The organism is Flavobacterium supellecticarium (assembly GCF_004801375.1).
Taxonomy (GTDB): domain Bacteria; phylum Bacteroidota; class Bacteroidia; order Flavobacteriales; family Flavobacteriaceae; genus Flavobacterium; species Flavobacterium supellecticarium.
On record NZ_SSNZ01000002.1, the window covers coordinates 807399 to 974477 of the forward strand.

The 167079-nt window shown below is 39.1% G+C and carries 161 protein-coding genes, 1 tRNA gene and 1 pseudogene (1 of these 163 cut by a window edge); 52 read left to right on the forward strand and 111 right to left on the reverse strand.

Annotation, left to right across the window (positions count from 1 at the left end; translation table 11 throughout):
• The 5 genes from E6C50_RS08395 to E6C50_RS08415 all read left to right on the forward strand — a co-directional run.
• On the forward strand, window positions 1-83 hold the 3' portion of the coding sequence (locus tag E6C50_RS08395; protein ID WP_136402752.1) for a hypothetical protein. Its footprint begins 424 nt before the window's first position; 83 of the gene's 507 nt are visible here — the last part of the coding sequence; its start codon lies beyond the left edge, outside the window; its stop codon occupies window positions 81-83.
• A gap of 70 nt (window positions 84-153) precedes the next feature.
• Window positions 154-1890 carry a tetratricopeptide repeat-containing sensor histidine kinase gene (locus E6C50_RS08400; protein ID WP_230978980.1) on the forward strand — a complete coding sequence of 579 codons (1737 nt, stop codon included), beginning with the start codon at window positions 154-156 and terminating at the stop codon, window positions 1888-1890.
• The gene (locus E6C50_RS08405; protein WP_136402753.1) at window positions 1883-2629 is read left to right on the forward strand and encodes a LytR/AlgR family response regulator transcription factor; all 747 of its coding nucleotides are present in this window, start codon (window positions 1883-1885) and stop codon (window positions 2627-2629) included. The genes E6C50_RS08400 and E6C50_RS08405 overlap by 8 nt, the downstream gene beginning before the upstream one ends.
• A 192-nt stretch (window positions 2630-2821) precedes the next feature.
• Window positions 2822-4150: a beta-1,3-glucanase family protein gene (locus E6C50_RS08410; protein ID WP_136402754.1), complete on the forward strand. Its 1329-nt coding sequence runs from the start codon at window positions 2822-2824 to the stop codon at window positions 4148-4150.
• Window positions 4151-4269: 119 nt separating this feature from the next.
• Window positions 4270-4470, forward strand: a complete 201-nt coding sequence (locus E6C50_RS08415; RefSeq protein WP_230978981.1) for a RidA family protein — start codon at window positions 4270-4272, stop codon at window positions 4468-4470.
• A 72-nt stretch (window positions 4471-4542) separates the two neighbouring features.
• Here the strand turns inward: E6C50_RS08415 and E6C50_RS08420 are convergent, their stop codons facing one another.
• Window positions 4543-5373 (reverse strand): hypothetical protein, encoded by an 831-nt coding sequence (locus tag E6C50_RS08420; RefSeq protein ID WP_136402755.1) that lies wholly within the window; start codon window positions 5371-5373, stop codon window positions 4543-4545.
• Window positions 5374-5670: 297 nt separating this feature from the next.
• Between E6C50_RS08420 and E6C50_RS08425 the strand changes: the two genes are divergently transcribed.
• The 11 genes from E6C50_RS08425 to E6C50_RS08475 all read left to right on the forward strand — a co-directional run bounded on the left by E6C50_RS08425 (window position 5671) and on the right by E6C50_RS08475 (window position 24096).
• A complete protein-coding gene (locus E6C50_RS08425; protein WP_136402756.1) occupies window positions 5671-6408 on the forward strand; it encodes a tail fiber protein in 738 nt (245 codons plus the stop codon).
• A 23-nt stretch (window positions 6409-6431) separates the two neighbouring features.
• A complete protein-coding gene (locus E6C50_RS08430; protein ID WP_136402757.1) occupies window positions 6432-7130 on the forward strand; it encodes a hypothetical protein in 699 nt (232 codons plus the stop codon).
• A gap of 139 nt (window positions 7131-7269) precedes the next feature.
• Complete coding sequence (locus E6C50_RS08435; RefSeq protein WP_136402758.1) at window positions 7270-10536, forward strand: DUF6603 domain-containing protein; 3267 nt, start codon at window positions 7270-7272, stop codon at window positions 10534-10536.
• Between the two features lie 22 nt (window positions 10537-10558).
• Window positions 10559-12757: a hypothetical protein gene (locus E6C50_RS08440; RefSeq protein WP_136402759.1), complete on the forward strand. Its 2199-nt coding sequence runs from the start codon at window positions 10559-10561 to the stop codon at window positions 12755-12757.
• Window positions 12758-12785: 28 nt separating this feature from the next.
• A complete protein-coding gene (locus E6C50_RS08445) occupies window positions 12786-16301 on the forward strand; it encodes a hypothetical protein (RefSeq protein ID WP_136402760.1) in 3516 nt (1171 codons plus the stop codon).
• A gap of 12 nt (window positions 16302-16313) precedes the next feature.
• On the forward strand, window positions 16314-18110 hold the full coding sequence (locus E6C50_RS08450) for a hypothetical protein (RefSeq protein WP_136402761.1): 1797 nt from the start codon (window positions 16314-16316) through the stop codon (window positions 18108-18110).
• 23 nt (window positions 18111-18133) lie between these two features.
• The gene (locus E6C50_RS08455) at window positions 18134-20176 is read left to right on the forward strand and encodes a hypothetical protein (protein ID WP_136402762.1); all 2043 of its coding nucleotides are present in this window, start codon (window positions 18134-18136) and stop codon (window positions 20174-20176) included.
• Between the two features lie 27 nt (window positions 20177-20203).
• Complete coding sequence (locus E6C50_RS08460; RefSeq protein WP_168732774.1) at window positions 20204-21094, forward strand: tail fiber domain-containing protein; 891 nt, start codon at window positions 20204-20206, stop codon at window positions 21092-21094.
• A 47-nt stretch (window positions 21095-21141) separates the two neighbouring features.
• Complete coding sequence (locus E6C50_RS08465; protein ID WP_136402764.1) at window positions 21142-21666, forward strand: phage tail protein; 525 nt, start codon at window positions 21142-21144, stop codon at window positions 21664-21666.
• 213 nt (window positions 21667-21879) lie between these two features.
• Window positions 21880-22866, forward strand: coding sequence for an SH3 domain-containing protein (locus E6C50_RS08470; RefSeq protein ID WP_136402765.1), 987 nt, complete (start codon window positions 21880-21882; stop codon window positions 22864-22866).
• A 12-nt stretch (window positions 22867-22878) separates the two neighbouring features.
• Window positions 22879-24096: a hypothetical protein gene (locus E6C50_RS08475; RefSeq protein WP_136402766.1), complete on the forward strand. Its 1218-nt coding sequence runs from the start codon at window positions 22879-22881 to the stop codon at window positions 24094-24096.
• A 139-nt stretch (window positions 24097-24235) separates the two neighbouring features.
• Here the strand turns inward: E6C50_RS08475 and E6C50_RS08480 are convergent, their stop codons facing one another.
• The 9 genes from E6C50_RS08480 to E6C50_RS08520 all read right to left on the reverse strand — a co-directional run bounded on the left by E6C50_RS08480 (window position 24236) and on the right by E6C50_RS08520 (window position 31621).
• Complete coding sequence (locus E6C50_RS08480) at window positions 24236-24898, reverse strand: immunity protein Imm33 domain-containing protein (protein ID WP_136402767.1); 663 nt, start codon at window positions 24896-24898, stop codon at window positions 24236-24238.
• A gap of 32 nt (window positions 24899-24930) precedes the next feature.
• Complete coding sequence (locus tag E6C50_RS08485; protein WP_136402768.1) at window positions 24931-25635, reverse strand: hypothetical protein; 705 nt, start codon at window positions 25633-25635, stop codon at window positions 24931-24933.
• Window positions 25636-25717: 82 nt separating this feature from the next.
• Window positions 25718-26032: an aminoacyl-tRNA hydrolase gene (locus tag E6C50_RS08490; protein WP_136402769.1), complete on the reverse strand. Its 315-nt coding sequence runs from the start codon at window positions 26030-26032 to the stop codon at window positions 25718-25720.
• Window positions 26033-26498: 466 nt separating this feature from the next.
• Window positions 26499-26666, reverse strand: a complete 168-nt coding sequence (locus E6C50_RS17975; protein ID WP_230978982.1) for a hypothetical protein — start codon at window positions 26664-26666, stop codon at window positions 26499-26501.
• Between the two features lie 224 nt (window positions 26667-26890).
• Window positions 26891-27538 (reverse strand): JAB domain-containing protein, encoded by a 648-nt coding sequence (locus E6C50_RS08500; protein ID WP_136402770.1) that lies wholly within the window; start codon window positions 27536-27538, stop codon window positions 26891-26893.
• A gap of 180 nt (window positions 27539-27718) precedes the next feature.
• Window positions 27719-28600 (reverse strand): hypothetical protein, encoded by an 882-nt coding sequence (locus tag E6C50_RS08505; RefSeq protein ID WP_136402771.1) that lies wholly within the window; start codon window positions 28598-28600, stop codon window positions 27719-27721.
• 179 nt (window positions 28601-28779) lie between these two features.
• Complete coding sequence (locus E6C50_RS08510) at window positions 28780-30207, reverse strand: DUF4041 domain-containing protein (protein WP_136402772.1); 1428 nt, start codon at window positions 30205-30207, stop codon at window positions 28780-28782.
• Between the two features lie 415 nt (window positions 30208-30622).
• Window positions 30623-31123, reverse strand: a complete 501-nt coding sequence (locus E6C50_RS08515) for a hypothetical protein (RefSeq protein ID WP_136402773.1) — start codon at window positions 31121-31123, stop codon at window positions 30623-30625.
• 237 nt (window positions 31124-31360) lie between these two features.
• The gene (locus E6C50_RS08520; RefSeq protein WP_136402774.1) at window positions 31361-31621 is read right to left on the reverse strand and encodes a hypothetical protein; all 261 of its coding nucleotides are present in this window, start codon (window positions 31619-31621) and stop codon (window positions 31361-31363) included.
• Between the two features lie 361 nt (window positions 31622-31982).
• Between E6C50_RS08520 and E6C50_RS08525 the strand changes: the two genes are divergently transcribed.
• From E6C50_RS08525 to gwsS, 6 genes are all read left to right on the forward strand, one after another.
• On the forward strand, window positions 31983-33002 hold the full coding sequence (locus E6C50_RS08525; protein ID WP_136402775.1) for an RNA ligase family protein: 1020 nt from the start codon (window positions 31983-31985) through the stop codon (window positions 33000-33002).
• A 338-nt stretch (window positions 33003-33340) separates the two neighbouring features.
• A complete protein-coding gene (locus E6C50_RS08530; RefSeq protein ID WP_136402776.1) occupies window positions 33341-33544 on the forward strand; it encodes a hypothetical protein in 204 nt (67 codons plus the stop codon).
• A gap of 57 nt (window positions 33545-33601) precedes the next feature.
• Window positions 33602-34615, forward strand: coding sequence for a hypothetical protein (locus E6C50_RS08535; protein WP_136402777.1), 1014 nt, complete (start codon window positions 33602-33604; stop codon window positions 34613-34615).
• Between the two features lie 7 nt (window positions 34616-34622).
• Window positions 34623-35615 carry a grasp-with-spasm system ATP-grasp peptide maturase gene (gene gwsG / locus E6C50_RS08540; protein WP_136402778.1) on the forward strand — a complete coding sequence of 331 codons (993 nt, stop codon included), beginning with the start codon at window positions 34623-34625 and terminating at the stop codon, window positions 35613-35615.
• Window positions 35584-35820 carry a hypothetical protein gene (locus E6C50_RS08545; RefSeq protein ID WP_136402779.1) on the forward strand — a complete coding sequence of 79 codons (237 nt, stop codon included), beginning with the start codon at window positions 35584-35586 and terminating at the stop codon, window positions 35818-35820. The genes gwsG and E6C50_RS08545 overlap by 32 nt, the downstream gene beginning before the upstream one ends.
• Window positions 35801-36901, forward strand: a complete 1101-nt coding sequence (gene gwsS, locus E6C50_RS08550) for a grasp-with-spasm system SPASM domain peptide maturase (protein ID WP_136402780.1) — start codon at window positions 35801-35803, stop codon at window positions 36899-36901. Before E6C50_RS08545 ends, gwsS begins: the two co-directional genes overlap by 20 nt.
• A gap of 9 nt (window positions 36902-36910) precedes the next feature.
• Here the strand turns inward: gwsS and E6C50_RS08555 are convergent, their stop codons facing one another.
• The 8 genes from E6C50_RS08555 to E6C50_RS08590 all read right to left on the reverse strand — a co-directional run bounded on the left by E6C50_RS08555 (window position 36911) and on the right by E6C50_RS08590 (window position 43063).
• The gene (locus tag E6C50_RS08555; protein WP_136402781.1) at window positions 36911-37381 is read right to left on the reverse strand and encodes a hypothetical protein; all 471 of its coding nucleotides are present in this window, start codon (window positions 37379-37381) and stop codon (window positions 36911-36913) included.
• Window positions 37382-37431: 50 nt separating this feature from the next.
• The gene (locus E6C50_RS08560) at window positions 37432-37791 is read right to left on the reverse strand and encodes a hypothetical protein (RefSeq protein WP_136402782.1); all 360 of its coding nucleotides are present in this window, start codon (window positions 37789-37791) and stop codon (window positions 37432-37434) included.
• 40 nt (window positions 37792-37831) lie between these two features.
• Window positions 37832-39445 (reverse strand): ankyrin repeat domain-containing protein, encoded by a 1614-nt coding sequence (locus E6C50_RS08565; protein ID WP_136402783.1) that lies wholly within the window; start codon window positions 39443-39445, stop codon window positions 37832-37834.
• A gap of 99 nt (window positions 39446-39544) precedes the next feature.
• The gene (locus tag E6C50_RS08570) at window positions 39545-40435 is read right to left on the reverse strand and encodes a hypothetical protein (protein WP_136402784.1); all 891 of its coding nucleotides are present in this window, start codon (window positions 40433-40435) and stop codon (window positions 39545-39547) included.
• 29 nt (window positions 40436-40464) lie between these two features.
• Complete coding sequence (locus E6C50_RS08575) at window positions 40465-41034, reverse strand: hypothetical protein (protein ID WP_136402785.1); 570 nt, start codon at window positions 41032-41034, stop codon at window positions 40465-40467.
• A gap of 54 nt (window positions 41035-41088) precedes the next feature.
• Window positions 41089-41499: a hypothetical protein gene (locus E6C50_RS08580; RefSeq protein WP_136402786.1), complete on the reverse strand. Its 411-nt coding sequence runs from the start codon at window positions 41497-41499 to the stop codon at window positions 41089-41091.
• 51 nt (window positions 41500-41550) lie between these two features.
• Window positions 41551-42360 (reverse strand): tetratricopeptide repeat protein, encoded by an 810-nt coding sequence (locus E6C50_RS08585; protein ID WP_136402787.1) that lies wholly within the window; start codon window positions 42358-42360, stop codon window positions 41551-41553.
• 100 nt (window positions 42361-42460) lie between these two features.
• A complete protein-coding gene (locus tag E6C50_RS08590) occupies window positions 42461-43063 on the reverse strand; it encodes a hypothetical protein (protein ID WP_136402788.1) in 603 nt (200 codons plus the stop codon).
• A 308-nt stretch (window positions 43064-43371) separates the two neighbouring features.
• Here E6C50_RS08590 and E6C50_RS08595 point away from each other — a divergent pair, with 308 nt between their 5' ends.
• A complete protein-coding gene (locus tag E6C50_RS08595; protein ID WP_136402789.1) occupies window positions 43372-44499 on the forward strand; it encodes a WG repeat-containing protein in 1128 nt (375 codons plus the stop codon).
• Here E6C50_RS08595 and E6C50_RS08600 read toward each other — a convergent pair.
• The 13 genes from E6C50_RS08600 to E6C50_RS08660 all read right to left on the reverse strand — a co-directional run bounded on the left by E6C50_RS08600 (window position 44491) and on the right by E6C50_RS08660 (window position 53869).
• Window positions 44491-45003 carry a hypothetical protein gene (locus E6C50_RS08600; RefSeq protein WP_136402790.1) on the reverse strand — a complete coding sequence of 171 codons (513 nt, stop codon included), beginning with the start codon at window positions 45001-45003 and terminating at the stop codon, window positions 44491-44493. The two genes, E6C50_RS08595 and E6C50_RS08600, sit on opposite strands and share 9 nt — an antisense overlap.
• A 91-nt stretch (window positions 45004-45094) precedes the next feature.
• Window positions 45095-45571: a hypothetical protein gene (locus E6C50_RS08605; protein ID WP_136402791.1), complete on the reverse strand. Its 477-nt coding sequence runs from the start codon at window positions 45569-45571 to the stop codon at window positions 45095-45097.
• 26 nt (window positions 45572-45597) lie between these two features.
• Window positions 45598-45870, reverse strand: coding sequence for a DUF6966 domain-containing protein (locus E6C50_RS08610; protein ID WP_136402792.1), 273 nt, complete (start codon window positions 45868-45870; stop codon window positions 45598-45600).
• Between the two features lie 16 nt (window positions 45871-45886).
• Window positions 45887-46507: a hypothetical protein gene (locus E6C50_RS08615; protein ID WP_136402793.1), complete on the reverse strand. Its 621-nt coding sequence runs from the start codon at window positions 46505-46507 to the stop codon at window positions 45887-45889.
• A gap of 2 nt (window positions 46508-46509) precedes the next feature.
• Window positions 46510-47229, reverse strand: coding sequence for a hypothetical protein (locus E6C50_RS08620; protein WP_136402794.1), 720 nt, complete (start codon window positions 47227-47229; stop codon window positions 46510-46512).
• Between the two features lie 92 nt (window positions 47230-47321).
• Window positions 47322-47951 carry an imm11 family protein gene (locus E6C50_RS08625; RefSeq protein ID WP_136402795.1) on the reverse strand — a complete coding sequence of 210 codons (630 nt, stop codon included), beginning with the start codon at window positions 47949-47951 and terminating at the stop codon, window positions 47322-47324.
• Window positions 47952-48121: 170 nt separating this feature from the next.
• Window positions 48122-48745: a hypothetical protein gene (locus tag E6C50_RS08630; protein ID WP_136402796.1), complete on the reverse strand. Its 624-nt coding sequence runs from the start codon at window positions 48743-48745 to the stop codon at window positions 48122-48124.
• Between the two features lie 45 nt (window positions 48746-48790).
• Window positions 48791-49303, reverse strand: coding sequence for a hypothetical protein (locus E6C50_RS08635; protein ID WP_136402797.1), 513 nt, complete (start codon window positions 49301-49303; stop codon window positions 48791-48793).
• A 134-nt stretch (window positions 49304-49437) separates the two neighbouring features.
• Entirely contained in the window at window positions 49438-50280 is an 843-nt protein-coding gene (locus E6C50_RS08640) for a leucine-rich repeat domain-containing protein (RefSeq protein WP_136402798.1), read from the reverse strand.
• Window positions 50281-50670: 390 nt separating this feature from the next.
• A complete protein-coding gene (locus tag E6C50_RS08645; RefSeq protein ID WP_136402799.1) occupies window positions 50671-51117 on the reverse strand; it encodes a hypothetical protein in 447 nt (148 codons plus the stop codon).
• A 30-nt stretch (window positions 51118-51147) separates the two neighbouring features.
• Entirely contained in the window at window positions 51148-51723 is a 576-nt protein-coding gene (locus E6C50_RS08650) for an AidA/PixA family protein (protein WP_136402800.1), read from the reverse strand.
• 708 nt (window positions 51724-52431) lie between these two features.
• Window positions 52432-52782, reverse strand: coding sequence for an ABC transporter (locus tag E6C50_RS08655; protein WP_136402801.1), 351 nt, complete (start codon window positions 52780-52782; stop codon window positions 52432-52434).
• A 241-nt stretch (window positions 52783-53023) separates the two neighbouring features.
• Window positions 53024-53869, reverse strand: a complete 846-nt coding sequence (locus E6C50_RS08660; RefSeq protein WP_136402802.1) for a hypothetical protein — start codon at window positions 53867-53869, stop codon at window positions 53024-53026.
• A gap of 593 nt (window positions 53870-54462) precedes the next feature.
• Here E6C50_RS08660 and E6C50_RS08665 point away from each other — a divergent pair.
• Window positions 54463-54738, forward strand: coding sequence for a hypothetical protein (locus E6C50_RS08665; protein WP_136402803.1), 276 nt, complete (start codon window positions 54463-54465; stop codon window positions 54736-54738).
• Window positions 54739-55153: 415 nt separating this feature from the next.
• On the opposite strand, the gene E6C50_RS08670 is transcribed toward E6C50_RS08665, so the two are convergent.
• From E6C50_RS08670 to tpx, 10 genes are all read right to left on the reverse strand, one after another.
• Window positions 55154-56101 carry a PD-(D/E)XK nuclease domain-containing protein gene (locus E6C50_RS08670; protein ID WP_136402804.1) on the reverse strand — a complete coding sequence of 316 codons (948 nt, stop codon included), beginning with the start codon at window positions 56099-56101 and terminating at the stop codon, window positions 55154-55156.
• A 163-nt stretch (window positions 56102-56264) separates the two neighbouring features.
• Window positions 56265-56831 (reverse strand): hypothetical protein, encoded by a 567-nt coding sequence (locus E6C50_RS08675; RefSeq protein WP_136402805.1) that lies wholly within the window; start codon window positions 56829-56831, stop codon window positions 56265-56267.
• Between the two features lie 129 nt (window positions 56832-56960).
• The gene (locus E6C50_RS08680; RefSeq protein ID WP_136402806.1) at window positions 56961-58007 is read right to left on the reverse strand and encodes a CBS domain-containing protein; all 1047 of its coding nucleotides are present in this window, start codon (window positions 58005-58007) and stop codon (window positions 56961-56963) included.
• Window positions 58008-58295: 288 nt separating this feature from the next.
• Window positions 58296-58380 (reverse strand) — tRNA-Ser (locus E6C50_RS08685).
• Window positions 58381-58526: 146 nt separating this feature from the next.
• A complete protein-coding gene (ribB, locus tag E6C50_RS08690) occupies window positions 58527-59663 on the reverse strand; it encodes a 3,4-dihydroxy-2-butanone-4-phosphate synthase (RefSeq protein ID WP_136402807.1) in 1137 nt (378 codons plus the stop codon).
• The gene (locus E6C50_RS08695) at window positions 59653-61101 is read right to left on the reverse strand and encodes an LptF/LptG family permease (protein WP_136402808.1); all 1449 of its coding nucleotides are present in this window, start codon (window positions 61099-61101) and stop codon (window positions 59653-59655) included. Before E6C50_RS08695 ends, ribB begins: the two co-directional genes overlap by 11 nt.
• A 7-nt stretch (window positions 61102-61108) precedes the next feature.
• A complete protein-coding gene (locus E6C50_RS08700; RefSeq protein WP_230978983.1) occupies window positions 61109-61753 on the reverse strand; it encodes a LolA family protein in 645 nt (214 codons plus the stop codon).
• Window position 61754: 1 nt separating this feature from the next.
• The gene (locus E6C50_RS08705; RefSeq protein ID WP_136402810.1) at window positions 61755-64271 is read right to left on the reverse strand and encodes a DNA translocase FtsK; all 2517 of its coding nucleotides are present in this window, start codon (window positions 64269-64271) and stop codon (window positions 61755-61757) included.
• Between the two features lie 46 nt (window positions 64272-64317).
• On the reverse strand, window positions 64318-64686 hold the full coding sequence (locus E6C50_RS08710) for a diacylglycerol kinase family protein (RefSeq protein WP_136402811.1): 369 nt from the start codon (window positions 64684-64686) through the stop codon (window positions 64318-64320).
• An 8-nt stretch (window positions 64687-64694) separates the two neighbouring features.
• Window positions 64695-65192 carry a thiol peroxidase gene (gene tpx / locus E6C50_RS08715; protein ID WP_136402812.1) on the reverse strand — a complete coding sequence of 166 codons (498 nt, stop codon included), beginning with the start codon at window positions 65190-65192 and terminating at the stop codon, window positions 64695-64697.
• Between the two features lie 162 nt (window positions 65193-65354).
• Here tpx and E6C50_RS08720 point away from each other — a divergent pair, with 162 nt between their 5' ends.
• Together E6C50_RS08720 and E6C50_RS08725 are read left to right on the forward strand one after the other, a co-directional pair.
• On the forward strand, window positions 65355-65810 hold the full coding sequence (locus tag E6C50_RS08720) for a Panacea domain-containing protein (RefSeq protein ID WP_136402813.1): 456 nt from the start codon (window positions 65355-65357) through the stop codon (window positions 65808-65810).
• Complete coding sequence (locus E6C50_RS08725) at window positions 65811-66212, forward strand: hypothetical protein (protein ID WP_136402814.1); 402 nt, start codon at window positions 65811-65813, stop codon at window positions 66210-66212.
• A 41-nt stretch (window positions 66213-66253) separates the two neighbouring features.
• Here E6C50_RS08725 and E6C50_RS08730 read toward each other — a convergent pair whose 3' ends face one another.
• The 6 genes from E6C50_RS08730 to E6C50_RS08755 all read right to left on the reverse strand — a co-directional run bounded on the left by E6C50_RS08730 (window position 66254) and on the right by E6C50_RS08755 (window position 72348).
• Window positions 66254-66712: a GyrI-like domain-containing protein gene (locus E6C50_RS08730; RefSeq protein WP_136402815.1), complete on the reverse strand. Its 459-nt coding sequence runs from the start codon at window positions 66710-66712 to the stop codon at window positions 66254-66256.
• 62 nt (window positions 66713-66774) lie between these two features.
• A complete protein-coding gene (locus tag E6C50_RS08735) occupies window positions 66775-67404 on the reverse strand; it encodes a hypothetical protein (protein WP_136402816.1) in 630 nt (209 codons plus the stop codon).
• A 79-nt stretch (window positions 67405-67483) separates the two neighbouring features.
• The gene (locus tag E6C50_RS08740) at window positions 67484-68353 is read right to left on the reverse strand and encodes a cation diffusion facilitator family transporter (RefSeq protein WP_136402817.1); all 870 of its coding nucleotides are present in this window, start codon (window positions 68351-68353) and stop codon (window positions 67484-67486) included.
• Window positions 68354-68431: 78 nt separating this feature from the next.
• Window positions 68432-70942, reverse strand: coding sequence for a cation-translocating P-type ATPase (locus E6C50_RS08745; protein ID WP_136402818.1), 2511 nt, complete (start codon window positions 70940-70942; stop codon window positions 68432-68434).
• Between the two features lie 19 nt (window positions 70943-70961).
• A complete protein-coding gene (locus tag E6C50_RS08750) occupies window positions 70962-71771 on the reverse strand; it encodes an alpha/beta hydrolase family protein (protein ID WP_136402819.1) in 810 nt (269 codons plus the stop codon).
• A gap of 55 nt (window positions 71772-71826) precedes the next feature.
• Window positions 71827-72348, reverse strand: a complete 522-nt coding sequence (locus E6C50_RS08755) for a DUF2867 domain-containing protein (protein WP_136402820.1) — start codon at window positions 72346-72348, stop codon at window positions 71827-71829.
• 79 nt (window positions 72349-72427) lie between these two features.
• Between E6C50_RS08755 and E6C50_RS08760 the strand changes: the two genes are divergently transcribed.
• Window positions 72428-73054 (forward strand): TetR/AcrR family transcriptional regulator, encoded by a 627-nt coding sequence (locus tag E6C50_RS08760; RefSeq protein WP_136402821.1) that lies wholly within the window; start codon window positions 72428-72430, stop codon window positions 73052-73054.
• 24 nt (window positions 73055-73078) lie between these two features.
• Here the strand turns inward: E6C50_RS08760 and E6C50_RS08765 are convergent, their stop codons facing one another.
• The 8 genes from E6C50_RS08765 to E6C50_RS08800 all read right to left on the reverse strand — a co-directional run bounded on the left by E6C50_RS08765 (window position 73079) and on the right by E6C50_RS08800 (window position 82557).
• Window positions 73079-73522, reverse strand: a complete 444-nt coding sequence (locus E6C50_RS08765; RefSeq protein WP_136402822.1) for an SRPBCC domain-containing protein — start codon at window positions 73520-73522, stop codon at window positions 73079-73081.
• A 58-nt stretch (window positions 73523-73580) separates the two neighbouring features.
• Window positions 73581-74027 (reverse strand): SRPBCC family protein, encoded by a 447-nt coding sequence (locus E6C50_RS08770; RefSeq protein ID WP_136402823.1) that lies wholly within the window; start codon window positions 74025-74027, stop codon window positions 73581-73583.
• Between the two features lie 11 nt (window positions 74028-74038).
• Window positions 74039-74524 (reverse strand): VOC family protein, encoded by a 486-nt coding sequence (locus tag E6C50_RS08775; protein ID WP_211089525.1) that lies wholly within the window; start codon window positions 74522-74524, stop codon window positions 74039-74041.
• Window positions 74525-74715: 191 nt separating this feature from the next.
• Entirely contained in the window at window positions 74716-75213 is a 498-nt protein-coding gene (locus E6C50_RS08780; RefSeq protein WP_211089526.1) for a VOC family protein, read from the reverse strand.
• 73 nt (window positions 75214-75286) lie between these two features.
• Entirely contained in the window at window positions 75287-76234 is a 948-nt protein-coding gene (locus E6C50_RS08785) for an AraC family transcriptional regulator (protein ID WP_211089527.1), read from the reverse strand.
• A 183-nt stretch (window positions 76235-76417) separates the two neighbouring features.
• A complete protein-coding gene (locus tag E6C50_RS08790; protein ID WP_136402825.1) occupies window positions 76418-76981 on the reverse strand; it encodes an AAA family ATPase in 564 nt (187 codons plus the stop codon).
• A gap of 136 nt (window positions 76982-77117) precedes the next feature.
• A complete protein-coding gene (locus tag E6C50_RS08795; RefSeq protein WP_136402826.1) occupies window positions 77118-79523 on the reverse strand; it encodes an alpha-ketoacid dehydrogenase subunit alpha/beta in 2406 nt (801 codons plus the stop codon).
• 205 nt (window positions 79524-79728) lie between these two features.
• The gene (locus E6C50_RS08800; RefSeq protein WP_317128618.1) at window positions 79729-82557 is read right to left on the reverse strand and encodes a gluzincin family metallopeptidase; all 2829 of its coding nucleotides are present in this window, start codon (window positions 82555-82557) and stop codon (window positions 79729-79731) included.
• 261 nt (window positions 82558-82818) lie between these two features.
• On the opposite strand from E6C50_RS08800, the gene E6C50_RS08805 reads away from it, so the two are divergent.
• Complete coding sequence (locus tag E6C50_RS08805; protein WP_136402827.1) at window positions 82819-84783, forward strand: endonuclease; 1965 nt, start codon at window positions 82819-82821, stop codon at window positions 84781-84783.
• A gap of 245 nt (window positions 84784-85028) precedes the next feature.
• Here E6C50_RS08805 and E6C50_RS17625 read toward each other — a convergent pair whose 3' ends face one another.
• Complete coding sequence (locus tag E6C50_RS17625; protein ID WP_168732775.1) at window positions 85029-85181, reverse strand: hypothetical protein; 153 nt, start codon at window positions 85179-85181, stop codon at window positions 85029-85031.
• A 204-nt stretch (window positions 85182-85385) separates the two neighbouring features.
• Between E6C50_RS17625 and E6C50_RS08810 the strand changes: the two genes are divergently transcribed.
• Window positions 85386-86879, forward strand: a complete 1494-nt coding sequence (locus E6C50_RS08810; RefSeq protein WP_136402828.1) for a hypothetical protein — start codon at window positions 85386-85388, stop codon at window positions 86877-86879.
• A gap of 32 nt (window positions 86880-86911) precedes the next feature.
• On the forward strand, window positions 86912-87559 hold the full coding sequence (locus tag E6C50_RS08815; protein ID WP_136402829.1) for a DUF6705 family protein: 648 nt from the start codon (window positions 86912-86914) through the stop codon (window positions 87557-87559).
• Between the two features lie 77 nt (window positions 87560-87636).
• Here E6C50_RS08815 and E6C50_RS08820 read toward each other — a convergent pair whose 3' ends face one another.
• On the reverse strand, window positions 87637-90114 hold the full coding sequence (locus E6C50_RS08820; RefSeq protein ID WP_136402830.1) for an outer membrane beta-barrel family protein: 2478 nt from the start codon (window positions 90112-90114) through the stop codon (window positions 87637-87639).
• 96 nt (window positions 90115-90210) lie between these two features.
• Complete coding sequence (gene arsC, locus E6C50_RS08825) at window positions 90211-90552, reverse strand: arsenate reductase (glutaredoxin) (RefSeq protein ID WP_136402831.1); 342 nt, start codon at window positions 90550-90552, stop codon at window positions 90211-90213.
• 115 nt (window positions 90553-90667) lie between these two features.
• On the opposite strand from arsC, the gene E6C50_RS08830 reads away from it, so the two are divergent.
• Complete coding sequence (locus E6C50_RS08830) at window positions 90668-91573, forward strand: CPBP family intramembrane glutamic endopeptidase (RefSeq protein WP_136402832.1); 906 nt, start codon at window positions 90668-90670, stop codon at window positions 91571-91573.
• A complete protein-coding gene (locus tag E6C50_RS08835) occupies window positions 91570-92613 on the forward strand; it encodes an AMP-binding protein (RefSeq protein WP_317128619.1) in 1044 nt (347 codons plus the stop codon). The genes E6C50_RS08830 and E6C50_RS08835 overlap by 4 nt, the downstream gene beginning before the upstream one ends.
• Before the next feature lie 100 nt (window positions 92614-92713).
• Here the strand turns inward: E6C50_RS08835 and E6C50_RS08840 are convergent, their stop codons facing one another.
• From E6C50_RS08840 to E6C50_RS08850, 3 genes are all read right to left on the reverse strand, one after another.
• Window positions 92714-93139 carry a DoxX family protein gene (locus E6C50_RS08840; protein ID WP_136402833.1) on the reverse strand — a complete coding sequence of 142 codons (426 nt, stop codon included), beginning with the start codon at window positions 93137-93139 and terminating at the stop codon, window positions 92714-92716.
• 118 nt (window positions 93140-93257) lie between these two features.
• Entirely contained in the window at window positions 93258-94889 is a 1632-nt protein-coding gene (locus tag E6C50_RS08845; RefSeq protein WP_136402834.1) for a M1 family metallopeptidase, read from the reverse strand.
• Window positions 94890-94993: 104 nt separating this feature from the next.
• Window positions 94994-96622 (reverse strand): acyl-CoA carboxylase subunit beta, encoded by a 1629-nt coding sequence (locus E6C50_RS08850; RefSeq protein ID WP_136402835.1) that lies wholly within the window; start codon window positions 96620-96622, stop codon window positions 94994-94996.
• 177 nt (window positions 96623-96799) lie between these two features.
• Here E6C50_RS08850 and E6C50_RS08855 point away from each other — a divergent pair, with 177 nt between their 5' ends.
• Together E6C50_RS08855 and E6C50_RS08860 are read left to right on the forward strand one after the other, a co-directional pair.
• Window positions 96800-97444 (forward strand): DUF47 domain-containing protein, encoded by a 645-nt coding sequence (locus E6C50_RS08855; RefSeq protein ID WP_136402937.1) that lies wholly within the window; start codon window positions 96800-96802, stop codon window positions 97442-97444.
• Between the two features lie 30 nt (window positions 97445-97474).
• The gene (locus tag E6C50_RS08860) at window positions 97475-98542 is read left to right on the forward strand and encodes an inorganic phosphate transporter (protein WP_136402836.1); all 1068 of its coding nucleotides are present in this window, start codon (window positions 97475-97477) and stop codon (window positions 98540-98542) included.
• Between the two features lie 52 nt (window positions 98543-98594).
• Here the strand turns inward: E6C50_RS08860 and E6C50_RS08865 are convergent, their stop codons facing one another.
• On the reverse strand, window positions 98595-99014 hold the full coding sequence (locus E6C50_RS08865; protein ID WP_136402837.1) for a hypothetical protein: 420 nt from the start codon (window positions 99012-99014) through the stop codon (window positions 98595-98597).
• A 138-nt stretch (window positions 99015-99152) separates the two neighbouring features.
• On the opposite strand from E6C50_RS08865, the gene E6C50_RS08870 reads away from it, so the two are divergent.
• Genes E6C50_RS08870 through E6C50_RS08880 form a run of 3 tightly spaced genes read left to right on the forward strand, consistent with a single transcriptional unit; the run spans window position 99153 to window position 101902 of the window.
• Window positions 99153-100169: a DHH family phosphoesterase gene (locus E6C50_RS08870; RefSeq protein ID WP_136402838.1), complete on the forward strand. Its 1017-nt coding sequence runs from the start codon at window positions 99153-99155 to the stop codon at window positions 100167-100169.
• Window positions 100170-100172: 3 nt separating this feature from the next.
• The gene (gene gldI / locus E6C50_RS08875; RefSeq protein WP_136402839.1) at window positions 100173-100781 is read left to right on the forward strand and encodes a gliding motility-associated peptidyl-prolyl isomerase GldI; all 609 of its coding nucleotides are present in this window, start codon (window positions 100173-100175) and stop codon (window positions 100779-100781) included.
• Window positions 100782-100810: 29 nt separating this feature from the next.
• Window positions 100811-101902 (forward strand): peptidylprolyl isomerase, encoded by a 1092-nt coding sequence (locus E6C50_RS08880; protein ID WP_136402840.1) that lies wholly within the window; start codon window positions 100811-100813, stop codon window positions 101900-101902.
• Window positions 101903-101944: 42 nt separating this feature from the next.
• On the opposite strand, the gene creD is transcribed toward E6C50_RS08880, so the two are convergent.
• Genes creD through E6C50_RS08900 form a run of 4 tightly spaced genes read right to left on the reverse strand, consistent with a single transcriptional unit; the run spans window position 101945 to window position 104704 of the window.
• Window positions 101945-103273, reverse strand: coding sequence for a cell envelope integrity protein CreD (creD, locus tag E6C50_RS08885; RefSeq protein WP_136402841.1), 1329 nt, complete (start codon window positions 103271-103273; stop codon window positions 101945-101947).
• Between the two features lie 17 nt (window positions 103274-103290).
• Window positions 103291-103746, reverse strand: a complete 456-nt coding sequence (locus E6C50_RS08890) for a hypothetical protein (protein ID WP_136402842.1) — start codon at window positions 103744-103746, stop codon at window positions 103291-103293.
• Window positions 103747-103793: 47 nt separating this feature from the next.
• Window positions 103794-104090, reverse strand: coding sequence for a winged helix-turn-helix domain-containing protein (locus E6C50_RS08895; protein ID WP_136402843.1), 297 nt, complete (start codon window positions 104088-104090; stop codon window positions 103794-103796).
• A 5-nt stretch (window positions 104091-104095) separates the two neighbouring features.
• Window positions 104096-104704 (reverse strand): hypothetical protein, encoded by a 609-nt coding sequence (locus E6C50_RS08900; RefSeq protein WP_136402844.1) that lies wholly within the window; start codon window positions 104702-104704, stop codon window positions 104096-104098.
• A gap of 133 nt (window positions 104705-104837) precedes the next feature.
• Between E6C50_RS08900 and E6C50_RS08905 the strand changes: the two genes are divergently transcribed.
• On the forward strand, window positions 104838-105104 hold the full coding sequence (locus tag E6C50_RS08905; protein ID WP_136402845.1) for a hypothetical protein: 267 nt from the start codon (window positions 104838-104840) through the stop codon (window positions 105102-105104).
• Between the two features lie 2 nt (window positions 105105-105106).
• On the forward strand, window positions 105107-105460 hold the full coding sequence (locus E6C50_RS08910) for a DUF1801 domain-containing protein (RefSeq protein ID WP_136402846.1): 354 nt from the start codon (window positions 105107-105109) through the stop codon (window positions 105458-105460).
• A gap of 64 nt (window positions 105461-105524) precedes the next feature.
• Here E6C50_RS08910 and E6C50_RS08915 read toward each other — a convergent pair whose 3' ends face one another.
• The 4 genes from E6C50_RS08915 to E6C50_RS08930 all read right to left on the reverse strand — a co-directional run bounded on the left by E6C50_RS08915 (window position 105525) and on the right by E6C50_RS08930 (window position 108251).
• Window positions 105525-106370 (reverse strand): hypothetical protein, encoded by an 846-nt coding sequence (locus tag E6C50_RS08915; protein WP_136402847.1) that lies wholly within the window; start codon window positions 106368-106370, stop codon window positions 105525-105527.
• 15 nt (window positions 106371-106385) lie between these two features.
• Window positions 106386-107204, reverse strand: a complete 819-nt coding sequence (gene kdsA, locus E6C50_RS08920; RefSeq protein WP_136402848.1) for a 3-deoxy-8-phosphooctulonate synthase — start codon at window positions 107202-107204, stop codon at window positions 106386-106388.
• A gap of 91 nt (window positions 107205-107295) precedes the next feature.
• Window positions 107296-107763: a 2-dehydro-3-deoxyphosphooctonate aldolase gene (locus E6C50_RS08925; protein WP_136402849.1), complete on the reverse strand. Its 468-nt coding sequence runs from the start codon at window positions 107761-107763 to the stop codon at window positions 107296-107298.
• A gap of 2 nt (window positions 107764-107765) precedes the next feature.
• Complete coding sequence (locus tag E6C50_RS08930; RefSeq protein WP_136402850.1) at window positions 107766-108251, reverse strand: DUF4199 domain-containing protein; 486 nt, start codon at window positions 108249-108251, stop codon at window positions 107766-107768.
• A gap of 117 nt (window positions 108252-108368) precedes the next feature.
• On the opposite strand from E6C50_RS08930, the gene E6C50_RS08935 reads away from it, so the two are divergent.
• Both E6C50_RS08935 and E6C50_RS08940 read left to right on the forward strand, forming a co-directional pair.
• A complete protein-coding gene (locus E6C50_RS08935; protein WP_136402851.1) occupies window positions 108369-108929 on the forward strand; it encodes a YeeE/YedE family protein in 561 nt (186 codons plus the stop codon).
• A gap of 1 nt (window position 108930) precedes the next feature.
• Window positions 108931-109344: a DUF6691 family protein gene (locus E6C50_RS08940; protein ID WP_136402852.1), complete on the forward strand. Its 414-nt coding sequence runs from the start codon at window positions 108931-108933 to the stop codon at window positions 109342-109344.
• A gap of 43 nt (window positions 109345-109387) precedes the next feature.
• Here E6C50_RS08940 and E6C50_RS08945 read toward each other — a convergent pair whose 3' ends face one another.
• The gene (locus E6C50_RS08945) at window positions 109388-109663 is read right to left on the reverse strand and encodes an ATP-dependent Clp protease adaptor ClpS (RefSeq protein ID WP_136402853.1); all 276 of its coding nucleotides are present in this window, start codon (window positions 109661-109663) and stop codon (window positions 109388-109390) included.
• Window positions 109664-109689: 26 nt separating this feature from the next.
• Window positions 109690-110523, reverse strand: a complete 834-nt coding sequence (prmA, locus tag E6C50_RS08950; protein ID WP_136402854.1) for a 50S ribosomal protein L11 methyltransferase — start codon at window positions 110521-110523, stop codon at window positions 109690-109692.
• An 89-nt stretch (window positions 110524-110612) separates the two neighbouring features.
• Here prmA and E6C50_RS08955 point away from each other — a divergent pair, with 89 nt between their 5' ends.
• Window positions 110613-111830, forward strand: coding sequence for a porin (locus E6C50_RS08955; protein ID WP_136402855.1), 1218 nt, complete (start codon window positions 110613-110615; stop codon window positions 111828-111830).
• A gap of 105 nt (window positions 111831-111935) precedes the next feature.
• Here the strand turns inward: E6C50_RS08955 and E6C50_RS08960 are convergent, their stop codons facing one another.
• Together E6C50_RS08960 and E6C50_RS08965 are read right to left on the reverse strand one after the other, a co-directional pair.
• A complete protein-coding gene (locus E6C50_RS08960; protein WP_136402856.1) occupies window positions 111936-112997 on the reverse strand; it encodes an NAD(P)H-dependent flavin oxidoreductase in 1062 nt (353 codons plus the stop codon).
• A gap of 130 nt (window positions 112998-113127) precedes the next feature.
• The gene (locus E6C50_RS08965) at window positions 113128-116193 is read right to left on the reverse strand and encodes a choice-of-anchor I family protein (protein WP_168732776.1); all 3066 of its coding nucleotides are present in this window, start codon (window positions 116191-116193) and stop codon (window positions 113128-113130) included.
• A 300-nt stretch (window positions 116194-116493) separates the two neighbouring features.
• On the opposite strand from E6C50_RS08965, the gene ccsA reads away from it, so the two are divergent.
• Both ccsA and E6C50_RS08975 read left to right on the forward strand, forming a co-directional pair.
• On the forward strand, window positions 116494-119634 hold the full coding sequence (ccsA, locus tag E6C50_RS08970; protein WP_136402857.1) for a cytochrome c biogenesis protein: 3141 nt from the start codon (window positions 116494-116496) through the stop codon (window positions 119632-119634).
• A 138-nt stretch (window positions 119635-119772) separates the two neighbouring features.
• Window positions 119773-120006: a hypothetical protein gene (locus E6C50_RS08975; RefSeq protein WP_136402858.1), complete on the forward strand. Its 234-nt coding sequence runs from the start codon at window positions 119773-119775 to the stop codon at window positions 120004-120006.
• Between the two features lie 31 nt (window positions 120007-120037).
• Here E6C50_RS08975 and E6C50_RS08980 read toward each other — a convergent pair whose 3' ends face one another.
• Entirely contained in the window at window positions 120038-121267 is a 1230-nt protein-coding gene (locus E6C50_RS08980) for an MFS transporter (RefSeq protein WP_136402859.1), read from the reverse strand.
• Window positions 121268-121623: 356 nt separating this feature from the next.
• Here E6C50_RS08980 and E6C50_RS08985 point away from each other — a divergent pair, with 356 nt between their 5' ends.
• Window positions 121624-122139: a hypothetical protein gene (locus E6C50_RS08985; RefSeq protein WP_136402860.1), complete on the forward strand. Its 516-nt coding sequence runs from the start codon at window positions 121624-121626 to the stop codon at window positions 122137-122139.
• A 111-nt stretch (window positions 122140-122250) separates the two neighbouring features.
• On the opposite strand, the gene E6C50_RS08990 is transcribed toward E6C50_RS08985, so the two are convergent.
• Entirely contained in the window at window positions 122251-123444 is a 1194-nt protein-coding gene (locus tag E6C50_RS08990) for a thioredoxin domain-containing protein (RefSeq protein ID WP_136402861.1), read from the reverse strand.
• 356 nt (window positions 123445-123800) lie between these two features.
• Between E6C50_RS08990 and E6C50_RS08995 the strand changes: the two genes are divergently transcribed.
• Window positions 123801-124538, forward strand: coding sequence for a beta/alpha barrel domain-containing protein (locus tag E6C50_RS08995; RefSeq protein ID WP_136402862.1), 738 nt, complete (start codon window positions 123801-123803; stop codon window positions 124536-124538).
• 9 nt (window positions 124539-124547) lie between these two features.
• On the opposite strand, the gene E6C50_RS17630 is transcribed toward E6C50_RS08995, so the two are convergent.
• From E6C50_RS17630 to clpB, 4 genes are all read right to left on the reverse strand, one after another.
• Entirely contained in the window at window positions 124548-124721 is a 174-nt protein-coding gene (locus tag E6C50_RS17630) for a hypothetical protein (protein WP_168732777.1), read from the reverse strand.
• A gap of 62 nt (window positions 124722-124783) precedes the next feature.
• Entirely contained in the window at window positions 124784-125377 is a 594-nt protein-coding gene (locus E6C50_RS09000) for a hypothetical protein (protein ID WP_136402863.1), read from the reverse strand.
• Between the two features lie 18 nt (window positions 125378-125395).
• Window positions 125396-126073, reverse strand: coding sequence for a hypothetical protein (locus E6C50_RS09005; RefSeq protein WP_136402864.1), 678 nt, complete (start codon window positions 126071-126073; stop codon window positions 125396-125398).
• A gap of 155 nt (window positions 126074-126228) precedes the next feature.
• On the reverse strand, window positions 126229-128835 hold the full coding sequence (clpB, locus tag E6C50_RS09010; protein WP_136402865.1) for an ATP-dependent chaperone ClpB: 2607 nt from the start codon (window positions 128833-128835) through the stop codon (window positions 126229-126231).
• Between the two features lie 155 nt (window positions 128836-128990).
• Between clpB and ytxJ the strand changes: the two genes are divergently transcribed.
• The gene (ytxJ, locus tag E6C50_RS09015; RefSeq protein WP_136402866.1) at window positions 128991-129374 is read left to right on the forward strand and encodes a bacillithiol system redox-active protein YtxJ; all 384 of its coding nucleotides are present in this window, start codon (window positions 128991-128993) and stop codon (window positions 129372-129374) included.
• 31 nt (window positions 129375-129405) lie between these two features.
• Here ytxJ and argH read toward each other — a convergent pair whose 3' ends face one another.
• The 12 genes from argH to fahA all read right to left on the reverse strand — a co-directional run bounded on the left by argH (window position 129406) and on the right by fahA (window position 142993).
• Window positions 129406-130686 carry an argininosuccinate lyase gene (gene argH, locus E6C50_RS09020; RefSeq protein WP_136402867.1) on the reverse strand — a complete coding sequence of 427 codons (1281 nt, stop codon included), beginning with the start codon at window positions 130684-130686 and terminating at the stop codon, window positions 129406-129408.
• 1 nt (window position 130687) lies between these two features.
• Entirely contained in the window at window positions 130688-131767 is a 1080-nt protein-coding gene (locus E6C50_RS09025) for a M20 family metallo-hydrolase (RefSeq protein WP_136402868.1), read from the reverse strand.
• 2 nt (window positions 131768-131769) lie between these two features.
• Window positions 131770-132558 carry an acetylglutamate kinase gene (argB, locus tag E6C50_RS09030; protein ID WP_136402869.1) on the reverse strand — a complete coding sequence of 263 codons (789 nt, stop codon included), beginning with the start codon at window positions 132556-132558 and terminating at the stop codon, window positions 131770-131772.
• Complete coding sequence (locus E6C50_RS09035) at window positions 132545-133498, reverse strand: N-acetylornithine carbamoyltransferase (RefSeq protein WP_136402870.1); 954 nt, start codon at window positions 133496-133498, stop codon at window positions 132545-132547. The genes argB and E6C50_RS09035 overlap by 14 nt, the downstream gene beginning before the upstream one ends.
• Window positions 133499-133504: 6 nt before the next feature.
• Window positions 133505-134641, reverse strand: a complete 1137-nt coding sequence (locus E6C50_RS09040) for an aspartate aminotransferase family protein (protein WP_136402871.1) — start codon at window positions 134639-134641, stop codon at window positions 133505-133507.
• A 19-nt stretch (window positions 134642-134660) separates the two neighbouring features.
• Window positions 134661-135626: an N-acetyl-gamma-glutamyl-phosphate reductase gene (gene argC, locus E6C50_RS09045; protein ID WP_136402872.1), complete on the reverse strand. Its 966-nt coding sequence runs from the start codon at window positions 135624-135626 to the stop codon at window positions 134661-134663.
• Window positions 135619-136809, reverse strand: a complete 1191-nt coding sequence (locus E6C50_RS09050) for an argininosuccinate synthase (protein ID WP_136402939.1) — start codon at window positions 136807-136809, stop codon at window positions 135619-135621. The genes argC and E6C50_RS09050 overlap by 8 nt, the downstream gene beginning before the upstream one ends.
• 32 nt (window positions 136810-136841) lie before the next feature.
• Entirely contained in the window at window positions 136842-137459 is a 618-nt protein-coding gene (locus E6C50_RS09055; RefSeq protein WP_136402873.1) for a GNAT family N-acetyltransferase, read from the reverse strand.
• 471 nt (window positions 137460-137930) lie between these two features.
• A complete protein-coding gene (locus E6C50_RS09060) occupies window positions 137931-139400 on the reverse strand; it encodes an N-acetylmuramoyl-L-alanine amidase (RefSeq protein ID WP_136402874.1) in 1470 nt (489 codons plus the stop codon).
• Window positions 139401-139404: 4 nt separating this feature from the next.
• On the reverse strand, window positions 139405-140253 hold the full coding sequence (locus E6C50_RS09065; protein ID WP_136402875.1) for a TolB family protein: 849 nt from the start codon (window positions 140251-140253) through the stop codon (window positions 139405-139407).
• 163 nt (window positions 140254-140416) lie between these two features.
• A complete protein-coding gene (locus E6C50_RS09070; protein WP_136402876.1) occupies window positions 140417-141601 on the reverse strand; it encodes a hypothetical protein in 1185 nt (394 codons plus the stop codon).
• A gap of 108 nt (window positions 141602-141709) precedes the next feature.
• Complete coding sequence (fahA, locus tag E6C50_RS09075; protein ID WP_136402877.1) at window positions 141710-142993, reverse strand: fumarylacetoacetase; 1284 nt, start codon at window positions 142991-142993, stop codon at window positions 141710-141712.
• Window positions 142994-143104: 111 nt separating this feature from the next.
• Here fahA and glyA point away from each other — a divergent pair, with 111 nt between their 5' ends.
• On the forward strand, window positions 143105-144379 hold the full coding sequence (glyA, locus tag E6C50_RS09080) for a serine hydroxymethyltransferase (RefSeq protein ID WP_136402878.1): 1275 nt from the start codon (window positions 143105-143107) through the stop codon (window positions 144377-144379).
• Window positions 144380-144708: 329 nt separating this feature from the next.
• Here glyA and E6C50_RS09085 read toward each other — a convergent pair whose 3' ends face one another.
• On the reverse strand, window positions 144709-145113 hold the full coding sequence (locus tag E6C50_RS09085) for a VOC family protein (protein WP_136402879.1): 405 nt from the start codon (window positions 145111-145113) through the stop codon (window positions 144709-144711).
• Window positions 145114-145287: 174 nt separating this feature from the next.
• On the opposite strand from E6C50_RS09085, the gene E6C50_RS09090 reads away from it, so the two are divergent.
• Complete coding sequence (locus E6C50_RS09090) at window positions 145288-145977, forward strand: hypothetical protein (protein ID WP_136402880.1); 690 nt, start codon at window positions 145288-145290, stop codon at window positions 145975-145977.
• Between the two features lie 103 nt (window positions 145978-146080).
• Here the strand turns inward: E6C50_RS09090 and E6C50_RS09095 are convergent, their stop codons facing one another.
• From E6C50_RS09095 to truA, 9 genes are all read right to left on the reverse strand, one after another.
• Window positions 146081-146524 (reverse strand): carboxymuconolactone decarboxylase family protein, encoded by a 444-nt coding sequence (locus E6C50_RS09095; protein ID WP_136402881.1) that lies wholly within the window; start codon window positions 146522-146524, stop codon window positions 146081-146083.
• A gap of 76 nt (window positions 146525-146600) precedes the next feature.
• Complete coding sequence (locus E6C50_RS09100; RefSeq protein ID WP_136402882.1) at window positions 146601-147170, reverse strand: Crp/Fnr family transcriptional regulator; 570 nt, start codon at window positions 147168-147170, stop codon at window positions 146601-146603.
• Between the two features lies 1 nt (window position 147171).
• Window positions 147172-147561 (reverse strand): VOC family protein, encoded by a 390-nt coding sequence (locus E6C50_RS09105; protein ID WP_136402883.1) that lies wholly within the window; start codon window positions 147559-147561, stop codon window positions 147172-147174.
• Between the two features lie 73 nt (window positions 147562-147634).
• Complete coding sequence (locus E6C50_RS09110) at window positions 147635-148096, reverse strand: GNAT family N-acetyltransferase (RefSeq protein ID WP_136402884.1); 462 nt, start codon at window positions 148094-148096, stop codon at window positions 147635-147637.
• 5 nt (window positions 148097-148101) lie between these two features.
• Window positions 148102-149286, reverse strand: coding sequence for a retropepsin-like aspartic protease (locus tag E6C50_RS09115; RefSeq protein WP_136402885.1), 1185 nt, complete (start codon window positions 149284-149286; stop codon window positions 148102-148104).
• A gap of 168 nt (window positions 149287-149454) precedes the next feature.
• The gene (locus tag E6C50_RS09120) at window positions 149455-150090 is read right to left on the reverse strand and encodes a DUF4377 domain-containing protein (protein WP_230978984.1); all 636 of its coding nucleotides are present in this window, start codon (window positions 150088-150090) and stop codon (window positions 149455-149457) included.
• 202 nt (window positions 150091-150292) lie between these two features.
• Window positions 150293-151681: a dihydrolipoyl dehydrogenase gene (lpdA, locus tag E6C50_RS09125; RefSeq protein WP_136402886.1), complete on the reverse strand. Its 1389-nt coding sequence runs from the start codon at window positions 151679-151681 to the stop codon at window positions 150293-150295.
• A gap of 188 nt (window positions 151682-151869) precedes the next feature.
• A complete protein-coding gene (locus E6C50_RS09130) occupies window positions 151870-153618 on the reverse strand; it encodes an ABC transporter ATP-binding protein (protein WP_136402887.1) in 1749 nt (582 codons plus the stop codon).
• Entirely contained in the window at window positions 153615-154367 is a 753-nt protein-coding gene (truA, locus tag E6C50_RS09135) for a tRNA pseudouridine(38-40) synthase TruA (RefSeq protein ID WP_136402888.1), read from the reverse strand. The genes E6C50_RS09130 and truA overlap by 4 nt, the downstream gene beginning before the upstream one ends.
• 156 nt (window positions 154368-154523) lie before the next feature.
• Here truA and E6C50_RS09140 point away from each other — a divergent pair, with 156 nt between their 5' ends.
• The gene (locus E6C50_RS09140) at window positions 154524-155021 is read left to right on the forward strand and encodes a metallophosphoesterase family protein (RefSeq protein ID WP_136402889.1); all 498 of its coding nucleotides are present in this window, start codon (window positions 154524-154526) and stop codon (window positions 155019-155021) included.
• 1 nt (window position 155022) lies between these two features.
• Here the strand turns inward: E6C50_RS09140 and E6C50_RS09145 are convergent, their stop codons facing one another.
• The 4 genes from E6C50_RS09145 to E6C50_RS09160 all read right to left on the reverse strand — a co-directional run bounded on the left by E6C50_RS09145 (window position 155023) and on the right by E6C50_RS09160 (window position 158336).
• Entirely contained in the window at window positions 155023-156777 is a 1755-nt protein-coding gene (locus tag E6C50_RS09145; protein WP_136402890.1) for a tetratricopeptide repeat-containing sensor histidine kinase, read from the reverse strand.
• 2 nt (window positions 156778-156779) lie between these two features.
• Window positions 156780-157058: a hypothetical protein gene (locus E6C50_RS09150; protein WP_136402891.1), complete on the reverse strand. Its 279-nt coding sequence runs from the start codon at window positions 157056-157058 to the stop codon at window positions 156780-156782.
• 12 nt (window positions 157059-157070) lie between these two features.
• On the reverse strand, window positions 157071-157733 hold the full coding sequence (locus E6C50_RS09155; RefSeq protein ID WP_136402892.1) for a response regulator: 663 nt from the start codon (window positions 157731-157733) through the stop codon (window positions 157071-157073).
• 192 nt (window positions 157734-157925) lie between these two features.
• A complete protein-coding gene (locus tag E6C50_RS09160) occupies window positions 157926-158336 on the reverse strand; it encodes a DUF4293 domain-containing protein (protein WP_136402941.1) in 411 nt (136 codons plus the stop codon).
• 185 nt (window positions 158337-158521) lie between these two features.
• On the opposite strand from E6C50_RS09160, the gene rho reads away from it, so the two are divergent.
• A complete protein-coding gene (gene rho / locus E6C50_RS09165) occupies window positions 158522-160270 on the forward strand; it encodes a transcription termination factor Rho (RefSeq protein ID WP_136402893.1) in 1749 nt (582 codons plus the stop codon).
• A 100-nt stretch (window positions 160271-160370) separates the two neighbouring features.
• On the opposite strand, the gene lgt is transcribed toward rho, so the two are convergent.
• The 5 genes from lgt to E6C50_RS09190 all read right to left on the reverse strand — a co-directional run bounded on the left by lgt (window position 160371) and on the right by E6C50_RS09190 (window position 164479).
• The gene (gene lgt, locus E6C50_RS09170) at window positions 160371-161300 is read right to left on the reverse strand and encodes a prolipoprotein diacylglyceryl transferase (RefSeq protein ID WP_136402942.1); all 930 of its coding nucleotides are present in this window, start codon (window positions 161298-161300) and stop codon (window positions 160371-160373) included.
• Window positions 161301-161385: 85 nt separating this feature from the next.
• Window positions 161386-161613, reverse strand: coding sequence for a membrane protein insertion efficiency factor YidD (gene yidD, locus E6C50_RS09175; RefSeq protein ID WP_168732778.1), 228 nt, complete (start codon window positions 161611-161613; stop codon window positions 161386-161388).
• Window positions 161614-161669: 56 nt separating this feature from the next.
• The gene (gene cysS, locus E6C50_RS09180; RefSeq protein WP_136402894.1) at window positions 161670-163151 is read right to left on the reverse strand and encodes a cysteine--tRNA ligase; all 1482 of its coding nucleotides are present in this window, start codon (window positions 163149-163151) and stop codon (window positions 161670-161672) included.
• A gap of 47 nt (window positions 163152-163198) precedes the next feature.
• Window positions 163199-163870, reverse strand: coding sequence for a GTP cyclohydrolase I FolE (gene folE / locus E6C50_RS09185; protein ID WP_136402895.1), 672 nt, complete (start codon window positions 163868-163870; stop codon window positions 163199-163201).
• Between the two features lie 168 nt (window positions 163871-164038).
• Window positions 164039-164479: a hypothetical protein gene (locus E6C50_RS09190; RefSeq protein WP_136402896.1), complete on the reverse strand. Its 441-nt coding sequence runs from the start codon at window positions 164477-164479 to the stop codon at window positions 164039-164041.
• Window positions 164480-164690: 211 nt separating this feature from the next.
• Between E6C50_RS09190 and E6C50_RS09195 the strand changes: the two are divergent.
• Window positions 164691-167079 (forward strand): annotated as a pseudogene (locus E6C50_RS09195) (hypothetical protein); the annotation flags it as partial.

Consider the following 167079-nt stretch of genomic DNA (forward strand, 5'->3'; position numbering starts at 1 on the left):
TACAAGAAATCGTTACTTTTTTATGGGACGAAGATCCTGTGGGTTCCAGAGGTACGGTTACAACGGTACAATCGGGTGTATAATTCCAAGTGATTAAAAAACAGCGTCATTTTGACGCTGTTTTTTTAACTAAATTGCGGTAAAAATCAGTAGATGAAAGCCGTTTTTAGAATCGTAATTTTTAGTTTTTTGCTTTATTCCCAATCAAACTCAGCGCAACAAAACTATACCCCTTTTGAAAAGGAAATTATAGCCAAAAGCAAAACGATTGTTGGGAATCCCGATTTTACAAAAGCACAGCATTTTTTTTTACAAAAAGAATGGGACTCCTGCTTTGTTTACACGATGAAACAGTTAAGTGTCGGCAAGCAACCCGAAAAAATTCAAAACTTTTGTCACTTTTTTAGAGGTTTCGGCTTTAAAGAGAAAAAACTATTTAAAGAAAGTAAAAAAGAGTTTCAACTCATTACAACCGACTTTCAATTCCACAATCATATTCAAATGTTTCTAGGCGAAATTGCTTTAGAAGAAAAAAGATTTAATGAGGCCGTCAACTACTTTACCGAAATTGAACAACTCCATCCCAATTTGCTTTTGGGGATCAAAAAAAGCAGTGTAAAACACAACCTGGGTTTGTGCTATTTGCATTTGGAAAAATACGATACCGCTGAGCGCTATTTACGGGAAGGATTACAATTGGAAGAAGCGCAAAACGATACTGTTGCTTTAGTCGGAACTTATGGCGACATGGCCACATTGTATTATGATCAATATAAAGACAAACTGGCGATACCTTATTTTGAAAAAGCCTATCAGCTCTCGAAAAAAGTAAAAAATTACCAGCTAAAACAAAATGCAGCCTTAAATATGGCTGTGGTCGAAGAAAATCGTAACGATTATGCCAAAGCGCTAACCTATAGAAAAGAATACGAACAGTGGAAAGATTCGTTAAACGATCAGAATAAAGTGTGGGAAGTTGCCGAACTCGAAAAGCAATTTACCGTAAAGCAAAAACAAAAGGAGGTAAGTCTGCTAAAGGCGGAAAATAAAATTAAAATAGCCGAGCGAAACGGACTGTTATACTCCGCGATAGTATTATTCGTGTTATTGGGAACAGCGGTTTATTTCTACAGGGAAAAGACAAAAAAGAACAAAATCATATCGGCTCAAAAAGAAGCGCTTTCCGAGCTCAATGCCACAAAAGATAAACTATTTTCTATAGTGAGTCATGACCTGCGTTCTGCTGTGAATGCTATGAAAATCAGTAATGCCAGATTACTGGAAAATGTAGCCGCCAAAAACCTGGATGAACTGGATTCGTTGTTACAACGCAATAGTGCCATTGCAAATAGTACATACAATTTATTAGATAATTTATTGCATTGGGCGTTATTGCAAACCAAGCAATCGTATTTTGAAATAACCACTATCCGATTGTATCATTGTGTCGAACAAATGGTTTATAATTACCGGCCGTTACTGTTTGAAAAAAATCTTGTTTTTGAAAATACAATTTCCAGGAATGACATTGTTTGCGCCGATCAGGAATCGTTAAAAATAATACTTCGGAATTTTATCGACAACGCTATCAAGTTTTCAAAAGAAAACGGAATCATCAAAATGTATACCCAAAATACCGATGAAAAGTATTGTACTTTGCTAATCGAAGATAACGGAATTGGCATGAGTACGGCCTTACAAACTGCCCTTTTACAAGAAACAAGACTGTTGTCGAAAACCGATAATGAAGCCATAAGCGGTACGGGTCTGGGAATGCAATTGTGTAAATCATTAATTCAAAAAAACGGAGGGAAATTAGACCTGAAAAGCGAAGTTGGAAAAGGAACCAAAATCATTGTATCTTTGATTAAAAAGCAACCCAATGGATAATGTAAACATCCTCATTATTGAAGATACACCCGCTGAGAGTGAGGCGTTGATCAAGGTATTAAAAGCCCACAATTATACCATCACCGGCGTGGCAACCAGTCATAAAGAGGCTTTGACGCTTTTTTACAATACTAAAGTGGATATCGTTATCATCGATATTTTTTTAAATGGTTTGCCAGACGGACTCGCTTTTGCCGAAAATATCAGTGTTGTTCCCAATGCTGCGAAGCCTTTTGTTTTTTTGACGAGCTCGACCGACCGCCAAATATTTGAACGGGCAAAACTGACCAATCCATTCAGTTATCTGATAAAACCGTTTAATGAACTGGAACTTTTATATGCTCTTGAACTGGCAGTTGAAAAATTCTACAATCAACACGAGGTGTTTCTTGGGGAAGAAGAAAACACAGTTGTCAGTCAGGATTATTTATTTATAAAAAAAGGAAAATCGCTTAAAAAAGTGGAAATCAGTGATATTATCTATATTGAAGTTGAAGAAAAATATTGCAGCATTATAACCGAAACCGAAAAATTTGTCATTCTGATCTCCTTAACCAAAATTTTGGAGTTGTTCGACAGCCATATTTTTTGCAGAACGCATCGCAATTTTATCGTGAATACTAAAAAGATAACCGAGATCATTCCGATAGACAATTTGGTGCTGTTAAAAGGCGACCATAAAGTAATTCTCAGCGATAAATACAAAGACAGTATTATGCAACGCTATATTTTAAAGTAATTTTCAGACTTATTCCACCGATTTATTCCTTAGCTTTTTTGCCTGTTGTAAAAGCGTTATAATTAATACTACGCATTAGGAATCTTATGCCCAAAAAATACTGTTTCGTTCCATTTTTTTAAATCACAAAAGCAGATACAGCTACTTTTATAAAACAAAGAACACCGTTTATCAATTTAAAAAAGTAATACTATGGCAACATTAACAGTAAAATTTAAGAACAACAGTGGGTTATCGGATAACCTGGTGTCCATCGGATTTGTATCCGGAAGTACTACCGCTCCATTTAGCATCAGTTACCCGTCTCCTTTTAATGCAGAACCATTGGAACTGCAAATACAACCTTTAAATCAAACAAAAGGCACTGGAAATTGGTATCCTTTAACGGATTTAAGTAATGGCATCACCATTTCAAATTTCAGTGGCCGGATTTATGTCGCTTATGGTCAGACGTGGTCCGTTTTGAAAGCCGGATATGAACCCGCTCAAAATAGTACCGATGCCAATTTCTTTCTGCGCTATGATAAAATGGAATTGACCTTTAATGGTAATCCGGCAGATGTAGCCGATTTAACCAGTATTGATTATTGGAGCATTCCGATGCAGTTAGAAACTTTCCTAAACGGAACCTGCGTTCAGGTGGATAATGGAGTCAAAACCGGAAAAACGGCCGAAATGATATATTCGCAATTAAGCGCGATTACCACACCGCCACAATCAGGGTTAAAAAATGCGATTGCTGCGGTTGTTCCGGGAAGCTTTCAACAAGGACCTACGCAACCCGGAACCGGTTTTGCACGTATTATAGGGCCATCTTCTTATCCGCCCATTGGAGGTGTTCCGATTATGCCATATGATCTTTTTGAAAATTATATCGACTATTTAATCCAGAATTTTGGACCGGGTACGACTTTAGGAAACGTTATCCCCGGATTAGGAAACGGAACAATTGCTACAATTGGAGGTTATTTTAACGGGGTAGGACCTGTTGTACCGACAAGCGGGCCGCAAAGTGCTCAAAGTTATAATTTTACGGCATCAATAGATAATTCGGGAGCTGTTACGTTAACCGGAACTGTAGGTAGTGTTAGCGGAACGACGACTATCGTGTATAAAAAAAGTGATTTAATCAGTCCAAGTGGTATTTATGGTGCCAATGCTTCCTTTTCGATTAATGGCGGAGCGGCTCAAAATCCGGCAAACGATGTTTATGGATGGATAACCGGCGATTTGTTAGCCGGATTTAATATTGGCGCCATTGCTTCGGAAACAACAATAAACACTGTACAAGTGGGGACGATGGAGAGCTCCAAATGGTTTACACTACCGGATACGTCTTTATTTGGTAATTTACAAAGCAACTCATCATATTACAATCAATATGCAGCTACGTTACAACCGTTGTCGGACGCCTATAATTTTGCCTATTCCGATCGCTTTTCACCGGTATTGGTATCGTTAAATCCGGCTACGGTGGATACTTTACAGATTTCGGTGTTTGATGTTGCTACAAACAGTTAAAAAAGTATGACTAAAATGTACCAATTCCAGACAATTGGTACATTTTAACGATACATTTCGGGCGCTGTAGCAACCGAGGTAACTCCGGAGGGTATTATAAAGCCTTAAAAGCGTCGTTGTTGAGTTATGGCGCCACATTTGAAAATGTAGTCAAAGAAAATTTATATACCACCGATATAGAAGCCATGAAAAAATACAACTACATTAGAAAAGAATTCTATAAAGGCGACTTTCCGGCAGCGACATGGGTACAAATACAAAGACTGTATATGCCGACAGCAAAATTAGAGGTCGAACTAATCGCCCATTTGCCGAAGTAAACGGAGTAGGGTATTTTATTTTAATGTCAAGCGGAGTGCCACAGCGTAAAAACATAGTAGTCCTGATTCTTTTTAATTGATTTTTGCAGAGAAATAGGCATAGGTTTTTACCTCATATCCTGAATCTTCATCAAGGGAAGATCTATACGCTTTTATAAATAGTGTCGAATCGCCTTTCCATCTTATTTCTTCAATCGATAATCCGTTTTCGATAAAACAGCTTGCGTATTCTTTCAGGAAAAATTTTGGATTCTGTTTATCATTAATTTTTAAAACGGCGATACTTAACGGTCCTGATCCAACTTCTGGATTTTGATAATATACCATGAATTTGTTGTTTTCGGAAGCAACAGGCAATGAAACACTCCAATCTCCCAAGGATTCAATTATATATTGATAATTTGTTGTTCCGTCAATCAGAATCATTTCCGCAAAACCTAAAAGGTCTATGGTAACAGACTCATCACGTAAAGCATATAAATTCAGTTTTGAATTATAGCCTAAATATTCATGTCCGCTAAGCTCTTCACGACCTAATTTTGCAGCATATGTAATAGAATCGGCTACTTTTTCAAAACTCATTTTTTGGTTAGCGGTTTGGATATAAAATTTTTTTGAATCCTGCTGAATTCTATTTTCACTAAATGTTTGAGTTGATTTTATTTTATTAAAATCTTTTTCTTCTATAGAATCAAGTTTAAAACTTTTGAGTGATTTATAAGTATCATAATATCCAATTCGAATTACAGGGTACTTACTTTTTGAATTTTCAGGGTTATTGGCCTCGATTTTAGTAGTGTCCACTTTGTTTTCGTTTGTTTCATCCGCGTCATTTTTATAGGAATTTGAAAAATTGCAAGAGGTGAGTAACACGATTAAAAAAAATAGAGTGTAATTTTTCATATGTATTTTTTAGAAAACGTTTCGATAGACTGTTGTATAAAATTGTTTGGCTAATTTATTGAAAAATGTAAGTTAAAACTTTAAAATAAATAAAAAATACTGGATAACGAAATGATGAAAAGAAATATTGGCAATTGACAAAAATTGCAAAACATTGATTGGACGTTCAACAACATTTGTTTGCCTAAAAAGGAGTGCTAAAATAACATTCGCAGGTGGAATAGGTATTTTTACCTGTAAGAAATCTACGAAAAAGTTATAGGTTCGGCCTTTGAAAATGGAACGATTTTAAAGCGTATGAAAACAGCTAAAAGACAGCAGATTACTACAAAAGACATTATCTTGTTTCTTCTTTTTTTAATAGCCAATGCTTCGGTGTTGTTTGCTCAAAATGATGCTTTAAAAATACTTCCGAATGGAAATGTTGGCGTAGGAGCAACCAATCCGAACGAAAAACTTCAGGTCGCCGGAAACATTAAATCGGAAGGACGGATCAAAGACAAAACCGGAAACGTAGTACCGGTAGGTTCTATTATGGCGTTCGCCGGCGCACAGGCACCGGATGGCTGGTTGTTGTGCGATGGAAAATCCTATCCGGTATCAGGCGACAAAAATGACCTTTTTAATGTAATCAGTACGACTTATGGAGGCGGTAACGGTCAGTTTAATGTACCCGATTTACGACAAACGTTTGTGATGGGCGCCAATCCGGCAAACGGAAACGAACAATTGGGTAAAAAAGGAGAAGCCGACCGGCATACACACAGTATCAATCCTCCGGGCCAGTCATTTAAGACATCGGATGACGGGGCGCATTACCATAGATTCAATCCCAACTGGTATAAAAGAAATTTTGGATCAGGAGGTTACTCCGGCATCGATACAGACGGGACAGATATTAAAAACCAGACGACAGAAAGTGTTCCAAATCATTCACATTCCGTTTATGTTGCGTTACCGGCTTTTACAAGTGGTGAATATACGGGACAAAATCGCCCGAAATGGATGGCTCTAAATTATATCATAAAATATTAACCTAACATTAAAATCTAATAATTATGGCAGTAACAATCTCCGAAATTCAAAACCTTACGACTTCAGATGTATTAAGTAATGAGGATATAGCAAAATTCAATAATGCGACAGCCTATGCCGCAACTATTGAAGCAAAAGACGTGACTTCAACCTGGAAAGCTTCGGATAATATCCAGGTAACCTGGTCCAATGGTAATAAAGTAGTAACAAGAGCCGTTAACGGAACGATAGCAGTTGCAGATGGTAAATGTACGATAAGCGGATTAGTCGATGTGTCCAAATACAGTGTAGGTTTAAACGGACAAATTGGAATTGGTCCGAAAACAAACCCGGAAGCCGTTTTAGTGAGCGTACGAATTGGAAATATCCCAACCGCCAACAATCCGAAAGCCGACTGGATTATCGATTTTAGCGACAAACAGGAAAGTGCACCGGGTACCAGTATCAAGTTAAACGAGCTTGTGGAGTGGATTCAGGGCAAATCGAACGATACTACAACTGTTAGTTTTCCTCCAGTTAAAGCCGGTGAAAAAGAGATAAAAGATTATACCATCGAGTTTAAAGATTTTTATTATAACGCTACGCAAAATACATTCGATTTTAATGTACAGTCAAAAGATGGCGATACCATACAATTTGGCAATTTTACCATTAAGAAAGCAGGTTTTCGGGTAACCAATACGCCGCAAACCGTTGCTACAAAAGCTATCGAAAAAGCATAGTTTCCAGAGCAAACGATTTTAAAATAAAACTACCATTCAAAAGGGATCCGGTTTAGCTAATAAATTAAGGATCCCCTTTGTATGAACAAACCTGTCGTTTTCAGATAGGTTGATCATAGTACAATAATTACCGTTTAGTATGGCAGCAAATAACTCCTTTTTAGTAGAAATCACGGGGCAGACAGCATTCCATTTGGGAAATCCGTCTGCTCCGCTTGCTGTAGACATTGCGGTCGGTTACAGAAGCAGGATTGTAGAAAACGACCAAAGAGAACGTTTTTTATATGCCACGTTGACCTCAGAAAATAAAAACGGGATCAGCATACAGGATATCATCAATTGTTGTACGAACCAACCCGCAGTAATACCGGATCTCCTAAATGCGGTTACGTTAAAACAGTTTTCGGTAACCTATGGTTCCGGCGGTATGGATGCGACGGATTTTAAAATTGAATTCAACTGTAAACTTCATATCAACGACAGGTATTTTGATGCCGTTATTACGATCGATTACCAAAAAAACGGTTCGCAAACGACCTTCGCTTTTGGAGGAATTTTATCGGTAGAGGAACATCGTTTTGCCTTACATTTTGTTCAGGAAAAAGAAGCGGGTTATCTGTATGCCGCCTATCAGAACTTTGGGAAAACAACCATCGATTTACGCGCCTTAGCCACAAAATTCTTTGGCGAAAGTGCGACCAACAAAATGCCGGCACTTTCCTTTACACTCGAAACTTTTAAAGCCTTTTTGCTGTATAAAAAAGAAAAAGACACCTCCGGTTTGTGTTTTGGAATGGGCGCGGGACTTGAACTCGATTTAAACGATCTTCCTTTGGCCGGACCGGTGTTAACGCAGGGGCGTGCCTTTGCTTTTAAAGAAGTACTGGCTTTATATAGCAACGGAACTTTTGAAAAAGAGGTCTTACAACGCTTTGAGGCCTTACCACCGGTAGCAATTGGTTCCGGATTTAATATCACGACACAACTCGAGATTAATGGCGAAGCCGAATACTATGCTTTAAACGACGGAACGGATCAGGAGTTTACCAAACCAGAACAGCCACAGCAAACAAGTGTTACTGCGGTTGCACCGCTAGGCGACGGTATCATTGCTAAGGCGAAATGGAAAAAAATAGATAAAAAAATAGGCCCGGTAACTTTACAACGATTGGGGTTTGCCTATCAGGATAGTAAGGTCGTATTACTGCTCGATGCCACCATGGAAATGAAAGGCATGGGCATGCAACTCATGGGATTTGGTCTCGGCTTTAAGTTACAATGGCCACCCGGAATACCGGATTTCTATCTGGAAGGACTCGGACTTTCGTATACAGCACCACCAATCGAAATATCAGGTGCCTTTTTGCATACAACAGCTTCTTACAACGGAAAAACGATTGATGTATATAATGGCGGGGCGATTATAAAAGTAAGTCGTTTTACGATCTCGGCCATCGGATCGTATGCCAAAGTAGCCGATGAAGCATCCTTGTTTATTTATGGCGTATTCGACGGTCCTATAGGTGGTCCGGCTTTCTTTTTTGTAACGGGAATTGCCGCCGGATTTGGTTATAATCGTAAAATAAATGTGCCTTCGATAAACGAGGTAGCACTATTTCCATTGGTAGCATTGGCCATGCGACCGGAAGAGGATCAGGGATTGTTACCCTTGTTGGCTTCATTGGAAACCCCTATGAAAAACGGTAAAAAACCGATAGAGATTTCTATTGGGGATTACTGGTTGGCAGTTGGAATTAAATTTACTTCCTTTAAACTGATCGAGTCGTTTGTACTGCTAACGGTCAATTTTGGAACCCAGCTGGAATTTGCAATTCTAGGACTTTCCCGACTGAGTTGGCCGGAAAAATCGATGGCTCCGCAACCGATCGTGTATGTGGAACTTGCGATTTTGGCGCATTTCGGACCGGGTAGTGATGTGATCGCTGTAGAAGCCGTTGTGACGCCAAATTCCTATGTCCTTTCCAGAGATTGTAAGCTATCGGGAGGATTTGCTTTTTACACCTGGATCAAAGGACCTTATGAAGGGGATTTTGTGATTACATTGGGAGGTTATCATCCGAAGTTTATAAAACCGGCGCATTATCCTAGCGTACCGCGACTGGCCTTAAGCTGGAAAATTAGCAGTCTGGTGTCGATTAAAGGAGAACTGTACTACGCGCTTACCGCTTCGGCAATTATGGCAGGTGGTAAATGGGAAGTACTTTTTAAAACCTCAATTATCAAAGCGTCGATTGTGATTTGGGCCGATATGCTCATTGCCTGGGCACCGTTCCACTATTATATCGATATGGGGATTACGGTTAAAATCGAGGCCGATATTAAAATACTATTTATCCGGATTCATTTCAGTTTCGAAATGGGAGCGGAACTACATATATGGGGACCTCCGTTTGCCGGAGAAGCCTACGTGGACTGGACGATATTCTCGTTCACCATTCCTTTCGGCGATCATTCCAAAAAAGAACCGAAAAAGCTGCAATGGACAGAATTTGCAAGCGGTTTTATACCACAGAAGAAAAATACCGTATCGACCAACGCCCGACTAAAAGAAGGCGAAGCAGCCGGTATTTCCAATCCGGATCCAACCAATATTACCATTAGTAATGGATTGATTGAAGTAAAGGGAGTCGACAAATTCCCGGTCATCAATCCGCACCAGCTGGCCATTACAATTGACTCTTTTATTCCGGTATCTCAATTAAAAATTAATGAAAAGGAAGTATCCGGAAGTACCGTGATGAAATCGGAAACGGGTGATACTATTTATGCCAACCGCGAACAAAACATCGGAATCCGTCCGTGTGGTTTTACCACAGGAACCGTAGCATTCCAGATGAATGTCGATGTGGTGTTAAACGGGACTAAAATGCCGATGACGGTTTCCGGTATTGCAAAAGGAGTCGCAGAAGCCTTATGGAGTGGCGAAGCATCGAAAAGCACGAATGCGAACCCGGGAACCACGAAAATACTAACGAATGTACTGAGTGGTGTGATGCTTCAACCACCAGCGATCCCGCAGGTTGCGCAGATTCGCACCTTCGATTTTTCAACCTTATTTGACGCTTCCAAAACCGAATTTGACTGGATATTTACGTTAGCCAAAACCGGAGAAGCCTATCATGCGATTGAAGTGTTGGGCTATTACGATGAGGTGAACCATATCAAAGTAACGGGTATTCTGGAAAGTACATACGAAGAAAATAATGTAAAAACGAAACGGGAAAAAATAGTAGCGCTCCTTAAAGCGGGATTTGACGAAAGTTTCCCGGATATCGATGAGGACGCCATAAACAGAAATATGTCTAATGAAGACGATTACTTTACCGGTATTCCGGTGATTTGCGAAATAGGACAGTTGCCACAATACAGTACCGATGTGAAATAAACAGGGGTAAAACGTAACAAAAATGAGTGAGAATACAAAAATAGTACAATGCTTTTTACCTGCCATGGTTGCCGGAAAATATACAACGGTCGTCCATCAGCAGGTAATTAAAGACAAGTCAAGCCTTCAGGATTTGAATAAAACATTCGATTTTGGAGTCGATGCGGCTCGGTTTACGCTAAATCCGAATGATATTTATTCGGTTTATCCTCCCGCTAACCAGTCGGGAAACTATTCGGAATCCTTGCCTCATTTGGTATTTACCCGACGCACCTTGCCGTGGGAACGTACGTTAGACGGAAAACTTCCGGTTTTCCAACGCGACACAACTCCGGAAAACCTGCGTAACCCACAGGATTCGCCGCCCGTTCCCTGGATGGCCTTACTGCTTTTTGACGAGGAGGAAATGAAAGGGCTACCGATTACTAAAAATACCATTGCCGGAGTGATCCAACCGAATCTTTCCGATGGTATTATCCGACCGGATATTTTTGAAGCGAAGTCGACCGACAAAGGAACTTTAAAACTGATGGAATGGGAGAAAACAACGGATGGCTGTTTTACCATTGACCTGACCAAAGAACAATTTGAAAATTATATTCCGTCCCAAAAAAGTCTCTCCCTGTTGGCACATGCCAAAGAGGTGCGTATCGATAATAAAGACAAAGACGGAATTACCGATATCAATGCCGATGGAGCCGGTGTTTTTGCCGTGATCGTCGGAAATCGCCTGCCGGCCAAAGGAAAGCAACATACCGCTATTCTGGTATCACTGGAAGGCTATACCGACTATTTAAAAGACGCGGATCCTAAAAAAAACATCCCGGACGATCATAAAGTCCGACTGGTGGTACTGGCGAGTTGGAATTTTATCGATTCGGGAAAAGCCAGTTTTTCGCAATTAGTTGACGGACTCGAACTAAAAAGTATCAAAATTCAACGGGGAGTGGAAGCACCGGAACTGACCACCTATTTTGATTCGGGGTATGTCCCGTTGGAACATCTCACGCGAACCGGAGCGAATACCATCAGCTGGTATCATGGGCCGCTGGTACCGAAATTATTTCCGACAACGTCAAAGGGTATTTCTTTTAGTTCGGCCGATGCAGCATTGCGCTATGATAAAACCACCGGTTTTTTTGATATTTCCTTTGCGGCAGCATGGCAATTGGGACGTATACTGGCTTTGCAGAACCAGGAGTTTTCGAAGGCCATTTTAAACTGGCGTCTGGCGCAAAATCAACTCGAAGCCGAAAAGTCAAAAAACAATACGCTAAATGCCATTTTGGAGGACGACAGTGCGATCAACATAAAAGATAAGGTAATCCGTTATCTGGGCGATTTGCACGCGGTTACTACAGTCGTTCCAGAAGAAACAACAACCGATTTGCCAACAACCGTCCCGAATGAAGTGAAACACTTTTTAGGAAATTTGTACAAATTAAACGGAATTCCGTTTTCCTATATTGTTCCGCATGAATGGTTACTGCAGAAGGAACACCTTAAAAATAATAAAAACTACACCGGTACCTTATCACTGTTTTATGTCGATCCGAATTGGATAGAAGCTTTGTTGGACGGTGCGCTTAGTATTGGCAGAACCAATAAAAATGAAGCTTTACTGGAGCAGGCGGTGAACGGTAATTTTATAGACGGATATCAGACGCAGTCGATGGAAATCAGTGGTGGAACCATCGAAAAAAAAGGAAGACGACTCAATACGACCGGATTCCTGCTTCGGTCGGATCTGGTATCGGGTTGGCGCGGACTCGAAATCACGGCTTTTGATGCCGATAATCAGTTGCTTCCTGCTTTGCGTTTTGAGCGTATTGATTCGGATATTTTCCTGGGAATTTTCGACGGTAACATTGCCAGTATTTCGATCAAACAACCTTACGAGGGTTTGCATTTTGGGATCAAAAACAATAATGCCTATATCAAAAATCTAAAAAATGAAGACGGTACCAATCAGGAAATAGCCGATGGAACCGCCGATGTGAATGCCGAATTAAACGATGGACTAATTAAAAACAACGTTATCGATATCGCCGGATTAGCCCGTGTGATGCAAGAAAAACTAACCGCTAAAAACTGGATGGAAATCACAGACGAAAGCAAAGGAATCCACTTTACATCCGCCGAATTTGCCTACCAGATGGTCGACAGTCCGGTAAAAAAGAATATTGCGATTAACATCCTAAATACCGATAGCCATGTGTAATACTTCCAGACTTTTTGTGCCCCTGTATATGGAAGCCCTGGCCCTGGGGAGCGATAAAAACGATTGCATGGATTTGGGGCCGCAATTACAACAATACAACCAAAGTATTCTGGGGAATGTCCTACAACCCGATACCGACAAAACAGTAGCACTCCAAAAAGGAATTCACCTGCACTGGACTTTACCCAAAGCTTTAAAACACGCTTTTATAAACGAAGGGGAAGAAGTCCAATTTCCGTATGCGCCCAACCGGTGGATGGTGATCCGAATCCGGACGGACAAAGGAATCAAAAACATGGAATCCCGGATGTGGATCGTTAAAAGTGATGAAAAAAATAGCATCAAAAATAATAAACCCACACCCAATTGGGTAACACTACACGACGACAAACTGGATTTCAACAACCTCGGAAAAGTGGTCGAATGGTCGGCGGCCTATGAAGAGACTACCACACCGCCTGTTTTAACCGGTGTAGGTGCTGTAAACCCGTATTTTGCGTCGTTATACCAAAGTAGTAAAAATGTATTTGGTTTCCACGATGATATGGCCGACATTGATTCGGATTGTACGGTTGCCTACGTTGTTACCGGTTGGTACAATGATCCCGCTATGGATCCGTTGGCACCTTTCGATTTTAACGAAGCAACGGCAACAAACGAACAGATTCGTCAGAAAAGAACACAGGATTGGTTTAAACAACAATGGAAATGCGATTCGGAAGCTTATCCGGAATCCAGTTTACTGCATGCGGCCATCCATAGTATTCAATGGAACAGCGAATTAAAAAGCGGCGTTCCGGACGGTGCGATACAAGTCTATGTGGGCAATACCGCCATCGAATCGTTAAGTGCTCAGATTATCAAAAGCAGTGCGATTGAAAAACCGGGTGTGGAAACCCTGTTAAATGCCTTGCAATATCAGTTTCTGGAAGATAGTAAAAACGAACCGGGACTGAAATCGATTCAGACTGAAATTCATAAAAGAGGCTTTACACCTAAAAACAGAGGCTCGATCTGGGAAATCACCCGGGTAGAAGCGACCGATAAAGCCTTGGAAGACAAACAGGACGACCGACCGCATTTCCCGGAAAACAGCGCGATTCTAAGCGAGCTGAATGACTTAAATAAAACGCAGATCAGCTGTAACCAAATTAAACAGGAAATCCTACGACTACAACAGGAATATTACTTTCTGTGGTACAAACAAGCCTATAAAACCGTAAATGATTATACGGTTCCAAACTTTGATTACACGACCTCCAGAACCAACCTGTTGGATCAGTTGGTGAGTAAAAAAGTAGAAGCCGATGTATTGGATCGGGAAATCCAGCAACGTACATTTAACTTGCGACAATATCAGGAATTAGCAGGGGAAAATCCGGAGTTTGAACTAAAAGAAACCCTTGAAGATCGTTTTTGGGAACCTAATGATCCGGTTTTGTTGCTTTGCGGATCGGGCATTGGAACTACCGAAAAACCGGCTTTTCAGGCCATGGATAAAGAAATAAACTGCCGACAGGAAGCGCAGTTGCTCACAAAGCTCTATCTCGATGTTCCGTATAACGACACCAGCATTCCGGTGGTTATTCCGGCTACTAAAATTAGCGTTCCGGATGTAGCGGCCTTACAACATCCGAAATTACCTTTTACAGCAATACAAGCACTAGTATCCGAAACACTGTTATTGGATCACTCGCTTGCTGTGGATATCGCGTTACAAGCCTATATCGAAGCGCAACTGGGAGAAGGAAAAGACAAAACCAGTGCTGTTATCAAAGCCTTTGGTCAAAAAGTGATCGAAGTACAATCGAAACCGGAATACCGGGAAACCGAAAAAGCGCACGAAAGTTTTGCCATTACCCAATGGGAACAGGCCTGGACACCACTGTTTATGGTCTGGGATATGGAATATAGATCCAATAATCCGGATATCAATAATCTGGATCTTATGGAAGATACGGCAAACTGGAAACTGGAAGAAGGGCTGTATTTTAAAAAGCAAACAACAAAAGAACAGGGAGCGCCTATTGGCATTAGCGGCATAAGTCCGTTTACAAATTCGGTATTTGCCAACCTGAAAAAAATGGTTCCGGAGGCAATCGTCAATAAATACGGGGAACTCAACCTGATTGCACAGGCTTTAAGTGGTTTGCATAAAAATTTACTGATGCAGCGCACCGATATTCAATTGCCTCCTTTTCACTATAACAGTGACCCTGATTATAATTTTGAAACGGAATATCAGATTGACCGGAACGAGCTCAACATAATCGGGGAAGATGGCTATAAACTGGGATGTGATCCCGGAAATACCAACGGCGCGGATGCTACGGCTTTTAATCCGTTGCGCTCGGGGGCTATGGTCATCAAAAAACTTTCGATTGTTGATGCCTTTGGTCAGGTTAAAAAAGTAATAGTCGAAAACGATAATGCTAATTCAGATATTGGCTGTGCGGTTACGTTGCAAGGCGATGATCAGTCGGGTAGAAGCATTCCGTTACCGCCACGAATCATTCAGCCTTCCCGTTTGCAATTTCATTGGTTAAATGCCAGCGACACTATTCTGTATCAGGACACGGGAAAAATGGATAATCCTGTTTTAGGATGGCTGGTTCCCAATTATTTAGATAATACTATTTTAGTGTATGACGGAGACGGAAATGAAATATGCCTATTGCAAATAACCTCGGATCTAACCCAAAATAAAGGCTCAAAGCTAATCCGGCAAGCCTTTCCGGGCGGTAATGCAATTCCGGAAGCGATACATCCGCAGTTGGAAAAGCTACTCAAAACACTCAATAGCGGAAGCAGGGCTACGGGGATTATGGACCTGGCCTATAAAGTGAGTGTAAATGCCACGGGGAATGCGGCTTTACAAAATACAACCTCGGCCTTGCTATATGGGCAACCCTTAGCTTTAGTGCGTTGCTCGTTAGGACTGGAAACGTTGGGACTTCCGTATTATGATCAACGATGGAGTCAATCCGGTAAAAGGGATACGGGACATATCGAAACGGTTAAATTTCCGCTTACGATTGGCGATTATGATATGGATAAAAATGGCCTAATCGGCTATTTTACCGATACCGATACGGATGTATTTCATACAATCGCCAATGCACCGGAGTTTTCGTTTAGTGATTCGGATTCCTTTTTTGCGAAGCATACGGTATTAAAACTAAACCTGAATCAGGAGCCGGTTAAAGCCACCTTATTGATGCTACCTTCGGCCGGAGTACATTTCGCAACCGGGATTCTGCCCACAAAGTATGTGGAATTATTCAACCATAATTCGGGGCGTTTGTTGTCGCAACTGGATATTGGGTTTCGGGTAGCGCCTTTTATAGCCGAAAAAGTGGCCCCTGATATTCCGATACCAACGGGGATTAATGCCAATTGGAAATGGACCCATAAGTCGGATGTTACAACCTGGCAGAGCGATGCGGCTTTGGCCGAAGGAAAAAGCAAACAGATTTCCGGGTTTACCAAACAGCAGGTTTACGAAGGATGGTTACGGCTAAGCAATTTAAAAACGAACAATTAAAAGGATAATAATATGGGATATGTAACTACCGGCAGCAGTAATTCGGTTACGAATGGAGAAACACTGGCGTTGGATATAATGATCGCTCAGGACGAAAAAAAGGCCATCTTACTGATGGGGATTTTTACGATTGAAAATTTAGATACTCTGGTAGCGGCAGCCGATTTAAAAAAACTAAGCTGTGAGCTTTGGGCTAAAACGGACGACGTAAACAAAACAACGACTTTTCCTGTGAAAATCTGTGAATTTTCATACGATAACAACAACCCGGGAAAACGAATATATAATTTTCCGAAAGGCTATGATGATGGCTATACCTATCTGATTGTAAAAATCAGAGCGGCAAAATGTACGGTTACGACACCATCGACTACCTTACAACTAAGCTTTAAAGATAAAAACGATCCAACCGATCCAAAACCGTTGGTATCGCTTCCTTTTACTGTCATCGCCGAAGAGGCCAAACCGGAAATCAAGCTGTTTGAATCGGATAAAACAGTAGTGCAGCGCAATGCTCCGGTTACGCTATCCTGGGACGTTAAAGGAACCCGGTATATTGTAAGAGAAGGACTGGAAGAACTCAAAAGTGGTACAGACGGAGCAGGAAGTTATACGATAGCCAATATCGCCAATGGAGATCACTCGTATACCTTAGAAGTACAAATGGGTACGGTTTCGGTAACCAAAACAATATTGGTCCGCGCTTTAGGAGAATCGAAATTATATTCGAATGCAAATCCGACCGGAGCGTATGCGGCTTATAAGATTGGTAATTTTTGCGCCGGACAAGATGCCGCTTATCTATATAGCTTAATGCTAAAAACGGAAAATAATAAAACTCAGATTGATCATATAGGATATACCAATACCAACGAAGGCTTTTCGGATAATTGGCATCGCATAACACTTTCTGAAACCGAAAAAAACAAGCTAAAACCTTTTGCAACCGCACCGTTATTGCATATGAAAAGTGCGGGAGAGTTGCACGGGCGCCTGTTTTTTATAGGAGGTAGCTATGTCAAACCGATGGAATCTGCTAATGCGGTGGCGATTGTTACTCTGGATGCCGAAAGCGAATCCAGAGTAACCGTTATCGATAATTTACCATGGGATTCCCGTATGGGACATTCGTGTGCGATTTTTCCGCATGGCGATCAGGATAAAATCTGGATGATGGGTGGTGTAAATGAATGGGGCGCGGCTTTAAATGATATTTGGGTATCGGGCGATGGTAAAGTATGGGATAATATTGGTTTAAACGGAAGCGTAAATCCGGACAAAACCAATCCTGTAAAAATGCCGTGGAAAGTAAGATGCTTAAATGGAATTGCAACCGAATTGGATGCCAACGGAAGTAAAACGGCTTTATGGTTGGGCGGTGGTTTCTCGGAAATAGGCGGAACCGAAATCTCGGATATCTGGAAATGGGATAAAAATAACTGGACTACCATTACACCGTTGATCATCAATAACAATTCGTATTTATCGTCCGGATTGTCCTTTTTGGGAAAAGACACGATCGACAGTACGGGTATTTTTTTACTGGGCGGCTATCAGGAACAGGAAAACAAGAAGAAATATTTTTACAGAGTAACGTTAAATAACGGTAAATATGGTAGCAATCAGATGGATACGTCAGCCGGTGTAGACAGCTTTGCAACTACAAAAGATTCCAAGATCGTCACAGCCTTTTTTAAAGGTTGCTTATGGTATATGGTATTCACCAACGAAGGAGATTTGGGAATAACCTATTCTGATTTGTTTTACTGGGTACCGGTAGCCACAGGTCGGACTTTAATTTTAACCTAGTGTACCAATTTAAAATAAAGATTATGAAAAAAATAAGGTATAGCTATATTCTTGCAGTATTATTACTGCTCACAAAACCGCAGACACTGTTGGCGCAATCAAAATATACCGTTGTATTGCCGCAAATCGACATGGCATTACAGTCGGATGGTAGTGGCGATTTACGGGTTGCGGCCGATGATAAAGGAAACGAAACCTATAAGTCTTTTTTTAAATTTGACTGTAACAATTTGCCGGCCAATGCCAAGGTTATGACCCTGAATTTGAAATTGTACAACATGCCCAATGATAAGATGTCTGAATTTTCGGTTCAGACGATAACGGCTTTAAAAGGAACCAATGGATGGACCGGAAGTGAAACGAGTTTAAATGATCCGAAACTAAGCTGGGCCATTTTGAGTAATAATACGGAAGGTCCTGTAGGTCGGGCGGAGATACGGAAGAGCACGACATCGATCGCGATGAAACTCAAGTTCCCGGGTTCGCTAAAACCGGTTGCCGATTTTCTGCCGGACGGTATTTTATCTCTGGCGGCACGATCACCGGAAAAAGGACAGGATACTCGTTTTTTCTCTTCTAAAACCGCAGAATCGTCTTCCAATTTTACCAAAAAGCCAAAATTACTGGTGAACTACGAAATCGATCCGTATCCGTTTCGGGAAGATTGGGCGCAGTCGTTTGGAAACATGCAGCACAATAGCCTGCTAAACTGGAAAAGCAATACGTATGTTCAGGAAGCCCAAACCCGTATACTTCCCTATGGTGGCGGGTACCTGCAGGAAGTCGGTTCTACGGGTGCCCTTGCGATTTATAAAAATTTACCCCTAGTATTTACGCAGGAAACTACCGGAACACCGACTGTTTTTAATGTAAAACAATTGGATTCGAAAGGAAACGTTTTGTGGAAACAAGGAGTAGACGATGTCGCCAAATCATGGCCGTTAATCGATGAGCAGGGTCGTTTGTATTATATCTCCAAATCCGGAAAACTGAGTATCTTGGATTTAAACAATTCCGGAAATATTCTATTTAACAAACTGTTGTCGGAGATTACAAATCAACAGCTGACAACCCTTAACAATACGGCAACTATCGGATATGACGGAACGCTTTACCTGCCCTCCGATACGGGAATTGTTGCGCTGTCGGCTTATCCGCAATTAAAAATACGTTGGAAATACACACCGAAAACAAATGAACTTTGTGGCCCGGTTTCGTTAAGTCCGGACGAAAGCAAATCCTTCTTTATTGTGGTCGATACCCAACAAAAAAAGAGCCGACTGGTGGTATTGGATAATTTAGACGGAAGCATACTGGCCACATCCGATACGGTTTTAGATGGCTATCAGAACGATATTAATTTTTATATTCCGGCACCGGTGGTTCAGGACAATACCCGTGTTTTTGTGTTGAATGGCTTCGACAACAGTAACCAGCTTTTTGTATTTGATACCGATGATAAAGGAGCGATTGTCCGAACTCAGTTTATAACTTCCGGAAATTCGGAGAATACCGGCATTTCGCAACCGGTGATCAATGCCGAATCCAATGTGTTTTTGGTATTCCAATCGAAATTAGCAAAGTATAATGAGAAACTGAATAAAGCTGAGGTCTTCGAAAAATCGGCAACTTTGAATACGGCCTCGATAGTACTCACCGATGCGTCATCGCGTATTTATGCTACCGATCCGTACAGTACACCCAAAATGATACTGGGCTTTCAAAACGATATTGACAATCCGAATGCCTTTGCAATGGCTATCAATCCGACTATCGGGTATACCAGAAAAAATATGGTTTTGGCTCCGGATGGAACATTATATACGGCTACGGCTACGAATCTGATAGCGGTTACGGCTACTAAAGTTGCCCAAAACGATGCGGTTATCAATCAGGCGAATTTAAAAACGAATACCGTTTACCGTGCGACAAATAGCATTACGGTCGAAGGGATTACCGTGGCACCATCTGTAAATGTGATTCTTAATTCCGGTGGAAGCATTTCTTTTAAACCGGGATTTACCGTAACCAAAGGCGCACAACTCAATTGTAAAACAGCAAATTAATACAACGCTTATTAAATGATACCTACCATGAAAAAAAACTATTGGTTATTGGGAACCCTACTTGTTATCCTTTCGAATCCGATCCAGGCGCAAACAGAGGCGATGAAAATTCTTCCGAATGGCAATGTGGGAATTGGCACGTCTACACCTACACAAGCCAAATTGGTTGTTTCCGGAGAACAAAGCACTAACGCGAACGGCATGTTTATGTACGGTTACAGATCCTCTAAAATTCTCGACTCGGGAACGGTAAAAAATTCGATCTATGCAACCGATGGTGTCACGGCACAACAATTTAATGTGGTATCGGATGCGCGTATTAAAAAGATATTGGGCGTAAGTAATACTGCCCGTGACCTGGATATTCTTTCCAGAATTGAGATAACGGATTATAAAATGATCGATTCGGTTCAACGAGGCAATCAGGTTTATAAAAAAGTCATTGCCCAACAGGTGGAACAAGTCTATCCATTGGCAGTAAATACGAAACAAACCGAAGTTATTCCGAATATTTATCAGCTAAGTACCCTTAAGAATGGCTGGATATCGGTACCGACAAAAGACCTTGCTGTTGGCGACAAAATCAAATTGGTTTTTAGTAGCGAAACAATGCTCACGGATATACAGGCGATCAGCAAAGAGGGGATTCGGGTGAATTGCCCAAAAGAAGGAAGCGTTTTTGTGTACGGAAAAGAAGTACACGATTTTCATTCCGTGGATTACGAAGCGATAGCGATGCTGAATGTCAGCGCGACTCAGGCCTTGTTAAAACGCATTGAAATGTTGGAAGCCAAAAATACAAACCTGGTTCAGGCGGTAGGCAAACTGGAAAAAGAACAGCAAACCACAAACGATCGCCTAAAGGCAATAGAGAAATTAGTACTACCGGTGGTCGCCGAAAACGATGCTGTAAAATAATAAAAAGAAGAAAGAAGAAAGACTATTAATGATCAAAATAAGATACTATGAAAGTTAATGATTTTACGACGGTTCCGTTGGGAACCATATTGCCTTTTGCGCTTGATGTGACTTGTATACCGGACGGCTGGTTACTATGTGATGGTAAGGAAATACCAACAAAGTATAAAACATTACGGGAATCATTTAAGATTTATAATACTCCTAATTTAATCGGGAGAACATTAATTGGTTCTGGAATGATTAAGGACAGCATCAGCGCACAATCAGATGGGAAAAGTCCAAATTTTGGAGGGCCTGCAAGTTTGACGCTGGGTTATACAGGGGGAGAGTACCAACATCAATTAACGATTAACGAAATGCCAAGACACTGGCATAAAATCAATGGTGGTAATTTTGGATTACATCATCGAAGTTTTAGTGGTAGTGGTGACTCCGATATTCCTTTTAAAACCAATGCCGAAGCTGCCAGAGTTTTGACCGGAACCGATTATGAAGGCGGTGACGCTTACCATAACACCATGCAGCCCTATTATGTGATCAATTATATTATTTATGCCGGAAGTGAATAAAATCGGTTAAAAAGTGGAATACTGATAAAATGGGGTTTTATGCCCCATTTTTGATTTCTTTTTGTTACAATAACGATTAAAAAGAGTGCGTTATGAGCCATGTCGTAAAAAGGCTACACGATTCGAGTACTTAAAATTACGTATTTTTCCGTATTGACAAGTAAGTGCTAAGATGTTAATTTAGACTGCTTTAACTTTTTAAATAACGACACCATGGAAACAAAATACGGATTTACCAAAATGACCGTTCCAGAATTTGAAACCTGGATTTCAAATCTCAGAGTGGGACGGACGATTTTAAAAGTGCAACAACACCATACCTATATTCCCAGTTATGTCCACTTTACGGGGAACAATCATTTTGACCGACAATTGGCCATGAAAAACTTCCATGTCAATCAAAATGGATGGCAGGATATCGGGCAACATTTTACCATTTTTCCGGACGGAACGGTTTTGACCGGTAGAAGTCTGGAAAACTCACCGGCCTGTATACTCAATCAAAATGCATATGCCATTTGCATCGAAAATTTCGGCAATTTTGATCAGAATGCCGATGTGATGACAAATGTCCAAAAGGATGCCATTATAGCCATTACCGCGGCTTTATGCAAGCGGTTTAATTTACCGGTTAACTCCAATTCGATCGTTTACCACCATTGGTTCCGTTTGGATAACGGCGTACGGAATAATGGAAGCGGAAACAATAAATCCTGCCCGGGAACCAACTTTTTTGGCGGTAACAAAGTGCCCGATTTTGACACTAATTTTGCCCCTTTAGTCCGCGCAAAACTCGGCAGTCATCCGATAAAAACCGACACCAGTGCGATTACTAAATATGTATGTGTAACCGCCAACAGTCTTAATGTCCGCACCGAACCGGATGGCGGAAGTCCAAAAGCGACCGATCGTCCTGCCATTCCATTGGGCGCTATTTTGCGGGTGTATGAAGAAAAGGACGGCTGGTTAAAAATATCCAATACCCAATCCAACTGGGTGGCGGCGCGCTATACCGTTGATGTAAAAAGAGCTACCGTAAACGCTACGATTTTAAATGTAAGAACCGGTCCCGGTACCAATTTCCCTAAAGTGGATCGGGTTGAAAAAGACGAAGAAGTTTTTGTTTTTGAAACACAGAACGGCTGGTGTAAAATTGACCTCGGAGACAAGTGGGTGACGCAATCGTATTTAAACTTTTAAAACGACAACCCAATGGAAAAAGTAGGGGTTTATATTTCGGGTTTAGGGCAATCGTTTCAACAGGAATCGTTTGAAAAATATGCCATCCGTCTTAAAAACGAGTTCTGTTTTACTGATAACGGAAGTGAGTTTGAACTAAAAACGGAGAAGATTGTTTATACAGAGGAAAGAGACAGCACAGTAGTAAGTATTTTTAAATACAAAAAAGACAATCCGGATAATGCCGAACTGGTGTATAAATTATACGATTTTAAATACCATGAGATTTTAACGGAGCGCTTTAAAAAGCAAAATCTACTGCTTAAAAACCTGATTCTACTAGGATTAATACTCAAAAAACTACCACAGCTTTTTTTGCGAATTTTTAGCAGGGGTAGTTTTAGCCGACCATATCTTACGTTTTACGCTTTTTTAGTTTTGCTGGTCATTTCACTGGCGATCATTTTCCTGATACCGGCCAGTATCGATATTGTGACGCAATATGGTGCACAGAAAGAAATAAAGACTCTTATTGAAAGCTGTCATCTTGATTTTGAAAAAATTACCGGCTTTTTGTCGGGCCTCTCGCAAAAAACAAAATGGTTTGTTCCGATTACCACCTTTATACTGCTGGTTATTCCGGAATCGAAAACCTTGTTAACCTCATTGGCGACCGAGTTTGTTTGTGTGGATCAATATATCGAAAATGGAGATCAGAGTCAGCTGGTGCTTGGAAATCTGGATTTACTGATCGAATATATTGCCGAAAACGATCCGAAGGCACAGATACACTATCACAGCTATAGTTTTGGAACGATTATCGCGATGGATTTATTGTTTCCGATAGGTAATGTTCCGTCGGCCAATACCAAAGACAGGAGTGAATTGCTGATTACAATAGGAACGCCATATGAATTTATAAATGCTTATTATCCGAAGTTTTTTAACAACAGAAGCGCTCAAATGGAAACAAAGTTGACGTGGATGAATGTCTATTCTATTGCCGATGCCCTGGCGACCAATTTTAGAAAAGACACCAACCGGGGCCCGGCTTTATTTGGGATCGATGGGTTTTCGCTTTTGCCAATCAACATCAATTATGAAGTGACGTCCGACAAAAGCATGACACTATTCAATTTTATTACGATGTATGCGATCCGAATGCATAAATGCTATTGGGATGCGTCGCCTAACGGACAGAGTTGTATCCGGGTGTTATGTAACGAAATGAAAGCACGCGGCTTTATCTAAAGCGGCTATTTTATACGGTATCTCTTTAGCCCGGTGGAAATAAATTGCGATTCCCGCCGGGCTACTTTTTTATAAAGTTAGACGCATTATTCTAAATCAGATATTCCTTGTTGCTTTCTTTGTTTATCTATCTTATCGTTTAGGCTTCCATCAGATTGTTGTCGAATGCAATTTTGGCATCATTTCCGTCCCAAATGACTTTAAAACCATAGGGAAGTGCCATAAATTTAACCGTTTCCGGACGGTAGGTCATAAGTTGTCCGACGGTTATTTCTTCGAACGCCATAGTTTCTTCATCAAAGTTATCGGTCATCACCATCCAACCCGAATCGGGAGTCGCTCTGTTCCAACGAAACAAATGCGCCGGTAATCCGCTTCGGATTAACGGATCGATCATAACGATATGATCAAAATCAGGGAAAACAGGCTCTACTTTTAATTGATCACAAACAAAAAGTTGTTGCTCCAATACATGAAGCGTGTGATTAAGACCACTTGCAAACCCTCCTTTTTCCGGAACGATTTCCAGAATTTCGAAATAATCACCTTCTTCATGCGCTAAAATAAGCCAGGAGAAACAGGTTAATTTATTACCGCTTTTAATATCCGGTTTTTCATCCTGAATGAATTCGACCAGATAGTGTAGAATAGGGTTTAATTCCTCCAGAGTAAGGCCGTATTTTTTGATTTTTATTTCCTTTTGAATCGATGTCGCTAAACCTTTGGAATAAAAATAATCTCCATCGGCGAAAAAGGCGATATCTCTCACTTTTAATGCTTTTATTTTGTTGAATAATCCCATGGATATTGGTTTGTTTTTAAAAAGATCAGGTTTTATTTGCCTAATATGTTTTTTATAAAAAGACTTATTTTGGATTCTTTCTTCTGATAGCTGTAATAAGGAGCCGGAATATTAATATCAGTGGTGTCCTTTGTTAGTTTTATGAGATGACTATGTAAATGCTCTCCGATGGAATTTGGAATTGGCGTTACTTTGGTTAAGGGATAAAATCGGTTATAGCCATCCATTCCAACCGGGAAGTTGGTTCTTTCCACCCAAAATGGCTCCAATAAATCGGCTAATGGCTCCTGGTGTATTCGGGTATCAAAACTTTGTCGCGCCTTTTGAATAATATCCTCATCCAAATTCGAGCTGACATTATCAAAATAGTGTAAGCCTTTTGCCGGTATGTGTAGCAAAAATATTTGGGTTTTATCTCCAATTTTATAAATATCAAGCACTTTAAAATAACTGTTGATATTGATACAGCAATGCCCAAATCGTTCATTATCCGGGTTTATTTCATATAATTTTGCTGCTTTTGAGGAGGCGATTAAAAAACGGGTATTAAATTTAAGACCACCGCCACGACAACTAACATCCAGAAAATAACCATTTCGGATGAGTTTGTATTTTGTAAATTTTTCGGCTATGGAAGGGGTTAAATCACAATCTTTATAATATAATACGGCACCGGGATAGGTCCAGTTTAAGATTGCTTCGGAGTTTTCAAAAACACCATTTTCTATTGCAGTCATATCGTTTGTTTTTTAGGCTCTGCCCGTTTTTTGGGAGTGGTGAGCGGTTGTCCCTTTTTTTTATTTCGTAATAAACATCATTCTAGCTGTTTTGTGGCGTCCACATTTTTAGAAACTGAAACTTTTTGTGGTATTCCTCCCTTGGACAAAAGGCCAAGCAGACTTCTTTGCCATCCAGCGCCGATTCAGTTAGCAATACAAAATCCGATTCGTTTTTAAGCGCTTCAAATTCCGTTTCATTTGCCAGACAAACCACTTTTTTGAATATTCCGTTGATCCATTGGATCATACGTTCATTTTCCTCAAATTTTTTGTAGCAGGCTAAGGAAGCATGTGCCGTGATGACCGGAACCAGCTTGTCGGGTATGTTGTTTTTTACGATAATATACATTTTCATATGGCGTGGTCGATTGCTTCTTACAATTGTTTATTTCGTGAAATCGGGACTAATTTACTTAAATTAATGTAAGTTAAATCTTAAAATGAATAAAAAAGTGTCGGATAACGAAATCCTAACAAAACGATCCAAATATAAAGTAAAATTAGATTCCGGTTTGCGTAAATCGACAAACGTTGCTTTTGCCGATATAAGCGTCGTAAAAGCGCGGATATTCGTTTGGTCTGCTAGTCTCGAGATCCTAGCTACTGCTTCTAACAAACACAACACTTACCATTAAAACGAATATACAAAAAAGTCACAGCGTTGAGAAAAAAATAGACTTTGGATTTTTCGCGGAGAAAAAAGCGTGATGGAAAAGGAGGATTAAAATAAGAGCGTTTGCTCCAACTCGTGCTAAAAAAAGACAAAATTTGATCAACTAATTGTTTTAACGGAAAGAACCATGAACTAATTTTTGCGGTGATTACGGATGCCTTTTTAAGGCAGTCGTAACCTGGCAAATTGGATCATTCTTTTTTCCAGACTTTAACCTTTCCAGCTGCTTTTTAGGATCAAAATTTTCAGCACATCCACTATCAATTCCTTTTTGAATGGCATTTCTTAAAACAGTAATCCTGTTTTCTTCTTTCAAAGCCTTACGTTCGGCTCGCAACTTGATTTCCGTTACTAATGCGCCCTTTTGAAACGGTTACTATACTACAACGTTCGAAATCTATTACTATAGTTCTGTTTCGTACCATGGTGCTTTCTTTTAGAAAATTATCCAATTGGGGAGTCGTACTTTTAACGTTGCGTTGTAGATAAATCCGATGGTGCAAATACGAATTATTTCCGCTTAAAAATAGCGGAGTGCTTTTATTCCATCTTCTTTTTTAGGTTTTCGACCACTCTTACAGTAAGCCCGGTTAGTTGGGCGATAAATTTAATTTCTAATCCTTGTTCCAGACATGTTGTGGCCATTTCTTTTGCTTTTTCATTTCGACCAGTTTTTAAGCCGACAGTTATTCCGAGTTCTTTTGCTTCTTTGTGTATCTGTTCTTCCAGTTTATACCTTGGAACATATTTGGTACTTCTTCGTAGCTCGTCCATAAGACCAATATCGGTAAAGCTTAGATAGCTTTTTTCTGAAATGATTAAATGATCGATGACTTCGGTTTGAACGATTATCCCCACTTGTATGAGTCGGTCGGTAATATCTTTATCGGCATCCGAGGGTTTGAGTTCGCCACTCGGGTGATTATGGCACAAAATGATTTTAACGGCTCGTTTTTGTAACGCAAAACTGAACACTTCCATGGGATGGACAAGCGTTTTGTTTACGGTTCCCAAGCTGATGAGTTCAATAAAAAGAACCAGATTATTATTAGCTAATCCGATCACCCAGAAATGCTCCCGATCGAGATCAATTTTATTTTCCCGAAGCAATACCTGTTGCATGATGACATAGATGTCATCGGAATTTAGAATTTTGATTTTTTGTGTCTCTGTTAGTTTTACATTCATTGATACAATAATTAGGTTTTACAATTTTTGAAGTATCGTTTCAGCCTAATGTGGGTTTGTTTATTTTGCGCAATTAGCGTCATTTTTAAAGGTAAAACTTTTTCGGGAAGTAAAATGTGTTGGGGCGGAATTGGGAGTGGGATGGGGGGATTTGGCTTTGCTGATGCTTGTATGTAGTTATTAATCTAGGTTATATTCAACATTATCGATTGAGCAACTTAAGACTTTGGTTACATAGTATTTAGTTATTTTTATTCTACCTGTTTCATCAATTTTTCTAGAATGACTTAATTTTACATTGAGTTTTACTTTGTTATTATGCTTGATATCTCCTTGAAATACACGTTGTTTAAAATTTTCATCTAGCATTTCAAAATCAATGATTTGTGAATTTAAAAAACCTTTCCATTTGAATTTTCCTTGTTTTAGAGCTGAAGAAATCAAATCAATGCTAACAATTTGGTCTGTTATATCTGGTATGTTTTCATCAAACAAGATAAATTGCTCAAAATCACCTAATCTTAACGTTTCTGGTTGAGAAGATGGCTTGTAGTCTAAAAGCTTGTTTGTACTTATTTTGTTAATTCTCTTGTATTGGGTTATTTTTTTGAAAAAATTAGAGCGTCTCCAAATAATTTTATAGTTTTTAACTAAAAAGGAGATGACTTTGGCGATCAACTTTTCATCGATATGATCAATATTATTTATTCCTAATTTTTTTAATTCTTCTCTTTTTAACTGATTATCTAATTCGAGATTTTCAATTTGTAACTTGGTGAGTTTCCTATTTTGAACAGGAACCCTTGACATAATAAGTGTAAAAATAGTAACTAATAAGGTTATGGTTTCCTTATTTGTTCCAATGAACTCCCATATTTCAATGAAGCCTCCATTTTGAGGAGGCTTAGCCTCAATTAATATTTTTATTTCAAGATCATTACAAGCTTCTTCAAATAACTTTAATAATTCTTTTTCACATTCGTTTCGTACAATTGCATCAAAGCCATGAGAATCATCTTGGAAGTAGTAATGTAATTCAAATTGATTGTAGAATTCAGTCATGTTGTTTTTGATTTTTTTAAATGTACGAATTATATACTATATTAGATATAATGGATTACTACTATGCATAGTAACAACAAGTTATTGAAAATGTTAAAAAACAGATTTTAATGAAGTGAGAATTTTCTAAGAAAGACAAAATTAACTATTGAGCAAAACTACGGTTGTACGCTGTTTTTTTATTCATCGTCAGCATTTAAACACATCGGGAATTCTTCTGTTATTAATTCTTCAATTGTCTTTAGATTTTCGCCATTTTTTAATTTTTCTAAAATCGCAAGTGTTTCTCTGTATTCCATAGCTTCGGGTAGTCTAACAAATTCAGCTTCAAATCCCAATAGTTTTATTGTGTCTTCTATTTCTTCAAGAGTAACATTAAAAAACTCTTTTCGGTGATTTATCATGTTCACTTTTTTATGTGTAAAAGCTTTATGTAATTCATATTCTAGTGTTCTTGCTTCATCACTGTATATCATAGCATGTACATCAAATTGAAATGGGACAGATGCATCACCAAGTTCTTTAACGCGATCAAGAGGTTCGAGCCTTCTTGTCATACCAATTTTATACATGTTTTCACCAAACGCTCCAATGTTTGAAATAATGTAAACGTGTCCTCGTTTGGTTTGTTGCGCCATTGAAAGTGCTCTTTCCTTTTTATCGTGCGCATCTTGCAGTTCTTGCTCAAGCTTAGCAATTTGTTCCTGTAGTTTTTCTGCTTTCACTCCATTGGCCTGTTCAAATTCTTTACGAACTTTGTCTAAGGCCTTTTCGAACATTGTTTCTTGTTTTTCTGCTTCTCTTTGAGCTTTCTCATAATCCCTTCTAGCTTTTTCTTCTTCTCTTATTTCATCTTGAATTGCTTTCATTTCCTCTTTTTCCTTTTGCTTTTTAGCTTGGAACTCATATTCAAGTATTAATTCTTGCTCTTTCAATTTAAAATACTCCATATTAATAGAAACACGGAATCCTTCTCCTAATTTATTTATAGCACTGAATGTCTTTGACATCCTTTCTTTCATTTGATTAATGTTATTCCATTTCACTTTAGCAATCATTACATCACATTCACCATTGAAAGCTCTAAGCATCAATTTCTTATAGACTTTTACAACAGCTTTTCCTTTCGCTTCACTTCCTTCAACTGTCCATTTTGTACTGCATAAAGCAGCAGTATCATCTTGGATCATCTGTTTTTGATCCGCAATAACTTCATTTTGAGCTTGTCGGAAGTCATCGGATTTGTCAAAATCATAAATTGGTTCGTAAATTCCAAATTCAATTAAGTCAAGTTTATTCTCAAAAAGGCCAACTTCTTTTCTTAATTTCTTATATGTTTCTAAGGAGTCTTGATAATTTTCATTTAGCTTCTTAAATTCATTTTGTTGTGAATTTATTTGAAGCTGTTTTTCAGAAATAATATTCTCTAATTCCTGTTTTTTGTTTTGGACTTCATTTTCAATACTGATTAAAGCGCTATATCTTTCCAGTTGCTTATTTAGATTCTCTATCTTGCTATTGCAATTAGATTTGTGTATTTCTAAATCTCTTTTGAGTTGATTAATTTCTTCAAATTCTTTTTTCTTTAAAAAGTCAAATAGTCCCATAGATTACTGATTTTGTTTTTTGGTTTGTGTTTAGAGTAATATTACTATAATGATTTCTGCTATTAGTATTGATTGGTTTAGTACTAAACTTTATAAGTATGTACATAAAAGAATTCTGTTTGAGTTCGCAAAAGTAACCGGACATGCAATTATTGTTAGCTGTAGTTTTTTAGGAGTAACCCATTCAAAATCTATTGATTGGGCTAAATTATTGATTTACTAATGAATTAAATTACGGAAAGCCATATAGTTAGTGTGATTCAATTTAGGTTGTAGTTAATGTTTTACGTCCATGTAATTGTTGTGAGTAAAGCGATTGGGATTTTATCAATCGAAGATTATGCCTTTTGGGACTTATAAATTTCAAGCTAATAAAACACCTCTAAATTGTGCAAAATGGTTGTTAGGATCAGGTTTACGGATTCTGAGATTCGTAAATTAATTTCTGGCCATATGACTCTAATGATCCTTTACCTCGCTGAAAACATTCACAAAGTAAATCGAGATCATTTGTATATTTCAATGCCTGATTAAAAAGTTCAATTTCAGGATTTAACCAAGGCTCATATGCTCTTGGATAGTTAATTCTGGCGCTGATTATGTATTCTGAAAGATTTTCTGTTTTAGAAATACCAATTGCTTTAACCTGCTTTTTTAGATGATCAATTATTTCATCTGTCATTTGATTAAATTTTTCCCGACGAAAAAAATCAACCTGCTTGTGCAGATTTTTCTTTTCATCATTATCTGTAACTTTCTTAGGTTTTTTCTTTTTTAATTCGTTAATCGCTACATGCAATGCTCTAACAACATCGGGCTCATTTATTACACTATTTTCATCAACTATTTCACCCGTTTTAGGAGAACAACCTGCTGCTAATGCTTCTAATATTTCTATCGTTTTATTTAATTCCATATTTTCTAAAATTATAGTCAATGTCACGGCGACTTTATGAAGTTGGGATTTTTACTCCCAAACCATTCAGTTAGTACTGAAAGTAAAATATGCAAAAAGCTCATCCTATTAAATACCAAACAATAATTTCTCAGAACCGCTGCTAACGGTATTTTTTATTGAACTCATGATAAAGTTGTCAATGATTTTTATTTAGCCATTAATTTTGTAATCTTCTTTTTTGATTATGTTTTGAATTTATAAGATATTAATTTTTCCTTTTATTTGGTTCAGTAAATTACTCATATTACTGCCAAAAAAACTTGGGCGTTTAAAATCATCATAAAATATTGCTCGGTCATAATCGGAAATATCAGGACCTCCGGTAAAAAGTTCATAAACTGCCCAATTATTTACAACATGATAATCTGCTAACTCAATCGCGTGATCTATATTTTTTTCTGCCTCAACTCTAATTTTTTTATTTTTCCCATTTTTATAAATTGGATAATTCTTCAAAAATTCAGAATTAAGTCGATTTAAAATTTCTTATAACGTTTGCCATTCTTGTTTTGTCATGATGATATTGTGTTAGAATTGTCTCTAAAATTGTTTCTCACGAAACCATCAATCTATTTATTCGTGAAAAATATGTAAACCTGCAAGAAACCAATTTCCTCCTAACAAATCAATACGTATTTTTACTTAATTTGCTTCCTGTAGAATTTTAAAGTATTGTATTACAAGTCATAAAGATGAACAAAGCAATCGAATGATATACTCCGATTTTTCGTTTAACTATTTCCGATATATTTGCAAACAGCCGCGCTATAGTGGCGTAACGGTATTACTTTGCAACGTATTAGCAAAAAGATAAAAGATGCGTGAATTTTCGGGCTATGAAAAGATGCCCAATAGTCTAAAAAAACTCGGTTTAAGTGAAAAGGATTTTTCCGAAATGGAAAAATTAAAATGGGTCGTGACTGAAAAAGTCCACGGGGCGAATTTTAGTTTTAGCTATGAAAACGGTACGCTTCGGTTTGCGAAACGAAAAGACTACCTCCAATGGAATGACGATTTTTTTGGGTTTCAACTGGTCGTAAGCAAACTCGAAAACAACATACTGCGCCTGTTTGAACAGCTTAGCAACGACCGCCACGGCGAAAAATATATGATGTACGGCGAATTGTTTGGCGGTTACTATCCGCATCCGGAAGTCGATCCTATAGCCGGTTTACAGGCCATTCAGACCGGAGTGTATTATACGCCTGACATTGCATTTTGTGCTTTTGATATTGCGATTGAAAACGAATCCGGATCGAAATATTACCTGGATTATGAAACTGCCGTGGGCTATTTTGAGCAGTTTGGGATCTTTTATGCCAAACCCTTACTGATCGGAAAATTTGCCGAAGCGATGAACTTTACTATCCGGATAAACTCGACGATTCCGAAAGCCTTGCAACTTCCGGAACTACAAGATAATCTAATCGAAGGTGTGGTGATCAAACCGTATAACCAAGTGGATCAAAACAGACGTCCTATCGTAAAATTAAAGAATCCTGAATTTGACGAGGAAGAGAAATTCCATGAGGCCGAAAAATGGTCGTTCGTACCCAATGTTTCCTCGCGGACAGAAGATTTATCGTTTATCGTCGCGGAATTGCGGCACTATATTACACAAAACCGATTGCAAAGTGCGATTTCTAAAATCGGTACCTTGGATCGGACTAATGCGCTTCGGGTGGCCGACATTAAAGCCGAGTTTTTAGAAGATGTGCTGGTCGATTTTAACGAAAACAACAACCATCTTTTAAACGAGTTAGCACCCGACGAAAAAGAATGGATTGTGGAAAGAGTCCGTTTTGAGATCCATAAAATGATCCTTGCAAATGGGTAATCCTTTAGTATAAAAAAGCCTTGAACGTTTCTAATTCAAGGCTTTTTCGTTTTTTATTCTTCTCGGATCTATTTCAAATTTTTATAGTTGATCAAGAATCATCTAACTAGTTATTATGTCATAATAATTTCATTTTATAGGTAAATTCATAATCGAAAAATCTTCAAATTCTTTTTTAGGATAAAAATCATAAAGCTGTCCTTTTGGCTCAACGATACTATTTCCGACTTATAATTTTTATAAATTCTGCTAATGAAATTCTTAATAGGCTATTACACTACCTGATGCGTTGGGTAAAAGACTATTAAGTTATGTGTTTAATTTAATAAAATAGATTTATGGAGCTAGAAAGTTTAAAAAAAGACAAATTTGAGGCGTTCAAAGAAAATGAAATTTTAAACATAGTCGGTATTGTTGGTGGCAGGATAGAACCCGTTGCAACGTGCCTTAATGGTCATAATGACTACCGCGACTATGAGACTCAAACGGCAGGACAAACAGACGGTGGAGGAACCGCCTGGGATTTTAGAGTATTAGATTAGGAGTTACAATTATTTATGGAGCTGCAATCAGCTCCATCTTTTTAAGATTAATCGATTATGAACAGCATATTTTCTTTAGTACTTCTGTTACCGCTATTCGCATATTCTCAGAAAAAAGATTACCGGGACTATCATTTGAATATAAATAAGGCTGAGGAACTTTTTTTTATGCAACAAAAAGTGGATAGCTGCTTATACTATTATGATAACGTTTTTTCGAATTATGATTTCATTTTTGTAAAAGATCTGGTCAATGCGGCACAAATTGCGCTATTTTCGAAGAAACCGTATAAAAAATATATTGAACAAGCTTTTACACAAGGATTGAAATTGGAAACTATTGAAAAGTATCCATTATTCAAAAAAGTTATTCCAACGTTAAAGAAAGACAAAAGACTAATTAAAAAATACAAGATTGCCCGATCCAATTACATTAAAAAAATAGATTTTGAATACCTCGACTGGCTTTACAAAAATGCAATTCAGGACCAAAAAGATAAAAGATTAAAGTGGTTTAAATATATGAATCTTGTATATAAAACATCGAATAGGATGATGGACTTAACCCAGAAGAAAGGGTTTCCGGGGGACAAAATAATTGGACTGGGCGATAGTTTAATTTTTAAAGAAATAAACAAACCCTGGTTGGATTTATATCAGCAACGAAAACATGATTCGCGCTTGTTTTATATGAACACGAACGACAAAGGTTTGAGTGCTACAGAATATAGTCTGGTTATTATGGTACACAATCCATGTTCCTATTTTTTATACAAAAATATTCTTATTAAAGAAATGATAAAAGGGAATATCCATCCCAGAGATATTGGTTTAATTTATGATAACACCTACAGATTTAGAGGCTATTTTCCGTATTACTGTAATGTAAAACTAAAGGGGGTTTATAGATTAAATCTTTACACGGATTATAGGACTCATAATGATATAGAAGAAACGAATGCGATGCGAAAAAAATTATATATCGTTTCGACTCATGTTGACGATCAAAAAAAGGAATATGAAATAGAATATGGTTTTAAATTGTTTTCCGGATTTTGGAATTGTAGATAAATAAGTGATGAAAGAAATTTTTATTCAGTCAGAGCGTAATGATTTAAGTACTGATGATGTAATCGCATGGATTTATTATTTAAAAAAAGATATTAAAATAAATACTTTTTTAGATGATTATTTGATAGACAGCTTAAGTATTGAAATGTCCAATAACAAAAAAGTTGAAGTTCGGATAAATAATAAGAAATTAAATAGCATCTCTAACGTATGGTACAGGAGAGGTGAATGGATTGGTTTCGACAAAAATAATGTAAGGAATAAAGAAATTCACAGAAAGATAAACACGGAAGCAATTACACCTGCTCTGGAATTTTTAAATAGTGGTTTTTCTATCAATCAGATCAATAAATTTGACGACAATCAGGCTAATAAGTTGAAAATGTTGCGGACAGCTTTGTCACTAGGAATTAAAATACCAGATGTTTTACTAACCGGAAGCAATTTAGAATTACATCAATTTATAAAGAAGCACAAAAAAGTGATTACAAAACCCGTTGAAAATCCATACACCAATTTCAAGTTTAAGAATCATTCGATAAAATTTTCAACGAGTTCAAAGCTAATAACAGAAGATGATGTAGAAGAAAACGAATCGTTTTTTTTACCTTCTTTTTTTCAGAAATACATTGAGAAAAAGTACGAAATAAGGAGTTTTTATATTGATGGTTTGTTTAAAAGTATGGCAATTTTTAGTCAGCAAAACGAAAAGACAAAAATCGATTTTAGAAATTATGATCGGATTAGACCAAATAGATGTGTCCCTTATCTATTACCTAAAGCATTAGAACGAAAATTACATAAGCTAATGATTCAAATGGAATTGAATTGTGGTTCCTTTGATATTATTGTAACGCCCCAAAATCAATATTACTTTTTGGAAGTAAACCCAATAGGTCAATTCCAATGGGTTAGCCTTAATTGTAATTATTATATTGAAAAATTAATAGCAAAAAGATTGACTAAAAATGGAAACCAAAGCGATACAAAAAGCTGTTAAAATGGATATGATGGAAAATCCAACAGCCTATCCTTTTATTGCTAAATATTGGGATGTTGAAGTATTCACAAATGACGGAGATTTAAAACCTAAGGAAGTCTATTTTGGACATTATGAGACAAAATCATCTGTTTTAATACCTTTTTACAAGCCCATTTCAAAGATCATAGATCTATCACAATTTTATGAAACCGCAACTATTTAAACTTTTTTCAAATTGTCAGATTGTAATTGGAAAAAACAGATCAACCATCTGTGATTTACAACGAAATAAATATATTTTGATACCGAATAGTTTGGCAAATTTATTTGATAAAAATGGAATTATAGATGTTTCCGAAATATCAAAAAAACTGGATGCAACGAATCATCTGATATTTGAGGAGTATTTAGAATTGTTGCATAAAAACGAAGTGATCTTTCCTTGTACGAAAAGTGAAATTGCCCGATTTCCAGTTATGGATTTAGAATTTGATTATCCAGCTATAGTATCGAATATGATTATTGATTTTTCTAAAAATTCCGATCATGATTTTGGTTTACTACTTACAAAATTTATTAAACCTCTTAATTGTCGACATATACAAGTCCGGTTTTTTGATGCGACTAGTTTTAATCGGATCAATGAAATTGTTCAAAAAGTAAATAACAGTTTTATGCGAACAATTGATTTCGTTATCAAAAGAGATTTTGAAATTTCGTCTACATTTCTACACTGGGTTTCAGAGAATAAGAAAATTAGAAGTATTACTATTCATTCGTGTGATAAAACTAAAATAATTAGTGAAGGAAAAGATGGTTTTGGAGTTGTGATTTGTACAAAGCAAAAAATAGATTCCTCGATCCATTGTGGGATAATTAGCCCCAATCTATTTAATATAACAATTGAAACTTTTTCAGAATCACAAAACTACAATACTTGTTTGAATAGAAAATTGGCGATAGCGAGTAATGGTACTATTAAAAATTGTCCCTCTATGAAGGAAGCATTTGGTAATAGTAAGACCACCAAATTGGAAGAAATTATTGGAAACAAGGAATTTAAAAAATATTGGAATATAACTAAAGACCAAATAGAAGTTTGTAAAGATTGTGAATTCAGGCACATCTGTACTGATTGCAGGGCATATGTAGAGAATCCCCAAAATAGATACTCTAAACCTTTAAAATGCGGCTATAACCCATATACGGCTACTTGGGAGGAATGGAGTCATAACCCTTTAAAAAAAAATGCCATCGCCTTTTATGAAATGTCATCAGAATGGCATCAAAACCAAAGGTTTTAGACCAGTTTATTATTCCGGTCTAAGGTCTTTTATATTCCCGTTTTCAATTTCCGAAAAGTCAAAGTCATTTTCGATGACAAATGTTGCTTTAATATGTTTGGGTTCTCCAATTGGATCCAGTCGGAGCAAATCGTCGTCGTCGTTTAGTTGGGTTAAAAATTCGGATTCCGAATTGGCCGTACCCAAAATAACCCACGGCCATCCGGATTTGGTTTCCATATAGTAGACGTCTAATTCCAGATTTCCGTTATCAAGATACAAGACTTCGCCAATGGGATAATCCTGATGCTCGCCGATACGCTCAAAATTGGTTCCAAGTTGCGCGAGCATATAGCTACGTTTCTGTTGTTCGATTTTATAGGCCATATCTTCCTGCGTTTGATACGCATTGGAAAAACTAGGACGTTCCGTTCGCAGTAGGAAGTATTTGTCCTCATTTTGGGTTTTATAAATCGTATAGATGGTTAATTCGCTTGCCATAAGTGAGTTGTTTTAGTAATGAGTGGATACTAATAATATAAAATTAAATGTTAGATGTGCGAACTAAAATCGTATTGAATATCAAACTGTTTGCAGTAATCCCGAAGGTTACGGCAACCGTCTAAACCGCTAAAATTTTCGGATAATACGGCTTTGTTATCCAATTCCGGATTTTGTTCGGACAATTTGGTAAAAAGGAGTTTGGTATTTTCGACATCAAAAGCATACCAGTATTCGTAATCGCTATCGGAAAAATGCTCCTGAACAACATCGCCCAAATCCTGACCGGAGATTAAAAGACATTCCTTACGGATTTCCGCCCATACATTTACCGAAAGTCGGGTACCGTCCCGGTATTCACAGAGTGAAAATTTTGCTATATCCTGGATGGTAGTATTGTTTAATTCCATATTCTATTTCGTATTTTTTTACCGCACTATCTGTCTGTTATTACCAATTGTGTTCTTTTATTTGTATTAGTTGGAGTTCTTTTTCGGTAGAAACAAACAGATGCTCACCGTCTTTGTCGACGTATACGTTTTTGATTTCAGCTACTACATCCAAGGGGAGTTCGGCTGTGATTCGTTTCTGCTCCGTATCGATGATCAATAGTGTTTTTCCTTTTCCAACCACCAGAGTAGTAGCGTTTATACAGGCCAGATAGCTGGCATTGTATTTCGAGGTATACTCCGACAGGTCCATTTCCCACAGTTTGTTTGGTTTTCCGTTTTCAAAAGTATAATATTCTAATTCATAAGGAAAAGAAACCGCAAATTGATTTTGTTGAAAGCTAAAACCACTTGATGTATTATCCCAGTCTTTGAAAAAAGTGCGAATCAATGTAATGTTATAATCCTTATCGATTTGGTACAGATTGTAATACGTATCCTGATCGTAGCTTAAAAACGCAATCAAACGTTCATCCGGACTTATTTTAGGAACCATCGTTCCGTCTTCTGTTTCGAATTTACGAATCACTTTGTAAGTATCAGTGAGTAATACAAGCTCCCAATTGGAAGCACTTCCCAGAAATATATTTTTGGAAGGCAGGTATTCGATCTGATCGAATGCTAAGTCGCTATCAAGTGTAATAATCTGTAGTAATTGAAATGTGTTCGGTTCCAGTACCAGTAATTGACTATCGGCTGTTGGAATGAGAATATTTCCATTTTGATCAAAGCAGAAATTTCGGATCATCGGAATAGCAATTGCCGCTATTTGATCGATGATCAATTCTCGATTCACCACGACATACTTTACGAGTTTTAGGTTTTGGGTTAACCCAATAAAACACTCCGATTGCGTTGGACTTTGTCTTAGAAAAAAGACGCTCTCAAAGGCATACGTATGGGTTGGTATATTTTCGACCTTATAGGAAATTAATTCGGGATATTGCTCTTTAAAATGCTTTAAAATAGTTGTTCTTTGTCCTTGTTTTGCCAGATCGTAAGGCGTTCGGCCACTACCGTCTTTTTCCCATGGACAACCATTGTTGTAGGCAAAGTCAAAAACTTCCGGAAGGTCGAGCCAGGATAACTGATGCAACAGATTACTATTTCGGTTATCGCGCCCATCTATTTTGATATTGTGTTTCAGATATATATGTAAGCACCCGATACTTTTGCCTTCCAGATATTGTGGCGCGATAGGATCGATTTTGGCACCTTTCAATAACAATAAGTCCACAATAGCAACTTTATCCCGACTGGTGGCTAAATACAATTCTTTATCATCCATGGTGGCGCCATGATCAAGAAGATAACGTGCGATTTCAAAACTGTCCGCCCAACAGAGTGGTGTCGTATAGAGCCCGCTTCTTTCGGCATTTACGTTTGCGCCGTTTTCGATCAGAAATTGCACCATTTCGAAGTTTCCACTTAACGCTGCGATATGCAAAGGTGTATCGTCCATCCAGCCTTTAAGGGCTATTTCAGATGGATTTTGCTGTAAATGTCGTTTTGCCGCTTCGTTCTTATGCGCTGTGATCAGCGTAAAGATTTCCGGCGTTTTGGTGTGATCGGTCTGATAAATATTCATATGACGTCGTTTTGAAATCGGATTCATAATTCTTAGGTTTTACCATTGAGTAGGAATCGGAGTACAAGTTATCGATTATTCGTACAGGTTGTGTCGTATAAGATGCTTTATTGTTTTTTGCTGTTATTATTCGTTATCGTCCCAGGTTTTCATTGGTAATGGCGTAGGGATTGAAACCGGTTGTAAGGCATTCAGATCGTGTAGCATTTCCAAATTCGGATACGCCACGGAACCGTCGGTCGCTATTCTGGAAGCGTATAATTTCCCTTCTTTGGTGGCAATGACACGGTTGCGATTGTCAATATCTGCCCAGCTAACGTCATGCAATTTGACTTTCGATTCCTTTCTGCCAAGATAAAACCAATCGACATTTTTTCGCTGTTCGGAATTATAAAAGCTAATCCAATACAAAGCCGCACTATTGGTAATCGGTTTTTTCCAAAGTTTCGGAACGATAGGAGCGAGGCTTTCGATATTTATTTCCTGTTGTATAAAAGCGGGATCATTCTGCTCCGTCCATCCGTTTATTTCCTGTCGGTATTCGTGTAATAGATTCACATGTCCTTTCGATAGCGAATATTCTTTTTGGGTTTGAAAGGTAGCAACATTTAAGTGAGTTGGCACAGGATAGTGTTCAAGTGCCTGTGTGGATTTCAAATTTAGCAACACCGTTTTTTCGTCCGCGAATACGCCACCTCCGGTATCAAAAAGCAGATCGCCATGTTCCCAAACGGTAAGCCCTGTCCAGAATGGCGGCTTACAAATGACCGTTCTGCTGTTTCCGTTTTCAAAATTATCGACCGCATAAATCAGGTATTTCCCGGAAGGAGAACTATCGCAATTTCGCATCGGAACCTTTTTGTTAATCCATTGTCCGGGTTCCAAGGTGTCGTTATCCAAATTCCAGATACTCATCTGAATCCAGTCGGTAGGGCCACGTCTAAAAACAATGGCGCTATTCGTTATTCTTGATTTCAGAAAGAAAATCCGTGCGGTGGTCGTATTGGGCTGTTTCAATGTAACGTGATTTTTGTTTTATCGGTTTTTCATACATTTCCCTTCTGATACCACAATCGGGGATGCGTCGCTTCAAGCATTCCTTTCTTGATCAATTGTGCCACTTCTGCTTCGCTCCATTCGTATGGGTAATCCACACCTTTTGCAATACCAATAACGTCCATCGTATCTAAAAGGGTTGCGATAATGCCATCATAAACCGTTGTATGGGCGTTATATAGAGCACTTCTTGTTGCAATGGCGATCGATTCGATAGTCTGATTATCGAGTGAACGAAACTCTACACGAACATCATACGGAGCCGATTCTTCAAATTCTTCTGTAATACTTCTATAATTGACTATTCCTCCGGTTCTGTGGGTGCTAAGTCTTTCAATGACGGCATCTCTTTCCTGTTTTGACTCCGGATTGATCCATTTCGATTCAAACACATAATCGCTGCCATCATCCGTTTCAATATCAGCGAGGTAAACCGAATCGAACGGTTCCTCTTCAAATTCGAAATTATTTTGGACTAAAACAGCATGCATACGATCAAAAACGCTTTTCATCTCGGAAGGAGGTACTACTATTATGATAACCTGATATAAATAAGACATTTTTGAGTTTCAATTTTTGGTTTTAATCTATTTGGACGTATTGTAGCTTACAATTTATTTGGAATCATCGAAAGCGCGTATGTATTTTTCCAGAACCGGATCTTGTATTTGTTCACAAACATATTCAAAAATAGTTTTCAGCAGCTCCGATTCATTTGTATGAGCATGATAGCTATCTTTTAGTAGGAGATGAATGGCAACGGTATCTTCCAGACTTATTTTTCTAAAGGTCCCATCATTGATCGTGATCCCTTTCGGGATGGATGGATTCGTATGACAGGCTTTTATCAGGCTAACGATTTTTAGTATCGTTTGATCATCGTCAATTTTGGCATGCCAGGCTTTACCATCTTCCTGAAAGTAGTCCGATTTCGACATGATAACGAGCAAGTTATAGTGCTTGTCAGTTTGTTTGATTTCGATGTCCAATTCGCCTGCCAGAGATGCTATATTTATTTTGATCATAATGAGTTTATAATAATCAGCCACTATCTTTCTACCCGTTTTATAAGTCGTCTAAAATTTTAATAATTCGGCTACTTCTTTAGGGATTTCTGCTTTATTATCAATTTTGTCATACATTTTAACTGCTTTCTGTTTCATTTTTGCGTCATTTTTGAGTTCGGAAACTTTTAATAAACACAATGCATAATGAATTTTAAAGTTATCTTCTTTTTTATAGGAAGAATAACTTTTTTCTAAATTTTCAAGCCCCTCCTCATACCTTTTATTTAGTGCAAGTAAGATTCCTTTTATGAATACTACATCATCTTTTAGCGGAATATTTTTTTGATTATATTTTTCGATTGCAAGGTCTATATTTTCCAAGCCTTGTTCCACATCGCCATATATAGGGGACGTTATTGCGAATCCGAAGTATCCTTCCGGGCTTTCAGGAAAGTATTTAATAATTTCATTATATTTTCTCCTTGCAATTTTGGTTGAAATCTCGTTACCATATCTTAAAGCTTCTCCAGCTAAATTAATTTTAAATTCAAGGGATCTGTTGTTCGCTAAACTATCGGCTAAATAATAACAAGCTAATGCATTTTCATCATTCAGTAAGCGTAGCGTATACCCCGTAAAAAATAAGGCATCACAAAAAGTGGAATCCATTTTATAAGCGCCAAAAAAAGCCTCTGAGGTCATTTTTAAATACTTTTTATCTAATGTTTTATTTAAGTATAGCGTTTCAATTCCTGTATTAAATAATTGTATAGCTTTTGGATTTTCGGATTTACAATACAATGTTTTGCCTTCAAAATAGCTTTGTGAAAAGGCTACATTTATAGTAAGAACAAAAAAAATAAGAATTAATTTTTGCATAATTTATGTAGTTGTTTTTGGGTTTTAATTTTTGTAAATTATTTTATTTCAATATTTTGTTTTAGGTTGGTTGTCGTTATAGTGGATTCCACAGTCGTTTTTAGCGCCATGACGTTACCTTATAATTCGTATAATTCACATCCATATCTTTTAATCTGTCGTTTAGACTTTCTATCCCGTCTTTTAAATAGCGTTCCTGCTCTTCTTTTGATAATTGATGGTACACATCGATTCCAACACCTATAGTTTTACTAATTAAAAGACCATAGGTTAAGTCGGGATTTTTATACATAATGTAATCCATGCCTTTGTAATCAATTATAATTTGATGTTTGGGTGTAAGGCTCTCCAGATCAATTAACACTTTTCGAACCACCCGGTATCTTTTTTGTGGACCATGGCCGCCTAATTCTACGTAATAGAAAAAAACCGTATGGCATTTTTGGCATTGATAAAGGTCACAACCGTAATACGGATAGCAGTCGAATCGGATTTTCGCATCTTGTCCCCAATAGGGAGCCTCCCATTGTTTTTCGCCAGGCTGTATTGCAATTTGTCCAATCTTAGTCAGGTTCGTTTTTAAGGCTTCCGTTTCGTTATGCCATTCCCAAAAATCGGTATGACCACCACAAGCGTCGTTCACCTTTATGGATGCCAGAAAATGTAAAAGTTTTTGTTCGTCAATATCAAATGTGGTTTCCATAAGATTGTAAATACTGTTTGTTAGCACTAAGACTAAGCGGATCACAAACGAAAATAGTAATTATTTTCTTATGTGTGTGAAATTTTAGTAAACTATTTTTCTTAAAAAAACAGTTATCTTTCGCTAGAATTAACCGTGTTTTTGATTATTTAAAAAGGATAAAAACAGTATTGTTAGTATTTTAAATTGAATTTTTGTCAAAAAAGCAAAACCAATACGACTCCCTATACTAAAATAATAGCTGCGGATTACAGCTGGGAACGTTCCGTTTCCGAATCAAGAATAACAAAAAACCAATTTGATACTCTATGAATACGCGCAATACTATAAAAGTATTTTTGACTGTTATACTACTTTTTAATGGGATTCTGAGCCATTCTCAGGAATACAAAACCGAAAAACCGTTGGCGGGCTATAGTGGATTCTATCCGTATGAAAAGGGATATGCCACAGTGGGAATCAATAAAAAATACGGATTTATAGATAAAAAAGGGCGCAATGTGGTACCCTGTAAGTATAATTTTGTATTCAGCTTCCACAAAGGTCTGGTAGCGGTTGAATTGGGCGAAAAATACGGGCTTGTAGATACCACAGGTCGGGAAGTGGTGCCTTTTAAATATGATTTTATTGGCGGCTTTGAGGATAGCAACCGATCGATTGTAAAATTAGATGAAAAATGGGGTTTTATTGACAAAACGGGAAAAGAGATCATCCCTGTTATTTATGAGGATGCGGGTTATTTTTATGAAGAAGTCACTACCGTTAAAGAAAACGACAAATGGTATATCATCGATACGCTGAACAATCGAAAACCGGTTCGGAATGATTTTGAGGATCTTACTTCTTTTCGCGAAGGACTGGCGGCTGTAAAAATCCGCGGAAAATCCGGGTGGGGCTTTATCAATAAGCAGGGAAAAATAGTCATTCCGCCAAAATACGATAAGCCCTCTTTTTTTCAGAATGGTCTGGCATGCGTAGCGTACAATGGTAAATCCGGTTTTATCAACAAAAAAGGCGAGGTGGTAGTGCCTTTGCTTTATGAAGGTTTCGCTCATTTTAGCGATGGTATGGCGGCAGTGACTCTAAATGACAAATATGGCTTTGTGAACACAAAAGGAACGCTGGTTATACCTGCAAAATACCCGAATGTCTATAGTTTTTATGACGGTATGGCCATCATCCCGATATCCGGAAAATACGGTTGCATTAACAAAAAAGGAGAAACAGTGATTCCGTTTGTCTATGATGAGATGTATTCGGGCGAAGGTGTTTTTGCAGTGGTGAAAGACGGAAAAGGCTATTTTATAGATGCGAAGCAAAACGTACTGTTTCCGGAAGAGTACCAGAGTGTAGACGCCTTTAAAGACGGAGCAGCTTTGGTGAAACAAAACGGAATCTGGTTTTTTATTGACAAAAAAGGAAAGCGGTTATTTTAAACGGTAGTCTTTTATAATGGCTATGGCTAAATCTTCTTTATTTAAAATGTTGGAATACCAGAAGCCTTTTCCCCAGGTTCCTTTGCCGACATAGGTTTCCGGATATTCAAAACTAAGAAGTGTTGCGGTTCGACTTTTTAATCGGCCAATTTTTTGAGCGAGTACCGCGGCATCTGAAAGCACCAGCATTTCGACTTTTGAGGGATCAATTCTAAGCATTTTGATTTTCAAACCATCGATAATCCGGTCTTTGTTGTCCTGGCAAAGATTCTCAATGTCGGATTTTAATTGAGCTATTGCTTTTTCACTGAGTAAAGTAGGTTCTTGCTGCGAATGCCTGTTTGTATATTCCGGATGTAATGTTTTGTATGGATGATAGCTGATATGATGCTTTTCCAATTCGGCATAGGTAGCAGACAGTTTTTGCCAATTTCCCCTTTTGTCCCATACGGGATATGCATTAAAAACAGTCCAAATAATATGAAATAACTGGTGGTTTGCCATGGTTTGTAATTGTCGTAAAAAAGGTTTTTTGTGAAATATAAGTGTCAAACTATAGAGTAGGGTTCGATTTTTTTTATAAATCGGGCTTAATTTAATCGATATTTTCCCACTCGTAAAAATTCTCCAAATCCCATTTGTAAAAATTGCTGATTACATCAAAAAAATCTTGTCTGGTTGGATTTTCGGGTAGTATTTCTTTTGGGAAGATCCGATTTAAAAACAGTCTATAGTCGTCGACTTGTTCTTTAAAGTCCTCATCGCTTAAATTTTCGATAGCAGCAACACTATCGGGGAAAGCCCGGCTTGCTATTGTATCCCGTAAATTTCGACGGTCTGTTCCGTTCCAGTTATCGCCATTGGTTTCCCAAATCGTAATAATTCCCAATAATTGCAGCGGATCTTCGGCAATAAAATCCCGATGCTCTTGTATCGCCCAATAATGACCGTAAAAAGCATCACTTTCGCTTGGATATAAAAATATTTTATAGCCTTTGGATTGTATAATCCGCAATGCCGCATTATGCATATTTGCTTCTGCCGAAACTCTAAAACTTTTATTTACTTCCATAACGATTTTCTTACTATGTTGTCGCTCTAATGCCACGCTTTTCCAATTGTCTTATAAAGACCTTCTCTTAATTCGGATAGTGCTTCGTTTTCTTTTTGACAAAGTGTCCCGTTATGATACAGTACGAAATCGTTAAAAGAACCCATTCCGCCATATATGGAAAGGATTTTTCTAAAAACGGTATTGTTTTCGGCGGCTTCTAATTCTGAAATAAAATTGCGGAAACATTTGGCCCAATGCAATTCTCCAACTTCCACTAGAATTTTATGAATTTCAATACAATAGTCCTTTACAGTCATTTATTAGCGGTTTTGTTTATTGTATGTCGTAATACTCGTATGAATTTTTCAGGTTGTATTTTTGTTTTATTTCCGTTTTCCAGGCTAAATATTCATCGATAAACCCATTAACGTCACTGGGTATTCCTTTTGTCCAATACATTTCTCCGTGAACGAGTAGCATTGCCCAATGAAATTCCAGTTCATGTGTGATATATTCCACGTCTTTAATGGTCCGGGGCTCTTTTATCAGATAGGAATCATTTAGCTTTTCGGTTGCTGCATCGTAGTCAACCTTTCCATAATGGACCATGATGTGTTTTAGCATTTCACAGAATGAAAAATGATTAAATACAACGCCTGTTTCGTCATCCTCCAATTGAAGTCCATCGGTTAGTTGGACTGGTTTTTGCTTGTCCCAAACTTTTATTTCGGGCTTACACCAACCCGTAATGATGTCCAGTATATCGTAGGCGCTGTCTCGTAACGTTTCATCATTTGAAAAATCAACCGCCACTTGTTCGATAAGTTTCCGGGCCGTTTCCTGTTGTCCGCCGGAATGTTTATAGTCCAATAAAATCTGCTGTACGGACGTATTGAGACAGTCGCCTTGCGCTATTTTTTCTTTTACGATTTTTTGTAGTTCGTTGTCGGTCATTCTTAGTAGTAGGTATATTCTTTGTTCAAGACATGTTTCACTTTTTGCTTGTTTTTGTCGTCATAGCCATAAAGGACAGTTGGATTGCCTTGGCTGTCATATTTCTGGACGACTTGAATGCGATACGACACGCTCTTTTTTCCATCGGTGTTTTCAATCTCCTTATTTATAATTTCCTGTATTTTATCGTTTTTGTAAACCGTTTCAATTTCTTCCTCTGATTCGATAATATCTCCCCTCTTGAAAATACTTTTGACCATGCGGTAATTTTTATCTAAGGTAATAATGTTTGCATAAGAACTGTCTTTCTCCGAACGAATATTGTAACTGTAATCGTCTAACCAAATGTATTTATAGCTATTTTCGGTATGTTCTCCATCGTAAAGATGTGCTGTTTCTTTATACGACAAGGCTTTTCCTGTGCCGGAAAAAACGCTCAAAAATTCCGATTTGCCGATACCTTTAATATCCCATACCTTATTCAGGGTAATGACATTTCCCATATTATCGAACGTCATCGTAATTTTCCCAATGGGTTTGGCTGTATTTGCGGGTATTTTTCCGTCTTCAACGGAATGTATATACGTGATTACTTCTTTTACAGGGCCTTTAAGTCCGTATTCCAGTTTCTGGGTGTAGGTCGTTTCGGTTGTTTTGTTTCCTTGTCCGTTGCAAGAAAGGAATAGTGGAAGAAGTAAAAGTAAGAATACTGTTTTTTTCATTTGTTATTTCGTTTTTATCAGATAGCGCGGATTTATAATCCGCGCTTATAAAATGCTACATTATATTCATCTTGGTTATTACATTCCCTCTTTTAATCTAAATTTTCATGGCCCCACTTTGCCAATGTCGGGTCGTTTGGATCAGCATCTACAACCTGCGTTAAATCTTGTGTCCGTACTAAAGTCACTTTTAATTTTTGTTCTAAAATAATACCCTCCAGATGCTTACTGATAAAAATATAGGTCGGAAAATCAAGTACTCTAAAAATATTCCTGCCATTTGTTTTTTCATCAATCATTTCCACTCTTGTAATAGCATCAGGCCAAAATTCATTCGGATTTATATATTTTGTTTCTTTTATATATTCGCTTTTTTCCCAGTCAAAACAATCCACTAATTCAAGGATATTCATGATCCAGAATTCTTCTTTTTGTTTTGCATAATTCGATTTACATTGAATAAACTGAATGTACTTACTATCCGGAAGCGAACTTATTATGTCTTTGAACCGGGTTGAAACAATCGGAAAGCGCCCGATTCCCATTATATAATCGGTTACTTTTGCATTTTTATTTCGGAATTTAAGGGTCGGATCTCCGATATTATCAATAGCTACCCCGCTGAATACTAATTTTTCAGCATCGTTATCGATGTTCTCGATATCGGTATAATATAAATGACCGTTTGTATGATAACTCTGTATTCTGATAAAGTTTGACATCGTATTTTTTATATTTTATTTTTTGATAGTAGCGACACAATAGTCGCTTTAAAAGCTTTTTTTAACGCTTCCAATGATTTTATCTAAAAATAGTTTTTCGATTTAGCTTTGCTCAATCGTGCTAAACTTCCTGTTTTGTTATTTTCTTTTAGTTGTAATATCGCATCATTTTAAATCCATTCTGCAGGGATAATAATCCCCTCAGGACAATTAAAATCTTTAATAACATCGAGAAATTTTTGGGTCACACCAATTTCTCCGTGATCGGTAAAGTCAAAGATATCGGCACCTTCATACGTATCCGAAAAAACCTGTAGCGGAATCGGATTTTCAGTTGTTTTCCGTATAATCAATTTCGATTTTTCCTCATTGTATTTATTGAGCGTCAGATTACATCCGTCGCAAATTCCGGTATAATCGCAAGCAATAGGAATATTTTTAATAGCAGGAGCTAAAATGGCTAAATAAACAAAATCAGGTATTGTTTTAACATCAATGTCGGCATATTTATAGGGTACCTTTTTCACTTTTAGAGGCGCAAATCCTTTAATTCCTGCCAACATCAGCGCTTCATAAAGCCTATGAGAAACCATTAGTATACCGGAAGCGCTTGCCCAATCTTCTCCGTTATATCGGTCGACCTCCAATTCTACTTTCGAATATTCGATTTCTTCTTTTAATGCTCTGTTGCATTTTTCGCATTTGGGTTGTTGTACTTTACTACTCTTTTTGCTCAGACTTCCCATCCAGCTTCTGCAATTGAGGGTGTATATTTTGGGATTGTTATGATCCATTTTTTTGACTTGTTATTTTGTTTATATAAGCATTAGCGTAATTTTTTACTTTGTGATTTCATTCTCTAAACACGCCACTATTTTATCATCAATTGGCATTCTTTTCAGATTTAGCATGCCACATTTTATAAATTCCAGAATTTTTAATCCGTTGGTTTTCCCTTTAACGATTGATGTTTTTAGTTTTCCACCGACTTTAAAGAACATTTTTTGTGACGTACCGATAAATGATTTTCGATCTTCATCTTCCAAAAATAAAGCGATCTCATTTTCTTTTGGTTCATAAAGTTCGGCATCATCCATTATGCTTGCTCCATCCGATTGTGTTTGTATCCGAATCACAATCGATTTTAAATCGCTATCCTTGGAATTGAAAAAGGCACTTTTAAAATTCTTTTTCATTACGGTTAAGTTCTCATAACCACCTCCGGAACTGTATTCGTCATAATATTCTTTTGGGTTGTCTACTTTATGGATATGCTCACAGTTGAGTTGGTGACTTTGCGCTTGGCACATTGTAACAATAAAAAGGGCTATTAGGGTTGTCTTTTTTTTCATAAAGTGGTTTAGGTTTGCTGCTAATGTTTTGATAATTAGGGGTAAGTATATAAAAGCCATGATTTAGTGTACCACAAGGCAGTATGCTGGTAGTACTTGTTTGTGGCACGGTCTTTTGTACTTCGAAGAAGCAGTTATTGGTGCAGCGATAAGCCCGGCCTTTTCGATAACGCCTCCGGTATCGTTAAAAGCGGATTGCCTTTCAGGTGCAGTTGATCGATCCGGTAGCCGCCCTGACCTAAGGTTCCCAGTGATTCCAGTTCATTGTTATCAAGATAGATGTCTTCAAAGACTACCTTGTGCAAGGTGTTGGGCAGTGTTTTTAAGCGGTTACTACTAATATTAAAATAGACTACCGTTTCTTTTAAGTTTCCTAAAGATTCCGGCAAATGGATAAGTTGATTGTGATTTAGGTTTAGTACTTGGATCTGTGTCATGTTTCCGAATAGTTCCGGAAGCTGGGTCAACTGGTTATTTGCCGCATTGAAACTACGTACACGCGTCACGGAACAGATGCTATCGGGCAGTGTTTTTAGTTGGTTGTTATCCAGATCGATATTAGTAAGCCTGGTCAACTTTCCAATTGCGTCCGGCAGACTTGTGAGCTGGTTGCTTTTTAGGTCGATATAGGTAAGTGTGCTAAGATTTCCGATCGTGTTCGGCAAGCTTGTCAGTTGGTTGTTTCTTAGGGTTAGTAAGTCCAATTGGGGTAAGTCACCAATGGCATCCGGCAGGCTTGTCAGCTGATTGTTGTCCAGATAGAGCTGTCTCAGATTTTTAAATTGTCCGATGGTTTCCGGCAATTCCTTTAGGTTCTGGTGGCTTAGGTCGAGTGCGGTGTGTTTTAACGGGTTTTTTAAGGCTTTTTCAAGCGTCAACGGCTTCTTTTTAAAGAGCTGCCCGATCGTACTAAAGATACTTTTTTTAGGAGATTTTTTTAAAAGATCTCCAATGCTCATGTCGTCGTGGTTTGCCATTTTTGTTTGCTATTTTGTTTTAAAGTATTCCAGATTCAATATAAGGTTCGGGGAAGATAACCAAAAAATTGTTTGATCAATTCTCATGGTTGTGAAATTTGCCAACAAAATAAAAAAAGTTCAGTCGTTTTCAAGAGGTCTGAACTTTTATCAAATGTATATAATCAAAAAATAGTCAACCTATTTTAGGACGACTCAATAAAAAAAATGATATTAGTATTGGGAATAAATAGTTTTTTAGAGAAAGCCGTCTGAATATACCAATAAAAAATTCAGTCTAAATTTAGTTTTGACTGAGTTTAGACTGAATTTTAATGCTAATAAAAATGTAAAAAAGGCGAAATGTATTAAAAATCAGATTGGTATCAATAATATGAATTATTGACCTTGCTATTTTGGATTTAATACCCCTGCCGTAACGGTATAGATTAACCCATCGGCTCCCTCTTGTGCAAAACCAAAAATACCATATTTTCCTCCCTGGTAAATTTGGTTGTTTCTTTCATTGTAAGGTATAGCGGCCCATTTTTGAACATCAGAAGCTTTAACTGTGATTTTGGTAGTCGGATAGCTTGAATCTGATGGACATGAGATTTCCAGAGTGAAAGAAGTGTCCAGAATATTATCGTCCGGCACTAAAAACCAGGTAGGTGTAGGGCCAAAACCATTTTGTCCGGGAGGTGTTGGCAAGGCTATCATTTCGTTAATTGAAAAAGATCCGGTTCTTACATTTCCATTAGTAATTTTTGTTACTTCACAGAATAGTTGACTTCCGTCTGCTGCTCCTGCATCGTTTTGACTTAGAGCAGATAATTGAAAAACTGTATTTTTTGTCATGTTTTCTTATGTTTTAAATAGGTTGTTTTTTTAAACTACTGCCTCCTGTTTTTTCAGGTAAGCTTTACGTTCTCTTAGATAATCTTCTGTATTCATCACCTTTACGAAAGGATCCCAAAAATAATAACCCAGGCTGTTTCCCAGATTATCCATTATTTGAAAAGAAATTGAATACTGGGTAGTTCCTGTAGCCAATACATTAGAACAATAATCGGTTTGTTTAACTATTTGATAACCCGGTAAACCTGCCGTGTCATAAATATTTCTGTAAGTCACAACCGGAACCGGAGTAGAAATGGAGGGTGGATTAGGTTCAGAGCCCGGATTTACACCTGCAATTATGGCATCATGCTGCAAACCGGATCCGGGACACGTTAATTCCCATTGAATAGTATCACCTGCATTAGCATCAATTACCAATTCGGAATCCGCTCTGTTTTTATCAGCACTGTCTATATAGCCTCGGCTCGTAATCATATACACATATATATCGGATGTGCCATATGATCCCAGAGATGTTGGATTTGTTGCTGTTCCTGCTGGAATTTTGTTTGCAAGAATCGTTTCAACATCTATTACACTAAGAATGTTTATTGTTTTAGCCATGATTTCTAAAATTTATTGATTATTCCTACTCATAAGGCTTTTCGGATTTCTCCCCGTTTTTATAGTGGTTTCTGAACTCCACTTTTAAATAAATGAGCGAAACTAAACCTAGCTAGCATTTTAATCTCTTTAGTAAAAGTATGGTGTTGTAATCGTGTACGTTGAGAAAAAACCATAAACATTCGTTTTTTATCCATAAGAATGCAAAATTCCGGAACAAGATTTTTGGTGTAAATATTTTATACTACTAAATGAAGCAGGTTTCGCGTGTTAATGACAACAAACAAAATAAGCGCAACAATTGTCGACCCCATTGTATTCAAGGATAGCCTATTAATTGGTTGACTTCCGCAACATTGCTATGAAATTCGCAATGTATCAGCAAGGCTTGAAGGGGAGTAGCGAAAATAAGTATAATAAAAAATCCCTGATAATTTTTATCAGGGCTTTTGTAAAGTCGCGGGCTGAAAGGTATCACAATCGAACACCTGATGCTGTTTTTGTTGTATTTTGATAGGGTGGGGTGATGTTATATATGACTGTATTGTTTAGTGTTTTTTTGGCTTAATTATTTAAACGTCCTGTAACTTTTCGTCCGTTGCGGAAATTGAAACTGAGTTCGCTCGGCTGAACAAAACGAACTTTTACAAGAAAAGTAGCTATGGCGCAAAACAGCTGTTGTAAGCAGGTTTTATTGATTTGAGTATATCAATTTCTACAATCAATCATAACTGTTCCGGCTTGACAGATATAAACATCATTTACTTTTGTATTACATTTATAATGGGCTTTCAAATCTTGTTTGAGTTCTTCGTATTCTCTGTTTTCTACAACTTTTTGAATTTTAATATTGATTAATCTTCCAACTGGCGTGATAGTATATAATCCATCACTTGTTGTTTTTGCATATTCTGAGCCACCAAGGATTCCATAACTTTCATAAGTTGTCTGTAATGATTCTACAAAAGAATCAGTTTCTCTAAACAATTCACTTTTATTAGGAGAACACCCGATTATAAAGAATAAATAAAAGGATAGAAATAGGATTTTAGTTTTCATGATTTCACTTTTAAAATTTTAGAAATTTACAATTAAAGGGTTCTTTTTAAATACGGTTTTCCGTAACAATTAAAATAAAAAGTTCTAAAAGTTCGTTTGAAACCTGCTTACAACGTTCCGCGGCTTTGAGCCGTAGTGGTACGTTAAGGATAAATCTAATAAGAAATTGTAAGGTTCAGCATATTTTGAAAGAAAGATAAAACGAGCTATAGCGCAAAACCGCTGTTATAGGCAGGTTTTATTATTTAATAATCTTTCTCAAACTTTTCTTTATTCCATGTTTTTCTATTGAGTACCAATTTAATCCTGTACTAATTTTATGAAGCTTGTTCAAATTTAATTTAGCAAACAGGAAAATATTTTTTTTCAATTTTTTTCTTCTCTTTTCCTTTTTCAATAGATAAGGAATACGGATAAGAAGCATTTCATAACTCATATATAGAGCTACAAAATAAAGAAATGGAATTAAAAATAATGTATACACAAATGGGAGTAATAAACTTTTAATATTTTGAATAGTTAAAAGTTGGTCATAGTATTTGTAAGTTTTATAACTGACATATATGAAGATTAAAATTCCAGTAATGGATAGGAATCTTTTCAAGCAACTTGCGACTTTCAAATGTTCTGAATTTGTTTTAGATGAATGCTCCGCAAAGATTTGAAGAACTCCAATGAAAGTCATAATTGGTATAACAATCATTTCTGTAGTGAAACTAAAAGTGTAAAAATTTGTAATGAATTCGAAAACTACGGTAGCTTTTAGGTTTTCTAAAACCATAGGTTTGAAATAAGTGAAATCTTTTACTTTACTGATGTTGAAAAGTAAAATTGTTGCCGAAGTGATCGACCATATAATTGTATCTTTTAGCAATGTTAGATCCCAAGTTCTTAAGTAATACAAACAAATCGTTACGACTGCTATATAAATGAATGTACTCCAAAGAAGGGTTTGAATTTTATAGTTAAAGAATGATTTTAGAAGAGGTAAAATTCCCTTAAATTTTAGAATAATTAGTGCTCCAACAATAAATATTGATGACCAGATTATAATTGCAACTTCTCTTGTGGAAAATATCTCAAACATGATTTTTAAGTAGATGTTGTATAAACTTGCTGATAACGTTCCATGGCTTTGCGCAGTGGCGGAACATTAATAATTTATAAGAAAGATAAGTAAAATTTGAATTAGCGGATTGTTTTCCAAGAAAGATAAACTACCCATTACGCAAAGCTGCTGTTACCAGCCGTTTTTCTTAAACTCTTTGTACTCTCTCATATGCTAGATTCCCGTGTTCATAGTATTCAATTTGACAGCTTCTTTCTGCAATATTTACAATAACATAAACCCCCGATAGCGCGGATTTACTTTGTCAGTTCGGCTAAAGCCTCGGGTGTGATACGTGCCTAAAACTAGAGAAAAATCTTATTTTAAATTAGGGATTTTGTAAAATAGCAGAGAAAGAGAGATTCGCCCCGAACCTGTTACAGTCAACAGTTTTCAAAACTACCTTAATCGAACCTTTGCCATTTCTCCAATAGATCCTAACCGCTTATCGATTTTTATAAAGTTTTGGAATAGTACCGCAAATATGTAAATTGCACTATCTCAAATAGGGTTCTATAGGCCGTCTAATAAAAGATCCACAAAAGCAATACAACTTTAAATTATAGGTAATTATGTTTTTTAAAAAGGAAGTTAAAATATCTAAAAACTTTGGAGAAGAATATATTGAAAAGGTAATATCATTTCTAATGCCTGAATTTACAATTTCTTTTAAAAGAACAAATGTGATTGAAATGGATTTGATTTTTTATGATTATATAATTGATGGAAATGAGGTTACTTTTCTTTCTGAAACAATGGTAGGCACATCTATTCTAGGTAAAAAGAAAATAATTGACAGAATCAAAAAGAAAATGAAGGAAGATAATACAGGATTTTTTGATATCTAAATGGCAAATGTAAATTCAAAAAATAGTCAGCCTATTTTAAGGATAGTCGAAAAAATAAAAGGGTTGCAAAATTTACTTCAGATAGCGCGGATTGCAAATCCGCGCTATCTGGGTCTTTAATAAAGTGGCGGGTTGTGAGAGGTATCACAATCGAACACCTGATGCCGCTTTGTTGTATTATAATAAGGTTGGATGAGGTAATAATTATTAGATTCTTTTAGTATTGACAATATGGTTTATTATTTATAATCCCTCGAAGTTTAGCGAAGTGATTCTATTAGAAGTGAAACACTCACCATAGATAATATTTGACAGAAGCATCACAATTTAATCACTTTACTTTGCGCGCTAAGCTCTTGTGAGCAAAAGCCCTATTGTTCGTATGAAGCGATATTGCTTCATTTTTTGGACATAGTCATTTATAGGATTGCATTTGCCAATTAAGGATATTTCGTTCGTTTTTATCCACTCCAACACCAACTAAAATTATTTTCTTTTTAGTAGTAAAATATTTTTGATAATATTTTTTCTGTTTAATCTGCTCAATCGCAATTGAACTGTCGTTTTGTTTGAACTCTATAATATGAATATAGTTGTCGGTTTCAATAACGGAATCAATTCGTCCTATGTTGGTTTCCAGTTCAGATTCAATTTTAAAGTCAAGCAGTGTCAACAATAGATGAATATGGCTATGGAAATAACCTTCAGTAATTTTCATGCCGTAGGACATGCTTGCAAAAACACTTTGGATTAATTTGAAAAATTTGTTCAAGTCGTTGACCGAAAGCGCTTTCTTTAAATTCGTGAGTTTTTCAAATTTAATTGGAAGTAAATTATTTCCGTTAATCTCTGATGAACCATCAATTTCAATATACTTCAACTTGAGTTGAGCTATTAAATCAACAATTGCTCTTTGTCTTGCGAGTTCTTTAGCAATTCCTTTTTCAGTCGTTAAACTTTCAAAAGGAGAACCTGTACGCATGTTTCTTTTAATATTGATTTGCCTGATGCCGTATGGAATACCTAATATTTTTTTGAACTTAATAGATATATCGTTTTTATGATTAGTATTCCACTCATCCACTCTCACTTTATTTTGCTCTATCAAACTTGGAATTACACGAATTGTGTCTACAACTGTACATCCAAGTTTATAACAATGATCGTAGTTCTTCATGATTTTTTTTTCAAGTTCTGATGAATTTCTAAATGCAAACAAAAATCCAATAATACCCAATCCCATTTCAATTGCATACTTTTTGTCCCGAGCGTTGTCGTAAAAAGTGTTAGCAATTTGAAAATGCTTATCAAACTCTTCTTTATAAGTTGTCTCGTAGATATTTATAAGTTCTTGATCATTCATTTCTTACCGTTAGTTTATAATTACTGCGCCATTATGGGTTGCTGCTAATATCCCTCATATTGACGTTTAAGAAAATATTGTTATGAAACCGAAAGTTGAAACTACTGAGGATTTCAGTAAAAAATAAATGAATTATTATACAAAATCTATGCTATATACTGGTTTACAATTGCAATATTAATTTCCCTGAGTTAACTCCATGTACAAAGTTTAAACTTAATTGCCCGAACTTTTTATTGTCAAATATTTCATTTGGGTTATCAATATACTTATGGCTAAGCTCTCTGTAATCCAGAGAATATTCTTTATAACTAAAAGGTTCTACAAATAGTGTCGGAGAAATATTTCTATCTATTCCTTGAACTTGCAAGACATAATTCCCATCTGTTGTTTTTGGACGGTCCATTTTCGGAAAACTATCATTTACAAATTTCATAAGCATCAATGAACGAAGTTTTGTTTCGAAAGATGTCTTGTCGTATTCTTCTATATAATATCCCGGTTTTACATATGCTTGATAAAGATATAAAGGTTGGCTAGATTGATTTTTTATCCCTAAAATAAATGTATTATTATCTGTATCAAAATACGGTAACAAATCTGCTCCATCTATGCTTGACTTTATTTTACTTTTTAAAGCTTTATTTATTATAGTAAATATCCCTATACCGAAAAGGATATCAATGAATCCATATTTGGAAAGCCATTCTAATATGTTTAATATAACCATTTTATTTTTTAATGTTAGTTATGAAGGTAAGCTTAATATTCAAAAGTTTAGCATCTCTAGTGCAATTCAAGAAAGATCATTAAGTATTGAGAGTTAATGTTAGTCGAGTGCTATTAGCTAGAGCCTTTTTTAAAATACTTTTAAATTTCTTAGAGTTTGTAAGAGCCTAACAAAATTTCTAAGTGTTTCTGTGCTTTTAGCCTCTAAACCATCTGGATCAAAATGCATAATGTTATTCCTAATTACTCTAATTTTATCTAATTCAAAGCAAAATATTTTTCTATCAATCGAAAGTTTTAACTTTTCCCAAATTTCCGGAACTTCACAAATTCTTTGATATTCGCCAAATGTTAAATCTGCGACCGATTCTATTTTTCTGTTTTCATCTTTAGAATCTTTTCCTTTTTCAAGTTCTTCTTTGTTAACAGTAACAAGAATTTGTCTTACGTGATTTTCAATTTCAGCTACTAATAAAAAAGGTTCTGTCAATTGTTTAAATTGTAAGCTTAGATCACTTGCCGTTACTATTCCACAAATTTCATCCGCCTTGTTTTTTACCAAAATATAATCATGCTCAATAATTATCGGTAAAGCCTTGAAAAGGGATGTTTCTTCTGAGATCAGTTGAAAATTGGGTTCCATTAATTCCCTAACTATAGAGGAAGAATTTTTGACGGATAGTTTTTGGCCTATTGACCTCCAACTAATTACACCTTTTAGTCCTCTATTAGGCTGTTGCATAACTGGAAGCTGAGAATAATCATGGGTCATCATTAAAGTTATAGCTTCAGAAAGCTCACTATCCGGTTTTACGAAAATTAATTCTTTATTCGCGGCTTCTAATCTTGAAATTCTATAGGTTGGATCATCAAAGTTCAGTACATCGTCAGTAGATTTCTCTGCAATATTTTCAGGCTGATTTTCATCCTTATTTTTTTCATTTTTTGCAGGTACAACTTTTCTAAACTCAATCAATGAATCAATATATACACTATTAAAATCTGGGTAAGTTTCTAATCCATTGATTTTTAAATTGTATCTAATGGCTGATACAACTCCCCAGCCTCTTCTTTGTGATCCCCAAAACCAATAAAGGAAATTTCGTACACTAATTGATTCAACTTTTTCTCCTTTATCTAGTTTTTCTTTAATTTCTTTTAATTTCTCACTATACATAAATTATAATAGCTTGGTTGAGATTTTCCTTAGGATTCTTTTTTCACGAAACCTTACATATCTATATTTAGTAGAAGAGCGAGATCACAAGATTTGTAAAACCCGAAAGAAACTAATTTATACCCAATAAAACAATACGTATTTTTACCTAATTTACAAGATAAAGCATTGAATTATAAATCATAATAAAAATAGACGAGAGTTTTATTTACCAGAGAAGAAAATCACAAAGTATAGCAAACAAAAAAGCCCTGATCATAAATCAGGGCTTTTGTAAGAAAATTCTCGCGGAGAAAGAGGGATTCGAACCCCCGGACCTGTTACAGTCAACAGTTTTCAAGACTGCCGCAATCGACCACTCTGCCATTTCTCCAATAAGACGCAACCGCTTTAGGATTGCGGTTGCAAATATAGTGTGTTTTCCGGGTTTTACAAGTCTTTTGTGCTATAAAATCACCAAAAAAAGTGATTGGTTTTGTAACTAATTTATAGTGACCGACTTATAAAGTAAGGGTTTGATTAAAAACCTACGTATTCAGTGATTTCCAAACCGTATCCAATCATCCCCACACGTTTGGTTTGCTCGGAATTGGATAACAAACGGATTTTGCAGATATCCAAATCGTGTAGCATTTGGGCTCCGATTCCGAAATCTTTGGTGTCGATCTTGATCTGAGGTGCTTTGTTTACGCCTTGTGCCTGTAAATTTTTCAGTTCTGACAAACGGTTTAGCATATCAGATGACTGGATTTCTTGGTTGATAAACAATATCGCGCCACGGCCTTCCTCGTTGATACGACGGAACATATCATCCAAACGTTTGTCGGCATCATTCGTAAGCGTTCCTAAAATGTCGTTATTCACATGCGTGGAATTGATACGCGTCAGGATCGATTCGCCAGAGCTCCAGCTTCCTTTGGTAAGCGCAATATGCACTTGTTTGTTGGTGATTTGTAGATAAGCACGAAGGCGGAACGTTCCGAAACGGGTTTCAATCTCGAAATCTTCTTTTTTCTGAATCAAGCTGTCGTGTTGCATTCTGTAGGCTACCAATGCCTCAATCGATACGATTTTAAGATCGAATCGTTTGGCTACTTCCATCAATTGTGGTAAACGTGCCATCGATCCGTCTTCGTTTAAGATTTCAACAAGGATTCCGGCTGGTTTTAAGCCTGCCAGACGCGCTAAATCGATTGCGGCTTCCGTATGACCGGTACGACGCAATACACCGCCTTGTTTGGCGCGTAATGGGAAAATATGTCCTGGTCGACCAAGGTCTTCCGGTTTGGTGTTGTCATCTACTAATGAAAGGATCGTTTTGGCTCTGTCGTGAACCGAAATACCTGTGGTACAACCATGCCCTTTTAAGTCGACCGAAACGGTAAACTGAGTTTCATGAAGTACGGTATTGTTGGTTACCATCAGGTTTAAATCAAGTTCCTTACATCTGGCTTCCGTTAAAGGAGCACAAATCAAACCACGACCATGGGTAGCCATAAAGTTGATCATCTCAGGAGTCACTTTTTCAGCGGCTGCGATAAAGTCGCCTTCATTTTCGCGATCTTCGTCATCTACAACAATAATAATTTTACCTTGTCGGATGTCTTCAATAGCTTCTTCTATAGTGTGGAGTTGTATGTTAGTGTTAGTTGCCATTTTGGTTGTTATTATTTTTAAATAGTTTTTCGGAAAGTTTTTGGAACGGTAATGTGATCCAGTCAAAATTGATCATAACGCCAATATCGTTGGTTGCACGATAGGTTAGGAATATCGCCAATGGTGTTAATACAATGGATGCCATCCAGGTTCCTAAAAAAGGAGGAATACCATTTTCCTGTGCTACTTTTTTACCGAAGGTATTGATGAAGTGGTAAATAATAAAGATAAGTACCGCAAATACGATTGGTAATCCCAGTCCTCCTTTTCGGATGATAGCTCCTAATGGCGCTCCGATAAAGAACATTAGCAGACAGGAAAAAGCGACTACAAATTTTTCGTGGAGTACAATCCAGTGTACGTTGATGTTTTTTTGTTTTTCAAGTAAATCGGCACTATTACTGTCGATAGAATAGTTTAGACTCGTGATATTGTTTTTGGCGATTTCCAGAACTTTGTATTGCATATCCGGCGCCATCAGTGACAATAGGTCTTTGGCTTTGTACGGGTCACCGCCAGCAGTATTATGTCTGGGCTTCAACGCATAATCGGTTCCTTGTATGATGTTATCGGCAAAAGAAAGTTTATCCTTTTTTAGATTGGTTTCGAGTGAGTCGATTGTAAAATTCAACTCATTCAGGGTAAGCATGGTATTCGTATTGGTGATTTTTTCGTTTTCGTCTACCGGATTTAAAACCGTCAGATCAATATTCACGCGGTATTTTTTAAAAGCAGCTTTGGCAAACGGTTCTCTTTTGCGTTCTTCGTAGCTTTTCGGCATTACATCTTCATAATAATAACCGTCGAACAAATCCAGTTTTAGAATATTCGAATTCTCTTCGTTGATCAATAAACCTCTTTTAGCTTTAATAACCGATTTGTTACCGGTTCCGAGGTTGGATTTTTCGTGCATGGTTACGCCTTGTAATTGCTCGCCTTTTTCCCCGGATTTTTTGTTGACTTTGATCGAAATGTTACCGATTTTATTAAAAAGTCCCTCGGCAATAGCCATAGCGGGTTTGGTATGAAAAATTTCTTTTCGGAGGTTTACGAAGTTATATTCGGCTTTTGGAATGACATTGTTAGCAAAAAAAAAGGATACAAAACTCAGAATCACAATGAAAATGTTCAAACTTTGCATGGCCCGTTTCAGGGAAATACCGGACGATTTCATCGCCGCAAATTCATAATTCTCGGCAAAACTTCCAAAAGTCATGATCGAAGCCAGCAAAATAGAAAGTGGCAATACCAACGGAATCATTTTGGGCGAATAGAAAAGGAGGAATTGAAATACAAGCCAGGCATCGAGATCTTTACCTGCTAATTCGGCAATAAAGAGCCATATTCCCTGTAAAATGAATATAAAAAAAAGGATTACAAATACCGTAGCAAATGTAATCAGAAAGCTTTTAAGAATGTAACGGTCTAATATTTTCACCCGATAATTAATCTAATTTATTGATGTAGTAATTAGGATATTTACTCTCGGTAAAGGTAAAATGATTTTTCGAAATAGGCTGATTCGTTTTAAAAGAATTAACAGTAAGCGTGGTTTTTGTACCGTCTTTTGCAATTTCGATCTTATTATAGATGTGTTTGGTTTGAGTATCAATACCTAACAGTATTTCTTTGGTTTTATCTTTTGAACTAAGTGGTGTTAGTTTTACATACTGAATTTTACGACCACGGATGTTTTGCAGGATATCCCAGTTGTATTTATAACCGGAATTAAAGAACGTTAGCATTTTGGATGGCGTGATCGAATTTTCATCGTTTTCGTTGTATTTGGAAATCGTTACCTCTTCATCTTCCGGAATGATGGTATAATTTTTCTTTCCGTCGAAGATACGGGTAACGCCCATAAAGTTCAAAACAAACTGATTCCCTTTTAAAGTAAGGTTTCCTTTGCTGTCCTGATTTTGGTTTTGTTTTTGATTTTGCAGGGTAAAGCGAAAATCGATTACAATGTTATCGTAACTTTTGGCTTTAGCGGAAACTTCATCCAGCAGGTCTTTTGCCTTTTTGGAGTCCTGGGCCTGTAATGTTAAACCAAATAGGAGTAGGGTTAAAAATTGAAAAAAAGTACGCATTTTACAAATCATTTAGTTCATTAGCAAAGAATTGATCAAGAGATACAAGATCAGGAATCAATACGCTACGGGCTTTGCTGCCTTCGAACGGACCAACGATTCCGGCTGCTTCCAGCTGGTCGATTAGTCGTCCGGCGCGATTGTATCCCAATTTCAGTTTTCTTTGTAACAAAGAAGCCGATCCCTGTTGTGCGGTTACAATAATTTCGGCAGCATCTCTGAATAAAGAATCTCTATCGGAAATATCAATATCAAGACTTATGCCATTTTCTTCGCCAACGTACTCCGGAAGCAAATAAGCATTCGGATAAGCTTTTTGAGAACCGATAAATTCGGTTATTTTTTCCACTTCAGGCGTATCTACAAAAGCACATTGTACGCGGGTAAGATCGTTACCTTGTGTATACAATAAATCCCCGCGTCCAATCAACTGATCGGCACCCTGACTGTCCAGAATCGTCCTGGAGTCAATTTTGGATGTAACACGGAAAGCGATCCGGGCCGGGAAATTGGCTTTGATGATACCGGTAATAACATTTACCGATGGACGTTGTGTTGCGATGATCAAATGAATTCCAATCGCACGTGCCAGCTGTGCCAGTCGGGCGATAGGGGTTTCCACTTCTTTACCAGCGGTCATGATCAGGTCGGCAAACTCATCGACAACCAAAACGATATAGGGTAGGAACCGGTGTCCGTTTTCGGGATTTAGTTTGCGAAGTTTGAATTTTTCGTTGTACTCCTTAATGTTCCGAACCATCGCATCTTTTAGCAGGCTGTAACGGTTGTCCATTTCGATACAAAGGGAATTCAGTGTATTGATCACTTTTGTGTTATCGGTAATAATGGCATCCTCGGTATCCGGAAGTTTGGCCAGATAATGGCGCTCGATTTTATTAAAAAGCGTAAGCTCCACTTTTTTAGGATCCACCAGTACAAATTTTACTTCTGCCGGGTGTTTTTTATACAGTAATGATGTTAAAACAGCATTAAGTCCAACGGATTTACCTTGTCCGGTGGCACCAGCCATTAAAAGGTGTGGCATTTTTGCCAGATCGACAACAAAGGTTTCGTTAGAAATCGTTTTACCTAAGGCAATAGGTAACTCCATTTCGGCCGTCTGAAATTTCGGTGAGCCGATAACGCTCTTCATCGAAACCATAGTCGGTGAATTGTTTGGAACTTCAATACCAATGGTTCCTTTGCCCGGTATCGGAGCGATAATACGGATTCCCAAAGCAGCTAATGATAAAGCGATATCGTCTTCAAGGCTTTTGATTTTGGAAATACGAATACCAGCTTCCGGCACGATTTCGTATAACGTCACCGTTGGTCCTACGGTTGCTTTGATTTGCGCAATGTCGATTTTGTAATTGCGCAGTGTTTCGACAATACGGTTTTTGTTTTCTTCGAGTTCCGCCTGGTTGATTGTGATGCCGCCGGAATTATACTCTTTTAGAAGATCGATCGATGGAAACTGGTAGTGCGACAAGTCGAGTGTCGGGTCAAATTCTCCGAAATCTTTCACTAGTTTAGCAGCCAGATTTTCTTCAACAAAGGTTTCTTCTTCTATTTTTTCGATGACAAAATGTTCATCATCTGTTTTGATAATTTCGGATGTTGGTACAACGGGAGGCGTTACTACCGGAACAACCGGTTCTGCCGGTTTGGTTTTTAACGTGATCTCCGAGGCATGCTCAATAGTTGGTTTCAGTGATTCCTGATCGATTTCAAAAGCAGAAGGTTTGGTTTTTAACTCGATATTGGACAAAATTTCATCGTCTTCTTCACTATTAAAATCCAGACTCGGGTTGGATGTTTCGATCGATTCGTCGATGATTTCATCCGGAAGCGGAACGGGTGTAATCACAGTGTTTTGTGCTATTGGAGCATCCTGATTTAATTCGTCGCTAAAAGACTGATTGGTTTTTTCAAAGAAATTTTTGATGCCTTCGGTCGAAATTTTTATTTTCAGAATCAGGTAGACAATAATGCCAAAAAGGAGTACCAGAAAAGTACCTGTTTTTCCGAGATAATCCTGAACAAAAAGGTTCATTTCATAACCGATGATTCCACCTAACTGCGGAACATAATTCCAGAAAAAACCGAACAGTATGGACAAAATTACCATGGCAAATAAGTCCCAGAAGATACTCTTTTTGAGTTTTCCAAGTGACAAGTCAACTAATAAATAAGCACCGGCTAAAAAGAATAGTCTGACAAATAAAAAAGAAGCCACACCAAATCCTTTGTATAAAAAGAAATCGGATAGGAAAGCTCCAAATTTTCCTAACCAGTTATAGGTTTTTTCACTGCGATCCCCAAAGTTGGTTAAGGCACTCTGATCGTAATCCCCGTAGATATAGTAGGAAATAAAAGAGAGTAACAAGGCTACCGAAAATAAAACGAGCAAAGCCCCGAGCAGGACTTTGTACTGGCGTGATAACTGCCATGTAAACTTCGGTTTTACTGTTTTTTCTCCTTTATCGGGAGTATCTTTTTTTGTTGTTTTTGCCATTTAAAAATTCGAAATTATGTTACCCAAAAATGCAGTAAACCTTGCATTAGGTTAGCCGTGGCAAATATATGATTAATCCCACAGCAATAGCGGCCATTGCAGCAAAAAATACGGCTCCGGCGGCGATGTCTTTAATAAACCCGATTTTCTGGTGGTAGTCCGGATGAATAAAATCGGCTATCTTTTCGACAGCCGTATTCAATCCTTCAATACTAAGTACCAATCCGATCGCAAGGGTCTGGATAAGCCATTCCTCTTTTGAAATATGATAATAAAATCCGGCCAGAGTTACCACCATTGCCAGGCTAAATTGAACCATGACACTGTGTTCGGTCGTGATCAGTTTATAAGCGCCTTTAAAGGCAAAGACAAGGCTTTTCAGCCGACCGGTAAAAAAGGAATTATCTTTTTTCATTCCGCTCTTTAAAGTGCTGCCAAAGCATTATCGTAATTTGGCTCGTCAACGATTTCCGGTACCTGTTCGCTATATTGCACCACTCCGTTTTCGTCAATTACAATAACTACGCGTGAGTGTAAACCGGCCAAAGGACCGTCAGTGATGGTCAATCCATACTCTTTACCGAAATTTCCGTCTCTAAAGTCAGATAAGTTGATCACATTTGATAAACCTTCTGCGCCACAAAAACGAGCCTGAGCAAATGGTAAGTCACGCGAAATACACAATACTTTTGTATTTTCCAGATTACTGGCTTTTTCATTAAATTTACGTACCGATGCTGCGCAAGTACCGGTATCAACGCTAGGGAAGATGTTTAATACAAGCTTACTCCCTTTAAAATCTGATAACGAAGCCGTGGAAAGGTCGTTTTTTACCAGTTGAAAATCTTTTGCGTGTGTACCTACCTGAGGTAATTCTCCATAGGTATGGATCGTATTTCCCTGTAAAGTGATTTGTGCCATTGTTTAATTTTTTTAGTATTCAAAAGTATAAAATTATATCGGAAATATAAAAGCCGGTTTTGAAGAGATACATTAAGAGTCAAACTGGGACTATCAAGGATGAAAACTTTTTTTACCGGGGAAGAGATCGTAAATTTAGGGAAATATAAAAAATGACATTATATGCCATACAGCCCAACAACAATCGCCAATTATTTTATTGAAAAACATGGAAAATCGGGAGCGTTTACCCCGATGAAACTCCTTAAACTAACCTATATCGCCTACGGATGGTATCTGGCCCTTACCGATGGCACTACACGACTCACCGACGAACATCCGATAGCCTGGGATATGGGACCCGTTTTTCCGTCGTTATATAGTAATATCAAAAAAGATTACAAAAAATGGAATATAACGACCACTATTTCAACCACCGGTAGCGAAATCATAATTGATCGGGATAAGGAATTTTTGGATAAGGTTTGGTCTGTTTATGGTAGATTTGATGGAGTCTATTTGAGTGCTTTAACACATCAGGAAGGTACTCCATGGCGAGATGTCTATTGTAGAGGATGTAATATCCCGTTAAATGATGATGACATCTATAGGTATTACAAAGAAAAAATGGCATTATAGATGAGTCGTTTTAGTGAAAATGAGGTACATATGTTACTAAATGAGACGATAATTAATCCATTTGATTTTATTATTGGCGAATTACAGGAGCAACGCCTGTCTTTAAATTTAGAGAAAGAAAAAATAAGAAAATACAAATCCAGAACCGAGCGATACCGCATTAATACCATTTTACGGGTTGTATTTTCGGCTGTTTATACCGGAATTTTAGCGTATTGGTTGTATAGTGTGTTACATATTGTACAATACAATAATTTATATTATTATAAGCTTTCGGATCATGTCCTTTTAGGACTACTAGCAACTACTACTGCGAATGTAATTGGGTTGGTAGTTATCGTTCTGAAAAATCTGTTTCCGATGCAAAGCGGAAATACCAATGCTTTGTGCTCAAAAATATAAGACCGATAGTAGGTATCGGTCATATATTTTTTTGAGTGCTGTTACGCTATAGCAATAAAAATATCCACTTCGGCATTTTCCGGATTGCTTGCTTTTTCGGAATACACTTCGAAATCGGTAGTATAGGCTCTGTTTCTGTCGGAGTTCCAGATATCAATCCAGGCTTCGGCAAGTGCGCCTTGAAAAATATTTCCTTTTACAATTACTTTATCATAGGTTCCGGATGCAAACGTTTTAGCTACCATTCCTTCCGGAACAAGCGACGTATCGGATACGCGGCAACCCAAAATGGTAGTATACGGTTGGGTATGGTCTTTTTCGTAATCGGTATAAATGCAATAAATGGTAGTGTCGGTTTTATTTGGAATCTTTTCCAATAGTTTTTCCGATATAAATTGTTGCCATAACGCTCCGATATCGGTCATCGCCTGTTGATTTTCGTTAGTGGTGCGTACGGTAATTCCGATCACGCTAAAAGATTCTATTTTTTCGGTATTCATATTTTTGTTTTAAAGATAAAGGAGAAACAGATTGTCCAAATGTATTCATTTTAAAGGTGATTTTAGGATGCAACCGACCAAAAATCAAGTGCCATTCGGGTTTCGTCGATCATTTCCATTAAAGGCATGCAATTTGAATCGGAAAGATAACCGGAACAGATTTGTTGTGTGGCTTCCAAAGTTGTTCCAAACGTCACTTCGGCATACATGTCTTCCGAAAGCGATCCGATAAAATGCAATTGGGTATTTTGGAAACGCGACAGGTACTTTTTTTCAATAGCCTCGGAAACCGATAGTAACTGCTGAAGATTCCCTTTTTTTAAGGCAAATGTTCCAAATTCAATACAGGAAAAATGTTCCGGCATAAAGAAGGGCTCTTTTTCGATGTCCAGATAATGGATGTCGACTGTTGTTTTATCGATCAGCTTTAAAAAAGAAAGCGCACCGCGATTCGAAACGATATCTTTTTCAATAGCGGTAAGTACGGCAGTGTGTTCGGCCAGAAGAATATTCGCATATTCTCCTTTATCATTTTTAGCCAGACAATGAAAAACAATGCCTTTCTGATGTGCCAGAAAATCATTTTCGAAATCGGAAATGGCTTTTAAGAGTGCTTCTCCTGTCGTGTTTTCGGTTATTCGGAAACGGGTAAACTCCATTACGGAAGCCTTCAGGTGGGGTACTTTTATCATGGTGTTATGTGATTAAATTACTAACAGCACGAAAGTAGTAGTGGCGAGTGACAACAGTATGTCAGTTGCCGTAAAAAAATTATTCGTTGGGTTCGATATGAATCAGAATATGACCCAGTTCCGGAATTTGTTCTTTTAGTGTATCCTTAAGTCGGTGTGCGATTTCATGACCTTCTTTAACGGTAAGCTGCGCGTTTACAATAGCGTGCAAATCCACATGGTATTTCATACCGGATTTCCGGATAAAGCATTTTTCGGTATCGATAACACCATCCACCTGAACTGAAATGGTACGTATTTCTTCGATCAGATCGTCGTAAAAATGTTCATCCATGATTTCACCCAAAGCGGGACGGAAAATCAGATAGCTGTTATAAAGGATAAAAAAAGACGCAAATAAAGCCGCCCAATCGTCGGCCGATTCGTATCCTTTTCCAAAAAACAAGGCTATGGAAATCCCTATAAATGCTGCAAGTGAGGTAATTGCATCGCTTCGGTGGTGCCAGGCATCGGCTTTTAATGACGAACTGTTGGTTTCGATTCCTTTTTTATAAACCATCCGAAATGAAATCTCTTTCCAGATAATGATGGCACCCAAAACAATCAGTGTATACGGTTTTGGCAGGTCGTGTGGTGTACTGATATTGATAATGCTTTCGTAGGCAATAATCGTAGCCGAAGTGATCAGAAAGCCTACAACAAGGAAAGTGATCAATGGTTCGGCGCGTCCGTGTCCGTAAGGGTGATTTTTGTCGGCCGGTCTATTGGAATATTTAATCCCGAACAACACCAGAAACGAAGCGAAAATATCGGTAGTCGATTCGATTGCATCGGCAATTAGGGCGTAGGAATTCCCAAAATAACCGGTTAATCCTTTAATCAGCGCCAGAGCGGTATTCCCGATAATACTGAAATAAGTTGTTTTAATTGCGGTTTGTTCGTTCGTCATAGTAAGCTTCCAAATAGAGGTCGAAATTACATAAAATATAAACGTCACTAGATTAAAAAAACGTTTTTTAAAATAGAACTATTTTTTAGGTTCGTTATGATTGTAATCGTTACTACGTTTCCATCCTTTAACCAGTTCAAACCAAATAACCGATAGAAAACCAATGGCACTGCTAAGCATTAATGATGGTAACGACAGTTGTTCGAACTCAAAAAAGGAAGTCAATGGCGGAACAAACAACATCAGAGCGAGCATCAATAGTGTCAATAAAATGATCCATGTGATCATGTTGTTTTTATAGCGCAATGTTCGTATTACGGAATAGTAAAACGAACGATTCACCAACGTTAGAAAAATATTTGCAATGATCAATGTCGTAAAAACCAGGGTTCGCGTAGCGTTTTCGCTATAATCGTTTTGAACTGCAAATTGATATACACCGATAATTCCGGCGGTGATACCCAATCCTTGAACAATGCTGGTAAAAAGTTCTTTCCAGTTAAAAAAGGTAGCTGAAAATGGTCGTGGTTTTTCATTCATACTGTTGGCTTCCATTGGTTCGTTTTCATAAATGATCGAACAGGTAGGTCCCATGATCAATTCGAGAAAAATAACGTGAACCGGCGAAAAGATGTTTGGATATATCCAACCCAATGCAAGCGGTAAAAATACCGTTAGGATAATCGGGATATGAATTGAAATGATATACTGGATTGCTTTTTTCAGATTGGTATAGATTCGCCTTCCCATCGCAATGGCGGTAACCATTTTTGATAAATCGTCTTCGAGTAAAATCAATGAAGCCGCCTGTTTGGCAATTTCGGTTCCTTTTTTTCCCATGGCAATACCGATATGAGCAGCTTTTAGCGCCGGTCCGTCGTTCACACCGTCGCCGGTCATGGCGACGATTTCTCCCTGAGCTTTTAAAGCGTTGATGATTTTGAGTTTGGCTTCGGGATACATACGGGTAAACACCTGAGTGTTTTGGACTCTTTGTTGTAATTCCTGTTCGTCCATACGTACCAATTCGTCTCCGTTTAAACTGTTTTCGCTACCCGAAAATTGAATTTGTCGCGCTATGGCTGTTGTAGTTTCGGCATTGTCGCCTGTTACAATTTTTACCGTAATACCGGCTTTATAAAATTGTTGTAATACTTCGCCAATATTTTTTTTCGGAGGATCGTAAAACGCAACAATACCTTTCAATACAAAAGGGAAATCCTGTTGTTGTTTTAGGTATTGATTTCCGTCAAAAGTGGCTTCGGCTACGCCTAGAATACGGTAACCGTTGGAAGCGAGTTGTTGAATCGCATTGGTGATTTTCTTTTTTTGCGTTTCGTCAAAAGGGATACAGTCTAAAAAAGCTTCGGGTGCACCTTTGGCAGCAATAATACGGTTTTTGGCGGTATTTTCGAAAATATGTGTCATCATGGGTGGCTTACCGCCTAAAGGGTATTCGTGAGCCATTTTATAGTCTGGCCGTTCGTCATGACTATGGGTTTCGCGATAGGCGTTATGAAGCGCGATTTCCATCGGATCAAAAGGAATTGGCTCACTGGACCACATCGCCATGCGGATAATTTCACTTACTTCTTTATTGGGATTACCGGAATAATCCGAAATCGTATCGGTTTCAAACGAATAGATTTTAGCCAGGCTCATTTTGTTTTCGGTAAGCGTTCCGGTTTTATCGGTACAGATCACGGTAGCACTGCCAAGGGTTTCTACCGTTTTCATTTGTTTGACCAATATTCCCAACCGCATTAAACGCCAGGCGCCGAGAGCCATAAATGTGGTAAAAGCTACCGGAATTTCTTCCGGGAGTATACTCATGGCGAGTGTGAGCGCTTTGAGTAAACTGTCGAGTAGGTTTCCGGAATGATAGTAATTAAGACTCCATACGATCAGGAAGATGACAGCGCCCAAAAGCACCATTTTTTTGACAAAATTCCCGATTTGTTGTTCGAGCGGTGTTTTTTCCTCTTTGATGCTTTCAAGGCTTTTCCCGATTTGCCCCAACCGGGTTTGATTACCGATAGCCGTAACAATTGCAATCGCAAGTCCGCTTACAACGGTGGTTCCCTGATAAAGGTAGGGTTCCGGATTTGCCGGATCTTTGGTCACGGAAAGAGATTCGCCGGTGAGAATCGATTCGTTAACCGAAAAGTCGTTAGCCTGTATAATCCGGGCATCGGCAGCAATAGAAGTTCCTTCTTCCACAACGAGATGATCGCCTACAACGAGTTCAGTACTTTTTATTTTTTCGGTAATGCCGTTGCGAATCACGGTACATTCCGGTTCGGTATAGGCTTTTAATTTTTCAAGGGCATTGCGGCTTCGGGAATCCTGATATAAAGAGATTGCCGCCACCAGGACAATGGCAGAGGCAAGGAAAATCGCATCGTCGGTATTACCACTGATAAAATACAATAATGCAGCAATCAGAAGGAGTACGACCATCGGTTCTTTCAATAACTCTTTTACAGCTTTTCGGAATCCATTTTCTTTTTTGTAGTCGACTTCGTTTTTACCGTATTTTTTTCGGGATTCGAGTATTTCCCGAGTGGTAAGACCTTTACTATTCTGCATGGTTTGTAAGATTGTGGCGTTAACGTTGTATAAAACTGTTTATTTTTTGCATATAGGTCGTGCCAAAATCACCCTGTGATAATTTGGCAAAACCTTCCAGATGATTTCCGTCAAATAGGATTAATTCTCTGTTGGTAGCCATTTCCGAAAACAACGTACTGTCTACCACTGTAGTCATTTTGTCTTGTTTTCCGGCAAAAAGCAAATAAGGGCAGCGGATCGTAGACGATAATTTTTGAATGTTGAAATTGGTATCCGGCAGGAGTATCGTTTTGTCTTTAGCCTGTTTGATTTTGGCGGCAATGGCAGCTGGATCGAAAACCAAACCTTCGGCAATTACAAAATCGACAGATTGTTTCTGTAGGGCCATGTTGGTCATAATGGTTCCCATTGAAAATGCCCAGATACCGGTTTTGTTATTTTTATTTTTGGTTTTAGTCCATTGGATTACAGCTTCCAGATCGGTTGCAAATTCATTATAATACAGGTAATCATTATTGATCGTAAAATCCTGACTTTGCCCGAAACCGCGATAATCAAAAAGTACTACGGTATAACCATTATTCGATGCGACCCACGCCTGATTGAGCCAATAGGACATGTTTCCGGAATCGCCATAGGCCAGAATCAAAGTGGTCCTTTTATCGTTCGCCGGATCGGGTTGAATTGTCCAGGAATGTAATGCATATCCATCGGAAGTGGTAATCGTACTGGTTGTATAGCGTAACGAAAGATCTTCCGGTTTTGCGATATAGTTTTTATCCGGTTTTAAAGCCCAGCTATTGGTAAATGACAGTAAAATGAGAAAGGAAATAAAATACTTTGCCATGGGGAATGTATTTAGTTTTTGGATTCCCTTAAAAGTACCGATTATTTAGCCAATTTCAAAGATTTTTTTCTTTTTGGATTGGTTTAAGCATTGGTTTTTTATAGGCCTGCCGTACCATGTTTTTAACAACCATACGATGAAAGGGTTTTATAAACTGCATATAGATACGTCCCTTACGGTTGTTGTACGATACGAGCGTTGTGACTTTTATATTGTATAAAGGCGTTTGTGAGTTTGCGATCACGGCTCTGAAATTTAGATGAGTATCATCGGCACCCAGTAGCATTTCATTTTCGGTTATTGAAAAAATCCGGAAAAATCCAATGTAGTGGCCTATTTCAAAACCGACTTTATAATCTGCTGGTTTGTTGTTTTTAAGGCCAATAAAACGCACCATGAAATTCCGGACAGCAAACAAGGCGCGGATCCATTTTGGAGAACGACCAAAGATCAGTTGGGTTATTTCTGTAATTGAATTTACATGATTAGTGGTAGCAAAAGTATCGGAAAAATCAATTCGGGTTAGATTACTCATGACTTTTTCGCCAGGCGTATAGGCAACTTCAATTACTTTCATGGGAGTAAAAGTTTTAGATCAAATGTACTAAACAAAGTTAAAATTAGTACGTTTGTACTAATTTTTATATTTTTGTACGATGAATAAAACAAAAAAGAAAATATTGGAAGCCGCTTTACAGCTTTTCAATACTTATGGATTGCCGAATGTAAGCCAGCGAAAAATATCGGATCATTTGGGAATAAGTCCTGGGAATCTAACCTATCATTTTAAAAAGAAAGAAAATATAGAGGAGGCCTTATATTTTGACCTGGTTAACTGGATTAGTGAAGAATTTAGACAGATGGGCGAGAAGGAGGTGAGTTTACAGAATCTGATTACTTTTGTGGATAGCTTTTTTGTAACCATCTATACGTATCGTTTTGTTTATTTGGACATCGTGCACCTGATGCGTAATAACGATGTTATTTCGGCGCATTATAAGCAACTGATCATTTCACGTAAGCTACAGTTTTTGCGAATGATTGAACAATTTATCGATTCCGGTTTGTTTCGAGAGGCAGAATTACCGGACGAATACGAAATGTTGTACAAGCGTATCCAGATCATTTTGGATTTTTATCTTTCAGCCGAAGAAATCACCGAAAATACAATTGGCTACCGCCCGATGGGAAACCATACGCTTTTATTTATGCATTCCATTTATCCGTATCTGACGTTAAAGGGGAAAAAACAATTTCAGGAAATCCTGCCGCTTTATGAATAATGCCATAATTATCAGGATATGAGTTTATAAGTTGTTTTCTGCAATCTTTTTTACAATTTCCAACGCCTGTGGAAATTTCAGATTAAAATAGTCTTCAAAATCTTCCGGAATGTCCATACTTACTTCCAGTTGTGTTGCATCTTTTAAGTCGATTAAAATATAGTTTTCCATAGCTCCGGTCCATTTTTTACTTTCTTCGTCCAAGGGTTCTTCTTTGCCGTTTTTAAGAATCCCGATATGCTTGAAAGACATCAGCTCGTTCGGTACCATTTGATTGATTATACTGTACATTCCGTTTTGATGATCATCTATGAAAAGAATACTACTTCCTTCTTTCCAGTCGGAAACAGCGGTGGAGCCTTCACTAAAAACCCGAGCCCATTGATTATAATTGCTTATTTCCCATAAAGCATTCCATACGGTCGCAGGGGATGCCTTGATTTCGATTTTAAATTGCAGAATTTTCATAGGGTAGCTTAATTTATTTCGATAAACAGTCTTTTAAGAATATTCACAAAAGGGTTTATTATTCAAAATCAGGAAAACGGTCAGCAACCAATGCTAAGTTGATATGATGTTCCAAAAGTGCCTTTAAAGAGGCCAAAACGAGTGTAAAACCTTCGGTAGAGTTGCGGACATCGGCAATAATTTCATCAACAGTTCCATCGTAACCGGAATCGGTAATGCTTACAAAAGTAGTATTGTCTTCCCGTGCGGTAAAAGTAAATTCTACCGTAGTAGGCCATTCGATTACGATACGTTTGTTCGGTTCGATGGTTTTTACGGCTATTGTAACAGAATGCTTGTACATTTCCCAATCCCATTGTACGGATTTTCCGACTTCGAGTGGTCCGCTACTTTTGGTAAACCAGAATTTTGTGGTGATATCCGGATTGACAAAGGCTTCAAATACTTCAGCAACCGGTCTTCGGATAAGCATTGCGGCTTTGGCGCTATACGTTTGTGGATGCATAGATGGTCTTTTTAAACGCCATTATAGGCTTGTTGCAGAATACTGATATCGAGTTTGTCCATTTGTAATAAAGCCATCATCACGCGGTGGGATTTTTCAGGATCGTTAGAACCCATAAGTTCGCCCATACTAGCGGGTACGATTTGCCAGGATACACCGTATCGGTCCTGTAACCAACCGCATTTTTGCTGCTGACCACCTTCGGAAAGTTTATCCCATAGAAGATCAATTTCATCCTGATTGTGACAATTTACGACAAATGAAATGGCTGGTGTAAAGGTAAATTGCGGACCGCCATTTAGTGCAACAAACTCCTGTCCTTCCAATTGAAAACTGGCTGTCATTAGCGTACCGGCAGGAGCCGGACCACCTTCGCTATAATAGCTGGTTTTGAGTACGCGGGCATTGTTGAAAATGGAAATGTAGAAATTCAGGGCTTCTTCCGCCTGATTGTTAAACCAGAGAAAAGGTGTTATTTTTTGAATAGGTTTGTCCATAATCGATTATTTTTGATTGTTATCTCAAATTTAGCAGAATTGTAGGAATAAAAGAAGCGTTTAATTGCTAAAACATATGTAAATCATTGTAAGTATGTTGGATGAAGATAAAACGAATGAGGTAAAGCAAAAATGAGGAATCCTTCCAATACGGGATTTTAGCTCCGGTATTGGAAGGATACTTTTTTTGATCAGGGTTTATATATTCCGTTAAAAAGAACTACCCGCCATTTATCGGGATCTTCATAGGTTTCACTTTTTCCGTTCCAATAGGGATTTTCCGGTGCTACGGGAGTGATTCCGGAATCGGTCATTCGTTGCACAGCCTGATGGTATTTTTCGGGTGAGTCGAAATAAAAAACCAATAAATTTTCGCGGGTTGGTTCCGGTAAAGCAGTCTGACTGTTGTGTTGCGTAAATTCCAGGTGATACTGTTCGCCGGGAAGACCAAGCATAACGCCATCATATCCGTCGTGTCCGGAAAAAGATCCCAATTCTTTTAAGCCTAAAGCCTCTTTGTAAAAAGTTACAACCGCTTTTAAATTGTTGGTAGGACGTGCGATTCGGAACTGAACGGCACTGAAACCGTTTGTGTTTTCATTCATGGGAACTGTTGTTTTTGTTTGGTTCTGACAGGCGGTTACAACGAATAACCCGGTCAAAACAGCTGTTGCTAAAAAATGTTTCATATAATTTTTTAGGCAAATTTCCGCTAAAACTACAGGGACATCAAGAGCGGTATTGCGGTTATAAGAACCAATTTTACCGAATTTGACGGTATTCGGATGGTGTCTGGTTTTTTTGGGCTTTAAAGAAACGTCCAAAATGAGAAATCGTATCAAAATTCAGGAAAATCGAAATCTCTTTAATGGTGAGTTCGGAATAGCGTAATAAAAATTCCGATTCCAACAGAATGCGTTGGTGGATCAAATCAATGGCAGAATAGCCCAGTTGTTGTTTGGTACATTCGCTTAGGTATTTTGGAGTGATATGTAATAAATCGGCATACTCTTTTACGGTTTTAAGCGTGGCAAAATGGCGGTCAATCAGTTTTCGGAATTTATGAACAATCTGAAACTGCCGGTTCATATTGGTGGTGGAATTGAGCAGACAGATTTCGCAAACGCGATTGTAATCGAACAGAATCTGAACCAGATATAACCGGATCATATCCAGAAAAAAAGGATTGGTCTTATTGTGTTCTTCCAGTATCTTATCGAACTTATACAGATTGGCCTCAAAATTATCCGTATCCAGTTCAAAAATAGGAGGATAATCCGGATTGATATAGAGTAATTCATCCAAAATAGCCGTATTCAGGAATCCTTTTCTTAGGAAATCAGATCGAAATACGATTAGTTTGGCTTTAAAATCGGTTGAAAACCCGGATAAAGCATTAATATGTTCGGCCGGAATAATAGCGATATCGTGTGCTTTTATGGTAAATTGATGCTGACCCACAATGCTATCCAGACTGCCGGAAAGGCAAAGTAGTACGCTTGTAAATCCAAAGCGGGCCACGCCAACTGGTTTTACGGAAGGATCAATCTCCAGGACTGCGAAATCATCGTGGAACGGCTTTGAATCGGCTTTTTCGGTTAATCCGGAAAAAAGCGAAATAAAAGTCGGAATATCCAAAGGTTTCGGTCGTTGTAAAAAAAGTTCTTTATTAATGTAGCATTGTTTTTCCAGCATGATAACCAGTTTCAATTATATTTTAGTAACGGTATTCGTATAATTTTTCGTGTTATAAATGTACGATTTTTTTATAGTATTCTGAAAAACAACACTTTTTGATTTTTATTTGTTTTTTGTTACAATCTGAAAAGAAAAAAATAAAATCTAAAAATGGCTACTGTTTTGATGTGGAAAATACACGGATTTAGGTTTCGATTACATGTTTTCCAGAGTTGAAATGGTATGGCGAAGTATAAAAGCCACCCGGTTTTCGACAGTGTCATGTGGCACTTCAATAATGGTATAACCGTGTTGATGATAGGTTTGTACCATTTGCTCGTAGGTAGCAACGGCTTCTTTCCAACTTTGCTTGCGTTCGGCATCGGTATGATAAATCGCTTCCCAGGGCGGTAGGATAAAAACGTTATGATTGTAACGATACTCCTGGGCATGCGATGTCATTTTTTCGGTAATCGGTTGCTTTGTTAATTCGGCATAACATAACGTATCGGGAATACCGCGATCAAAGAAAACAGGCTGGTTTGTAGTGTGCTTTTTTGTGGTTTCCGTATAACTTAAAACTGAACGTTCGAGCATGATCTCAGTATATAAAACATAATCCTGCCAGGGTAGTGCACTACTATTATCCCGGATTTGTTCGCTGATAATTTCCCGGGCTACTTCGGGAATACACGGATAACCGCTTTGAGCGAGTGCTTCGAGTAAGGTGGTTTTTCCGGAACCGGGACCACCGGTTAGGATATAATAGTTATCCGGCATAAGCAGGTTTTAAGGTGGGTTATTTAAACGGTGTTTTAAATAAAATCAATATCCGATACTTCGATAGTAATGCGATTAATGCTAAGTAAGTAGCAAAAAAAACCGGAACGAATTCCGGTTTTTTAAAGGTCTTTTATTAATAAAGACTTGGATATTTTGAAGGATTTACTTCATTCATAATTTCATAAACCTTTTCGAAGATATCTTCTGCAGATGGTTTGGAGAAATAATCACCGTCGGTTCCATAAGCCGGACGGTGCGCTTTGGCAGCCAATGTTTGCGGCTGACTGTCTAAGTGCAGGTATCCTTTTTGAGTGTCGATGATCTGTTGTAAGATATAAGCCGAAGCACCTCCCGGAACGTCTTCATCGATTACCAGTAAGCGATTGGTTTTGGCTAAGCTTTTTACAATGTCGTGGTTGATATCGAAAGGTAACAATGATTGTACATCGATGATTTCGGCATCAATACCAACTTCCTGTAATTCTTTAGCCGCCTGTTCTACCAAACGAAGGGTAGAACCATAGGAAACCAAAGTAATATCACTACCTTCTTTTAAGGTTTCCACCACACCGATTGGCGTTTTGAAATCGCCTAAATTGGTTGGCATTTTTTCTTTTAAACGATATCCGTTCAAACATTCGATCACCAAAGCCGGTTCGTCGGTTTCCAATAACGTATTATAAAAACCGGCCGCTTTTGTCATACTACGCGGAACCAAAACATGGATACCACGAATGGCGTTCAGAATCATTCCCATTGGCGAACCGGAATGCCAGATTCCTTCCAGACGGTGGCCACGTGTTCTAATGATCAATGGTGCTTTCTGACGACCTGCTGTACGGTATTGTAACGTAGCCAAATCGTCGCTCATGATCTGAATTGCATATAATAAATAATCCAGGTATTGGATTTCGGCAATTGGTCGCAGACCACGCATTGCCATTCCGATTCCCTGACCTAAAATGGTCGCTTCACGGATACCGGCATCGGCCACACGGAATTCGCCGTATTTTTCCTGCATACCTTCCAATCCCTGATTTACGTCACCGATATTTCCGGAATCTTCTCCGAAAATCAAAGCTTCCGGGTATTTGGTAAAAATAGCATCGAAGTTATCACGGATAATCAAACGTGCGTCCACATCTTCTGAGGATTCGGTATATATCGGAGCCACTTCGGCTACTTTATAAATGTTTTTATCCGATTGTGAAAACAAATGCGAACTATAACGCGGTTGTACTTTTTCGGTATAATTGGTAATCCAGTTAGCCAATTGTGCTTTTCCGCTTTCATTAACGATAAGACGAACAATTTTACGGGCTGTAACCAGAATATCTTTGCGAATTGGCTCTTTTATAGCGGCCAGATCGTTGCTGTATTTTTCAATAAAAACTTTATTCGGACTGGAAGCGGCAATGGTGTTTAAAAGCGCTACCAATTCCTGTTGTTCTTCTTTAATCGGGTTTACGTAGGCACTCCAGGCGGCTTTTTTACCTTCCAAAACCTGTTTTTTAGCCTCGGTATCCATGGCTTCGATTTCTTCGGCTGTAGCGATGTTGTTTTCGATTAGCCATTTACGCATTTGCGCCATACAATCGAATTCGGCTTCCCATTCCAAACGCTCTTTACTTTTGTAACGCTCGTGTGATCCGGAAGTAGAGTGACCCTGAGGTTGTGTTAGTTCCTGTACGTGGATGAGTACCGGAATATGCTGTTCCCTTGCGATGGCAGCTGCTTTGGCATAGGTTTCAACCAAAGTCGGGTAATCCCATCCTTTAACGGTAATGATTTCATAACCGTTAGTGTCGGCTTCACGCTGGAATCCTTTTAATATTTCGGAAATACTTTCTTTAGTTGTCTGGTAACGGGCATGAACCGAAATTCCGTATTCATCGTCCCATACACTCATCACCATCGGAACCTGTAATACTCCGGCAGCGTTGATGGTTTCGAAAAACAAACCTTCGGAAGTAGAAGCGTTGCCAATAGTTCCCCAGGCAACTTCATTTCCGTTTACGGAGAAATTGGTATTGTTTTCCAGTCCGCTAACATTGCGGTATATTTTTGAGGCCTGTGCTAAACCTAAAAGACGCGGCATTTGCCCGGCAGTAGGAGAGATATCGGCACTTGAATTTTTCTGAGCGGTAAGGTTTTTCCAGTTTCCGTTTTCATCCAGACTATGTGTGGCAAAGTGTCCACCCATCTGACGTCCGGCACTCATCGGATCATGAGCCAAATCCGGATGTCCATACAAACCGGCAAAAAACTGTTGGATAGTCATTTCGCCAATTGCCATCATAAAGGTTTGATCACGGTAATATCCCGAACGGAAATCACCATTTTTAAATGCTTTTGCCATGGCAAGCTGCGGCACTTCTTTACCATCTCCAAAAATCCCGAATTTCGCTTTACCGGTTAGTACTTCACGTCTTCCCAACAAGCTGCATTCTCTACTGATAGTTGCAATTTTATAATCGTTAAGCACTTCTGTTTTGAAATCTTCAAAAGAAAGCGCTTCTTTAGCGGCCGTTTGATTCATAGTCAAATAATAAAATAAATGAGATTGGGACAAATTTAATTATTTACCCAATACAAAACAAAGAATTGTTAAAATTACAATTTAATATTTGATAAAAAAAAGAGGATCTGAGATGTTTTTGTTGCATATATTTTATTGAAAACCATTTTTTATCAAGGTATTTTTAATAAAATAAAATAAAAAAGGGACTTTTTTTAAGTTTTATTTAGAACCACTTACGCGTAAAAAGGGATACTAATGTTCTTGCGCTTAGGGTTACGACAAATCGAATACGCTGACCATAGTTTGGATCTTTTATTTCCCAGCCATTGTTGGAGTATACCGGGAAATACAATTCGAAATAATCCTGAACCAGATTTAAGCGGATACCACTGTCGTATACAAACTGCGGATCGGAAAACTTATTTTTAATAATCCCGGCATCACCATAGGCTTCGATCCAGTTCCAGATACTAACACTAACATTGGATGTTGTCATCCATTGATTGGCGTAACGGTTTTTTAGTTTGGATTTAAAACCTCCGTCGGCCATCACAAATTGCTGACTGAAAAGTCCGGTGGATTCCGAACGTCCGATAAGGTTGTAACCGAAAAGATAATCCGATGGGCGATCCAATCCGAAACTAAAGAAATCGGTTCCGGTTTCGTTATACATAAAAGTACCACCAAAGAAACGAACGGTTAACTGACGACGGTCGTCAAATAATTTACGATATTGGTATTCTGCGGATATTTTACTGAAATTATTAGCAATCTGTAAATCGGTTAGAAAGCTGTATAATTTGGCTGTTTCTGCTTCTCCAACAGAATAGCGTGCATTGAAAACAGAATAATTTTCTTCCTTTTTATTTTTTAATAATGGTGAATCTTCTTTTTCTACAAAAACATGACGGAATAAGATCGTTTCCCTTTTATTTTCACGGTAATCCGGTTCCCGGAATCGGAATTGTACCGATGGTGTAATCTTGGTATAAGAAGCATTTGGAGCATAATGGAGAGTCGATCCTGTAATGGAATAGCGAATATTGTACAAACGTTCGTCGCGTATATTGTGAAAATAGGAGAGTGTGGCACTACCGACCAACTCTTTGGTATTACTGGAATAATCTGGGGTAATATCAAATTGGAACGGTTTGTCCAGTAGGGTTTCGTTATGGATACGCATTCCTAACATCACACCGTCGTATAGGTTATAATTAAAATCCGGAACATAGAATAACTGGTTGTATTGCGGATCTTCCAGATCTTTAAAAAAGTTAAACTTGATCGGACGGTTTAGCGATGGAAACCCTTTTAAGGTTTTGTAATTATTCCGACGGTTAAATTCGGGCACCTCATTACCGTAGTTCAGCGCCAATCGGTCGATACCCTCTTTGGAAACGGTCACAACGGTATCGGTTGCGACATTGGGCAACCATACTTTCGATATAATGCGGTCCTTTTTAACACCATAAAGCGAAATCGGAACGGTGGCATAGGCGTTGTTTTTAACCGTTACCTGCACGGTTTTACCATCGTCACTTTCTTTGATTCTTCCAAATTTGTAATCGATCAGATCTCTGGAATTGATCACCGATTTAAAAAACCAGTCAATATTTTTATCGGTTTTCGATTTCAGGATGTTTTCGATATCCTGACGCGTGGTTTGCTGCGTTTTATTTAGGCTTACAAAATCGTGTAGCGCCTGATCCACGCTTTCCTGTTGCAAATAAGCATCCAGATAATTCAGTGCCAGACCGGCTTTGTATTTTCCGGAAATCTGTTCATTGAATTTAACAAAAGTATTTTTTGGATTTCCAATTGGCTGGTCGAGGTTCATTCGGGCCATCATCAGATAGAGATAGCTGTATTGCTCATTAAAACCGGTACTAAAAAGACTAAAACCTCTTAAGATTTTATAACGCGCCAGCGTCCCGGTCATTTTTACATTGGGGTAATTGTCCTCAATATATTTCATCATCGTATACACCTGAATACCGTCGTAAATCCAGTTATCCTCGCGATGATTTAATTGCAAGGTGTTTTTTAGATAATTGTTGACATATGTTTTGAGAAATTTCAGTTCATATACAAACGAATCGGGAAAAGGTCTTAAAAATTTCGGAAGCTGGTTAAGTCCGTAAAAAGGATTACGGTCGTAGTCGGTCTGACTAATGATCATTTTATTTTGCGCCGGACTACCCAAATGCTCGGAAACATAATTCACCACCCGGTCGATGATCACGGCTTTTTGGAAATCATCCAGTTTTTTTTCGCTGATGTTGGTTGCGATTTCCGTTTTATCGTTTTTATAAAAGCTATAGGTAGCGGTGGTTTCAACTGCCAATAGTATATCCTGACGGTTTTTACCGCTTAAGGTATATATTTTATACGGATCCGCGTCGTTTGTGGCCAAAACATCTAAATCAGTTGTCAGTGTTAATTGTGACGGAATTTTGATTTGGATATCAAAATCGGACACCGCATTGGAAATATCGTCCAGATTTTCGTTACTGTCTTTTACAAAACAGCCTTTTTCGTAACGCGCCGGTGTTAAAAACCAGTTTTTGATATAAAAACCACCCTGACTGTCAAATCCGTATCGCGTAAAACGATCGTTCGGAATCTTTACCGAATACACAATATTGATTTTAAACTTCTGATTCGGATACAAAGGATTTTGCAAATGCACATCAACCAAATCGGGTTGATTGGGAACGCGGGACCATTCGAGTCTTCTCTGATTTTGATCGATAATGGAAATAATATCGGTATGGCCGCGATCGCTATCGCCGGCCAAATGAAAAATCCGGGTAAACTCGTCCGAAAATCGTTTCCCTAAAGGTGAACTTTTATCGGAATAAGCATTATTCCAATCGTTTAAAATATAGTCTTTTAGGGTGTCGTTGGTCGTGTTATGATAGGTAATCTCCTGTTGAATCTTTAGTATTTTGGTATCGGGATCAACGGTTATCTGCATGGCGCTGTGGTGTTGCGCATGAATCCTGCATATTCCTGAAAGTAAAGCAATAAAAAGATAGATATAGGCTTTCAATAGATAACGTTTCTTGTGTTTGACCTGATTTATAGTTTCACATTCCCGATACACAATGTTACAATTTTAATTCAGAATATTTACGAAAATTCTTTTAACAGAAATAAAAAAAATCAAACAGTATTTTGATGCTTGACCATGCCAAAACCTACAGAAATGATGTTAATAAAGGTAATTTTTTGATATCCAGATACGTATTAACAGTTCAAAAAGGCTATTTTTTCGTCATTATGGCTACATTTGTCCTTAAACTCACTTAAAATGACAAAAAAACTCCTCCAAATTTTACTGCTATTTGCGACGAATCTTATGTTTTCGCAGGTGGTTATCAACGAGCTGGATTCGGATACGCCTTCGACAGACGATAAAGAATTCATCGAATTAAAATCGGCTACACCTAATTTCCCGTTAAACGGCTATATCTTGGTTATGTTTAATGGAGGAAGTAGCGGAACATCGAATTTGAGCTACTATGTGATCGATCTGAATGGTTTGGTTACCGATGCGAATGGAATTATTGTGTTGGGAAATTCGTTGGTATCGCCGGTTCCGAATTACCTGTTTCCAATTAATACCGTACAAAACGGACCGGATGCGATCGCGATTTACCAGGCAAGTGCTTCCAGTTTTCCGATGAATACGCCGGCCTCAACAACCAATCTTATCGATGCGCTGGTTTACGGAAACAATAATACGCAGGCTTCAGCTTTACTGAACGCTTTGGGTGTTTCGACTCAGATTAATGAAAACATGAATTCCCAGGGGACCACACAATCCATTCAGCGTAAAAACGATGGAACCTATGAAGTTAAAGCGCCAACACCGGGCCGTAACAACGATGGTAGTGGAATCCTTTTTAACGGTATCACGATTACCGCTCCGACAACACATCTGACTGAAGGGGATAGTTTTAACATCACCTTTACCACGCAAACGAATGTGACGAGCAATCTTACTTTTAATTTTACGCTGAACAACGGTAGTTTTACCAATGCTGATTTTTCCGGAAATACAACGGTTTTTATTCCGGCAGGTTCCAATTCGTTTACCACGACGATCCAGTTGGTCGATGATACCGAAGATGAAGGCGACGAAATTTTACGCATTAAATTCGGAACACTTCCGGCGGGTTATGTCCGGATGAACGACTTTATCGAGATTCGCGTAATTGACAACGATTATACGACTTCGGCCTGGGGAACGCCTTTAAATCCAACCTATGGTGTGGTAGCCAGTACGGCTCCGGCCGGATATTACAGTTCGCTGGAAGGACTAAGCGGAGTGGCACTAAAACAGGGAATTCAGAATATTATTGCTAATCCGGCTGTAGTACGCGCGCATAATTATGGCGATATTGTCGATATTCTGAAAAAAGCCGATCAGAATCCGCTAAACAGCAATCAGGTTTGGATGATGTATGTGGAAGCGCCACGTGCAAAACTCGATTTTCAGACCGGAAGCAGTAATGTGGGCACCTGGAACCGCGAACATATTTATCCGCAATCCCGCGGTGGATTTAGTAACGGAACGTCATCTACACCGGATGGAATCAATGTTTGGTTACCCACAAATGCAGATGATATTAATGCTGCCCATGCCGATGCCCATCATTTACGAGCGGAAGACGGACCGGAAAACAGTTCGCGTAACAACCGCGATTATGGAGGAACCGATTATAATGGACCGGTAGGCAATCAGGGATCCTGGAAAGGCGATGTAGCGCGTGCTTTATTTTATATGGCGATCCGTTATAACGCATTGGATCTGGTAAACGGTAACCCACCGGATACGACGGTAGGACAATTGGGCGATCTGGCGTCTTTATTGACGTGGAATCACAGCGATCCATCGGATGATTTTGAAATGAATCGTAACAATTATATTTATACCTGGCAAATGAACCGTAATCCATTTATTGATCATCCGAATTTGGCGGATTATATCTGGGGTGTTCATGCGGGAGAAGCATGGTCGGCTACCTTAACAACCGAAGATATAACAAAACTACAAATGGTATTGTATCCGAATCCGGCACACGATTATCTGATGATTAGCGGTAGCGTTGATCGCGGACAAATTGAAATCTATAATATCGCCGGACAGAAAGTACGGATGTTCAATTTTGACGGAACAACCCGATTACAATTGGGATTGCCATCCGGAGTTTATATGGCTCGGGTAACCGCTGCAGATCAAACATTGGTTAAAGAGTTGATCATCAATTAAAAAAGATAGTGTTATTCCATAAAGAAGCTCCGTATTACGGAGCTTTTTTTGTTTGTGTCCCGTCCTGAAAAAAGTTGACAATAAATCGACTTTATTATGAAAAAACAGAATATTTTGCCCGGTTCGTATTGAAACATCGGACTTCCCGGAGGTTTTCTAAAAATTTATTGAAGCTTACGAAAACTCAAAAAAAAACTAATCTCTCTCTTTGAAACCAGTTATTTTAAGTGACTTTATGATATATGTCATTTACTTCTCCAAACGTTATACGTGAAAATCAAATTTTTACTACCGGAAAAAGACAAACGATCTGTATATTCAATTTTATAGGTCTCCCCATTGTGTAGTAGTTTTGAACCATCGGTTTTTGTAACCATCATATTTAGCTTGTAATTCATATCTGAATATATTTTTTACGGATTCCCGTAAAAAATATTGAAAGCCTCTAATACCTTTGCTCTCGCTATAAACGCGTACAAAACGCTTTAATTAAAGTACGTATTAATTTGTGTTTTTAGTACTAAATATGAAGTTTTCCGGGAATTCGTATTTTTTAAAAAAATAAAATTGTAAGATTTGCGAGATCAAATTATGTATTAAATATGGACAATAGAAAATTACGAAACCGTTTTCCCATTTTTGTTTTTATTCTGATCGCGCTTTTTGGCTGTGAGCTTGAGCAAGATGCAATACAAAAAAACAGCTATCAGGAAAAAGTAAAGATTAGGCGTAGTACTTTCGATGCGCTGTTAAAAGAGCGAAATTTTGTTAACGCATTTTCAAAGTTAAGTCAAGGCCAAAATAAGGGCTTACAATCAAAAACTGTTATGGAGGCCGAATATGGCTTTACTGTTATGCCTAATTTGGCTAAAGTTATAGAAAGTGCCGGAAGTACATCTTATACATTTAAGATTACACGTGAAATTAACAGCATAGATTATTTTGAAAATCTTGTGGTTAATGTTGATAGTTTAGGTCAGTCAAGCGCCTATATTTTAAAATATACGCCAAGTGAACCGTTAACACCAGCCGCCCATAATTCCTTTAATTTTACCGGGCGAGTAAAAATAACGCCGATTACTTATAATACCGATGAAATAGGAAAGACTACAATTTGTGTCACGGCTCAGATACTTATGTGTGATCAGGCATGGAGTTCAACTAACACGGGCGTACACGTTGCTACTAATGACTGTCAAGATCAAAACCATTTATTTTACGCTCCTGTTACAACTTGTTACTCTGTAAATGGAGATATTGGTGGGGGCGACTTCGGAGACGACCCCGGAGTTATTGTCCCTATTGGCGGCGGCGGCGATGGTTCCCCGCCAACTGAAGGAGGGCTCACACCACCTAATAATTGCCAAAGATGTCCAATTATTATTACTGCCCCTGTTGAAGATCCCGATCCGGCTACTCAAACTCCGCCTACGCCTTGTAACCATTTAAAAAACTTAACCGCTTCACCGGCCGTAAAAAGTTCTTTTAAAACATTAGACAGCCGCAAAACTCAAGATGGCGAATGGGGATTTGGTTTTCAAACTCAAAATAGCACTTCTAATTCTATTCAACCGCCGAATGTTATTGAGGCATCATATAACAATCCAAATAAATTAAACATGGAAAAAGCAATTGGAGGTAATTATATTGGCGCGTCTCATACACACCCCCATATTTCCTACGGTTATTACCCAATGTTTAGTTATGATGATTTACAATATTTAATGCAAGTAGGCCTTAAACACGATAATAACGGGAAGCCTAAGGACTGGACAAAATACGTATTAACTCTAACAACTTATGACGGGATATTTGCAATTAAAATAAAAGACCCCGTGAAATTTTTTGCGGCAATGGGGCAAAATGGAAAAAAGATAAATACCCGTATTCAAGATGATTATCGCTCTCTCTCTACCGGGACGTCGATGGATACGTTCAAAAAAACATTTCTTAACATCTTAGCGGATTTTGATTTAGGAGTGGGGTTATACGAGGGAAGTATCGATTTGAACGCAACTGATTTAGCAAGTACTAATTTTAATTGGGGTGAATTATCTCAAAGCAAAGGAAAAATTGTTAACACACCGTGTCCTTAATAAAAAAATTGTATCTTTTAAAAATGAAAAAAATGAAAAAAATATTATATAGTTCAATAGCAAGTATGGCCACTTTGTATGGGTGTGCCCAAAGCCCGGTGATTGATAGATTTGGGGGCTCGACTATTGGTAAAGTTGAAAACGCGTATTATAAGGATGTTAATGGTTTATTGAATCAATACGTTGGAACTTGGATTTATTCTAACGGTAATACGACGCTCAAAATTATTTTCATTAAAAAGCCGATGACCTATGTGTCAAGTTTTAAAAACTATTACGAGGACTATTTAGTTGGAGAATTTCAATACATAGAAAACGGAGTCGAAAAGGTTAATACATTGCCAAATTTAAGTGCTTCTTATTCAGATATTATGGACTATAACTTGTTTTCTGTGGCTATGATGAAAAAGGATTCATACCCTTTATGTCCAGAATGTGGAGAGGACGAAAGACGATTACTTATGTTTTTCAATGAGCCCTCCCGAAGAAATATTTGGAATGGAATAAGTAATAATTTTGTGATCCGAAAATTTATTCAAAATGGGCAAGAAAAACTGAAAGTACAATTTGTTTATACTGGAAACGGTCTTGAAACCTTAAATAGCCCAGACGGCCAATTTACTAATATAAATAGTTTTAATGTTCCATACGGTGAATACATTTTGACTAAGCAGCCCTAAATATTACATATTTTTAGGATACAAAAAAAGCCAAGTAATAATTTACTTGGCTTTTGTTATTGTTGATTTTCATGATGTTATCCACCCATATATTCGTCGCCACCACCATTATCATCGCGTTTTTGTTGCTTATCTCTGTCGGATTTGCTTTTGTTAAAACGGTAGGTAAAGGTTAGATTGATCTGACGTTCTCTCCATTGCATTTCACTGTGGGAATTTAATAGGAGTGGAATGCTGGTATCGGTAATTCTTTTTCTGGAGTTAAACACGTCGTTTACATTTAAGGCAATCGTTGCTTTATCTTTTAGAATATCCTTGCTTAACGCCAGGTTTGCCGATAAGATTCCTTCGCTTCTTCCCTGAGACGTGTTTTGTGGTGCATTATAGGTCGCATTGGTCTGCCAGTCGATACCATATGGTAAGCTTACTTTCGAACTTACACGGGTAAACCAGCTGTAGGCTGTATTGCTTAAATCGGTAAAGATTTCGGTATTGTTTTGATCAATATAAGTATAACTTCCTTCCAACTCGTTACGGAAGAAATTGAAGTTTCCGTTTAATTTCCACCATTTGTATGGCGTATAATTTAAGGTAAACTCAAAACCAAAACGGTATTCGGTGGCTAAGTTTACCGGCGTATTGGCGTATACCGGGTTACCGTCGATTACATTTCCGGTTGCTTTTTTAATAAACTGGAAACTATCATCGGTTTTATTAAAATAAGCCGACGTATTCAACGTCAATTTATCCCAACGTTTTAAATAACCCAGGTCAAAGGAGTTGGTATATGACGGATTCAAATCCGGGTTTCCTTCGAATACGTTGATGTTACTCGATAGTCCGTTAAACGGATTTAGGAAACGCCCTCTCGGACGGTTGATACGTTTGCTATAACTCAAACTAATACTGTTATCCTGTGCAAATTCATAGCTTAAGAATACACTTGGGAAGAAATTGTGGTATTTTTTGGTGTTGAATTGTTCCGTACGTAAAAAGTCAATCCCGATGTTGGAATCTTCAAAACGCATTCCCACCATATAGCTGAATTTGCTGATTTTGGAACCAAACTGTGCATAAAGCGCGTTGATTTGCTCTTTATATTCAAAAATATTGGTAAAGTTCGGATCGTTCATCCAGGCATTATTACTAAAATGATCCACGCGGTAATCGGTTGTCAAATCGGTAAAATCACCGCGGTAACCCGCTTCAAACTGACTTTTCTTTCCAATTGGTAAAACGTAATCGGTTTGTAACAGGCTTCGCGTTTGTTTTTGGTTGTTTAAAGTTCTATCAATGGTAGCCACACCGGTATCAAAACGGGTATCGCTAATCGTTGCATCGTCATTATCACGATTGGTAGAAGCCGAAAAATCAACGGTTAATTTATGACCATCTTTTTTAAACTTCTGTGTGAAATTTGTCGAGTATTCTAAATTTTGTGAATCGTTTGACTGATCGTTAAAACGGTTACGGGTGTATAAAAAATCGTGATTGGCATCATAATTATTAAAGAATACATTATCCGGATTGGCACCATTGTTTTTACGGATTCCAATCGAGTTCGTCCAGGTTAAGGATTTGGTTAAATACCATTCCAATCCGAAACCGGCATTATACCCTTTACGCTCTCTTTTGTTTTTACGTCTTTCTTCGATATAGCTCGAAACCGCTCCGGTATTTTGGTCTAAGTTTTCCGAATCGGTAAACGAATTCCCCGGACTGTTACTATAGTTGTAGCCGAAGTTGGTAAAGAGGTTAAACGCTTTGCTTCTGAAGTTGATATTGGTATTACCACCAAAATTATCGGGATTTCCGGCAACAGCCATAACACTTCCGTTAATTCCCTGTGCTTTTCCTTTTTTAAGAATGATGTTTACGATACCGGCACCACCTTCGGCATCATAACGTGCCGACGGATTGGTGATTACTTCCACTTTATCAACCGAATCGGCCGGAAGGGTACGCAAAGCATCCGCAACATTGATTCCGGCAAGTCCCGAAGGTTTTCCGTCGATCAGAATACGAACGTTGTCGTTACCTCTTAGGCTTACATTACCGTCAGAATCCACCGTAACCGAAGGAACATTGTCCAATACATCGCTCACGCTACCGCCTTTAACGGTCATGTCTTTTCCTACGTTGTATACTTTTTTGTCCAGTTTGATCTCTACCGTACTTTTCTCGGCTACCACGGTAACTTCCTGAAGCTGTTTAGCGTCAAGAGCAAGGGTGATCATTCCCAGGCTGGTATCTTTTGTAAGTTCTTTTTGCGGGATTTCAACGGTTTTAAAAGATAGAAACTCCACCTTGATATAATAATTCCCGGTAGGCACTTCAAAACTGAATTCCCCTTTGTCGTTGGTCATCGCACCGGAAACAACGGATTTATTTTTAAGATTTTGGGCATAGATATTCGCATATTCCAGGGGTTGTTTGGATTCGCTGTCCACAACACGTCCGGTAACAGTAACTTTAGCCGCGTCTGGTTTTTGAGCGAATGAGACAACAGAAGACAATAGTAAGAACATTACTACTGCGAAATGAAATCGTTTCATGTGTAATTAGTTTGATTTGCAAGGTTTGACTGCAAAAGTAACCTTGGGTTTAAGTGCGGAATCACAAATGTTTGTTAAAACAAACGTATACTGATTCTAAATAATTTCCAGAATCTTTTCGGTTGGACGACCAATTACGGCCTTGTCACCATTGATAACAATAGGACGTTCAATTAGTTTGGGGTTTTCGGACAAAATGGTGATGATCGCATCGTCGGAAAGCGTCTGACCTTTGTAATTTTCGATCCAAAGACTTTCTTTCTGACGTACCAGTTCGATTGGTTTAATTCCCAGTTTTTGGATGATTGATTGTAGTTCTTCGCGACTCAAAGGCTGATCCAGATATTTTACGGTTTCAAACGAAATTCCTTTTTCTTCCAACAGGCAAAGTCCTTCTCTGGATTTGCTGCATCTCGGGTTGTGGTAAATTGTAATCATAGCGCAATATTTTTTACAAAGGAACTACTATTCTGTGAAAATTGGAGTAACTTAGTGAAAACAAATTTTCCTCCTGAGGTTTCTATAAGGAGCGTACTAAAATCCAGTAACAGATATGTTTATCGAACAAGTCAAAAACAAAAGTTTTCGTTTCTTTTTGTATTTACCGATCCCGGTGTTCTTTTTAGTCCTGATGATCGCCAATTATATGGCTTCTTCCGAGATGAATACCGAACAAATGATACATCAAACCATTGCCGAGTTAGGAGAAAATATGACTTTTTTCTGGAGTATCGTGCCCTTGTCGATTGCTTGTCTTTTGTTATGGTTATGGGTAAAAGTGATACATCGTCAAAGTATTACCAGTCTTACGACTTCGCGACCAAAAGTAGATTGGAGTCGGATTTTGTTTTCGTTCGGATTATGGGCAACCATATCGATCGTACTGACCTTGGTGGTTTATTTTTCGCATCCCGAAAACTTTACGCTGAATTTTAAACCGGGACCGTTTTTTATATTTCTGGCATTGGCCGTAGTATTGATACCACTACAAACCAGTTTTGAAGAATATTTGTTCCGAGGTTATTTGATGCAAGGCATCGGGGTGGTGACACGGAGTCGGTTGGTTCCATTATTAATCACTTCTATAATGTTCGGACTGATGCACATTGCCAACCCGGAAGTCGGGAAAATGGGAAATATTATATTGATTTATTATATCGGAACCGGATTCTTTCTGGGAATTATGACACTAATGGACGAAGGACTGGAACTGGCACTGGGTTTCCATGCCGCCAATAATCTTGTCGGAGCGCTTTTGGTTACTTCCGACTGGACGGCTTTTCAGACGCATTCCATTTTAAAAGATGTATCGGAACCATCGGCCGGTTTTGACGTGATTCTTCCGGTATTTGTTATTTTCCCGGTATTGCTCTATATCTATTCGCGAAAATACCAATGGAAAAACTGGAAAGAAAAACTAACCGGTACAATCGTATTTGAAAATAAAGAAGGAGTATGATGAATAAGCTAACCTACAAAAATGTGCACAATCGTTTTAAACTAAACGGTTTGCATTTTAACGGAAAAGAATTATACGACAAAGCCTATATTTTTGTAAAAGAAGGCGATCCGCACGAAAAAGCGTTGGGTAACTTTATCCTGGAATGGTTTGACGGAAAAGATTATATCGAAATGACCACCTCCGGAACAACGGGAGCGCCTAAAAAAATAAACTTAAAAAAGGCCGCCATGGTCAATTCGGCATTAGCGACAGGCGATTTTTTCGATTTAAAACCGGGCGATACCGCACTTCATTGTTTGCCGATACAATATATAGCTGGCAAAATGATGCTCGTACGTGCTTTTATCCTCGGATTGGAACTGGATTATGTCGTACCGGATTCCCGTCCGCTGGATGTAACCGGGAAAAAGTACGATTTTGCTGCGATGGTTCCCCTACAGGTCGAACAATCCTTAGCCGAATTGGATCAGGTGCAAAAACTCATTATCGGCGGTGCCAAAATAAACCCAGCTTTGGCCGAGCAATTAAAAACACTACCGGTGGCCATTTATGAAACCTATGGGATGACGGAAACGATTACGCATATTGCGGCCAAAAAAATACAGGAAACGGCTTTTACCGTATTTCCGGGAGTGCATATTCATACCGACGATCGGGGTTGTCTGGTGATCACGGCACCGCGTATTTGCGAGGAACCGTTGGTGACAAATGATATGGTAACCCTAATTGGAGACAATCAATTTATATGGTTGGGGCGTTATGATAATGTGATTAACAGTGGCGGTGTAAAATTGTTCCCGGAACAAATCGAGGAGAAGTTGGCTACAGCGATACCGCAGCGTTATTTTGTGATTGGAAAAGAAGACGATACACTGGGCGAAAAGTTGGTGTTGGTGGTCGAAGGGGAACCGTATGCCATAGCCCCGGAAGCTTTTGGTAGACTGGATAAATTTGAAAAACCGAAAGAAATCCTTTTTATACCGTATTTTAAAGAAACCGAAACCGGAAAAATCAAACGGAAAGAAACCGTCGCATAACGGCATAAAAAAACCACAAAGTCACCTGTTTGATGGTTCACAACACGTTTCTGAATACACGTTGGTTCAAGTGGTCTTTGTGGCGGGTTTTTTATAGGAACTATTGGTTCATTTTAAAATAATAATCGGCCGAATGTTTTCCACTTCCGTAGAACAGGAAAAAGACACAGACCAACAGTGTGATCGAGGCCATAATCAGGTTTTGTACATTCATTTGTCCTAAAAAGTTAACCAGAACCGCTCCGATAAGAATCGGCAATTGCGCCCAAATGGACCAACGGGTCAGTAATCCGAAAATGATCATGATACCACCTACCATATGTGCCGAAGCCACATAATGGACTAATAGCATTTCACTACCGAAATTCCGGTTCATATGACCGAGAATCTCGTGTAAGTACTGTCTGTTTGTGATAAAAAATACGCCTTTTAAAAACAAAAAGACACCAAGGCCAATACGCACCAGATCTATCGGATAGCTGGTATGAGCGTTTGCCCATTTGTTTAAACTTTTTACTCTATCCATAACAAATGACAATTTGATTTAGTATGAAAGTTACTAAATAAAATCATTATTTGATAATTTATCAGTTAAAAGTTAGTGTTTTATCTGTTTTAAATGTTAAAATGATAGTTTTTGTAAATTATTTCTGAATGTTGTAATACATTTTTTTAGTATTAAATTCCAGTTGATCGGCAGTTATTTTTTTGTCGAATTTTTGCCATTCGGTGGTAACGTTCATTCGGGTAGTTTTCCCTTTGTAAGTATATTCTACCGGCATTTGGAAATTTTCTACGTTGACTTTCCAACGGTATTCCAAACGGTTGTTTTGGGTTCGAAGTTCCAACACCGGAATATTTTTATAACGTAAGTATTGATTGAATAAGGGCGTTAAGTCTTTTCCGGTTTCCTTATTAAAGAAAGTGATAACCGTTTCGGTATCGATAATTTGCTTTTTATAGGTCTCGGAATAATCCAGTAAAAGTTTCCACCATTTGGCGTCATCGTTAAGGATATGACGAATCGTATTGAGCAGCAAAGCACCTTTGTAATACATATCGCCCGAACCTTCTTTGTTTACACCATAAAAACCAATAATAGGGCGGTCGTTTTTAACGTTGCGGCTTTGCCCGTTTATATAGGCTAAGGCTTTGTCGTAACCCAGATTACATTCTACAAAAACCGCTTCGGTATAGGTTGTAAACGCCTCGTGAATCCACATATCGGCGATATCTTTAGAGGTGATGCTGTTTCCAAACCATTCGTGTCCGGATTCGTGTATCGTGATAAAATCGAATGTCAGTCCGATACCGGTACCACTCAAATCCGATCCCAAATAACCTTTTCGGTATTTGTTTCCGTAGGCCACGGCACTTTGGTGTTCCATTCCTAAATAAGGTGTTTCGACTAGTTTGTAGCTATCTTCCCAAAACGGATATTTTCCAAATTTCGACTGAAAGCAATCCATCATCGGTTTTACTTCTTCAAAATGTTTGCGGGCTTTTGCTTCGTTTTCACGTAGTACATAATAATCCAGATCCAGACCTTTGTAGTTGTCATGGATAAGCACATAATCGGCAATGTTAACCGTAATATCATAATTGTTAATCGGGTTGATCACTTCCCAATCCCAACGGGTATAGCCATTTTTCAGATCTTCGCTCCCTTTAAAACGACCGTTGGAAACATTCATCAAACCATTTGGAACGGCTACTTTTACGGTAGCGCCATTATCGGGTTCGTCGGTTTGCGAATCTTTAACCGGATACCATAAACTCGCTCCCGTTCCCTGAACGGCTACGGCAATCCAGTCTTTTCCTTTGCTATCTTTGCTAAATACAAAACCGCCATCCCAAGGTGCATTTTTGGCTACGATGGGTTTCCCGGAATAATAAAACCGTACGGTTTCGGTAGTTCCTTTAAGAAGGCGCTCCGGAAAGGCTATAAAAACAGCATCGTTATCGCGTTTGTAGTCCAGTTTTTTATTTTGAAACACGATACTGTCGACTTTCATGTTTTCAAACAGATCTACCTGAATCATATTGGTATGGGTAACCACTTTAAAAGTGATGTCATTATAACCGATGATCGAACGCGCTTCCGGGTTGATTGTGATGTTCAGGTCGTAACGTTGTACATCATAACTGGTACGTTCGGCTCGTAGGCCCCCGTGAAGGGAATCCCTGCGGGTAAAAACGTCTTTTTCGGTGATCAGTTGAGCGGAGGCCTGTTGGAAACTGAACAATACAAGCGAAGCGAGTATAAAGTTTTTCATAATCGTATTGAATTTAATCCGGGTAAGTAAAGTAGTAATATAAATAAAAAATCTACTGCTTACGGATAAGTAGTAGATTTTTAAAATTGTTACAGTATGTTGTGTTAAACCTGGATTACGCCAAGATTAAACGGTTTTTCGATAGGAGCGTGGTTGGCAGCTTCGATTCCCATGGAGATCCATTTACGGGTATCCAACGGATCGATAATGGCATCGGTCCAAAGTCGTGAAGCGGCATAATAAGGCGACACCTGCGCATCGTAACGCGCTTTGATTTTATCGAACATTTCGGCTTCTTTTTCCGGAGTCAGTTCTTCTCCTTTTGCTTTTAACGAAGACGCTTCAATTTGTAATAAAACTTTAGCAGCCTGTGCGCCACCCATAACGGCTAGTTCGGCACTTGGCCAGGCGAAGATCAATCTTGGATCGTATGCCTTTCCACACATGGCATAATTTCCGGCACCATAGGAGTTTCCTACCACTACCGTAAATTTCGGTACAACAGAGTTAGACACGGCATTTACCATTTTGGCACCGTCTTTAATAATGCCACCGTGCTCGGATTTGGAGCCTACCATAAATCCGGTTACATCCTGAAGGAATACTAATGGGATTTTTTTCTGATTACAGTTGGCAATAAAACGGGTTGCTTTATCGGCACTGTCGGAATAAATAACGCCGCCAAACTGCATCTCGCCTTTTTTGGTTTTAACCACTTTACGCTGGTTGGCTACGATTCCAACAGCCCAACCGTCAATACGGGCATAGCCGGTAATAATGGTTTGTCCGTACCCGGCTTTGTATTCGTCAAATTCCGAATTGTCTACTAAACGATTAATGATGTCCATCATATCGTATTGTTCGGAACGCGCTTTCGGCAGAATCCCGTAAATCTCGTTTTCATCCAAAGCAGGTTTCGCCGGTTTTTCACGGTTGTATCCGGCTTTTTCAAAATCACCGATCTTGCCTACAATGTTTTTAATCGTATCCAAAGCGTCTTTATCGTCTTTGGCTTTATAATCGGTCACTCCTGAAATTTCGCAGTGTGTTGTCGCACCGCCCAGCGTTTCGTTGTCAATTGTTTCGCCAATAGCGGCTTTAACGAGGTAACTTCCAGCCAGGAAAATACTTCCGGTTTTGTCAACAATCAGGGCTTCGTCACTCATAATCGGAAGATACGCACCACCGGCAACGCAACTTCCCATTACGGCAGCGATTTGGGTGATTCCCATGCTGCTCATGATGGCATTGTTGCGGAAAATACGACCAAAGTGTTCTTTGTCCGGGAAAATTTCATCCTGAAGCGGAAGGTATACGCCGGCACTATCCACTAAATAGATAATCGGCAATTTGTTTTCCATTGCGATTTCCTGCGCTCTAAGGTTCTTTTTCGCAGTAATCGGGAACCAGGCACCGGCTTTTACGGTCGCATCATTGGCCACCACTATACATTGTTTTCCTTTGATATATCCGATTTTTACAACCACACCACCGGAAGGACATCCACCGTGTTCTTTGTACATACCTTCGCCCACAAAAGCACCGATTTCGACACTTTTTGAGTTGTTATCCAATAAATAATCGATACGCTCACGGGCAGTCATTTTGCCTTCAGCGTGTAATTTTGCAATTCGTTTTTCGCCACCTCCGAGTTTTACTTTTGCTAAATTTTGTTTTAATTCGGAGACTAAAAGCTTGTTATGATCTTCGTTTTTGTTGAAGTTTAAGTCCATTATATGTTGTTTCGCTTTGAGTTTGTTTGTTGGAGCGCTAATTTACGATTTAATTACCAATAAAAAAGAGGGAGTCTGTTGAAGTTTTTGCCGGGGATTAATTAAACATGAATTGTTATTTAGTTAACGTTAGCTTAACATTACAGGGGTAATTTCGCGTCATTAAATTAACATATGATGTCATTAAACAACATTTTCCAGTTTTTAGTACCGAAAGATAAGAAATTCTTTCCTCTTTTTGAGCAGGCTTCCATTAACCTGATCCAATTGGCCGAAACCCTTCACGAAGCAGTAAATGCGCCGAAAAACGAAAGAGAAGAGTACTTCAAAAAGATTGAAGAGTTAGAAGCTAACATCGAAGAAATTACCCATAAAACAAACCTGGAATTAAGCCGTAACTTTATCACGCCATTCGACCGTGAAGATATCCACGCTTTGATCACTGCTATCGATGATGTAGCCGATTATATGCACGGAGCAGCAAGTAGAATGCGTTTGTATCAGGTAGAAAAAATTACAAAATCGATCCGTAAATTAACGGAAATCAACTTAGAAGCGTGTCAGCATATCGGAAATGCGATTAAGGAATTAAAAGACCTTAAAAACTTAAAAGCGATTGCCGATGCTTGTAAGAAAATCAACAAACTGGAAAGTAAAGCGGATAACGTATTCGATAAAGCTGTAGCGGATATTTTCGAAAACGAAACCGATGCTAAAAATATCATCAAATACAAAGAAGTACTATCGGCATTAGAGACTGCTTCCGACAAGTGTAAGAGTGTTGCCAATGTTTTAGAATCGGTAACGGTTAAATATTCATAACAACAGTCATCACCCCAGAAAACAAATCGTATGGATTTTACATTACTTGTCATAATCATTGTATTAGCACTGATTTTTGATTATATCAACGGTTTTCACGATGCGGCCAACTCGATTGCGACCATCGTAGCCACAAAAGTACTGACACCATTCCAGGCAGTATTATGGGCGGCGGCCTTTAACTTTGCAGCCTATTTTATCTCCATGTACTGGATCGGTGAATTTAAGATTGGTAACACCATCGCTAAATCGGTTAACGAAAACTTTATTACCCTTGAGGTGATTCTGGCCGGACTTATCGCGGCAATTATCTGGAACTTATTAACCTGGAAATTGGGAATTCCGTCTTCATCGTCCCACACTTTATTGGGAGGATTTATGGGAGCAGCATTGGCACATGCCGGCGCCTTATCTGAAAACGGAGTAGACGTAATTAATTACGCCAAAGTAATACCAACGTTCCTGTTTATTTTCTGCGCCCCGTTAATCGGTATGTTTATCGCCTATCTGATTACCATTTTAATTATGAACATCTGCCGAAAGGTCAATCCGCATAAAGCTGATAAATGGTTTAAAAAATTACAGTTAGTATCTTCGGCTCTGTTCAGTTTAGGACACGGAGGAAACGATGCCCAAAAAGTAATGGGTATTATCGGAGCTGCTGTAATCTGTTACCATATGAACATTGGTGACGTAGCCTATACTGCTTTGGATTCGAGTCACCGTTTTGCACACTTTGTGGAAGACTGGGCGTGGGTTCCTTTTGTGAGTTTCCTGGCGATCGGTTTAGGAACACTAAGCGGAGGATGGAAGATCGTTAAAACAATGGGATCTAAAATTACCAAAGTAACACCATTAGAAGGTGTAGCAGCCGAAACGGCCGGTGCGGTTACCTTATATTTAACCGAGCATATGGGCGTTCCGGTATCGACTACACACACCATTACCGGTTCGATTATCGGGGTTGGAATTACAAAACGTATTTCAGCGGTACGATGGGGTGTAACGATTAACCTGTTATGGGCCTGGATTCTTACGATTCCGGTTTCGGCTTTAATCGCGGGAATCATGTATTATATTTTGAAAATGTTCCTGTAATTCTGGAAATTGAAATAAAAAAAATAGCTGTCATTTGACAGCTATTTTTTTATTATTTATCTTTTAAATATTTCATGTTGTAAACCACAATCCGGTCGTTATAATAGATATACATTTGTTTGCGGTTACCTTGTTTTTTACGGGTATAAATGGCAATCGTACAATCGTCTCCTTCGTTGGTGACGCATTGAAAAGAAGCAATGTCGTCTGTAGGTGTTGATTTAACATCGAAATATTTAATGATTTTAAACAACTGCTCGACATTGGAATAAACCATAATCCGGTTTTTTTGGGTATTCAGATCGATAATGATTTCCGCTTTACGGAATTCGGTATAATCGCTCCATTTTCCTTTTTTGTCTTTTTCGGCCACACTGACACCGGTTGTGACAAAACGGTAATCCTGACTGTAAAGCTGACTGCTTCCGGATAGAAACAGCAAAAAGAGTAGGGCTTTTCGAATCGTTTTCATTTTAGTACTATGCTTTAATGGGACAATAATACAAAAAAAACGTCCGGAATGCCGTATTATTTTGGTGGTTTTTTCGAAACCTTTATTTTTAAGGAAATACTAACCCTTTTGTGAACCAAAAAAATGTAAATTCGCAGCATGATGAATAAAAATGAAATGGAAGCGATCCATACGTTATTGGCCTCGCCAAAAAAAATCGCGATCATTCCCCATCGAAATCCAGACGGAGACGCTATGGGGTCGACACTGGCATTATATCACACTTTTTTACAACTGGGGCATAAGGCGGTTGTCGTAGCGCCCAATGAGTTTCCGGATTTTTTAAACTGGCTTCCGGGAGCCGACACGGTTCGGGTTTTTGAAACCCAGAAAAAAACCTGTGAAACGCTGATCAATGAGGCGGATATTGTTTTTACATTAGATTTTAACGCGTTGCACCGCACTGGTGAGCAGATGGAAAATTTCCTGAAAACATTGACAGAAAAATTATTCATCATGATCGATCACCATCAGTTGCCGGATACGTATGCCAAATATACGTTTTCCGATACGGGTTACGGTTCTACCTGTGAAATGGTGTATACGTTTTTAACCGGATTGGGATATGCCGATTTGATCAATAAAACGGTGGCAACCTGTATTTATACTGGAATTGTAACCGATTCGGGTTCATTCCGTTTTCCGCTTACAACCAGTACGACGCATCGTGTCGTAGCCGATCTGATCGACCGTGGTGTGGAAAACAGTAAAATACATAACCTGCTGTTTGATACAAGCTCCTATAACCGTTTGCAGTTGTTAGGGCGCGGTTTGCAAAATCTGAAACTGTTACCGGAATACAAAACGTCTTATATTACCTTAAGTCAGGACGAATTGGATCAGTTTCATTATGAAAAAGGTGATACCGAAGGCATTGTCAACTACGGACTATCGATTAAAGGTATTGATTTTACGGCTATTTTTATCGAAAACAAAGAAGAAGGTATTGTGAAAATATCGTTCCGTTCGCAAGGCGGTTTCGATGTAAACCAATTTGCACGCGAACATTTCAATGGCGGCGGACATATCAATGCGGCGGGCGGAAAATCCTTTTTACCATTAGACGAAACGATACAACAATTTATTGCTATTTTAGCGTCTGAAAAGACAACATAAGTTATGAAAAGAATCTATTTCTTAGTGCTGGCCGTTTTGGGATTTGCTTTTACAAGCTGCTCTCAGCAACAGGCACGGCAGCCGATTTCGCATAGTTCGGGAACTTTTATCAAAGAATCGATCAAGCGAAATAAAAAACTGATCGCTAATGAAGAATCGCTTATTGAGGCGGTGATCAGTAAAGATACCGCAAAGGCCTATGTTGCTTCCGCCAAGGGATACTGGTATCGTTATGATATCAAAAATGATACAGAAACCCTGACGCCTAAAAAAGGCGATATCGCTTATTTCGATTATAACATCAGCGATCTGGACGGTAAACTGATTTATTCGGAAGCCGATTTAAAATCGCAGGTATACCATGTGGACAAACAAAACATCATGATGGGACTTCGCGATGGTATCAAACTGATGAAAAAAGGAGAGAAGGTAACCTTTTTATTTCCGTCACATATGGCCTATGGTTATCACGGAGATAATGATAAAATCGGAACCAATCAACCGTTAATTTGTACGGTTACGTTAACCGATTTAAAACCGGGTGCTTCCGAAAAAAGTAAACCGGCTCCGAAAACCGAAACTGAAAACACAAAAAACCAACCCGAAAACTAGTAATAATTATCAATTTAAAAATGAAATCAATGACAAGTTTATTTTTAGGCCTTGTTGCATTATTCAGCTCTTGTACGTCATCTTACGATAAGTTAGGCGATGGGCTTTATGCCGATATCGAGACGAATAAAGGTAACATAATCGTTAAATTAGAATACCAGAAAACGCCGGTTACCGTAGCGAATTTTGTATCGTTAGCCGAAGGTAAAAACCCTTTTGTAAAAGATAAATTCAAAGGGAAACCGTTTTATAATGACGTTAAATTTCACCGAGTGATCAAAGATTTTATGATTCAGGGTGGCGATCCGGACGGAAATGGAGAAGGCGGACCAGGTTATAAATTTAAAGATGAAATCGCACCAGAATTAAAACATTCCAAAGCGGGAATCTTATCAATGGCCAATGCCGGACCGGGAACAAACGGAAGTCAGTTTTTTATCACCCACAAAGCAACGCCATGGTTGGACGGAAAACACAGTGTTTTTGGAGAAGTGGTTCAAGGTATGGATATCGTGAATAAAATCGAGCAAAACGATGTAATCAAAAAAATCACGATCATCCGCATTGGAAAAGACGCTAAGAAATTCGACGCCCCAAAAGTATTCAAAGGGTATTACGATACGGAATCGGTAGCACAAAAGAAATTGGCTGAAGGATTGAGTAAAATTAAAACGGAAAAAGTAGCGGCATTTGCAGCAGCAAAAACAGGAGCTACTAAAACACAATCCGGATTGGAATATGCAATCGTTAAAAAAGGAAGCGGTAAAAAACCAGCTGCCGGAACTCAGGTATATGTACATTATGCAGGTTATTTCGAAAACGGAGATTTGTTTGATACCAGCTACGAAGATGTTGCAAAAGCTTTTGGAAAACTGGATGCGAACAGAGCCGCTGCGAATCAGTATATGCCATTCCCATTCCCATATGGAAATAAAGAAGGTTTAATCCCGGGCTTTATCGAAGGATTGGAGAACATGTCTTTCGGTGATAAAGCGATCCTTTTTATCCCGTCGCATTTAGCTTACGGAGAAAGAGGTTATGCGATTATCCCGCCAAATACCAATTTGATTTTCGAAATCGAAATGTTAGAAACGCCACCGGCGCCAAAAGCAAAACAATAATAGAAGAAAAGTCCCGAGTTTATCGGGACTTTTTTTATGCGATTAATTGCTATTCCAGTCGATTTTTCGCGAAAGATACATCACAAGTCCTAGGATGATAAACAAACCGATGCTGCCTACTAACAGCGCGTAATTCTCCATTTGAATGATAATGTAGATAAACAAATACAAAGCCGATAGCGACGTACCGATAAGTAAAGGGAATTTAGGATTCTTGAGAATGGAAAAGGAATACAGACTGATCATTAAAACAACAGCGAGACCGGAAAGAATATAGGCCAGACGGAAACTACTGTGTTCGGTTATTGCGATAAGCAACGTATAGAACAAGACCAGCGCAATACCGATCATGAAATACTGGAAAATATGAATGCGGATTTTACTGATGGACTGAATCAGGAAAAACGTCAGGAACGTAAGGCCGATCACGAGGAAGCCGTATTTGGATACGCGTTCATTTTTTTGATACTCGTCAACGGGTATAATAAAATTAACCCCAAAGGCATATTTGCTCAGATCCGGTAGAGTATTAAAATAGTGCTGCGAAAACGCTCTATTGATATGCAGTACTTTCCATTTGGCCTGAAAACCATCGTCTGAAATCACTTTTGTTTTATCGTTCGGAAGGAAATTTCCGGTAAAGCCCGGGCTATGCCAGTTTGATTTCATACTCATTTCCGTTGTTTTTCCTATCGGAACCATTTTGATTAGCTGACTACCATCATATTTGATTTTAAAATCAAAAGAAGCTGGAAAAGTTGCGCCTGCCATATTGATAGGGGCGGTTTCCAGTGCTTCAAAACCGGAATTACTATTGTAGATCGGTTCGAAGGTGTATGGTTTGCCTCCAAATGTAATATCGACTTGATCTTTAATACTCTTCAGATTGGTGGTTTGAATCAAAATAGTCGCTTTGTCCCAATGTATATTTCCTGCCGGAATATTCTGTATATCAAAATCAGGTTGTACATACGAACCTTTAAAATTCATTTGAGCCGTAAAGACCGTGGCATTATAAATATTCCGGTTTAATGGTTTGGTTTCGACCGTCGTCTGATTTTCCAGTTTTTCCGGGAACAGATAGGCATATTTAAAGGTGTTGCTATTGGTTTCGGTATACGGAACTTTTAAAATGGGACCGTAAAAATAGACGCTGCTTCCCCATTTTTCGCTTACTTCTTTGATCACTTCATTTTTCCGTTGGGAACGTTCCGAAATCAAATCTTTGACAAATTGTAGCGGTATTAACAGGAACAGTGTCAGAAAGCCAATCATGATCATTTTGACTGTTGGCGTCTGGAAAAAAGGAATTGTGATTTTTGGGATGTTTACTTCCGGTCTGGAAGTGTCTTTTTCTGATTGATGGTCCATATTGATTTGATTTAAGGTTATTGAATTTTAAAAGTTTTTCGAATGTTTTCGGTCGGTTGTAACAAGAGTTTGGAATAGTCGAGGTAATAAAAGGCTAAGGCTCTGCGTCCTCGTTTGTAATACGAGTGGAAGAATGATATTTCGAAAGGGTAAAAAAGTGTTCCGATCAGGACGACCATAAACAGATAGGCACTTCTTTTCCCGTTGCCGAGTAGGTAGCATTGCATGGCGATTTCTTCTTTCACCGACGTTCCGATTCCAGTGAGAATATGCATGACATCATGATCTTCCAGTTTGGGTTCCATTGTAAAATGGTTTACGGTTAAAAATATGCCAAGGTCGTTTCCTAACGTTTTTTCCGGATAGGTGAGTAGTTCCTCTTTGGTTACGCTCCATGGGGCATTCTTTTTTAAAAAGTGCTGATACGATACTTTGGAAAGCCTGTAAAACAGTTCGAATAATTTGTATTTCATATTTAAAAGTACTTTGAATTTCAAAGTTAAAAGGTAAAAAAATAGTGCTAGTGTTTTTGGATTAGTTTTTCAAGCGCGTCAATATGCTCCTGAAAGGCTTTGCGACCTTCCTGAGTTGCGTTATAACGGGTATTGGGTTTTTTTCCGATAAATTGTTTCTCGATAGCGATATAGTTTTCACTTTCAAGTGCTTTGGCATGGCTGGCCAGATTGCCGTCGGTCACGCCCAAAAGCTCTTTAAGCGTCGTAAAGTCGGCATACTCGTTGACCATCAGTATGGACATAATGCCCAGACGGATCCGATGGTCAAATGCTTTATTGATATTTTCGATCAGACTTTTCAAAACAATTATTTTCGGTCGTATTTATAATGCATCACGGTGCCGTAGAGGATATGGCAGATTCCGAATCCAAGTGCCCAAAAGTACAAACCATAATTGGAAAATACTACGGATAATAGCCCTAAAATGATTTCGGTGATCCCGAGGTAACGAACATCGCGTAAGGTGTATTTACTGGCGTTTAAACAAGCCATACCATAAAAAATAAGGGTAGTGGGAACGAGCAGATCGTAATAGCCTTTGGCAAATAATAGTAGTGTCAGAATGCCACCGGTTACCAAGGGTATAAAAAAGTTGATCAATAATCTTTTGGAAGCGGCATTCCATACTTTCTCGCCTGTTTTTTTTGCTTTATTAACGGTAAAGATATAGGCCGTGATTAAAGAAAGAAACAGTACGGCCAGCGCAACCAAAACCAGTTGTTGGAACAGGGAGCTGTTTACGGAAACATAGATATCGGTATTGGTACGGATCAGATAATGTGCCACAAAGGCACCAATCAATGCATAGGTACCGGCCAAAACCCCGGAAAGACCGCTTAATGAAATAAACTGTGTCGATTTATTCATCAAGTCCTTGATGTCTTTTAAATCCTGTAAATAATTATTCGTATCCATTTAAAAGTACTTTGAAAAACAAAGTAAGTGATATTTTTTGAAACGAACAATTTTTTTTGAGAAAATAAATCAGATAAAAGCCGATTCATCGGAAATTACCAAAACAAGTGATATGTTTGTAAAAAGATTTAAAATGATGCGTATACTAGGCTATTTTCTGGTTATCATAGGAGTATTGCTCGGCGTGTATCTCCTCATGGCACTTATCGGTGTTACATCATATACAGAACATCTGAAAGGGGAGAAACCCAGTTTTCTGATTGTGTATTATATGGGAATAATTGTTGCCATGATTGTATTGGCTGTAGCCGACTTTCTGCTAATCCGCTACGGTCGACGTCTGATCCGTAAGGCAAAAAATAAAGCGCAGAACATTTCTACGGGCGAAAAACAACTGTAACTATGAAACCAGCCGACATCTATATTATCAACCAGCCGGAGCCGTATCGTTCGATATTATTGCATCTGGTAGCGGTTTTGGAGATGACTTTGGAAACGTCATACAAATTGGAATACAAATGGAAAGTTCCGCATATGTATTATAAAGGAAGGCCGTTTTGTTTTCTGAATGCGAGTCATAAACGACAGTATGTCGATCTGGGTTTTTCGAGAGGTTTTAAGCTTTTGCAACATCAGGAACTATTGGTGTCGGAAGGACGAAATACGATGAAATCACTGCGTTACCAATCGTTGGAAGAAATAGATCCGATTGTATTAACGGATTTGATCAAAGAAGCGATGGCGTTATATCCATAAAAAAAGACTCCGTTTGGAGCCTTTTTATCGAGTATCTTTTGTCTAGCGTCTTTCCTCTTTTAAATTATATTCTGAAAATACCACCAAAAGCAATCACACGTTGTAAAAACATAAAGTGCTGTGACGCTTTATCGTCGTTGCTATACGTCGTTTTGATGTCGTTCATGTTGATATAACCACCTTTTAATTCGGCCTGAATAAAGAAGTGTTTAAAGAAAGTCAGGTTCAGTCCGGCTTTAGCCGAAAGTCCGAATCCGGAAATATGGAAATCGTCATGACGTTCTTTATTAAACAATTTTGCATTGGTTTTTGGAAATAAAACACCACCACCAACGCCTTCGGTTACATTGATCTGAAATACATCCGTATTGGTGATTCCAAACCATTTGGAAATATCGTCCACCCGTGAAAATTCCGTGTTGATATAGTTTAATCCGTCGGTATGCTCGAAAGTAAGGAAACTTTCATCGGTTAAATCCACCATTCCATTGCTCACGACCGTGTTGTTGTATTCCGCCGGATAATTCCCGGAAATACGCGCCACCTGATCCTGTTGCATTACATATTTCATATGATCCACACCAATTGAAATATTGTACTTGTCGGTGATAAAATAACCGACACGCAGGTTGGTTTGTGGAATCGTCATTCGTCCCGGGTTGATATAATCAATATGCCATCCTTTGGGTTTGTCCTGAGCCGCAACATCATGAAGCGTAAAATCGTAATCGGCACCTTGAAAATGGATGTCCGAATTGGTAAAATTCGCGCGGTTTCCACCCCAGAAAACGTAAAATTTACCTTTGTTATGCGCCGTGTATTTTTCAGGTGTGATTGCTTCTTCCTGAGCAAAGGTGTACTGTGAAAAAACACAAAAAGTTAGCACAGCCATTAAAAATGGATGTTTCATTATCGATAGTAAAAATTAAAAAGAATTTACAGTTTTTCGGATCGCTACCAGTTTTTGCATCAACCCTTCAAAATAATCCAGATGTAGCATATTGGCACCGTCGCTTTTCGCATTGGCAGGGTCGAAGTGGGTTTCGATAAAAATACCGTCTACACCAACTGCGATTCCAGCTTTGGCAACCGTTTCGATCATATCCGGACGACCACCGGTAACGCCGGCCGACTGGTTGGGTTGTTGTAGCGAGTGCGTCACATCAAGTACCGTAGTAGCAAATTGTTGCATGGTAGGGATTCCACGATAGTCCACAATCATATCCTGATAACCAAACATGGTTCCGCGATCGGTTACCATCACGTTTTCATTTTGGCAGTCCAATACTTTTTGTACCGCGTGTTTCATACTTTCCGGACTCATAAACTGACCTTTTTTCAGGTTTACGGTTTTCCCGGTTTGCGCTGCAGCCACCACAAGATCCGTCTGACGTACTAAAAAGGCAGGAATCTGAAGAATGTCCACATATTCGGCAGCCAATTCGGCATCGTGGTTTTCGTGAATATCGGTAACGGTTGGTACACCAAATTCCTTGGATACCTTTTGAAGTATTTTAAGGGCTTTTTCGTCTCCGATACCGGTAAAACTATCGATTCGGGAGCGGTTTGCTTTTTTAAACGAGCCTTTAAACACATAAGGAATGGCAAGTTTGTCGGTGATGCCTACTAATTTTTCGGCGATTCGCATAGCCATTTCCTCGCCTTCAATGGCACAAGGTCCGGCCAATAAAAAGAAATTTCCGCTATCAGTGTGTTTGATTTGCGGTATATTGGATAAGTTCATAATGGATTCTTAAAAAGTGAAACAAATATACAACAAAAATCCTTCCAAAAAACGTTTTGGAAGGATGCGATTTCTTATAGTATTCTTAAAATTAGTGAGTTCGGGATGGGTTTTTCTTAATAGATAAACCTTTAGGACACATTATTTTGCCTTTTTCGAAAGTGTTAAAGTGAAGTATTACTGGTTTTGACTGACCTTCCCAGGTTACCGTATATTGCGCCAGCATTCCGGCGCCTACGCGGTTGTTTTTGGTAGGGAACGGACAACAGCTTCCGGTTTTTTCGAAGCTTAATTTTTGTCCGTCAGGACCTTCTAGTCCGTTAAAAAAATAGGTCACATTATTTTGCTCCTGCGATTGGGATATAAACCCAATGTTGATCGGATAGTCCGAATCATATCCGTATTTGGCGCTATCGCTATATTCGGTTAGTACATAATAATCCCCGCGGAGAATTGGACGTGAAGCGGTTTCGTCTATATTTTTAATAGTCGACTTGGTGCTGATACAGGAAGAAACCGATAGCGCCAGTATTAGCAGGGCAAAAGCTGTTTTTTTCATAATTAATTTCGGTTTTTGGTCTGAATAAAATAAGCGGCAATTGCCGATAATATAATTCCTAAAGACAGGATGTTTAAAAAGCCTTGTGAAATAAAACTTTGAAGGTTAAAATAACCCGTCGCAAATTCTTTGTTCCCCGGTTTGGTTTTGATCACATTCGCGATTGCATTGTCGAAAAAATCCGGAGAAATCACCTCATGGAAAAACGTTTGTACCAGCGGACTTATTGCAGCGATCAGCAACGTCAGTATGGCTCCCGAAATAAACGCCTGTTTATAGGTAATGGTACCGTTGTAAAAAGTCGCTTTTTTTTCTTTTAATGCCCACGTAAAAACAATAATATATACGATTCCGAACAGCAAACTGATATAGAAATAACTGCTGATTTTTTCGTCGTGAAAGCCGGCAATTTTCTCTAAAAACAGCCATAAAACAGTGGCTACGGAAAAAATGATACTCCATTTTATTTCGGTAAAAAACTTTTTCATCTGCGGATAAATTTATGGTTTCAAAGGTAGCAGAATATTTGGTTTGCCGAAAATTATGTAATCAATGTTACACAAAATACTGGTCGAATAAGTACTTTTGCCCTAAATCAGTTTTTTATGGAAGTAATTTATGGAACCTGGCCCTGGTATATATCGGGCTTTTTGATCGGAATGGTGATGCTGGCACTACTTTATTTTGGCAAAGCATTCGGAATGTCATCTAATTTGCGAACCTTATGTAGTATTGCCGGAGCCGGGCGTTTTGCCGATTTTTTCCGATTTGACTGGAAAGCGCAACGCTGGAATCTGGCCGTGGTTTTTGGAGCCATGCTGGGCGGTTTTGTAGCGGTTCATTTTTTAAGCAACGGAAGTGGCGTAAACCTGAATCCGATAACAGTGGAACAATTGGCAACGATGCATATCGAAGCACCGGAAGGCAAACTGGCTCCGGATTCGTTAATGGGTTTTGAGGCCTTAAAAAATCCGAAAACCTTTATCATTTTAGTAGCCGGTGGATTATTGATTGGCTTCGGAACGCGTTATGCCGGCGGATGTACGTCCGGACACGCTATTTCCGGGTTGAGTAATTTACAGTTGCCTTCGCTGATTGCCGTAATCGGGTTCTTTATCGGCGGATTGATCATGTCCCATTTTCTATTACCTTTAATTTTCAGATAAGATGAAATATATCAAATTTATACTGGTTGGTTTTGTATTCGGAATCGTACTAACCAAATCTGAGGCGGTATCCTGGTACCGTATTTACGAAATGTTCCAGTTCCAGTCGTTTCATATGTTTGGAATTATTATGGTTGCGGTGATGACCGGCTTGATTGGTGTTCAGTTGATCAAACGTAAAAATGTAAAAGATTATACCGGAGCACCGATTGCGATCGAACCCAAAGAAAAAGGATTTGCCCGTTATATTATTGGCGGTACCTTGTTTGGATTGGGTTGGGCAATGGTTGGTTCGTGTCCGGGACCGATTTTTATTCTGTTAGGAGCCGGATTTTGGGGTGCCGGTGTGATTTTACTCGGTGCGCTTTTGGGAACCTATATCTATGGATTGTTAAAAGATATGCTGCCGCATTAAGAGCGGTTTGTAAATAAAAAAGTCCCGTTTATCGGGACTTTTTTTATTGTATTTCAGCGCTTAAACCGGCATCCAGCAAGGAGGAACACTGCGGTTTCAGGTCGGTATACGAACCGGTTTTTACCGTGCATTTCCCGGTATAATGAACCAGAATGGCACATTGCTCGGCTTGTTCGGCGGTATGGTCGCATACGCGGATTAAAGTGTCTATTACGTGATCGAAAGTATTTACATCGTCGTTAAACAGTACAATTTCATTATTTAATGAAATCAGCTCTTCAACCGATACGCTTTCTAAAACTTTTTCCTGGGTACTCATAATCAGAAGCTTAGTTTAAATTTTAGCTAATTTACATATTTTAAAGATACCCAATTGTTCTTTTGGAACTTTTTAACATACGTCAGTCCTTTTTCGGTACAAGACGCATCGATAAACGGAATATCCTCTTCGTAGAACCCACTTAGCAATAGGATACCGCCTTTATTCAGACGATCTACATAAGCCTGCATATCATTTAGTAAAATATTACGGTTGATATTCGCTATGATCAAGTCGTATTGCTGATCCACTAATAACGAAGCATCGCCTTCGTAAACCGTGATGTGTTTACAGTTATTGCGTTCGGCATTTTCGATCGAATTCAGATAGCACCAGTTGTCGATATCAATCGCATCGATAGGTTGTGCGCCACGCATTTCGGCTAAAATGGCTAAAATGGCTGTACCACATCCCATATCAAGGGTTTTCATTCCGGTTACATCCGTCTCCAACAAATGTTGCGCCATCATATAAGTCGTTTCGTGATGACCGGTTCCAAAACTCATTTTCGGCTCGATTACGATATCGTATTGGGCATCGTTTTTTTCGTGGAAAGGCGCGCGAATCTGACAAATACCGTCAATGTCGATTGGTTCAAAATTCTTTTCCCATTCTTCATTCCAGTTTACCTGTTCGATTTCTTCTATAGTATAGGAAATGGTAAATTCCTCCGAATGTAAAATTTGTATATCGTCCAGGATATTTTCATTCCACAGCTCTTTTTGAACATAAGCGGAAAGCCCGTTTTGGGTTTCGATAAAACTTTCGAAAGCCGTTTCTCCCAGTTCGGCGATTAAAATTTCAGAGCCTAACTCTTTGGGTTCCACGGAGAAATGGTAACCTATATAATTATTTTGCATAACATTAATTTTTCGCAAAGGTAACATTATCTTAATACCGTTCACTAATAAATAACATTAGTTTTGCTCTCAGATAACACAACACTAACATGAGAATACAACTAACTTTTGTTTTACTGTTCGTCGCAGCTGTATTACAGGCGCAGGACATTAAGATTAGCACCAAAGATAACGATTTAAAATTAGCGGCATTGCCCTACTACAGCTACGGTAAGGGGCTTGGAATTACTTCTGCCGACAGCCTTTTCCAGCTAAATATCCGTTTCCGGATGCAAAACCGAATCGGGTTTATCAAAAATGAAGGCGAAGACGATGCCTATGATGGACAAATCCGCCGTTTGCGTTTGCGTTTCGACGGTTATGTAGGAAACCCGCATTTTCTGTATGTGTTGCAATTGTCGTTTGCACCAGGCGATGTAGGGGAAATCCACGATGGTGAAAACATCAATATTATCCGGGACGCGGCAGTTATTTACCGACCAAACCGAAACTGGAGTTTTACTTTCGGACAAACAAAATTACCGGGTAACCGTCAACGGGTCAATTCATCGGGAGCATTACAGTTAACCGATCGTTCTATAAATAATGCCAAATTTAATATTGACCGGGATTTTGGACTTCAGGCATATTATCTGAATGAGAAAAAAGATCAGTTTTCCTATAATTTAAAAGCGGCCGTTACTACCGGAGAAGGTCGTAACTGGACTAAAAGCCCGGACAACGGTGTGGCTTTAACCGGAAAGATCGAATTATTTCCATTAGGATCGTTCACCAAAGACGGATCGAATTTTGAAGGGGATCTTGCCCGCGAAAAAACACCCAAATTATTATTTTCGGGAGCCTATCATCAGAATAATAACGCCAGACGAACCCAAGGTCAGTTAGGAGACGATTTGTACCAACAAAAGACCTTACGTTCTTTTTTTGCCGATGCGATGTTTAAATATAACGGTTGGGCTGCTATGGCCACCTATATGTCCCGTGCGTCACATAATCCGGTGGCTGTTGATCCGTTGGATCCAACACTAACGAATTATGCCTATGTGGGACACGGAATGGACTATCAGTTGAGTTATACCTTTCCGACGAATTATGAAATCATCGGGCGTTTTTCAACACAAAAAGCAAATAAGGATATCAAAGCTTTTACACCGGATACCAACGAATATACCCTTGGTGTAACCAAATACCTTTGGGAGCATGCCTTTAAATTGCAAGCCGAATTTACCTACGATCGATTGAGTTTTAACGACGGATCGACAAAAAACAACTGGTATGTTCGCTTCCAGATTGAAATAGGTATTTAAAAAGAATACTCATATGAAGAGGCACCTGACAAGTTTCGAAAACCTGTCAGGTGTTTTCTTTTAGAGTGTATTTTTCTTTTAAAGAATAAAACAGATAAGGTGTTTTTAGTATGTTAGTTCTGCCTGTCGGATCAATTCGCGGAAAATCGCGGCACAATCCGGTAAATGGATTTTTGGTGCGGATTGTCCCGACCATAAATTGGTAAAATCACCTTTATTTAGTTGTTGGGCTTTTTGGCGCAATGCGGTCGTCAGACTATTTTGTATCGGATAGGGAAGTGGTGTGAAACCGGAATGTTCCACTTCGGTCATAAATTGATTTTGCAAACCGCGAGCCCATCGTCCGGAAAACGCAAGGGTAAGTTGACTATCGGTATCTTTTGCCGTCAAGACCGCCTGCTGATAAGCCGGTATAGCGAGACTTTCGGTTGTGGCAATAAAAGCCGTTCCGATTTGCACCGCGGAAGCGCCCATCGCAAAAGCCGCTTTAATGGTTTTCCCATCGTTGATTGCACCGGATGCTAAAACTGGTTTACCAATGCGATTCATAATTTGCGGAACCAATGCCATCACGCCAACTTGTGGTAACGGAATCGTTTCCAGAAAAGTACCACGATGACCGCCGGCTTCAATACCTTGTGCTGTGATCATATCGACACCTTTTTGGTCTAATAGCAGCGCTTCTTCCAAACAAGTCGCCGTTCCAATTAAAATGGCGCCACTGGCTTTTAATTTCTGCAGCCATTCATCATCCGGAATCCCAAACGTAAAGCTTACAATAGGGATTTGTTCGGCAATCAGAATATCAATTTGTGTTTTATACGAATAAAAAGAGAGTGTTTCCAAGTGTAACTCCGGGAATTCCAAACCGTATTTTTTACCAAGTCCAACCAGGAAATCCTGCATTTGTGACGCTTTAGCCAAATCCACTTCCGGGATGGCATGTGCAAACAGATTTACCGCAAACGGACGTTGGGTGAGTTGTTTGGTTTTTTGGATTAATTCGGTTGTTTTTTCGGGTGATAAACCGCCAACGGGAAGTGATCCCAATCCGCCTTCATTGGCAATGGCGGCCACCATTTCGGGAGTGGTTACGCCCAACATTGGTGCTTGAACGATTGGATATTGAATTTGTAATTTCTGGGTAATGGAATCGAATCGGTTCATGGTAAATGTTTTCTCAAATTTATGAAAATGGCCGCCGTAAAACCGGGTTTGGGATATATTTAACGCCCAAAAATCAAAAACCGGATTGGAGGCGAATCCAACCCGGCTTTCTTCCTAAAAATATAATAAACTACTTAACAACCAGTTTTTGGGTAAGGCCTTCATCCGTTTGGATCAGATACATTCCTGCCGTCAGTTTTGACGTGTTGATCAACAGTGCGTTTTTCTCCGACTGGATTAATTTCCCGGTCAAATCGTATAGCGAATAGCTGGCCATACGGTTAAAATAAACCACACCTTTTGTCGATGGATTCGGGAAAACAGTAAAGGTTTTCGGAGCGTGTACAAAATCATCGTTGGTTAGATTGGCTGTATTCACTTCATACATACTAATCGTACCACTGATTTCGTTGGCTATAGCTACATAATTTTTATTGTTCGGGCTATCGGCCGCTTTGATAAAGGTAACACCTTCCGGACCAAAATCACCGGAATATGCCGATGTGCTACGACTGTTTTTATAGTCAACGAATTTTACATCGCTTGGATTGGTTACATCATACACCATCACACCACCAACGCGCTCCAGCGTTATAAAAGCAAAGGTTTTACCGGCAATTTGCGTTAGCGTAACACCTTCCGGCTCCGGACCTTTGGCGCGGCTTCTTCCTTTTTTAACGTTATCACCATGATCGGCATTAAAAATCGGACTGATGGATGGTGTCATAGCCGTATACATTTCGAAATCGTCGCCGCTGTCGAATACGATCGCTTTGGTATCGGCATTAAAGATGGAAAACGAACGGGAACCTAAAATTTTGATTTCTTCAAAGTCGGCATCCGCATCGGTATTTCCGTTAAGATTGGTCACGCGTAATCGCCCGGCGTTGTGGTTTTGTTTTAAAACCGAGGCATTCGGGAAAATAGCAGGATCTAAAGTATAAGTATTGGCACCAACCGTAGTTCTTTCGGTTAAACCGGCATATTCTTTTTCGTCACCTTCGTTGGCCATAACCAGATAGGTTGTTCCGTTAACCGTGTAATTCGCTACGGCATCCGGTATATAATACGCCTGAATGGGCCAGTTGGCAATCAATACTTCGTTATTATTATCGGAAATATCCATACCGTTACCCGGCAGACTGATATCTTTTGTGCCTAAAGCCCAGATATCGGAAATCGTTTTGGTAACCAGATCAATTTCGGCAATGGCGTTATTTTCCTGAAGGGTTACCCATGCTTTTTGAGAATCAGGACGAATCGTGATGTATTCCGGTTCCAAATCCTGTGCCAGCGTACTGGTACTTTTGGTTTTACGCACTCCTGAAGCGATAAGAGCGGCTTCCTGTGCATTAAAAGCGGTAAATGAAGCCGTAGTAACATTAGCCTGCGTTAAGGAAGCGATTCCGCCGGAAATATCGATAATGGAAACCGAACCTTCCGGATCTACGGTATAAGCATCGTTTGGTTGTCCTTCGTTGGCGGTTAAAACCTTTGTTCCGTCCGGTGTAAACGTTACCATATCGGGTAGCGCCCCTACGGTTACCTGTTTTAAAAACGTCCCATTCGTGTCGAAAAACACCACCGATCCGTTTAATTGTTCGTTAGCATTAGGCGAAGCAACGGCTACCACTCCGTTTTTAACGGCTACACTGGTGATACCGCCATACGGAGCCATATTAATAGAGTTGATCACACTTAAACTGGTTGGATTCGAAAAATCGATGATCTCCAGTTTGTCGGAAATAGCACTAATCGTAAAAAGACGTTGCGTAGCCGGATCATGTACGATGATTTCGCACGAGCTGGTACTTGCTCCCGATGGGTCAAAACTACCCACGTATTCCAATTGGATATCGTTCGTTGGGCTAGGCGCCTGACGGTCGTTGTCTTTGATATATACGGTTGCCATTGGATTTCCGGTGATCGATAAACCAACCGGGTTTTCAAGACTTAGTACAAAATATTCGGCATGTTGTTCTTCCTGTGTATCGTCGATAATCGGAATTGAAATGGTTTGGGTTGTATTACTACCGGCTGTAAAATGTAAGGTCTGGGTTTGTAATGTAAAGTCATTTTGATCGGCCGTACTAAACGGAGCTGCTTTTACCACCAAATCTACCGAAGCATTAGCAGGATTGGTCAGATTTAGGTTAAATGACAAGGTTCCGTGGTTTTCGTTTACCGTAACGAAATTGGACGCCATTGCAATTTTAGTGTCGAAAGCTACCGTCGAAAACTGAATTGCGGCACTGTTTGTTAACGCATTGTCATGCATATCTTCGATTTGATTAGGGGCTAATAACACTGCATAAGTCGCACTGTTGCTAAGTGTTTGTAGCGGACTAATCGTGATGGTGTTATTGCTAAATGTGGCGTCAAATGGTACAGAAGTTCCGGTAACACCACCTAAACGTAGTTCTACTAAAGCATCGACATTGGTATTCGTAATAGGCGAATTGTCAATTAAGCGGACATCTTCATTAAACGAAATCGTAGGTTGCGTATTGATGGCTACGTTAGTCGCGTTATGCGTTGGATTAAAAGTAGCTACCGGAGAAGAGGTATCGTTACCACCGGCAGTAGAACCGGTAATGGTAAGATTGTCAAAACGGTTGTTTCCGCTGGAACCGGCAGCTGTGCTACCTCCGAATTCAATTTTTAGGGCAAAATTAGGGTTGTTGGCGGCACCTGCGATTCCGGAGAAATCAAGGGTTACCACTTCATAGGTAGGTTCTGTTTGTGGTGCATAGGTTGTAACGGCCAATTCGGTCGTGATAAAATCGGTTCCGTTTAACGTATACGAATAATTTTGAGACGAAGCGCCCTGAGTGGTACGGGTCGTTGCAAATTTGATGATGATATTCTGATATCCGGTAGTAGGTGCTGTAACCAGTAGTGCGCGGGTGTTACTCGGATTTCTTGGGCGCAAACCCAATCCGGCTGCATCACCGTTTTGTGCGTTTAATGCCGATCCGGCTACATTGTCCATATATCCGGCACCGGTTCCGGGATAGGTAATCTGCGTTCCGGTTGGAATTAATGAAGCATCGGGAGCTACGGTTGTTAACGTTCCGGATGGAAGAGCATTAAAATTCCAGTAGTGAATTTGCTGTGTCTGTCCCCAGGTAAAGGTCGATCCCATAAAAAGGAACAGGCGTAACAGCTTCTTTTTAGAAGTGTAAAATTGTGTCATGTGTGTTGTTTTGGTTGGGTACAAAAGTCAAGTTTTTGGGTTAGGGGAGTATTAACTTAAAAATAAATCGTTGTAAGAGAATGTTTAAGAATAGGTTAGGAAGGTAATCCTATGAAGAACCGGATGTTAAATTAATTTTTCGATTGACGCGTATCGTTATAAAAAAAAACAGACAAAAAGGTTTGTTTTAAGAAAGGTTTATCATTTTTAACAGCTATTAAATATTACGTTAAAAAGCGTTAATAGGAGTTTGTTTTTAAGTACTTTTGCGACAATTTATAAAAAACAAATCCAATCACCATGGGTAAAAAAATAGTCTCATTTTTGTTCTCCACGCGTTTAATGGCTTTCCTGTTTATTTTCTTTGCAGCAGCGATGGCCGTAGGAACGTTTATTGAAAACGATTATAATACCACGACAGCCCGTATTCTGATTTACAATACGAAATGGTTCGAAGGTATTATGGCGATCTTCCTGATCAACTTTTTTGGAAATATCAAACGCTACCAATTGCATAAAAAAGAGAAATGGGCTACGCTATTGCTGCATTTGTCTTTTATTTTTATCATTTTGGGAGCTTTTATCACCCGTTATATCAGTTATGAAGGCGTGATGCCGATCCGCGAAGGCGAAAGTTCCAATCAGATTTTTTCAGACAGAACATATCTGACTGTTTTTGTAGATGGTGATTACCAGGGTGAAATGCGTAGAAGAACCTTTGAACAAAGAGCTTTATTCTCACCGGTGACCAATAACGATTTTACGATTTCCAAGAAGTTTAATGAAACGCCATTTGAAATCCGTTATAAAGACTTTATAATGGGGGCCAAAGAGGTGATCAAACCAAGCGAAAAGGGGACATTATTTTTAAAACTCGTGGAATCCGGAGACGGAACCCGTCACGAGCATTACCTTAAAGAAGGAGAAGTGCAAAATATCCATAATGTGTTGTTTGCGTTTAATAAGCCAACTGAAGGAGCGATTAATATCATAAAAGAAGGCGATAAATATTCGATAAAATCACCATTTGAAGGAAACTTTATGCGAATGGCCGACCAGATGAAAGGTGATGTTGCCAAAGATACGGTTCAGGATTTGATGTTCCGTTCCTTGTATAATATGGGCGGTACGCAATTTGTACTACCGGAGCCAGCCATAAAAGGTGTTGTAGCCTTCGAATCGAACAACAACTTTAAAGACGATAAATCCGACGATGCGTTGGTGTTAACCGTAACTGTTGGAAACGAAGAACACGAAGTAACCCTATTGGGAGCCAGAGGAAAAATGGGGGTGCCGAATTCCTTTAAACTGGGGAATCTGGAGTTTACTATGATGTACGGAAGTAAAGTATATGAAACACCGTTTAAAATCCGTTTAAATGATTTCGTAGCCGAAAAATATCCGGGAACGGAAAAAAGCTACTCGTCTTTTGAAAGTAAAGTAACCGTACTCGATGGTGCGGAACAACGCGATGAACGTATCTATATGAATCACATTTTGGACTATAAAGGATTCCGTTTCTTCCAATCGTCATTCGATCCGGACGAAAAAGGAACCGTTTTATCGGTAAACCACGATTCGTGGGGAACCAATATAACCTATTTGGGTTATTTCTTATTGTATATTGGACTTATGGCGATCTTATTCGATAAAAATAGCCGATTTGGCGATCTGAAAAAGAAACTGGAAAAGGTACGTACGAAAAAAGCAAAATTACTACCGCTTATTGCCTTATTGTTATCGTTTAGCGGTTTTGCGCAAAACAACCACCAACATCAGATGCCAACGCCAAAACAAATCGACTCCTTACTAACCAAATATAAAGTAAGCGACGAAGAAGCGGCAAAATTTGGCCGATTGGTAATTCAGGATCAGGGTGGACGTATGAAGCCTATCAATACGTTTTCATCCGAACTATTACGAAAAGTAAGCAAACAGGATCATTATAAAGGAATGAATTCCGATCAGGCATTCCTGTCGATGACACAATTCCCGCAGGTATGGTATAACGTTCCGTTGATCTATATGAAAAAAGACAACGACAGTATCCATAAATTAATCGGAGTGTCGTTGGGTGAAAAATATGCCCCATTGGTAAGTTTCTTCGACGAAAGAGGAAACTACAAACTGGCTGGTGTTTTGGACGAAGCTTATAAAGCAGCGGTTCCAAACCAATTCCAGAAAGACTTTATTGAAGCCGATAAAAAAGTAAACCTGTTGTATTCGGCGTTAAGTGGTCAGATTTTAAAAGTATTCCCGGTTCCGAACGATCCGAATAACAAATGGGTATCGTTTCTGGAAGTGAACGAGCAAACGCATACCGCTTTGGATTCCATTAAAAACGTCATTCCGTATTATTTAAGCAGTATCGACAAAGCCGCAATTTCAGGCGATTATAAACTGTCGGACAGCTTGCTAAAAGGATTGGAAAATTACCAGATCAAATACGGATCGAAAGTACGTCCAAGCGATAAAAAAATCGATACGGAAATTCTGTATAACAAATACGATATTTTCAAAAAGCTATTCTCCTGGTATATGTATGCCGGAGTGTTGATGTTCCTTTTTGTGATCATCAAAATTTTCAAAACCAATAAAACGGTTAACATACTGGTAAAAATCAGCCATGCGATCATTGCGGTACTATTTGTATTGCATACCGCCGGATTGATTTTCCGTTGGTACATCTCCGGTCACGCACCATGGAGTGATGCTTACGAATCGATGATCTACGTAGGATGGGCAACCATGTTCTTCGGATTGGCATTCGGACGAAAATCGGAATTAACGGTAGCTTCGACAGCCTTTGTAGCGTCCATGATCCTGATGGTAGCACACTGGAGTTGGATGGATCCGGCTATTGCCAATCTGCAACCGGTATTAAATTCGTATTGGTTGATGATCCACGTGGCGGTTATCGTAGGAAGTTACGGTCCGTTTACGTTGGGAATGATTCTGGGAATTGTAGCGTTATTGCTAATGGTGTTTACGAACGAAAAGAACAAAGAAAAAATGAACCTGAATATTCAGGAGATTACTTATATCAACGAAATGGCGCTTACGGTTGGATTGGTGATGTTAACGATCGGTAACTTCCTGGGCGGACAATGGGCTAATGAAAGCTGGGGACGTTATTGGGGTTGGGATCCGAAAGAAACCTGGGCGTTGATCAGTATTATGGTATACGCTTTTGTTATCCATATGCGTCTGGTTCCGGCCATGCGTGGTAAATGGATTTATAATGCGATTAGTGTTTATGCCTTCTATTCTATTCTAATGACCTATTTTGGAGTAAACTTCTACCTGTCCGGTTTGCATTCGTATGCCAAAGGAGATAAAGTGGTAACGCCAAACTTCGTGTATTATTCACTGGCTTTGGTGACGTTGTTGGTAGCATTGGCCTATTACAAAAACAAAAAATACCTGCATAAAAAGAAATAATAGCCAAATAATAAAATGATGAAAGCTACCTTTGGGTAGCTTTTTTTATTTGTGAGTATTAAATAATTTAATTTTTAATATTTTTTTAACAAAAACACCCATTACATTTATACTCGTTAATCAATAAAAACAAACAGTATGAAAAAAGTAGTTTATTTGGCCATGGCCTTTATGTTCACTATGGCAATGTCGGCTCAGGAAGTAAAAAAAGAAATGAAAAAAGAAGCCGACGGAGCTAAAAAAGAAATGAAGCACGAAGGCAAAAAAGCGAAAGCAGAAATGAAAGCCGAAGGCAAAGAAGCGAAAGCAGAAATGAAAGCCGAAGGTAAAAAAGCGAAAGCAGAAATGAAAGATGAAATGAAAAAAAAGTAACAAAATGAAAAGCGCCTTTCGGGGCGCTTTTTTATTCGGTATAATCCAAATCTTTATTATGGGTTTCGGCAATCGTAAGCGTCGAATAAATAGCCAGTGCAAATACAATCAATCCGACTATAGAAGCAGAAACAATCACCCCGTTATGGACTTTTAAATGATCAAAAGCGATTAACATCACCGGAAGTAAACCGCGAACCATATTCGGGATTGTTGTTGCGGCTGTACTGCGGATATTGGTTCCAAACTGTTCGGCACCAACCGTTACAAACATCGCCCAATAACCGGTTCCCAATCCGAGCCAGGCACAATAAAAGTAATACATTTGCTCCGATCGTGTTCCGCCGTATAGCATCAATACAATTCCTACAATCGTAAAGAGCATCATATATACGATCGCCTTTTTCCGTGAACGCAATAATTGTGAAATGAGCCCGCTGGCAAAGTCGCCTACGGAAATCCCAACATACGCCCACATAATCGCTTTCCCGGGTTCAATTTCCCCAATCCCGAACGAAGGCGCAAACTGATTCCCCATTACCGCCAGTATACCCACGCAAAACCAGGTGGGCAATCCAATGGCAATGCACTTTACATATTTTATAAAACGGTTGCGATTGGTAAAAAAGCCAAGAAAATTTCCTTTTTGAATATCGGTATCCCGAAGGTCTTTATACAGCCCGGATTCCATCACGCCTACGCGTAAAAAAAGCAGAAACAGTCCTAACGAACCACCGATAAAATAGGCATAGGTCCAGTCGCCGGCCAGCTCTACGGTGAGTTGTGCGACTACGGCACCTAAAAGCCCGAAACCGGCCACAATGGAAGTGCCGATTGCCCGTAATTCTTTGGGTAATGATTCCGAAACCAACGTGATCCCGGCACCCAATTCGCCCGCAAGTCCGACACCTGCAATAAAACGCAGAATGGCATAGGTCATCGCTTTATCGTTAAAGGGTAGAAACGGAAGGAAACCGCACAAAATATTAGCCACGGAATAGACAAGTATGGAACCGAAAAGTACCGAAAGACGTCCTTTTTTGTCGCCTAACATGCCCCAGAGTATACCACCTAACAACAATCCGATCATCTGGAAATTCAGAATCATCGTACCGTCGGTATCCACATCAAGACCAAGGGTTTTTAAACTGGGAATGCGTACAATGCCGAAAAGAAGTAAATCGTAAATGTCGACAAAATAGCCCAGAGCGGCTACAATTACAGGAAAGGATAATAAATGTTTAATTTTTTGGGATTCCATTTATATTTTGGGTTAAGTATTGCCAAAAATATAAATAATTGTCTTCTGTGTTGTTTTTTGTAAGGATATTTTTTAGTAGGATTAATCGGTTTTAGATTTCGTCAGGAACTTATTGTCTGGTTGGTTGGGTCTGCTGATAGTTTATTGTGAAGTTTTGAAATTTACAGTACTATTGTGTTTAAAATAACGAAAAATGTAAATATATGTCATTTTTTTTTCGGTTTAATAATTAAAAATATAATGAAATTAAATATCTTCACCGTCTAATATTAAAATTCACGTTAATAGGATATTTTATAATCTAATTTTATAGTAAACTAAAACCAAAAAACAATCTTAATAAAACACAAACAAACATGGAAGAAAATCAAATCGTTTACACCTTGGAAGGCAACGGTACCAGAGAAACAAATTTAAAAAATGAGGCCACCAATTTAATGGCGAAACTTAAAAATCAATTTGGAAGTACGCACTCGGTTACGGCAGACGCGTTTGGTGAGTTGGGTAAAGATTGGTCGCATGAAATCAAAATCAGAAAAGGCGATAAAGTTGGAGCAGCAGTTACTATAAAATGGGTAAAAACAAACCCGGAAGTGCTGACATTAAGCGTTGACGAGTCCTCTAAAATGGGATCAAGAATATTGTATGGTGGGTTATTTTCTTTTATGGGTATTGGTGCTTATTTAGGGTACAATCATATCGGGCCATTTGCAGCTTTACCAGGTCAGAAAATTGCAACAGGTTTAGCAGCATTAATTATGGCGATTCCTGGAATTATTGTAGTTTATATCCTAAAATCGATGCTTTTAAAAAACGAAAAAGAGGAAAACAAACAATTGGTAGCTAGTGTTATCAATGTATGTAAAAAGTAATCCATTTTTCCTATAGTCGTTCTGACGGGGAAAAACACAATATGGAGTACTATAGAGAAGCAGGAAAAGTTTTACCTAGTCAAAGAGGTGAAATTTTTCCTGCTTATTTTTTTAATTCCCTTTAAATTCCGTTAAACGGGCCATATCCATTTGATTGGTTTTGTAAAATGTAGTGGCTTTTTCCAAGAGTTTTTTAAACGCATCCTGGTTGTTGATTTTTTTTAAATAGCGCAGTTCGGTATAAAATAAATCGGCTATATCATCATTGTCTTTTGCCAGGTTGTGTAACGCATCAATTTTAGATTTGATCGCAGCAATACTGTTTTTCTCTTTTACAATATCCAGAAACTGGTTAATGATATAGGTCGCACCAGCTATGGTTTCGTTTTTGATCATCTTATTAAAAAGCGCTAATGCTTCCGTTTCCCGACCGTCTTTTACCAAAACAGCTGCTTCCTGTTGCCATACATAAGCATCCGGATTGGTGCTTAATCCGGTTTTTTCGATCAGTTCTTTAACCGATTTGATTTTAGCGAGATTCCAACTGTTTTTAGCATCACTGTTGATTGTTTTTAACAGAATATCCTGTAGTACTTTGATCTCATTACCGGCTTTGGAACCGGTTTCAAAACCTTTTAATTTATCGGTATTATTGACCCAATAGGTGAAAAATCCGTTATCGATGGAGAACACGCAGTTTTTCAGTATCGTATAACTTTTTTGAGTTCCCAGCTGATCTTTTGGGAAAGCATCGTACAGGTCGTTGGCAATACGATTGGTCATCCGATCGTCTTTATACAATTGCACCAAAGTGGAATAAGCATATAAGGTGCGGATGCTTTTGTCGCCCGAAACGTATTTTTTGGCAAGATTGGCGGTACGTTCTACCGGATCCAACGCGGTTTTTCCAACCGTATTGATCAGGTAGCCGGCATCGGCTTTTGCTCCGGAGCAATGAATCAGGTTATTGTCGGTGTCAAAAAATAAAAAATAGGGGACACTTTCCAACTTTAGTTTGGATTGCGCAATATAGAGGCTGTCTTCTTTTTTGATATTTTGGGTATTGATTCTGTAGTTTACGAAATTAGTATTGTAAAAATCGCCCATGCCTGGGTCTTCAAATACCGGATCCAGTGTTTTACAAACCGTACAGTTTTCGTTATAATATTCGATAAACAGGGGTTTGTTTTCTTTTTTTGCTTTTTCGAGAGCGGTAGTCAAACCGGATTCAAAGCGTACGCCCTGCGCATTCAGTGTTACTGTTGCGAGGAGTAAAAACAGGAAGGAATATAGTTTAGAAGTCATACCGGGTTGTAATTAAGGTGGAAAGTCATACAAAATTACCATTATCCTGTGATAAAAAAACGGGGAAAAACCCGGATTAACATTTTTTTAGTTTAAAAAGATGTTTTTGTAAAAATTAATGACGAACTGTTATAATGTTAAGATGTTGCTAAAATTTATACGAAACCATTCTGTAGTAACGTTATAATAGTTTAATGACCTTTCAATTCTTCGGAATTATACCGTGCCGATAGCCGGGCACATTTCAGTTTTACTACATTTTTTTAACGTCATATTACAGAATCGGATATGGTTTTTCCAATGGAGCCTTTTTCGGTTCCAGACGATTGTAATTTTACCGTGTTAAAAGTATTGAAATGAAGCACGAACTTAACATAATGTCCATTTGGAAAGGTGAAGCCAAAGCCCTCTCTTTTTTCCAGAGGCTTTTCAGGCGACCAAAAGCCACACCAAAACCACTGACCACTCCTAAGATGATCAGTGACGATTGTAACGGCATTATGTTAGGCGGAAAAAACGTGAAATCATTGCTGTTTTCGACCGATATGGCGATCATTGAAAACAATGATGCCGATGCAATATTGGCTGTTTATCCATTTGCCCCTTCTCCGAAAATTATGAAGGCATTAATTGATTTTTCCGATAAACCGGTAATATGTGGTGTAGGCGGGGGTCTTACGCAAGGGAAGGTGGCAATGGAAATGGCTATACAGGCGGAAGCGATGGGAGCGGCGGCGATCATCGTAAACCAGCCGTTTAAAAATAAAGACCTCATCGCAATCCGGAAAAAGATTACAATTCCGATTATTTCCAGTGTTTCGGTAGCCGATTTTTCCTTTCAGGATCGGGTGGATGCCGGAGTGGATATTTTTCATATTACCGGTGGAAAAAATACCGCTAAAATTCTGGAGCATATCAGTTATGCCGTTCCGGGTTATCCGATTATGGCAACCGGCGGAAAAAGTCTCGAAAATATTCAAAGTGCGATTTCTTCGGGTGCGGATGCAATTGTATTAACACCACCAACCAGCGGGGAATTGTTTAAGTCCATTATGGATGGTTACCGTAAAGGTTTGGACTATTTAAGACATTAGGGGAATTTTTTAAGGGTTCATTTGTTTCCCTTTTTCGGTTATGCTTATGTAAGTGTTTTTTCCGTATACCATTACATCAAAAACTTTAGAATGATGTTGTGTTCCCAGCCATTTTTTAAAAAGCAATTTGCCATTCATCCAAATATATAATTCATTATCTGAGGTGATTTGTTTGTGAATCATTTTGATGTATGTATTGAAATTTTATAATTACTAGTTCTGTAAATTGGTGTTTTGAGAGGATTTTAGGACTTCACCTTTTTATACTCTTTAATAATGCGATTGTCAATCTGATTGTCTTTTAAAATAGCGATGATCAAATCTTTTGGCGCTTCTTTTCCGTTGATACGTGTTAGCATTTCCAGTGTCATATTGTTATTCTGACTGGTAAAAAGCAAGCCGTAATCCGGACTAAAATAACTGTAGCCAGTAACCATGGTTTTATGATTGTGTTTGCTACCGCACAACGGATCATAACAATTGTAATCGATATGTTTGTATAAAACGAATTCCTTGTCTTCCAGGTGATAGGTTATTTTTTCAGCATAAAAAGCTTCGGTCAAACCCACATTGAGGCTGTCTTTTCCGTTTAAGTCCTCCTTTGTAAATGGAAACGTGAATTTTCGTTGGTGACCGTGAATGGTCATCGCAATGGAATAATGGTTTTTTTCAGCGCGGATAACCGATTCCGAATAGCTAAACTCCTGTATTTTTTCCCCGTGAACGGCCAGGTATTTCAGATTGGTAAAACGATTGACCGGGCGAATGTCAAGGCTATTCTTTTGCGAATAACCAAGGCATACATTTAAAAAAAGAAAAACGGAAAGAAGGCGCATCATAATAAGCGGAAATGAGGATCAAAGATACAGATTATCCCGTTTGAGTCCGTCTAAGATTAACTGGAAATTATAAGGGCTAACACTATTGATCACAAGTGAATATTCCTTTTCATAATCGTTATACAGAATACGGATCAGATCATAATCGGTTTGCCAGTAGTATTGATACCTATCGGAGCATTCCGGAACAAAAGTATAGTGCCGGTTGAAGTGATCCATAATGGCTTTGACGTTTTCCGATGCCAGATCTTTTGCCGGAAAAGACGAATGATACTGATAGTCGCGTTCCAGTGCATAAATCTCAATCATGATCTCAATGGATTCGTATAGACAGAAATACTGATTAACCGCGTCGTCCCAATACCAAACCGCACCATTTTCCGCAATCAGATAATAGGGTTCGGTTTTACTGTTATCCATCGAAAAAGCGGCTTTACCGTCGATGGTGGTATAGTAGATTTTTTGATTTTTGGCCGTTATGGCATCCGATAAAAAATACAACCGAACGGCATAATCAGAATTTAGATCGGGAGAAAAAGTATACCCGGAGTAATCCTGTTGTATCTGGAATAATCGGTCGCTGTTTTCCAAACGGTAACGGGAAAGGTATTTTTGAATAGCTGACGCTGAACTTATCCATTCCGGATTCCGATCGAGCGTATTAATATAGTTTTCGGCGCTGCTGCTTAGTGTCATATTCGTTCGAAAAAGGAATCCAATTTATAAAACTTTAGCGAATAAAAAAACACCGGCCTTTTTACGGAACCGGTGTTTTCAACCAAAAACCAACCCTTACGGGTATTATGAAAACCAAATTATTCTATGTTGTGATCCGTTACTACGGCTATTTTTTATTGTGAATCGGTTACCGCCTGATTGCGGAAAACCAATTGGCCATCGAAACTGTCCAGTAACACGATACTATCGGTCGCTACTTTACCGGAAAGGATTTCCTTGGACAATTCGTTTAGCACTTCACGTTGGATCACCCGTTTTACCGGACGTGCACCAAAATGCGGATCGTATCCTTTTTGCGCCAGATAATCGATTGCTTCCGGTGTGGCATCCATCGTAATATGCTGTTGTGCCAGCATTTTGATCACGCTTTTTAACTGTAATCCTACGATTTCACGGATGTTAGCCGAGCTCAACGGTGTAAACATTACGATCTCATCAATACGGTTGATAAATTCCGGACGAACGGTTTGTTTTAGTAAACCAAGTACTTCCACTTTGGCGGCTTCGGTTGCCGCTTCGATACTTCCTTTCAGGTTCTCGAATTTCTCCTGTATGATATGACTACCCATATTGGAGGTCATGATGATAATCGTATTTCTAAAATCAGCCAGACGACCCTTGTTGTCCGTTAAACGTCCTTCGTCCAATACCTGTAACAGGATGTTAAACGTATCCGGGTGAGCCTTTTCAATTTCATCCAATAAGACTACGGAATACGGTTTTCTTCGAACGGCTTCCGTCAACTGTCCACCTTCGTCATAACCTACATATCCCGGAGGCGCACCAACCAGTCGGCTCACACTATGACGTTCCTGATATTCACTCATATCGATACGCGTCATCGCATTTTCATCGTCAAACAGGTATTCGGCCAGGGCTTTTGCCAATTCAGTTTTACCCACACCGGTAGTCCCTAAGAAAAGGAACGAACCGATTGGTTTTCGGGAATCCTGTAAACCGGCACGACTACGGCGTACGGCATCACTAATCGCCTGTATGGCTTCTTCCTGTCCAACCACTCTGTGGTGCAATTCGTCTTCCAGTTTTAATAATTTTTCGCGTTCGCTTTGCAGCATTTTGGTTACCGGAACACCGGTCCATTTGGCTACGACTTCTGCGATATCGTCATGGGTAACCTCTTCCTTGATCAACGAATGACCGGATTGGTTTTCCTGTAATTGTTTTTGTAAGGCGTCCAGACGTTCCTGTGCTTCTTTGCTTTTTCCGTAACGGATTTCGGCTACTTTACCGTAATCGCCATCACGTTCGGCGCGTTCGGCCTGTAATTTCAGATCTTCAATTTCCTGTTTGGTCGCCTGAATATTATCCACAACATCTTTTTCCGATTTCCATTTGGCGAAAATCTCGTTGCGTTCTTCTTTCAGGTTGGCCAGATCCAGACCTAAGATCTTAAGCTTGTTTTCGTCGTTTTCACGTTTAATCGCTTCAATTTCGATTTCCAGCTGCATAATTTTACGATCCAAAACATCCAGTTCTTCCGGTTTGGAGTTGATCTCCATACGCAATTTGGAAGCAGCTTCATCCATTAAGTCAATTGCCTTATCCGGAAGGAAACGATTGGTGATATAGCGTTGCGACAATTCCACAGCGGCAATAATCGCATCGTCTTTGATACGCACTTTATGGTGGGCTTCATATTTTTCCTTGATACCGCGTAGGATCGAAATTGCGCTTTCGGTATCCGGTTCGTCCACCATAACTTTTTGGAAACGGCGTTCCAGTGCTTTATCTTTTTCAAAATATTTCTGATATTCGTCCAGCGTAGTCGCTCCGATAGCTCGTAATTCCCCACGGGCCAAAGCCGGTTTCAGAATATTCGCCGCATCCATCGCGCCTTCGCCACCTCCGGCGCCAACCAATGTATGGATCTCATCGATAAATAACACGATGTCGCCTTCGGCCGAAGTTACTTCTTTTACAACCGATTTTAAACGCTCTTCGAATTCCCCTTTGTATTTGGCTCCGGCAATCAGCGCACCCATATCCAATGAAAAGACTACCTTGTCTTTTAGGTTTTCCGGTACGTCTCCCTGAACAATACGGTGTGCCAGACCTTCGGCGATTGCGGTTTTACCCACACCTGGTTCTCCAACCAACATCGGATTGTTTTTGGTACGACGGGATAAAATCTGTAATACACGGCGGATTTCTTCATCACGACCGATCACAGGATCCAGTTTACCGTCGTTGGCCAGCTGGTTCAGATTTTTCGCATATTTATTTAAGGCATTATAGGTTTCTTCGGCCGAAGCTGAGGTTACCCGTTCGCCTTTTCGGATTTCATTAATGGCACTTTCCAGGCCTTTTTCGGTCACACCCTGATCTTTTAAGATCTGTGCCACTTTGCTTTTCGATTTGAATATCGCCAATAATAAATGTTCGATCGATACATATTCGTCGTTCATTTTCTTAGCAATATTGGCCGCTTCGTTTAACGTTGTTCCGGCATCGCGGGAAAACATCAGTTCGCTTCCGCTTACTTTTGGAAAGCTTTGAATCGTACTGTCCAGAATTTGTTTGAACAGGTTTACATTCACATTCAGTTTTTTCAAAATGAATGGTGCCACATTCTCATCAACTTCGAGGATACCTTTAAAGATATGCTCGTTCTCGATTTGTTGATGGCCTGAACCTTGCGCAATTTGTTGTGCTTGTTGCAGGGCTTCCTGAGATTTGATTGTTAGGTTATTAAAATTCATATTTTTAAATGTTGTTTGTCGATTGTGATAGTTATTTTTTACCTTTGATTGGTAATAGTCAATTTATGTTCCAATGTGAAAAACAAGACAAATTGGCGTTTTAGCACTTAAATTTACAAAAAATAAATGCCAAAATGGCGTAAAATCGGACAGAAATGGGATTTTTGGATAAAATATTCGGAGGACAGGAAGAAGCTGTTCCTTCAAAGGTGAACTGGAAACGTTTAGAAACGACCACTTTGGATGCGATTGCGGAACAGTCTTTCGAAAAACCGGTGGTTATTTTTAAACACAGTACCCGATGTAGCATTAGCCGTATGGCTTTAAAACAATTTGAACGGGAATATGCTTTGGACGACGAGCTGGATGTGTATTTTTTGGATTTACTGGAACACCGACCGCTTTCGAATGGGATAGCGGAGCGTTTTGGTGTACAACACGAATCGCCGCAACTTATAGTGATCAAAGATGGGAAAGCGGTGTATAACGCTTCCCATAGCGCGATACAGGCCGACGATCTGAAACGATGGGCCGAATAAAAAGAGGTTCCATTCGGAACCTCTTTTTTATTTATAGTACTGCCTGCATTTTTTGACGGATCTCATCCAGACACAAATTATTAATACTACCTTCGTGGGTATGAGAAATCGCTTCCGGGGCAGTATAAGTCCCTTTTTCAATTTGTTCCGCTACGATTTTATACGCATCGCGAAACGGAATGCCCCGGGTTACCAGTTCGTTCAGTGTATCAACGGTAAAGAGGTGTTTGTATTTCGAATCCTTTAAAATGGAGGTGTTTACTTCGATGTTCTGTAGTGCATAACAGGTCATCTCCAAACAGGATTTTAAATTTTCCACAGCTGGAAATAAGCCTTCTTTTAACAACTGAAATTCCCTGTGATAACCACTGGGCAGGTTATTCGTTAGTAACGTCAGCTCGTAAGGAAGACTTTGTATTTTATTGCATTTACCGCGGATCAGTTCAAACAAATCCGGATTTTTTTTATGCGGCATAATACTTGACCCCGTGGTTAAATGACCGGGAAGCCTGATAAAATCAAAATTCTGGCACAGATACAAGCACGCATCGGTTGCCATTTTCGATAAGGTTGCTGCGATGCTACTCATTGCAAAAGCGGCTGTTTTTTCGGACTTACCGCGGCTCATTTGTGCGGCTACAACATTGTATTTCAAGGTCGAAAATTTTAGCGATTGTGTGGTATGCATACGATCGATCGGAAACGAACTACCATAGCCGGCTGCCGAACCCAACGGATTTTGATCCACTACTTGTAGCGCGGCATTTAATACGATAATATCGTCGATAAGACTTTCGGCATAGGCAGAAAACCACAGGCCAAACGACGATGGCATGGCGATTTGCATATGCGTATAGCCCGGTAATAAAACGTCCTGATACTTTTCGGCAAGAACAAGCAGTAATTCAAATAATTCCGTAATCAGGTTTTTCAGTTCGCCGATTTCGGTTTTTAAATAAAGATGTACAGCCACCAAAACCTGATCGTTTCGGGAACGTGCCATATGGATTTTTTTCCCGGTGGCGCCCAATTTTTCAATCAGCATAAATTCGATTTTGGAATGTACATCTTCAAAATCCGTATCGATGGTAAAACTTTTACTGTTGCAATATTGCAGAATATCTTCCAGTACCAGAACGATATCGGTGGCTTCCTGTTCTTTTAATAGACCTGTTTTGGCCAGCATTTTGGCATGGGCAATCGAAGCCAGTACATCGTATCGGGCGAGTACCAGATCCAGTTCCCGGTCGTTTCCAACGGTAAAGTTTTCTATTTTCTGATCGGTGGCGATCCCTTTGTCCCATAGTTTCATACTATTCTGTTTTTTTGTTAAAAAAGCCATTGAGGATTTCGATATACAAAGCGATTCCTGTTTCAATTTCATGGCGGTAAATAAATTCATTGGCCGTATGGGAACGCAGCGAATTCCCGGGACCTAATTTTAAAGATTGACAACTTAAAACCGATTGATCGGAAAGGGTAGGCGAACCGTAGGTCGTACGCCCCAACGCGACACCCGATCGAACCAATGGATGTTCCGGCGCGATGGAAGAAGCGTTGAGATGCATCGATCGCGGTTGTACTGTTGCGTTTACGGATTGTACAACTGTATCGAGAATTTCAGTATTACTATATTGATCATTAACACGGATGTCGACTACCAGTTGGCATTCGGATGGTACTACATTGTGTTGTTTTCCGGCATTGACCTGTGTAACGGTCATTTTTACCGGGCCGAGTATTTCGGATACTTTTTCAAAGCGATAGTTCCGAAACCATTCGATTACGTTTAACGCATTATAAATCGGATTGTCCGGGTTGTCGTGTGCCGCGTGACTGGCGGTTCCGTGTACGGTTATGTCTAATACCAAAAGTCCTTTTTCGGCTATGGCCAATTGCATTTCGGTCGGTTCGCCCACAATGGCACAATCCAGTTCCGGAAGGTGTTGTAACACGCTATTCAGACCATTTGGACCGCTGCTTTCTTCTTCGGCGGAAGCCACAATCACGATGTTATGCGATAGGTTTTCCTGTGGATAAAAATAAACGAATGTAGCCAGTAGCGACACGAGACAGCCGCCGGCATCATTACTACCCAACCCGAATATTTTCCCGTCTTCTTCCAAAGCGGTAAACGGATCGAGCGTATAGGCCTGATTGGGTTTTACGGTATCGTGATGGGAATTGAGTAATAACGTAGGCTTTGTACTGTCGAAATGACGATTATAGGCCCAGAGGTTATTATTCTCCCGATTATAGGGAATGGTATGCTGTTCGAACCAGTCGGCTAGTAGCAATGCTGTTTGGTTTTCTTCTCCGGAAAAAGAAGGCGTTTCGATTAGCTTTTTTAATAAAAGAATCGCTTCGGCGGTTAAAGTGGGTATCGTTTTCATAGTTACAGCTGGATGATGGTACATATTGCATTTTGATTTTCTAAAGTGGATAGGTTTCCGATGATCACGCGATCAACGCCTTTTGTCAATGCGCTGAAACAATTATCGAGTTTGGGAATCATTCCCGAATAAATGGCACCGATAGCCAGCAGATCGCGGTATTTCGATGTCGTTAGTATTGGAATCAGAGACGATTCGTCGTTGGTATTAATCAAAACACCTTGTTTTTCAAAGCAATAGATGATTTTTACCGAATAGGCATCCGACAAAGCGATACCCAGTTCCGCGGCAATGGTATCGGCATTGGTATTGAGCAACAGACCTTTTCCGTCGTGCGTGATGGCACAAAATACCGGTACCGCTTTTGTACTAAGCAGTGAAAGGAGTTGCGGAGTATTAATATGACGGATATCGCCCACAAAACCGAAATCGATATCCTGAACGGTTCTTTTCTCCGATTGAATCAGATTACCATCGGCTCCGGAAAAACCAAAAGCCGGACATTCCAAGGCGCTGAGTTGCGCGACAATTCGTTTATTGATCAACCCAGCATAGGTCATTACAACCACATCCAGCATCGGCTGATCGGTTATACGGCGGCCATCCACCATTTGCGTTTCGAGGTTTAGCGCTTCTGCAATTTTACTGGCTTCTTTACCGCCGCCATGTACCAGAATTTTGGCACCTTTTAGCTGAGAAAAAGCAGTAAGCGCCTGTTGCAAAGCAATCGGATCATCAATTATATTTCCGCCGATTTTAGCAAGGGTTAGTTCCGGTTTAGCTTTTTTCATCCTGTAAAATTTTAGTCAGTATTGCCTGTGTGGCATAAGTTCTGTTATTCGCCTGCGGAATCACTATGGAATTTTCACCATCCAAAACCGCATCGCTCACAATCTGGTTACGGCGTACCGGAAGACAATGCATAAACTTAGCCTGGTTGGTAAGCGCCATTTTTTCCGGGGTTACCATCCACGACAAATCCTGAGAGGTAATAGCACCATAATCGTTGTAATTGCTCCAGTTTTTGGCATAAATAAAATCGGCATTCTCAAAAGCCTTATCCTGGTTGTACACTATGGTACTGTTTTGCGTGATTTCGGGATTGAGTTCATAACCTTCCGGATGGGTGATCACAAAATCGACATTAGCCTTTTGCATCATTTTGACAAATGAATTTGGAACCGCATGGGGTAAGGCCTTCGGATGTGGCGCCCAGGTTAACACCACTTTTGGTTTTTGTAGGGTTTTATATTCCTGTATGGTTAGTATATCGGCTACGGCCTGTAACGGATGTTCCGAAGAGCCTTCGAGACTGATCACCGGAATAGAAACGGCTTTTATAAAAGCGTTGATCACATATTCTGCTTCGTCTTTTTCCTTATCGGTTAGCGTTGGAAAACTACGGATTGCTATGATATCGCAGTATTGCGCAACCACCTGCGCGGCTTCTTTGATATGTTCGGATTTAGCGCCATCCATCACGGCGCCATCTTCAAATTCCAGACTCCAGCTTTCGGTATTCAGGTTTAAAGTGATACAATTCATTCCCAGATTAGCCGCGGCTTTTTGCGTACTCAATCGGGTTCGCAGACTTGGATTAAAAAATAAAAGCCCAATGGTTTTATTGGTACCTAATGCTTTATGTGCATAAGGATCGGATTTGATCTGTTTGGCCAGTAATAACAGCTCGTCGAGATCGTCTATATGGTTTACGGATGTAAAATGTTTCATGGTGTTTTAGTCTAAAGTGGCAAGGACTTTTTCGAGTCCGTTTACAAATAAATCGATCTGTTTTTGGGTGATGGATAAGGGCGGAAGAAGGCGCAAAAGATTTTTCTGCGATGCATTTCCGGTAAAAATATGAGCCTCGTAAATCAGTTTCTGACGTAATGCGCTAACGTCGAAATCGAATTCCAGTCCAAGCATCAGTCCTTTACCCTTTATCTTTTTTACCGCAGGAATTTGTTTAACCTGTGCTATAAAATAATCATGGATCAAAGTGACATTTGCGATCAGTTGTTCCTGTTCGATGGTTTCCAAAACCGACAAAGCCGCTGCACAGGCCAGGTGATTTCCGCCGAAGGTAGTACCCAATAAACCGTAGGATGCTTTAAATTTTGGATGGATCAGAATTCCGCCGATAGGGAAACCATTGCCCATTCCTTTGGCAACCGAAATAATATCCGGCTGAATCGCATGATGCTGGTGTGCAAAAAACGTCCCGGAACGTCCATAGCCACTTTGGATTTCATCCAGAATCAGGACAACATTATTCGCATTACAGATCTGTTGTAAAAACTGAAAAAACGCTGTAGTTCCCTCGTCCAGGCCACCTACGCCCTGAATTCCCTCGATGATCACGGCGCAAACATCCCCTTTGGCGATTTCCAATGCAACGGCATCACTATCGTTTAACGGAAGAAAAACAACCTCGTGTTTGCTGTTAAGCGGCGCTACAATCGAAGGATTATCGGTTACCGCCACAGCGGCTGAGGTTCGCCCGTGAAACGCTTTTTGAAACGCAATCACTTTTGATTTTCCGTTGTGAAAGGAAGCCAGTTTTAAAGCATTCTCATTGGCTTCGGCACCGGAATTACACAAAAACAGCGAATAGTCGGGATAACCGGATAGGGAAGTCAGCTTTTGCGCCAATTGTTCCTGTATCGGGTTTTGAATGGAATTGGAATAAAAACCGATTTTTCCAACCTGATCGGTAATGGCTTTTACATAGGCCGGATGAGAATGACCAATGGAAATCACACCGTGACCCCCATAAAAATCAAGATATTCCTGGTTGTTAGTATCCCATACCGTTGCGTTTAAAGCGCGGACAGGAGTGAGGTTGTATATTGGATAAACATTAAATAAAGACATTGTTAAAAAATTAAAGGGGTTAAAAACTGCCTGATTTTAGTTGCAGTCCGGTTTTTTCGTCCAGACCAAACATCAGGTTCATATTTTGTATCGCCTGTCCCGAAGCACCTTTTATCAGGTTATCGATAATGGAAGTGATTAACAGGTACTTTCCTTTTTTTTCCAGACTGATGATACATTTGTTGGTTTGCACGACCTGTTTTAGATGAATGGTGTCGGTAGTAACAACTACAAAAGGATCGTTCTGATAAAAAGTTTTGTATAAGGCAACAATTGCATCCAGCGATTTCTCTGTTTGGGTATATAGAGTCGCGAAGATTCCACGACTAAAATCCCCACGGTTTGGAATAAACAGCAACTCCTGATTAAAACCGGGTTGCAGTTTGTCCAGACTTTGTTGGATTTCGTCAAGATGCTGGTGTTCAAAAGCTTTGTAATGCGACATATTATTCGTACGCCAACTGTGATGCGTAGTCCCGGAAGGTTGTACACCAGCACCCGTACTACCGGTAGTCGCGTTGATATGAATACTGTTTTGTAGTTCCTGATGTTGTGCTAAAGGTACTAATGCCAGTTGTATCGCAGTAGCAAAGCAACCTGGATTGGCTACAAACTGAGTCATTTTGATCTTTTTACGGTTTAGTTCCGGCAGCCCGTACACAAAAGAACCGGCATCGGGATGTAAACGAAAATCATTACCCAGATCGATAATACGCGTATGGGAAGCAAAATGGTGTTTTTCAAGAAATGCCTTCGACTGACCGTGACCTAAGCAAAGAAAAACAAGATTTACTTCGGGATTGATCGTATCGGTAAAGAGCAGATCCGTATCGCCCAATAAATCCTGATGAACTTTTGCAACGGGTTTCCCGGCATTGGTCGTGCTATAGACAAAGTCGACGGTTGTTTTGGGATGGTTTTGGAGCAAACGTAATAACTCTCCGGCGGTATAGCCCGAACCGCCAATAATACCTGTCTTAATCATAATTGAGTGCATTTACCTGTGAATAAATAGTTTGTGCATTTCCAAGGATTTTGATAAAACCCTTTGCGTCCGTAGCCGTCCAGGCATTGTTCATTTCGCCATACTGACCCAATTCGGTGTTCATTAGATCATGTTCCGAGACAATACCATCGAGCGAAAAATGATAGGGTTTTAGGGTAACGGTGACTGTTCCACTTACGGTTTGCTGCGTATCGGTTAGAAACGTTTCGATATTACGCATCACCGGATCGAGGTATTGGCCTTCGTGAAAAAGCATACCATACCAATTCCCCAGTTGTTCCTTCCAGTATTGTTGCCATTTACTTAACACATGTTTCTCGAGTAAGTGATGTGCTTTGATAATAATCAGCGGAGCGGCGGCTTCAAAACCGACACGTCCTTTAATCCCGATAATGGTATCGCCCACATGAATGTCACGACCAATCGCAAAAGCAGTGGCTAAACTTTCAAGTTTGGCGATATTGGTTGTTGGAGCAGCTTTTTCGCCGTTTACAGCTATCAGTTCGCCTTTTTCAAATTCAAGAACGACGTTCTCGGGTGTTGTTTTTTGTAATGGCGACGGATACGCTTCGTCCGGTAACGGAAGATGTGAGGTTAGCGTTTCCTTTCCGCCTACACTGGTTCCCCAGATTCCTTTATTGATCGAATATTGCGCCTTTTCCCAAGAATAGAAAACCCCTTGTTTTTCGAGATAATCGACTTCTTCCTGACGGGATAATGCAAGATCGCGTATAGGGGTAATGATTTTAATTTCCGGCGCTATAGTTTGAAAAATAAGATCAAAACGAATTTGATCATTTCCGGCTCCGGTACTTCCGTGGGCTATCGCATCGGCTCCTATTTTTTGAGCATAACGGACGATTTCCAATGCCTGAAAAACCCTTTCGGCACTTACCGAAAGCGGATAGGTATTGTTTTTTAGTACATTCCCGAAAACGAGGTATTTGATGGCTTTCTGATAATATTTTTCAATAATGTTACAATTGGTATGCTGAAAACTTCCCAATTCGTAGGCGCGGGTCGTGATGGCTTCTAATTCGGCTACCGAAAAACCACCGGTATTTACCAAAACGGTATGCACCTGATACCCTTTATTTTGCAGGTATTTCAGGCAAAAAGACGTATCGAGTCCGCCGCTATAGGCTACAACTATTTTTTTGATTTCCTTGGCTGTAGGTTGTGCTGTCATCGTATTTATTTTTTTAAGAAAAGTGCCTGTTTGATATTTTTTAGTCGGCTTAACACTTTCTGATTAAAGGTATAGGTTGCTTTTGGCTTTCTTTTTTCGTTCGGATCGTATAACATTCCGGTGCAAAGACACATTTTGTTTTCCTTCCGCTGTAGAATGTCAAAATTCGAACAGGTCCTGCAACCGCTCCAAAAGCTCGGATCATCGGTTAGTTCCGAAAATGGCACCGGCCGGTAACCTAAATCGGAATTGATTTTCATCACGGCCAGACCGGTAGTGATCCCAAAAATTTTAGCTTCGGGATACTTTTTTTGCGAATAGTCAAAAACAAACGTTTTGATTTTTTTAGCCAGTCCGAGGTGGCGGTAATCCGGATGGACAATAAGGCCCGAATGTGCCACAAACTTGCCATGACTCCAGCTTTCGATATAACAAAAACCGGCGAATTTTCCGTTTTCGAGTGCGATAACAGCATCCTGCATATCGATCTTTTTACGGATGTATTCCGGTGTCCTTTTGGCAATACCGGTGCATCTTTGTAAGGCTGAGGTTTCGATAGTATCGCAAATCTCTGCCGCATAGACATAATGCTCCTTTTGAGCAATAACAATGATTACATTCATCTTTTACAATGATGGGTAAATATTAATAAACAATAAAAAGTAAAGGGATATGGAAAGGAGTCGAAACCGTCGGGATGTTTCGAAAAAAGCAGTGTTTACCGTCGTGTTGCAGGGATTGCAAACGGTAGTACTAAAAGGGTATTTAAAATAAGGCTAATAAAGCCGGTAAAAACAATAGCTATTTCCAAAACGGGAAAAAATAGAAGATGAATAACAACAGGAAAAACTCGGGTACTAGAATAGACTCCGCACTGTCCGCGAAGTAGTGGACAAGCTTTTCCGTAGGGAACGGTTACTATGTAACGCAGTTAATTTCATCGGGACAAATGTAATATAAATTATAACATAAGTTGAAAAAAATAATAAAAATGCTGTTTTTTGTCTTTAAATGGGTGTTTTTGTACGATTTATTCAATAAAAAACCGGGATTAATCATATGATTAATCCCGGTTTAACCGTCAAAACAGTTCTTTATTTTTTCACCACTTTTCGGATATATTCTTTATTTCCGGTTGTGATTTTTAAAATATACATACCTGTTGCCAGGTTGCGGATATCGATTTGCTCGGATAGCGTATTGTTGGACGGCATCACATTGCTTTCCAATACAATACGGCCGTTGGTATCCACCAACATCAGGTTTACTTTCTGATCGGCGATATTTTCTACCGATAAGTTTACAAAACCATCAGACGGGTTCGGATATAATTGTAGGTTTTCAAAACCATTTACAGGACTTTCCGCAGCCATTCGGGCACCACAGCTAATCGCTACAGCCGAACGGGTTCCATTGGAATTGCTGGTCGATCCGGCGCTGTTTTTTGCTACCATCGAATAGGTATAAGTCGAACCAGCGTTGATCAAATAGGTATTTAAAAACGAAGTACCGGTAACATCCGGAGCGTATAAGTTTCCGTTACGATAGATATCGTAGGTAGTGGCATTGGCAGAAGCCGTCCACGTCACGTTTATAGCGCTGGTTGTTCCGCTACAAGTTGGTGTTAAGGTAACTGTAAATGCACCCGGAGCGCCACAAGCCGGTGGTGTAGCCGACAAGGTTCCGTTGGAGTTGTTGGTTGTTGCACTTCCGGCATTTTTCGCTTTTACATAGTAGGTATAAGCCGTTCCCGACGTAACCGCCGTGTTTAGATATTGTGTTCCGGTAATGCTACTCGCATATAACGCCCCGTTACGATAGATATCATAACTGGTCGCATTGGTCGAAGCCGTCCAGTTTAATCGAACGCGGGTCGCGCTTCCGTTACATTCCGGTGTAGCGGTTAACGTAAACGCACCTGGAGCACTCGTACTACAAGTTAGTCCTAAATTCGATTTAAAAGCATTAAAGTAAGCGGATGCAAACGAATCCCTCCAGGTAGAACTGGTTAGTTTGGCCGCATCGGAAGTGGTATCCACAAAACCGATTTCATTTAAACATGCCGTAGCGGAGGAATAGCGCAGTACTCCAAGGTGATACGCCAGGAAACTGTTGTCCTCCACGCAGCGTCTGTTTGTCCACGAACCGTAGGATACCATATCCGTTTGGATTTTCTGAGCAAAAGCAATATCCGGAGCCGTATTCGTATCGTCGGCGGTACAATAAAAGGTTTCGGTACCGGTTCCACCACCAGCATTACAGTGAATACTCAATAGGCGGTCGGCATTCCAGTTGTTCGACATGGTTGCACGTTGTGTTACCGAAATCCAACTGTTTAGATTCGTGGTACGGGTCATGTATACCGTCCAGGAACAACTTCCCTGGATCAGGTTACGGGTTCGTAAACCGACTTCAAGAGAGGTTTCAATTTCAGTAGCGGTTCGGCCATCGGGATTATCGCTGGTTGTGGCGCCATAGCCGTGTCCCGGATCGAGAACAATGATTTGTGCATTTGCTGCGAAACCTAATATCAGGGCAAAAAGGAGTGTAGTTATTTTTTTCATAGCATTAGTTTTTTAGTTCAGAAGTGAAAATTCTACCGGTTTTGTCATCGGCAAACAATACTTTGTTTTTTCCGTAGAATGAAGGGAACATTTCGGTAAAAACTTCGGTGTTCGTGATCTTTCTCGGTTTGAAAGCTTTGGTATCAAACAGATACAATTCGGAGTTGCTCACGCTATGTCCGTCTTCACTTTCGTCTAAAAATCCTAATAAGAATTTGTCATCTGCCGACCATCCGGTTGCGATTCCGGTTCCGACTTTAACGGGTTTGTTTTCACCATTCAGATCGTAAACAAAAATATCCGCTCCGTTATGAACGGCCACTTTTTTACCATCGTTAGACAATAAGGCATTATAAAACTGCCCCTCGTCGTTGGTGATGACCCATGTTTTTTCTGTAGCAAGATCTTTTGCTTCGATCTTTAAAGTCATTAGATTGGTGTAAACCACAACTGGAGTTTCCTTACCCTGGTACGATGGCAAAAATGTGTGGTTAATGTCGTCTTTTAATTCACGTCTCTGAGTCGCCACATCATAGGCATACACTCTCGACTGTGCAAAGAATTCTTTGTCACCTTTTTCTTTAAAATAAAAGGTGGTGTTGTTGCGATCCCAGGTATAGCCGTAACCGCTTCCGTCCTTATCGGAAATTTTTTGTACCGTATTTTTGGCCAGATCCAAAAGGTAAATACCTTTAAAATGTTCGCCGGTTAAAAGGGCATGTGTTCCGTCTGGCGAAACTACGGGATTAGTAAAAAATCCCTCGACGTTTACGCGATTAAAATCGGATAGTTTCTGAGCATGCCCGCAGATGCCTAAAAACAACATCGAAATGTACAGTAGGTTTTTTTTCATAATGTATAGATTTGATTTTCATAAAATTACTATTTATATGGTACAAAATGCGAAATATTTATTAACAAATAATTAATATTATACTTCTTGTTAATATTTACGGGGCCTGCGCATAAAAAAAGCACTTCTTTTAGAAGTGCTTTTCGGGTGTTTTTCAACAATATTAGCGACGGAATTTATTCCGGGTGATGATGTTTTTTAGTTTTGCTTTCAGATCTTCACCGGTATCATAAACCATCTGTTCGTTACCCGGAAACGGAATCGGCTTGCGATCGAAATATTTAAAATAGTTATCATCGCAGGCACGACGATCGCCCTGATAGTTGGCATAGATATTCTGGAAAACATATTCACTGCTCAACGGAAATGAATCGATCAGTTGGTTGGTTTTAAAATCGATATAATCTACTTTGGCTGTTACCTGGCAGGCTTTAAACTGTGTAAACTCGTAAATATCAATTCGGATCGTACGGAAATTGTCTACTTTAACGGGTTTTCCCAAACTATCGCGAACCACGCGCCCATTGGCATCAACCAGATTTTTAACACCATCTTTGATTTGTTTTTCTTTGATAAACTGGCGCTCTTTAATTTGCTCCGGAGATATTTTAATGTCACGGAAGTTAACAATAAGGCCATAATCGTAGGTAACCCCTTTTTGACGATTGCTATGGTAAACGGTCCATTTGTCGTCCAGGCCAAGCGTACTGAAGTCCAGTAAATCCGACTCCAGGCGTACCGGAATTACCATATTGGTTTCGTTTTTAGAGTATACATTTACAAAGTCGGTTCCTTTAAATTGCGCTTCATCCATTAATTTGGGAACGTCTTTAAAGTTAGGACTCAGCGTTAGCAGATAAGCGAAATCATCGTAAGCTCTTCTGTAATTCAGTTTATTATTGGTTGCCATTAAGGCTTTGGAATTGTCGTACAGGAATTTGGCCAGTGCATTTTTGCTGCTTACAATCTGATCGGAATAATCGTCAAACGGAAAAATAGCATTCCGGTTTTCTTTTATAAGTCGGAGTGGTAATAACGGACGAATGTGCTCCTGGCGGTTGTTAAGCTGTAAATAGGTATTGTATAGTTTTTCCAGTTTGGAAGGATTCGCATCTTTAACAAGGAGTTCAATGGTGCGAAGATCACGGTCTTTGGCTTTGGCAAACGCCTCTTCCAGCAGGTACACATAATCTTGTTTTCCTTTTGCATTTTTATTGTTTCGCAATCCTTCGATAGCCCGGTCAATGGCCCCGTCGTAATCGCCTTCACTCAGCATATTCCGGGTTTGTTTGACACCACAGGAGCAAACAAATGTCAACAGGAATACTAAAGCAGTAATTTTCCTCATAAATGAAATCTTTAAAGATGTCCAAAAGTATAAATTTTGAGCGGATAATAAGAAACGGGCATAAAAAAACTCCGGACGAACCGGAGTTTTTATTCGGAATATAGTGTCTTATTTTCGTTCGAACGGCGGTAATAGTTTAGTGGAAACTTCACCAAATCCGATACGTACCTGGTCATTCTGGCAGTAACCTTTCATGATCACCGTATCACCGTCGTTGATAAACTTACGTTCGGTACCATCGTTCATTTTTAATGGGTTTTTACCACCCCATGTTAATTCCAGCATCGATCCGAAGCTGTTTTCCGTAGATCCGGAAATCGTACCAGAACCCATCATGTCACCGGAATTCACACGACAACCGTTAACAGTATGGTGCGCCAGCTGCTGACTCATGGTCCAGTACATATATTTAAAGTTTGATTCACAAACTACCGTAGCCTCGGCATTTTCCGGAGCGATAGCCACTTCCAGGTTGATATCGAAAGCATGATCGCCGGTTTGTTGTAAATACGGAAGCGGGGTCGGTTCCTGTTTTGGGCTTGCCACGCGGAAAGGCTCCAAAGCATCCAACGTTACGATCCATGGTGAAATGGAAGAGGCAAAGTTTTTAGCAAGAAAAGGACCTAGCGGCACATATTCCCATTTCTGGATATCACGGGCACTCCAGTCGTTTAACAATACCATACCGAAAATATAATCTTCAGCTTCTTCCACAGGGATATTTTCGCCCATAATGTTGGCATCAGTCGTAATAAAAGCGGTTTCCAATTCGAAATCCACTAATCGTGACGGACCGAATACCGGTTGGGTTTCCCCATTTGGAAGGGTTTGTCCCATCGGTCGATGTACCGGAATTCCGGAAGGCACGATCGTAGAACTTCTTCCGTGGTAACCTACCGGAATATGCAACCAGTTTGGTAATAGCGCATTGTCCGGGTCACGGAACATTTTGCCCACATTTGTAGCGTGTTCTTTGCTGGAATAAAAATCGGTATAATCGCCGATTAAAACCGGTAATTGCATTTCGATGTCATTTACGTTAAAAATAACGATTTCTTTATGGGCATCGTTATCGCGTAATTGCGGATTTACGACGTCAAAAATATCAGCTAGTCGGTTACGTACTAAACGCCATGTTTTTTTACCGTCGGAGATAAAATCGTTCAGCGTATCCTGCATAAACATATCGTCCGTTAGTTCAATACCTTCAAAATAACCCAATTGTTGCAGGGCTCCCATATCGATTGCAAAATCACCAATACGTGTTCCGATAGTTACCACGTCATCTTTAGTTATAAAAACCCCAAAAGGGATGTTTTGTATCGGAAAATCGCTGTTCACGGGGACGTCTAACCACGATTTTCGGGTAGGGTCATTGGCACTTATTGGCATATTGTATGTTTGTTTTTGTTGTTGAAAAATTCGAAATCAAATATAGTAGCTATTGTGAATTTAACAAACGATTTTCGTATTTTTGAGGTCAATTTAACGAAATATTATAAAATGCAACGCGACGAACAAATTTTCGACTTAATTCTTGAAGAACAAGATAGACAAATTCACGGCTTGGAACTTATTGCATCTGAGAATTTCGTGAGCGATCAGGTAATGGAAGCTGCGGGTTCCGTTTTAACGAATAAATATGCGGAAGGGTATCCGGGTAAACGGTATTACGGTGGATGTGAAGTAGTGGATGTAATCGAACAAATCGCAATCGACAGAGCTAAGGCTTTGTTTGGAGCCGAATATGTAAACGTACAGCCACACTCCGGATCGCAAGCTAATACGGCCGTTTTTGCAGCCTGTTTAAAACCGGGCGATAAAATATTAGGTTTCGATCTTTCACACGGAGGACATTTAACACACGGTTCGCCGGTGAACTTTTCCGGAAAATTATACAATCCGGTATTCTACGGAGTGGAAAAAGAAACCGGAATGCTAAACTACGATAAGATTCAGGAAGTAGCAACCCAGGAACAACCAAAATTGATTATCGCGGGCGCTTCGGCTTATTCCCGTGATATGGATTTTAAACGTTTCCGCGAGATTGCCGACAGTGTAGGAGCGATTTTAATGGCCGATATTTCACACCCGGCCGGTTTGATTGCTAAAGGATTGATGAACGATCCGGTTCCGCATTGCCATATCATCACGACTACAACGCACAAAACCCTACGTGGGCCAAGAGGTGGAATGATCATGATGGGGAAAGATTTTGAAAATCCGTTTGGAATAAAAACGCCTAAAGGAGAAATCCGTATGATGTCGTCTTTATTGGACGGATCGGTATTCCCGGGTAACCAGGGTGGGCCGTTGGAGCATATCATAGCGGCAAAAGCAGTAGCCTTTGGCGAAGCTTTAAGCGACGAATTCTTTACCTATGCAATGCAGGTTCAGAAAAATGCAAAAGCAATGGCGGAAGCCTTTGTAAAAAGAGGATATAACATTATTTCTGGCGGTACCGATAATCATATGATGCTGATCGATCTTAGAAATAAAAATATTTCCGGGAAAGAAGCTGAAAATGCTTTGGTAAAAGCTGAAATCACCGTAAATAAAAATATGGTTCCTTTCGATGACAAATCACCATTTGTAACCTCTGGTATCCGAGTGGGAACTCCTGCGGTAACGACGCGTGGTTTGGTAGAATCCGATATGGAAACCATCGTAGCTTTGATCGATAAAGTGATTTTAAATCATACCGATGAAGCAGTATTGGAAGAAGTAGCCGATGCAGTAAACGACATGATGAGCGAACGCGCCATGTTTGTTTTCTAAGCACAGCATTAATAAAAACAAAAATCCCTCCATACAGAGGGATTTTTTATTGCATTAAAATTAAAGATAAAAGAGTCGACAGCTATATAAAACCCATTGGGGGATTTAGATAGTTTAGGTGTTGTCAGGGACGTTAAAATTACAACAACTGGCCGAAATTGATGATCAGCAGTATAAGTTGTTTAATTAGCATAATCATTAGCTGTACCATGAGTAGATCAATGATTTTATAAAAGTGTAACGAACTGCAAGTTACAAAAAAAGTTAGTAGGCGATTACGGTTTTTCGGATTATTTGCTGTGGATTTATCTTAAAGAAATCATAAAATTTTACTGCGGCATTCCTTCGGGATCCATATAAATAATTTCCCATTGATGCCCGTCCAGATCGGAAAAACTATGCGAATACATCCAGCCGTAATCCATCGGTTCGGCATAAAGCGTTCCACCGGCTTCAACGGCTTTGGCTATGATCGCATTTACCTTTTCCCGGCTATCGGTGTCCAGGCATAATAGTACTTCGGTTGTCTGTGTGGCGTCGCTAATTGCCTTACGGGTAAAATCCTTAAAACGTTCGTGTACCAGTAACATCACAAATATCGTATCGCTAACGATCATGCAGGTGGCTTTGTCGTCTGTAAACTGCGGATTAAATGTAAATCCCAGTTTGGTAAAGAACGCAATCGATCGATTGAGGTCTTTAACGGGCAGGTTTACAAAAATTCTTGTTGCCATAAGTATGTCTGTTTAGTTGGTTATCAGGAGGAAAGTCATGAAGTTACTTCTTTTTTGATTGCAGTAATGGTAATGAAACGTTAAGAATTAAAAGGTATAAAATAGCGTTAAAAGTAGCCGGAATATTTTTAGGTAGGGTTGAATTTGCTATTTTTAGACTTTAAAAGTAAATCAGTGAGATCGTTATATCTGTTGTTCATTTTAATCGGGTTATCTGCAAGCAGTTGGGCGCAAAATGATTTTGTAACCAAGTCGAAACCGATTCCCCGTTTGAAAATACCGGCTATTAGTCCGGATAAATCATCCAATTCGACTGCTTTCCCATCGATGAATTTTAGTTCGTCTATTTTTGATACGCCCTTAAATCCGCTGGAAACCTTAAAGCCTACTACTTCTTCATTCCAGATAGGGGAAGATAATTCCAAGTTTGGCGCCGAAAAAGAAAAATTTGCCAATCCGGGCGATGTATACGTCGAAAAGCTAAAACAGGATTTTAAAGGAGAAGGCAATGGTGATTCGCGTATCTTTAAAAGAGACCAGTCATTCGGGGAAATCCGTACCAAATCGGAATACGTTAAAATTGTATACCGCGATCACGAATATGTAGATGGCGACATGATTAAGTTTTTAGTAAACGGAAAAATCATGATTCCGCAGATCATTTTAGATGCTAGTTTTAAAGGCACGACACTTGGATTGGAGAAAGGATTTAATAAACTCGATTTTGAAGCGTTAAATCAGGGAAGCTCTGGTCCGAATACGGCCGAATTCCACGTATATGATGATAAAGGAACACTACTTTCGGCCAACCGTTGGGATTTGGCTACCGGGTTTAAGGCTACGATTATGATCATTAGAGAATAATATACTTAACACCTGACAGGTTTTCAAGACCTGTCAGGTGTAATAGAAATAAAAGTATAAAAGGAATAAACATTAACAAAGGGTCGCTTGTAGCGACCCTTTGTTAATCCTGTTCCGGCATCATTTTAGTAGCAATGGCGATCCGGTTCCACGAATTGATCGTGATAATGGCTACCATCACCTGAGCCAGATAATTATCGTCATTGAGCGCTTTACGTGCGTTTTCGTAGGTCACATCCGACACATGGTTGGGAATGAGGGTCATTTCTTCCGTAAGGGCTAAAATCGCCTTTTCTGCTTCCGAGAAGAAATTGGTATCCCGCCAGGCATTTAACGCATAAATACGTTGTTCGGTTTCGCCATATTTACGGGCATCTTTGGTGTGCATATTAATACAAAAAGCACAACCGTTGATTTGTGAAGCCCGTATTTTGATAAGCTCTTTATGAATAGGTGTAAGCTTGGAAGTGCTTAAATACTTTTCGAAAGCATACATGATTTTATACGCTTCCGGTTCCAGTTGACTGATGTTAATTCGATTGTCCATAGTGATTGATTTTTTTATCAGGACAAAGTTCGGAAGTGCCGACCGGAAAAAAATTAAGCTGGTTTAAGAAAGGCGCTTAACTCCGTTTTTTGCGAACCTCGCTTACGTATTCCGGGCTGATTCCTAAAAAAGAAGCCAGTATATATTGTGGAATCCGTTGGGCAAACTCCGGATAGGTGCCTACAAATTGCAGGTAGCGTTCTTCGCCTGAAAGCAGAAAAAGATACTCAATTCGTGTAAGGGAAGCGGCATAAGCCCGTTCCAGGTTTTTCCTGAAATAACTTTCCAGTGCGGGAATTTTTTCAAACAAGGCTTCCTGTTCCGAACGATTGATATAGTGAACTTCGGAGCTCTCCAATGCCTGGATATAAAATTTGGAGGATCGGCCGGAAGTATAGCTCGAATAATCGGAAATCCACCAGTTTTCAAGTCCGAGTTGGATAACCTGTTCTTTTCCGTTTTCGGTGATCAGATACAGGCGGAAACAACCTTTTGCGATAAAATAATTGTATTGGCAAACGCTGCCTTCGCTATGAAGGATCTCTTTTTTGGCCAATTTTTTCGAATGGAAAGTTGTGGCTATGATTTCTTTTTCTTCAGGAGTTAGTACTACCGATTTTTCAATATGCCGGATTAGCCGTTCCATTTTACATCGGACTACAGATTTCCACTAAAAAGCCTTCGGGATCTCTCACATAGGCGACTTTTTGTCCCCATGGTTTGGATTTAACCGCTTCGGTTAACGTAGCACCAGCCTGAAGCGCGGTTGCTACCGTTTTTTCGACATCATCGGATGTAAAGCCTAATTCGATACCAAAAGGTTTGGCTGTTGGATTACTTTCGATATAACCGTCTTTTAGGTTCGATTTTGCCAAAGTATGTACTGCAAAGGATAGGGTGGTTGAACCGGTGATCAATTCGCCGTAATCTTCATCGGGTGTGATAAATTTACGTTCAAAACCAAATGCATTTTCGTAAAATGTCATGGCTTTGTTTACGTTTTGTACATATAAGATGGTATAGGCAAAATTGATCATATGAAATAAAATAAGAATTGGTATTTGTACCGGTTAAATACTGGGTTATAATTACAAATATACTAAGTTTTTCTTACAGGGAATGATGGATCGGTTTGCTTAATACGATCATATGTTTGCATTGGATTCCGTTTTCGAAAATCGGCTCCTTGTAATGTTCCGTAAAGAAATTCTTTTTCAGACCGGTCATTTCAAAGCCTTGTTTCTGGTACCACTGCAATTGTGAAATACTGGAATTTCCCGTTCCGATGATCACCTCGTGAAACCCTCTTTTTTGGGCTTCTGAAAAGGCATGATGTAATAAAAGTTTGCCAATACCTTTTTGTTGGTGATCTTCCCGTACGGCTATGTTTTTGATCTCAACAGCGGTTTCATCGATCGGATATAAAGCATATACGCCGATATAATCGTTTCCAACGGGAATACCATACAAAAAAGATTCGTGTACATAGCTATTGATCATGTCAATATACGGATCAGCTAAAAGCAATAGGGGATACGGGATGGATTTGCTGTAGATCGGTTGTATCGTCATAGGCGTCAGTTTTTGGTTAAGGTTAAGGTATTCAAATCACCAACACTGTTTCGGAAGGTCACTTTAAAAGTATCCTTGTTTTTATTTCGCAACGGTGAAGGTGTGGTCACAATAGTGCAATAATTCGCATTGTCATAGTTTACGTCATCTACCTGAACAATTTCATCCCCAATGCCAACAATCCCTCGTATCGCATCGTCCCAGATAATGCCAACCACGAGTTTCTCATTGTTAAGCGTTGGTTTAAAGCCGATTTGTTTTTCTTTCAGATCGTAGCTTTCATTATACGGTTCGAAATAGAAGTATTTGTTTTTATAATCCACGGTAACCAGTCCGTGGTTTAGTATTTCGGCACCAATCCGTGAATTTTTGTCGTTGGTGGTTTCGATGGTCATGTTTTTAAAAGCTATCCCGTTGATTTTGATTTGCGGAACGGTAAACCGGTAATTTTTGGTATCCTCAGAATTGCCAAATATCCCAATGGATGCATTGCCATAACCTTCTTCGATATCGAGAAAAAGATTTTCTTCTTTTAGAATATCGTACGCTCGTAATGACATCGAATAAAGGTTGTTCATACCGGTATCGAAAAGGAGTTCCTCGGAAGCTTCTTTTTTGTTTTTCAGAGCGATTTTAATATAAGGACTGCTTTGTGTGTCGTACAAATAGAGCTTGGATGCATGTTTTTTGCGTAAATTCAATCGGGAAGGATTATCGGTTATGACAACGGATTTTTTTGTAGCAGACAATTGCAGAATAGAATTACGCAGGATGTTACTACCAATAAAACCATCGATTTTAAGGCACTCGAAAATCATTTTATTATCGTTAACCAATGCCGGAATATCCTTAAAACTAACACCTCCCAATGATAATTCGGGTATGGCGACCATTCTCATCGTATCGTTTTTGCCATTGGCATCTACAATATTGATTTCAGACAGAAATTTCGCCTGAAGTAATTTATTCAGTTCACTGGTAATGATACAAGGCGCACCGGTATCTAACAGAAAGCGGTAGGTTTTGTTTTGGATCACAACAGGGATGATCAATTTATTATTAACGTTTTCAAACGGAATTTCGGCAAAATAATCTTTTTGAAGCGTATAGCCCTGATTGAGTGTAACGGGCTGCGCATAATGCGTAATCGGAATAAAAAGTAAAAATAAAAGGCATAGCAATCGGGTCATACAGTTTTGTTTTGAAAGGATTATAATTTTTAGATGCGATAAAGTACAAAAAGTATGCGTATTATTTTGTTAAAATTTGCAATAACTAAATAAAAAAAGGTTGTTTTTTAGACAACCTTATAAATATCTGTCGGATTTTGAATATCAGACAGTCGTATTGTAATTGGATTATTTTGTACGTTTCGGAAGGTTTTCGGAGATTTTCTTTATTTTGGAAATCTCTTTAACCAGTATGCATTTTACCGATGAACCGTCGGCAGGAGGATTGTCAATTTTTTCTTCTTTGACCTCCAATACATATTCGTTACCTGCTTCATAAGTAAAACCTTCGATACCGCTATACAAGAATTCCCAGTCTTTTTGTCCGTCTTTTTTGATTAAAAAACATTTTTGTGGTGCCACACCGGTACAATCAGCTTGTTGTGACGCTACGGTAATCCGGAAGGTTTGGGTAACCGGTGTTTCGACTTTTGCCGGTAGACCTTCGGATGTTTTTGCAGTTTTCGAGATTTCGTTTACCAGAACATATTTTACAGAAGGCGCATCGGCAGGAGGATTGTCAATTTTTTCTTCGCGTACTTCCAATACATATTCGTTTCCATCTTCAAAAATAAAACCATCAATTCCATTATAAAGATTCTCCCAGTCTTTTTGGCCTTCTTTTTTAACCAACAAACATTTTTGAGGCCCTACACCAACACAGTCTGCTTCTTCGGAAGCTACTGTTAATCGTATCACTTCATTTTTGCTACAGGATGCAAATAGAAAAAGGGATACCGCTAAATACATTAGGTTTCTAAACATACTATTTGATTTTAAAGTTAATGACTTGTGGATTTTGCCTGTATCCGGTTTGTTTTGGAACATCAGGCGGTGTAGTGAAGTGAATATATTACAAATGTAGTGATTTTTGTTAAAAAAATCGTGTTAAATTTTAAAATCACCGAATAAAAAAAAGGGCTATCTCTTTTGAAACAGCCCTTTTTACTATGTTTTTTTTTGAATCTTATAAGTGAATCACTTCCCCGTATGCATCCGCAACAGCTTCCATTACCGCCTCACTCATAGTAGGGTGCGGGTGGATTGCTTTTAGGATTTCGTGACCGGTAGTTTCCAGTTTACGGGCAACTACAGCTTCAGCGATCATGTCAGTTACACCGGCACCAATCATATGGCAACCTAACCATTCACCATATTTCGCATCGAAAATAACTTTTACAAAACCGTCTGGCGTACCGGCTGCTTTCGCTTTACCGGAAGCAGAGAATGGGAATTTACCCACTTTGATTTCAAATCCTTTTTCTTTAGCTTGTTTTTCGGTCATACCTACAGAAGCAATTTCAGGAGTAGCATAGGTACATCCCGGTACATTTCCGTAATCGATTGGTTCTACGTGTAGACCAGCAATTTTTTCCACACAAAGGATTCCTTCAGCAGAAGCAACATGTGCCAATGCCTGACCCGGAACCACGTCACCGATAGCATAATACCCCGGAACATTGGTTTGGTAATAGGCGTTTACAAGGATTTTGTCTCTGTCGGTAGCGATACCTACATCTTCCAATCCGATATTTTCGATGTTGGATTTGATACCTACTGCAGAAAGTACGATATCGGCTTCCAGAATTTCTTCTCCTTTTGCTGTTTTAACCGTTGCTTTTACGCCGTTTCCAGTAGTGTCTACTTTTTCAACAGAAGCATTGGTCATGATTTTGATACCGGCTTTTTTAAGCGAACGCTCAAATTGTTTTGAGATATCTTCGTCTTCAACCGGAACGATATTTGGCATAAACTCTACGATGGTCACATCGGTTCCCATTGCGTTGTAAAAATGTGCAAATTCAACTCCGATAGCTCCGGAACCAACTACGATCATCGATTTTGGTTGTTCAGGTAACGTCATGGCCTGACGGTATCCGATTACTTTTTTACCGTCTTGAGGTAAGTTTGGTAATTCACGGGAACGCGCACCAGTAGCGATGATGATATGATCAGCAGTATACTCGGTTACTTTTCCGTCTTTATCGGTTACATCTACTTTTTTACCTGGTTTTACTTTTCCAAAACCATCGATCACATCGATTTTATTTTTTTTCATCAGGAACTGAACACCTTTGCTCATTCCTTCTGCAACACCACGGCTACGGTTGATCACAGCTCCGAAATCTTTGTCGAATTCGTTAACTGTTAATCCATAGTCGGAAGCATGTTTTAGGTAATCAAAAACCTGAGCCGATTTTAATAACGCTTTTGTTGGAATACATCCCCAGTTCAAGCAGATACCTCCCAAGTTTTCTTTTTCAATAACAGCTACTTTAAAGCCTAATTGTGAAGCTCTGATGGCGGTTACATAACCACCTGGCCCGCTTCCTAAAACAATAATATCGTATTTCATAAATGTATAATTTCAAATGAATTTTCTGCGTACGAAAATAGGGATTTATTTGTTTTCTGAAAAGATTAATCCGATCAAATTTCAAAATATCCCCAAAATGAATCCGCTAAAAATAGTGTATTGCTATTTTTAAGGCTAAATGACTGTAAAATTTTTAATTTTTCCTGTCAGAATAGCCGGTTTTCCGCTTATTCTGTAACGGCAAACTGTGAGTAATACAGGTTTTTGTAATAACCGTTATCCTTGTTTAACAATTGATAATGGGTACCTTCTTCAACGATTTCTCCTTTGTCCATTACAATGATTTTATCGGCATTGATAATCGTCGCCAATCGGTGTGCAATCACAATGGATGTTCGTCCTTTGGTGATGGTTTCGGTAGCTTTCTGAATCAATTCTTCCGAATAGGTATCGATAGACGAAGTGGCCTCATCGAGAATCAGAACACTTGGATTGCTAACATAAGCTCGTAAAAAAGCAATCAACTGCCGCTGACCGGATGATAGCATAATACCACGTTCCTTAACGTTGTAATCGTAATCACCAGGAAGACTCATGATAAAATCATGCGCGCCGATTTTCTGTGCGGCAAGGATCACATCCTCACGACTGATCTTTGGATTGTATAACGTGATATTGTTTAAAATCGAATCGGCAAATAAGAAGACATCCTGTAATACGATGGCGATTTGTTTCCGCAGACTTCCGATGGTAAATTCGGTAATCGGTGTATTATCAATGGTGATGGTACCGCTGTCGATTTCGTAAAAACGGTTCAGTAAGTTAATAATCGTTGACTTACCGGCTCCGGTTGCCCCGACAATGGCTATAGTTTCACCCGCATTGACCTTAAGATTGATACCTTTTAAAACTTCTTCCCCTTCGATATAACTGAAACGAACATTTTCAAAACGAATATCGCCTTTAAAATGTGTCGCTTCCACGGTTCCCGAAGTTTGTAGGTGATCATCAATATCCAATACTTCAAAAACCCTTTCGGCAGCGATGATACCCATTTGCATCACATTGAATTTATCCGCAATTTGACGTAACGGGTTAAATAACATGTTGATCAACATTGTATAGGCAAACAGATCTCCAAAAGTAGTAGCGCTATCGCCACTGATGATGTTTAGACCGCCATACCAGATAATACAACCTAAAGTCACAGACGATACAATATCGGCTATCGGGAAAAAGATCGAGTTGTACAGGATATTTTTTAACCAGGCATCGTTGTGTTTCTGGTTGATCACTTTAAATTTTTCATATTCAATCGCCTCGCGGTTAAAGAGCTGTACGATTTTCATTCCGGTAACGCGCTCCTGTACAAATGTATTGAGGTTACCCACCTGATTTCGTACTTCTTCGAAAGCGATTTTCATTTTTTGCTGAAAAATACGGGTGGCATATAATAATACCGGCATACCCAGAATAACGATACAACTGAGTTTCCAGTTCATATAAAACATGATACCCAAAATCACGACCATTTTTAGCAGGTCGCTGACAATCATAAATAATCCCTGACTAAAAATACTGGCAATCGACTCGATATCGGAAACGGAACGGGTCACCAGTTTTCCTACGGGTTCATTGTCGAAATATTTCATTTTGAAGTTGCTGATATGGCGGAAGAGTTTTTCGCGGATATCTTTCACAATATCTTGTCCGAGCCAGTTGGCCCAGTATACAAAATAAAACTGCGAAGCCACCTCAAGGAGTAATATCACCGCCATCAGCAGGATAAAAAGCAGGAGTCCTTTGGAATCGTGTGTTGTCAGATAACGGTCTACCGTTTCTTTTAACATATAAGGGCGTAATGCGGCAAATATCGACAACGATATCGCCCAGACAATAACAGCGTTAAACCGTCCCTGATAGGGTTTGGCAAAGCGCATTACTTTTTTTAAAGAAATAGATTTTATGGCTTTCATAGGGAATGGCGCTCTTGTATATAGGGATAAACAACCCGGGTAAGGTAAAGTCCGTGTGCCGGAACGGAAAAGCCGGCTTTACTACGGTTTTTACTTTCGATAATTTGTCGGAACTCGTCCAGTGTTGTTTTCCCAAGTCCAATTTTAATTAAAGTTCCCACTATGGCGCGGACCATGTTTCGCAAAAAGCGGTCGGCACTAATAGTAAAAACTAATTTTGTACCGTTTTGTTGCCAATACGCCTCGGTAATAGTGCAGTTAAAAGTACGCACATCGGTATGTACTTTCGAAAAGCACTCGAAGTCGGTATAGTCAAACAGCAATTGCGATGCTTGATTCATGGCTTCCACGTTTAATGGATGGAAATGGAACCAGCTACCTTCATTTTCAAAAGGATCTTTAAAAAGATGGATATGGTATTCGTAGGTTCTGCCAGTAGCGTCGAAACGGGCATGGGCTTCGTCATGTAGCGGGATAAAGCGGTAAACGGCGATATCTTTCGGTAAAAACGAATTTAATTTTTGTACCCAGCGATCCGAATCCAAAATTTGGTCAAAATCAAAATGGGCATACATTTGCCGCGCGTGTACACCGGTATCGGTTCTTCCGGCTCCAACAAGTTCGATCTCCTGTTTCAATAAAAGCGATAAAGCCTTATTTAACGTTTCCTGAACCGATATGGCGTCCGGCTGATACTGCCAGCCATGATAATTCTTTCCGTTATAAGCGAATTCTATGAAATACCTCAAAGTTCAATTTCCAGATTAATACAAAAAGAACAAAGATACGGGAATTCGAGAACTGACAAATTTGAAAATACCATAATTTTAAGTTAAAACACGGTTAAGTATGATTATTTTTGTGGGAATTTGTAGAAGTACGTGCCACGTTAAAAAAGACTCGTTGTGAAAAAGATTTTACTGCTTTCGGATACGCACAGCCATATGGATGCGACCATTTTAAAATATGTAGACCAGGCCGATGAAGTCTGGCATGCCGGCGATATCGGCGATTTGTCGGTTACCGATGCGATAAAAGAACGCAAACCGTTGCGTGCCGTTTATGGGAACATTGATGATGGAAAAGCTCGGCTGGAGTTTCCACTACACAATCGTTTTTTCTGTGAAGACGTGGATGTTTGGATCACGCATATTGGTGGTTATCCGGGAAAATACAATCCGGCGATCCGTACGGAAATCAAAACCAATCCTCCGAAATTATTTATTTGCGGACATTCGCATATTTTAAAAGTACAATTTGATAAAGAACTGAATTTGTTGCATATGAATCCCGGAGCAGCCGGAACGCATGGATTTCACCAGATGCGTACAATGTTGCGATTTGAAATCGACGGTGAAAAAATTCAGAAACTGGAAGTTATTGAAATCGGGAAAAGAGGCTGATTTAATCCGGAAGTTCCACTTTTATATAGATTAGCGTTCCGGTATTTGGTTTGGAATTAATCGTGATACTTCCTTTCATACTTCTTATCCGGGCTTTGATCTGTGTTAGTCCGAAACCTTCTTTATGTTCGGTTTTTTTGGTGTCAAAACCAGTGCCATTGTCTTCTACATTAATAAAAAGCTGCTTGTTGTTTTGTTCGACCGAAATAAAAGCTTTTGATGCCTGACTGTGTTTGATGATGTTGTTGAGTAATTCGGCTACGATAAAATACATCTTCATTTCGAATTCACTGTTATAGCGGCTGTCTTTTGCGATATGATTGGTGAATTCAAACTGGATCAGGGTATTGGAATTTTTTTCGCATAAATCCTGTAAAGCCGATAAAAGGCCTAGTTTTTCCAATACAGGCGGAATTAATGTATGTGACAGATCGCGGATTTTATCGTGCGCTTCCTTGATAATGGCTTTGGTTTTGATCAGTTCTGGTGATGATTCGTCCAGATGGTTGGTTTCGTAGGCCATTAAATGCAAACTCGCCGACGATAGTAGTGCGCTTATGCTATCGTGGAGAATTCCGGCAATTCGTTTTCGTTCGAACTCCTGCCCGTCGATGGTCGCATTGATAATGTTTTGCTGAATTTTATTATTCACATCTTTGAGTTTATTTTTTTGTTTCAAACGCATATTCTGGTAAAAGAAATAGAAGAGAATACTACAAAAGGCAAACAGCGTAATAAAAATATACAGCAGCTTTTTGTTGCGAGCTTCTTTGTCTTTTAGCAACTGCTCTTTGGTTTTGTAGGTGTCTTCAATTTTGTAAATCTTGTATTTTGTTTCCGTATCCCGTAATTCCGAACTCACTCTTTCGTTAAACAAAGCATCCGTGTTGTCGATGTATTTGTTCAGATAAATATTCGCCTTCTGAAAATCGTTCATTTTTTCGTAGACATACGACAGATTCAGATACGTATCGGAAGTCGACAGGGAAATGGTATCATTTGGTTTTGATGCAAGAATTTCTAAAAACAGTTTTTCCGCTTTTTTGTAATTCTTTTCAACTTCCAGATAATAGTAGGCGATATTATTACGGGTATTGTTCAGACTATTCAAATTTTGTGAAGCCTTGGCGTATAGCAATGTAGTATCGAGGTACTTTTTGGCTTTTTCGTATTCTTTTGTTTTAAGATAATAGGCGGCAAAATTGCTGTAGCCAATATATTTCTGATGATTGGTACCATTGTTTTTGGCAATGTGTAAAATGCGCTTCATGTAAAAACGAGCGCTGTCCAGATTGTTTTTTTCGGTAAAAATTTTAAACAGGCCTTGTTGTGCCGAGGCTGATAAGGTGTCATTTTCCTGTGCATAGGCACTTTTTTCACTTTTTCGGAGGTAATATATCGCTTGTTTGATGTTTTTGGTTTGTTCGAAACAAATCCCGATATGTTTTAAAATAATAGCTTCCTGTAGGTTAAGCTTTTCTTTTTCGGCAATCTGAAGCGCGTTAAATAGTATTTTTGTCGCCTTGGAATAATCTTTCAGGCGGGTATATATCTGCGCTTTGTGAATGCTTTTATGACATAATTCGGTATAATTTTTATCGTGGTATAATAACTCCGATTCCCGTTGCAGGTAGCGTAATGCTTTTAGTTCCTGATGACGCTCCAGATAATAATCGGTCGAGTCGCTACCGCTTGGGATTTGTCCCCAAAAAGTGCCACTACACAGAAAAATAAAAAATACGATACTATTTTTCAATATCAGATCTCGATTATAATTTTAGGTTTGGTGGCGGTAACGCCATCCTGAGTTTGTGTTACGTCAATTTTTAATTGATCATTATACGGTATTATCGTTTCATTACGGGTAATGAAGTTGGACGATGGCTTTTGTGCCATGCTCAGTATAATATCGATATGATTTTTGGATGTTGCACTATCAAAATAATACGTATAGCTGCAATTATCCGGAAAAGTGATCAACAGATCAAATGAATTGTTTCCATTGTCACGTACTTCATGTTTTTTTAGTAAGGCCATAGCGATGTAGATTTATTGGTTGATTAAATTATTACGTATAGCAAATTTTACAAGTCCTATGGTATTTTTTACGTTCAGTTTTTTAATCAGGTTTTTGCGGTGTGTTTCGACGGTATTGGTACTGATAAAAAGTGCTTCGCTGATTTCTTTGCCGCTATATTCTTTGGAGATTAGTTTTAAGATTTCAAGTTCCCGGTCGGTTATTAAAAGTAACAGGTCGCTGTTGTCGATCGATTTATCGTTTCCGATTCCGGTAAAAGACAGGAATATTTTTTCCCGAATGGCTTTGGAATAATATTCTTCGCCTTTGCTGACACAAGTGATGGCGTCCACAATGTTTTCGCTGGCGCATTGCTTGGTAAGGTAGCCTTTGGCGCCCAGTTGAATTACTTCCTTGATTAGTTTTACATCGTCATAACTCGACAAAACAATCACATGGCAGGGAAATCCTTTCTGAGCAAACTCTTTTAAGACTTCGATACCGTCTTTGCAAGGCATATTAATATCGATAACCAAAACATCGACCGACTGGGTATAGATTTTATCCAATAATTCGGTTCCGTTAAGGGAATAGCCAACGACCTCGAAATTCTTGTTTGTTTTTAAAACAGCAAGAATTCCTTCGATTAGCACCAGATGGTCATCGGCAAGGTGAATACGTATTTTGTTATTCATTGCTGTTATTTTTACTCAAATTTACTATTAATTGTGTTATATTTTTGATTTATATTTAATTAATTTAGTTTGTTATTATGAATAAACGATAAAAGGAAGGGAATAAACGATGAGTGGTTTAGGGTAGAAATAAAAAAACCGGATCTGTTTTGATCCGGTTTTTTAACGCACTAATAAACTAAGATGATAGGTTTATCGTAATCGGTCTACAGATTTTACAAGATCTTCATCCTTCTTGATGGCTTTATTGGCTAAGACCAAAAAAACGATAGAAACAATAGGAAGAAACATCCCAATACCTTTCTCAGAAACTTGCGTTTCTCCAGATAAATTTAGTGAGCGATACACAAATAATCCTAGTAATATAACGTTTGATATCATATTTAACCGGTTCATTACAAACTGGTTTTGTCTGTTTTTATAACTAAAGATACTAATCAACGAAAGTGTTGTACTTAAACCGAAAAGCGATACATAAACCAGATTGGTCATGAAAAATACTTTTTCACCGGCAGGATTTGTCCAAAGCGGAAAAACAAAAGGTAGTATTCCCGAGAAGACAAAAGCGATAAAAAGGTAAACGGTTTGAATTCGTTGTAACATTGCGATGTGTAATTGTTGAGCAAAAATAGCATTTCTTTTTTTAAAAATAGGATATGAAACAAAATAAATTCGTATTATTGCATAGTCAAACCGTAAGTACTTCATTTTGCGGTTCTTTCATTTCACAAAAATATACTACCCAAATTTAGATCTACATTACATTTAATTTAACGAGAAAACGATTCATGTTTGATATTTCTGTATTAAAAGAAATGAAGCTCGCTGAGCTTCAAGAGATTGCGAAGATTGCTAAAATTAATAAGTATCGAAACCTAAAGAAAGACGAATTAATTTATCAGATTCTAGATCATCAGGCAACAAACCCGGAAGTTGTAAAACCGGCTTTAAAAGAAGAAACGCCTGCGGCAGAGGGTAAAGTTAAAAGGGCAAGAATAGCAAAACCACAAAGGGAGACTAAAAAAGAAAGCAATCCGCTTCCTGTTGCCGTTAAAGAGACCAATGTAAAGGCAGAAGCAGTAATTGCGGCCCCGAAAGAAGCAGAAGTGAGCCCTTCAGAAAAAAACAAAGAGAAAGCAACTCCGGAAGTTACAGAACCGAAAAAGGAAAATAGCTTTACCAAGAAAAAGGATTTCCAGCAAAAACAGCGCTTTATAAAAGATAATAACTCCAAAACACCAGCGCAACCACAGGCAAACGCATCCCAGCAACAATCCCGCCAGCAAAATCAGGAAGAAACCCCGACAGAGGGCGTAACCGAAAAACCACAAACCAACACCAATCAGGGGAATTCTCAAAATCAGAATACCAATCCAAACCAGAAAAACAAAAAACAAAATTTCAGAGAACCGGATTATGAGTTTGACGGAATTATTGAAAGTGAAGGTGTGTTGGAAATGATGCCGGATGGTTACGGTTTTTTACGTTCTTCGGATTATAATTACCTGGCTTCTCCGGATGATATTTACCTGTCGCAATCCCAGATTCGTCTGTTTGGATTAAAAACGGGTGATACGGTAAAAGGAGTGGTGCGTCCGCCAAAAGAAGGGGAGAAATATTTTCCATTGGTGCGCGTGTTAAAAATCAACGGACATGACCCTCAGGTGGTTCGTGATCGTGTTTCTTTTGAGCATTTGACACCTTTATTCCCGGAAGAAAAATTCAAACTGGCAGAAAAGCAAAGTACAATTTCAACACGTATTATCGATTTGTTTTCACCAATAGGAAAAGGACAGCGTGGTATGATCGTGGCGCAGCCTAAGACGGGGAAAACCATGCTTTTAAAAGATATTGCCAATACCATTGCGGCCAATCATCCGGAAGTATACCTGATTGTATTGCTTATTGACGAACGACCGGAAGAGGTTACCGACATGCAGCGAAGTGTACGCGGAGAGGTAATTGCATCGACTTTTGATGAGCCGGCAGAACGTCACGTAAAAGTGGCTAATATTGTCTTGGAAAAAGCAAAACGTCTGGTAGAATGCGGACATGATGTGGTGATTCTTTTGGATTCGATTACACGTCTGGCGCGAGCGTACAATACGGTTCAGCCTGCGTCTGGTAAGGTATTGAGTGGTGGAGTTGATGCGAATGCGTTACAGAAACCAAAACGTTTCTTCGGAGCAGCCCGTAATATCGAAAACGGAGGTTCTTTGAGTATTATTGCTACGGCATTAACCGAAACCGGTTCTAAAATGGATGAAGTGATCTTTGAAGAATTTAAAGGTACCGGTAATATGGAGCTTCAATTGGATCGAAAGATTGCCAACAAACGTATTTTCCCGGCTATCGATCTGACATCATCAAGCACGCGTCGCGATGACTTGTTATTGGATGAAGGAACGATTCAGCGTATGTGGATTATGCGTAAATATCTGGCGGATATGAACCCGGTAGAAGCGATGGATTTTATCAACGACCGATTTAAGAAAACCCGAAACAACGAAGAGTTCCTGATTTCGATGAATGATTAACGAACAGGAATTCTATATAAAAAAGGCTGCTTCAAATTTGAAGCAGCCTTTTTTATTTGGTGTTAACCCGATAGGTTTTCGAAACCGTCAGGTTTAAAAATTATGCAACAGGATCTTGTTTTTTAGCGCGGATCAATAGAATAAGACCTACTATGATAAATGGGATACTTAACCACTGACCGGTTGAGAATAGCCCTAATTCGTTTTCGAAACCACCTTGACTTTCTTTTACGTATTCTACAATAAAACGTACCGTCCAAAGTAATACCAGGAACAAACCGAACAGGAAGCCTAATTTCTCACGTACATTCGTTTTCCAGTACAGGAAGAAAAGGATCAGGAATACAAAAATATACCCGAATGCTTCGTATAACTGTGCCGGGTGTTTAGGGATTACATTTTCCAATAGCGGCGCGAATTGCGGATTGCTTTCGATGGCTTTATAGGCTTCGGTGGCATTGTTGATATTGGTTAATCGCATGGCTTCGCCCGGAGTGTATTTGTCCTGAATAAAGCGGATTCCCATTGAAGATGCTGTTTCGTGTCCTACGATTTCGGAATTAAAAAAGTTACCCAAACGAACAAAAATACCACCACAGGTAACCGGAATAATAATACGGTCTAAAATCCATAATATTGGTTTGTGGATGATTTTTTTGCTGTAGTAGTACATTACCAGGATGATGGCAATAGCGGCGCCGTGGCTGGCCAATCCGGCAAATCCGGTAAATTCGAAATGCGGCTCAAAACGGAATGGTAATAAAATTTCCAGTTTGTGATCTTTAAAATAATCCCAATCGTAGAAGAATACATGTCCCAGTCGGGCACCGATTAAAGTTGCGAATACGGTATAAATAAAAAGAGAGTCCAGTTTTTCGATTGGAATATTTTCTCTTTCGTAGATATGTTTCATAATATACCATCCTAATCCAAAGGCAATTACAAACATCAGACTGTAATAGCGAACGGTAAAAAAGCCTAAATCAATTCCGTGTGAAGGATTCCAGACGAATTGTAAAGCGTGTGTCATCATAGTATTATGTGCTTATATTTTGGTAAAAATAGAGAAATGTGAGCGAACGATACTCATATTTAAGGGAAATTTAAAGATTAAATCACGGAACGGGATCGTAACCTTTTCCGCCCCAGGGATTGCAGCTGATAATTCTTTTTGCGGCGAGCCAGCTCCCTTTAAAAAGTCCGTGTTTTTGTAAGGCTTCGAGCGAATATTGCGAACAGGTAGGCGAATAACGACAAACAGAGGGTGTAAAAGGTGAGATCGCCACCTGATAAAAACGGATGATCCAGATAAAAGGCGTGATGAGTATTTTTCGAATGGTCATGGGTGTTTAAAATAAAAATGATGAAGTGGGTGGCTTCATCATTTTGGTTGTATATTTTAGTTTAACGAGAAGGAAGTACCTTCTTTTCCGTCTTTTAATTGAATGCCTAAAGCAATTAACTGATCCCGGATCTGATCGGATAGTGCAAAGTTTTTATTGGCTCTGGCTTCGTTTCGCATACCAATCAACATGTTGATAACACCTTCGAGTTTTCCGTTTTCGGCATCATCTGCTTTTTCATTTTTCAGACCTAAAACGTCAAAAACAAAGGCTTTGATTGCTTTTTTAAATTGCTCCAGATCGGCTGCGTTTAAACTTTCTTTACCGTCTTTTACTAAGTTGATATAGCGAACGGCTTCAAAAAGCTGTGCGATCAGGATCGGACTGTTAAAGTCGTCGTTCATGGCGTCATAACAAGCCTGTTTCCATTGATTGATGTCTAAAGTGGACGTTGCTTCCGGTTGGATATTTCCCAACGCGTCGATCGCTTCCATTAGTCGGTTAAAACCTTTTTCGGATGCTAATATTGCTTCATCCGAAAAATCAAGGATACTTCTGTAATGCGCCTGTAGGATAAAGAAACGGGCTACGGCTGGTGAAAAAGCTTTGCTTAAAACTGTGTTTTCGCCTGAAAATAATTCTCTTGGAAGAATGTTGTTTCCGGTCGATTTAGCCATTTTTTTGCCGTTTAGTGTAAGCATATTGGCATGCATCCAATAGTTTACCGGCGAATGACCTGTACAGGCTTCGTTTTGAGCAATTTCACATTCGTGGTGTGGGAATTTTAAATCCATTCCACCACCGTGAATATCGAATTTTTCGCCCAGATATTTCGTACTCATAGCGGTACATTCCAAATGCCATCCCGGAAAACCATCGCCCCATGGTGAAGGCCAACGCATAATGTGTTGCGGCTCGGCATTTTTCCATAAGGCAAAATCCTGTGGGTTCTTTTTGTCTGACTGGCCATCTAGGTCGCGGGTGTTGGCAATCATATCATCGATATTACGGCCACTCAAAATTCCGTAGTGGTGCGATTCGTTGAATTTAACCACGTCAAAATAAACAGAGCCGTTTACCACATAGGCAAAGCCGTTGTCGATTATCTGTTTGATGATCTCAATCTGTTCGATGATATGTCCGGTGGCTGTTGGTTCGATACTGGGCGTCAGGTTGTTGAAAAGCTCCAGAATCTGGTGAAAATCCACTGTATATTTTTGTACGACCTCCATTGGTTCGATCTGGTCGATACGCGCTTTTTTGGCGATTTTGTCTTCGCCATCATCTTCGTCGTCCACCAAATGTCCAACATCGGTAATATTACGTACATAACGCACTTTGTAGCCAAGATGCTTTAAATAACGATAGATTAAATCAAAAGAGATAAAAGTTCTACAATTTCCCAAATGTACATTACTGTAAACCGTTGGTCCACAAACATACATTCCGACATTTCCCTCGTGAATAGGAGTGAAAAGTTCTTTTTCCCCGGAAAGAGAATTGTAAATCTTCAAATTCTGATTTTGATATAATTGCATCGTATACTATTTGTTATTTAATATATTTAATTGTCTAAAATAGCAAATTAAAATTGAGTGTCCAGCTTAATATAGTCTAAAAACTCACGGCGTACCTTATCTTCTTTAAATTTTCCGCCAAATTCGGCCGTAACGGTACTACTTTCGATATCGCGGATTCCACGTGAATTCACGCACAGGTGCTTGGCATCGATAACGCAGGCTACATCCTGTGTGTTTAGTACGCGTTGTAATTCCTGTACAATTTGAATGGTTAAACGCTCCTGAACCTGTGGTCTTTTAGCAAAAAAATCGACAATACGGTTCATTTTGGATAATCCCACTACAGTACCATTGGAAATATAGGCTACGTGCGCGCGACCTACAATAGGCAATAAGTGGTGTTCACAAGTCGAATAAACAGTGATGTTTTTTTCAACCAGCATTTCACCGTATTTGTATTTGTTGTCAAAAGTGGATGAGCTTGGTTTTTTAGCAGGATTCAATCCGCCGAAAATTTCCTTAACAAACATTTTAGCAACACGGTTTGGTGTTCCTTTCAGACTATCGTCGGTTAAGTCAAGACCTAGAGTATTTAAGATGCTTTCAACGTCTTTTTTGATAGCATTTATTTTTTCTTCATCGGATATTTCAAAAGCATCAGGACGTAATGGTGTTTCAGCGCTGGATGCGATGTGATTGTCACCCATTTCGTCGTGCAAATCATCATTATGGATCATTATGTAGAATTTTAGAGTAAAAAAATTAGCTGCAAAGATAATTAATAAACTTGATTTTGTATTCGGATTCCTACTGTAAATTGTGTTTTAAATGTTAATCATTTAATAAAATAAAAAAAGGTTAAACAAAATGCTTAACCTTATATAGTAAATAGTCGTTGAGAACTATTATTTATTTTTACAAGAACCATCAGGATTAAGGTGTTTTTTGCAATAGCTGCTCCAGGAAAAACATTGCCATGCTGTTTTTTCACCGTTGTTTAAAACCACTCTCCAACGAAACCATTTTGCAGCCAGTGTTCCGGTTGTAAATGGCGTATTGAAAGTATAGGTGTTTCCTGTTTTGGAAAAGTTAGCGGTTAAGGCCGGGTCATTTGATTTGTAAAAAACAGGTTTTTCCAATAGCTTGGAGTCGTCAATACCACAGGCGTTATTTTGTAATTCAAGGGTGTAGCCGCCTGTAAGATTTTGAGAGGTGCTTACTTTTAAAGTGGCGATATCGGAAGTGTTTTCAGATGATAATACCAGATCCGAACTGCTTTGTGCAAATAGGGAAGAGGTAAACAAGAAAAATAATCCAATCAAGCCGTTTGTATACAATTTTCTCATGATTCGTTTTTTGGTTAAAAAATTAGAATGTAAAGCTAGAAAAAAAAATGAGATGACCTATAGTGTGTTAATTTTTTTAACTAGGTTGGTCTATTTTGTTACGAAGTTTTATTTAAAATGTTAATTTTTATGATGAATAAATTTTTTTAAGGCGATAAAGTTAATTGTTTCTTAATTTTATGTAAATTTCGCGTTCCAAAAAACTAATACAATGAGAAACAATTATCTATTATTGTTATTGGTTTATGTCTTTTCGATTAATCTCTATGCACAAGCACCTGGTTGTGCGAATGTTAAAGGGGGAGATGTAAACGGTAACCCGGTTGCGACCATTTGTAATCCTGGCGAATGCAGGCAAATCAAAGCAACCTATTTAGAAACGGGAGGTACTAATACTTATACGGTTTCTTCAATCCCGTATGCGCCACCATTCCCTTTTGTGGGAGGTAATGCCATTCCGATCATCGCCGATGATGACTGGTCACAGATTATTAACTTAGGTTTTAAATTCTGTTTCTTTAACCAGTCTTATACTAAAGCGTTGATCTGTGATAACGGGGCACTTTCGTTTAGTATTGCCGGAGCAGGTGGTACTCCAGGTGGATTGTATACACCGGGATCAGACAGTGGCTATTCTTTTAATACGCAAATTCCGCAAAGTGCGTCAGATGTTCCTTATCGAAATGCCGTTTTTGGAGTATTACAGGATTTGAATCCAACGCAATCACCAGCGAATCACTCGATTAACTATCAGATTATAGGACAAGCGCCATGTAGAACGCTTGTTTTTAATATTTATGAAATGGGCCACTATTCTTGTGGTGTTTCTCAAGGAACTCAGACGAGTCAGATGGTACTTTACGAAACAACAAACGTTATTGAAGTTTATGTTAAAAGAAGAACATCTTGTACGACATTTAACTATGGTTCCGGATTAATTGGAATCCAGAATCAGGCCGGTAATGTGGGATATACCCCGCCGGGAAGAAATACAGGAACCTGGAGTGTTTTAACTCCGGAAGCTTGGCGTTTTACACCATCGGGACCATCTAATGTAACGTTCCAATGGTTGGATGCAAACGGAAACCCGCTTAGTACCAATACCACAATGACGGTTTGTCCTCTACAAACAACAGTTTATACAGCAGAAGCTACCTATACCGCTTGTGATGGAACTAAAACAGTTGTACGTGATTATGTAACCGTACCGGTTAGTACCTTTGATATTAACGAACCAAATGACTTGAACAAATGTCCGGACGACCCGAGTTGTTGGGATTTAACACCAAATAATGCAGTTGTATTGGGTACCTTAAACCCGGCAGATTATCTGGTTACCTATTATCCAACTCAGGCGGATGCCGAAAATGAGTTTAACTGGATTGATGATCCAACGTGCTATAATCCGGCAGCCGGAAATAACTTCGTATATGTAAGGGTGAATGATCCGAATTCAGATTGTTATAAAATCAAAGAATTTGAATTGATTCGCGGTGGAGCAACACCTCCTGCGTTTACACCGGTTGGTCCACTTTGTTTAAATACGACACCACCAACATTGCCTACAACTTCTAATGATGGAATTACAGGATCATGGAGTCCGCTAACAGTAAGTACGAGTGCAGTTGGTACAACTACTTATACTTTTACACCAGATCCGGCACAGTGTGCAAGTCCAACAACTATGGATATTCAGGTGATTGCAGAGCCTACGGCAAGTATTACCGGATCGACTATCTGTAAGAACACTTCAGGTACGCTTACCGTAACGGGTACGCCTAATGCATCTGTAGATTATTCAGTAGGCGGAACTACAACAACAATTACATTGGATGCTTCGGGATCGGCGACTATTACAACACCGGTTTTAACAGCAACAACTACTTATACTTTAGTAAGTGTAACATCGGCAGGGACAACTCCTTGTTCGAAAACATTAAACATATCGGCTGATGTAACGGTTCTGGAATTACCAACAGCTACCATCAGCGGAACGACTACGATCTGTGCAAACCAGACGGCAGTTATCAGCTTTACCGGTACACCGGGAGCAACTGTAAACTATGATGTAGACGGATCAGCAGGAAGTGTTACCTTAAATGCATCCGGAAACGGATCGGTAACAACGCCACCATTAACGGTTAATAGTACGTATACATTAGTGAGTGTAATTACAAATGGTATAACACCACAATGTAGTCAGACAGTAACCGGAAGTGCTACCGTTACTATTGCCGCACAACCAACGGCTACTATTTCTGGAAGTACAACAATTTGTTCTGGTAGTACAGCTGTATTAACGTTCAACGGAACCCCAAATACAATTGTTACCTATAATAATGGTACCGCTAATGCAACGGTAACTTTGGATGCTGCCGGAGATGGAAGTGTTACAGTAGGACCATTAACAGCAACTACAACGTATAATTTAGTAAGTGTAAGCACTCAGGGAACTTCTCCATGTGTTGAGTCATTAACCGGCAGTGTTACAATCACAGTAAACCCATTACCAACAGCAACAATCAGTGCACCGGCATTAATTTGTTCTGGTGATACCGCTGTTGTGACTTTTACAGGGCCAGCTAACGGAACGGTTACGT

Excerpts from the sequence above, each read along its gene's own strand:
- gwsS (WP_136402780.1), top strand. The coding sequence starts at position 35,801 with ATGAAACCGCAACTATTTAAACTTTTTTCAAATTGTCAGATTGTAATT.
- E6C50_RS09055 (WP_136402873.1), bottom strand. The coding sequence starts at position 137,459 with ATGAATGTAATCATTGTTATTGCTCAAAAGGAGCATTATGTCTATGCG.
- E6C50_RS08755 (WP_136402820.1), bottom strand. The coding sequence starts at position 72,348 with ATGAAAGTAATTGAAGTTGCCTATACGCCTGGCGAAAAAGTCATGAGT.
- E6C50_RS08615 (WP_136402793.1), bottom strand. The coding sequence starts at position 46,507 with ATGACCGACAACGAACTACAAAAAATCGTAAAAGAAAAAATAGCGCAA.
- glyA (WP_136402878.1), top strand. The coding sequence starts at position 143,105 with ATGCAACGCGACGAACAAATTTTCGACTTAATTCTTGAAGAACAAGAT.
- E6C50_RS08475 (WP_136402766.1), top strand. The coding sequence starts at position 22,879 with ATGGAAAAAGTAGGGGTTTATATTTCGGGTTTAGGGCAATCGTTTCAA.
- E6C50_RS08845 (WP_136402834.1), bottom strand. The coding sequence starts at position 94,889 with ATGAAAAACTTTATACTCGCTTCGCTTGTATTGTTCAGTTTCCAACAG.
- E6C50_RS08990 (WP_136402861.1), bottom strand. The coding sequence starts at position 123,444 with ATGACTTCTAAACTATATTCCTTCCTGTTTTTACTCCTCGCAACAGTA.
- E6C50_RS09070 (WP_136402876.1), bottom strand. The coding sequence starts at position 141,601 with ATGAGGAAAATTACTGCTTTAGTATTCCTGTTGACATTTGTTTGCTCC.
- E6C50_RS08985 (WP_136402860.1), top strand. The coding sequence starts at position 121,624 with ATGGAAGAAAATCAAATCGTTTACACCTTGGAAGGCAACGGTACCAGA.
- E6C50_RS09025 (WP_136402868.1), bottom strand. The coding sequence starts at position 131,767 with ATGAAAACGATACCCACTTTAACCGCCGAAGCGATTCTTTTATTAAAA.
- E6C50_RS08445 (WP_136402760.1), top strand. The coding sequence starts at position 12,786 with ATGGAAGCCCTGGCCCTGGGGAGCGATAAAAACGATTGCATGGATTTG.
- E6C50_RS08665 (WP_136402803.1), top strand. The coding sequence starts at position 54,463 with ATGTTTTTTAAAAAGGAAGTTAAAATATCTAAAAACTTTGGAGAAGAA.
- E6C50_RS08645 (WP_136402799.1), bottom strand. The coding sequence starts at position 51,117 with ATGACAAAAAATACAGTTTTTCAATTATCTGCTCTAAGTCAAAACGAT.
- E6C50_RS08465 (WP_136402764.1), top strand. The coding sequence starts at position 21,142 with ATGAAAGTTAATGATTTTACGACGGTTCCGTTGGGAACCATATTGCCT.
- lgt (WP_136402942.1), bottom strand. The coding sequence starts at position 161,300 with ATGACACACGCTTTACAATTCGTCTGGAATCCTTCACACGGAATTGAT.
- E6C50_RS08435 (WP_136402758.1), top strand. The coding sequence starts at position 7,270 with ATGGCAGCAAATAACTCCTTTTTAGTAGAAATCACGGGGCAGACAGCA.
- E6C50_RS08780 (WP_211089526.1), bottom strand. The coding sequence starts at position 75,213 with ATGAAACATTTTTTAGCAACAGCTGTTTTGACCGGGTTATTCGTTGTA.
- E6C50_RS08745 (WP_136402818.1), bottom strand. The coding sequence starts at position 70,942 with ATGCAGAATAGTAAAGGTCTTACCACTCGGGAAATACTCGAATCCCGA.
- E6C50_RS08930 (WP_136402850.1), bottom strand. The coding sequence starts at position 108,251 with ATGAAAAAGTTTTTTACCGAAATAAAATGGAGTATCATTTTTTCCGTA.
- E6C50_RS08835 (WP_317128619.1), top strand. The coding sequence starts at position 91,570 with ATGATGAATAAGCTAACCTACAAAAATGTGCACAATCGTTTTAAACTA.
- E6C50_RS08915 (WP_136402847.1), bottom strand. The coding sequence starts at position 106,370 with ATGAAACATCCATTTTTAATGGCTGTGCTAACTTTTTGTGTTTTTTCA.
- E6C50_RS09130 (WP_136402887.1), bottom strand. The coding sequence starts at position 153,618 with ATGAAAGCCATAAAATCTATTTCTTTAAAAAAAGTAATGCGCTTTGCC.
- E6C50_RS08525 (WP_136402775.1), top strand. The coding sequence starts at position 31,983 with ATGCGTGAATTTTCGGGCTATGAAAAGATGCCCAATAGTCTAAAAAAA.
- E6C50_RS08510 (WP_136402772.1), bottom strand. The coding sequence starts at position 30,207 with ATGGGACTATTTGACTTTTTAAAGAAAAAAGAATTTGAAGAAATTAAT.
- E6C50_RS08590 (WP_136402788.1), bottom strand. The coding sequence starts at position 43,063 with ATGGAAACCACATTTGATATTGACGAACAAAAACTTTTACATTTTCTG.
- E6C50_RS08945 (WP_136402853.1), bottom strand. The coding sequence starts at position 109,663 with ATGAGTACCCAGGAAAAAGTTTTAGAAAGCGTATCGGTTGAAGAGCTG.
- ccsA (WP_136402857.1), top strand. The coding sequence starts at position 116,494 with ATGGGTAAAAAAATAGTCTCATTTTTGTTCTCCACGCGTTTAATGGCT.
- E6C50_RS08635 (WP_136402797.1), bottom strand. The coding sequence starts at position 49,303 with ATGAAAAAAAAGACAACCCTAATAGCCCTTTTTATTGTTACAATGTGC.
- E6C50_RS08460 (WP_168732774.1), top strand. The coding sequence starts at position 20,204 with ATGAAAAAAAACTATTGGTTATTGGGAACCCTACTTGTTATCCTTTCG.
- E6C50_RS08900 (WP_136402844.1), bottom strand. The coding sequence starts at position 104,704 with ATGGATACGAATAATTATTTACAGGATTTAAAAGACATCAAGGACTTG.
- ytxJ (WP_136402866.1), top strand. The coding sequence starts at position 128,991 with ATGGGATTTTTGGATAAAATATTCGGAGGACAGGAAGAAGCTGTTCCT.
- E6C50_RS08735 (WP_136402816.1), bottom strand. The coding sequence starts at position 67,404 with ATGATAAAAGTACCCCACCTGAAGGCTTCCGTAATGGAGTTTACCCGT.
- E6C50_RS08560 (WP_136402782.1), bottom strand. The coding sequence starts at position 37,791 with ATGGAATTAAACAATACTACCATCCAGGATATAGCAAAATTTTCACTC.
- E6C50_RS09115 (WP_136402885.1), bottom strand. The coding sequence starts at position 149,286 with ATGACCCGATTGCTATGCCTTTTATTTTTACTTTTTATTCCGATTACG.
- E6C50_RS08610 (WP_136402792.1), bottom strand. The coding sequence starts at position 45,870 with ATGACTGTAAAGGACTATTGTATTGAAATTCATAAAATTCTAGTGGAA.
- E6C50_RS09190 (WP_136402896.1), bottom strand. The coding sequence starts at position 164,479 with ATGAGAAAATTGTATACAAACGGCTTGATTGGATTATTTTTCTTGTTT.
- E6C50_RS08720 (WP_136402813.1), top strand. The coding sequence starts at position 65,355 with ATGCCATACAGCCCAACAACAATCGCCAATTATTTTATTGAAAAACAT.
- E6C50_RS08830 (WP_136402832.1), top strand. The coding sequence starts at position 90,668 with ATGTTTATCGAACAAGTCAAAAACAAAAGTTTTCGTTTCTTTTTGTAT.
- E6C50_RS08795 (WP_136402826.1), bottom strand. The coding sequence starts at position 79,523 with ATGAATCAAACGGCCGCTAAAGAAGCGCTTTCTTTTGAAGATTTCAAA.
- E6C50_RS08880 (WP_136402840.1), top strand. The coding sequence starts at position 100,811 with ATGACAAGTTTATTTTTAGGCCTTGTTGCATTATTCAGCTCTTGTACG.
- E6C50_RS08725 (WP_136402814.1), top strand. The coding sequence starts at position 65,811 with ATGAGTCGTTTTAGTGAAAATGAGGTACATATGTTACTAAATGAGACG.
- E6C50_RS08730 (WP_136402815.1), bottom strand. The coding sequence starts at position 66,712 with ATGAATACCGAAAAAATAGAATCTTTTAGCGTGATCGGAATTACCGTA.
- cysS (WP_136402894.1), bottom strand. The coding sequence starts at position 163,151 with ATGCAATTATATCAAAATCAGAATTTGAAGATTTACAATTCTCTTTCC.
- E6C50_RS08430 (WP_136402757.1), top strand. The coding sequence starts at position 6,432 with ATGGCAGTAACAATCTCCGAAATTCAAAACCTTACGACTTCAGATGTA.
- E6C50_RS08650 (WP_136402800.1), bottom strand. The coding sequence starts at position 51,723 with ATGGCTAAAACAATAAACATTCTTAGTGTAATAGATGTTGAAACGATT.
- lpdA (WP_136402886.1), bottom strand. The coding sequence starts at position 151,681 with ATGAAATACGATATTATTGTTTTAGGAAGCGGGCCAGGTGGTTATGTA.
- E6C50_RS08790 (WP_136402825.1), bottom strand. The coding sequence starts at position 76,981 with ATGCCGGATAACTATTATATCCTAACCGGTGGTCCCGGTTCCGGAAAA.
- E6C50_RS08865 (WP_136402837.1), bottom strand. The coding sequence starts at position 99,014 with ATGAAAACGATTCGAAAAGCCCTACTCTTTTTGCTGTTTCTATCCGGA.
- argB (WP_136402869.1), bottom strand. The coding sequence starts at position 132,558 with ATGAAAAAAGCTAAACCGGAACTAACCCTTGCTAAAATCGGCGGAAAT.
- E6C50_RS08440 (WP_136402759.1), top strand. The coding sequence starts at position 10,559 with ATGAGTGAGAATACAAAAATAGTACAATGCTTTTTACCTGCCATGGTT.
- E6C50_RS17625 (WP_168732775.1), bottom strand. The coding sequence starts at position 85,181 with ATGAATTACAAGCTAAATATGATGGTTACAAAAACCGATGGTTCAAAA.
- E6C50_RS08420 (WP_136402755.1), bottom strand. The coding sequence starts at position 5,373 with ATGAAAAATTACACTCTATTTTTTTTAATCGTGTTACTCACCTCTTGC.
- E6C50_RS08455 (WP_136402762.1), top strand. The coding sequence starts at position 18,134 with ATGAAAAAAATAAGGTATAGCTATATTCTTGCAGTATTATTACTGCTC.
- rho (WP_136402893.1), top strand. The coding sequence starts at position 158,522 with ATGTTTGATATTTCTGTATTAAAAGAAATGAAGCTCGCTGAGCTTCAA.
- folE (WP_136402895.1), bottom strand. The coding sequence starts at position 163,870 with ATGATCCATAATGATGATTTGCACGACGAAATGGGTGACAATCACATC.
- E6C50_RS08400 (WP_230978980.1), top strand. The coding sequence starts at position 154 with ATGAAAGCCGTTTTTAGAATCGTAATTTTTAGTTTTTTGCTTTATTCC.
- E6C50_RS08620 (WP_136402794.1), bottom strand. The coding sequence starts at position 47,229 with ATGAAAAAAACAGTATTCTTACTTTTACTTCTTCCACTATTCCTTTCT.
- E6C50_RS17630 (WP_168732777.1), bottom strand. The coding sequence starts at position 124,721 with ATGATTCACAAACAAATCACCTCAGATAATGAATTATATATTTGGATG.
- clpB (WP_136402865.1), bottom strand. The coding sequence starts at position 128,835 with ATGAATTTTAATAACCTAACAATCAAATCTCAGGAAGCCCTGCAACAA.
- E6C50_RS08450 (WP_136402761.1), top strand. The coding sequence starts at position 16,314 with ATGGGATATGTAACTACCGGCAGCAGTAATTCGGTTACGAATGGAGAA.
- gldI (WP_136402839.1), top strand. The coding sequence starts at position 100,173 with ATGAAAAGAATCTATTTCTTAGTGCTGGCCGTTTTGGGATTTGCTTTT.
- E6C50_RS08655 (WP_136402801.1), bottom strand. The coding sequence starts at position 52,782 with ATGAAAACTAAAATCCTATTTCTATCCTTTTATTTATTCTTTATAATC.
- E6C50_RS08860 (WP_136402836.1), top strand. The coding sequence starts at position 97,475 with ATGGATTTTACATTACTTGTCATAATCATTGTATTAGCACTGATTTTT.
- E6C50_RS08490 (WP_136402769.1), bottom strand. The coding sequence starts at position 26,032 with ATGAAAATGTATATTATCGTAAAAAACAACATACCCGACAAGCTGGTT.
- E6C50_RS08850 (WP_136402835.1), bottom strand. The coding sequence starts at position 96,622 with ATGGACTTAAACTTCAACAAAAACGAAGATCATAACAAGCTTTTAGTC.
- E6C50_RS08500 (WP_136402770.1), bottom strand. The coding sequence starts at position 27,538 with ATGAATGTAAAACTAACAGAGACACAAAAAATCAAAATTCTAAATTCC.
- E6C50_RS08630 (WP_136402796.1), bottom strand. The coding sequence starts at position 48,745 with ATGGATCATAACAATCCCAAAATATACACCCTCAATTGCAGAAGCTGG.
- E6C50_RS09005 (WP_136402864.1), bottom strand. The coding sequence starts at position 126,073 with ATGACACTAAGCAGCAGCGCCGAAAACTATATTAATACGCTCGATCGG.
- E6C50_RS08565 (WP_136402783.1), bottom strand. The coding sequence starts at position 39,445 with ATGAATCCGATTTCAAAACGACGTCATATGAATATTTATCAGACCGAT.
- E6C50_RS08585 (WP_136402787.1), bottom strand. The coding sequence starts at position 42,360 with ATGCAAAAATTAATTCTTATTTTTTTTGTTCTTACTATAAATGTAGCC.
- E6C50_RS08405 (WP_136402753.1), top strand. The coding sequence starts at position 1,883 with ATGGATAATGTAAACATCCTCATTATTGAAGATACACCCGCTGAGAGT.
- E6C50_RS08640 (WP_136402798.1), bottom strand. The coding sequence starts at position 50,280 with ATGGCAAACCACGACGACATGAGCATTGGAGATCTTTTAAAAAAATCT.
- E6C50_RS09110 (WP_136402884.1), bottom strand. The coding sequence starts at position 148,096 with ATGACGATACAACCGATCTACAGCAAATCCATCCCGTATCCCCTATTG.
- E6C50_RS09095 (WP_136402881.1), bottom strand. The coding sequence starts at position 146,524 with ATGGACAATCGAATTAACATCAGTCAACTGGAACCGGAAGCGTATAAA.
- E6C50_RS08760 (WP_136402821.1), top strand. The coding sequence starts at position 72,428 with ATGAATAAAACAAAAAAGAAAATATTGGAAGCCGCTTTACAGCTTTTC.
- E6C50_RS09065 (WP_136402875.1), bottom strand. The coding sequence starts at position 140,253 with ATGAAAAAAAACCTACTGTACATTTCGATGTTGTTTTTAGGCATCTGC.
- E6C50_RS08710 (WP_136402811.1), bottom strand. The coding sequence starts at position 64,686 with ATGAAAAAAGATAATTCCTTTTTTACCGGTCGGCTGAAAAGCCTTGTC.
- E6C50_RS08905 (WP_136402845.1), top strand. The coding sequence starts at position 104,838 with ATGATGCGTATACTAGGCTATTTTCTGGTTATCATAGGAGTATTGCTC.
- E6C50_RS08820 (WP_136402830.1), bottom strand. The coding sequence starts at position 90,114 with ATGAAACGATTTCATTTCGCAGTAGTAATGTTCTTACTATTGTCTTCT.
- E6C50_RS08840 (WP_136402833.1), bottom strand. The coding sequence starts at position 93,139 with ATGGATAGAGTAAAAAGTTTAAACAAATGGGCAAACGCTCATACCAGC.
- E6C50_RS08595 (WP_136402789.1), top strand. The coding sequence starts at position 43,372 with ATGAATACGCGCAATACTATAAAAGTATTTTTGACTGTTATACTACTT.
- E6C50_RS09120 (WP_230978984.1), bottom strand. The coding sequence starts at position 150,090 with ATGTTTAGAAACCTAATGTATTTAGCGGTATCCCTTTTTCTATTTGCA.
- E6C50_RS09035 (WP_136402870.1), bottom strand. The coding sequence starts at position 133,498 with ATGAAACATTTTACATCCGTAAACCATATAGACGATCTCGACGAGCTG.
- E6C50_RS09150 (WP_136402891.1), bottom strand. The coding sequence starts at position 157,058 with ATGGCCTTACTAAAAAAACATGAAGTACGTGACAATGGAAACAATTCA.
- E6C50_RS09040 (WP_136402871.1), bottom strand. The coding sequence starts at position 134,641 with ATGTCTTTATTTAATGTTTATCCAATATACAACCTCACTCCTGTCCGC.
- E6C50_RS08775 (WP_211089525.1), bottom strand. The coding sequence starts at position 74,524 with ATGGACAAACCTATTCAAAAAATAACACCTTTTCTCTGGTTTAACAAT.
- E6C50_RS08995 (WP_136402862.1), top strand. The coding sequence starts at position 123,801 with ATGAAGCACGAACTTAACATAATGTCCATTTGGAAAGGTGAAGCCAAA.
- E6C50_RS08530 (WP_136402776.1), top strand. The coding sequence starts at position 33,341 with ATGGAGCTAGAAAGTTTAAAAAAAGACAAATTTGAGGCGTTCAAAGAA.
- E6C50_RS08750 (WP_136402819.1), bottom strand. The coding sequence starts at position 71,771 with ATGGCAAAGTATTTTATTTCCTTTCTCATTTTACTGTCATTTACCAAT.
- prmA (WP_136402854.1), bottom strand. The coding sequence starts at position 110,523 with ATGCAAAATAATTATATAGGTTACCATTTCTCCGTGGAACCCAAAGAG.
- E6C50_RS08425 (WP_136402756.1), top strand. The coding sequence starts at position 5,671 with ATGAAAACAGCTAAAAGACAGCAGATTACTACAAAAGACATTATCTTG.
- E6C50_RS08805 (WP_136402827.1), top strand. The coding sequence starts at position 82,819 with ATGACAAAAAAACTCCTCCAAATTTTACTGCTATTTGCGACGAATCTT.
- E6C50_RS08470 (WP_136402765.1), top strand. The coding sequence starts at position 21,880 with ATGGAAACAAAATACGGATTTACCAAAATGACCGTTCCAGAATTTGAA.
- E6C50_RS09000 (WP_136402863.1), bottom strand. The coding sequence starts at position 125,377 with ATGATGCGCCTTCTTTCCGTTTTTCTTTTTTTAAATGTATGCCTTGGT.
- E6C50_RS08870 (WP_136402838.1), top strand. The coding sequence starts at position 99,153 with ATGATGAATAAAAATGAAATGGAAGCGATCCATACGTTATTGGCCTCG.
- E6C50_RS08555 (WP_136402781.1), bottom strand. The coding sequence starts at position 37,381 with ATGGCAAGCGAATTAACCATCTATACGATTTATAAAACCCAAAATGAG.
- E6C50_RS08545 (WP_136402779.1), top strand. The coding sequence starts at position 35,584 with ATGGAAACCAAAGCGATACAAAAAGCTGTTAAAATGGATATGATGGAA.
- E6C50_RS09105 (WP_136402883.1), bottom strand. The coding sequence starts at position 147,561 with ATGATCAATTTTGCCTATACCATCTTATATGTACAAAACGTAAACAAA.
- E6C50_RS08980 (WP_136402859.1), bottom strand. The coding sequence starts at position 121,267 with ATGGAATCCCAAAAAATTAAACATTTATTATCCTTTCCTGTAATTGTA.
- E6C50_RS08955 (WP_136402855.1), top strand. The coding sequence starts at position 110,613 with ATGAGAATACAACTAACTTTTGTTTTACTGTTCGTCGCAGCTGTATTA.
- argH (WP_136402867.1), bottom strand. The coding sequence starts at position 130,686 with ATGAAACTATGGGACAAAGGGATCGCCACCGATCAGAAAATAGAAAAC.
- E6C50_RS08675 (WP_136402805.1), bottom strand. The coding sequence starts at position 56,831 with ATGGTTATATTAAACATATTAGAATGGCTTTCCAAATATGGATTCATT.
- E6C50_RS08575 (WP_136402785.1), bottom strand. The coding sequence starts at position 41,034 with ATGTCTTATTTATATCAGGTTATCATAATAGTAGTACCTCCTTCCGAG.
- E6C50_RS08965 (WP_168732776.1), bottom strand. The coding sequence starts at position 116,193 with ATGACACAATTTTACACTTCTAAAAAGAAGCTGTTACGCCTGTTCCTT.
- E6C50_RS09160 (WP_136402941.1), bottom strand. The coding sequence starts at position 158,336 with ATGTTACAACGAATTCAAACCGTTTACCTTTTTATCGCTTTTGTCTTC.
- kdsA (WP_136402848.1), bottom strand. The coding sequence starts at position 107,204 with ATGAACTTATCCAATATACCGCAAATCAAACACACTGATAGCGGAAAT.
- E6C50_RS08765 (WP_136402822.1), bottom strand. The coding sequence starts at position 73,522 with ATGAAAATTCTGCAATTTAAAATCGAAATCAAGGCATCCCCTGCGACC.
- E6C50_RS09060 (WP_136402874.1), bottom strand. The coding sequence starts at position 139,400 with ATGAAAAAAATAACTACACTCCTTTTTGCCCTGATATTAGGTTTCGCA.
- E6C50_RS08815 (WP_136402829.1), top strand. The coding sequence starts at position 86,912 with ATGAAAAAAATATTATATAGTTCAATAGCAAGTATGGCCACTTTGTAT.
- E6C50_RS08480 (WP_136402767.1), bottom strand. The coding sequence starts at position 24,898 with ATGGGATTATTCAACAAAATAAAAGCATTAAAAGTGAGAGATATCGCC.
- E6C50_RS08600 (WP_136402790.1), bottom strand. The coding sequence starts at position 45,003 with ATGGCAAACCACCAGTTATTTCATATTATTTGGACTGTTTTTAATGCA.
- E6C50_RS08605 (WP_136402791.1), bottom strand. The coding sequence starts at position 45,571 with ATGGAAGTAAATAAAAGTTTTAGAGTTTCGGCAGAAGCAAATATGCAT.
- E6C50_RS08535 (WP_136402777.1), top strand. The coding sequence starts at position 33,602 with ATGAACAGCATATTTTCTTTAGTACTTCTGTTACCGCTATTCGCATAT.
- fahA (WP_136402877.1), bottom strand. The coding sequence starts at position 142,993 with ATGCCAATAAGTGCCAATGACCCTACCCGAAAATCGTGGTTAGACGTC.
- E6C50_RS08890 (WP_136402842.1), bottom strand. The coding sequence starts at position 103,746 with ATGAAATACAAATTATTCGAACTGTTTTACAGGCTTTCCAAAGTATCG.
- E6C50_RS08960 (WP_136402856.1), bottom strand. The coding sequence starts at position 112,997 with ATGAACCGATTCGATTCCATTACCCAGAAATTACAAATTCAATATCCA.
- E6C50_RS08855 (WP_136402937.1), top strand. The coding sequence starts at position 96,800 with ATGTCATTAAACAACATTTTCCAGTTTTTAGTACCGAAAGATAAGAAA.
- E6C50_RS08975 (WP_136402858.1), top strand. The coding sequence starts at position 119,773 with ATGAAAAAAGTAGTTTATTTGGCCATGGCCTTTATGTTCACTATGGCA.
- E6C50_RS08485 (WP_136402768.1), bottom strand. The coding sequence starts at position 25,635 with ATGACTGCAATAGAAAATGGTGTTTTTGAAAACTCCGAAGCAATCTTA.
- E6C50_RS08580 (WP_136402786.1), bottom strand. The coding sequence starts at position 41,499 with ATGATCAAAATAAATATAGCATCTCTGGCAGGCGAATTGGACATCGAA.
- arsC (WP_136402831.1), bottom strand. The coding sequence starts at position 90,552 with ATGATTACAATTTACCACAACCCGAGATGCAGCAAATCCAGAGAAGGA.
- E6C50_RS08910 (WP_136402846.1), top strand. The coding sequence starts at position 105,107 with ATGAAACCAGCCGACATCTATATTATCAACCAGCCGGAGCCGTATCGT.
- E6C50_RS08670 (WP_136402804.1), bottom strand. The coding sequence starts at position 56,101 with ATGAATGATCAAGAACTTATAAATATCTACGAGACAACTTATAAAGAA.
- E6C50_RS09155 (WP_136402892.1), bottom strand. The coding sequence starts at position 157,733 with ATGAATAACAAAATACGTATTCACCTTGCCGATGACCATCTGGTGCTA.
- tpx (WP_136402812.1), bottom strand. The coding sequence starts at position 65,192 with ATGGCACAAATCACTTTACAGGGAAATACGATCCATACCTATGGAGAA.
- ribB (WP_136402807.1), bottom strand. The coding sequence starts at position 59,663 with ATGGCAACTAACACTAACATACAACTCCACACTATAGAAGAAGCTATT.
- E6C50_RS09100 (WP_136402882.1), bottom strand. The coding sequence starts at position 147,170 with ATGGAACGGCTAATCCGGCATATTGAAAAATCGGTAGTACTAACTCCT.
- yidD (WP_168732778.1), bottom strand. The coding sequence starts at position 161,613 with ATGACCATTCGAAAAATACTCATCACGCCTTTTATCTGGATCATCCGT.
- E6C50_RS08925 (WP_136402849.1), bottom strand. The coding sequence starts at position 107,763 with ATGAAAAAAACAGCTTTTGCCCTGCTAATACTGGCGCTATCGGTTTCT.
- E6C50_RS08680 (WP_136402806.1), bottom strand. The coding sequence starts at position 58,007 with ATGTATAGTGAGAAATTAAAAGAAATTAAAGAAAAACTAGATAAAGGA.
- E6C50_RS08705 (WP_136402810.1), bottom strand. The coding sequence starts at position 64,271 with ATGGCAAAAACAACAAAAAAAGATACTCCCGATAAAGGAGAAAAAACA.
- argC (WP_136402872.1), bottom strand. The coding sequence starts at position 135,626 with ATGATTAAGACAGGTATTATTGGCGGTTCGGGCTATACCGCCGGAGAG.
- E6C50_RS08940 (WP_136402852.1), top strand. The coding sequence starts at position 108,931 with ATGAAATATATCAAATTTATACTGGTTGGTTTTGTATTCGGAATCGTA.
- E6C50_RS08515 (WP_136402773.1), bottom strand. The coding sequence starts at position 31,123 with ATGGAATTAAATAAAACGATAGAAATATTAGAAGCATTAGCAGCAGGT.
- E6C50_RS08740 (WP_136402817.1), bottom strand. The coding sequence starts at position 68,353 with ATGACGAACGAACAAACCGCAATTAAAACAACTTATTTCAGTATTATC.
- E6C50_RS08770 (WP_136402823.1), bottom strand. The coding sequence starts at position 74,027 with ATGCATCCACAAACGTATAGCGCCAAAGCCGCAATGCTTATCCGAAGA.
- creD (WP_136402841.1), bottom strand. The coding sequence starts at position 103,273 with ATGGACCATCAATCAGAAAAAGACACTTCCAGACCGGAAGTAAACATC.
- E6C50_RS08700 (WP_230978983.1), bottom strand. The coding sequence starts at position 61,753 with ATGCGTACTTTTTTTCAATTTTTAACCCTACTCCTATTTGGTTTAACA.
- E6C50_RS08625 (WP_136402795.1), bottom strand. The coding sequence starts at position 47,951 with ATGTCAAACTTTATCAGAATACAGAGTTATCATACAAACGGTCATTTA.
- E6C50_RS08810 (WP_136402828.1), top strand. The coding sequence starts at position 85,386 with ATGGACAATAGAAAATTACGAAACCGTTTTCCCATTTTTGTTTTTATT.
- E6C50_RS08935 (WP_136402851.1), top strand. The coding sequence starts at position 108,369 with ATGGAAGTAATTTATGGAACCTGGCCCTGGTATATATCGGGCTTTTTG.
- E6C50_RS09085 (WP_136402879.1), bottom strand. The coding sequence starts at position 145,113 with ATGGCAACAAGAATTTTTGTAAACCTGCCCGTTAAAGACCTCAATCGA.
- E6C50_RS08505 (WP_136402771.1), bottom strand. The coding sequence starts at position 28,600 with ATGACTGAATTCTACAATCAATTTGAATTACATTACTACTTCCAAGAT.
- E6C50_RS08660 (WP_136402802.1), bottom strand. The coding sequence starts at position 53,869 with ATGTTTGAGATATTTTCCACAAGAGAAGTTGCAATTATAATCTGGTCA.
- gwsG (WP_136402778.1), top strand. The coding sequence starts at position 34,623 with ATGAAAGAAATTTTTATTCAGTCAGAGCGTAATGATTTAAGTACTGAT.
- E6C50_RS08410 (WP_136402754.1), top strand. The coding sequence starts at position 2,822 with ATGGCAACATTAACAGTAAAATTTAAGAACAACAGTGGGTTATCGGAT.